We start from the raw sequence: 230,686 nt of genomic DNA on the forward strand, positions 1-230,686 counted from the left end.
CTCGACGGCGGTATCGGCGTGTTCTGCGGCTCTGGCGGCGTGGAGCCCCAGTCCGAGACCAACTGGCGTTATGCGAACGACTCCAAGGTGTCGCGCCTGATCTTCGTCAACAAGCTGGACCGCATCGGTGCGGACTTCCTGCGCGTCACCGATCAGGTCAAGAAGGTTTTGGGCGCCAAGCCGCTGATTATGACCCTGCCGATCGGCCGCGAAGACACCTTCTCGGGCGTCGTGGACCTGCTGACCCGCAAAGCCTACGTCTGGGATGAGACCGGCCTGCCGGAAAACTACTCCGTCACCGATGTACCGGCCGATATGGTTGATGACGTCGAGATGTACCGCGACCAGCTGATTGAAAACGCCGTCGAGATGGACGACGACCTGATGATGGCCTACATGGAAGGCGAGGAAGTCAGCGAAGACGACATTAAGCGCTGCATCCGTAAGGGCACCCTGGAGCTGGCTTTCTTCCCCACCTACTGTGGTTCGGCCTTCAAAAACAAAGGGATGCAGCTGCTGCTGGACGCCGTTGTCGACTACCTGCCCGCGCCGCAGGAAGTGAACCCGCAGCCGCTGACCGACGAAGAGGGTAACCCGACTGGCCAGCACGCCATCGTGTCTCCCGACGAGCCCTTCCGCGCCCTGGCGTTCAAAATTATGGACGACCGTTTCGGCGCCCTGACCTTCGTTCGGATCTACTCGGGTAAACTGAACAAAGGCGACACCATCCTCAACTCCTTCACCGGCAAAACGGAGCGTGTGGGCCGGATGGTTGAGATGCAGGCCGACGAGCGTAATGAGCTGTCGTTCGCCACCGCGGGCGACATTATCGCCATCGTGGGTATGAAAAACGTACAGACCGGTCATACCCTTTGTGATCCCAAGCACCCCTGCACCCTGGAAGCCATGGTGTTCCCGGAGCCGGTAATCTCCATCTCGGTGTTCCCGAAAGACAAGGGCGCCACCGAGAAGATGGGTATCGCCATCGGCAAGATGGTCGCCGAAGACCCCACCTTCCGCGTTGAGACCGATGTCGACTCGGGTGAGACCATCCTCAAAGGCATGGGCGAGCTGCACCTGGATATTAAAGTGGATATCCTCAAGCGCACCTACGGGGTTGAGCTGACCGTCGGCCAGCCGCAGGTGGCCTACCGCGAAACCATCACCAAAGAGATCCAGGACAGCTACACCCACAAGAAGCAATCGGGTGGTTCCGGTCAGTACGGTAAAATCGACTACACCATCAAGCCGGGCGAGCCGAACACCGGCTTTACCTTTAGCTCCTCGGTTGTGGGCGGTAACGTTCCCAAGGAATTCTTCCCCGCCATCGAGAAAGGCTTCAAGTCCATGATGGACACTGGCCCTCTGGCCGGCTTCCCGGTGTTGGACGTGGTTGTCGAGCTGACAGACGGTGCTTACCACGCCGTTGACTCTTCGGCGATCGCATTCGAAATCGCCGCCAAAGGCGCCTTCCGCCAGTCCATGCCCAAAGCTGGCCCCCAGTTGCTCGAGCCGGTCATGAAGGTGGACGTGTTCAGCCCGGAAGACCACGTGGGTGATGTTATCGGTGACCTGAACCGTCGTCGCGGCATGATCTCCGGTCAGGAGCCAAACGCTACCGGCGTTCGCATTAAAGCCGATGTGCCGCTTTCAGAAATGTTCGGTTACATCAGCACCCTGCGCACCATGACCTCTGGCCGCGGTCAGTTCTCCATGGAGTTCTCGCACTACGCGGCCTGCCCGGCCAACGTGGCCGAGACCGTGATCGCCAAGGAAAAAGAGAAGAACGCCGCCGCTGTGTAACCGCGGATTGGCGTCACTCGGAGCCCCGCCAGCGAAAGCTGGTGGGGCTTTTTTTTGAGGTATCAGAAAGCATAGCTCTTACCGGTCAGGCTAGTCGACAGCCCCCACCAGGAAAGAAAAAACGACGGAAATCCTATATGCTTGCTCTACCGATTTAATCATCGCCCTCCTGGATAGTTGCCCCATCACTCAACGAATAGGAATTGGCTTATGAAAGGTTCTTGTCTATGCGGCGCCATTGAAATTATCGCCGAGAGCAAACACAACGTCGACGTCTGTCACTGCACCATGTGCCGACGCTGGGGCAGCGGCCCCTTCTTTGCGGTGCACTGTGGGCCAGAGGTTGCTATCGGCGGAAGCCAGAAGCCCGCCCGCTACCGCTCTTCCGACTGGGCAGAACGCGGCTTCTGCCCCACCTGCGGAACGCATCTGTTTTACCACCTGCTCCCTACAGGAGATTATATGCTGCCGGCCGGGTTGTTCGGAGATGATGAAAACTTTCGATTGAGTGGCCAGGTGTTCTTTGACGAAAAACCGGACTTTTACGAGTTCGCCAATGACACCCCTACCATGACTGGTGATGATCTGATCGCCCAATTTTCCGATCAAGACGATTAGCCTTAACTTATGACGTTAAGCGGTTCCCGCTCTTGGGCCTACAAAAACGGGCATTTCAGTTTTGTTACCAATCCATGAATTTTCCGTGAACGGGCTCCCGCCGCCCCCACTGTCACCAGAGCTTCAAAATGCGTCCGTACCATCCTCTGACCATCGACGATTTCGTTAAATCAGGGGTAAAGGACAACATGAACGTTTTCAGAGTATTTGCATTGAGCCTGCTCGCGCAGGCGGTACTGGTAGGCTGTAGCGGCGACGACGGAGACGTCGGCCCGAGGGGTGAACCGGGTGAACAAGGCCCGCAAGGGGAACAGGGCCCACAGGGTGAACCGGCGCCGAAAGCCATCGACCTGACCATCCTGCACATGAACGATCACCATTCCCACATCGCAGCCGAGGGTTTTGATTTCGACGTGACCGGGTTGGTGGATGCCACCAATGAGGCCGGCGATGCCGTCACCGAAGTTGAGGTGACCTACGGCGGTTTCCCGATGCTGGTCAGCCTGTTCAATACGGTGGCCGGGCAACACGAAAACGTTCTGAAGCTGCACGCGGGGGACGCCATCACCGGCACCCTGTATTACTCGCTGTTCAACGGCGCGGCCGATGCGGCGGTCATGAACGAGGTCTGTTTCGACGCCTTCGCCCTGGGCAATCATGAGTTCGATGATGGCGACAGCGGCCTGGCGACCTTCCTGGACGCCCTGAATTCCACCGCCTGCGAAACCCCGGTACTGGCGGCCAATGTGCAGCCAGCGGAAGATTCCGCCATTGCCGACGGCTATATCCAGCCCTACACCATTGTCGAACGGGACGGTGAGCAGATTGGCATTATCGGCATTGATATCGCCGGTAAAACCAAGAACTCGTCCAACCCCGACGAGGGTACCGAGTTCCTGGACGAGGTGACGACGGCCCAGGCCAACATCGACACCCTGTCCGGGATGGGCGTCAACAAGATCGTTCTGCTGACCCATTACCAGTATCAGAACGATCTCGATCTGGCGGCCAGCCTGAGCGGCGTTGACGTGATTGTAGGCGGCGACTCCCACACGCTGCTGGGCGACGAGACCTTTGAGGAATTGGGCTTTAACCCGGCCGGTGACTACCCGACGCAGGTTGACAATGCCGATGGCGACCCCGTCTGTGTGGTCCAGGCCTGGGAGTACGCTCACCTGATGGGCAAGCTTCACGTGAGCTTTGACGAGGCCGGTGTGGTCTCTTCCTGTGCCGGTATGCCGCTGATGCCCATCAGCGACAACTTTGTCTATGAATACAACGATGAAGAGACGCGCAGCCTGAACTCCGCCAATCAGTTCTCCGTGGTACGGGCGCTGACCGCCCACCCGGAAGTGGTGGTTACCCAGCCGGACGCGAACACCACCAATCTGTTGTCGATTTACGACGCTCAGGTGAGCCTGCTGGAACAGACCGTGATTGGCAGCAGTGCGGAAGACCTGTGCCTGGAGCGTTTCCCGGGACAGGGGCGGTCTTCCTTGTGTGATGCCTCGGCGACCTATGAGCATGGTAGTGACATCTCCAATATCGTTGCCAAAGCCTTTCTCACGGTGACGCCAACGGCCGATATCGCCATTCAGAATGGCGGCGGTGTGCGGGTGGGTGTGGAAACCGGCCCTTATACCATTGCCGATGCGTTTACCCTGTTGCCGTTCTCCAACACGCTGGTGACGCTGGACATGACCGGTCAGCAGATTGTTGATGTGCTGGAAGACGCGCTGGCCAACGCCCTCGACAACGGCGGCTCCTCCGGTTCCTACCCCTACGCGTCCGGCCTGCGTTTCGAAGTGGACGCGTCTCAGGAGAAAGGCAACCGCGTGTCCAACGTGGAAGTGAACCCACAGGTGGCCGGCGACTGGACTGCCATCGATACCTCGGCCACCTACACCGTGGTCACCAATGACTTTATCGCCTCCGGGCAGGATGGCTACGATACCTTTGCGATTCCCTTCGACGCCGGCGATTACGAAGATACCTTTACCGAATACGCCCAGGGCTTTGTCGATTACGTCGAAGCCCTGACCGCTGATGGCCAGAACCTGATCAAACTGCCCGAAGCCGAGTACTCCACTCAGCGTTACATCGACTCCGGTGGCTGCGACCACAGCGCTGTGGCGACCTGCGCGGACGACAATAACCTATAAAAACGGTTGATCTACCCTGTAAAAGGCTCTTCGGAGCCTTTTTTATGCCCGCCCCTAATAGTCACTCCGACTCGCATCACTCCCAAGTCTGGTTTATAGTGACGCCCTACCGATTTCCACACTCAGCCTGTACCCAATAAACAGGCGAGTCATAACATCCCAACGGCAATGTGAACTTTCCCATGACTGTCAATACCCCTCGTATTTTCGCTGTTTTCGCCCTGGTGCTCCTGGGCGCCTTGACCACTGCGTGCTCTGACTCCGACCGGGGCGCCTCGAATCAGCCGAGCGACCTGCTGGATTCTGTGCTGATCTTCTCCAAATCCCCTGACTGGCAGCACGAGTCGATCCCGGCCGGGGTCCAGGCCGTGACGGACCTGGTGGAAAAGCTAGGCCTGACGCCCGTGGCGACGGATGACGCCAGCGTGTTTACCGATGAGCAGCTCCAGACGATGGCGGCGGTGGTATTCGTCAACACCCGGGGCGACGTGCTCAATGCACAACAGCAACTGGCGTTCGAGCGCTACATCCAGGCGGGCGGCGGGTTTGTGGGCATTCACTCGGCGTCGGACACCGAGGGCGACTGGCACTGGTATCGCCGCCTGCTGGGTGCGACGTTCAGCTCCCACCCGAGCGACCCGGCGGACGTCCAGACAGCCACCGTCAAGGTGGTCAACCCCCATCACCCGGCCACCGAGAGGCTGCCGGCGCAGTTCCGCCTGGCCGACGAGTGGTACGATTTCAAGCAGCTGTCCGATCGCCGCACGGACCTGTTGACCCTGGATGAGCGCAGCTATCAGGGCGGCCAGCACGGCGCCTACCACCCCATCGCCTGGTACCACGACTTTGACGGCGGGCGGGCCTTCTACACCGGCCTCGGCCACACGACAGAGATGTTCAGCGAACCGTTATTTTTGAAGCACCTGAATGGCGGGCTCGAGTATGCACTGGCCGAACGTCGGCCGCTGGACTACGCCGAGGTGAAACCCGACCCTCGCCGTTTCAAGCGCGACATCCTGGTGGATGACCTGAATGAGCCGGTGAGCTTTGATGTGACCGAGGACTACAGCGCGGCCATGATCGCCCAGCGCCAGGGCAAGCTCTTCTGGTTGGATGTGGCGACCCGGGAAATGTCCGAGATGGCGGAGTTTGAGGTGTTTGCGCCTGCCAAGAACATCGAGTTTGGGCTGATTGCGGTGGCCTTCGACCCCGATTTCGCCGAAAACCAGCTCATCTACGCCATGTACAACCTGCCGGACGAGAGCGGCGAGCACGATCTGCTGCAGCGCCTGGCGCAGTTCAAGGTGAACGGAAAAACCGTGGACATGGCCTCTGAACAGGTATTGATGGACATACCCAACGACGACACCTGCTGCCACACCGGTGGCAACCTGGAGTTTGACCGCCACGGCCACCTGTTTGTCGCCCTGGGGGATAACGCCAACCCCTTCGAGTCCAACGGTTCGGGCCCGATCAACAACACTGCCGAAGGCAAGCACCACGATGCCCTGCGCAGCGCCGGCAACACCCAGGACCTGCGCGGCAAGATCCTGCGTATCCACCCGGACAAGAACGGCGGTTACAGCATTCCCGAGGGCAACCTGTTCGCCGACCCGGAACAGGGCCGCCCGGAAATTTATGTGATGGGCACCCGCAACCCCTACACCATCGCCGTGGATGACAGCACCGGTACGCTCTATTTCGGCGATATCGGCCCCGACGCCAAGGAAGAGACGGCCGACTTCGGCCCGCGCGGTTACGATGAAATCAACAAGGTGACCGAAGCCGGCAACTTCGGCTGGCCCACCGTGGTGGGCAACAATATTCCCTACCGGATGTACGACTATCAGGAAGAAACCAGTGGCAAGCTGTTCGATCCCCTGGCGCCGGAGAACTTCTCTCCGCGCAACACCGGGTTAGAGGTACTGCCACCGGCCCAACCGGCACTGATCTGGTACCCCTACAACAACTCCGAGCGCTTCCCCGAGCTGGGCCAGGGCGGCCGCAATGCGCTGGTGGCGGGCGTCTACCCGGACACCGGTGAGCTGGCCTACCCCGAGTACTATCGGGGCAAGCTGATCATCAGCGACTTTATGCGCAGTTGGATCAAGGTCGTCACCCTCGATGAATACGACAATGTGGTCAAAATCGAGGACCTGGCCCCGGACGTCGACTTTGCCGGGCCGCTGGACCTGAAAATTACCCCCGATGGCCGCCTGTGGGTGCTGGAATACGGCTCCCAGTGGTGGGCCGGCGGCAAAGAGGCCAAGCTGAGCGTGGTGGAATACGACGCGGAGGCCGAGCTGGCAGAGCTGAACGAGGATGAGGTAACCTCCGGCGCTGGCAACGACGGCATCGGGCATGAAGCCCAGCTTGAGATCGCCGAAGGTAAAGCGGCCGCCAAAGACACCAGCTGTGTGGCCTGCCATCAGGAGCGCGCTGACTCCGTGGGCCCGAGCTTCCTGGCCATCAAGCAGAAGTACGGCGATCTGGATGACCCCAAAGGCTACATCGCCAGCGCCATTGCCAATGGCAGCTCCGGCAAATGGGGCGAACATGCCATGCCTGCGCATAACTTCCTGGAACAGGAGACCCGGGAGAAATTGGCGGCCTACATCTTATCCATCACGCCGGAAGGCGAGGAATAAAGCCGCGCCGAGCGCGTCGCTTGAGACGAAACGACTATGCCCGCATTGTTTGAAGAAATCGACAGCCAAAACTCCCCGCTCGGGGAGATCTCCCTTCGTCGCCGCCGCATGCCCGCCTTTGGCGACCGGGATATCTACGAGGTCAAGCTGGGCGATGAATTCCTGATGTCCAGCATGTTTGTGGAGGCCGAAGAGGCCCTGTCCACGCTGGGCCTGGCGGCCGTGGAGGGTGCCCCGCTCAGTGTTGTGGTGGGCGGCCTGGGCCTGGGCTATACCGCCGTGGCGGCACTCAAGGACGAGCGGATTTCCGAGCTGTTTGTGGTCGAGGCGCTGGATACCGTGATTGGCTGGCATCGAGACGAAAAAGTACCGCTCGGGAAAGTACTCAATGCCGATGCGCGCAACCACTATGTGCTGGACAGTTTTTTCGACCTGGCAACGGACCCCAAGGCCGGTTTTGACCCGGAAGACCCGAACAAGCGTTTCGATGCGATTCTTCTGGATATTGACCACTCCCCCACCGAATACCTGAATGCCGGTAACGCCGGGTTTTACACCACGGAAAACCTGGGGCTGATGGCAGAGAAGCTCAAACCCAAGGGTGTGTTCGCCATGTGGTCCCAGAATCTGCCGGAGGAGCGCTTTGAGGCCTTGCTGAAAACGGTGTTCGAGCGTGTGGAATCCCACGTGGTTTCTTTCTATAACCCGTTTCAAAGCGGCGAATCGACCAACTCGGTATACGTCTGCATGAAGGGCAGCTAAGACGGACAATCCGGGAGTGAGGGGTAAAGCCGCTGCCATAGCCTCACGGCCGCTTGTGGGTTAGGATGAGTGTTGCACATTTGCCTCATCCACCCAGCCCGAGGAGAGACTGCCCCTATGGATCCCCATCCTAAGCATCCGCGCGAAAAAGCCCTGAAAGTGAACCTGGAGGACACCCGGTACGGCTCCTTCGCCGAAATTGGCGCAGGTCAGGAGGTCGTGCGCTGGTTCTTTCAGGCCGGAGGCGCAGCGGGCACGATTGCAAAAAGTATCTCCGCTTACGATATGACGGTGAGCGATGCCATTTATGGCAAATGCGCCCGCTACGTCTGTCGGGAGCGGCTGGAATCCATGCTCACCTACGAGTACGACCTTACCCTGGAGCGCCTGGCGCTAGACCGGGGTGAGAGTACCGCCTTCTTTTCCTTTGCCAACACCGTCTCCGCGCGTAACTACCATGGCACCAACGAGTGCCATGGCTGGCTGGGGATACGCTTCCAGGCCGAGCCCGGCGCCCAGGCCAGCGAAATCATTATTCATGTGCGCATGCTCGACAGCGAAAACGCGTTGCAGCAGGAGGCCCTGGGCATCGTCGGCGTGAACCTCGTCTATGGCGCCTGCTTTTTGAGCGATGATCCGGACCTGTTGGTGCAATCGCTGCTCGACGGCCTCAGTGTGAATCGCCTGGAAGTCGATATGGTGGACTTCTCCGGCGCAGCCTTTGAGCAGGTGGACAATCGCGTTCTCAGCCTGCGCCTGGTTCAGCTGGGCCTGAGTGATGCCGCCATGTTTGCCGCCGACGGCCGCGTGCTTCAGCCCTCCGAGCACCTGCGCAAGAAATCCGTGCTGGTGGAGCGTGGACGCTTTCGCCCCGTGACCCACGTGAATATCGACATGCTCGACTCCGCGTTGACCGCCATGGAAGCCGAGACCGGAGCCAAACCCGGAGAGACGATCGCCATTATGGAGATGGCCTTGAAGAACCTGAACGCCGGAGGCGACGTCGACCTGGAGGATTTCATCAGTCGAGCCGAAGTGCTGGAGGCCGCCGGCCACACGGTAATGATTTCTGACTACCCGGAATATCACCGCCTTGCGTCTTACCTCAGCCGGAACACCCAGGGCCGCATTGGCATTACCATGGGCGCCCACAGCCTCGCCGAGCTGTTTGAGGAAAGCTACTATAAAGACCTACCCGGCGGCCTGTTGGAAGGATTCGGCAGGCTGTTCAAAAACAAGGTCAAACTGTATATCTACCCTTATCGCGACCCGAACACTGCCCAGTTGATCAAAGCAGACAACCTTGAGGTTCCCAAGCCCCTTCGCCACCTCTACCAGCACCTGTTGGACAATGGCCATATCGTGCAACTGGAGCGGTACAACGAAGACTACCTGGATATTTTCTCCCCGAACGTGCTTGAACAGATCGGCTCTGGCCAATCCGGGTGGGAACATCAGGTTCCGGATGTGGTGGCCCAGAAAATCAAACGCCAGAAGCTGTTTGGCTACGCCTGAGCAGAGCTGAAGAAACAGGGAGAGCCAAGACCAAGGACGGACGTCAATACGCTCGTGACCAAATTAGCTAGATATCAAACGCAAGGACGCCCACAAAGAGATTCACAAGGAATAGGTTACTAAAAACCAATAAAACCACCGCCCTGATTCGATCGGCCGACGTCGCGTACTTCCGAACCAATCCAACATTTATCATTGGGTCATCAGCGCGATTAAACCGGCCAACGGGAAGTCCTATCGCATAGGCATACCAAACAATCCGCGCCCCTGGACCATCCCATGGACACGGACGAGGTAGACCGTCTTGCTTTATTCGTTTCTCAATACCTGCCATCGAAAGACGACCAAACAGCAACATGGCAATAAACGTCGTCATACTTATGACCAGTGAAACGGCAAAGTACCAGTCTTTAGGTGTCTCGAACATAGTGATTACCTATCAAACAGCCAAGCGGCAATCTGTCGGCCCCAGCTATCTCCTTCTTTAGCGGCGAAAAATCCTGCTGTTATACCAACACCAATCATCACGACCCACCCAACCGGTGTCGATCCCAGACCCAGAGCAGTAAGTGCAGCAACGGTTCCTTTGCCCGCCCAAAGCCCGGTCGCTCCTCCAAAACCGAACCCGGTAGTCTCCAGCGCCAACTCCCGCTGCCAATTCTCGTTTCGTTGGTAGCTATCATGGACGCTGTGAAGACGCACTCCCGCGTCAAGTACCAAAACACCATTACCCGCAAAGCGTACACCTCGGGCCAGCCTATCCAGGCGCTGGACCTGAGCGACATTGTCGATAGAGAGTTTGGACCTGCGATGGTGCCTTGCCAGAGTAATCCCACGGTCAGCATTATTCAGAATGTGACCGCGGTTGGAGTTTCTGAACTCCGGGCGGGCAATACTATTCAGCTCTGCCCGATACTGCCGAGCCATAGTGGCGTATTTACGGCGGGCCATGGCCTCCAATTCCACTTTGCTTGCCATACCTGCTCGGCCAGCGTACTTATATTCATTGAGTTTAATCAGGGCCGCCTGATAATCGATCAGCAGACGCTGAAATCGGGTCAATCGCTGTCCACTGGCGGTCGCACCGGCACCCACCAAAGTGGACGTAGCCTCCAAGTCCAGATTGGCAAGGTGTCGATCATAGAATTCGGCAATGATATGGGTGTCATCACCGAATTCGTCGATCGCACAAGATAGCTGTTCTCTGTGTGAGCTGGGTATCTGGTGAAGCTGATTCAGAATGAATGAGTCCTGAACCCCTCCATAGCCTTCACAATACGGACTATGAGCATACAGCCCACTACGGCATTCGGCATTTTGCTGAAGAAATCGGTCAATGGCTTCTTGATCGCCGGCGGCGAACAGATCTTTGGCGGGGACATGCTGATGCGGGAAAAAGAATTCTGACATGGCAACGATTCCTTGTAGGTTTACCGGGTCTCCTCGTCTACACTGACGAAAATTCAGGTTCGAAATTTACTTAATTCAAACGAAAAAGTAAACATAGTGGCTGTGACTGCGGCTGGCATGTGAGCCCTGTCACAAAAACTCACACATCAAATACCTTATGAGGATAGCCACTTTGAACTGAAGATCGTTCGAATCAATCTCTTAAGGCGCCGATCAGCAGTGATCATATTTGAATTTCATATAAGTAATACCCGGACTCAGCACCAACCGCCAGGCCAGTTCCACGTCATCGTCGAATAGAGGATCATAGCGTTTGACCGTGTCCATCAGGCACTCCAGCCAGAGATCATACAGAAACGGGGGGACATCCAGGCCTTTGCGGCTGTGATTGGCGGCTATACGCTCAAGCACGTTATCGACCGATCCACTCGCATAAAAGGTCAGCAAGCTGTAGAAGAACTTTTTCAACATGGTGCGCTGCTGAACCATATCCGTATGGCGGAATTTGTGACGCACCAGAGGAGAGGCGGCAAGGAAACGATGATAAAAGCTCTCAAAAAACGGCTGCCCGTCCCGTACTCCAACGGCTACGCGTTCATAGCTTTCGTCAAACAACCGTTCGTAGCTCATCGTAGACTCCGAAGGTATGCCACAGCCGGGCTGACGCCTGAAGCTGCATTTTCCTATGCAAGGGCTGATTCCTGTTGTTTAAACCTCAAGTGTCGTCCATATTTACCTAATAACCAACGTTAAACGACGTTTATTTGAGCTGTATCAACACTGCGCGAGGAAAGTGCCATGAACTTTTTTGAAGACCACCTCAACGAACTCAACCTGCTGGCTCTGTTCGACTCAGCATCCTCTCAGGAGGGCCTCAAAGTCCACCAGCACTCCGCCGACCCCGCGATGGTGGCCGCAGCGGAGCAACTCCACCTGAAGGGCCTGATTACCCAGAAGGACGGTGGGTATCTCACGCCGCTAGGCAGTGACGTCGTGGAGCATGTACAGAAAATCCAGGCCGTGCTTCGTAGTAGCTGAACACCGACGCCGGGCAATTTTTCAACCCCTGTCTATAATCAGAGGTGCCGTTCGACCAGTTTCCGGGGCTGACTGACCGGGCCCTACTCGTATCTGGACACCATGAGGGCACACTGATGACCGACACCATCCTTTTGGGTACCCGTAAAGGTACCGTCATGATCGACCGACAGGGGGCGGGCTGGCGACCCCGTCCTATCCTTCACGCCGGCGTTCCGGTCTGCTATGCCGCCCGGGACCCTCGCGATGGCACCCTCTGGGCCTCCCTGGATCACGGCCACTGGGGGCCCAAGCTGTCTCGCTCGCGGGATGGCGGTAAGACCTGGGACGATATCTCGTCGCTGAAGTACCCGGAGGGTGCGCGTCATATCGCCCAGGTACTGCCCACCCCAGATTTCGATCCCGAGGCGCCCGCCGGCACACCGGAATACGCCAATGCGACGGTGTACAAGATCTGGCATCTGGCCTTTGGCGGGCCGGACCAGCCCGGTCGACTCTACGCCGGCACCATCCCCGGGGGGCTGTTTGTCAGTGATGACGGCGGGGATACCTGGGAGCTAAACCGGCCGCTGTGGAACCATGAGAGTCGCGGCGGCGATCTGTTTGCCGGGGATGCCACCAGTGAAAACCAATGGGGTGGCACACCCGCGAGTATTGATTACGGGGTGTTTGAGCCGGGCATTCATTCCATCATTGTCGATCCGCGCGACCCGAATCACTTGCATGTGGCGGTCTCCTCCGCCGGGGTGCTCGAATCGACGGATGGCGGCAAAACCTGGGCCGGGCGCAACCGTGGCATGCTGATGGACTATCTGCCGAACCCAGAAGCCGACTGGGGGCACGACCCGCACTTTGTAACCCAATGCCCCGGCCAGCCGAACCACCTCTGGCAGCAGAACCACTGTGGCGTGTTCTACAGTGACGACGGCGCTCAGCGCTGGAAGAAGGTCAGCGACCCGGACACGGGCGTAAACTTTGGCTTCCCGGTGGCCGTGGATGAACAGGATGGCCGCACCGCCTGGGTGGTACCGGGCCGGAGCGACGCCCAGCGTATGACCATCGACGGCGGACTGTTTGTCGCCCGTACCGAGGATGGCGGCCAGTCCTGGCAGGCACTGCGCAACGGCCTGCCCCAGGAGAATGCCCACGACATCGTGCTGCGCCACGCCCTGGACGTCTCAGGTGATTGCCTGTGCTTTGGCAGCACCACCGGCAATGCCTACCTGTCGGAAGACCGAGGCGAAACTTGGCAGTGCCTGGGCAACAACTTTCCGCCCATCTACTCCGTGCGGCTTGGTTGACCTCTATGCCTACGGTAAAGATGACCTCACACCTGTACCGGTTCTTTCCTCAATTACAGGACCGAACGCTGACCGCACCGCCCGGCTCGGTCTCCGAAGTGCTGCATGCCATTAATGAGCAGGCGCCCGGTTTCACCGACTATGTACTCGACGAACGGGGTGTGGTGCGGCGACACGTGAAGCTGTGCATTAACGATACCATTGTGATTGATCGAAAAACCCTCGCGGATCAGGTTGAAGACGGTGATACTCTGTTTATCTTTCAAGCGCTGAGTGGCGGTTAAAGATACGGCTCAATAAAACCATTGCCACCAATAGGCTTTTCTCAAAGAAACGAAACATCAAACCATGAAAGCATCAAGAGAGTTTTGGGACAAGAGCGCCCTGCCTGTCTGGCAGATTATTGCTCCTAGAGAACTCTGCTCTGGTAAATCGCATCCACCCGATTTGCGATGAGCTTCATAGTAAGCCGTGTCATGGGCCGCTAATATCGTTCAGCGTTGCGAGAGCTGAACCGATGAGGACCAGGCACGGATGGGGATGAAAGCCGTTCTGTTCAATGTTCATGATATTGCGTTGATTGTGACGGTCATCGCCTGTGCGCTGCTGGGCTCCCGACACATTGGCGGCTGGCGTCGACCGAAGCGCTCCGGTTATCTTTTTGGGTTGTTTCTCGCGACCAATGCGCTGGTCGCCGTGAATACACTGATTGTCTGGGCCGAGCCCATTCGCCACCCGGTCTTTGCGCTGCTCCCCTACTTGTATCTCGCTCTCGGTGCCGTGGGCTTTCTGCTGGGGCCCCTGCTCTATTGGCAGTTGAGATCACATATGAACCCGGGGTTCCGCTTGAGCCGTTGGCAGTGGTGGCATCTGGCCCCGGCAGTGCTGGCGCTGACGTACCTTTATTTTGAGTGCTTTCGCTTTCCCCACTCGGTACAACGGGACCTGTTACTGAACCTGCAGCTGTATCAGCAGCCGAACGCCTATTACGGCGACTTTATTACCCTGAAGAAATTATTGCCGCTTGCCTATGGCCTGTGCTGTCTGGCCATCGTTGTGCGTTCCAGGCTCGAGGATTCAGTGACGACCGTCGACAAAGACGTCTTTCGTGAACAGAGTTGTATCGTAAGCGGCTTCACCATGGTGTGGTTGTGGAGCGCCCTCACCCACTTTGTGGGCAGCGCGCATTCCGGTCCGGTCAGCGATGCCATGGGCGTGGTCGGCAATTACGCCACCCTGGCGTTGATCGCCTTTTTGCTCTACCGGGAATTGCTCACACCACTCCCTACCCTCACAGCAAAACAGAGCACGCCCCCGGCCAGTGCCGCCCCCATCGACGATGCCGACGTGGCGCGTATTACAGCGGCCATGACCCGAGATAGAGCCTACCTGAATCCTCAACTTACCCTGGAGCGTTTTGCGGCGAAGGTCGGCTGTTCGCCGCGAGACGTCTCAACCATCATAAACCGCCGCTTCCAGCAGAACTTTCACGATTTTGTCAGTCGCTATCGCCTCGAGGACGTAAAACGTCAGCTACGCGACCCGGCAACCAGGAATCAGACCATTACCGATATCGCCCGAGCGGCCGGATTCAACAGCAAGGCCACCTTCCACCGGTTCTTCAAGAAAACCGAAGGTATCACGCCATGCGCCTACCGGCAGAAACACCACCCGGACTATGACGGCCTGCCGGCCAGCTCTCGTACCGCCTGATCCCACCCTGTCTCAATTTCTGCAAAACGCCTATTGAGACTGTTCCTCACGCGCTCCCCACCGGAAAATTGCCCGGTCGGCCGCCACTCTCCCCGGGGAGCCAGGCGCCTGCAATCTTCATTCTTATAACTTCAAGGAGTTCGTTATGTTTTCCTCTCTACGGCGACTCGCCCGAACGGTGCCCGTCTGCGGGCTATTACTCATGGCGCCTTTGTTGGCAGATGCCAAACCCTACAAAAGCGCTGAAGTGTTTACTCTGGACTCGGAGCTCTACGGCAAATACGTGATTCGCATGCGGGCCGGCAAAGGCAGCGGCCTGGTTTCGGCGTTTTTCCTCTGGAAGGAAGGCTCGGAACTGGAGGATGTATTCTGGGAAGAGGTAGACATTGAGGTGCTCGGTAAAGACGGCGCCAACGCCTGGCAGAGCAACATCATCACCGGCCTAGGCACCAAAATCACCTCTGAGGAGGTGCACCCCGCATCGGCACTGGGGGATAGCTACCATACGTTCACTCTGGAGTGGACCCCGGATCGGGTTCGCTGGCTGATTGATGGGCAGCTGGTACGCGAAGTGAATGGCAATCAGGCCAGCGCCCTGACCAGCCCCGCCCAGGCGCGCATGAACTTCTGGCCGGCGAATATCGCCGAGTGGGTAGGCCCCTTCGATGACAGCATTCTACCGGTGCACATGTACGTGAACTGGATGGAGTATCACCGCTGGGATGGACAGAATTTTCAGCTTAGCTGGCGTGATGATTTTGATTCACTGAATCCCTCCCGCTGGGGCACCGCTGACTGGACGTTTGCGGAAAACAGCGCCGATTTCACCCCGAGCAACGTCACCACTCGCGATGGCTATCTGGTACTGAGCATGACGCACGAAGGGCAGGAAGGCTATAACGGTACGCCGCCACAAGACACCGACGGAGGCACGCCCGAGCCAGATCCCGAGCCGGAACCCGATCCCGAGCCCGAGCCCGAACCGGAACCGGAACCAGAGCCCACACCCGGTACTATTGGCTGCAGTGTAACGGGGCTCAATCAGTGGGGGTCGGGTTATCAGATGGATGTAACGGTAACCAATGACACCAATAGCGCCATCAACGGCTGGGTCGCCACACTCGGTTTTGATCAGGACCCACAGGTGACCAATAGCTGGAGCGCCAATGTACAGGCCAGCGCGTCCGACATTGTGGCCAGCAGCCTGAGCTGGAACGCCAACCTGGCTCCAGGGAGCACCGCCACCTTTGGGGTTCTCGGCAATGCCAATGGATCAATCAGCACGCCGGACTGTACCGCCACGGCCAACTGATACGCCAGAGGCGGTAGATACTGAAATAGGGCTTATCGCTAAGCCCTATTTCATCGCAGTGACCTTGAGTTTCCCCTCAGTTTTTTGCCGATTTCAGAAAGCCATTCACTTCCAGCCAGTACATGAACGAACCAAACCACTTGTTGCTGGTCCGGTCCGGATTGCCCAGCCCAAAGCCGTGGCCGCCATTCTGGTACAGGTGGAACTCGACCGGAATGCCCGCTTCGTACCAGGATTCGATCAGGCCAAACTTGCCATTGAACAGAAAGTCATCGGCGGCGATGGCGGCAAACATTGGCGGAGCATCCTTGGGCACATCAACGGCGTTCATTCCGCCGTAAATAGGACCAATAAACGCCAGCTCGACTTTGTCCGATTCCAGGGTGGTGGCCATGGTCAGGCCGGCACCGGCGGAGAAGCCGATCATGCCGATTCGTTCCGGATCAACGCCCCATTCATCTGCGCGCTTGAGGATCATCGAATAAGCCGCTTCAACATCTGCTATCTGGTTTGACAGGTCCCAGCGCGGGCGCTCCGGTGCTTCGTTCTGTTCACCACCCTCAGAGGATTCATCGGCTTCTTCGAAGCGGCGGTTCATCTGGTTTTCAAAGTCTTCCAGGGAGGGAGCCGTGGGTTGCAGCCGGTATTTGAGGACAAAGGCGTTGATGCCCTGCTCGGCCAGCGCCTCGGCCACCTCCCAGCCTTCATTGCCCATGGACAGCCACATGAAGCCACCGCCCGGCGCCACAATCACCGAGGTGCCATTGGCTTTTTCCGGATCGGCCAGTACCGGCGTCAGAGTCGCCCTGGAAATATTGCGGGCCATGGGGTCGCCCCACTGACGGAACCAGCTTTCCGGCTCGGTCTGCCCTTCAACGCCACCGGTTTCCAGAGGAATGGCGCCGGGCTCATCGGGTGCCTCGATCGGATACATTTTGCCGTCCTGCGCGAAGGCGGCGGTGCTGAAGGCGATCAGTGCGACCGCGACGCATTGACTCAAAAATGGGATTGATTTTCTGCTCATGACGTTCCTGCCTGTGCGTTGTTATTGGCTTTCGTTGGGTATACTCGCTGATTGAACGATCGCTCCAAAACCGGGCTCCGGCATCGGAACGCCTATCAGTCATGTGGACAATAAGACAAGACACCACGCACGTAAAGCCCCGGCGTAAATGTATACTAGTCGTTTTCACCCGCCCGAGCTCAGCCCTCTCACGCTTAATGGCCCATATTTACACCAATAAGCGAAAAATTTGAGCTAATGCCGCAAAATTCCCACAAATTCAACGGAACGCTATGAGGGTATTTCGAAGAACTGGTAACTGTTTCGCCCGTTTTCTTTAATGGTATACATGGCGGTATCGGAGTTTTTCATCAGCGTATCGGCATCACTGCCATTTTCAGGGAACACACTGATGCCAATACTCAGGGTGAGCTTGAAGGATTGACTGTCAACCCAGTTCGGCAGTGAAAACTTGGACAGCAATTTTTCGGCGATGTGGGCCGCGTCCTCACGACTCCCGATCTCAGTCAACAGGATCACAAACTCGTTACCTTTCAGGGAGAGGTAGTCGGAGCGCTTGCACAGCGGAGCGTTCAACGTTCGATACGTGTGTCAGCGCACCGACACCCAAGCGGCGTTTGCCTAATGTACGTGCAAGAGCGAAATAGAAACTCAGTCATTTGGACGAAGTGCATCGCTCCCCGGAGAAACTCCATGAAAGAGAAAAACCGCAACAAGGCAAATGACAAGGCCGCTATTGAGCGCCGCAAGCAAAAGCGGGCTATGCAACAGCAACACTCCACCGATAAACACATCGATCAGGTATTTCCAGATGTTCCTAACAAGGATACCTTTGGGCCCGAAAAATTCAGTCACATCACCGGCAACGGGTTTCGCGGAGATAACCGACTATCGCCATTGGCAACCAATAGAACCCCCATTTGAACAGGATCAAACAAACGTAACGTCGGTTTCAGCCGTTTCAAGGGTCATGGTGGTAGATCTCTGCTACCCGAAGTCGGACGATGCCGCGTTAATGAGCCTGTAGCAGGCTGGGCTTGAGCAGACGGTCCGTCTCCTTTTTGACCACGGAGTAGCACTCACAGCTCAGTGTCTCAAGCTTGCGGCGGTCGATGACTTCGATGTGACCGCGGCGGTACTCGATAACACCGAGCTTCTGTAGCCGGCCCGCGGCCTCGGTCACACCCTCCCGGCGTACGCCGAGCATATTGGCGATCAGCTCCTGGGTCATGACCAGGTGATTGGTGGGCAAACGATCCAGCGACAGCAGAAGCCAACGACACAACTGCTGGTCGATGGAGTGGTGGCGATTACAGACCGCCGTCTGTGCCATCTGGGTAATCAGCGCCTGGGTGTAGCGAAGTACCAATGACATCAACTGACCGTGGCGGTTGAACTCGTCTATCAGTCTCTGCCCCAACAGCCGGTAGCCGCTACCGCCACTTTGAACCAGGGCTCGGCTGGAGGTGCTTTCGCCTCCCATAAACAGCGCGATCCCCACCAGTCCCTCATTCCCCACCACTGAGATTTCGGCCGAAGCGCCGCTCTCCATGACGTAAAGCAGGGATACGATACAATCCGCGGGGAAATACACATGGCGCATTTTATCGCCAGGCTCATAGAGCACCTTGCCCAGGGGCAGGTCGACTTCCTCAAGATGGGGGAATATTCGCTGCTGAACGTCAGGCGAAAGGGCAGCAAGAAGCTGGTTCTGCGTCGGCTGAAGCGATATCGGCATCGGTGACATCTCCCTACTGTCCTGCGTGTGAGCTTCAGTGTAGCCTACCTTAGGGGGTTTTGCGCGATATCATACATAGGGTCAAGTCGTTCAAGTCCACGGGGGCAATGGGCTATCAGTTTCCCGGACGCGCCATACATACGTCCGTGTCGTCCTTCAGTGTATAGTTGTGTTCCCTATCTTCCCTGTAGGCTCGTTCTCAGTCGTCCTGCCCGAGAACGGTCCGGGAAACTGATAGCCCATCGCTGTCAAAACCCGTTAGTAAAAGAATAACGTATTGCTCTAAAAAGCTCTGTACGCTATCGAACATTGGTATCAATAGAAGTAAAAAATACGTTTTACAGATAATCGGATCAGGAGAACATGGTTGAACAATTGTTCAGACTCTCGTTGTAACAACCACAGGATGAACTCTCCAGCCGTTTTCGATCGAGAACGGTTATCTTGCCACGACTGTACCGAATGATCCCCTCTCGCTGCAGTTTTATGGCGGCAATGGTAACCGCCCCTCTTTGCACCCCCAACATACCGGCTAGCCTCTGATGTGTAAGAGATAGCTGGTCGGTGGTGGATCGATCGTGAGCCTGCAACAGAGCTTTCGAGAGGCGATTGCCCACCTCATGAAAGTGGAGGCAACAGGCATTTTGCGACAGTTCCAACAACACCACATAAAGGTAACGCTGCATTACCCGGAGCAGCGCGGGATGGCTTTTCAGTGCTGCCCGCATTCCTGTATCCGTCATACGCAATGCAATACAGGGTGCTTGAACGACGCCTAACTTGGAGGCACGATTGATATCCAGAACCAACACCGCTCCCAGCATGCCCTCACTACCGATGCTCTCCGTCTCCAGAGGTTCTTGTCCGTGCAAGGTTTGAATCAGGGAAACACTTCCACTGATGGGAAAGTATACATGCCTGAAGCGTTCACCCGCTTCGCACAGCACCGTGCCCAGCGCAATATCTACCCGATCGCACAGTGCCAGCACGCCTTTCCGTTGTCGATCCGGAAGACTGTCAATCAAGGAGTTTCCGTTTTTCAACGGCTCGCCCGGGCTACGCTCGCCAGACAACGATGGCATCGCCTTCTCCTCTCCATGAATCGGATTGTGCGGTCACTCCTGGTTCAGATCCTTCCGGTCAGTAGCAAGACCAATAACACCACGACAATGACGCCCACTATCCCACTTGGCATATAGCCCCAACTCCTGCTGTGTGGCCACGCAGGAAGTGCGCCGAGCAACACCAGAATCAAGATGATCAGTAAAATCGTTGAAACGCTCATTTCCATTACTCCTTGGAGTCTCTGAAGTTCGAACAATAGCGAACAAATAGCCAAACTTCGGTGCGCTATCGTACAGATACCAACCGCACATCCTTATACAGTTGACCTGAAGCAGTCCCACCTCAGGAGCACCACTATGAAACAGGTAAGCACCCAACGTTCCAGACAGCGTCTACCCGGCGCCCTGGGTCTGGCGATGGCTGTCGTTTTGCTAAGCGCCTGTACTTCGGCGCCAATGGCGCCGACTTCAGCGTTGAACGAAGCGCGTGAAGCTATTGCCACGGCCGAGCAAGCCGGGGCCCGGCAGTTTGCCGGCGCCGAGCTGGACGAAGCACAACAGAAGTTGATGTTCGCGGAACGATCCGTGAGCAGCGAGCAGATGATTGAGGCTGAGCGTCTCGCCCGGGAAGCGATGATTGTTGCTGAGCTGGCATCCGCCCGGACTGAGGCCGCCAAAGCGGTCGCCATCAATGAGGAAATGCGCCGCAGCGCCGATGCCCTTGACGAAGAAATGCGGCGGACAGGAGAACAGCGATGAACAAGACAACCATTCAACCACTTAAATTCAAGTCAGCTTTGGCAGCGCTGGTGTTTCTGACGGTACTCGCCATCGCGGCGCTCGTGTTGGCGTCATGTGCCACTGCGCCCGACAGCCCCCTGGGGGCAGCGCAAGCACGCAGCAAGCTGACCACATTACAGAATGATCCCAATCTTGCCTCCCGGGCCCGGATCGAGCTACGAGAAGCGGAAGCGGCGGTGCGTCTGGCCGAGCAACCGTTGCCCGCCTCGGATGCGGCATTAGGCGAGCACCGGGTCTACATGGCCACACAAAAAGTCGCCATCGCCCAGGCCAAAGCGACCACCCGCTACGCTGAGGATCAACGGGCCCAACTGGGCGAGGAACGCAGTGAAGCGCGTCTGGAATCCCGAACCCGGGAAGTGAGCAGAGCCCGTGATGATGCCGAACAAGCCCGCTATTCCGAGGCTCAGGGTGCGGCCGAGGCGACCCGGCAGGCCGAGGAGTATCAGCGCCAGATTGACGCCTTGCAGGCCGAGGTGACCGATCGCGGCCTGGTTCTGACGCTGGGCGACGTCCTGTTTGCCACCGGTAGCGCCGATCTTCAACCGGGCGCCAATAGCAATCTCGACAAACTGGTGAGCTTTCTGAACGAGTATCCCGAGCGACGAGTCCAGGTCGAAGGACATACCGATAGCGTAGGTAGCGCCGAGTACAATCAGGCGCTCTCGCAGCGGCGCGCGGACTCTGTCAGCCGCTATCTGGTTCAGCACGGAATCACTTCCCAACGGATTTCGGCTACAGGCATCGGCATGAATCAACCGGTGGCGAGCAACGACAACGCCATGGGACGACAGCAAAACCGGCGAGTCGAGATCATCATCGAAAACCCACAACCCGCATCAACCAGCCAACTACGCTAAACGCGTGATGATCAAAAGGGGGAGCCACCGGCTCCCCCTTTTCTTTTGGCGGGAACTGCCCCACTATTACACATCTAGACAATTTTAATATAAAGGTTCAAAATGAGACCACTGACACTCAGCAACCCCGTCTCTCGGGAGGTGATCCCATGGCAACCGCAACGCCCCGTCGACAGCCAGATACCGCTACCCTGGGCCCCGCCGGGCTCAAGGCGGCCTTCAATATTCTGGAGAAATGGGGCTGCAGCCTGAATGAGCAACTGGCCATTCTCAGCCTGCCCAAGGCAACCTACTACAAGTACCGGAATCATCCCGAAAAGGCGCAACTGGACCGGGACCATCTGGACCGGATCAGCTATCTGCTGAATATTCATGCCAGTCTGAACACGGTGTTCGATAACCCGGAAAACCGTTACGGCTTTATGCGTATGAGAAACCATAACCCCTACTTCAGCGGGAAAACCCCACTGGAAGTGATCAGCACCGGCTCATTGGCGGCACTCTATGAAACCTTCAAGCGCGTGGATGCTCTGCGGGGGGCGCAGTGGTAGCACCTCTCGACGCCCCCGAACAGCGGGTCGAACAACTGGCCAGTTACCGGCTGATCTCATCCCGCTTCCCCCCAATTACCCTGTTTGAGGACGTGGCCGACGCGGACGACTTCGAGGCGTTGTATCAGTTGCAGGCACTGACCAACCCGCGACTACTGGCCGAAGCCGGTGACCTGGGGCTGATTCCCCGGGATGAAATTCCCTTCGGGATTCGTGGCTGCTCCTATGCCGTGGCACCTTTTACCCATGTAAACCCGGATGGCAGCCGCTTCAGCGACGGCGCCTTTGGCGTACTGTATCTGGCGGAGTCCATGGCCACGGCCATCGCGGAAGTTCGATACCACAAGCAGCGTTACCTGAGCCGTGTCGAAGGCCTGCGCTATGACCGTCTGGTGTTTCGCGCGCTGATGTGCGGATTTTCGGAGACCCTGCTGGACCTGACCCGACTGCCTCCACAGCACGCGATCTATGATCCCGAGGATTACTCCGCCAGCCACGCGCTGGGCGTCGCCGCTCGCCAACGGGGAACAAAAGGCCTCATTTACCACTCGGTGCGCAACCCGGGGGCCATTTGCTGGGCTTTGTTCACCCCACGGGGCGTCAAAAGCATGGTGCAGTCAGCACACTATGAAATGATCTGGGATGGAGAGGAAATTTCCAGCGTACACCGCATCTCGAAACGCTGACAAAGGAGGGCGGCGCTGACGGGGACTGCCGTTCCATCAAGCGAGGGGCAACCGGGCCTCCCTGCCCGGTTCAACATCCAATACCAGCGCGCCTTACAGGCGGCTGTAACGATATAGCTCGGTCACACCGTCGGTCATGGTGCTGCAATAGAAGTGGTCTCCTTCGGCGGCAATCACACCGCACTCGAAGTCCTCCGCCGTTTCCATGGTTTTCCAGTCGCTGTCGCAAGCGTCGCGCTGACGCTCAACGTGGGTGGACTGGGACAGGAGGCGACCGGTCATACTCCAGGTGAATTCACTCTGGTACTCATCGCAGGCGCCATCGGCCGACTCGGACGCGAAGCCCCCGGTCTGATCCTCGCCCAGGGTTTCCTGACCGAGCGGCTCCCAGGAGCAGCTGCTGTCATCCAGAAGTGCCAGTTCATATTTTCCGGCGATATCACCCGGAGTGACAGGATCGGCGACTTCCATTTCGATGGACAGGTCACCACGCCAGCCGCGCTGACCCAACGCTTCCTGATACCCCATGGAAATCGGCGTCTGGGTAAGGTTCAGCAGACCGACAAAGGTCTCAGCACAACCGGGGTTGCCCATGGTCTGCATCACCGGTTCAACGGTGTTGAACATTTTCATGGGCTCGCGCAGATTCAACGCCAGTGCCGACAGCCCGTTGGTTTCCAGCGTTTCGCCGGCCAGGTTGTTAGCGGCTGCTTCAGCGGCACTGCCACGATAGACCACCAGATGCTTGCCTTTGATCGCCGCAAAGTTACCGCCCAGGCCCATCGGGTCGGGAATTTCCACCGCGGTGCCGTCTGAGGGAATATTCAGGCCCATCATACCCGGCACAAACGAGCTGGCCATGGAGGCCAGGGCCGCCGGATTCTCAGAGCTGATGGACACCAGAACGGAGCCGTCGAGTCCGACTGGCGTTGCATCGCTGGGCTCGAGATTGAACAGCGCAATACCGGCACCACGCACCGAGTCAACCATGGCGGTACCCATGGCTAGCATGGCCGGGTTATAGCTCTGGACCTGCTGCTGCATCGCCTGCAGTTGTTCGCACTGGAACTCGGCCTGGGTGAACTGGGTCCAGAATTCGCTCAACACCGGCACGAGTTGACTGACATTCAGCCCCAGCGCGTAAGCCGCCAGCTTGTCATCCACGGTGCGGGCATAGCCCGGCACATGGCCCTGCAGCTTCTGCAACGACGTGACCACGCTTTCGTTGTTGATGTGCCAGAGGAAACTCAGATCCTGCCCCAGCTCGTTGCCGTTGACGGAGTAGCCGTCCGAGCCCATGGTGATGCGCGGCATATGGCTCGCCAGCGCGACATAATCGTTACGACAGGCATCGCTCATGTCCTGGGCGAAATCCTGTTCAAACTCCGGGAACCAGGTGCGCAGCTCACGGCCAGTGCCATTCTGCGCGGGCGAGAACAGGGCGGTCACAATTTGCTGGAAGTCCACATAGCCCATGAACTGGTCCGCGTCGGCATAGTCCTTACGCAGTTGCTTGAGGCGCTCGGTACCGGCCAGCGGCTCCGCCTGGGGCTGGCGGGCAAAGCGCAGCATCCGCGCCTCCGGCGTATCCTTGCTGTTCAGCAGAGACAGCGTCAGGCTGCGTTCATCCAGCGCCAGACCCAGCTTGATCTCCGGCTTTTCTTCATTCAGAGACCAGGCGTACAGGGTGGCACTTCCGAGGGTGCTCTGCTCGGCGGTCACGCCGGTTTCCTGCTCGGCTTCAGCCAGTACGGCCATCAGGGGCTCGGCACTGGTCAGCGAGAAGCGCACTACCGGTGCCACACCGCTGAAATAAAAGCCGTAGGGACCGGTGGGGTTGGCACCGTAACGATCCACCAGACCTTGCTGACCCTCGGTGGCCGCCGTCTGAATGTAGTCATCAATCAACCAGCGTACCAGTTGTGCACCGGAACCCTCTTCGCTGGCATCCAGCAGGTCAATCAGCGGCTGGATATCGTTGGGGTTCATGTTCTGAAGGGTTTTGTTGGACAGCTCGGTATAGTCTGCCTTGGTTTGCCCCACCACCACCACGGGACTGTCCGCCGGGATAAAGGTGAGCAACTCATCCAGCCCATTGCTCGAAGTCCGGGAGGTCGTGAAAACGCCGGCGGCAAACGCCACGGCCACTCCCACCAACACCACTACGACGAGCGAAATTTTGGTTATTTTCTGCATAAGAGAAGATTCCTTGTTTTTCCGTATTTAACATCCTGATAAGGCGTAGGATCCGCGCGTGAGAACGCTGGCATATTCTGCCAGAAGCTCGGCCGCCGGGCCATGACCAAGTTCACGTCGCCTGAATAAACCTTTCGGCGGCGCATAGGCAGACAGGCCACCGAGCGGTGGCCTGTCTGCAATCCAGTGGTAAAAACGGACTTAGCGCGCGGGAGGCGTCACCCGGAAGTAGTCGACATCGGCATAAGCACCCTCACTCCCTTCCACAAACAGACCGATCTTACCGCCCACCCAGCGGCCCCGCCGGGTTTGGAAGCGCTCACCCAAGGGCTGGTAGCCATCGCCATCCAGACTGTATTCGAAATCGACCGTCTGATCATCGTGAAAGTGCAGCCGCAGGTAAATGCGCCCCTCGCCGGTGTAGGCGGTGTCGCCCTGAGTCTGTTCGTCACACCCGGTCCGGGCATCGACACAGGTTTTCTGCACCAGCCTGATCTGCCCATTGCGCTGCTCCAGCCCGATCCATCCATAGTCCTCACCAAACATGACCAGGCCGGCCCGATCACCGTTATGGCGGGTATTCACTTCGAGCACCGTGGTCATGGTGAATGCCGGCGCGGGCACTTTCTGCATGACCAGCGCCGGATTCAGCCAGAGGTTGTCCTCGCCATTGGGGGAGTCAAACTCATGGGCGAACAGGCGCAGGTGCCCCGCCCGCTCGGCCAGGGAAAACCAGTCGTCATGGTAATTGGCGTTCCACTGCCATTGCACACCCAATTGGTCACCGGAGAATTCGTCGGTGGTGACCGGTACCTTGACCGGAAATCCACTCACCGGTTTGCGGTGCCGCAACACCGGCTCCCCAACACCATCGGCATTCACATTCCGGCCCATCTCCGGCCAGTCATTACGCCAGCGCATCGGCTGCAAGTGCACGATCCGCCCGTAGGTCTCTTTGGACTGAAAATGCATGAACCAGTCATCGCCTTCCGGAGTCTGCACCCAGGCGCCCTGATGCGGGCCATTGACCTCGGTGTCGCCCTGAGCCAGGACAATGCGGTCCTCGTAAGGCCCGTCAATATCCCGGGCACGAAATACGGACTGCCAACCCGGCTCCACACCACCGGCCGGTGCAAAGATGTAGTAATAGCCGTTACGCTTGTAAAACTTGGGCCCCTCAAGGGTTCGGTAACCGGGCAACTGAAAACCGTCAATCACGGTTTCGCCCTCGTCGTAGACTTTCGAAGCGTCGGGGGCCATGCGCCGAAGGGTCAGAATGTTATTGAGCCCGGCGCGGCTCTTCGCCCAGCCGTGCAACAGATAGGCTTGTCCGTCGTCGTCCCACAGCGGCGTCGGGTCAATCAGGCCGGCTCCTTTACCCGGCACCACCAGATGCGGCTCGCTCCAGGGGCCGGCAAAGTCCTCGGCGTGAACCTGATAGATGCCGAAATCCGGGTCGCCCCAGAAAATCCAGAACTTGCCATCGTGGTAACGCAGACAGGGGGCCCAGATGCCGTTGCCGTGCTGCGGCACATCGAATACCTCACCCGGGACTTGGCGGTCGATCGCGTGCCCCACCAACTCCCAGTTCACCATGTCTTTGGAGGTCAGCAATGGAAGCCCGGGGGCACTATTGAAGCTGGAGGAGGTCATGTAATAAGTGCCGTCTACCTGCACCACGTCCGGGTCCGAGTAGTCGGCGTAAATGACCGGGTTCTTGTAGGTGCCGTCTCCCAGGTCGGATACCCAGGGCGCGGTCACCGTGGATGAGTCTGACGACGGTGTGGACTGACAGCCAAGCAAAAGCAGGCTCGCCGCGCCGAACGCGGCCAGAAGTGTGCGTTGTCTCATGGTTGATTTCTCTCATTGCATTATGCTTTATTGACCGGCGGAATCATGGCATGGCGTATTTGCACAGGTCAATTCTATGTGCGGTGCCACGTCCACCCCGGAGCGACCCACACGGGGCCATTTTTTATCCCATTGGAGTAGGTATGTATTGGGGTTCTTTGTTGTTGACCGGTGCGATTGCGCTCAGTGCCAGCGTACCGTCTCAGGCCACGAGCCAGGAGGGCTTTGCCCAGTGTGTCGAACGGTTCTCGCAAGAGGCGAAAGCCCAGGGGCTGAATTCGCCGGTCGTGCGCGATAGCCTGGCCAACCTGAAGTGGGTCGAGCGGGTCATCGAGCTGGACCGCCGCCAGCCGGAATTCACCACTCCCTTCTCCGATTATCTGAGTCGCCGGGTCACGGACCAGCGAGTGGCGGATGGTCGCCGCCTGCTGCGTGAGCACCGGGACCTGCTTGCCCGGGTGGAGCGGGAATATGGCGTACCGGCCCCGTATCTGGTGGCCTTTTGGGGCCTGGAAACGAACTTCGGCCGTTATTTTGGCAAAATGTCCGTCCTCGACTCGCTGGCCACTCTGGCCTGCGACGAGCGCCGCAGTACCTATTTTACCCGGGAGTTGATGTCCGCCCTGCGTATCGTTGATGAGGGCGCGATCGCGCCCGAGCGTATGGAAGGCTCCTGGGCGGGCGCCATGGGGCATGTCCAGTTCATGCCCTCAGTGTTTATCCGCCATGCGGTGGACTATGACAATGACGGCAAACGGGACCTGTGGAACAGCCTGCCCGATGCCATGGCCTCGGCGGCCAACTTCCTCAGCAGCATGGGCTGGGACGATGAATACCGCTGGGGCCGGGAAGTGCGCCTGCCGGAGAATTTCCCCTACCTGGAAGCCGGGCTGAAACAGCGCCGTCCCCTGTCCGAGTGGCACGCCATGGGGGTCCGCCAGTCCAATGGCGACCCCCTGCCGTCCGCTGATATCGAGGCGGCCCTGCTGGTACCCTCCGGTCACCGCGGCCCAGCCTTCCTGGTGTACGATAACTTCAAGGTAATCATGGGCTGGAATCAGTCCGAGTATTACGCGCTGGCCGTGGGCCATATGGCGGACCGGATTGCCGGTGCGGGCAAGCTGAACAAGGCGCCTCCGGAAGACAGTCCCCGACTGAATCGGGATCAGGTGATGGCGATTCAGGAAAAGCTTAACGACGACGGACACGCAGCGGGCAAGGTGGACGGCATCTGGGGTCCCACTACCCGACAGGCCTTGAGCCGATTCCAGAGCGAGCGCAATCTGGTACCCGATGGTTTTCCTGACCCGGATACGCTAAAGGCACTGGGCGTCACTCGATAACCCCCTACCCGGGCGACCGGAGGCCACTGAACGCAGTGGTCTCCAGCGCGCCAACTTCTCGACACCCACCCCAAAAAATAGGCTCACACCCGCCTTCTCGTCAACCTTCCAGCGCTTTTAAGGTCATTTCGACCCTAAGAAAACGGATTGATAACTTTTTGCCTGTTTATTCTTTAAGTCGATAACAAAATGTTCTTTTTAGAACCTTTTGAAACAAAGATCCATGTGGGAGAATGCGCCCCGTGATCAGGAAGTTGCGAAGTCGGTCACAGACTTAGTCAGTCAAATATGGTGCCACGGTCATCTGATCCGTTGGACCGACGGTTTAAATATTCAGGTGTTGATTATGAAAAAGTTTCTGTTCGCCCTTTGCGCGTCCGCTCTGTTCAGTGTTTCTGCCCTGGCCTGTGAAGCGCCGGCCAACAAGCCCGAGATTCCGGATCCGACCACAGCGGCCACCGCACAAATGGTCAAGTCCAACAATGAAGTGAAGCAGTACGTCAAGGCTCAGGAAGAGTACCTGAGTTGCGCCAGCATGAGCGGCCGCGAAAAGCGTCAGGCTATTGAAGAACTGAAAGCCTACGCAGACGCCTTCAACCAGGCAGTACGTGAATTCAAACTGGCGTCCAACTAAGACGCACGTTTTTGCGGGATTCGGGCTCATGCCCTGACTGCGAGACCTGAGGCGACAGCCTCAATCCGCTTTTCTTTTCGGCCCCCGATTTCGGGGGCTTTTTTTGTGCGCCCGATTGGCCCACCCGATGGGTCGCCGTGCTCTTGACGTCAGAAGCGCATCAAGTCCGAGTTCTCACCAAAGAAATAAGTCCGGTCACCCTCTTTCAACCGATACTCCACGGTCAGCCCGGCATGACCACCGCCCTGGAAGTAGGTCAACTCAAACCGGTGTTCACCCTCGTCCAGCCTTGCCCGGCAGCTCTGCTTCCGGTACCCGCGGTCCCGGTTGAACCGACAGATTTCCCGCCCGTCCACCTTGGCGATAAACCCATCGTCGCTGCCGATCAGAAACCGGTACTCTCCCGGCACCAGAACCTCAAACGGATGATCGATATCCACAAAGAAATTATCGGCGTAACCGATCTGTCCGAGCTTGGGGTGGCGCAACTGGTTTTTACGGGACAGGTCCAGACGGTCCACCCAGAGGCGCCGCTGGAAGTCGATGTCCCGCTCCTGATCAATGCGCCGGATGGCCACTTTGTTCTTGGCGATGCTCAGCTCCACCACTTGGGGCACAAAGGGCGGGGTGATCCGCACAATGATTGCCAAGGCGACCAAAGCCAGCACCAGGGTCAGTACGGTATTTTTATTCCACCAGGTCCGCATGATCATCGCACCACGTTCATTTGCCAGAGATGAAACCAGTTGCGCGCCTCGAACTGGTCTTCATTGATGGGCAGTCCATAGGTAAACGGGCAGAAGTACGCAAACATCGCCACGACCAAAAGCACAAACAACCCGAGGTTCACCATCGTGTGCCGACGGTTGGCCAACACCTCATCACGGAAGATATAGGTGAACAACATCGCCAGGTTGAGCATCCCAAACACCAGTGGCACCAGGTAGTGGTACAGGTACATGACCCGCTCAATCTGCAAAATGGCAATCATGTAGCTTGCGTACAGGCTAGTGAATACCAGCACCCAATAGAACTGCCGCGTGTCCTTGACCGGGTTACCGTAGACAAACCGGCTGATGACCAGCCCCAGGGACAGCACCACCCCCACCGCGACGGAGAACCAGACAATCGGGTTGGCAACGATCTGGATGTAACGGACCTGCACTTCACCATCGACCGTGTTTTTATCCCACCGATAATTGATGCTTTTGTTCCCCAGTGGCCAGCCGATGGCGTAGCTGCCATTTTCTCCGGGTTTGCAGATATCCAGCCGGGCGACGCCGTCGGAGTACTCCAGCATGTAGCGCAGGTTGTCCTGAAAGCCGTGATAAAACGCACTGAGACTGTGGCTGCGCCCGGCCCGCACCTCCTCCAGGTAGGGCTCCGAGGCCTTGTAGGTGCGGTTGCCCACAATGTTTTCGCCCAGGGCAATATGCACGTACATGATACTGGCGAACACCGCCACCAGCGGCAGAACCGCCGAGGGTACCGTGGTCGCCAAACGCTGGAAAAGTGCCTTCCAACGAAATACCTTCAGGTTCTCCCACTGGTCCACGCCCCAGAGCATGACAAACAGCAGCAACAGGACGGCACCGTTCAGTTTGACCGATACGACCAGCCCGACCAGCACCCCCAGCATGGCGTATTGAGGCAGGCGGATGGGTTTGTCCCGGGTCAACACATGAACGAAGTAATAGAGTGCCGCGAGGATGAAAAACAGTTGTATGCCCTCGAGCATGGCGGCCCGGGAATGGACCACCAATGCATTGTCAAAAATCAGTAGGGTGCTGAAGCCGGCGGCGACCCAGACCCGCCGGGTGATACGCCAGACGATACCGTAGAAAAAGAGCACGGACAGGGCCATCAGAAACGTCGACGCGAACCGGAAACCGGTATAGCTCATGCCTTCCGGGACCGCAGAGCCCTGTACGTAGTCGGTGCGATTGAAACGGCTTTTGTCGAGGTCCTCATTGCCTCCGAAGAGTTTTTCCCCGGCGGCGATGAGCAGCTTGCCCAGAGGCGGATGCAGCTCCATGAACAGGGTGCCGTCCAGGTATTTCTGTCCGGAGGTCACATGGTAATTCTCGTCCCAGAACATGGCCTTGGGCGAACCATAGTTCACGCCATAAACCAGTAGCGAGACCAGCAGAATGAGAGCGGGCACCCAGAAGCGCCGGGTTCGAGCAATGGATTGCAACATGATCTTATTGTGTCGTTGTCAGGCCCAACCGTTGGGTCACGGCTTTCCGTAAAGAGCGGGCAGTCTAGGCCTCGCTCACCTCGGGGTCTGCGAACGTTATCACAATCTGCCGGGAAACAGGAGCCCCGCCGCTCACTCCGCCCGGCGCTTCTGTTCGGCCTCCCACTCGTCGCGGGGCACGAACTCCAGAGCCAGTGAGTTGATGCAGTAGCGTTTTCCGGTCGGTTCCGGGCCATCGGGAAACACATGCCCCAAGTGCTCGCCGCAGGCGGAGAGCACCTCCACCCGACGGCGTCCAAACCAGCTGTAGTCGTCTTCAAGCCGGATATTATCCTCCTCGAACACGGTCCAGAAGCTGGGCCACCCGGTACCGGAATCATACTTGTGACGGGAATCGAACACCGGTATCCGGCAGCCGGCCGTAACATAAACACCATCGCGTCGGTTATCCAACAGCTCGCCGGTATGGGCCCGCTCAGTTCCTTTTTCCCAGAGGATCTCATACTGCTCCTCGGTCAACAGCTGGCGCCAGGTGCGCCGGTCGATCTGTTCCAGGTTCTCGCCGGCTTCGATCCACGCGCGAGCCTGTTCTACCGAGGGCTGGGACGCCGCCGGAAGGGCCGCCAGTAACAGCAGCCCTAGTGCCAGAGGAAGCAGGCTGGCCAGAATTCGATGCTGAGTGATGTATCTCATGTCAGGGCTCCTCAGGGGGATTCGGGCTCTGCAGAGCCGCTCTCAGTCGTTAGACCGGCCCCACCCTCAAACATTCGATCAAATTTGATGGTCGGATCATCCCAGTCGCCGCGAATGGTATAGCTGATACTCGTGGCCTGATCCACTTGCTTCTCGAACAGCTTACTGACCAGAAACACCCCGGCTGCGGCGGGCAGGCCGGCCGCCACCGCCGTCAGGAACGTCAGATTGCCCGCCACGGGCAGCGTGGCAACCAACCGGGTATCGAGGGTTTCATCCACCAGATTGGCACGGCCTGCCAGCTGCAGCCGGCTGGAGGGGCTGCGCACCTGCACCGGTTCGGAAAACACCAGGGTCCCCCGGTCAAAAGTCATGCGACCCTCAATGCTGTCGTACGCCAGACCACTTTGGTACAGGTCCGAAAAATCGAGCCGCAGCCGGCGTGCCAGGGAATCAAAATTGAGCACCGCAAAGAGCCGCAGAATGCCGTCACTGCCTGTTGCCGGATTGCGCTTGAAACGCCCGGACGTCACATTGAACTGCACATCCCCCTCCAGAGTCTCGAGATCAAACTCCTGGGGGGCGCCGTCCCAACTGACGTCGAGTTGATAGTCGGCCGATTCACTTTCGAGAATATCGGACTGGCCCCAGCGCTGCATTACCTCGGACAGGTTACCCGCACGCAGACTGGCGGCGAGGTAAGTCCGGTCGGGCGCGTCGTCGGCCAGCGACCAGAGCAGCCGGCCACCGTCACCCTCATCCTGTCCGGTGACGGTCAGCCCGCGAACGCGTCCCTGCAACTGGTCGACAATCAAGCCCTGGTCGCCCGGCGCCAGCCGGAATTCCCATTGGCCATAGTCCTCGCCGTCGAGCATGAGCGATTCAATCGCGACCTGGGCCTCGGGCAGACGCCTCGGGTCAAATCGGTCGGTCGCTCCAGACGCCCCGACGGTCGACTCCAGTGCCGAACGGGGCAAATCAACCCGGGCCAGACGAAGCGCCAGCGGCTGTCCCGCTTCCCAATCCAGTTCACCAGACAACTCGGGGTTATCGAAGGTCAGGCGCCAGCCACGCTCGGTGGAGACGGCACCGACATTGAGATTTTCCAGCATCAAGGGGCCCAGAGGGTACCGGGCCAGCGCCAGGTCGACCCGCACGGGAAGTCCCTCAAGGGAATCTATGGCACCGGTCTGGTCATCATCTGCTATCAGATCCTGATAGCGACGCAGTACGTCCTTCCACCCCGCCAGATCCAGCGTCTCCAGGGCGCCGCTCAGGTGCAACCCCGGTGCGTCCGGCAGTTGTGCCGGCACCCCCAGGCCGACACTGACCCGCTGCACTTGTTGGCGCTCCAGGTCGATCTGCGCCTGGGCCTGTAAATGGTCATTGTAATGCAGCTCGGCGTGGGCACTCTGGCGCCCGAGAATCACACTGGCGGTGAGCTCGCGGCTCTGTTCGGCGGTTTTCCCGATCGGTGCCGGGACGTTCAGCGAAACGCCCCGCAAATCCGAGCTGAGAGTGAACGCCGCCAATTGTTGATCGCGATCGGGCCGGGGTTCGCGGTAGTGGCTGAGTTCAAGTTCGCCGTCAAAATCAAAGGTTCCATCCAGGAACTGCAGCGCGGGGCGTTGCGCCCACTCCGCCAGACCGGCACCGGACGCCCGGCCACTGAGATCGATGGCGGTCACTGACCGGTCATCCTCCTGTCGGCTGGCGATGGCGAGCGTCAGCGGTTCACCAAACAACTCCCCCGTCAGGCCCGAACTGCTCAACCCTCGCTCGTTGTCATACCGGAGCGGGCCCGCCAGATCCCGGACACTCAACTCTAGGTCGTTCATGGTCAGGCGGGGTACGGTCAGTTCCATCTCCACCTGCTGAGTAGCGCCGGACTGTCCCGCTTGCAGAGGAATCTTCAGATCCAGATCGGCATCGATGGTGCCCTGCACACTCCAGGCATCCATGTTGTCGCCGACAAACTGGCGCAGGTAACCCTCTCTCAGCAATTGCAACCCGTCGCTGGCCAGCGCATTCAACTCCCCGTCGATGCTCAGCAACAGGCCCTCCCCCGCCGGGTTCTCTGCCACCTGAATCCGCGCGGTATCCAGGGTACTGTTGTAGAGCCGGGCCTGCTCAACCCGGGCATCGACCCGGTTGTTGTCGAGCATGAGCCGACCGTTCAGGTCGCTGAGTGCCGGCCAGTCCGGGTGATAATTCAGATCCGCTCCAGCCATTTCCAGCGCCAGTTGGTAGCTGCGCACCCGGGGTTGGCCCGGACGATTCAAGGTGCCACGGAACAGAAAGTGCGCCGAACGGGCGGTGCCCGGGTTGTTTTCACCGAGGCTGCGGGTGAGCCAACCGGTCAGTGAGGCCGGGACCACCTTGGGCAGGTATTTGTTGTACACATTCGCATCCAAGTCCTCACCGCGAATATCCAGGTACAGGTCGATGTCGCCGGTATTGCGCTCCCACGGCAGCGACAGCCACATGCTGCCGGTGGCGGACTCCCCCGTTCCTCGCAGCGACAGCGGGCCGCTGTTGACGTAAATCTGGTTCTCTTCCGGTCTCAGATGCCAGGCAACCTGACCGCGTGCACTCTGGTACGCCATGGGGGCGTCGTAGGTTTTGGCGAAGAACATCTCAAAACCGTTGCGACTGTCCAGATCAATATGGCCGCCCCGCTGATTGGCCTCGACAAACCCGGTCACACCCTGCAGGCCCGGAACCCCCTGCCAGGGCTCCACCGCAACGTCTCCGAGTTCGGCCATCAGTTCCCATTCCCGCCAGCCACCCTGGGGCAGGGTGAGCTGCAGATGCCGCACATCGCCCTCGGGGTTGAGCGTCTGTACCACCTCCCGCAGACGTCCGTCACCCAGCAGACCGAGCTGGTCGGCCAGCGTGGTCCAGTAGCGCAGGTCAATATGATCGATCATCCAATGGATTGGCGCATCATTCCCGGCTGTGGATACAGAGACCTGAAGCGGCTCCAGCGCCCGGTCGCGCCACTCGGCAGACAGATCCTGCAGGGCAACCCGCCAACGACCGGAGCGACGCCACTCGCCGCTGATCAAGGCGCTGACCCGGTCGAGCGTCAACGCTTCCAACGGCAGCGCGACATCGTCCAAGCCCAGATCACCGACCCAGTCGTAGCCCCCACCATCCTCCTGACTGGAAAACCAGAGGCTCGCATTCATCCGCCCCTCCCGGTACCAATCCCGGTGCTCGCTTTCTCCCACCAGGATGCCGCCAATCGCCGTCAAGGGTTCCAGGGTGGGGAAATCGCGCAGGTTCAGATAACCTTCGGTGTGGAAGTTTTTCGGGTCCCGTGGGTCACCGCGTCCCTCGAGTATCGCCACCAGCGCGCGGTCACGCCCTTCCAGGTCCACCTGCAATGATAGCCGGTGGAAGTCATCATCGTGCTCAAGCAACAGATAGGGGGCCGCGAACGTTTGTTGATGGCCATTGGCGAAGGCCAGAGCAATGCGGGCTTCGAGCAGTTCTACTCGGGTGCCGACCTCAAACAGGGTGAGCAGATCATCCGGGGCAAGCGGTTCGTCGGCGGGTCGTCGCTCCTGATCGGAAACGAAATCCGGCAGCCCCCAGTAACCATCCGCTCCCTGAGACAGGGACAACTGTGGCCGGCGCAGAACAATCTTGTCCCAGGCCAGCCGCCTTTCCAGGGCACTGCTGACCAGGTTCAACCGGAGCAGGACCCGGTCCGCCTTGAGCAGGGGACGTCCCTCCGGATCGCTGACACTGAGATCGTACAGCGTCAGGCTCGGTTTGAGCTCCTGCCACTCGGCCGTGAGGCGCTCCACTGACACGGACAGGTCCAACTGCTCGGACAGATACTCCGTCAATTGCCGGTCATAGTTGGCCAGCAACGGAAACAGGCTCCGCCCGGATTGCACCACTACCGCGAGGGCAATGACCAGCACGGCGCAGACGATGTAGAATTTTTTCAGTAGGTAAGCTAACACCGAAACCATACCTGAGGGTTTCCTCAAACCGGCCGAGGGGATGGCTGGGGCGCCAGAATCTTCCTCTTTACCCGGGTCGATAATCAGACCAGCACAATGTCATACTGTTCCTGGGTAAACAGGCTCTCGACCTGAAATTCAATGGTGCGACCGATAAAAGCTTCCAGATCGGCGACGTAAGCCGCCTCCTCATCGAGCAGGCGGTCCACCACCAGTTGGGAAGCCAGCACCAGAAACTTGTCGTTATCGTAAGCGCGCGCCTCACGCAGAATTTCCCGGAAAATTTCATAGCACACCGTCTCGGCGGACTTCACCAGTCCACGCCCCGAGCACAGCGGGCAGGGCTCGCACAGCATCTGGCCGAGGGACTCCCGGGTACGCTTGCGGGTCATCTCCACCAATCCCAGCTCGGACACCCCGGTGATGCTGGTCTTGGCGTGGTCTTTTTCCAGCGCCTTTTCCAGGGTCCGCAATACCTGGCGCTCGTGCTCGGGGTCCTTCATATCGATGAAGTCGAGGATAATGATCCCCCCAAGGTTACGCAGCCGCAATTGTCGCACAATCGCGCTGGCGGCCTCCATATTGGTTTTGAAAATCGTTTCTTCCAGGTTGCGCCGCCCCACAAACGCACCGGTGTTCACATCCACGGTGGTCATGGCTTCGGTCTGCTCGATAATCAGATAGCCGTTGGATTTGAGGGGCACACGGGTGTCCAGCGCCCGGGCAATTTCATCCTCCACACCGTACAGATCGAGCAACGGCCGTTCGCCACTGTAGCATTCGATCAGATCCACCAGTTCGGGGTAGTAACTGGTGGCAAATTCCCGCATCTGGGTCCAACTCATGCGCGAGTCCACCCGGATTTTTTCGATCGGTGCCCGGGCGAGATCTCTCAGGGCGCGCAGGAACAACGGCATATCCGTATGAATGGCACTGGGCACTGCGGCATGGGTGCATTTGTCCTGAAAATCGAGCCAGAGCTTCTGCAGAAAATCGATGTCGTTACGCAACTCATCCGCCCCGACCCCCTCCGCCACGGTGCGAAGGATAAACCCCCCGGACACACCGGCCTCTTCGGCGAGCGATTCGACCTGCCCGCGCAACCGCTGGCGCTCGGCGTCATCGTCAATACGGGTCGACACGCCGATGTGAGCGCTGTTGGGCATGTACACCAGATAGCGGGAAGACAGGCTGAGGTTGGTCGTCAGGCGGGCGCCCTTGGTGCCGATGGGGTCTTTACTGACCTGCACCAGCAGCGTCTGGCCTTCCCGCACCAGGGTCCGGATGTCCGGAACCTCACCGCGGCGGCCCTCATCCTCATCCGCCTCGGCCATATCCGAGGCGTGGATGAAGGCAGTGCGGGCCAGACCGATTTCCACAAACGCGGCCTGCATGCCGGGCAGTACCCGAACCACTTTGCCTTTGTAGATGTTGCCGACGTAGCCCTTCCCGTGGCTGCGCTCGATGTGCAGCTCCTGAACCACCCCGTTTTCCACCAGGGCAACCCGGGTTTCCACGGGAGAGACATTGATCAGTAGTTCTTCACTCATGGACGCTCGCCTGTGGGTGCTTCGGCGGGATGACCCCACCAGGGCACCTGAAATTGATTGAGCAGCCCGGCAGTCTGGGCCAATGGCAGGCCCACAACCGCGCTGTAACTGCCTTCGATTCGATCCACAAATACGCCACCCAGCCCCTGAATGCCATACCCACCCGCCTTGTCGCGGGGTTCGCCGGAAGCCCAGTAAGCTTCCATCTCACGTTCATCCAGGGTCCGGAACCAGACGGTGGTAGTGACCCGACAGACCGCTTCCCGCTCCGCCGAACAGACGGCAACGGCGGTCATGACCTGGTGCTCGCGACCGGACATCAAGCGCCACATGGTCAGGGCATGGTCGCGCCCCCGCGGTTTTTCCAGCACTTTACCCAGACAGACACCAATGGTATCGGACCCCAGCACCGGCGCGGGAGGCAGTTCCAACTCACGAAGGCGGGCCTGCCCGGCCCGGGCCTTTTCCAGTGCCAATCGCTCGACGTACTGGGCCGGCGGCTCCTGCGCCCCGCGCTCCTCCGGCACGGACAGCGTCAGGGACTCAAAGCGCACCCCCAACTGACCGAGCAGCTCCCGACGTCGCGGGGATTGGGAGGCAAGATACAGATCCGTCATGTCACGTCTCTCCAGGGTCTGTTGACAGGGCCGAGGCGAAACCAGCGACTCACTGGATTCGATAACGGTGGCGAAGGCCCTCAAAGCCCACATGCACCAGAGGCCAGAGCACGGCGCTGACCAGTGCCGGGTAAAGAAATTGCAGGCCCGACACATGACCGCCGGACAGGCTGTGTACCCAGTTGCTGGTCATCTGAGCGATGCCCACCAGTACAAACACCCAGCAAGCCTGTTGCCACAGGGCGTAGTTCCCAAACCGCCGGTAAGATTGCAGGGCAATGTAGGTCACGATCACCAACCCCAGGGCGTGCTGCCCGAGCGGTGTCCCTTCCACCAGATCCTGAATCAGCCCAAGCAGGGCAACCTGGGTCAGACTGACATGGTCCGGCAGCGTAAACACCCAGTAGATCACCACCAACATGACAAACTCGGGCCGCCACCAGCGCCATTCCAGAGGCAGTGGATAAACGGCCAACGTCAGAGCCAATAACAGGGCCACTAATACCAGCCACCGGTTATGGCCGCGAGTCAGATCAATCATCGGCCTCGCCCCCGGCCCCTTCGATTGGAACCTCCGGGGCGAGTTGCTCGGCGGCGCCACGCTCGGACGCACCGCCGGCGAATACCAATAGTAGGTGTCGGCTGCGGTCAAGACGCGCCATGGGACGGGCGATGACCGTCGAAAACGATTGTCCGGGGTCCCGAACGACCTGTTCCACTTCCGCCACCGGATAGCCTACCGGGAAACGGTCTCCCAGCCCGGAGCTCACCAGCAGGTCGCCGACCCGAATGTCCGTGGTATTGGATACGTGGCGAAGACGCAAGCGGTTGATGTGTCCGGTTCCCTCCGCAATGGCCCGGACACCGTTGCGGTTGACCTGGACCGGCAGCGCATGGCTGGTGTCGGTGATTAACAACACCCGGCTGCTGTTCGGGTTGGCCTCCACGACCTGCCCCATCAGGCCGAAGGCATCCAGTACCGGCTGCCCGCTGTAAACACCGTCCTGAGCGCCTTTATTGATGACCACGGAGTGACTGAGGGGGTTGGGAGACACACCCACCAGCTCCGCCACCAACACGTTATCCTGAAGCATGTCACTGGAGCCGAGCAACCGGCGCAGGCGCACGTTTTCCGCGGCCAGAGCGGCCATCTGCTGCAGTTTGCGCTGAAGAATCAACAGCTCGGATTTCAGGGCTTCATTTTCTTCGCGTAACGCCTGACGGCTCGCAAAGGTAGTATCGCCCCAATCGCCAATGCGCTGCGGCAGGTTGGTGACCCAATAGAAAGGTGTCGCGACCGCACCAAGCTGAGCGCGCACGGGCGCCAGCCAATCGGTGTACAGACTGACAAGTATGAGACCAACGGCCACCACGCTGAAAAACAACGCGCGCGAGGCAACCGCCGGGCCTTTGGTAAACAGCGTTTTAATAACACCCTCTCCCGCTCAGTGTGGATCCCGTTAACTCTGGGCCCAGCAACCCGTCAGGAAGACAGCAGATCGATATTCCGTTTGTCCATCATTTCCATTGCCAGACCGCCGCCTCGTGCTACACAGGTGAGCGGGTCTTCCGCCACAATAAAGGGCAGACCGGTTTCGTTGGACAACAGGCGATCGATGTCACGCAACAGCGCACCACCGCCGGTCAGAACGACGCCACTCTCGGCGATATCGGCCGCCAGTTCCGGTGGGGATTGCTCCAGGGCGCTTTTCACCGCCTGGACAATACCCGCCAGTGGCTCCTGCAGGGCTTCCAGAATCTCGTCACTGTTCAGGGTAAAGCTGCGCGGCACCCCTTCGGCCAGGTTGCGCCCACGCACATCAATTTCGCGCACTTCACTGCCAGCGAATGCGCAGCCGACTTCCTGCTTGATTCGCTCGGCCGTCGCATCACCAATCACACTGCCATAATGGCGGCGAACGTAATTGACGATGGCTTCATCAAAGCGATCGCCGCCGATGCGCACTGAATCCGAGTAGACCACGCCATTGAGCGAGATCACGGCAATTTCCGTGGTGCCACCACCGATATCAACCACCATCGAACCGCTGGCTTCGGACACCTTCAGACCGGCACCAATCGCTGCGGCCATGGGCTCTTCGATCAGGCGCACTTCCCGGGCGCCCGCGCCCATGGCGGATTCGCGGATAGCCCGTTTTTCCACTTCGGTGGACAGACAGGGAACACTGATCAGGACCCGGGGACTGGGTTGAAACCAGCTCGCCTCGTGCACTTTCTTGATGAAGTGCTGGAGCATTTTTTCCGTTACCTGGAAGTCGGCGATCACGCCGTCTTTCAGGGGGCGGATTGCGGTAATGTTTCCGGGGGTGCGGCCCAGCATACGCTTCGCTTCAGTGCCGACCGCCTCGACAATCTTGTGTCCGTTATGATGGCGGATGGCGACCACAGAGGGCTCATTCAGGACGATACCCCGGCCACGCACGTAAATCAGTGTATTGGCGGTACCCAGGTCTATGGAAAGATCGTTGGAAAAGGCTCCACGCAGGTGTTTTAACATTGGTTCACGCAACCCTATATTGTTCTGTCTCGCAGGAGGTCGGAACCGACCTCCTGCCTAAAATTCTTTCAGATGGTCCGCCGCAGCAGCGGATCCGGCGCTATCGCCACGGGTCCGCTGCCGATCAGCTCCGGACGATGGTTAGACCGGCACCCCGCCTGCGAATTCACTCGCGGCTCAAGCAGTTTACACGAGGTTGAACAGCTTTACCCGACGCGGCTTGGCGGGCGCCCGGCCCCTGAGCGGGCCCGAAGCATCGGCGCAGATGCTGGCACTCTATCAACGGCAGGGATTTAGGGCAAGGCGCAAATGTGATAACTTTAGCGGCTTATTGCACAAACGCGAACTTTTGGACCTTTTTGGCCACCGGTTGAGCACTTTTTGACCCGGAGCCACACCAATCTGGAGCATCTTGATGGCCATCGCCTCTTCCGACATCGCCAAGCTGGCGCATTTGGCGCGCATCGCTGTTTCCGACGATGAAGTCGGTCAAGTCACCGAGCGCATCTCCGACGTCCTCAATCTGGTCGATCAGCTTCAGGCCGTCGACACCGATGGCGTCAAGCCCATGGCCCATCCGCTGGACGCCACCCAGCGCCTGCGCGCCGATCAGGTGACCGAACCCGATCAGCGGGACCGCTTCCAGGCCATTGCCCCCGCCACGGAAGATGGGCTCTACCTGGTACCCCGCGTCATCGAGTGACCGCCCTACCAGGCCCGACCTTTGAACGGCCCACCCTCTTTGAGCCCTATGCCATTGAAGCGGTTTGAGCCCCGACACTTATTTGAGGATGTAAATCGCAATGCACCAACACACCATTGCCCAACTGGTTCAGGGACTGCGCAACCGGGAGTTTTCCAGCCGCGAGCTGACCCGGCACTATCTGGAGCGCATCCAGCGCCTGGACCCGACCTACAACAGTTACATCACCGTTACTGAAGAGCGGGCTCTCGCTCAGGCAGCCACAGCCGACGAGCGGCTGGCCCTGGGGGACGCGCCAGCGCTGTGCGGCATACCCATCGCTCACAAGGACATCTTCTGCACCACCGGCGTGCGCACCAGTTGCGGCTCCAGGATGCTGGACAACTTCATCGCCCCCTACAATGCCACCATCGTCGACAACTACGAGGCGGCCGGTGCGGTCATGCTGGGCAAAACCAATATGGACGAGTTCGCCATGGGCTCCTCCAATGAAACCAGTTTCTACGGGCCGGTGAAAAACCCCTGGGACACCGGCTGCGTGCCGGGCGGTTCCTCCGGTGGTTCTGCCGCCTCGGTGGCCGCCCATCTGGCCCCCGGCGCCACCGCCTCCGACACCGGCGGCTCCATCCGCCAGCCGGCGGCCCTGTGCGGCCTCACCGGACTGAAGCCGACGTATGGACGGGTCAGCCGCTGGGGCATGATCGCCTTCGCCTCCAGCCTGGATCAGGCCGGCACCCTGACCCGCACCGCCGAAGACTCCGCCCTGCTGCTCAACGCCATGGCCAGCTTCGACCCCAAGGACTCCACCTGTGTGGACCAGCCCCTGGAGGACTACACCGCCGAGCTGGATAAGCCTCTCGACGGCCTGAAAATTGGCGTCCCCAAAGAATACTTCACCGACGGACTGGATCCGGACACCGCCAACGCCGTAGACGCAGCCATCAAAGTCTACGAAAGCCTGGGCGCCAGCATCAAAACCATCAGCCTACCCCACTCCGGCCTGGCCGTCGCCGCCTACTACGTCATCGCGCCGGCCGAGTGCTCGGCCAACCTGTCGCGCTTTGACGGTGTGCGCTACGGCTACCGCTGTGAAAATCCGAAAGACCTGAACGACCTGTACGAGCGCTCGCGCAGCGAAGCCTTCGGCGAAGAAGTCAAACGCCGCATACTCGTGGGCACCTACGCCCTGTCCGCCGGCTACTACGACGCCTACTACAACAAGGCCCAGCAGGTACGCCGTTTGATCAAACAGGACTTTGTCGACGCCTTCAGTGAAGTCGACGTCATCCTCGGCCCCACATCGCCGTCACCGGCGTTCGCCTTTGGCTCAAAAACCAAAGACCCGGTGTCCATGTACCTGGAAGACGTCTTCACCATCCCCACCAACCTGGCGGGCCTGCCCGGTCTGTCCATCCCCTGCGGCCAGGTGGATGGAAAGCCGGTGGGGCTGCAGTTGATCGGCAATTATTTCGCCGAGGGCAAATTGTTGAACGTCGCCCACCAGTTCCAGTTGGCGACGGATTTTCACCAGCAGAGTGCGCCGGGGATTGAGTAATTAAAGCCCCAAGACCAACCGAATTAAGGTTACTAAAGATGGAATGGGAAACAGTCATTGGTTTGGAAGTGCATGTGCAACTGTCCACCAACACCAAATTATTCTCCGGCGCCAGCACCGCCTTCGGCGCTGAGCCCAACACCCAGGCCTGCGCCATCGACCTGGCGCTGCCCGGCACCCTGCCCGTGGCCAACGAACAGGCGTTCAAGAACGCCGTCAAATTCGGCCTCGCGGTCAATGCTGAAATCGGCAAGCGCTCCGTATTCGAACGGAAAAACTACTTCTACCCCGACCTGCCCAAAGGCTACCAGACCACCCAGTTGGCCGAACCCATCGTCGGCCCGGGTTACGTCGACCTCCAGCTTGAAGGCGGCCGGACCAAACGTGTGCGCATTCACCACGCCCACCTCGAAGAAGACGCGGGCAAATCCCTGCACGAGGACTACCACGGCATGACCGGCATCGACCTCAACCGTGCCGGCACCCCGCTGATCGAAGTGGTCACGGAACCGGACATGCGCAGTGCCGAAGAAGCCGTCGCCTTTGCCAAACAGCTGCACAACATCGTCACCTCCCTGGAAATCTGCGACGGCGACATGTCCCAGGGCTCCATGCGCTTCGACGTCAACATCTCCGTGCGTCTCAAGGGCGAGGAAGGACTCGGCACCCGGACCGAAACCAAAAACCTCAACTCTTTCCGTTTCATGGAAGAAGCGATTGCCCTGGAAGTGGAGCGGCAGATCGAGGTGCTCGAAGACGGCGGCAAGATCGTACAGGAAACCCGCCTGTACAACGGCGACACCAAAACCGCCCGCTCCATGCGCACCAAGGAAGACTCCAACGATTACCGCTACTTCCCCTGCCCGGACCTGCTGCCGGTGATCATCGACGACGAATTCATCGAAGCCGTGCGCAAAGACATGCCCGAGCTGCCGGAAGCGCGGCGCGAGCGCTTTATCAAGGAGTACGATCTGCCCGAGTACGATGCGGGCCAACTGGCCGGTGACCGGGCCACGGCAGACTACTTCGAAGCCACGGTAAAAGCCTGCGGCGAAGCCAAGCTGGCGGGCAACTGGATCATGGCCGACCTGTCCGCCTACCTGAACAAAGAGGAAATCGGCATCGCCCAGTCCCCGGTCACCCCGGTGCAACTCGGCGGCCTGATTGAGCGCATCAAAGACGGCACCATTTCCAGCAAGATTGCCAAGAAAGTGTTTGAGGCCATGACCCGGGGTGAAGGCGACGCCGACACCATCATCGAGAAGCAGGGCCTGAAACAGGTATCCGACACCGGCGCCCTGGAAAAAATGGTGGACGAGGTGATTGCCAACAACCAGGCACAGGTGGACAACTACCGCAACGCCGACCCGGCCAAACGCCCCAAAATGCTCGGCTTCTTCGTCGGCCAGATCATGAAAGCCAGCAAAGGCCAGGCGAACCCACAGGCCGTCAATGAGATTCTGATCAAGAAGCTGGAAGGTTGAACCCTTTCAGCCAAATGGAGATACAAGCAGTCATGAGCGAATTGAAAAAAGACAAAAAGAAAGTCCTCGGTGAAGTGTTTGATGACGAGCGCATCAAAAGCTTTTTTCAGTACCCGGCACCGGAGGGTATGGACCGGGACTTCCACCTGCTGGAGAAGGCCTACCGCGGTATGCGCGAAGAAAACTTCGCCACTTTCGTGCGCTTTTTTGTCGAGCGCGGCCACAACCTGAACGCCCCCGGGCCGGACGGAAAAACCTTCCTGCAGACCATCAAGGACCACCGTCTGGCGGACGATTACATCGCCGCCCTGAAACAGGCCGGCGCCGAGTAACCGGCCTTGCCCTTCCTGCGTTTCACACCCAGCCTCTGGCTCACCCTGGGGCTGAGCGTGATGATGGTCCTGCTCGGCGCACTGCAAAGCGTGACCGAGCCCCTGCTTGAACTCAACCGCGACGCCGTCGCCCAGGGCGAACTCTGGCGGCTGCTTACCGGCCACTGGATCCACTACGGCCCCTACCACCTGGCGATGAACCTGGGCGCCTTCATGTTGTGCGGCTGGATTCTGTTTCAGGAGATTCCGCTGCGCCACTATGGCCTTCTGTTATTGACCTGTTTACTGGGTGTGGGCATCGGGATTCAGTGGTTCAACACCGACCTGGATTATTACGCGGGGCTGTCTGGTGCACTGCATGGATTGTTGGTGGCCGGGGTAATCTTGACCTTCAAACAGACGCCGTGGATGAGTGGTCTGGCCTTGGCGGTGGTGACTTATAAAATCGTGCAGGAGCAGTGGCCCGGGTATGACACATCACACGAGCTTTTGCCCGTCCCGGTAGCGGTGGATGCGCATTTGTATGGGGCGGTGATTGGGTTGGTTTGGGGAGTTGGGGTTTTCTTGTGGCGAACGTGGCGAAGCAGTCACGTTTAGTTACGGCGGGTGCGCCTCGCTTACCCGCCCTACGCGACCTTTGGTGCTACTTCCCGGAACGTGATGCGGAAACGGGGTTTACGGCGTGTCTCACAAGGGGTCACCTAGGCGGAGCACTACGCCACGAAGCGCCCCCGTCCTACGAACTACGCGGCCGGCCCCGACCGCCGCCGCTGCGATTGCCGCCTGGGCGACCACCACTGCCGCCCGATGAACGGCGCCGGGGCGCGGCGGGCTTCATGGGCGGGGTTTCAGCCAGCAACTCCTCTGGCGGCTGCTCGCACTTGATCGACTCGCCCAACAGCGCCTCAATCGGCGGCAACAACATGGCATCGTCCTCACAGGCAAAACTGACCGAGGTGCCGTGCTTGCCCGCCCGACCCGTACGCCCGATGCGATGCACGTAATCTTCCGGCTCCTCCGGCAGGGTGAAATTCACCACATGGCTGATCCCGCTGATATGGATGCCCCGGCCCGCCACGTCGGTGGCGACCAACACTTTCAGATCACCTTCCTTGAAGGCATTCAGGGTGCTGACCCGCTTGTTCTGGGGAATCTCGCCCGATAGCAGGCCCACCTTGATATCGTGCCGACGCAGCTTCTCATGCAGGTCGCGGCACTGATCCCGGCGGTTGGCGAACACGATCAGACTCTCCACATCGTCCTGCTGAATCAGGTTGTAGAGCATCGGATACTTTTCTTCGGTCGCGGCCAGGTAGACATGCTGCTCTACCGTGTCGGTTGCCACACTCTCGGGCTGAATTTCGATGGTGGTGGGCTCGTGGGTCCACTGCTCCACCAGACGCTCAACCTCTTCGGTGAACGTGGCCGAGAAAAACAGGGTCTGTCGGTCTTCCCGCTTGGGCGTCTGACGGACGATCTGGCGCACTTGTGGAATAAAGCCCATATCGAGCATCCGGTCCGCCTCGTCGATCACCAGAATTTCCAACTGGTCGAGGAACACGTCGCGCTGGCGGCAGAAGTCCAGCAGACGACCGGGGGTGGCCACCAGTATGTCGACCAGGCTGTCGTGCAGGCGGCGCTGCTGTTTGCCGTAATCCATGCCGCCGACCAGTGTGTGGATCTGCAGATCGGTGTATTTACACAGCAGCTTGGCGTCATCGGCGATCTGCATGACCAGCTCGCGGGTGGGCGCAATGACCAGCGCCCGCGCCTCGCCAGCGTAACGCTGCTCTTCGATGGGGTGCTTGAGCAGGTCATCAATCACGGCGGTGAGGAAGGCGGCGGTTTTACCGGTACCGGTCTGGGCCTTGCCCACCACGTCTTTGCCCTGCAGGGCCAGGGGCAGCGATTGCGCCTGAATCGGGGAGCAGTACTCAAAGCCGAGGTCGGCAATGGCGTGCATGAGGTCATTTTCGAGGCCAAAATCGTGAAAGCGCAGTTTGCCTTCGACTTCGGGCACCGGAAACTGTGAGATATCCCAGGGTTGGTTGGCCATAGGTTTATTGTTGCTCTTGTTTTGGCCGCCTCGGCGGCGATTGTTGTTCCGGCCTCGGCGGCGGTTGCCACCTTTCTTGCCGGAGCCTTGGTTTCCGGGCTCATTGTTGGCCTCGGGGTTGCCGGCCTTCTCCGGCTGACCCTGCTTTTCCTGCGAGTTTGCACGCCCGCCGGAGCCCTGGGCACGGCGCGGTTTGCGCCGACGGTTGCCGCCGGGCTTGCCATTGCGGGGCTTTTGCTCGGCGCCGCTGCGCGGGTTGTCGGTTTGATTTTTGGGGCTGCGCCCTTTGCGGGTCTCGGAGTTGTTGGCCGGTTTGGAGTCCCCGGCCAGCTTTTTGAAGAGTTTTCCAATCAAAACGATCACCTACTGTACAAACTTTGCGCGAAGTATACAGGAAACCGCCGCCCTCTCCCACCAGGGGTCTGGTGTCGATACTTCGAATCTAGCGCCGCGGCTGAAGGTACCCTTTTGAGACCGCAGTTCACATCACGCCCGGGCCGGAGAGGGGAAGCCCTCCCTCAGCCCTTTAGTCGAAGTGCGCCATCATTTGTCGGTGACGGCACCCTCCGAGGCGGAGCTGACGGTTTTGGCGTATTTGGCCAGGACGCCGCGGGTGTAACGTAGCGGTGGTTCCTGCCAGCGTTGGCGGCGACGGTCGAGTTCGGCGTCGTCCAGGGTGACCGAAATGGTGTTGGCTTCAGCGTCGATCACGATTTCGTCACCGTCCTCCACCAGCGCAATCGGGCCGCCCTCCTGAGCTTCGGGGGTCACGTGTCCCACCACAAAGCCGTGGCTGCCGCCCGAGAAGCGGCCGTCGGTGATCAGCGCCACCGAATTGCCCAGCCCCTTGCCCATGATCGCCGAGGTGGGGGTCAACATCTCGCGCATACCTGGGCCGCCCTTGGGCCCCTCGTAGCGGATGACCAGCACATCCCCGGCCACCACAGTGCCGTCCATGATCCGGTCCGTGGCTTCCTCTTCCGAGTGAAACACCCGGGCCCGGCCGGTGAAATGCGTGCCCTCCTTGCCCGTGATCTTGGCCACCGCGCCCGTGGGCGCCAGGTTACCGTAGAGAATACGCAGATGACTGTCCTTTTTCACCGGATTGTCGAGGGCGTGAATAATGTCCTGCTCCTCGGGGTAGGGTTTCACCCCGGCCAGGTTTTCCGCCAGGGTCAGACCGGTGACGGTCATGCAGTCGCCGTGCAGCAGACCGGCCTCCAGTAGGATCTTCATCAACGGCTGGATGCCGCCAATGGCGACCAGCTCGCTCATCATGTAGTGGCCGCTGGGGCGCAGGTCCGCCAGCACCGGGACGCGGGCACCAATGCGGGTGAAGTCTTCCAGGGTCAGGTCCACCTCAACGGTATGGGCCAGCCCCAGCAGGTGCAACACCGCGTTGGTGGAGCCACCCAGGGCGATGACCACGGTAATGGCGTTTTCGAACGCTTTCCGGGTCATGATGTCCCGGGGCTTGAGGTCTTTTTCCAGCAGGGTGAGCACGGCGGCGCCGGCGGCGCGGCAATCGGCCAGCTTGTCGTTGTCCTCGGCGTTCTGGGCGGAACTGCCGGGCAGGCTCATGCCCATCGCTTCGATGGCCGAGGCCATGGTATTGGCGGTGTACATGCCGCCACAGGAGCCGGCACCGGGGATGGCGGTCTCTTCGATCTGTTTCACCTCGATCAGGGTTTTATCGCCCTTGGCGTGCGCACCCACTGCCTCAAACACCGAGACGATGTCGGTGTGATTGGCGCCGGGTTTGATGGTGCCGCCGTAGACAAAGACGGAGGGGCGATTCAACCGCGCCAGCCCCATCAGACAGCCGGGCATATTCTTGTCGCACCCGCCAATGGCCACCAGGCCATCAAAGCCTTCGCAGCCCGCCACGGTTTCGATCGAGTCGGCAATGACCTCGCGGGAGACCAGGGAGTACTTCATCCCCTCGGTGCCGTTGGCGATACCGTCCGAGACGGTGATGGTGTTGAAGATCAGACTTTTCCCACCGGCGCCATCGGCCCCCTCAGCCGCTTCTCGGGCCAGGCCGTCGATGTGCATATTGCAGGGGGTGAGATTGCTCCAGGTCGAGGCGATACCGACCTGGGGCTTGCGGAAGTCCTCATCGGTAAACCCGGTGGCGCGCAGCATGGCGCGACTGGCGGCTTTGCCAACCCCGTCCACCACGGGGCTGGAGTATCGGCGGCGATGGTCCTGACTCATACGGGATGGCTCCTACTGATCAACGGTGATTCAAGCGTGTTTTCTCATCCTGAACAGCCGATATAGTGGGTGAGCTGGCCCTTTTTCGCAACCGTGGCGGGCTGAGCACTGACCACCCGACTCAGGGGCAGTCGGCGCTCACCCACTGTCCACTATGGGTAATGGTGACCTTTTCCGGGGTGCCTCCAAAGTCCACCAGTGCCGTTGACTGACCGGTGTAGGCCGAATCTCCGTCCAACACCATTTCGCCCTGAGCGTTGTCGTCCGGGCAGGTAAATTCAATGCGGGTCTGGTCACCACGGCTCACAACGTTGTGTTCGCAGTTGGTGTTCTCGCCCCACTCAAACTCACCCCGGGCAGCCTCTTCCTCGGTCAGGCAGTTGCGTACGGTCTGACTGCTGAAATCCATGGACAACCCCTGCTTTGCCATCATGTCTTCCATCATCTTTTTCTGGGCGGGAGGCATGGCTTCCATCTGCTGGCGCACCATCTCCAGTTGCTGCTCCAACTGACCGCTTTCACTTTTCATGGACATCTGGTGCTCCCAGAGACCGGGTTTGATATTGAGTGAGTCAGCTTGCACACCCAGACTGATGCCCAGGGCGCACAGGGAAGGAAGCAGAGTGCGGAAAAATCGTTGAAAGGTCATAACTGAAGTCCTTGTAGACGGTGATTGAAATCGAAGCCGGGTCGTTACCGCTGACCATCGACTTCGAGTCTGCCCCAGTCAGGGGCAGATTTCAATCAACCGCCGGACCTCAATGGCTGATCATCCAGGGCCTCATGCCGGGAAACATCTTTTTGCCATCGGCGGTATACATCAGCGCCGAGCGGAGTCTGCCGCCATCGTGGCAACCGCAGGGCTTACCTTTCCGGTGGGCATGGGCCTGCCGCTCCCGGGCTTCCGCCCGGGCCTCCCTGGTGGAGAAAACCGGCTGATGCTGACTTGTTTCATTGCGTTCATGGGCCGCGTGGTTCTCCCGGGACAGGGCTTTCAGTTCCGGTGGCAACACGATCACCCGGGCCGCCAACTGGCCGCAGCTCGGGCAGGCTTGCGGCTCAGCGCTCTGCTCGAAGGTGGCCAACTGGTGAAACAGCCCGTGTTCGGCGCACTTGTAATCGTAGACGGGCATGGCGCTTACTCCTTGTCTTTCGACAGGGGGACATCCATACCACCGCTGACCTTGGCTCCGGGCCCGGAGGCACTGGGATTGACGTCGATATCGAAGATGTCGGTAGGCAACCACAGGGTGGCACAGGCGTTGGGGATGTCCACCACACCGCTGATGTGCCCCTGTACCGGCGCGCAGCCCAGAATGGCGTAGGCCTGGGCTTTGGTGTAGCCAAACTTGGTCAGGTATTCGATGGCATTCAGACAGGCCTGACGATAGGCAACGTGCACATCCAGGTAATGCTGTTTGCCATATTCATCCACCGAAATGCCTTCAAAAATCAGGTAGTCATCGTACTTGGGCGTAATCGGGCTGGGTTTGAAGATCGGATTCTTGATGCCGTACTTGGCCATGCCGTCTTTCACCAGATTGACCCGCAGGTGAATCCAGCCGGCCATTTCAATGGCCCCACAGAAGGTGATTTCGCCATCGCCCTGACTGAAGTGCAGGTCGCCCACGGACAGCCCCCCTTCTTTGACGTACACCGGAAAATAGATTTTCGAGCCGCGCGACAGGTCCTTGATGTCGCAGTTGCCGCCGTGTTCTCTGGGCGGGACGGTGCGCGCGGCTTCGGCACCGGCGGTCTTGGCCGCGTCTTTGTCCATACGTCCCATATGCGCGGTATCGGCATAGGGCAGCGCCGCCAACGGAGGCACCCGCTCCGGGTCGGTGTCCACCAGACCCTGCTCTCGGGTGTTCCACTCTTTCAGCATTTCCTTGGAGGGCAAACAGCCGATGAGGCCGGGGTGAATCAGACCGGCAAACTCCACACCGGGAATATGCCGGGACCTGGTGAACATGCCCTTGAAATCCCAGATGGATTTCTGCGCTTCCGGGAAGTGCTCGGTCAGAAAGCCGCCGCCATTCTGTTTGGAGAAAAAGCCGTTAAAACCCCACTGACTCTCTTCGAAGGTACCGATATCCAGGATGTCCACTTCGAGAAGATCGCCGGGCTCTGCACCTTCAACCCCGATCGGACCGGACAGAAAGTGCACCTGGGTCAGATCCACATCGCGCACATCATCGGCGCTGTCGTTATTGGCGATCTGACCGCCGGTCCAGTCGTAGCACTCGACGATAAAGTCGTCCCCGGGTTTGACCGTGGCCACCATGGGAATGTCCGGGTGCCAGCGATTGTGTACCTTGTCATTCTCGTAGGGGGTCTGGTTCAGATCGATTTTGATGATGGTTTCAGTCATGGCTTGGCTCCTGACAGGGAATGAGGCGTTGGCAATTCAAGCCGCGATGAATGCATCGCTGGCCCGTGTCCGCTCATTATCAAAGGCGCCGAGTGCGCGGCCTATACGACAATTGGCCCCACGTCTGCGTCATTTGACGTATCAGGTTCCACTGGGCCAGACCTGGCGACACACCACTTGCCCATGCTGCCAATCACAGTACATATGGCGCAGGTTCTGCTTCGACCTGGAGATTGTTTCCTGACCGGACTCACCTGGGCAATGGTCCGGGCGTTCCAATAAAAACTGCGCGACAGGCACCTCCACTTGCCGGCGAAACTGCCGCTTCAGGGCCCGGGCCCCGAACCGGGCATCGAACCCCTCGCGCTCCACCCGACTCATCAATGTCCGGGACACTTGCAGTTGCCAACCTTTGGACTGCAGACGTCGGTTGAACCGGGTCAACAGTTCCGCCACCACCCCCGGTCGTGCTTCCGGAGGAAGCGGATAGTAGACCAACACGTTATCAATGCGATTGAGAAACTCCGGGTCCAGCCCGCGATCCAGGGCGCGCTCAACCCGCTGACGCAGTGCGGCTTGCTGCGCGGGCTCCGAACGGGGCCAGAAACGACGCCAGCCGCTCTGCCAACGATTCAGGTGGCGTGCCAGATCGGCGGCGCCCAGGTTGCTGGTCATGAAGATCAGGCTGTTGCGAAAATCCAACTGCTTTTGCCCGGAGGTCAGGCGCAACCGGCCCGTATCCAGCACGCCCAACAGACTGCGCAGCACCTCCGGGCCCGCTTTCTCCAACTCATCAAACAGCACCACACCGGGGCGGCTGAAGCTACCGCGCATGGCCTCTTCATCGATCAGGCTGTGGCCCTCTTTGCTACCAACATAGCCCGGGGGCGCACCGGTGATGGCGGCGGCGTAGTGGTCCTGGGCCAGCGTGTTCATATCCACCCGGCAGAATGCGTCGGCCTTACCGTGCAACGCTTCGGCCAGCGCCCGGACCGTTTCGGTCTTACCGACCCCGGTGGGGCCGGCTGACAGGAATACCGCAAGCGGTCGGTCCGGCTCGCCGATATCGGCTTTGACCCGAACCAGCTCCCGGCTGATTACCGTCAGCGCCTCGGGTTGGCCACGAATCCGCCCCCGCAGGATGGCGGACACGGTGTCCGGATCGAACACAAAACGCGAGGGGCCCAACCGGGACTCCGCTGACGGTGGGGCCGATCGGGGTGAGCCGGTCGGGGACGACACCGGCGTCAGCGCTTCGTGCAACGCCTGATCTTCCAGTCGTTCATTGATGAATGGCATGGAGCGGCCTTACCCAACGGTCTTTTCACGACCACCGTGAGGCAGTTCACCCACCGGACACTCGGCGACACCAATGGTGGAACGGGTCATGGCCTCTACGTCATCCCGGGCTTTCTCCGCATCCATCACCCAGGTGCGATAGAAGTCAAACGGGCACTCGGCCACCCCACGATCACCGTCTCCGGAATTATAGATACCGGAGTAACCCCGATGCAGTAATTTGAACAGATGGTTCTGGGACTGGTCGTTGGCGCGGGCATCGCGAATCTGGCTGACTGAGAGCTGGGCGTACTGCACGCCCATATCTTCTTCACCACACTCGCCCAGGGTCCGACCATCGAAACCGATCAGAGAGGAATGACCGAAATAGGAATAAACGCCATCGAAGCCCGTGGCATTGGCCACCGCCACGTAGCAGTTATTGGCCCAGGCCATGGATTTGGCCATCGTTACCTGCTGGTCTTTCGCCGGATACATATAGCCCTGACAACGGACAATCAACTCGGCACCTTTCATGGCGCAATCGCGCCAGATTTCCGGGTAGTTGCCATCGTCACAGATGATCAGACTGATCTTCATGCCCTTGGGGCCTTCCGTGACGTAGGTGCGATCGCCGGGGTACCAGCCTTCAATGGGACACCAGGGGATACACTTGCGGTACTTCTGAACAATCTCACCTTCGTTGTTGATCAGCACAAGGGTGTTATAGGGCGCCTTGTTGGGATGGTCTTCGTGACGCTCACCGGTCAGGGAAAACACCCCCCAGGTATCGGCCTTGCGACAGGCCTCGGAGAAAATTTCCGTCTCCTCTCCCGGGATGGTCGCGGCGGTGGCCATCATCTCGTCCTGGTCATACATGATGCCCATAGTGCTGTATTCGGGGAAGATCACCAGGTCCATCCCGGGCAATCCTTTTTTCATCCCCACCAACATGTCTGCAATGGCCCGGGCATTATCGAGCACCTCGGCCCTGGTGTGCAGGCGCGGCATTTTGTAGTTGACGACGGCCACGCCGACGGTATCGTCACTGCTGGAAATATCACCATGTCGCATAGTAGATTACCTCACTTAAACGGATAGATAGGACGCCACTTTCTCGGCATCGACACTGCTTCTGGCTTCCTCGTGCACAATCTTCCCCTTCTCCACCACCAGAATGCGATCGGCCACATCCAGGGCGAAGCTCAGTACCTGCTCGGTCACCACAATGGTCAGGCCGCGCTGATCCCGGATTTCTTTCAGAGTTTGGGCGATTTCCTTGATGATGGACGGCTGGATCCCCTCGGTAGGCTCATCCAACAAAAGCACTTTGGGGTTGCTCGCCAGCGCGCGAGCGATAGCCAGTTGTTGCTGCTGTCCACCGGACAGGTTGCCGCCCCGGCGATTGCGCATTTCCAGCAGCACGGGAAACATATCGTAAAGATCCCTGGGAACGTTCCGGCGTCCGGTAGACGTCAGCCCGGTTTCTATATTTTCCCGAACCGTCATGCTGGAAAAGATCATCCGCCCTTGTGGTACATAAGCGAGACCCTGACTGACTCGTTGATGGCTTTTCATACCGGATATTTTTTTGCCATCCAGAGTCGCTGTCCCACCCGATTCCGGGATGACCCCCATCAGCGCTTTCATCAGGGTACTTTTCCCCATGCCGTTGCGCCCCATTACGGCGACGATTTCGTTGGGCTGCACGGTAAAATCCAGGCCATGCACGATTTCGCTCTGGCCATAACTGACCCGATAGTCGGATACATTCAACATGATGAGCCCTCTCTCAGTGGCCTAGGTAGACTTCAATTACCTTAGGGTCGTTTTTGACGTTGTCGATGGCACCTTCGGTCAGGATCTTTCCCTGGTGCAGCACGGTCACCTTGTCGGCGATCTCCGCCACAAACTGCATATCGTGCTCGATAACGATGACCGAACGGTTCTCGGATATCCGCCGGAGCAGCTTGGCGGTTTCCTGACGTTCGGTGATCGACATGCCCGCTACGGGTTCATCCAGCATCAGCAGGTCCGGGTCCTGAATCAGCAACATGCCAATTTCCAGCCACTGCTTCTGACCGTGGCTCAGCAGCCCCGCAGGTTGATGTAGCTGGTCCTTCAGGAGGATCATCTCGGCCACTTCTTCACACTTTCGGACAACAGTCTCGTCCCGTTTGAAGAAGAGCGAACCAAACACGTTCCGCCCTTTCGGGTAGGAAATTTCCAGGTTCTCGAAAATGGTCAGATCGGTGTACACCGAGGGCGTCTGGAACTTACGCCCTACCCCGGACTTCACGATGTCGGACTCGGTCATCCGGGTGAGTTCCCGATTGCGAAACCGGATGGATCCTTGAGTAGAACGGGTGCGCCCACAAATCAGGTCCAGTACCGTGGTCTTCCCGGCGCCATTGGGGCCAATGATCACCCGAATCTCGCCCTCATCGACATACAATGTCAGGTCATCAACGGCTTTGAACCCATCGAACGAAACGGTGAGGTTTTCCACCGCCAGGACAAAGTCAGTATTACTGGCGCTCATGGGCAACTCCCTGGACAATACGATTGGAATCAACGCGGGTCAGCTGGTCCACCCAGCGATCCAGCGCCTTGGCCACACGGCCTCTGGCATACTGGTCGTACAGCCCGGCGAGGCCATTGGGAAAGGCCAGCACGACGCCAATGAAAAGTGCACCCATGGCAAACAGCCACAACTCGGGGAAGCTTTCCGAGAAAATGGACCTTGCCCAGCTCACCAGCAAGGCACCGTAGATGGCACCAAACAGCGACAGGCGCCCACCCACGGCACAGAAAATCACCATTTCAATAGAGGGTACAATGCCAATGAAACTCGGTGACATAAAACCCACCTGCAGAGTGAACATGGCCCCGCCGATTGCCGCAAAGGCAGCACCAACACAGAAAACAAAGACTTTAAAGTTGGCCACATCGTACCCTGAAAAGCGGATTCGGTCCTCGGCGCCACGCATCGCGATCAGTATCCGCCCGAACTTGCTCATGCGAATAAACTGCGCGAACACCAAACAGGCGAGAAGCAAGGCAACACAGATGAAATAGAACACATACTTGGCAAAGTCAGACCGAATATTCCACCCCAACAACGTTCTCAAATCGGTAATACCGTTCACCCCACCGGTATAACCCTGCTGACCAATAATCAGGATGGTCAGAATCAGGGCGATCGACTGAGTAATGATGGCGAAGTAGACCCCACTCACCCGCCGCTTGAACATGGCCACACCAATCAGGTAAGCAAACACCGTAGGGACAACCAACACCGCCAGCAAGGTAAAGCTGAAGCTGTAGAAGGGTTCCCAGAACCAGGGCAGCTCGGTGATCTGGTTCCAGTCCATGAAGTCCGGAATGCCCGGGGTGGACTGAATGGCGGTGCTTTCCGGATCGGACGCTTCCAGCTTGAGAAACATGGCCATCATATAGCCACCGATGCCGAAGAATACGCCCTGCCCCAGACTGAGAACGCCGCCATAACCCCAGCAGAGTACCAACCCCAACGCGACAAAGGCGTAGGTCAGATATTTGCCGATCAGGTTGAGGCGAAAAATATCCAGCGCCAGAGGGAACACCACAATCAGCAGCAGCGCCAGCACCGCAAAGCTGAGCAGATCGTGACGGCTGAACAATGATCGTAATCCGGTCGTGGTCATCGTACCGTCCTCCTATCGACGAACTTTAAGGGAAAACAGGCCCTGAGGACGTACCATCAGAATGCCCACCACAAACAACAACGTCAGCACTTTGGCCATGGAACCGCTGAGGAAAAACTCCATGGTTGATTGCGCCTGGGAAATCGTAAACGCCGAAGCAACGGTACCGAGCAGGCTGGCCGCGCCACCAAACACAACGACGAGGAAGGTATCCACGATATAGAGTTGGCCCGAAGTGGGGCCGGTCGAGCCAATCATGGTGAAGGCGCTACCGGCGATACCGGCAATGCCGCAACCCAGGGCGAACGTCATGCGATCCACCTTCTGGGTATTGATGCCCACAGCACCCGCCATGGAACGGTTCTGGACCACCGCACGCACCTGTATGCCCCAACGGGAGCGGTACATGAGCGCTGCCACCACCAGGGTAATTCCCAACGACAGACACATGACGAACAGGCCATTGATGGGAATTTCCACCAGATCGGTTACGGGATAGGAGCCCATCATCCAGTCCGGCATACTGACCCCCACCTCGCGCGCGCCAAAAATCGAACGGTAGCTTTGCTGGAGAATCAGGCTCAAGCCCCAGGTCGCAAGCAAAGTATCCAGAGGTCGGTGATACAGATGGCGGATCATCAACCACTCCACCAACATACCCAGCAGCGCGGCGGCGAGAAACGCCAATGCCATGGCGACAAAAAAGTAGGAGCCGTACCAGTCGGGAAGCCACTGTGAAAACAGATTGGAGGTCAGGTAGGTGATATAAGCGCCGAGGATCATGAACTCCCCATGCGCCATATTGATTACACCCATCTGACCAAAGATGATGGCCAGTCCCAGCGCCATCAATACGAACACAGAGAAGAGTGTCAGGCCCGCAAAACCCTGCATGGCGAATATCGACATCAACTCCGCTGAGGAATAATCAGAAAACATGGGAAGGTGCCTCCAAATGCGCTTTAACCAACCGGGGTGGTCTTTCTTCTACCGGGGTAACCCCGCCCAGAGGGCGGGGTTGATTTACTGAGGGAACGTGGCGCTTACTGGTAACCTTCCGGGAACGGATCCGGCTCAATCAGCTCTTCGGTTTCAAATACCACTTCATACTGGCCATTTTTCTGTGCGCGACCGATACGGGTCCTGGACCAGAGATGATGGTTCGGGTGAATTTTCACGTAGCCTTCCGGAGCTGTGGTCAGTTCAATGCCCGGAGACGCCTCGCGCACCTTATCGACATCGAACGAGCCGGCTTTTTCGACAGCGGCTTTCCACAACCAGGGCCCCAGGTAAGCCGCCTGGGTCACATCGCCGATCACAATGTCGTCGCCCCAGCGCTCTTTGAAAGCCTTCACAAACGCTTCATTGTTGCCGTTCGTCAGGCTTTGGAAGTACTTCATTGACGCGTAGGCACCGTCGATATTTTCGCCACCGATACCGAGAATCTCGTCTTCCGTCACTGAAATGGTCAGTACCAGGGGCGATTCCTCGGTCAGATCGATACCGGCGGCCTCAAGCTGCTTGTAAAAAGCGACATTGGAGCCTCCCACCACGGACGCAAAGATTACATCCGGCTTACGCAGTTTGATTTTATTGATCACCGAGTTGAACTGGGTGTGACCAAGCGGGTAGTACTCCTCACCCACCACTTTCAGACCCAACTTATCAATGTGCTTACGGGCAATCTTGTTGGACGTTCTCGGCCAGATGTAATCCGAGCCAAGCAGGTAGAACGTCTTGGCGTCCTTGGCGTCCACCACCCAGTCAATACCCGCCAGGATCTGCTGGGTCGCTTCCTGACCGGTGTAGATCACGTTGGGGGACTGCTCCAGACCTTCGTAAAAAGTCGGGTAGTAAAGCATGCCGTTGTATTGCTCAAACACCGGCAATACCGCTTTGCGCGATGCCGAAGTCCAGCAACCAAATACCGCCGCGACATTGTCCTGACGTAACAGCTTGCGGGATTTTTCCGCAAAGGTTGGCCAGTCGCTGGCGCCGTCTTCCTGGATGTATTCGATCTGCCGACCGAGCACCCCGCCGGAGGCGTTGATCTGCTCGATGGCGAGCTTCTCAGCCTGAACCGAGCCGGTTTCACTGATGGCCATGGTCCCGGTCACCGAATGGAGAATGCCCACTTTCACGGTGTCATCGGTGACCGCCAGGCCCGTGGTGTTCACCTCCTGGGCGACACCAAACGCACTCATGGCGAGGCCCGCTGTCAGCCCGGCCAGGCTTTTCAGAAGCCGGCGCGACGGCCCCGGCGTATGCTTGCGTGAATCAGTAACCATGGTCTTTCCTCGTGTGGTGGTTTGAAAACGCGACTGAACATCGGTTGGCCCAATTCAACTACCCGAATCGGCCGGCCTGTGCCCATGCTCTGCATTTTGCTCGCCCCACCCTTCCGAGCCCATTCGACAAATGCCGCAGAGACCTACGTCAATCAACCCATACCAACGTCCCCCCACTTTGCCTTTAATGTTCCGCACGCCACAGATGGCATAAAGATTGATACCTGATTCAAGGAGTGCCGGATTCAGAGCACAGAGCTCCGGCCTGCTCGTACAAAGTGCACCACCCTGGTTCGCCTGCCCGGGCGCTATGCGTCATACCGGCGCATGGCGACGGCCGACATGGACATCGCCCGATCAATGCCTTCACCGGCTGTTATTCAGTAAGCGAATGCCATGACTGCCAAACAGACCATTTTCCGCGTGCGCCGTCAGTACAACCAATGGGTTGCCAACCAGACGCTGGAGGACTACGCGCTTCGTTTCACCGCCAAGCGAGCCCGGCGCTGGTCGCCCGCTCGGGTGGCCCACACCGCTCTGGGCGCGATTTCCTTTCTGGCCCTGGAGGCGATCGGTGGGGCGATCACCCTGAACTACGGGTTCACCAATGCGATGGTGGCCATCGTCACGGTGAGCCTGGTGATCATGCTCACAGCGTTTCCCATCAGCTATTACGCCGCCAAGTACGGCGTCGATATAGACCTTCTCACCCGGGGAGCCGGCTTCGGTTACATCGGGTCCACCATCACCTCCCTGATTTATGCCTCCTTCACTTTTATTTTCTTTGCCATCGAAGCAGCCATCATGGCCATGGCATTGGAGATGCTCTTCGGCATTCCCATCGTGTGGGGCTATGTGCTGTGCGCCGTTGTGGTAATTCCATTGGTGACACACGGCATCACCTTTATCAGCCGCTTTCAGCTTTGGACGCAACCGCTGTGGGTATTTCTGCAGGCACTGCCGTTTGTGTTCATTCTATGGGCGGACTATCAGTCCGTTGAGGATTGGACGAGCTTTACTCGCGAACCCGGCAACGGGTTCGATCTGCTACTGTTCGGAGCCGCGTCCGCCGTCATTTTTTCTCTGATTGCCCAGATCGGTGAACAGGTGGATTACTTGCGCTTTATGCCCGAACCCAAGCCGGAACAGCGCCGCCGCTGGTGGCTGGCCCTGAGCGCCGGAGGGCCGGGCTGGATTGTGATCGGAGCCATCAAAATGATGGCGGGTTCGTTTCTGGCGGTGCTGGCGTTGTCGCACGGCATGGCCCCGGACGAAGCCATCGACCCGACCCATATGTATCAGGTGGCCTTTGGCTACGTTACCCAGTCGCCCACGGCGGCCCTGGCCATCGCCGGGCTGTTTGTCATTCTGTCGCAGTTGAAAATCAATGTGACCAACGCCTATGCCGGATCCATTGCCTGGTCCAATTTCTTTTCCCGTCTGACTCACAGTCACCCGGGACGCGTCGTGTGGCTGGTGTTCAATGTCACCATCGCCTTGTTGGTCATGGAGCTGGGTGTTTACCGGGCACTGGAAAATACCCTGGGGTTGTATGCGTTGATCGCCATCGCCTGGGTGGGCACTCTGGTGGCCGATCTGATCATCAACAAGCCCTTGGGCTTCAGCCCATCGCACATCGAGTTCAAGCGGGCGCACCTTTATGACATCAACCCGGTGGGCGTTGGCACCATGGTGACCGCCACCCTGATCGGGGTGATCGGTTATCTCGGTTTCTGGGGCGAGACCTTCCAGGCACTCTCGCACTTCATCACCCTGCTGAGCGCCCTGATGATTGCCCCTCTGATCGCCTGGCGAACCGGCGGGCGGTATTACATCGCCCGCGAGCCGGTTACCCTGACGCCGGCGGCGGCCACCCATCAGTGCTGCATCTGTGAGCATCGTTTTGATAAAGAGGATGTCACCCACTGCCCGGCCTACGACGGACCCATCTGCTCCCTGTGCTGTTCGCTGGATGCCCGCTGCAATGATTTCTGCAAACCCGGCGCCAGTTACCCGCAACAGATCCGCAACTGGGTGTATCGCTGGCTGCCCGCGTGGTTGATACCCGATATCAATGCCCGCCTGGGCAATTTCCTCTTGCTGGTGATTGGCATCAATGGATTTTCGGGCGTACTGCTGTCGTTGATCTACCATCAGACGGTCTTTCCCGATGAGTTGTCTGCCCTGCTCTTTGCGGCGCTGCTCTGGAAGGTGTTTTTTATTCTGGTCATCATTACTGGCGTGGTCAGTTGGCTGTTCGTATTGGCCCACGAAAGCCGGGTCGTCGCCCAGGAGGAGTCACAACGTCAGACCCGGCTGCTGATGGAGGAAATCGATGCTCACGAACAAACCGATCAGGCGCTGCAACGCGCCAAAGAACAGGCGGACGCCGCCAATCAGGCCAAGAGCCGATACCTCACCGGCATCAGTCACGAACTGCGTTCGCCGTTGAATGCGGTGCTCGGCTATGCGCAGCTGCTTGAGAAAGACCCGGCCATTCCCGCGCATCGGCGCGACGCACTGGGCGTGATCCGTCGCAGCGGTGAGCACCTGGCCGACCTGATTGAGGGACTGCTGGATATTTCCAAAATTGAAGCGGGCCGACTTGACCTGCACCGGGATCAGGTGCGTCTCGATCCGCTGCTGGAACAGTTGGTACACATGTTCCGACTGCAAGCCGAAGGTAAGGGACTCCAGTTCGAGTACCACTGCCAGGACACCTTGCCACCCGTGGTGCGCACCGACGAAAAACGCCTGCGTCAGATTCTGATCAACCTGCTCTCCAACGCGATCAAGTACACCGCCAACGGTCGGGTCAGCATGACGGTCAAATACCGCAGTGAGGTGGCGGAATTCACGATTGAAGATTCCGGTGAGGGCATCTCGCCCGACGACCAGCAGCGAATTTTCCGCCCGTTTGAGCGCGTTCGCCGCCCCGGCGAACAAGTATCCGGCACCGGGCTTGGGCTGACCATTACCCAACTGCTAACTGACATTATGGGCGGTGATATCAGCCTGCAAAGTACTCCCGGAAAAGGCAGCATCTTCAGGGTCACACTGATGATGAGCCGTGTGAGAAGTGTCTCCGATATCAAACCGACCCAGGACATTCAGGGTTACCAGGGTGAAACCAAACGCATCATGGTCGTCGATGATGAAGCCACGCATCGTCAACTGGTCCACGCCATGCTGACCCCGCTGGGGTTTGAGGTGGTCGAAGTGGACAATTCGCTCACCGTGTTGGACCGGGTGCGGCAGGAAACGCCGGACCTGATTCTGCTCGATGTCTCCATGCCGGGCCTCAACGGCTGGGAGTTGGTTGCCCAACTGCGTGCCACGAACTACTTCCAGCCCGTGGTCATGATTTCCGCGGATGCCAGCGAAGGCAAAGCGGTCGGCGATGCCCTGCACGACGCCTATATCGTCAAACCCGTGCGCTTGAACGGCTTGCTGGAAATCCTGGGCCAGCAACTGAATTTACACTGGCACACCCGATCAGAGGAATCCCGCGCGCCGCCGTCATCAGCCCCGCGCATCGACGACCAAATTTCCGCGCTGCCCCTGCCGGATGAAGCTCACCTGCAACCCTTGCGCAAGCTGGCACTGATTGGCCACAAAAGCGGTTTGCAGCAGGCACTGGCGGAACTGGCGGCAAACGGGCTGGCCAGCGACGAGTTTGTACAGACACTGTCCCGGTTGGCGGGCCAGTTCCAATTCGAAACCATCATCCGACTGTTACAGGTAACCGATAATGAGCCTCAACGAGAACTCCTCTGAACCGGTGGTTCTGGTGGTCGACGATGCCATCGAAAGCATCCACATGCTCAGCGACGCATTGGAAGCGGAGAACATGACGGTGCTGGTGGCGCTCGAGGGCCAGCAGGCGCTGACCATCACCCAGAACATCACTCCGGACATCATTTTACTGGATGCCCTGATGCCACAGATTGATGGCTTTGAAACCTGCAAACGGCTCAAGCAGAACCCACGCCTGACCAATGTGCCCGTCATTTTCATGACTGGGCTGAGCGACACTGAACACGTGGTTCAGGGATTGAACGCCGGGGGCGTCGACTACATCACCAAACCGATCAATCCTGAGGAGTTGGTGGCCCGCATGCGGGTCCACATCAGCAATGCCCGGCTGACCCAGAGCGCTCACAACGCGCTCGACGCGGCCGGTCAGTACCTGTTTGCCATCGACCGCAGCGGTACCCTGCTGTGGACCACCCCACAGGTACAGGCTCATCTCAAACGCGCCGGACTGAATCAGCCCCAGGCCCAGGAGCAACTTGCGGGGCAACTGCGCGAGTGGCTCAGCCACCACCCACAAACCGGGCACAAGCTGCCACTCAGAGGGTTGTCACCGTTGCTGACACTGGAATATCTGGCGCCTTTGAACGGCACCGATGTTCTTTTGCGACTGTTGGAGCAGCCCGGGGAAGGCTCGGAGACGGACCGGTTGCGCGAGGCTTTCGGCGTCACCACCCGGGAGGCCGATGTGCTACTGTGGATTGCTCACGGAAAGACCAACCGGGAAATCGGACAGATTCTGTCCATGAGCCCACGCACGGTCAATAAACATCTGGAGCAGGTCTACCGCAAACTGGGCGTGGACAACCGCACCTCGGCGGCGGCCGCCGCCATCCGCAGTATGGCCCACCCGTAAGCCGGGGCGCGCCACCGCCCGCAGGTCGGCTACCTCTGGCACAAGTGTTGCTCACTGAAAAGGCAAGGCGGCCGCCTCCCCCGATGACACCCCGGTTACCGGGCCCGGACGCCTGAATCCGGATACTGCATGCACCATGACAGCGCAAATGAACGTCACTGATGCCCCACAAGCTCGCATAGATCGCGCCCCGTTTGCGCGCTTTGCCCAGGACTATCGACGTCGCCAGGATGCCCTGTCACTGATCCGCCAGTTGATCCAGATGATCAAGGGGGTACAGCGGCACCGGGGCATGAGCATGGCGCTGCTTGGGGGCAACCGTCAATTCGAGCCGGATTTTGAACGACTCCAGCAGACGCTGGAGCGCCGCCTGTTGGCGTTGCAGGCGTTCACTCTGGGCAGCGACCTGCTCAGTGAACGGGAGCGGGAAAACCTGCATACCGCCTGGATGACCATCAGTCGGGACTGGCACGACGACAGTGTGATCGACAACTACGAACTCCACTGCCATCTGGTCGAACAACTCCTGGCCATGTTGGTCAGTCTCTCCCGCCCGCTCGAAGCGCCGCTGTCCGCCCCCTCGGACCACGCCAACGCCGACGCTCCCACCCGGGTTCAGATGCTGGAGCTGCTGCACTTTTCCACCCGAATGTTGCCCGGCGTCGTCGAGCAGATCGGCCGTATCCGGGCCCTGTCCAGCTATGCGGCGGCCGTGGGTCACTGCGACTCACACCACGACGGCAAGCTCCGATACGTTATCCAGAACACCCAGGTGAACAATGAAAAACTGCGCCATCAGATTCGTCGCCTGGAGCAGGTCCTGGGAGCGGAGTTCGGGCAACTCGGGGAACTCAAGCGGTACGAGCTCAAGCTGATGTTTCTGCTCAATATGGTTGAGGGTGACGTGCTCAGCGGCGGGCCGATCACCGCCGACAGTAACCGGCTGTTTCAGGTGGCGACGGATATCATTGACGTCTACTTGCAGGTCGTGGAGAACGGCATTGTCCTTCTGAACCAATGGCTCGAACAGGATCTGGAGCGCTGGATGCAAACTGGCGCGCCAGTCCGCACCGAAACCCCTTAGAGCCCGCTCCTTTTCTCAAACTGCAGACCGTTTGTTGTATCCTTGCGGTATTGATCGCCACCTCAAGGACTCATCTCCCATGCGCTTGTCCCACGTTCCACTGTGCCTGCTGATATTCTGTGCGTCGCTGTTCGCGGACGAACCCCCGGAACCGGACCGCACTGAACTGTCAAAGGAGGAGATGGACCAGTGCCTCAGGATCGCCGTGACCGTCGCGGGAAAGGACATGTCAATCGAGGGCCTGCGTGATGTCTGTAACACCCTGGCGCGCGGAGATTCAAGCGAACGCGAGGCAATCAGCCAGGCCCTCGCCGCCATAGGCAATGACGGAACCGAGCAGGACAAGGATGCGAGCGGCAACAGCCACCTGCTGGAACGACGCCTGAACATGGAGGCACTGAATCGTGCCAACCGCTTTCTGCTCACCCCTCACAAGCGCAACTACCTGCTGCCAGTCAGCTACCAGGAAAACCGGAACACCGCCCCTTATGCCGACGCCGGCACATCGCTCGCCAGCCAGCAGAGTACCGAAGTCGAATTTCAGTTGAGCGTCAAGATTCTTATTCGCGAGGGGATTTTTGGCGACAACGGCCACTTGTATATGGCCTACACCAACCATTCACTCTGGCAGGCCTATTACCGGGATATCTCCCGTCCCTTCCGGGAAACCAACCATCAGCCCGAGTTGATACTCAGCTTTGTGAATGACTGGAACATTTTCGGATTTCGCAACGTCCTCAACGAAGTGATGATCACCCACCAGTCCAATGGCCAGAGTGGCGATCTGTCGCGCAGTTGGGATCGCATCATGGTCAACAGCGTGTTTGAGCGCGGCTCCTTCGCCTTTGCCTTCAACCCCTGGTACCGCATTCCGGAGAGCGAGGGCGACGGCCCCGATGACCCCACCGGCGATGACAACCCGGACATTCACAAATACATGGGCAACTTTGAACTGTCTGCCGCCTGGCATCGTAAAGACAACATAGTGAGCCTGATGCTGCGGAACAACCTGCGCTCAGACAACCGTGGCGCGGTGGAACTGGGGTACAGCTTCCCGGTTTCCTCCACCGTGCGCGGGTATCTGAAGGTGTTCAACGGCTACGGCCACAGCCTGATCGACTATGACCACCACACCAACGCCATCGGCCTGGGCATCACGTTTACCGATCTGTTTTGAGGTGAACCGCTTGGGCAGGCTGAGAGGGGAGAGAATTATGCGCGCGCTTTTATTGAGTCTGGTGCTCACACTGGGAGCTTGCACCTCCACGGACGTACAGGAGTACGCGGGGAATGAACCCGCCCTGACACTGGAAGATTTTTTCCAGGGCTCACTGACGGCCCACGGCGTATTGAAGAACCGGGGCGGCACAGTGACCCGCTACTTCAACGCAACCATTGACGCCAGTTGGGATGAGAACGGTGTCGGCCGTCTGGCCGAACGCTTTGAGTTTGACGACGGCGAAATCCAGCATCGCAACTGGACCCTGGAGCCCCGGGACGACGGCAGCTATAAGGCCACCGCCGGTGATGTGATCGGCGCCGGTCGCGCGGAGACCAGCGGCAACGCCCTGAAAATGGACTATGTGCTGGAAGTGGATTATAAAAACCGCAAACTGGCACTCAACGTCGAAGACTGGATGTGGCGGGTGGACGAAAACACCATCATCAACCAGTCCACACTGCGCAAGTGGGGCTTCCGGGTGGGCACCATCCAGTTGACCATAATCCGTCAGCGGGATTGAATTGAACCGCCGGGCGGTGCTATAACGGCCGCCCAATGAGTGACAGCGGACCCGAGCCATGACTGACCCGACACCCGAGCCCATCAAACTGGATTGCCCGACCTGCGGCGAGACGATTCTGTGGAACGAGGACTACCCCTACCGCCCCTTCTGCAGCGAGCGCTGCAAAATGATCGACCTGGGCGAGTGGGCCAGCGAAGGCCATAAAATTCCCGGAGAGCCGGTGATCCTCGACGATGACGACCAGCCTCTCTGATGCGGGTGGAGGCCAATAGAGGAATCATGACCACTCGCGGCACGAGCGGCCATGGATCCGGCGCCTACCAGGCGTAGCGGATGCCCGCGATACCCTGGGCACCGGCCGCTTTTGCCTGCGGCAGTGCCTCAGGCCCCACCCCACCGAGGGCGTACACCGGCGAGGGCACCCCGGCCACCCATTGGGCAAACCGCTCCCAGCCCAGTGACGTCACACCCGGGTGACTCCCGGTGGGCTGCACCGGCGAAAGAAACAGATAATCCACACCCAGCCGAACCGCCTTCGCCAATTCTTCCGGTGTATGGCAGGACGCTCCCCACCACCCTGAAAGCCCCGGCGGACGCCGCGCACACCGCCACAGTGCGCCGGTGTCCATATGCCAACCCGCCAGCTCGGCCAGACAGCGATCTTCCGGGCCATGGGCAATCAATGTGGCGCCGAACCGATTGCACAGGGTTCGCGCCTGCAATGCCCGGGCCCGATACTCATCGGCGGTCAGCTCCGGAGCCCGCAGGTGAACCCAGGACTGACCGCTCACCACGGCCCGCTCCAGGCGTTGCCACCAGTGCGTGTCCGATTCGGCGGGCCCGGTAATCAGTATCTGTTGCGGCAGACGAATGGCGTGAAGAATGGGCCGGTTGGCCTCGGGGAATCGGTACTCCGGCAACTCGCCCGGCGCGACCCAGCGCACCGGCTGCCCCTCATTGCCCCGAGGCTCGCCCTCAAAGGCAGTGACCCGGCACACCTGAAGCAGGACGGATTTATCCGGATAGTCGTGGCGTATGTCGATCAGAGGCTCGCTGGCGCGCACCTGTATGGACAGTTCTTCTTCCAATTCCCGGACCAGGGCGTCCCTCAGGGATTCTCCCTCATCGACTTTACCTCCCGGAAACTCCCAGAGCCCGCCCTGATGGACATGATCGGGACGACGGGCAATCAGGATCCTGCCTTCCGGGTCCTGAATCACTCCCACCGCCACACGTACGACTCGAGCCACGGAATCAGCTCCGATAGTCGGCGTTAATACGCACGTACTCGTGGGACAGATCGGTGGTCCACAGGGTTTCCGCGCATTGACCTCGGCCGAGGTCAATGCGGATGGTGATTTCTGCCTGGTCCATGACCGCCTGTCCCTGCTCCTCCGTGTAACTCTCGGCGCGTCCGCCCTCTTCGACAATCAGCGTATCGTTGAGGTGGATACGGACCTTGTTCGCATCGAGCCCCGGAACGCCGGCGTAGCCCACCGCCGCCACAATCCGGCCCCAGTTGGGGTCCGAGGCGAACAGCGCGGTTTTGATCAGCGGCGAATGCGCCACCGCATAACCCACCTGCAGACACTCATCCTGACTGGCGCCGCCGCTGACCGCGAGTGTGACAAACTTGGTCGCCCCTTCGCCGTCCGCGACAATACTCTTGGCGAGGTATTCATGGGCCCCGATGATCAGCCCACGCACTTTCTCGTACAGATCGCCAGAGGCCTCGGTGATGGCCTCCGCACCGGATTGCCCAGTAGCCATCAGGATGCAGGAATCGTTGGTGGAGGTATCGCCGTCGATGGTGATCCGGTTGAAGGATTTATTCGCGGCCTCCTTGCACAGATCGTCCAGCACCGGCTGGGCGATATCCGCATCGATAGCGATATAGGCGAGCATGGTGCCCATGTTCGGCTTGATCATACCCGCGCCCTTGGCAATACCGTTGACCCTGATGGTTTTACCATCATGCTCGACGCTGGCGGTATACCCCTTGGGGCGGGTATCAGTGGTCATGATCGCTCTCGCCGCCGCCTCCCAGCCGGTTTCGCTGAGCCCGGCGTGGGCTTGGGGTAGCACATTGACGATCTTGTTGACCGGCAGCGGCTCCCCGATCACGCCGGTGGAGAAGGGCAGAACCTGGGCGGCCTGAACACCGGACAACTGGGCGACGGCCTCACTGGTGGCAATGGCGTCGCGTCGGCCCCGCTCGCCCGTGCAGGCATTGGCATTGCCGGAGTTGATCACCAGGTAGCGGGGGCTCGCCTGCTTGAGGTATTCGCGGCACAGCGTCACCGGCGCGGCACAAAAGGCGTTGCGGGTGAACACGCCGGCGCTGCGGGTGCCCTCGGCCAGCTCGATCAGCACCACATCCTGGCGACCGGGCTTTTTGATGCCGGCGCTGGCCGTGGCCAGTTTGATCCCGGCCAGTACGGGCATGGAGGGAAAGGGGTATTCGCCAACGGCCATTTTTGGAACTCCGTTTTAATGAAGGGTATACCACAATGGTGGATGACGGCCTTTGGCCGTATCCACCCTACGCGCTATGGCACCGAGGGCCGTCACGCTATCCTATCAGCTCAACTTACCGTGACACTGTTTGTATTTCTTGCCGGAACCGCATGGGCACGGATCGTTGCGGCCCACTTTGCGTCCGTCGCGCACGAATGGCTGGCCGCCGGGCTCACCTTCGCCCGCCGGCTGCTCTGCCGCCTGTTGGCGACCACCACCCAGTGCGGACACCTCATCGTGCTGCAGCTGCATCTTCTGCCGCTCCCGAGCTTCACGCCGCTTGCGTTCCATTTCCTCCATCTGCTCCCGGGTCACAGGCTCAACCCGGGCCAGCAGATGAATCACCTCATGCTTCACTTTATCCAGCATGCTCTGGAACAGATAAAACGCTTCACGCTTGTATTCCTGCTTCGGGTTGCGCTGCGCATATGAACGCAGGTTGATCCCCTGGCGCAAGTGATCCATGTTGGCCAGTTGTTCCTTCCAGGCATTGTCCAATACCTGCAGCATCACCTGCTTTTCGATTTCGGTCATCACCGGCCCGATCCGTGCACATTTGGCGTCGTAGGCACCCTGCACTTCGGTCTGGATTTTTTCGCGCAGCTTCTCTTCATGCAACTGGTCGTCTTCATCCAGCCACTTGGCCACCGGCAGACGCAGCCCGAACTCCTGCTCCAGACGCTTCTCCAGGCCGGGCACATCCCACTGCTCCTCCAGGCTCTGCGGCGGAACATGTTCACTGATGATCTCGTCCACCACATCGAAGCGCACCGAGTTGATGGTGTCCGTGATGGATTCAGCCTCCAGCAGCTCGTTGCGCTGCTGATAGACCACCTGGCGCTGGTCGTTGGCGACGTTATCAAACTCCAGCAATTGCTTACGGATGTCGAAGTTGCGCCCTTCGACTTTGCGCTGGGCCTTTTCGATGGCGTTGTTCACCATGCGGTGCTCGATCGCCTCGCCCTTCTCCATCCCCAAGGCCTGCATAAAGCCCCGGATCCGGTCTGAGGCGAAAATCCGCATCAGACTGTCTTCCATGGACAGGTAGAAACGGGTGACCCCCGGGTCACCCTGACGGCCCGCCCGGCCACGCAACTGATTGTCGATCCGGCGGGATTCATGGCGTTCGGTACCGATGATATGCAGACCGCCGGCCTCAATCACCTGCTCGTGACGCTTTTTCCACTCGCTTTTGATCTGCTCGATCTGGGCATCGGTCGGGTTTTCCAGCTTGGCGACTTCCGCTTCCCAGTTGCCGCCGAGCACAATGTCGGTACCCCGACCGGCCATGTTGGTGGCGATGGTCACCGCCCCCGGACGACCGGCCTGGGCGATGATTTCCGCTTCCTGCTCATGGTACTTGGCATTGAGGACCTGGTGCTCAATGCCGGCTTTCTTCAACCGGTTGGACATTTCCTCGGAGGTCTCGATCGAAGCGGTACCCACCAGCACCGGTGCTTTCTGCTCCTGATACTTTTTGACATCCTCGACGATGGCGTCGTACTTCTCCTCCACCGTCAGATACACCACATCGTTCAGATCGATCCGCTGCTTGGGTTTGTTGGTGGGAATGACCACCACATCCAGGCCGTAGATTTCCCGGAATTCAAACGCTTCGGTATCGGCGGTACCGGTCATACCGGACAGCGTCGGATACAGGCGGAAGTAATTCTGGAAGGTGGTCGAGGCCAGCGTCTGGCTCTCGCTCTGGATCGGCACGCCCTCTTTGGCCTCGATGGCCTGATGCAGGCCTTCGGACAGACGACGGCCCGCCATGGTGCGACCGGTGTGCTCATCAATCAGCACCACCTGGTTGTTCTGCACAATGTATTCAACATCGCGGCGGAACAGCGCCCGGGCGCGCAGGGCGGAATTGACGTGATGAAGCAGGTTCAGGTTGGTGGCCGCGTACAGGCTCTCACCCTCCGGCAGCAGCCCGGACCGTGACAACAGGTCTTCCACCTTCTGGTGTCCCTGCTCGGTCAGCTCTACCTGGCGGCTTTTTTCATCAACGGTGTAATCGCCGTCCGCTCCCTCTTCCGGCACGGGGCTCAGGTTCTGGATCAGCTTGCACATGCGCATATACAGCTCGGAGCTGTTCTCCGCCGCGCCGGAAATAATGAGCGGCGTACGCGCCTCGTCAATCAGGATCGAGTCCACCTCGTCCACCACGGCAAAGTTCAGCGGCCGCTGGACCTTATCCTTCAGGCTGAGCGCCATATTGTCGCGCAGGTAATCGAAGCCGAACTCGTTGTTGGTACCGTAGGTAATGTCCGCCGCGTACGCGTCGCGCTTTTCGGCGGAGGGCTGCATGGAGCGGATCACGCCCACCGTCATACCCAACTTCTGGTAGACCTTGCCCATCCAGGCGGCGTCCCGGGACGCCAGGTAGTCGTTCACAGTCACTACGTGGACACCGCGGCCGGTCAAAGCATGCAGGTAACAGGGCAAAGTGGATACCAGGGTTTTACCCTCACCGGTACGCATTTCGGAAATTTTGCCTTCGTGCAGCGCCATCCCCCCGATCATCTGGACGTCAAAGTGACGCAATCCCAGAGCCCGCTTACTGGCTTCACGAACCACAGCAAATGCCTCAGGCAGCAGTTGATCCAGGGTTTCCCCCTGTTCAAAGCGCTGTTTGAACTCCGTCGTCTTGGCCGCCAGGGCCTCATCACTGAGCGCTTCCAGATCGCTTTCCATCTCGTTGATTTTGGCGACTGTTTTGCGCATACGCTTCAATTCGCGCTCGTTCTTCGAGCCGAACAGGGACTTCACTAATTTACCGATCATTGTTATTACCGTACTTGAGCAATTTGCGGGTGAACGACTGTCACCTCGTCGGAAAACCGACGAGTAAACCGAATGTGGCTTGCGAAAGCAAGCGGGAGGGAGGGAAATTAACGGCTGGCGCGATGAATATAGGTCGCCGGATCCACCGCTCGACCGTTTTTGTACACTTCGAAATGCACGTGAGGGCCGGTAGAACGGCCGCTGGAGCCCATCAGAGCGATGACCTGGCCTTTCTTGACCACATCACCGACCTTGACCAGGTTTTCCTTGTTGTGCGCGTAGCGTGTGGTAAAACCACTGCCGTGGTTGATTTCAACCATCTGGCCGTAGCCGTGGCGCTCTTGCGACCAGGTCACCACACCGGCGGCGACAGAGATGATTTCGGAGCCATCCTTGCCGGCAAAATCCACACCGCCGTGCCACGCCACCTGCCCGGTGAACGGATCGGTGCGACGGCCAAAGCGCGAGGACATCCAGCCTTTCTTGATCGGACGCCCGGCGATAAAAATATCGTCCTGCAACTTCCGCTTGGCCAGCAGCGCATCCAATGTGGCCAATTGCTGCTCACGGTTCTCGATCTGATTGGAAAGCTGATCGATCACGCTGATGAAATCGGGGGGGGTGTAAGGGTCACCAATCGTGGCGGTTTCCGGGCCACCCAAGGCGGGCGGCTGACTGAAGTCGAACTCGCCTTCATCCAGATTCGCCAGGCTGGTCAGGTGCTCTCCCAGAGCATCGAGGCGCATCAGGCGGGCCTGAAGCTCGGCAACCCGCAGAGTCAGGGCGGCCACCTGGGAACGGGCATGCTCACGGGTTTCTTCAACCTGGGCCTGCTGCTCCGCCAGAGTGGCTTCCCAGGCTCGCCGGGACTCGGCCGTAAAAACGTCACTATTGCCATTCAGCGAGTTCAGCCACTGCGCGCCCAACACCCCCGCCGCCGTAACCGGCATACCCAGCAGGCAGATGGACAGCAGCGCACGCGTCCAGCCACCCAAGGTGATGCTGCGCGTCTGACCGTGCTGTTTGCTGACAATGATGATCTTCATGAAGCGGATACTACCCGTTTTTGTGTCCGGATTGCACAGTACTAATCGGCATTTTATGCCGATTATCTATATCAAATCCGTCTAATTTTGGTTCGCTTATAGCCGTCGGTACTAAACAGCATCGCCAACCAAAGAAAAATCCATGAATTTCAATGCGTTATCTTATTTAAGGAGTTTTGGCCGTTCAACAGGAAGCGCCAAGCCCAGAATCAATCGCCAAATATGGCATATAAAGCACTAAATTACCAACTTTTCGGATATTTGGCCCTGTTGCGCCATAACAAAAAGGCCGCACTGTCTCCAGCGCGGCCTTTCCGACAAAGCAGAGTTGGCGAGCATCGCCCCGCCAACTATACCGCCAGTAACGGCTTCATATAAGAGATCGGCGCCGTGCTCTCATCGTCAAACGTCACCACTTCCCAGGCATCTCGCTGGGCGATCAGCTGGCGCAGGGATTTGTTGTTCAGGCCGTGACCTGATTTGTGGGCCCGGAACTCACCAATCAGGCTGTTCCCCAACAGATACAGATCCCCAATGGCATCGAGCACCTTGTGTTTGACGAATTCATCCTCGTAACGAAGACCGTCTTCGTTCAGGATCCGGTAGTCATCCACCACAATGGCGTTATCGACACTACCACCTTTGGCCAGCCCCTTTGAGCGCAAATACTCTATTTCATGCATAAAGCCGAAGGTACGGGCCCGGCTGACCTCTTTCACAAAAGAGGTGCTGGAGAAGTCGACGGACGTCTGCAGGTTACGACCCTCAAACACCGGATGATTGAAGTCGATGGAGAAGGTGACCTTGAAACCGTCGAACGGCAGGAAACTGGCCACTTTATCGCCTTCTTCGACCGTCACCGGCTTCTTGATCCGGATGAACTTCTTGGCCGCCGCCTGCTCCTGAATACCAGCGGACTGGATCAGGAAAACGAACGGACCGGCGCTACCGTCCATAATCGGGACTTCCGGCGCGCTCACCTCAACGATGGCATTATCAATACCGAGCCCTGCCATCGCCGACAGCAAGTGCTCAACCGTGGACACCCGCACATCGCCCTTGACCAGAGTCGTGGACAGCGTGGTATCGCCGACGTTCTCGGCTTTGGCTTCGATCTCAACGACCGGATCCAGATCAACCCGGCGGAACACGATTCCGGCATCCGCGGGTGCCGGCAGAAGGGTCAGATACACTTTCTGACCGGTGTGCAAGCCAACACCGGTGGCCCGGATGGCATTTTTTAGCGTGCGTTGTCTGATCATTACCCTGAGTAGCCCACCTTTGGCTGTGGCATTCGCACCCTTGTGAGGCGCTGCTGCCGAGTTGTAAAAAGGACGCAATTGTAACAATTTTTCATTTCAGTCACTACTGAAATAGCGATGAACACGCACCAATTTGGTGACATTTACCGCTTTTAACGGTTTACAGACCTTCCGTCGTTGCAATCCGTGACACAGATCACACTTCCACAACCAGGTCCTGACCGCTCTCCGCGCAACCGGCGCCCGGGCCTGTAGCCGACCCGGCTTGCCGATTGCGACGGGCGTGAACTATGACAACAACCAGGGCAAAGGTTCTATACATAGTTCACAATTCCTTTCATTGCCTCAGACTATTGGGCCGCCTCCAACAATACGCCAGAGACTGACTCAAGTCTGTCAGTCCGCCTGACGGCGCAAGAAGGCCGGGATATCCAGGTATTCCAGCTCCTTCTCTGTGGCCGGTGCGGTCGCGGTTGCCTGCCCGCTCGCCTGGGCATTCTGGCGCATGACCGTGGGGCGCTCGTAACTGCTGTAGTCCACTTCACCGGTATTCTTGCGGCGGGTGTTGTCTACCACCACTTTCGTTTTACCGGCGGGCTTTTCTTCCTTTGCCGCCACACCCAGGCCCGTGGCCACCACGGTAACCCGCAGTTCATCCGACATTTCCGGATCAATCACGGTACCCACAACCACGGTGGCATCGGAGGAGGCGAACTCTTCGATGGTATTACCCACCTCGGAGTACTCGCCCAGCGACAGATCGATGCCGGCGGTGATATTGACCAGAATGCCCCGCGCGCCCTGCAGATTGACATCCTCCAGCAGCGGACTGCGAATGGCCGCCTCAGCCGCCTCGCGGGCCCGGTTTTCACCGGTTGCGTGGCCGGTGCCCATCATGGCCATGCCCATTTCGGACATCACTGTGCGGACGTCGGCGAAGTCGACGTTGATCATGCCCGGACGGATGATCAGGTCGGCGATGCCCTGAACAGCACCCAGCAGGACGTTGTTGGCGGCCTTGAAAGCATCCAGCAGACTCGTGGATTTGCCCAGCACCGAGAGCAGCTTTTCATTCGGGATGGTAATCAGTGAGTCGACCCGTTCCTGCAACTCCTTGATGCCGGCGTCGGCGACGACCATGCGCTTGCGGCCCTCGAAGGGGAACGGCTTGGTCACCACGGCAACCGTGAGGATACCCAGATCCCGGGCCACTTCCGCCACGATGGGTGCACCACCGGTGCCGGTACCGCCACCCATGCCGGCTGCAATGAACACCATGTCGGCACCGCGCAATACTTCGGCGATGCGCTCACGGTCTTCCATGGCGGCCTGACGGCCCACTTCGGGGTTGGCACCGGCGCCCAGGCCTTTGGTCATGCTGTGACCCAGTTGCAGTACGGTGCGCGAGTCGATGTCCTTGAGCGCCTGTGCGTCGGTATTGGCGCAGATGAACTCCACGCCCTCGATGTTGCTGTCGATCATGTGCTTGACGGCATTGCCACCGCCACCACCGACACCAATGACTTTAATCACGGCATTTTGCGGGATGTTGTCTACGAGCTCGAACATAGTATTTCCCCTTTTCCTTTACCAAATTAAAAATTATTGAATTAACAGAATGAGCAAACGGTTATTTAAAAATGACTTTGAAACAGTTTTTTCAAGCGACCGAACCAGGAGTCGTCGTTGTCTCGGACATGCGTGATGGCCCTCCCCTCTTGCTGTTGCTTGATGGCGTATTGCAGTAAGCCCACGCCGGTTGAATAAATGGGGTTGTTGACAATATCTTTGAGACCGCGCGTGTTCTGCGGCGCGCCCAATCGCACCGGCATATGGAAGATTTCCTCGGCCAGTTCCACCACCCCTTCCATTTTTGCGGTCCCCCCGGTCAGCACGATGCCGGCGGCAATCAGGTCTTCAAAGCCACTGCGTCGAAGCTCCGCCTGCACCAGGGTGAACAGTTCGTCGTAGCGCGGCTCGACCACTTCAGCCAGCGCCTGCCGGGACAGGTCTCTCGGTTCGCGATCGCCCACGCTCGGCACCTTGATGGTTTCGTCGGGACCGGTCAGCTTCGCCAGAGCACAGGCGTATTTGATTTTGATTTCTTCCGCGTGCGGCGTCGGTGTGCGGAACGCCATGGCGATGTCATTGGTCACCTGATCACCGGCAATCGGAATCACACCGGTGTGACGTATCGCCCCTTCCTTGAACACCGCGATATCCGTGGTGCCGCCACCGATATCCACCACGCAGACACCCAACTCTTTCTCATCCTCGGTCAACACCGAAAAGCTTGAGGCGAGCTGCTCGAGAATGATGTCTTCCACCTCCAGTCCACAGCGCCGGATGCACTTCTCGATATTCTGCGCGGCATTCACGGCGCAGGTCACCAGGTGTACCTTGGCCTCCAGACGCACCCCGGACATGCCCAGGGGCTCTTTGACGCCTTCCTGATCATCGATCAGGAATTCCTGCGGGAGAATATGCAGGATCTTCTGGTCCGCCGGAATGGCCACTGCCTGGGCGGCATCAATCACCCGCTCCAGGTCCTGGGGATAGACTTCCCGGTCCTTGATCGCCACGATGCCGTGCGAGTTCAGGCTGCGAATGTGGCTGCCGGCAATACCGGCATACACCGAATGAATCTGGCAGCCCGCCATCAGCTCCGCCTCTTCAATCGCCCGTTGAATGGACTGCACCGTCGACTCGATATTCACCACCACACCCTTTTTGAGTCCGCTGGAGCGGTGCGAGCCAATACCCACCACTTCCAATTCGCCCTCGGGAGTAATGGCACCGACTATAGCGACGACTTTGGATGTACCGATATCCAGACCGACAATCATCTTGCTGTCAGCTACATGGGCCATTATGCGAACCTCTTTTGCATGTCACAGTTTTCCATCATTGCGTTTCTGTATCTTCCCGTTGTGCTTTCCAGGCGACCGCCACCCCATTGTGATAACGTAAATCCACCTGCTCTATTTCGCCCCAGCGTTCGCTCAATTGCCGATCATAGACCTTGGCAAATCGCTGTATTTTTTCCAACACCTGATCCCGACCGATGACCAGAGTGACGCCGTCACTGAGCGTCAGACGCCAGGCATTTTTCCGGTCACTTCTCAGAGACTGGATACTCAGTCCCCGATGACGCAGCAACTGCGCCAGATCCTGGTAACGCTCCATCATCGCCACCGCATCCGGATCCGACCCGGCCAGCAGGGGCAAATGCTCCAATGCCGACTGATCATCGACGGCAATAATGTTGCCTCCGCGATCCAGGAACCCGACCTCTCCCCAGCGGGCGATAGGTTCCTCTTCAATAATTCTTACGTGCAACACATCCGGCCAACGTCGTGTCAGTGCCGCCCTGGCCACCCAGGGCTCTGCTTCCAGTGCGCCCTTGATCGCCGCCAGTTCCAACTGCAGGAATCCTTCCCCCAACTGTTCACTCAGTAGCGTTTCGATCCGCTCACGACTCAGGTAGCGGAACGTTCCCTCTACGCTCACCTCGGCGACCGGCCGGTTCAGCCAGCCGGCGACCGGTTCGGCGATCCAGCTTCCCGCGCCGATCAGCGCCGCCAACAACAGTACCGGACCGACCCACCGGCGCCCTCCCTGGAGCCACTTCGCCCAGTCCCTTAGGGGCTGGCTCTTGCGTGTGGCGCCACGCGGCGTCACCCTTGCCTGCCCCGGGATCCGTTTTACTGGCCCGGACTTCATGACTCCTTCTGGCAAGCTCGCACAATTCGCACCACCAGCTCGGCGAAACTCAGACCGGCTGCCTTCGCCGCCATCGGCACCAGGCTATGGCTGGTCATGCCCGGCACCGTATTCACTTCCAGTAAATAGAAGTTCCCCAACTGATCGGCCATCACATCCACCCGTCCCCAACCCCGACAGCCGAGGCTGTTGAATGCCTGCAGGGCGAGAGACTTGAGTCCCTGCTCGCGCTCCGCATCCAGGCCACAGGGGCACAGGTAGCGCGTGTCGTCAGCCAGGTATTTGGCGTCGTAATCGTAGAACCGGTGGTTCGTTTCCAGCTTGATGGGAGGCAGTGCCTCGCCATCGAGAATGGCCACGGTGTATTCACTGCCGGTAATCAACCGCTCGACCAGCACACTGCCGTCGTACTGGGCCGCTTCCCGGTAGGCCTCCGCCAACTCGGCGCCACTCTGGACCCGCGCCATACCAATGCTGGACCCCTCATGGGCGGGTTTGACAATGGCATCACCCCCGAGATTTTTCAGTACCTGCTCCCAGTCGCTGTCGGCGTTGACCACTGCGAACTCCGGCGTCGATAAACCAATGCCGGCCCACAGCTGTTTGCTGCGCAGTTTGTCCATCGCCAGCGCCGAGGCCGATACGTCGCTGCCGGTGTAGGGAATACCCATGTATTCGAGCACGCCCTGAATGCGACCGTCTTCACCGCCGGGACCGTGCAGCGCAATAAACGCCACATCCATGGGCGTTGCCTGCAATTGGGCAATGGCGTTGGCCCCGATATCAATTCCCACAGCATCCACACCCGACTGGCGCAGTGCTTCCAACACCGCGGCTCCGGTTTGCAGGGAAATTTCCCGCTCGGCCGAGGTGCCGCCGTACAACACGCCCACCCGGCCCGGGTTAAACCCGGCGGACTCGGCGGACACTGTGCTGTGTTGTTCGTTGTTCACGTCCATCAATACCTCATGGGTCTAGCGCAATTTGCGCCGGGCGAGTTCACCGGCCAGGGCGCCGACGTTACCGGCGCCCTGGGTAATCACAATATCTCCCGGCCTGACGATATCCCGAATCACATCGGGCACATCATCCACCGATTCAACAAAGATCGGTTCCACCGCTCCGCGCATGCGGATGCTTCGGCTCAGATGGCGACCATCCGCCCCCGGAATGGCATCTTCTCCGGCGCTGTATACTTCCAACAACACCAGCACATCGACCGATGACAGGACGTCGACGAAGTCCTCGTACAGATCCCGGGTCCGGGTATAGCGATGCGGCTGGTAAACCATTACCAACCGACGCTCCGGCCAGCCATCGCGGATGGCGGCAATGGTCGCTGCCACTTCGCGCGGGTGATGTCCGTAGTCGTCCACCAGCATCGCTTCACCGCTCTCCACCTGGTAGTGACCGTATACCTGAAAACGGCGACCCACCCCGGCAAAATGTTTCAGCCCATCCTGGATGGCCTGATCGCTCAACCCCTCATCCGTGGCAACCGCCACCACGGCGGTGGCATTCAACACATTGTGTAACCCGGGAATATTGAGCTCGATGGCCAGTGGCACTTTGTGGTCCGGACGCTCGACCTCAAACCGGGTCTGCATTTTGTCCTTGCTGACATTGATCGCCCGGAAGTCACAATGCGCTTCAAATCCATAGGTCAGTATCGGACGGGACAGCGATGGAATGATGTCGCGCACTACCGGGTCATCCCCGCACAACACGGCCAGCCCATAGAACGGCAGGTTGTGAATGAATTCAATAAAGGTGCGCTTCAACTGATTGAAGTCACCCCCGTAGGTATCCATGTGATCGGCATCGATGTTGGTCACCACGGCCACCATCGGCTGCAGATGCAGAAAGGACGCATCGCTCTCATCGGCTTCCGCCACCAGGTAGCGACTTGCGCCCAGTTGCGCATTGCTGCCCGCACTGTTGACCAACCCGCCGATGATAAACGTCGGGTGTTGTCCTCCCGCCGCCAGTACTGAGGCCATCAGACTGGTCGTCGTGGTTTTGCCGTGAGTTCCCGCAACCGCGATACCGTGGCGATAACGCATCAGTTCGCCGAGCATCTCGGCGCGTCGCACGATGGGTATGCGCCGCTCTCGGGCACCGACCATCTCCGGATTGTCCGCTTTCACCGCACTGGAGTTGACCACAACGTGCGCATCCACCACGTTTTCTTCGCGATGGCCGATAAACACTGTTGCGCCCATCGCCTCGAGGCGACGGGTGGTGCCTGAGGCTTTCAGATCGGAGCCGGTGATCTCGTAGCCCTGATTGATCAGCACCTCCGCAATGCCACTCATACCCGCACCGCCGATGCCGATAAAGTGAATGCGTCGGATTCGGCGCATTTCCGGAACTTCGTAATATTGAATGGCTTTATCCACGATTGACCTCGATACCGGTTTGGGCAATACAGTGCTCGGCGACCACTCGCGCCGCCTCAGGCTGTGCCAGTTGGCGGCCGCGTTCAGCCATGGTGCGCAAGCGATTCCGCTGGGCAAACTCTTCCCGTATCAGCGCCGCCAGCTTTTCGCCATCCAGATCCTTTTGAGAGACCGCCAGTGCAGCGCCGGCATTCACCAACACGGCCGCATTGTGCGTCTGATGATCGTCAATGGCGTGAGGGAACGGAATCAACAAGGCGGCCAGTCCCACCGTCATCAGTTCCGACACCGTCAAAGCACCAGCGCGACAGATCACCCAATCAGCCCAGGCATACGCCTCGGCCATATCATCGATGAACGCATCCACCCGGGCGTCCACATCCAGGGTTTCATAGCGGGTCCGGGTGGCTTCCAGATGGGCTGCACCACTTTGATGCCACACCATCGGGCGAATCTCGGGAGCAAGCCGGGCGAGTGCGTCCGGCACCTGCTCATTGATCGCCTGCGCTCCCAAACTGCCGCCCAGAACCAGAAGACGCAAAGGCTGATCTCCCCGGTTTCTGAGCCGTTCCGCTGGGGCCGCCACCGCCGCCAATTCACGCCTCACCGGGTTGCCCACAACCCGAGCCCCTTTCAGGCCGGTCGGAAACGCCGTGAGAACGCACTGGGCCAGCGGCGACAGGTAACGATTTGTCGTTCCGGGGATGGCGTTCTGCTCATGTATCACCAGTGGCTTCCACAACAGTCTGGCGGCGACGCCGCCGGGGCCGGACGCAAACCCCCCAAACCCCACCACGACGTCCGGCTTGAAACGCCGGATGACCGAAAACGCCTGACCAATGGCTGCGAGAATCAGGAACGGCGCTTTCAACAGACCGGCCGCACCGCGCCCCCGCACGCCCTGCACCGACAAAAAGTGCAGCGCAATACCCGCCTCCGGAACCAGCCGGGCCTCAATACCTTTGGCGGTGCCCAACCAGGCCACCTGGACGCCTTGCGCCTGAAGCTCACGCGCCACCGCCAACGCCGGAAACACATGACCTCCGGTGCCGCCGGCCATAATCAAGGCTTTTTTACGGGAGGCTGAAGTCATCATGCTGCCTCCCGCCATTCCGAGCGCACCGACACCGGCTTGACCCGGGTGCGCACGCGCGATACCGGAACCGCCTGGCGCTGTTCCCAATCCACCCGAATCACAAAGCCGATCAGCGCGCAGCCAATCAGCAAACTGCTGCCGCCGTAACTGATGAACGGCAGAGTCAGCCCCTTGGTGGGCAGCAAACCGGCCGCAACGCCGACATTGATGAACACCTGGAAGGTGAACAATATGGCCACACCGTAGGAGGCAAACGCCGCAAACAGCCGGTTGGCCGTCAGGCTTGCGCGAGCGATCGCAAAAATCCGCACGATCAACGCCGCAAATACACCGAGCATCACCACCAGGCCGATCAGTCCAAATTCCTCGGCCATGATGGCGGCAATAAAATCCGTGTGGGCCTCCGGCAGATAAAACAGTTTCTGCAGGCTGTTACCGAGTCCGAGCCCAAACCATTCGCCCCGACCGAAGGCGATCAGGGATTGGGTCAGTTGATAACCGGAGCCAAACTGGGCGGACCAGGGATCCAGAAACGTCACCAGACGCGTCATCCGGTAGGGCGAGTAGACCGCCAGCGCCGCCAGACAGGCCACGGCCGCCGCCCCGAGCAACCCGAAGTGCCAGAGTTTGACGCCGGCGATAAACATCATGGCCAGAACCACGCTGGCCAACACCACGGCACTGCCGAAGTCCGGCTGGAACAACAACAGCAGACACATCAACCCCAGCACCAACACCGGCTTAACGAAGCCCTGCCAGCCCGTGTACAACTCCTGATGCCGCCGGGCAAAAAAGCTGGCAAAAAACAGAACGGCGGCGACCTTGGCCACCTCAGAGATCTGTACCGAAATCAACCCGAGGTCCAACCAGCGACGGGCGCCATTCACCTCCCGGCCAATCCCCGGGATCAATACCAGACAGAGCAGCCCCAAGGTTGCCACCATCAACCAGCCGGCGTACTGCTGGGCAAAGCGCACCGGCACCGCGACCACCAGAGCCGCGACCGCCACCCCCATCACCAGATACACCAGATGCCGCTTGGTAAAGAACCAAGGGTCCCCATAGGTTTCCGCCGCAAACGCAATGGAGGCGGAGGCGATCATTACCAGACCGATGCTGAGCAGACCGAGCCACAAAAGAATCAACACGCCGTCGGCGCCGCCGCGGAAAACCGCGATCGACTCTTCCCACTGCTGCTTGAGCCATCCGATCATAGTCGCGCCTCCACAGCCCGACGGAATTGCTCGCCCCGATCCTGATAGTTGCGGAACATATCGAAACTGGCGCACGCCGGTGACAACAGCACCACGTCGCCTGCCTGTGCTGCGGCGCTGGCTTTGCGCACGGCATCCGTCATGGAGTCCGCGCGGATCGCGTCGGTCAGATCGCCGAGCACCGTCGCCATTTCTTCGGCGGCGGTGCCGATCAGTACCAGTGTTCTAACACAGCGTTCAACCGGCTTGCGCAACTCGGTAAAGTCCGCGCCTTTGGGATCGCCACCGGCGATCAACACAATTTTTCCCGTGGCCGGCGCCAGCCCTTCGATCGCCGCCACGGCGGCCCCCACGTTGGTGCCTTTGGAGTCGTTGTAGTACCCGACACCGTCATGTTCCGCCACCCATTCACACCGATGAGGCAAGCCGCGGAAGCGACGCAAGGTGTTAAGCATGGACTCATGCGAAAAACCCGCCGAATGACCCAGCGCCAGCGCCGCCAGGGCGTTATCAATGTTGTGTCGTCCCTTGATTCTCAGCTCGCTCGCCGGCATCAGAGGCTCGAGCTGCCAGTACAACCACGGCTCGCCTTCGTGCTCGGCTACACCGAACCGATGAAACTCCGGTCGACCGCCAAAGGTGATCGGTATCGCATTGACACTCATCGGCGGCTGGGTCAACACACTCTGGCTGTTGTACACCACCTGTTCCGCGCCGAAGTAAACCCGCAACTTGGCCTGATGATAGGCCGGCATGTTCGGATAGCGATCCATGTGATCGGCGCTGACATTCAGTACCGTGGCCACTTTGGCGCTCAGTTTGCTCACACCTTCCAGTTGAAAACTCGACAGCTCCAGCACATACAGCTCAATGCTGTCATCGAGCAGATCCAGAGCCGGCGTTCCCAGGTTGCCACCGACCGCGACACGAACACCGGCATCCCGGGCCATTTCCCCGACCAGCGTCGTGACCGTGCTCTTGGCGTTGGAGCCGGTAATCGCGATCAGCGGCGCTTTGGCAAAACGCACAAACAACTCGATGTCACCCACCAGACGAGCGCCGGCATTGCGCGCCTGCTGTAATTCGGGCGTGCTCATCGCGATACCGGGGCTGACCACCACTTCTTCCACCCGGCTCAGCAGCGCCACATCCAGAGGGCCGAACTGGATACGTTCAGCACCAAACTCCCGCTCCAGCGCCTCGCGCTGGGGATGCTCCGGACGAGTATCCAGCAAGGTGAACGCCTGGCCCCGGCGCGCCAGAAAACGCGCGACGGAAACGCCGGTCACACCGGCGCCCACGATGGCGGTTTCACAGCTTGACGCGATCAGTTGCGGCACAGTCTCTCGCTCTCCATTAACGCAGTTTCAATGTCGCCAGTCCGAAAGAGACCAGCATGACGGTAATGATCCAGAAGCGCACGATCACGCGCGGCTCCGGCCAACCTTTCAATTCATAGTGATGGTGCAGCGGCGCCATCCGGAAAATCCGCCGTCCGGTCAGTTTGAACGACGCCACCTGCAGAATGACCGACACCGTCTCCATCACAAAAATGCCGCCCATGATGAACAGCACAATTTCGTGGCGCACAATCACGGCTATCACACCCAACGCCGCGCCGAGGGCAAGTGCTCCGACATCCCCCATGAAAACCTGGGCGGGATAGGTGTTGAACCACAGAAAGCCCAGTCCGGCACCCGCCAGTGCACCACAGAAAATCACCAGCTCACCGGCCCCGGGGATATGCGCAATGTGCAGATAATTGGCAAACTCCACATGCCCGGACAGATAGGCGATGATGCCCAGTGCCGAGCCCACCATGACCGAAGGCATGATGGCCAAACCATCCAGACCATCGGTGAGATTCACCGCGTTGCTCGAACCGACAATCACAAAGTAGGTGATCACCAGATAAAACAGTCCCATGTCCAGAGCCACGTTTTTGAAAAACGGTACGAACAACTGGGTTTCCGCCGGGGTGACAGCGGTGGAGTACAGAAACAACGCCGCACCGACACCAGCCACGGACTGCCAGAAATATTTCCAGCGCGCCGGCAGACCCCGCGAGTTGGACTGGACCACTTTGCGATAGTCATCGACCCAGCCCACAGCGCCAAAAATCCCCGTCACCACCAGAACCACCCAGACATAACGATTGCTCAAGTCCGTCCAGAGCAGGGTACTGATGAAGATAGCCGCCAGAATCAGCGTACCGCCCATGGTGGGGGTACCGGATTTGCTCAAGTGCGTCTGAGGACCGTCGCTGCGTACCGCCTGACCGATCTGCAGATAATTGAGGCGGCGGATCATCCAGGGACCCAGCAACAGCGAAATCACCAAGGCGGTCAGCACTCCGAGAATGGCGCGCAGCGTCAGGTACTGAAACACGGCCATGCCGCGCAGGTATTCTTGTAAGTATTCTGCGAGCCACAGTAGCATCAGTCTTGGTCTCCGATTTTGCTCAAACCGCGCACAACCCGATCCATGCCGGCGCTGCGAGAACCTTTGATTAACACTCGGGTGTTTTCGTCCAACTCACCCTTCAGGGCTTCAATCACCTCATCGTGAGTGCGGTAAGCGCTGGCGCCTTCACCAAAAGCGTCGGCCGCCCGGGCGCTCAGAGGCCCCAGCGTCACCAAACGGTCCAGGCCACGCTCACGAGCCCGAATACCCACGTCACGATGCAGCTCGGCACTGTGTTCACCGAGCTCTCCCATATCACCCAGCACCAGTATGCGTTTGCCCTGGTGCGCGGCGAGCACCTCGATCGCGGCCCGCACTGAGCCGGGATTGGCGTTGTAACTGTCATCAATGATCAGCGCGTTCGCCCAGCCGCGACGGGCGGACATACGGCCGGCCACCGGCTCAAAGCTCTCCAGTCCGCGGGCGATGGCCTGTGCGCTCAAGCCCAGAGCCAGGGCACAGCCGGCGGCGGCCAGCGCGTTTCTGACGCTGTGTTCACCCGGTACCGCCAGTTGCACCCGCGCTTCTTCATGACGGGTGATCAGCGTGAACAGCACGCTATCCGGGCGGTACTCAATATCACGAGCGTGGCAATCAGCCTCCTGCTGATCCAGTGACACACTGATCACCCGTCGCCCCCCCAGACTGGACAACCAGTAAGGGGCAAACGCATCGTCGCGGTTGATCACGGCAATGCCGTTCTCACCCAGAGCGGTATAAATCTCTCCCTTGGCGCGGGCCACGCCTTCGACCGAACCAAAACCTTCAATATGCGCCGGCATGACGTTATTGATCAGTGCCACATCCGGTTTCGCCCACTGGCAATAGGAGGCGATTTCGCCCGGACCGCTCGCGCCCATTTCTATCACGGCGTACTCGTGATGCTCATCCAGCTCAAGCAGCGTCAACGGCACACCAATGTGATTGTTCAGGTTGCCCCGCGTGGCCAGAACGCCGCCGGCGCGTACCAGAATGCCGGCGAGCATGGTTCTGACGGTGGTTTTTCCGCTGCTGCCGGTGATCGCAACCAGTGGGCCACGAAACCGTTCACGGTTGAGCAGCGCCACCTGGCCCAGGGCCGTCAGCGTGTCCGGCACAACCCACTGAGGCACCGCCAGATCCGGCATGGACCGCTCCACCACCACACCACAGGCACCCCGATCCACCGCTGTCTGTACAAAATCGTGGGCATCAAACCGGTCACCCCGCAGCGCGAGAAACAGATCGCCGGCCTGCACCGTGCGGGTATCGGTACTCAACCGATTGAACTCAACGTCACCCTTTACCAGTTCGCCCCCGAAGCGACGGACCAGCTCCGTCAACGACATTACACCGATCATGGCGCCACCTCCCCGGGCGGTAATTTGTCCAGGCGACGCTGCAGCGATTTACGTACCTGTTCGAAATCACTGAACGCCAGGGTTTCCCGAGCAAATATCTGATAATCCTCATGGCCCTTACCCGCCACCAACACGGTATCGCCGGCTCGGGCCTGTTGAATGGCCAGGTCAATGGCCTGGGCGCGATCCGCTATTACCAGACACTGATGGTCATTGTTCATCCCGCGCAGGATATCCGCCGCAATCTGAGCGGGGTCCTCCGAGCGGGGATTGTCATTGGTCACCACGACGTAATCGCTGTACCGCTCGGCGAGGCGTCCCATTTTCGGGCGCTTGGCACGATCCCGATCTCCGCCACAACCAAACACACACCAGAGCCGACCGGTATTGTGATGACTCAAGGCTTTAAGGGTATTCTCAAGGGCATCCGGGGTGTGGGCGTAATCGACGACCACCTGCACATCCTGCCGCTGCTCATCCAGTACGATCGGCTCCATTCTTCCCGGCGCCGGCACCAGTCCGGGCACGGCGGCCAGAATATCGTCCAACGCCATACCGGCAGAGCAGAGTGTTGCAATCACTCCCAGAAGGTTGCTCAGATTGAACTCACCCAACAGAGGGCTGTGGAGCTCCCCCTGTCCCCAGGGGGTATTGATCAGCGCACTGATACCCGCGCGCTGTTCGACCCGATCGGTGACATAGACATCGGCTTCCGCGTTGTCCAGGGCATAACTCACCACCTGAACACCGTCCGGCACCTGATTGGCCAGACTGGAAGCCCAGGCATCATCCCGATTGATGACCGCCACTTTCAGGCCGGGCTGCTCCAGCAAGCGAGCCTTGGCAGCGCCATAACTGACCAGGTCTCCGTGGAAATCCAGATGGTCGTGACTCAGGTTGGTGAACAACGCCGCCCTCATCGTCACGGCCGCCACGCGCCCTTGAACCAGGCTGTGGGACGAGACCTCCATTGCCACCGTCTGTGCGCCCTGATCCACCAGCGAGCGCAAGGTTTTCTGCACACTCAGGGCGTCCGGGGTGGTCAAACCGGTGTGCTGCAGCCGCGCAATCTGCCCGGACGAGGGTTCGCCGGTTTCCAACAGTCCATATCCCAGCGTTCCGATCACCCCGGCGGTTCCCCAGTGAATCGCCGCCAGTTGCGCCAGCAGCAGCGAGCAGGTGGTTTTGCCGTTGGTTCCGGTCACGCCGAACACCTTGATCGCCTCACTCGGGGATTGATACAGCCGGTTCGCCAACTCACTCAATTGGCTGGCCAGATTGGGCAATGCCACGACCGGCACGGTCTGCACCTCCGATGGCGCATCCACATCCACCAGAACCGCCACTGCGCCATTTGCCACAGCGTCATTGATGTAATCACGCCCGTCGTGAACCGCGCCCTTGAGCGCCACAAACGCGTCACCGGGCTGAACCTGGCGACTGTCCAGCGTCAGACCGTGAATATCCGGTAGCAACGCCGGATCAAGCTTCAGTGCCGGCGCCAGGTCCGCGAGGTTAATGGAGTAGCGACGAGTCATGACCAGGGCTCCCCGCGCTTGTTGGCGTCCTGAACCATAATGCCTTTGGCCTCATCCACTCTGGGCGGTACCTGCAGAAGACGCAGCGCGCCTTCGGCCACGCTGGAAAAAACCGGGGCGGCCACCTGGCCACCGAAATAGCGCTCATCGGAAGGCTCATCAATGATCACGGCCGCGACAATGCGCGGATTGTCCGCTGGCGCCATACCGACAAACGACGCTATGTAGCGATTCTCGACGTAACCACCCTCGCCGACTTTGTGCACGGTGCCGGTTTTACCCGCCACCGGGTAGGCCTGGATTTCGGCCAGACGGGCGGTACCCTCGGTGCTCACCGCCCGGCGCAACATGGCCGTTACCTGCCGGGCCAGCGCTTCGTCCACAACCCGCTCACCATCAGGTACCTCATCTACCCGCAGCAGAGAAGGGGTCCGTTTGATTCCGCCACTGGCCACCGTGCTGTAAGCATTCACCAACTGCATAGCGGTAAGATTCAGACCGTAACCAAAGGCATAGGTTGCCCGCTGGATGGGTCGCCAGCGCTCGTATGTGGGCAGTGTGCCTACCGACTCGCCCGGAAATCCGGTGCCCACGCCCTGACCGAGTCCCAGACGCTGGTACATGTTGCGCACCGTGGCCGGTTCTAGCTCCAGAGCCAGCTTGGTCATGCCCACCTGACTGGACTTTGCAATCACGCCCGAGAGATCCAGTACGCCGTAATTCACTGGATCCAGCAGGGTTTTGCGGCCCACCTGAACATAGCCGGGCGCCGTATCGATGACGGAACCGGGTTTGAACCGGCCGGTCTCCAGAGCGGCCATCACCGCCAATGGCTTCATGGTAGAGCCGGGCTCAAACAGGTCCGTGAGCGCGCGGTTGCGCAGCGCCTCGGACCGGAGGCCGGACCGGTCATTCGGGTTGTAGGCCGGCTGATTGGTCATCGCCAGGACTTCGCCGGTCTGCACGTCCATAATCACCAACGATCCACCCTTGGCGTTATTTTTCTGAACAGCCGCCTTCAGTTCCCGATGGGCCAGATACTGCAGGCGCAGATCAATGCTGAGTGCGAGGTTGCGACCGGGCCGGGCCGACTTCACCAACTGAAGCTCTTTCACGGTGCGCCCACGCAAGTCTTTGAGCACCTGCTTGGCACCATTTTCACCGGACAACCAGGCATCGTAGGCCAGCTCCATGCCCTCCTGGCCCCGGTCATCAATATCGGTAAAGCCCACCAGATGAGCGGCCACTTCACCCGCCGGGTAGTACCGGCGATACTCACGCTGGCTGTAAACACCGGGAATTTCCAACTTCAGAACCGCCTCGGCGGCCTGGGGCGGCAGATGCCGGCGCAGATACATGAACTCCTTACCGCTATAACGAGAGAGCCGAGCTTCCAGCTCGGCCTCCGACAGTTCCAACGCCCGCGCCAACTCACTCCACCGTTCGGGCGACTGCAACAGGAGCGTCGGGTCCGCCCAGAGTGTTTCGACCGGGGTACTGACGGCCAGTGGCTCTCCGTTGCGATCGGTGATCACTCCGCGGTAGGCACTGATGGGTTCGGTGCGCAAGGTACGGGCCTGCCCCTGCCCCTGCAAAAACTCGTACCCCTGAGCCGTATCCGGCAGCACCTGCAGACTGGCCAGGCGCCAGAGCAGTGCCGAGCCCAGCAGCAGCACCGCCAAGGCCACCAGCCAGACCCGCCAGCGGGCGATTGTCAGGGTCTGTCCCCTACTCATGAATCACCATCACGATGTCGTCATCATCCGGCAACCGCATATCCAGTTCATCCCTGGCGATCTGCTCCACCCGGCCATAGGCGGCCCAGGTGCTCTGCTCCAACATATACTGTCCCCACACCACCTGAAGCTCCGCCGCTTCCCGGCGCAGCGTCTCCAGGCGGTCGACCCGCTGACGCGTGTGGTGGGTGGAAGCGATGACCGCCAGCGCCGACAACAACACCAACGCCCACAGCACAACGACCGCCGGGGTTATACCCCGGCGGGAGTGTGGTGCATTGAGCGCGCTGTGGGTCATGGTCAAAATCGCCTCGTCATCTGATCGATTACAGTTTTTCTGCAACGCGCATAATGGCGCTGCGCGAACGCACGTTGGCGCCCACTTCAAGGTCACTGGCCCGAACCGTCTTGCCCACGCTCTTGAGGGTGCGGTCGAGTTGTTCATCGCGCACCGGCAGCCCCGCGGGCAGGGGTTGGCCCTTTTCCTGCCGGCGAATAAACCGCTTCACCAACCGGTCTTCAAGCGAGTGGAAACTGATTACCACCAGCCGCCCTCCCGGCGCCAGAACAGTCAATGCCTGGGAAAGAATGGCTTCGAGATCCGACAGCTCGTTGTTCACGTGAATCCGGATTCCCTGAAACGCCCGGGTCGCCGGGTGCTTACCTTTCTCCCAGGCCGGATTCGCCGCTTTGACAATTTCGGCCAACTGCGCTGTCCGGGTAATCGGTTGCTCCGCCCGGGCGTTGACCAGCGCTCGCGCCATACGTTTGGCAAAACGCTCTTCACCGTACTCTTTCAGGACCCGGGCAATTTCCGTTTCAGAGGCAGTCGCCAACCATTCCGCCGCACTCTGTCCAGAGCTCCGGTCCATGCGCATATCCAGTGGACCATCATTTAAAAAGCTGAAACCCCGCTCGGCCTCATCCAACTGCGGCGACGACACCCCCAGGTCCAGCAATAAACCCTGAACCCTCCCGGTCATGCCTCTCGCCTCAATCAGTTCCGCGAGCGCCGCGAACGACCCTTGCGCGATCTCGAATCGGGGCTCGTTGGCAAAACGCTCGTGCGCCACGGCAATGGCATCGGCATCCTTATCAATACCCAGCAGCCGCCCCTTTTCCGACAGTCGTTCCAATATCCGGGCACTGTGCCCACCCCGCCCGAAGGTACCGTCGACATAGAAGCCATCGACATCCTGAACCAGGGCGTCAACCGCTTCATTCAACAGTACCGTCTGGTGGGGCGAATCGCTCATGGGCTACCTTTTGTTATGCCGCGTTTGTGTGCCACTTCGGCTCGGGCAGAGCCGCTTGAAATCCGGTTACAGTGTCAGCGATTGCAGTTCCGGAGACAGGTCGGTGTCCACGGGCTGTTCCAACAACTCCAGCCAGCTGTCTTCGCTCCAGAGCTCCATCTTGTCGCCCAGCCCGACCAGCATCAGTTTCTTGTCGAGCCGGGCGTAGCTGCGCAATGTCGGTGGCACAAGAATCCGTCCATTGCCGTCCATTTCCAATGGAGTGGCGTAACCGATCCACAGGCGCTTGATCCGGCTGGCCGCATCATTGGTATCCGGCAGTTGCTGAATTTTGGGTAACCGCTCCAGCCAATCCGGCTCTGAATACACCAGCAGGCAGCGTTGCTGGGTATGAGCAGTCAGCACCAGGCGGCCCTCGCAGGACGCGACAAAGGACTCGCGAATGCGAGTCGGGATCGCCATGCGACCCTTCGCGTCCATATTGATGGAGTGACTGCCTGTGAGCACGATTCACCTGTCAATTGATGGGAGGCGTGGGCACTTTTCACCACTTCGCCACCCGGATTTCCACAAAAAACCACTAATAACCACTTTCTACCACTTATGGCACACTATAAATCCGGGCAAAGCAAAGTCAAGCAATAGAGAAGGAAAATGCGGCGAACCGCACGGGATCTGCAGAGAAAACTGTAGATATAGACAGGAATGAGAGATGCGCCAAAAACCACTGAAAGCGAATAAGCTATAACTATCAGCGCAATAGAGAACAAACTTAAAGTGTTACATTAAGTTTGCGAATTTTTAGGATTAAAAAAGACGGGGAATAGAAGGAAGCGCTCTAAAACAGAATAAGGCGGAGTCGGCCTGTAAGCCGGGTTCTGTCGAGGACAGTCATTCATCTGGGATGCGTGTCGCCACGCACCTCAAGCGACCTACCCGAACCCGGTGCGGGCCGCACCATCGGGTTCCTATTTGGTCTTGCTCCGAGCGGGGTTTACCATCGCCGCGGACTGTTGCCAGCCGCGCGGTGCGCTCTTACCGCACCATTTCACCCTTACCGGCGACCGAAGTCGCTTAGGCGGTATACTTTCTGCTGCACTTTCCGTGGGCTCTCGCCCCCCAGGCGTTACCTGGCGCTCTGCCCTATGGAGCCCGGACTTTCCTCCCCGGTGCAAGCACCGGAGCGACTGCCGAGCCGACTCCGAGGGCATAGAGTAGCGACCTTGGCGAATGTGCGCAAGCTCACATTTTCGACACAAAGGCCGAAGCCCTTTATTATTCATTGACGATTTCGTGATTCGTCCGATTATGATCTAAGATAATGACAACCACAAAAAAAAGGAAAGGAGACGTCTGTGAACACACACAAACTCACCACACTCTCACTGGCCATTGCCGCCAGTCTCAGCGTCACGGCCCAGGCTCAGAGCACGCCGGCCCTGGAGGAAATTCTGGTTACCGCGCAAAAGCGCGAACAAAGCCTTCTGGACGTCCCCATTTCGGTCAACGCCATGGCGGGCGAGAAAATCGACGACACCGGGATCACCGGTATCGAACGTATGGCCGACTATATCCCCAGCCTGAACATGACCCAGACCGGCATCGGCACCACGATATCGATCCGCGGCATCAGTTCGGGCGTCAACCAGGGCTTTGAACAGTCCGCAGCGCAATTTGTCGACGGGGTTCACTTTGGCCGGGCCCAGCTCAGTCGAGCGCCCTTTCTGGATATTGAGCGGGTCGAAGTTCTGCGCGGTCCACAGAGCATCCTGTTCGGCAAAAACAGTACCGCAGGCGCCATCAGCATCACCACCGCACGCCCCACCGACGAGTTCTTCGCCAAGGTCACCGGTCTGTACGAGCCCGAGCACAGTGAACAGGACCTGCGCGCGGTCATCTCGGGCCCCATGACCGATCAGCTCAGCGGTCGACTGGCGGTGCTGGATCGCAGTATCGATGGTCATTTCCACAACACCACAACCGGGCAGGATGAGACCCGGGAGGAAGATCAGGTGGTGCGCGGTACCCTGCTCTGGCAACCCAACAGCCAGTGGGATATCACGCTGAAGCTGGAGGATGGCTCGTTCGACCAGGAGGGGCGCAACCTCGAAGTGGTCAACCCGGCTGAGATCGAGATTCCCGGTCGTCCGACGGTACCTTACTCGGCGGTGCTGAGCCAACTGACCGGCGGTGCCTACACCCTGGATACCACCCAGGACTTCAATCGCCAGTCCAACGGCGACTTCAGCTACAACAACACCCGCAATGCCATGCTGGAGGTGGAAACCGAGCTGGGTGAACACAGCCTGACCGCTGTGACCGGGTACACCGCCTACGACTATGAAGAACTGTGCGACTGCGACTTTGTGGGCGTTCCCATGTTCAACATTCTGTCGAAAGAGGACTACAGTCAGATCAGTCAGGAAATCCGCATTGCGTCGCCGGAATCCGGTCCGTTCAGCTACATGGGCGGCCTGTTCTACCAGAGCAGCGATCTGGAGTTCGACGATGAGATTCGGGTCCCCTCGGACAGCCTGCTGCCCGTCGCCCTGCAGCAGCAGGTGGGCGAAGGCGCGCTGCTGTTGCGCGGAACCGCCTCACAGCGGGACTTCCAGCAGGATAGCGACATTGCCGCCGTGTTTTTCCAGGGCACCTGGGAGTTCACCAGCGACTTGCGCCTGACTCTTGGCGGGCGATACACCGATGAAGAAAAAACCGCGAGCCGGCGCCAATACCACACCGTGACCGATCCGGACAGCGGCGCCACTGTGGAGCGTCCCGTCGGCACCCCTCAGGACCCCTACAACGGTCTGTACGGCCTGTTCAATATCGAGCCTTACGACACGCTGGCGCGGAAGCGGTCGGAATCCGGATTCACGCCCTCGGTCACGCTGCAATACGACCTCAACGGCACGGACATGGTCTACGCCAGCTACACCACCGGCTTCAAATCCGGCGGGTTTGATGTGCGCTCCAACGCCCACCCTGACCCCACCGTGAACAACGCCGTCAATGCCTCATCGGGCTCCCCGGTTCCGATTACCGGGGTCTTCGAGTTCGAGGATGAAGAGGTCAAGAACTATGAGATCGGCGGCAAGTTCAATCTGGCTGACGGCCGGGCGGAGCTGAACGCCGCCCTGTTCTACACCGATTTCCAGGATCTGCAGACCAGTCAGTTTGACGGCGCATTCAGCTTCAACGTGACCAACGCCGCCGAAGCCGCCATTCAGGGGCTGGAACTGGACGGTCGCTGGATGGCCACCAACGACCTGATGATTTCAGGTGGTTTGGCCTGGCTGGATTTCGAGTATGACAACTTCCCCACCGCCCAATGCTATTTCGGTCAGGCACCCGGACAGACCCAGTGTGACGCCAGCGGCAAAACCCGGGAGTTCACACCGGAGCTTCAAGGCAACCTCAGCGCCAATCACACCTTGGCACTGCGTCAGGGGCTGACCCTCAGCAGCACGCTGGATCTGATTTACAGTGACGAGTATCTGGCGACTCCGACCCTGGACCCGCGCATGGTTCAGGACAGCTATGTAAAAGTGAACGCGCGGGTGGCGCTGATTGGCCAGGACGACCGTTGGGAGGTGGCGCTGATTGGCAAGAACCTGACCGATGAAGCCATTGTCAGCTACGCCAACGGCCTGCCCGTGGCAACCGTGCTGACCGGCGGTACCGGTAGCGGTTACTACGCCTTTTATGAGCGGCCGCGGAGTGTCGCGCTGCAGGGGACCTTGCGGTTTTGATTCATCAGGTGAGGTAACGGCGGATGCGGCCTTTGGCCTTATCCGCCCTACGCAGGTTTATACCGCTGCGCTCGGCCGTAGGGCGGATCGGTCCGACGTATCGGAGCGAAGCGCATCCGCCGTAACCAAACCCGACCACTTCCCCCAAACTACTTATGTTCAAGCGCCCACTGATACAGGGCGTTTTTTTTCACCCCGGTAATCTTCGCCCCCAACGCGGCCGCCTGCTTGACCGGTAACTCCTCAAGCAGAATGCCCATCACCCGCTCCGCCTCGGCATCCAGCGCACTTTCCAAACGGGTTGAGGCACCCGCCACCATGAGAACAATCTCTCCCCGCTGCTGATTGCTGTCCGCCCGAACAAATTCCACCAACTCTGCCAGCGGCGCCAGCCGAATGGTTTCAAAGGTTTTGGTCAACTCACGGGCAATCACGGCCTCACGGTCACCGCCAAACACCTCAGCCATGGTGTCCAGACTCGCCAGCACCCGGTGCGGCGCTTCGTAGAAGATCAAGGTGCGCGACTCGCCCGATAAGGCCTCAAGCCATTGCCGTCGGGCGCTCGCCTTGGCCGGCGGGAACCCTTCAAAGGAAAAGCGATCTGAGGGAAGGCCAGACGCGCTCAGAGCCGCGACCAGCGCACAGGCGCCAGGTACCGGCACCACGGTCAGCCCCCGTTCGCGTGCGGTTCGAACCAACCGATAGCCCGGATCTGACACCAGTGGCGTGCCGGCATCGGAGATCAGCGCCACCGATTCCCCGGCTTCCACCCGATCCAGGATTTTGGCGGTGCGCTCGATTTCAGTGTGGTCGTGATAGGCCACACAGGGGGTGGATATGGAAAAATGTGACAGGAGTCGCGCACTGTGACGGGTATCCTCAGCCGCAATCAACGCCACTGATTGTAGAATTTCCACCGCACGGGGTACCATATCGGCCAAATTGCCAATCGGCGTGGCGACAACATACAGAACACCGGCGGTGGCGGTACTCGAACGGCCACCGGATGCCAGCGGAGCTGATGTCGTGTTGGGGGTCATAAATCGTGCCTTATCGTCTGGTTGCACTCACGTCGTAAGCTGTACTAGTGGAGAACATCATCATGCAATACCGGGGATACCTGTGCACCCTGCTCGCGCTTTCGATCTGGCTTCTGGCCAGTTGCAGCAGCACACCTCCAATGGAAACCCCGGCGGAAGACGACCCGCTCTCCCGGGAAGCGATTGAAGCCCGGGTCAAAACACTGGTGGATCAGGCCCGTGAAAGCCAATCACCCGAGCGCGAAGGCTATCTGCTCGAAGCAGCCAGCCTGCTCGTCGATCAGGAAGAGTACGACTGGGCCCGCAATCTGCTGACCTCTATCGACAGCCGTCAACTGGATACCCGCGGCTTTTTACTGCACGCCGAGCTACTCGGCTCAGTGGCGCTGAATGAGGGCTCCTACTATCTGGCCGAACGCATTCTAACCAACCCCCGTCTGGAACAACAGTGGCAGACCATGCCGCCGGAGCGTGAACTCGCATTGCGCGAGCTGCGTGCCCACCTGTATCAGCGGACCGGTGACACCATTGCCAGTGTCAACGAGCGGATTATCATGGACTCTCTCGGCCCTGAGGAACCGGCGGGCGCCGAGAACCGGGAACAACTCTGGCAGAGCCTGATGTCCCTGTCCCTGGATGAGCTGGAACAGGCCGCCGGAGAGGAAAGACAGCAGTCCCAACTGCGCGGCTGGTTGGAACTGGCTGCGATCAGCAAGGACAATCAGACCAACCTGGAGCGACAACAAGCCCAGGTTGACCAGTGGCAAAGCGCCTGGCCCGACCACCCCGCCAGCAACAACCTGCCCAACGACCTGCAGCTCTTGCGCCGACTGATTGAACAGCAGCCCCGGCAGATCGCACTGCTGCTGCCCGAAGAGGGCACCCTGGCCAGGGCTGCCGACGCGGTTCGCGACGGATTCCTCAGCGCCTATTATCGGGCCGGACACGAACAGAGCCAGCGCCCTCAAATACGTCAATACAACACCAGTGCCAGCGACGATATTCTCGCGCTGTATGAGCAGGCCATGGCGGAAGGGGCGGACCTGGTCATCGGTCCGCTGGACAAAGACAAGGTTCGGCAATTGCACGAACAGGACTTGCTGCCCATTCCCGTGCTCACACTCAACTACGTCGACAGCGCCCTGGATGAAGAGCGGCCGGAAGCGCCTGAGGGCCTTTACCAGTTCGGCCTCGCCTCGGAGGACGAAGCGCGTCAGATTGCCCGCCGCGCCTACCAGGAGGGCCATCGCAACGCCATGATCCTGGCCCCGGACCGCAACTGGAGCGCCCGCAGCGCTCAGGCGTTTACCCGGGAGTGGCGGGCACTGGGTGGAGAAGTGTCGATCGATAGCCAATTCTCCAGCGGCGGCGATTACTCCCGAATCATTCAGCAGGCACTCCTGATTGATCAGAGTCAGGCCCGCCGTCAGGCATTGACCCGGCTGCTTGGCAGTTCCCTGGAATTCGAGCCACGCCGCCGCAAGGATCTGGATATGATTTTCCTGATGGCCGACCCCGAGCAGGGCCGGCAGATACGGCCCACCCTGGCATTTCACTACGCGGGAGACCTGCCGGTGTACGCGACCAGTCATATCTACACCGGCGAACGGGACACCAAAAGCAATCGGGACCTGAACGGGGTGCGCTTCAACACTCTGCCCTGGCTGCTCAATGGTGAGTTCGAGGAAAAGGCCACGCTGGCCGAACACAGCCGGGAGGCAGCCATCTACAGCCGTCTGCATGCGCTGGGTGTGGACGCCTACCGGCTGTACCCTCGCCTGCCCCAATTGGATCAAATTGAGAACGCCCGCCTCTACGGTGCCACTGGCGCCCTGCGCATGCGCGCCGGCGGGCGAATTGAACGGGAGCTGGTCTGGGCCCAATTTCAGGGGGGAGAGGCCCGCCCCATGACCGCTGCCAGACCCCGTGACAACGCGCTTCAGGAGGAACTGCGTGATGACTTACAACCGCCCGGCGAGCGCTGACGCCGGAAGAGCCGCCGAACAGGAGGCCGAACGCTATCTGATGGCACAGGGAATGACGCTCCGCGACCGCAACTACCGCTGCAAGGTCGGCGAGATTGACCTGATCATGGTCGATGGCAACGCCCTGGTATTCGTCGAGGTCCGCTTGCGCCGCCACAATGGCTTCGCCTCGGCCGCCGAAACAGTGGACTTTCGCAAACAGCAAAAGCTGGTTCGCGCCGCGCAGCACTATCTGCAACGCACCGGACTGACTGATCGGGTCGCCTGTCGCTTCGATGTGGTGGCTTTCGATCCGCGCCGCACCGCCGGCGCCCCAATAACCTGGCTCAAAGACGCCTTCGGCGCTTTTTGAGCCCGTCACTCGAAAACGGGACATCCTATGGAGCAACGGGTCATCACCCTGTTTCACGAAAGTATTGAGGCCACCATGCAGACCGGTGAAAGCCTCGCCCCACAGATTGTTCATGCCAGTGAAGTCATGGTCGAGGCACTGCTCAATGGCCACAAGATCCTCACCTGCGGCAATGGCGTCTCCGCCGCCCAGGCACAGATCCTCACCAGCAGTCTGGTGCACCGCTTCGAACAGGAGCGCCCGAGTCTGCCGGCGCTGAACCTGGGCGCCGATATGATCACCCAGACCGCCATTGCCGCCGACGGCGGCGGTAATGACATCTACGCCAAACCCTTGAGAGCCCTCGGGCAGGACGGGGATGTGTTGGTTCTGATCACCAGTACCGGTAATGCCGGCAGCCTGCTGCAGGCCATCAGTGCCGCCCACGATCGAAACATCCGGGTGATTGCGCTGACGGGGGGCGAAGGCGGCGACGCCGCGGCTCTGCTCGATCACCGGGATATCGAACTGCGCGCCGCCCTCCCCTCGGCCATTCGGATTCACGAAGTGCACCTGCTGACAATTTTCTGTTTGTGTGATTTGATTGATCAGCACCTGTTCGGAGGATTTCACTGATGGCTCGTCTGCGTTGTTCATGGTTGCCACCGGTTCTGTTTGCCGGACTGCTGTCGATGCTGGGCGGTTGCACCACTATCGTCGATGCCACCACCAGTGAACCCATACAACTGAACCCCGGAAAACGCTCGCTGGGCATGCGCATTGACGACTCCCAGATCGAGACCATCGCCAGCGTCAACATCAACAAGGCGCATAAGCGCCTGGACGAATCGCCCATTGATGTGCACAGCTACAACGCCGTGGTATTGCTGGTGGGTCAGGTGCCCACCGCCGAACTGCGCAGTCTGGCAGGCCAGACCGTGGACGCCATCCACAGCGTCCGGCAGGTACACAATGAACTGGAAGTCGATGCCCCCCTATCCTTCATGACCCGAACCAATGACAACTGGCTGACCACCAAGGTCAAAACCAAACTGTATGCCAGTCGTGATGTGGAAGGCGGTCGCATCAAAGTCATTACCGAAAACGCCAGTGTCTACCTGATGGGTCTTGTATCGCGGGCCGAAGCCGATAGAATCACGGATATCGTCCGCAATACCGGCGGCGTGGAACGGGTCGTACGCGTGTTTGAATACATCGACTGAGGCGCCGACTCCTCCGGCCCCTGAATAATAACAACCCACTGTAAAAGGACCCGCTTTATGGACATTTCAACCATCGTCGTTCTGGTACTGATCGGTGCACTGGTGTTCTACCTGGTCAGTGTTTACAACCGTCTGGTAGCACTGAAAAACCGATTTCAGAATGCTTTTGCCCAGATTGAAGTCCAGCTCAAACGCCGCTATGACCTGATTCCCAACCTGGTCGAGACGGCCAAAGCCTATCTCAGCCATGAACGAGAGACACTGGAGGCCGTCACCCAGGCACGTAACCAGGCTCTGGCCGGCCTGAATGCCGCCCGCAGTGCGCCCGGTGATCCGCAGGCCATGGCCCAACTCGGCGGGGCCGAGAACACCCTGATGGGCGCCCTCGGTCGACTCAACATGGTGATGGAAGCCTACCCCGACCTGAAGGCCTCCCAGAACATGATGCAACTCAATGAAGAGCTCACCAGCACCGAGAACAAAGTCGCGTTCGCCCGTCAGGCGTTCAACGATTCGGTCATGACCTACAACACCTATAAACAGAGCTTCCCACCCGTCATTCTGGCCAGACACCTCGGCCACCGGGAGGATGCCGCGTTACTGGAATTTGAAGACAGCGAAGCCATTCAGGCCGCCCCGAAAGTCTCGTTCAAATAAACGTCGACTGAACCGGCATGGACTTTTTTGAACACCAGGCGCTGGCCCGTCGCAACACTCGACGCCTGGTTGCGTTAATGACGCTGGCTGTCGTGACAATCATTGCCCTCACCACCCTGGTGTTTGTGGTGGCCAGCGTCGGTTTGCCGTCTGCGCAGACGGCAAGTGGTGGCGGCTACTGGCGACAACTGTTCGAGCAGGTGGGTTGGCGGCCCCTCGCCTGGATCTCCCTCCTGGTCGGCCTGCTGGTTCTGGCGGGCAGTGGCTTTAAATGGTTTCAGTTGCGCGCCGGCGGGCAGGCGGTTGCCGAGGCCCTGGGAGGACAACTGATTCCCGGCAACAGCACCGAGCTGCCGCGGCGCCAACTGCTGAACATTGTCGAAGAAATGGCGATCGCCTCCGGCACACCGGTTCCTCCGGTGTACGAATTGAATGAACCCGGCATCAATGCGTTCGCGGCCGGGCACGGTCCCCATGACGCGGTCATCGGTGTCACCCGCGGCGCCATGGAACAGCTTTCCCGGGATGAACTGCAAGGGGTGATCGCCCACGAATTCAGTCACATATTACACGGCGATATGCGCCTGAACCTGCGGCTGGTGGCCCTACTGAACGGTCTGCTACTGATCGGCCTGCTCGGCCGTATTCTGACGCGAAGTGGTGCGCACCGGGGTGTCCGTCGCCGCTCAAACCAGGGCAATGTCGCGTTGATCGGTCTTGGACTGATCATTCTCGGCGCCATCGGCACCTTCTTTGGTAACTGGATCAAGGCGGCCGTCAGTCGCCAGCGGGAATTTCTGGCGGACGCCTCGGCCGTTCAATACACCCGAAACCCCGAAGGGATTGGCGGAGCACTGATCAAAATCGGCCATCACACCGAGGGCGCACGACTGTCGGCCAGCGATGCCAGCGAGTTCAGCCATATGTACTTCGAGGAAGGCGTCAAGGCCGGGTTGAGCGGCCTCATGGCCACCCACCCGCCGCTGGAAGAGCGAATCCGTCGCGTATTGCCGGGCTGGCAGGGGGATTTCACACCACTGAGTCAACCGGGCGATACGTCTTCGAGCGATAGGCCGGATACCGACTCATCGACCAGTCCCGGAGAGACCGCCCACGCCATGGTAGCCACTCTCGCGGCGGCCGGCAGTGCCGGAACTCAAACGGACGACATCACCCCGAAGGCGCTCCAGCAGGCAGAGGCGACTCTGAATGCACTTCCGGAGCGCCTGCGCGCCGCGGCGCGAGACCCATTCAGCGCTCGGGGCGTTCTCTGGGGCTTGATGCTGAATACCGACCCGAGCTTGAGGGATCCGGAATGGCAATCCCTCACTGAGCAATTGCCGGGAACCGAACTGAACGACCTGCGCCCGATCATCGTTCAAGCCGCCGCATTACCGGACGGGTTGCGACTGCCGGCCATTGAGCTGGCACTGCCGTCGTTGAATCAATTGTCTCTGCAGCAACGCCGGGACTTTCTCGCCATGGTTGATCGTCTGGCGCGGGCCGACCGACGGATACAACTGAGCGAGTGGATTGTCTACCGGCTGGCACACACCCATCTGGTGTCACCGACACCTCGACGACAGCGTCTCAAGCTTGCGTATTGCCACACGGACGCACGGCTTCTGCTGTCCGTCGCCGCATGGGCCGGTCGCACCCGGCCCGCCGAGGCATACGAGGCTGGCGCCTCGGGCATCGGCCTGAAAAGTCCCTTGCTACCCGCCGACGAGATCGGCTTTGCCGAACTCGACGCGGCGCTGGATCGATTACGGCAACTGCGCCCGCTGGAAAAACCCGGGTTACTCAAAGCACTGCGCGAATGCCTGTTGCAGGATAAGCGGGTCACACCACGGGAAGCCGAACTCTATCGCGCCGTCGCCGACGCCCTGGATTGCCCGACCCCACCACTCGAACCCTGACTTATCGAGCCATGGCCCGCGGTCAACACCAGTGCCCGGTTAAATCTTCACCCGCCAAGGGTTATAATGCCCCTTTCGCCCACCAACCATTGAGGTAGACACCTTGCAACTGGATCAAGCGACACAGGAACAACTGCGCCAGTGGGAAACCGAACTGGCCGACGAGTACCAACGCATCGTCAACCAGAAGCTCAACCTGGATCTGACCCGAGGAAAACCCTCTCCGGAACAACTGAGCCTGTCCGATGCGCTGGATGGCATTCTCAAAGGTGACTACAAAGCCGCCGACGGCACCGATACACGCAACTACGGTGGTCTGGATGGACTGCCCGAAGCCAAACAACTGGGCGCCAACCTGATGGGCGTCGAACCCGATGATGTTCTGGTCGGTGGCAACAGCAGCCTGACCCTGATGTTCCAGGTCATGCTGACCGCCCACCAGTTCGGCCTGACCGGCCCGGACAGCGCCTGGAAAAACGAAGGCAACGTGAAGTTTCTCTGTCCGGTGCCCGGCTACGACCGTCACCACACGGTCTGCGAGCAACTCGGCATTGAGATGATTGCCGTTCCCATGACCGATGCCGGTCCGGATATGGACGAGGTAGAAGCTCTGGTCAAGGATGATCCGCGCATCAAGGGCATGTGGTGCGTCCCGAAGTACTCCAACCCGACCGGCGTGGTATACAGCGATGAAACCGTTGAGCGTATTGCCGCTCTGGGTAAAGTCGCCGGCCCGAATTTCCGGGTATTCTGGGACAACGCCTACGCTGTGCACGACCTGGTCGACAACCCGCCGGAACTGGCCTGTGTGATGAAAGCCTGCGCCCAGCACGGTACCGAGGACTCGGTCATTCAGTTTGCGTCGACCTCAAAGATCACCCATGCCGGTGCCGGGGTCGCGTTCGTCAACGCCAGCCCCGCCAACCTGAAAGGGTTCAAGCAGTTTCTGGGGACCTGCACCATCGGTCCGGACAAGGTCAACCAGATTCGTCACAGCCGCTTCCTGCCCAATCGGGACGCTCTGATGAAGCACATGCAGGGTCATGCCGAACTGCTCAAACCCCGCTTTGCGGCCGTTCTGGATGCGCTGAACGAGGCCTTTTCGGACAGTGACCTGGGCGACTGGCAGGAGCCCAAAGGTGGTTATTTTGTCTCTTTTGACACCCGTCCCGGCTGCGCCCAGGACACGGTTCGTCTGGCCGCCGAGGCGGGGGTCAAACTGACACCGGCGGGCGCCACCTTCCCCTACGGTCAGGATCCAGAGGATCGCAATATCCGCATTGCGCCCTCCGTTCCCAGCGTTGAGGAAGTCAAAGGGGCGATGAAGGTGTTTGTGGTCTGCGTCAAATTGGCCTCGGTGCGCAAGCAGCTTGCCAGCTAGACAGGAGAAGGCGTCCCTTTGTGGACGCCAGTTCCCTCAAACACACCGGTAAGCAATACACGGGCATAAAAAAACCACCGACAAGTCGGTGGTTTTTTTATGCCCGGAGAAACGGGGCCTTAACGGGCGCGCATTTCTTCCGGCATGGGTACCAGAACGACACCCGGTGCATTGGCCGCTCGGGCCGCGTCCGCTACCGCCACGTAAACCTCAGCATCAGAGCGCTCGTGAGCGCGAATGATGACGGTGGCGTCCGGCAGTTCGGCACGCATCCGCTCGATATTGGAGCGAATTGCCCGGGTATCCACACGGCGGTTTTCCATCCATATCTGGTTATCCTGACGGATATCTACCACGATATTGGGATCCGCATCTTCCGGTGGCGGCTGGTCATTCTCTTCAGGAACATTGGTGTCGAGGCCGATCTCCTTGACGAACGACGCCGTCACAATGAAGAAGATCAGCATGATGAACACCACGTCCAGCATGGGGGTCAAATCGATATCGTTACTATCATCACCGCTACGGCTCTTCTTTCTTCTCACCGCACTTACTCCCGTTCTTATCTGAAATCACTGGGTGTCTGAAATCACTGGGCGCCCTGGAGCCCCCCAGAAACAGACCCGAATACTAACAGCTTTTACCGCTGCATGACCATCGCTTTCTTGTCGCTGTGACCGATTGAACGCCTGCCAACGACCTTTTTGACCCCGGCTCAAGAGGTCAAAACGGCACAAAATGCGCCTAAGAGAATAAATCAAGCTGATAAAATGCCTGATCTTCCCGCAAATCCACAAAACGCACTCCCACCCCAAGCAGCCGGACCGGCCGATCACCGCGAACAAAGGCTTCTTCACACAATGTTCGGTAGGCGGCCAGATTGACATCCGTACCGGCCCGCTCAAGGGTTGTAGAGCTGAAGTCCTCAAACTTCAGCTTTACGAACCGTTTGACCACCCGGTAGTCGCCATCGACTCTGCGCAGCCGCAGGGCCAGCGATTGCAGCAGCCCCGGCAATTGACCCAGGCAGTGGTCAAGATCGGGCAGATCCTGGGCGAAGGTGTGCTCCACACTGAGCGATTTGCGACGGCGGCTTACGGTCACCGCCCGATCGTCACGTCCATGACAAAGGTGATGCAAACGCACACCAAAGGCGCCGAAGCGCTCGCTGAGCTCAAACACGTCGTAGGCCTGCAGGTCGCCACAGGTGGCTACGCCCATCTGAGCCAACCGCTGTGCCGTGGCCCGCCCGACGCCCGGCACCCGCTCGACGGGCAACGCCCGAACAAACTCCGCCACCTGCTCCGGAGGTACCACGTACAGCCCGTCGGGCTTGCGCCAGTCGCTGGCCACCTTGGCCAAAAACTTGTTGGGCGCGACCCCGGCGGAGATGGTAATGCCGAGTGCCTCGCGAACCCGATGACGAATCGCCTCGGCAATCCGGGTGGCACTACCCTGGCAGTGCTCGCTATCGGTCACATCCAGATAGGCCTCATCCAGCGACAAAGGTTCCACTCGCTCGGAAAAATCGTAAAACACATGGCGCATTTGCAGCGACGCTTCCCGATACGCCTCCATCCGGTGTGGCACAATCAGAAGATCCGGACACAAGCGCTTGGCATAGGCCGACGCCATCGCCGAACGAACACCATACCGACGCGCTTCATAATTACAGGTGGAGATGACACCGCGCCGATCCGAACTGCCTCCCACCGCAATCGGACGATGCCGGAGACTCGGATCGTCGCGCATCTCGATCGCGGCAAAAAAACAGTCCGCATCACAGTGAATAATTTTACGCACGCAGCGTGCTCCGAACTCGAATCATACCTGTGATTATATACAGAAAAGACATTCAAAGATAACGCCTGCACCAGAACGACGAGGCGCAGGCAAACTTGTCGGACTCCCCGTAAACTGTCCGTGTTATACCCAATACCGGTTATCGACGAGCCGAAAAACGGCTTTTTTTCCGAAAAAGCGGTTTATTTTGCTGATTTCGCAATAAAAAACTTGAATTTTTACCACAAAGTTTTAACTTATCACCTGTTTGTATTTTGCTTTTGATTCATCCTTCATTTTTTCTTCCAAAACAATAAGGGAAGCAAACCATGGCTGCACGCAAATCCAAGTCCGTTGACGCTGTTGCGCAATTGGAAAAAGAGCTCGCTCAGATCAAAGCCCAACTGAGCAAAGCACGCACTCAACAGGAAACCGATGCCCAGAAAACCGTAACAGCACTGACCAAGGAAGCCACCAAAGCGGCGACCAAGGTAAAGTCGGCCCGCGCCAAACTGGCGGCCGCTCGCAAGAAGAAAACGCCGGCAGCGGCCAAGCAGGCTGAAGCCGCCCAAGCCGCAGTGAACACCGCAAAAGCAGCCCACGACACGGTCAAGGCCGATTTGGCCGCTGCCAAACAGACACTGGCCGAGATCAAAGCCGCCAACAAGCTGGCCAATGAACACGACAAGGCGGTAGCCAAAGCCGAAGCCGCCATGGCGAAGGTTCAGCAGGCCGCCGCTCGCAAAGAAGCCGCACGAGCCAAAGCAGCCGCCAAGAAAGCAGCCGCCAAAGCCAAAGCGAAGGCCAAAAAAGAAGCAGTTCGAGCCCGCGCAGCGGCCAAAAAACTGGCAGCTCGCCAGAAAGTAGCGGCCAAGAAAGCAGCCGCCAAGGCCAAAGCGAAAGCCAAAAAGGCCGCGGCTAAAGCGAAAGCCGCCACCAAAAAGACCACCGCCAAGAAAAAAGCGGCAACCAAGAAGCCAGCGACCAAGAAAACCGCTGCGCGTAAGAGCACTGCCAAGAAGGCCGCCACCAAGAAAACCGGCACCCGGAAAGCAGCGGCCAAAAAAACCACCGCTAAAAAAGCAGCGGCGAAAAAGGCCGGCGCCCGCCGTGGCCGCCCTGCCAAGGCAACCCCTAGCGCCTAAGCCTTAGCGCTTATGGCGGTTCCACAAAAAAGGGTCCTCAGGGACCCTTTTTTGTGTCTGATCAATTTTTCTGGTCCCTTCGCGCTTTGATATCCAGCTCTAATTCCCCTTGATCATCCTGGCGACAGTGCGCCCGATAAAACAGCGCTTCGCCATAATAGCTCTCTGCATCGAAGTCGATCACATAGGTGAGCGGCGGATGGCTATCCAGGTTTGGCTCCTGCCCCAACTCGGGCTCAGGTCGCGTGCTGGTCAGCCATTCCAGCGCCTGCATGCCGCCCACTCGCTGTTCCAGTGCCGCGACACACTCCTTCCAGAACGCCTCCCGCCGGGCAAACTCATCCTCCCACCACTGCAACCACTGTTGGCGCTCCCGCTCGGTCTGTTGCTTTTGCGCTTTCAGTGCAGCGAGCTCTCGGGCCTTCTCTTGTCGTTCCCGCTCACGCTGCTGAGCCAGCTCATACTCTTCCCGCAGTTGCTCGAAGGACACCAGGCCACCGGGGCGGGTGTCATCCACCTTCATCAAGCTGGGACCGTCGACCATCAGGCTGAAAGTCTGGCCCGATGGATTGCGGCACTTGAGGGTAAAGACCGGATGCTCGAGTGTGCTCCGCCCTAGATGACTGGTGCCCTCCAGCAGCTCTTCACAGCCCGGGGATTCCTCCACCAGGCGCGCAGCATCATACAGACGGGGAAGATGTCGTAGGTAGGATTTGGGCAGCCACAGCTGTTCCAGCTCGACCGACTGGACCGGAGCCGCCGCACTCAGACACAGGCACACCGCCAGGCGGGCGCTAAGGTGTGGGTAATTGATCCTGGGCAATCTTGGCATAGACATAGGCGGCCAACAGCAGGCGGCGATCTTCATCCGCCTCAATGAATTCCAGCCCGTACACCACCGGGGTGTTCTGTTTCAGCTCCTGGGTGCTGCGCTCAACCCGCGAGCGTATGACCGCTTCAAGACGCAGGTCGCGATAGAGGCCCGCCACTTCAACCTGAGCGGTAATCGATACTTTATCCCCGATGTCACCGAGAACGCGATCCAGCTCAAGGCGTGCGCCCGACAGACTGATATCCACCACACGGGCTTCCACCTCGGAGGCCTCGAGACTGCTCTGGTTAAGCACGACAACCGGCAAGTCTATTTCCACACGGGTGGACTGCCGAATGCCTTTGAAACCGACTTCTTCGGGGTAATCCAGGTGCAACAGTGGGTAAGGATCGGTCGCCTGACTTTCCACGGAGCAGGTGAAAACCCCGACGCCGTTCGCCACCATCATCCGGGCCACGACCTTCTGCCCCGGACGCAACCGCAGAAAACGACCATTCACCCGGGGCACAGACAACAACAGAGCCCGCCCAGGCATGGCACCCACAAAACGGCACGGATAGCGCTCGGACATCCCGGTACTGGTTTCCACCTGGACTTGAAGCGGATAGCCCGGTCGAAGTTTCAAATCGTCAAAGGTCATGGCGGCCCTGAACACATAGCAATCGGACCCGGCACACAGTAGCCGGGCGCAGCAGAACCTTCATCATAGCAAATTTGAGAGCCCACTAACGACGCGCCGCCCCAAATTCTCCGTTCCATTCCAACAACAGGCGCGCCAGCGATTGTGCCTGGGCGTGCAGGGCTGCGAGTTCATCGCGGGTATCCTTGGGGCCGGTGTACAGTTTGATCTGCCGATGGCGATTGGCAAAGCTGTGCTGCGGATTCTGGGCCCGGTACACTTCAAGCTTCCAGCGCAGGCTGTGTACCGTGTTGCGATAGTAAGCCAGCTTGGTGGCCAGGGTAATCGGCCGGTTGGACTCCAGGTCGGCGAATTCCCCAAAGTCGGAAGCCAGCACGACCACTTGCCGGCACCCCGGCGACGCAATGAGCGTCGCAGTACGTTCATGGCCTATCAACATGGCCAGATCGCCGAAAACTTCGCCCGGTGTGATCTGATTGATGGACGGGCCCTCCACCTGTTCATTGGGGTAAACGTCCAACTGCCCTCTCAACAGAAAATACAACCACTGATCCCTCTCTCCCCGCTGCAGAACCTGTTCACCGGGCTCGTAGTAGGCGATATGAGCCTGATCCAGCAGAATTTCGAACTGCCAGTTGTCCTGCTGTTTAACGGTTTTGTAAAAAGGAATGGTGAGCAACCAACGTTCAACGGTATCTCGGGGAAATTTGTTGAGAGGTTTTATTTCCATAGTTGCCAAGTACTCAGCCCCGGAGCGGTCAGTAGTTTGTTTATTATTCCCCCGGACCGGCTCCACCGCCCACAGGGGTTGCTCTGCATCATAGCCTTGTCCATCGACTTCTGACAACCGCCCGAGCGCCGTGGTGAGAAATCTGCACGGTTATGACACAAAGGAATAGACCGCGCTCATTTCCGCCCAAATTCGTCCGATCCACACTGCCCATCGGGCCGACATTTTATTGTATGATAGCTGGCTGACGCCCGACGAAGTGCGGAATTACGGGACGCACATAATAATGATGTGAATTGGGATTCGCTTATGTTCAAAGCCTCAGTTATTTCTGTCTTGCTCGCGTTCGCCTCATACCTCGCCCCCTCGGCAATGGCGGCGTCAAGCCTGAACGGCCTGGCGTCCCATCAGGAACTGGGCAATGAAATGTTCATTGGTGCACTCTATCTTGAATCCAGAACTGATAGTGCCAATACGGCCCTCAATAGCCCTGGCGCCAAGCGCATGGAGCTGCGTATCACGGCCGACAATGGCATTCCCTCCCGGCGCTTCAGCCGGATGTGGATTGAGGGGGTCTCCATTAACAATAGCGGTAGCGCCCTGACGGAACAGGCCGACAATATGGTGGCGTTTTCCAACCTGTTCCGGGGACGATTGCGCCAGAATGACATTGTCACCATTGAGCTCAACCCCGGCACCGGCGTCGAAGTGGGACTGAATGGAGTTGAGCTCGGCGTCATTGAGGATGAAACCTTTTTCAACCTGCTGGCTCGCGCCTGGGTGGGCAATGTACCGCTGTCGTCGACCTTTCGGGACAACCTGCTGTCTCCCAACGAGATTTCCGGCGACCTGCAGTCGCGTTTCGAGGCGATCGAGCCCTCAGCCGCACGGATCGAAAGAGTGGCCCAGTGGAACCAACCGGAACCTGAGCCTGAGCCCGCGCCGACGCCCGAGACCGAAACCAGTGCACCGCCGGTCACGGCAACCGCCCCTCTGGTTACCGCTCTGGACATGCCCAAAGCGTCTCTGGAGCCAGAACCCGAGCCGGAACCGGCACCGGAACCCGAGCCTCAGCCCGAACCGGAGCCTGAGCCGGAACCCGAGCCTGCGGTGGTCGCAGAAGAAGAGGAGGAAGATGATGAGCCCCGGCTGACTGCCGAGTCGCTGCGTGCCCAGCAATTGTACTTCTCCAACCTGATGCGCAGTATTCTGCAAAATACCAGTTATCCACGACGCGCCCTTCAGCGCGGTCAGGAAGGCGAAATTCGGGTGGCGGTGGTCATCAATCGCACCGGTGATATCCAGAGTATGAATATGCTCGAAGAGTCGGAGTACTCCCTACTCAATCGGGAAGCCGAGCGCGCCATTCGGGCAGCCGCCCCGTTCCCGGACGTGCCCGAGGCCATTCGCGGAGAGGTGTACGAATTCTCGGTACCCTTTACCTTCGTCGTCCCTGAATAGCCCTAGCGGAATAAACGGCTGTACCCCGATACGAAAACGGCGCCCCTACAGGCGCCGTTTTCGCGTTCAGGCCCCTGACCTGATCAATGCTCCCGCGTTGCCCGAAGCTTCACCTCCGGGTAGCGCTCCTCGGTAAGGGAGAGGTTGACCCGGGTTGGCGCCAGATAAGTGAGGTAGCCACCACCGTCCAGAGCGAGATTGTCCGCGCATTTGCGCTTGAACTCCTCCAGCTTTTTCGGATCCTCACACTCCGCCCAGCGCGCCGTCGCGACGTTGACCGGTTCGTAGATGGCTTCAACCTTGTACTCGTCTTTCAGGCGGTAGGCGACCACCTCAAACTGAAGCACCCCCACGGCGCCAACCACGATATCGTTGTTATTGAGCGGGAAAAACACCTGGGTGGACCCCTCTTCCGCCAGTTGCTGGAGGCCTTTCTGTAGCTGTTTGGTTTTGAGCGGGTCTTTCAGACGGATACGACGGAACAGCTCCGGTGCAAAGTGCGGGATTCCGGTAAACTTCAGCGGCTCCCCTTCCGTGAAGGTATCACCGATCTGAATGGTGCCGTGGTTGTGAAGACCAATAATATCACCTGCGATGGCTTCATCCACCGCGCTGCGATCGCCGGCCATGAAGGTCACTGCATCGGCAATCTTCACATCCTTACCCAGGCGCACGTGACGCATCTTCATCCCCTGACGGTAAGTGCCGGAGCAGATACGCATAAATGCAATTCGGTCCCGGTGTTTCGGGTCCATGTTCGCCTGAATTTTGAATACAAAACCCGACAGTTTCTCTTCGCTCGGCTGCACTTCCCGGTCATGGGTCATACGCGGCAATGGCTTGGGCGCCCAGTCCACAAAGTGGTCCAGCATCTCCCGCACTCCAAAGTTGCCCAATGCCGTCCCAAAAAACACCGGTGTCATACGCCCGGCCAGGTATTCCTCGGCATCAAATGGCGCGGTGGCACCGCGCACAAACTCGATCTGTTCGCGAATGTCTTCGGCATCATCGCCCAGCAGCTCGCTGGCCTCGGCGCTGTCCAGCCCCTGAATCCGGACATCGGCGGGAATCGTGTGGCCCTGGCCTTTTTCGTACACATGAATCGTGTCGGTGTACAGGTCATAGACACCCTTGAAATCGATCCCCATGCCCAGTGGCCAGTTGATTGGCGCTGCGGTGATATTCAATACCGACTCGATTTCATCCAACAGATCCACCGGGTCCCGGGCTTCGCGGTCCAGCTTGTTCACAAACGATAGGATCGGGGTGTCGCGCAACCGGCAGACGTCCATCAGTTTGATGGTACGATCTTCCACACCCTTGGCCCCATCCAGCACCATCAATACCGAATCCACGGCGGTGAGGGTGCGGTAGGTGTCTTCCGAAAAGTCTTCGTGACCGGGGGTATCGAGCAGATTGACAATGCGCTCCTTATAGGGGAACTGCATCACCGAGGAGGTGACGGAGATCCCGCGCTCCTGCTCCATGGTCATCCAGTCCGACTTGGCATGAGGCCCTCGTTTACCTTTGACCGAACCGGCCTGCTGAATCGCACTTCCGAACAGCAGCAGCTTCTCGGTGATGGTGGTTTTACCGGCGTCCGGGTGGGAAATGATGGCAAAGGTGCGCCGGCGCTGGATTTTCTCGGCAAAGCTGCCAGATGACATAGTCAATCGACCTCGGAGTTGCGCAAAAAACGCGCATCATACCGGAAATCCGGGTTGCTGGCAGCCGTGTGTCACGGCCAGCCGATGCGCCCTCAGAACGGAGAGTGCTTTTTAAGCTTGCGTTGCAGGGTACGCCGGTGCATGCCCAGCGCCCGGGCGGTGGAGGAAATATTGCCATCGTGCTCCAGCAGCACCCGTTGCAGGTGCTCCCACTCCAGCTCGGCGGGAGTGACGTAACGGCTCGGAGGCGACGTGACTCCCCCGGTGCCCGATGCGGCCAGCACTCGGAGCAGATTTGCCAGATCCACGGGCTTGGCCAGATAGTTGGTAGCCCCCCGTTTCATCGCTTCCACGGTGGTGGCAATGCTGGCATAACCGGTGAGTACCACCAGCTCACGGGGCTGGAAGCGCTGTTTCAGCCCCTCGATCAACGCCAATCCGGACCGTTCGCCCAACATCAGATCAAGCAGAATGGCGTCCAGAGGCTCAGGGTCGATCGCCAGTGCGTCCTCCGCACCGGCGCAGGTGGATACCTCATAGCCTTCGCGCTCCAGGCGGCGAGCCATCAGGTCGCGAAATAGCGCATCGTCGTCGATCAGCAACAGCTTACTCACCTTCAGAAAGCTCCTGAATGGGCAACTCCAACCGGGTTCGAGTGCTGTGTTCATCGCCGGACCAGTACACCCGCCCGCCAAACCGTTCCAGAGTGGCGTAGCTGACCAGCGCGCCCAGGCCAAACCCATCATCGCTGGGCAGACATTCGGCCCCCAGACGCGCCCGTTGTTCCGGCGTCAATGGCCGACCGGTGTTGTCGATGTCGAGTCGCCACAGTCCTGCCGAGCAGTAACCGCTCACCCGCACCGAGCCCCCCGCATCCAGGGCATTGTTGAGCAGGCTCAGGATGGCCGGCATCAGCGTGCGATCGGCGCGCACACCAGAGCCTGCCACCCCTTTCATCTCTCCCCACGCCACAGGCTCGCCGGGGCGGGTGATACTCAGCAATTGGCGTACCGACTGCAGCAGTTGATCCAGTGGCAACGCTTGCAGACGCCGCGCGCGGACATCCTCGGCAATCAGCCGCCAGTCAGCCAATAATCCCTGAATACGCTCCAACTGCCGGCGGATCAACTGGCGCTCGGCATCCGTCTCTTGACGGTCCGCGGGCGCCAGAGTGAGTTCCATTTCATCCAACAGCAAACCGATTGACTGAACCGGTGTCGCCATTTCGTGGGTCAACTGGGCGGCGGCGGTTCCCACCGCCAGGAGTTGTTCATCGCGTAACTGGGTTTCCCGCAGCCGCTGCAGATCCAGGTCCCGCAGGTGCAGTTGCCGGCGCAGATAGAGTAAGGTCAAAGCCAGCAGCAGGGCCGCAATCACAAAACCGGCCACCATGGCCTGAAAGTGTCCGCCCATGCCGTCGTGACCGAGGTGCGCATCGGACACCGCCACCAGTTGCACCAACTGCCCCGCAATACTCGCGATCAACAGCAGAGCCGCCCACCGCCAGGGCAGCAATAAAAACGCCAGCACCAGGGGAATCAACAACAGCGCGGCAAAGGGGTTGGTGGCGCCCCCGGTCAACCAGACCACCCCGTTCCAGAGCACAATATCGCATAGAAGATGGAGGCTGAGCCGCCGATGTTCGGCGCGGGGCCACGGCGAGTAAGCGACGAGCTGGACCGCCAGTGCAAAGCACCACAGACCCAGCCAGCCATCCACCGTCAGCGCGGTCCCGGACAGAACATCTTGACCGATGGGCACCAGCAATACGGCAATCAGAAGCCAGCGCGCCCACTGAAGATACTGCTCCGGGCTGCGTTCAGTGGGGGTCATGGCCCGCCTCCACCGAGACCAGCGCACGACGCCCACCTTCAGCCCGAACCTGCTGGACGTAACGACGCAGCCACTCCCAGGCCCAGAGCCCGACCAGGCAGTTCGCCAGCGCCGTGGCCATAAAGATGCCTTCCAGTCCCCAGATCCACTGGCCGAGAAAGGCCAGGGGCAGGAACACGTAGACCACCCGTCCCGCGGACAATGCCATCGCCGGCAGAGGGCGACCCAAGCCGTTAAAAGCGGCATTCACCGACATCACGATACCGTAGGCCCCGTAACTGAAGGGCACCACGGCCAGGTAGAAAGCAGCCACCCGCAAGACCTCAGCATGCTCACTGAACAGGCTTGCCAACAACCCGCCAAACAGCCACAGAAAGACCGCGATCAAGAGCCCAAACCCGAGGCAGAATAACGAGAGTACCTTTACCGCCTCATTCAGACGGTGGTGTTGACCGGCCCCGAAATTCTGCCCGAAGAACGGACCGATAACACCGGACAGCGCGTAAAACACGATCAACATCAACGGCTCGATGCGCATGGCCACTCCCAGCCCGGCCACCGCATCGGTCCCGTAGCGGGCGACCATGACCGTCACCACCGCACTGGCCAGCGGGACAATCACATTGGTGGCCATGGCGGGTACGCCGACATGCACAATGGTTTTCCAGGAGCGCATGAGCGCCTGCCAGGCCACCCAGGGATAGGTCAGCAGCCGAACCCGAATCGCGAGAATATAGAAGGCCACCAGAAAGGTCAGTAGGCGGGTAACCAGAGTCGCCAGTGCCGCCCCCTGAAGCTCCAATGCGGGAAAGCCCCACAGTCCGAAAATCAGCAGCGGGTCCAGCGCGGCATTGAACAGCGCCGCCGCGCTCATCAGGTAACCCTGGATGTGGCTCATGCCCAGGGCACGCAGGGCCGACAGGCAGACCATGGGCACCATCAGAAACGGCGCACTGATAAACCAGATGGACATGTAATCGCGAATCAGGGGCAAGAGATCGGGCGTGGCGCCCAGAAGGCTGAACAGCGGGTCCATCAACAGCCAGCCGAGCAGGCACATGCTGGCCGATACCAGAAAGGTCAGACTGATCGCGTCGGTGGCCAGGCGCCGTGCATAGCTGGCGTTCCCTTCACCGATGGCACGGGAGATGGCCGACGAAGACCCCGCGCCCAGGCCGATGCCCAGGCTGGTAATGATCATCACAATCGGGAAGGTAAAGCTCATCGCCGCCAGGGGCTGGTTGCCCAACTGCGCCACGTAGAAGGTATCCACCACGTTGAACGACATGGTGGCCAGCAACCCCCAGACCATGGGAATGGCCAGGGTCCGCAGCTGGCCGGCCACGGAACCTTCGGTGAGCGTTGCAGTAAGCGGTCGTGACATAAACCCCACGGCGGCAGGCGGATTCAAAGCGGGACAGTATACCTGAATGGCAACAATGGGCGGCACCGAACCTACCCGCAGACCGTAGGCGGATCGGTCCAACGCATCGGAGGGCAAAGCCCGCATCGGCCGTTACCCAAACGACGCCTACATACATCAAACGCCTATAATTGCCGCGCCAGAATCAACGCATCCTCCCGCCCCCGGGCGGTAGGATAATAATTCGGCCGCTGCCCCAGCTCAAAGAATTGCTCACGCTCATAGAACGCGATCGCGGAGTGATTGGACACCCGCACTTCCAGAAACACCATGCTGGCGAACGGCTTGACCTGCGCCAGCATCAGTTCCAGTAGCGCCTGCCCCACGCCCTGGCGCTGTCGATTCGGTGCGACCGCAATATTGAGCAGCTCGGCATCGCCCGCAGCCCAGGTCACGACCACAAACCCCACCAACTGCCCCTGATGCTCGGCGAGCCAGCAGTGATGACGACCGGTCAGGCAGTCGTCGTAACTGGAGCGTCGCCAGGGATGGCTCTGAACCTGCTTCTCAAGCGCCATGACGGCCTCGATATCGGCGGACGCCAAAGGTCGGAAAGCCAGCTCAAGCCCGGTGCCAGTGGTCACGGTGGAAGGCGAGGGGTGGGGAGTCAACGTCATGGTGGTCAAAGCGATCAGCTCGCGTGCACGTCCATTGGCAACCAGGGCTGCACTGCCGCCCAGAGCGGCCGTTTCAGATCCGGGTTGCGCAGTATTTCCAGCAGACTGGGCGCGACCAGCGTGGGTATATCGAACGGCGGCAGGGACAGCGACTGCCAGAGAACGTCACCGTATGGTTTGTCTTCGGGCAACAGGAAGCGCGCGGCCGACTCCCCCATCAGCAACAGATGACGCACCGGCCGATTGGTCAGCTCGGTTTCCAGCCAGGTACTCAGCTCCGCTCGGGCATCGTCGGCGGTCAGACGCACCGCTTTGTGCTTGACCAACGGCCAGGGCAGTACCTCTTCGCTGACCCGCTGCGTATCGTGGGGCGCCAGCGCCTGCAACAGGTTGCGCAGCAACCGGTCCGTGGGCATGGCCGCGCGGGGCTGGCGGGCATCCACCACCAGTATTGGCAAGGGCGAGCGCCAGATGCTGAGGGTAAAGGGCTCGATTCGCTCGGCGGGCGGCTCCGCCGCCGCGACTTTCTCTGGTTCCGGAGGCGCTTCCCGCCGTGTCGGCTTGGCCGGTTCGCGCATATCGTTCAGGAAATCCGCCACCGGCCGCGGCGCCTCAGCGGACGCCCGCTCGTTCGCAGGTTCCCGAGCCACCGCAGGCGCGGCTGGCTGCGGCTCGACCACAGGCAGCTCGCAGGCCGTGGGCATCGGCGCATGCGGCATCAGCCAGCGCGGAACGTACTGTTCCATGCCCAGGGCGTCCAGATAAGCCTGTCGCTGATATTCATTCATAAGAGAGGTCACAATGCCCGGCCAGATCAATCCGCCATTCTAGCAAACATCACCCATAATGTCGGGCCGCAACCCAACCTGAAGCCATCCCCTACATTCGGCCCCGAACCGACTTTTCGGTATACTCCCTCCAACACGTTCGGCACCCACCCTCTCAAGGAGCTTTACCTAACGATGCCAACCATCCCCTATTCCGACATCATCCAGGCCGCCCAGGCCGCTGGCGACGCCATCATGACCGTCTACCAGAAGGACTTCGAGGTCTATCAGAAGAATGATGACAGCCCCCTCACCGAGGCGGATCTGGCAGCCCACCGCGTCATCGTCGACGCCCTGCAGCGCCTGACGCCAGACCTGCCCATCCTGTCCGAGGAGAGTGAAAACGCCCCCTGGGACGAACGCAAAACCTGGGACCGCTACTGGCTGGTGGACCCCCTGGACGGCACCAAGGAGTTCGTGAAGAAAAACGACGAATTCACCGTCAACATCGCCCTGATCGAGCACGGCGAACCCACCTGGGGCGTGGTGGACGCGCCGGCGCTGGGCTGCACCTACCACGGAGGCACCGCGACGCGAGGCGCTTGGAAATCCGTTAATGGACAGGACACCCCGATCACCGTCAGCAAGGCACCCGCGAACAACACCGGCTGGCGCATCGTGGGCAGCCGCTCGCACCAGAGCGACGCCTTTAAGGCCTTCCTGGACGACTTCGACGCCCCGGAAATCAAAAGCATGGGCAGCTCCCTGAAAATCTGCCTGATCGCCGAGGGCGAGGCCGACCTCTACCCCCGCCTGGGACCCACCAGCGAGTGGGACACCGGTGCCGCCCACGCGGTACTGCTGGGCGCTGGCGGGCAACTGAACGTCGCCGACAGCGGCGAACCGCTGCGCTACAATCAGGAAGAGTCGGTCCTGAACCCCTTCTTTATTGCCCGCGGCGCCTGATTCTGTGAGCGATCACCAAACCGAGCGGGAGAAAATGCTGGCGGGGGCGCTATACGACCCCATGGATGCCGAACTCTGCGCGGCGCGCCGCCGGGCGCGCCTGCTCTGTGAGAGCCTGAACGCCAGCCGGGACAATGAAGTCAAGAAGCGTCGGCAGTGGCTGCGCGAGCTGATTCCCGACGGCGGCGACACCGTCTGGATGCAACCGCCCTTCTATTGCGACTACGGCGACAACATCCACCTGGGTGAAAAGGTTTTTTTCAACTTCAACTGCGTGGTGCTCGACGTGGCGGACGTCCACATCGGCGCCCGCACCCTGTTCGGCCCCGCCGCCCAGGTGTACACCGCCACTCATCCCATGAATGCCCAAGAGCGCGCCTCGGGACTGGAGTCCGGCAAACCGATCACCATCGGTGAAGACGTCTGGATCGGCGGCGGTGCCATCATCTGCCCCGGCGTCACCATCGGTGACCGCTGCGTCATCGGCGCCGGCGCCGTCGTCACCAAAGACATCCCCGCCGACCACTTCGCCGCTGGTAACCCCGCCCGCATCATCCGCCCAATCTGAACCCCAACCCTTCGATGGGTGGCACTCAAACTCTGCGTAGGGCGGGTAAGCAAAGCGCACCCGCCGTAACCCCACAACACCCACCCAACTTGCCGCCCGCCACTCCGCCCCGTAGAATCAAACCATAACCTCATGAACCAGACCCGCAACGGCTATGACAAACAAAGACCTTGATCGCTTGAGCGCCCACCTAGCCAACCGTTTCCCAGAGCTTGAGATTTGTGCGCTTATAGGCAGCCGGGCCAGAGGAGACGCCCACCCCGACAGCGACTGGGATTTTGCCATCCAGTGGCCCAAAGCCCTGAACGATACCTGGAACACACTTACCGAAACGGAAACATTACGACTGGATCTCGCCAACTGGCTGTCCGTCCCTGCAGAAGCCATTGATCTGGTGGAGCTACCGACGGCGGGACTGGCCATGAGAGCGGCGGTTGCCGAAGAGGGGCGCCCCCTGATAACCCGGCTCCCCTGGTTTCATTTTTTAAGCCGAACCTGGCGCGATCTGGAAGAACACTACTGGAACGATGTCTATGCAGCTTGATCTGTATTTACAGGAAACCGCCCGTCTCGCAGAGCGGCAAGGACGCCTACTAAACCAGGCCGTTCAGCGTATCCGTTCAGGAGAGACTTTGACAGAGCTGGAACAGAATGGAGTGCTGCATGCCATCCAGGTGCTTACGGAAAATGCGATAGGCAAGGCCAAACACCTCCTGAAAACCAAGGGGCATCAAGTTCCCGTATCCGCCTATGATGCGTTCCGGGCCTTATCGGAGGCAAAGGTTATTTCCAAAAACGATCTGACAAGCTGGAACGCGATCGTTGGACTTAGAAATCGCATTGTGCACGATTACCTGAATATCGACTTTCACATCATTGAAACATTGCTCGTTGAGAGTCGCCACCAGATCATTGTGGATTTCCTCACGCGGAAAGAAGATATTGGCTAATGCCGCGCTGAAGCGTTACCCCCTTTGCATCAACCATCTGACTTCTGAATCGCGTTTCGAGCATCTTTATTTGACTGAGCCATCAACCGTCGCAGTACGTGGCGAATCAACCCCTCGGTCAGCGATTCCCTGCTCTCTGGGGCGCGCATCCCCAACGCCTGCATGATCTTTCGCATCAGGCGCTCCACCCAGTAGCCGACGTGCTCGGCCATCTTTATGCCCTTCGCTAACAGGTAAGCCATTTTGTCCGCGACAGTGAAGAACCCGATAAACGCCCCCTGAAACGTAACCAACGTTGCCATGGCGACTTTCTTGATGACATAAATCAGCGCAGAGTCGACCCAGCGCCAGAATGTTGGTGACGAACTGTTCACCGGCGTTTTAGACTCCAGCCAGGACTCAATGGCACTCTCAAGCGTATAAGGTGGCTCGGGGTTTCCTTTGATCGAATCCCAGGACCTCCCCTTCACAGACGTCACATAGCGATCCATTCGGTGAGCGTCGCCTGACAGCAGAGGCTCATGAGAGTGTATATAGTGACCTGGTAAGTTATAAGGGGCATGCATAAACGGATATAAAGGCACCATGGCCACCGGATCCGTCTTGTGATAAATCCGATGCATATTCACCCCCTGAACAGCGGAGGTGGTACTTTTCACAAACCAGTCCGTACCAACCCGGGGAGCCCCAAACGTATAGAGCCTCGTCGCATACTTGAGATTCCGGGCAACCCAGTCCGCTGCTAGAGAGGCCACCGCCCCTCCGAGACTGTGGCCCACACAGTGGACCACTTTGATATTACCTCCCAGGGACGCAAAAAACGTCTTGAGGGCGGGCAGCATACTGGTAAAACAGTGATTAAATCCGCAGTGAACGGGCAGACCCGCCTGATTGTTGGTGATGCCGATTCTGGCATCGGTCAGGAAGTCCGCCCCTTTATTCTCTTTTGTCGTACCTCTAAACACCAAGAACACTTCGTTCTTGTAAAGATCGCCACCTTCCGAGCAAATGCCGAACCCATCCTTATGATTCAGCAAGACTCGCCCTCCGACCTCAGCCTTAAGGTGGGCAGAAAGACGCTTTGACCCCGTTCGCCTGAAAGGTGGCAGCTTAAGAAACGTATCAACAAACATTGGGTTCTGGACATCATAAATTCTCTTCGCCAGAAGCGCCGCATCGCTTGGACCAACAGCCATTTATTCCTCCTTAATTGTCAAGACATCCTTCCAAACGCATTTCGTTTCTAACAAGGCATACTCAAGATGAGCATCCATATCATCGCGAGACAGCTCACATGTCAAACCGACCGGCTCGCCGCCCAACTCACCAAATAAGTGGGAACTGGACTTACCCGCCTTCCAAATCAGAAAGTTATGACCTTCAAAATCTACTGTTACGGTTTGGCCCACTGAAAGCTGAGAAAACGGACTATCTTTTATATACACAGACTGCTTAGGGATAGAGAAGTAGCCATCCCCATCCGATTTATAATGAAATGTCTCGCCCTTTTGATCTTTCCACGCTATCCAAACGCTAATATCGGCATTGGAAGCTGGTTTGCCGTGATAGGTAAGCTGACCTTGAAGCGGAGAAAACAGGACCGCCTCAATTTCTTCTCCTTTAGAAAATATCGACATGGATAGTCCCTCATTCACCGAAAACAAAAAGATAGCGCTCGCCAAGAAAATACTGACAATTTTCAAGAATCAGCCCCTAAAAAATACTCCAACGACAACAGCCATTGGCACTTTACGGTTACAGTCAGGATGTTCACAAGGATAATCTGGCAAGGAAAGAAACCTGGATAAAGCAGCTACGGTGTCCCTGAAAATCCCTGTGCCAACCTGACACGCCTTCGTTTTGAGGGCCAGATCACGCAACCCAACGATTCTGGCATCTAAATTCGCTTAAAGTCGAGCATCTCGACATGCGAACCGCAATATAGCGCCATTGAACCGGTATCGACAAGAGTATTGCACGCCAATAATTTCGTTCTTATCGAACGATACTTGCTACGGTACTATATTGGCGTTCTATTCCAACTCCAGCCCGCAGGCCGATACGCTTTGACCGGATAGATGAACTTCGCCCTGGACTTTCGACAGAGACACAAAGCAATAAGGATACGTTATTTGAGTGGTAACCGCGCAATCCGACGATGGAGACACCAACGTATAGCCCACATCAAGGCCACCGTCCCGTTCGCTGACGTCACTAACATAAACCTCATGACCACCACTCGACTGCCGGCCAGCCAATACAGCAATCACATCACGTCCATCAAAATCGATATCAGGTACATCGTCCTGAGAATTTGGGTTGGCCGACAAATACAGCTCGCGGAAGCGATGGGCGTCGGTAACATGTTCCGCCAGACTATCGTCAATATCGGAGTGCCCTGCGTACGCTGGGCAGTCAATCACTTCAACCTCTGAGGGCAAACTGTCCACCAACGGGGCCGACTCCATAATATCTCGTTCTGTTTGATCTGAACCGCAGCCTATCAAACCGAGAAAAACAGCGAATAAAATTAGGGAACGTTTCATAATAGAGCATCCTATACCAAACCAGAAGGGCTTCCATTCCGAAGCAGTATAGCGTGTTCACATTATAAGAAACTGTAAAAGATCGTGTAAAACCTTAACCCGAGCGTCACCTACTGCGCCAGTAAGTGAACCGATGATACAAAAGGAATTTCTGTTGAAGAAAAGCCATGCCCGACAGGCCGTAGTCCTGGTAATTGTGCATCACCTGCGGCCCGTACTCTACGTTGTTATGTGCACATGTTCGACTTCGCTACAAATCAACGACCCTGACCCCTTTGATTCCCGTTTAGTGGAACTTTATTTTCGAAACGGAGAAATTGGTAATTGACCCCATCTTGGTCAGCCCCTCTACTCCTTGAGCATCCTATATTAACCAATGGATGATGGATCAAATCCCGCCTCCCAACGATCAGAAAGGGTAGTCACGGAATATGCATAAGATCGGCAATAAGCCAGATGTCTGTACTTAAAAGGCTCCTCCCGCTAAAGCGGGAGGAGCCTGAAAAGAGAGCGCACCAGAAGGTTTAAGTTTCTTTCCGAGCCTCCCTTTTGATCATTATTTTACTGACATCCGTTAGGAATAAACTCAGCAGGCACGTTCGCAGTAACGCACTGCCAAGTTCCATCGGCATTACGCTGCCAAGAGAGCGTCGCGCCAGCGTCCTGCAGCACAGCAGCCGCATTGTTGCCAAAAGTCGCCGTAATGGTGGTAGCAGCCGTCATCGGATCTGGAGCAATAACTGGCACACCAGTCCCCGCCGGGACGGCATTACCGGACTGATTAGCGTTGTTATCTTGATCCATCAAGTTTGATCCGCTAGCCCCTGGGTTACACTGGCCCGCAGCATTACCCAACGCCGTGCGACCATTTAGGATACAATCCTCAATAGAGGTTCGCAGTTGGCCAGCCTCAGACATTACACGGTTAACCTGCGACCGTGTAATGTAGTTTTGATACTGCGGGATAGCGACTGCCGCCAAAATGCCAATGATCGCAATTACGATCATCAGTTCAATCAGGGTAAAACCTTTTTGCATCTGTTTCATGCTTTGAATCTCCGTTGGTGGAAAAGTTACAGACAGGAGTGAGGTTGCATAAGCTGTGCCAAGCCGCCCAAACCCACCACCTGAACCATGATCGACACCACAATCAACCCAACAACCCTCAGATTAATGATTTATGCGACACCTCTGGACGCGCCCCGCCGACTAGTGACATTTTTTGTCACCCTGACTCGCCAGACAACGCCCTTTCCTGCCGAAGAGCCAAGCGGTGCCACCCTTCAATTTTCAATATTGTGAACTACATCACAACTTGTCTCAGGGCTGGAGATTGGCCGCAAAAGCACCAAGAACGATTCCTGCGCTAGAATTGTAGATATCCCATGGACTTATCGTATACAGTTAAGACTCTGCTTTGACTTTCACGCCACCGGTCGGCTTTTATCCGCCGTGGCACATGGTCAGCGAACAGAATAAAAGCTTTTGGAAATCAGGCATTTATGAATACCTCTGCACCCGCTCTCAGCGGCCTGGCACGCCGGTTGGTCCACGATGGCCTACTGGATTCCGATTTGGCGAGCCAGGCTCAGGCCCAGGCGGCACGCGATCGCGTGCCTTTTGTGCAGCATGTGGTCACTCATCAGATTCTTGATGCGTCTACAGTGGCCCGGGTGGCTGCGGATGAGTTCGGCACCCCTGTTTTCGACCTCGACAGTCTGTCCACCACCGCGATTCCTACCAAGTTAGTGGACCAGAAGCTGATTCAGAAACACCATACGCTGCCCCTGATGAAGCGTGGCAACCGGCTGTTTCTGGCGGTGGCGGACCCGACCAACCTTCACGCACTGGACGAGATCAAGTTCAACACCGGCCTGAACACCGACCCGATTCTGGTGGAGGCCGACAAGCTGGCCGCCGCTATTGATCGTTATGTCAATGCCCAAGAGGAGTCCATAGGGGACGCTTTGGGCGGATTAGACGATGACGCTCTGGATGGCCTGGAAACCGAGGGCGGAGAACCCGAGGCGCCGAAAGATGACGGGGGTAAGGAAGAAGATGAGGCCCCGATTGTCCGCTTTATCAACAAGATTCTGTTGGACGCCATCAAGGGCGGTGCGTCGGATATCCACTTTGAGCCCTACGAAAAGGCCTACCGCGTGCGTTTTCGCACCGACGGCATCCTGCAGGAGGTGGCCAAGCCGCCCATCAATCTGGCGACCCGCCTGGCGGCACGCCTGAAAGTGATGTCCCAGATGGACATTTCCGAGCGCCGGGTGCCGCAGGATGGCCGGATCAAAATGAAAATTTCCAAAACCCGAGCCATCGACTTCCGGGTGAACACTCTGCCTACCCTGTTTGGAGAGAAGGTCGTGCTGCGGATTCTCGACCCCAGCTCCGCCAAAATGGGTATTGATGCACTTGGTTACGAGGATTATCAGAAGCAACTTTATATGGACGCTCTGGAGCAACCGCAGGGCATGATTCTGGTGACCGGGCCGACGGGGTCCGGTAAAACCGTGTCTCTCTATACCGGCCTGAATATTCTCAATACCAGCGAGCGAAATATTTCCACCGCCGAAGACCCGGTGGAGATTAACCTGGAGGGGATCAACCAGGTTCAGGTGAATACCCGGGTGGGACTGACCTTTGCCGAATCCCTGCGCTCCTTCCTGCGTCAGGACCCGGACGTGGTGATGGTGGGGGAAATCCGGGACCTGGAGACGGCGGAAATCGCCATCAAGGCCGCTCAGACCGGCCACTTGGTGCTCTCCACCCTGCACACCAACAGCGCCCCGGAAACGCTGACCCGCCTACTCAATATGGGCGTACCCGCCTTTAACGTGGCCACCAGTGTGAGCCTGATTATCGCCCAGCGCCTGGCCCGCCGATTGTGCAAAAGTTGCAAGAAGCCCGCAACGGATATTCCCGATGCCGTACTGAGCGAAGAAGGTTTCGATGAGATCGGAATTCCCCGCAGCGAACTGGAGCTGTACCACCCGGTGGGCTGCTCACAGTGTACCAATGGTTATAAGGGTCGTGTCGGGGTCTATGAAGTAGTTCGCATCACACCGACCATCGCCAGCCTTATAATGGAGGGAGGCAACTCCCTGCAAATTGCCAAAGCCGCCCATGAGGCGGGTTTTAATAATCTGCGGATTTCAGCCCTGCGCAAAGCGGCGCAAGGGTTGACCAGCCTTGAAGAAGCCAACCGAGTCACCAAGGATTAACGCTTATGGCCACCACCGCCCAAGCCCAGAAAGCCGCGCCCACAGCGGCCCGCAAAAAGCCAGTCGCGAAAGGCTCCACGTCGGCAACCTACCTCTATAAAGGCCTGGACAAAAAAGGCAATAAGATTGAGGGCGAAATGGAGGGCGTCAGTCCCGCGCTAATCAAGGCACAACTGCTGAAGCAAGGCATTCGAGCCAATCAGGTTCGTAAAAAGCCGAAGCCCCTGTTTGGTGGTGGCGGCAAGAAAATTCAACCGTCAGATATTGCGGTGTTTTCTCGCCAAATGGCAACAATGATGAAAGCCGGCGTTCCACTAGTGCAGTCTTTCGATATTGTAGCCGATGGCCTAGACAACGCTCGGGTTCGAACACTGGTTCACCAAATTCGCGATGACGTAGCGGCCGGCGGCAACTTTGCGTCCGCCTTACGTAAGCACCCCAAGTACTTTGACGATCTCTTCTGTAACTTGGTAGAAGCAGGTGAGCAGTCAGGCGCTCTGGAAACCATGCTGGACAGAATTGCGACCTACAAAGAAAAAACAGAGGCCCTCAAAGCCAAGATAAAGAAAGCTATGACTTACCCGATCGCGGTAGTAGTGGTCGCTATCATTGTTACCGCGATCCTTCTGATCAAAGTGGTGCCACAATTCACGCAGACGTTCCAAAGCTTCGGCGCCGAACTTCCCGCCTTCACACTGCTTGTCATGAATATGTCAGATTTCATGCGAGAACAATGGTTTATAATGCTGGCCATCATTATCGGCTCGGTGTTTTTCTTCAAGGAAGCCCGACGTCGCTCCAAGGCATTTGCTTACGCCATTGATAAATACATTCTTAAACTTCCGGTCGTGGGGAATATACTCTACTTATCTATCATGGCACGCTTTGCCCGCACACTCTCCACGACCTTTGCCGCTGGTGTTCCATTAATTGACGCTCTAACATCTGTCGCAGGCGCAGCAGGCAACAAGCCATATAGCGATGCCATTTTGAAGATCCGCGAGGAAGTCTCCACCGGCATTCAGTTGAATACAGCCATTCGCGCTCAGAAAATGTTCCCCACCTTGCTCGTTCAGATGGCTGCTATTGGCGAAGAATCTGGCGCACTTGACGAAATGCTCGAAAAAGTGGCTGTGTATTATGAAGAAGCCGTAGACAATCAAGTCGACAGCCTGACTTCGCTCCTGGAACCCATTATCATGTCCGTTCTTGGCGTTCTGGTCGGCGGCCTGCTGATCGCCATGTACCTGCCAATCTTCCAGATGGGGTCGGTTATTTAACGTGTCCTCCATATCCGAAGTTTTCGTTCTCTATCCCTCAGTGGCGCTCATCAGCGCCACTGTTTTAGGTCTGCTGGTTGGCAGTTTCCTCAATGTGGTGATCTATCGCCTGCCCAGAATGCTCCAGTCGGAGTGGCGGTCGCAGTGCTGCGAGCTGCTGGAGCAGTCACCACCGGAACCGCAGAAAACATTCAACCTGATCACCCCCAATTCCACCTGCCCCCACTGCGGGCATGGGATCAAGCCCTGGGAGAACGTGCCGGTAATCAGTTACCTGGTGCTGCGGGGCAAGTGCTCAGCCTGCAAAGGCCGGATTTCTGCCCGCTACCCGATCATTGAGCTGGTGACGGGCCTGCTGAGCGTGTTTGTGATTCATCAGTTTGGCGTGACCGGCGTTGGCTTGGCGGCGCTGGTATTCACCTGGTCGCTGATTGCGTTGACCATGATCGACATCGACACCCAGTTGCTGCCCGATGTGATCACTCTGCCATTGCTCTGGCTCGGGCTGATCGTCAACCATCTGGGGGGCTTTGTGCCACTGGAGGACGCCCTCTGGGGCGCGGTGGCGGGCTACCTCTCGCTCTGGTCGATTTACTGGCTGTTCAAGCTGCTGACCGGCAAGGAAGGGATGGGCTACGGCGACTTCAAGCTGCTGGGCGCACTGGGCGCCTGGCTCGGCTGGCAGATGCTGCCTTTGGTGGTGCTGCTGTCGTCCCTGGTGGGTGCGGTGATCGGCATCGGCATGATGCTGATCCTGGGCCGGGACAAGAACATTCCCATTCCCTTCGGCCCCTACCTGGCCATTGCGGGCTGGATTGCCTTTATCTGGGGCGACAGCCTGCTCCAACAGTACCTTCAGTTCGCGGCTCCCTGAATCATGGCGGAGCGGGTTATCGGCGTTACCGGAGGCATCGGCAGCGGCAAGTCTTCCGTCATGCGGGCCTTCCAGGCGAAAGGCATTGAGGCCGTGGATGCGGACGATATGGCGCGGGTGGTGGTCGAACCCGGCCAGCCCGCCCTGAAGGCCATTGCCGAACACTTTGGCCCGGATATTTTGACGCCTGACGGCACCCTGGACCGCCCGACCCTGCGCGCCATCATCTTTACCGATCCCGACGCGAAAACCTGGCTTGAAGCCTTGCTGCACCCTCTGATCAACCGGGAGTTGCGTTCGCGGCTGGCCGCGGCGCGAGGTCCCTACGCCCTACTGGTGTCTCCCCTGCTGTTTGAGACCGGGCAGGATAAGCTGGTCGACCGGATTCTGGTGGTGGATGTGCCGGAGTCCCTCCAGCTCGCACGGGCCAGTGCCCGGGACGGTGCGGACCCGGAGCAGATCCAGCGGATCATGGCCAGTCAGATGTCGCGAGCCGAGCGGCTAAAGCGGGCGGATGACTTGTTGGATAACACCGGGAGTCTGGTCGATTTAGAGAAGCGGGTGGAAGAGTTGCATCGGGGTTATCTGGCGTTTGCGGGTCAGTGATCGGTGGATGACCCGCAAACGCTCCGATACGTCGGACCGTTTGCGCGTCATCCACCGAGGGTTAACATAGGTTAAGAGGCTTCTGCAATACTGGTACTCGGCCCCCTTTACAGTGTATAAAAGCATTTGCCGGTTTCTGGTACGACGTCCACAACGACCTAAGACACGGGAATGACCGCGATGCCGCACCACCATGAGCCCCAAGGCTTCACTTTAAAACGCCACCCCTTCTTTACCGACCCACCCGCGTCGCTGTAACCCCGTCTGTTGTTACCCACAACGAATCTCAAGGTATCCCCGGTTATACTTGTCCGGGCGGAGATGAATAATACCCACAAGGTGTGAGAGACCTTATGACACTGTTTTTGATTGTATTCCTGCCGCTCCTGGGCGCGCTGGTCCCCCTCGCCACGGAGCGCTTCGGGCGCAACCTGTGCGCCTGGTCGGCGGCGTTAGCGCCTTTGATCTCCCTGGGGCTGCTGCTTTACCTGACGCCAGCGGTGCTGGCCGGCGAGACCTTTCGTTTCCATCAGGCGTGGCTGCCCGGCCTGGGGCTGGACCTGAGCCTTCGCCTGGACGGCCTGGGGCTGATGTTCGCCTTGCTGATCACCGGCATTGGCCTGCTGGTCATGCTGTACGCCCGTTACTACCTGTCTTCACGGGATTCTCTGGGCAAGCTCTACGCCCTGCTGCAGATATTCATGCTGGCGATGCTCGGCATTGTGCTGTCGGACAACATTCTTCTGATGTTGGTGTTCTGGGAGCTGACCAGCCTGAGCTCCTTCCTGCTGATCGGCTATTGGTCCCACCAGTCCGAGGCCCGCAAAGGGGCGCGGATGGCTCTTGCCATTACCGGGGCGGGCGGCCTCTGCCTGCTCGCGGGCGCACTGCTGCTGGGACACATTGTTGGCAGCTTTAACCTGACCGAGATTCTTGCCGCCGGGGACCAGATCCGCGCCCACGCGCTCTACCCGATCACCCTGATTCTGGTGCTGCTGGGTGCGTTTACCAAGTCTGCCCAGTTCCCCTTCCATTTCTGGCTACCCCACGCCATGTCCGCCCCCACCCCGGTGTCGGCCTATCTGCACTCGGCCACCATGGTCAAGGCCGGGGTGTTTCTGCTCGCCCGCCTGTACCCCGCACTGGCGGGCACCGAGCTGTGGTTCTTTATCGTCAGCTTCGTGGGCCTTGCCACGCTGGTGTACGCCGCCTATACGGCCCTGTTCAAACACGACCTGAAAGGCCTGCTGGCCTACTCCACCATCAGCCACCTGGGCCTGATTACCCTGCTGTTCGGTTTCAGCACCGAGCTGGCAGCGGCAGCGGCGGTGTTTCACATCATCAACCACGCCACCTTCAAGGCGTCGCTGTTCATGGCAGCCGGAATCATCGATCACGAAACCGGCACCCGGGATATGCGCAAGATCAACGGCCTGTGGAAGTACATGCCACATACCGCGCTACTGGCCATGGTCGCATCCGCCGCCATGGCCGGGGTACCGCTGCTGAACGGCTTCCTGAGTAAAGAGATGTTCTTTGCCGAGAGCCTGCATCTGGAATATCTCGGTCAGTTCTGGTGGATCATGCCGATGCTGGCCACACTCGGAGCGCTGTTTTCGGTTGCCTACTCCTGGCGCTTTATCCACGATGTCTTTTTCAATGGCGAGCCTCAGGATCTACCCAAGTATCCGCCCCACGAGCCACCCCGCTACATGAAAGTACCGGTGGAGATTCTGGTGGTCCTCTGCCTGATAGTGGGTGTTTTCCCGCACTACACCATCGAGCCCTTTATCCACGCCGCTGCCACGGCGGTTCTCGGGCACGAAATGCCGGAGTACCACATCGCACTCTGGCACGGGTTCAACCTGCCATTGTTGATGAGTGCCATCGCGCTGGCGGGCGGTATTCTCCTCTACTCTCAGCGTAAAGGGCTGTTTGCATTTTACGAGCGCAAGTTCCGCAAAGACGAGAAGCTGGTATTCGAGTACCGGGTACAGCGCGGTGTCCTGGCCGCCCAGTGGGTCACCGACCGGCTCGAGAACGGCTCGCTCCAGCGGTATCTGGCCCTGTTTTTTGGTGCCGCTCTGGTGGTGGGCGCCGCCGGGCTTTGGCCTCTGACCGAGTGGACGGGCTCAGCCACGCTGACCCCGATGGACCCGGTAAGCGCCGTGGCAACCGCACTACTGGTCATTGCCGCCTTCGGAACGGTACTGACTCACCACAACCGGTTTGCGGCACTACTGATGTTAAGCGTCGTGGGGCTGATTGTGTCGCTGACGTTCATCCGGTTCTCCGCCCCGGATCTGGCGCTGACACAACTGTCTGTCGAGGTGGTCACCATCGTCCTGTTGATGCTGGCGCTCTATTTCCTGCCCCAAATGACGCCCAACGAATCACCGCCCAGGCGTGTGGTCCGGGATATTGCCATTGCGGGCAGCGCCGGGGTGGGGGTAGGCGCACTGTGCTGGGCGGTGCTGACCCGACCGTTCACTCCCATCTCAGACTACTTCCTGGAGAACAGCGTCAGCGGTGGCGGCGGTACCAACGTGGTCAACGTCATTCTGGTCGACTTCCGCGGGTTCGATACCCTGGGTGAGATCACCGTGCTGGCCCTGGCGGCGGTGGGCATCTACGCGATGCTGCACGGCCTGAAACTGCCGCTGCCCCAGGCCGATGGCGACGGTCGTCGTTGGGCCCGCGAACCACATCCCCCCATTCTGTCGGTAATGACCCGTATTCTGCTCCCGCTTGCGATCATGGTGTCGTTCTATATCTTCCTGCGCGGACACAATATGCCCGGCGGCGGATTTATTGCCGGGCTGGTCACCAGCGTGGCGCTGATTCTTCAATATATTTCCACCGGTACCGAGTGGATGCAGCAACGCCTGCGCTGGAATTACCGCAAAGTGGCCGCCACCGGCGTGATGATCGCCACGCTCACCGGGCTGGCAAGCTGGCTGTTCGGTTATCCGTTCCTGACCTCGACGTTTACCCATGTGCACTGGCCTTTTGTGGGCGATTTTGAGCTGGCTTCCGCCATGGCTTTTGACGTCGGCGTGTACGTCACTGTCGTGGGCGCAACCATGCTGATTCTGGCGCACCTGGGCAAGCTGGCGCAGACCACGCACGAAGCCCCGGCCACCAATGAACAAGGGGAGAAGATTTAATGGAGCTGTTGATTTCAATCATGATCGCGGTGATGACCGCCTGCGGCGTGTATCTGATGTTGCGCAGTCGGACTTTTCCGGTCATTGTCGGGCTGACCCTGTTTACCTATGCGGTCAACCTGTTCATCTTTGTGATGGGGCGTCTGACCTCCGGCGCCCCTCCCGTCATCGGCACGGCTGAGCAATATGCCGACCCCCTGCCACAGGCACTGGTACTGACGGCCATTGTGATCAGTTTCGCCATGACCGCTTTTGTCCTGGTACTCGCTCTGAGGGCGCGCGCGGAGTTGGGCAACGACCATGTTGACGGCAAGCAGACCGGCGAGTCGCAGGAGGATCGGGTATGAGCCACCTGATTGCGCTGCCGGTACTTTTGCCCCTGATCACCGGCGTCATCCTGCTGTTGTTGGCCGGAAAAGGCTTTGTACTGACCCGCACGGTCAGTCTGGTCAGCGCCGGTCTGCTGGTCATCATTTCCCTGTTGCTGTTCTATACGGCGAGCAGCGGGGTGATTCAGGTCTATGCCATGGGTGACTGGGCGCCGCCGTTTGGCATTGTTCTGGTTCTGGACCGGCTCAGCGCCTTTATGGTTCTGGTGACCAGTGTGCTGGCGTTTTTTGCCATCTGGTACGCCGCGAGCACCATGGACCATCCGGCCTACAACCTGAACGGCCTCCTGCACCTGCTATTGCTCGGGGTCAACGGCGCCTTTCTGACCGGCGACCTGTTCAACCTGTTTGTCTGCTTTGAGGTATTGCTGCTCGCCTCCTACGCACTGCTGGTGCAGGGCGGGGGCCAGGAGCGGGCGAGAGCCGGTCTGCACTATGTGGTTCTGAACCTGGCGGGGTCCAGCCTGTTCCTGATTGCCGTGGCCACCCTCTACGGCATCACCGGAACCCTGAATATGGCCGACATGGCGGCCAAGGTCGCCAACCTGCCGGCCCAGGACGCTCCCATTGTGGCCGCCGCCGGCCTGCTGTTCATGGTGGTATTCGGGCTCAAGGCCGCGATGGTGCCGCTGTATTTCTGGTTGCCCCGGGCCTATAGCGCGGCCAGTGCTCCGGTGGCGGCCATGTTCGCCATCATGACCAAAATCGGGGTCTACTCCATCGCCCGGGTCTACACATTGATCTTTGGCGATCACGCCGGCGAACTGGCCAACCTGATTCAACCCTGGCTGTGGCCACTGGCACTGGTCACCCTCGCGCTGGGGGTTATCGGTGTACTGGCCGCCCGCAACCTGCGTATGCAGGTGTCCTACCTCGTGATCATCTCGGTGGGTACCCTGCTTGCCGGTCTGGCCCTGAACACCGCAGAGGCGCTGAGTGCGACCTTTTACTATCTGGCCCACTCCACCTGGGTGTGCGGGGCACTGTATCTGATTGTCGACCTGATCCGCCGCCAGCGTCAGGACGGTAGCGATGCCATCCGTACCGGCCCCTCCCTGCCCCAGAGCACGACCCTGGGACTGATGTTTTTTGTGGCGGCCCTCAGTGTGGCCGGCATGCCACCGCTGAGCGGGTTTGTCGGTAAGTTGCTGCTCCTGCAATCGGCCACCACCGGCTATGCGGCCATCTGGCTCTGGAGCCTGGTCCTGCTCGGCGGCCTCGCGTCGATTACCGCCCTCAGTCGCAGCGGCAGCACTTTTTTCTGGCGTACTACTGAAGTGGTCGCCAACACCCAGAAAGCCTCGCTGCTGCCCCTGGCCGCCGCGCTGGGCCTGCTGGCGACAACACCAGCCCTGGCGCTGTGGGGCGAACCGATCATCGCTTACACCGACGCCATGGCCGAACAGCTTTTGAACCCGGGCCAGTACATCGACAGCGTACTGCGCCACACCACCGTGGGGGGAAATCCATGAGCACCCTGACCGATACCAAGCGACGGCGCCGGCAACTCCTCCCGCACCCGGTCCTGAGTCTGTTTATGCTACTGCTGTGGTTTCTGTTGGCCAACAACATCAGTGGTGGCCATCTGGTTCTGGGCGGTTTGCTGGCCTGGTTCATTCCCTTTGTCACCCAGTCATTCTGGCCCCAGGAAATGACACTGAACCGCCCGGGTGTGGCCCTGAAATTTGTGGCGGTAGTACTCTGGGACATCGTGATTGCCAACTGGACCGTAGCGCGTCTGATCCTGGGCTCGCCCAAGTCCCTCAAGCCGGCCTTCATGACGTTGGATCTGGACCTTGAACAGGATTTTGCCATCACCATTCTCGCGAGCACCATTTCCCTGACTCCGGGCACTGTGTCGGCTGATTTGAGCGCCGATGGCAAGCAGTTGATCATCCATACGCTTCATGTGGACGATCCAGCCGCTGCAGTTGCCACCATCAAACAGCGTTATGAAGCGCCACTTAAGGAGATTTTCGAATGCTCGACATCGTAATCCAGATCAGCCTGGTGATGATGAGCCTGGCACTGGTATTGAACCTGTGGCGCCTGGCGGTGGGCCCTTCATTGCCAGACCGGATCCTCGCGCTGGACACCATGTACATCAACTCCATCGCCCTGTTGGTACTGTATGGGCTTTCCATGAAGTCCATGCTGTATTTCGAAGCCGCCCTGCTGATTGCCGTGATGGGCTTTGTGGGCACCGTTGCGCTGTCCAAGTACCTGTTGCGCGGCGACATCATCGAATAGGAGAGCCACTGTGAACGATGTTAACTGGATAGAATGGCTGGTTTCCGCCCTGCTGCTGATCGGCGCCTCCTTTGCGCTGATCGGCTCGTTCGGCCTGGCACGCCTGCCGGACTTTTTCATGCGTCTGCACGGTCCGACCAAGGCCACCACGCTGGGCGTGGGGAGTATGATTGTCGCCTCCATGCTGTTTTTCAGCACCCGCGGAGAAAGCCTGAGTCTTCACGAGCTGCTGATCGCGCTGTTTTTGTTTATTACCGCCCCCGTGAGCGCCCATATTGTGGCCAAGGCAGCCCTGCATGTACGCCTGCCCTACCGCAAGGATACGCGCCACTGGCATCGGGACAGTTGACATCCGGCTCCAAATGGGCATAATGTCGCGTCCTTGATTCCGGCTTGTGCGAATGGCTGCCGGACGACCGAATTTCAGTCTGAATACGTAACAGGAGCTCCACGGTGGCAAATACACCTCAATCCAAGAAGCGCGCTCGCCAGAACGAAAAGGCTCGCAAGCACAACGCCAGCCTGCGCTCCATGACGCGCACCTACATCAAGAACGTGGTCAAGGCCATCGAATCCGGCGACCAGGCAGCGGCCAAAACCGCTTACACCGCCGCTGTTCCGGTCATCGACCGCATGGCCGACAAGGGCCTGATGCACAAGAACAAGGCCGCTCGTCATAAGAGCCGCCTGAACGGCCACATCAAGGCCATGGCTTCCTGAGCCTGACCTGACTGTGACCCGCGCTGCGGCCCGACCGCAACGCCAGGAAAAACCGGCCTTGTGCCGGTTTTTTTGTGCCCGGAGGGCCGACACCCGAGCTGTTCAGGAAAACTCACTCCGCGCTGACATATTTCTGCCAGAAACATCGTATAACGTGACTGAGGTGTCAAATCCACCCCACGTTACGGTAAAGGAGAGCAACCATGTTGCCGCGCGAGCACTACCTCAAGCAGCCCTTCCAGGACCGCGAGCACTTTCCCGCCGGTTTTGACCATTCCAGCCAGCTGTCCGGTATCCAGGCCCGCCTGATCCGCAAGCACGGCGCACTGATTCACGCCCTGTGCCGAGGGGAGGTGGCCAACCCCACCGACGAGGACCGCCACCTGCTCAAGGTTATTGCCAAGCAGGCCGCCCCGAAGAACCCGGTCGAGCAGGCCTGGCTGAAGTACCTGGCAATGACCCGGAAGGCATCGACAGGCCTGCGCAAAAGCGCCTGAGGCTCTCCTAGAGGTGATCTGTCGACTGACGAAGCGCGATTTCAAAACCGAGGTCGCGCTTCCGTTGCCCTACGTCCCCCCCATTCAACGCGGCGACAATCATTTCCGCGGCCGTTACGCCCATCTGATACCGGGGCACGGCCACACTACTGAGTGATGGGTTGGTAAACGCGGATACCTCAAAGTCGTTAAACCCGCACAACCCGATATCGCCCGGTACATCCAGCCCCATCCGCTGACTTTCAAACAGCGCCCCCAGGGCCAGGTCGTCGTTGCAACAGAATACCGCATCCACCACTTCGCCGGCCTGCCCCATGAGCGCACGAAACAGCTCCCCGCCGAGTTCTATGGAGGAGGGACGGTCGGTCACCTGGATGAAGTTCCGCCAGAAGCGCCCACGCCCCTCCAATACGGACTTGAAGCCCGCCAGACGCTCCCGAACCCGTTTATCCATACGGGCGCCGATAAAACCCAACTGACCGTAGCCCGCCGACAGCAGTTGCTCCGCCACAGCGGCTCCGGCCTGGAAGTGCGATACCCCGACGTTCATATCCATCGGCTCATCCAGTAGATCCATGATCTGGACCACGGGAATCCTGGCCTTCAGCAGCAGGCGCTCACAGGCCTGGGTCTGCTCACCGCCGGTGAGAATCATGGCCTCAGGCGATTGACTGAGCAGGGTGCGCACCATGCGCTCCTCCTCCAGTGCCGAGTAGTGGGTATCCACCATCAGCACCTTGTAGCCGGAGGTGCCCGCCACATCGTAGATACCGCGCAATACATCGGTGAACACAATATTCGACAGTGACGGAATTGCCACGCCGATGACGCGCGAGCGCGTAGACGCCAGTGAACTGGCGGATTGATTGGGAATATAACCCAGCATATCGATTGCCTCCTGCACGGCCTGCCGCGTTGTCTGCGACACTTTATTAGGATGGTTAATGACCCTCGATACAGTGATACCACTGACTCCGGCGTATTGCGCCACATCCGCCAGGGTGACGGTCTGGGAGTGCTTTTTTCTCGCCCGGGTGCTCACTGTCCAACTCCCTCTTCCAAAAACCGGAAGATTATCACAGCCTAAATGTTTGCGCTAACATAATAAGTGCGCTAACCTCCTACCGCGTTATAATCCGTACTTTTTGGGAAGAGGGTGACATACCTTGGCAACTCTGCTGATCATGATGGGCGTCTCCGGGGCAGGCAAGTCGACGATGGCCTCAGCACTGTCGGAACACTTCGGTTTTACTTACCTGGATGCGGACGACTTCCACAGTGAGACGGCCAAAGCGCACATGGCGGCAGGCAAACCCCTGACCGATGAGATGCGTGCCCCCTGGATCGCGCGCATGTGCGAGTATTTTCGTGAGCGTGCCGACACCGATACGACCTTCGTACTGGCGTTCTCCGGACTGAAACGCAGTCATCGTGAGCCCTTCCGCCACTGCGGCCTCGATACCCACTTCCTGTTCCTGGACGGCGACGCGGCCACCATCGCCGACCGGATCAGCGCCCGTCAGGGGCATTTCATGCCCCCGGAGCTACTGGACAGTCAGTTCGAAGCGCTGGAACGCCCGGACCTCCAGAAAGAACCCGACGTCACCCCACTGAACATTCACCCACCGGTACCCGGCGTAATGGAACAGGCCATTGATTACATAGAATCCCTCAAGGCCCGCTCTGACTAAAACGGCGCCCACAAACGACAGGAGATAATAACAACATGTCAGCCACTTACTTGCTTTCGGTCACCGTTGTCAGCATCGGTGTTTTACTGTTTCTGATCATGGCCTTGCGTCTGCAGGCCTTTGTCGCCCTGCTACTGGTCAGCATGGGGGTTGCCATCGCCGGCGGCGTGCCCCTGCCCGAGGTGGCCGACGTCATCCAGCAGGGCATGGGCGGCACCCTGGGCTATATCGCCATCGTGATCGGGCTGGGCACCATGATCGGGGAAATCCTGCAGGTCTCCGGCGGCGCCCAGCAGATTGCCAACACCCTCACCCGCAAAGCCGGCGAAGACAAAGCCCCCTGGGCCCTGATGGCCCTCGGCCTGATTGTCGCCATTCCGGTCTTTTTCGAGGTGGCGCTGATCCTCTTTATTCCACTGGTCTACAGCCTGGCCAAGCGCACGGGCAAATCCCTGCTGTTCTACGGCATGCCGCTGGTGGCGGGCATTGCGGTGGCTCACTCGTTCATCCCCCCGACCCCCGGCCCGGTGGCGGTCGCCTCGCTGCTGGGTGCTGACCTCGGCTGGGTGATTCTGGTGGGCCTGCTGGCGGGCGTTCCCGCCGCGATTCTCGGCGGCATCGTCTTCGGGCGCTTTATCGGCAACCGCATTCACGCCGAACTGCCGGACACCGCTCAGGTCCAGATGGACAGTCATCACCAGAGCGACCGCCCGCAGCCGGGCTTCGCCTTGGTAATCAGTATTATTCTGGTGCCCCTGGCGATGATCCTGCTCAACACCGCCACCAAGACGTGGCTCGGTGAAAGCCACGATGCGGCCCAGGTAATGGCGTTTGTCGGCCACCCCTTCACCGCCCTGCTGGTCGCCGCCCTGCTCTCCTTCTACTTCCTGGGCACCCGCCTGGGTTTCAGCCGGGACGAAATCCAACGAGTGGCGACCCGCTCCATGGAACCGGTGGGCATGATCATCCTGCTGACCGGCGCCGGCGGCGTGTTCGGCAAGGTGCTCATCGCCGCGGGCGTGGGCGATGCGCTGGTGGAAGCCATGACCGCCTCGAACCTCCCGGTCGTCCTGTTCGCCTTCCTGGTCGCCACCGTCATCCGCGTCTCCCAGGGCTCCGCCACCGTGTCCATGGTCACCAGTGCCGGGTTGGTGGCGCCTCTGGTCAGCGCCGGTGGTTACTCCGACGGTGTAACGGCCTGCATCGTCATTGCCATTGCCTGCGGCGCCACGGTGCTGTCCCACGTCAATGATTCGGGGTTCTGGCTGGTGAAGCAGTTTATGGGGCTGACCGAGCGCCAGACCCTGGCTTCCTGGACGGTTCTGGAAACCATCCTCGGGGTGGTTGGCCTGATCGTTGTGTTGATTTTGAGCACGGTTTTGTAGCTTCGCATAGAGTTTTGGGGAGGGTGGAGGGTAGGCCGGTTGGAGACCCGGAGCCGGATCAATGCACACCGTTCGCCGGTATAGATATTGCAGCTCTTAAAAGGCAATCTGGCCCCATACCGAAGAGAGAGCCCTGTCTATGACCACCGATTTCCTGTCCCTGCCCGAACTGAAAAACAAACTGGGGGCTCTGCTCAACTACCTCTACCCCAATGCCGACACCGACGCACTGACCCAACAGTGCCTCGACGCCATCGGGCCACGGATCAATCGCGCCATCGTACCGCCCGAGCAACTCTGGTCCGAACAGGACGCCCTGTTGATCACCTACGGCAACTCCATCCGCACGCCCAACGAAAAACCCCTGGATACACTCGAGCAGTTCCTGCACAAACACCTGCAGGACACCTTCAGCGCCGTGCACGTGCTTCCCTTTTTTCCCCACAGCTCCGACGGCGGCTTTGCCGTCATCGACTACACCCAGGTCGACGCCGAGCTGGGCGACTGGGACGATATCGAAACCCTGGGGCAGGACTTCAAACTCATGGGCGACCTGGTAATCAACCACGTGTCCAGTCAGAGCGGCTGGTTCCGCAACTACCAATATGGCAAAGACCCGGGCCGGGATTACTTTGTTGAAGCCAGCCCCCACTACGACCTGTCCATGGTCGTGCGGCCGCGCACCAGCCCGCTGCTGCGCGCGGTGGAAACCAACGAAGGCGTGAAGCACGTCTGGTGTACGTTCAGTCACGATCAGATAGATGTGGATTTTCGCAACCCCAGGGTGCTGCTCGAATACCTGAAGATCATCGGGCTTTATCTCGACAAGGGCGTTCAGTGGCTGCGCCTGGATGCCGTGGCCTTTCTGTGGAAGGAGATCGGAACCCCCTGTATTCATTTGCCCCAGACCCACGAAGTCATCAAGCTGTTGCGACTGTTGATGGAATACAAAAATGCCCACGCCATTCTGATCAGCGAGACCAACGTGCCCAACCGGGAAAACCTGACCTACTTCGGCAACAGCAACGAAGCGCACATGATCTACAACTTCAGCTTGCCACCGCTGGTGATTCACGCGCTGCTGTCCGGCAACGGCCAGTACCTGAAAGGCTGGTTGATGAGCATGCCGCCCTCGCCGGTGGGCTGTGCCTATCTGAATTTTACCGCCTCCCACGACGGCATCGGTTTGCGTCCGGCGGAAGGCTTGTTGTCCGACGAAGAGCTGGAGACCTTCCTGAAGACGCTGCAGTCCTTTGGCGGTCGCATTTCCAGCCGCACCGGACTCGATGGCGAGAGCAAGCCCTACGAAGCGAATATCAGCCTGTTCGACGCCTTCAAGGGCACCTACCAGGGCACCGATCGCTGGCAGGAGGCGCGCCTGCTGTGTTCGCAGATCATCATGTTGGCCCTGGAGGGTATACCGGCGTTCTATATTCACACCCTGTTTGCGACGCCCAATGATCTGGACAAACTGGAAGCCACCCAGCACAACCGCTCCATCAACCGGACCAACTGGCACAAGGGCGAGCTCGAAGCGCTGCTCGCCGACCCGGAAACGCCTCAACACCGAATCTTCAACGCGCTGCAGCGACTGATCCGGATTCGCTGTGCGCAGCCGGCGTTTCATCCGAACGCGACCCAGTTCACCCTGCATTTGCAGCCGGAGGTATTTGGCTTCTGGCGGCAGAGCCTGCGCCGGACGCAGAGTATTTTCTGCCTGAATAATCTGAGTGATCGGCCGCAGGAAATCAGCCTGACCAATATCAATCTGATCAGTACCGAGCATTGGCGGGATTTGATCAGTGGGGAGGCGGTGACGGATCTTTACGGGACTTTGACCCTGGCGCCTTATCAGTGTGTCTGGTTGACGAATTATGAGAAGAAAATTTGAAGTATCGTTTGTGGTGGGTGACGGCGGATGCGCCTTCGGCTTATCCGCCCTACGCGGACTGCCGTGGTATGCGTAGGGTGGAGAAGCGCGCAGCGCGTCATCCACCATTACACAAGCCCAGCGAAATCCTGTTACCCCCGATCCTGCGCCACCGCCTCCAACAATTGATCGTACACATCCGGCACGGCGCTTAACACGCGCGACCAATTGGCCATAAACGGCCGCTCGGTGGGGTCATTCAGAAACTGCTCCCCCGCCCGCATGATGCACTTGGTAAACAGCTCCACAGTATTCTCCTCCTGATTGCGGTCCAGGGTCATGCCATTAATGACCGCATCGTTGTGATACCGATCAATCAGGTCGAGCGCGAGGCGATAGTAACTCGCTTTGATGGTGCGAAAGGCTTCCGGGGTGAAGACGGTACCTTTGATCGCCAGCTTTCGAAATAGCGACTTGGAAATGTCCGTGCTCATTTTCGACAGCCCGCCCTCCGGGTTGTCTTTGGACAGATCCTGATGTTTGTGATCGTAGGCATCGGCAATATCCACCTGGCAGACGCGCTCATCGGAGTAGCGACGGTTCACTTCCGAGAGCACACCAATTTCCAGCCCCCAATCGCTGGGAATCCGGATGGAACTCACCACATCCATGATCATGGAAAATTCCCCCGCCAGGGGATAGCGAAAGCTGTCGATAAAGTCCAGGTAATCGTCATGCCCGAACACTTTTTCCAGTGCCCGCACCAGCGGCGATACCAACAGACGACTGACGCGACCGTTGAGTTTGCCGTTGGCCGCTCGATAGTAATAGCCCTTGCAGAACGCGTAGTTGAACGTGGGATGGACCACCGGATAAAACAGCTTGGCAACGATATCCCGCTTGTAGGTAAGAATATCGCAATCGTGCAGCGCGACGGCTTTAGCCCGCCCCTGAGCCAGCGCATAGCCCAGGCAATACCAGACATTGCGCCCCTTCCCCAACTCGTTGGGCGCCAAGCCATATTCGTCCAGCACTTTGTCAATGGCCTTCAGACGCGGCCCGTCGTTCCAGAGGATGTGGTGGCGCTGAGGCAGACGGGAGAAAAACGTCTTGGCGTGCTCGAACTCTTCTTCGGTGGCACGATCAAGCCCGATGATGATCTCATCCAGATAAGTAACCTGACTCAACTCCTGAATGATGTTTTCCAACGCCGGCCCCTGCAACTCGGAATAAAGGCAAGGTAACACCAGACACATGGGCTTTTTCTCCGCCCACTCATTCAGTTCCGCTTCCATCGCCTCCAGAGGGCGATCCCCCAGATTGTGCAGAGTGGCAATGCGCCCGTTCTGGAAAAAATCACTCATGGGTTCATCCTCATCAATGCGATCGCCTATCGGTCGATCAGGGTAAGAACGGCGGTATTCCAGCCCGCCGCGCCCTCTTCGGGTGCAACAAAGGCCCGTTTTAGTGCAGGGTCCTTCAGGCGTGAACCATCACTGTGCGGAATGATGGCCGGTGCATCCACAGCGTTAAGCATGTCCAGATCGTTGGGGCTGTCCCCCAGGGCAATACTGAACGGCACTGCGCCGAAGTGGTGCTCATAGCACTTTTGCAAGTACCGTACCGCATCGCCTTTATCGCACTGCCCCATGACGTGATAGAAACGCCCGCCCTTGACCACGCGCAGTTTGTGGCGGGTCAGTCGCTCCGTAAACGCTTCCAGAGCCTCTGGTGTATCGCGCCACACAATAGGCTCCGAGGCTTTGCGCAGGCTGGCCAGGTGAGCCGCCTCCAACGTCAGGCCCGTGTGCTGGGCGATGTCGTCATCCGTCATCCAGGCAAAACCGGTAAACCGGTAGTCGGTTTTCACGTCGTTGAGCAGCGTCAGAATCTGCTCGCGGGGCAAGCCCCGGTATTCGTAATGGTAACCGCCGCTGATCGACCTCGGATCGGCGGAAACCCCCAGAGCCTCCAGCAAGTCCTCCGGAATCAGCAACAGGCTGCCGTTCTCGCAGACCAGAGGATCGGTGTTGCCCAGCGCACGGCGCAGCTCGAGCATTTCCACATCGGTTTTGCTGGACACCAGGATCAGGGGGATCCGTCGCTTTTTCAGCGCGGCCAGGGCCGGCTTCGCCGCCGACCAATCGTAGTCATCGTGATTGAGCAAGGTTCCATCAAGATCGGTGAATACCACCATGGGTGTGTTCATAACGTAGTCGCTCCGGAAACGGTGATCCGCTCAACGCGGTGGTTGGTATCCAGCGCCAACACCAGATCGGCCCGCGCCGGCATTTCACGTAAAATCCAGCGGGTCAGCCGCTCATAGTGGTCGATAAAGCGCTGTAGCATCCGCGGGCTCATCAGGTGAGCCCCCGTGCGCCCCTCCTCGTCAAGCTGCTCTTTCAGGGCCGCCTCCTGCTCGGAGCGCCACTGGAACACTTGCTCGAAGGACGGCGCCCGCAGGAGAATCAGATGATCGAGGCGGGCAAACAGGCGTTGATAGCCCCGCAGCTGTTCATTGACATAGCGGCGCCAGCGCCCGTCGGGGTCTTCCTCCCGCTCCAGCGCATTGAGCGCGGGCTCCAGGGCCACTTCGTCCTGAGGTCGGGCACCGACGCACCAGCCTTCAAAAATGATCAGATGAGGACGTCCCTGCCAGAAATCACCTTCAGCGCGGCGATCATCCTGCGCCTTGTCGAAACGGGGCAGCATCACCCGGGTATCAGCGTCGGCCTGTATCAGCGCCCGCAGCAAGGCCTCTCCCATGGCAATGTCATGAGTTCCGGGTACCCCTCGGGTCGCCAACAGTGGGTGCACCTGCGTTGCCAGGCGCTGGCGCTCCGCCCGTGTCAGGTACAGGTCATCAATGGACAGCCGGCAGACCCGGAAGCCTCGCAGCTCCAGGAGGTGCGCTATCACCTCCGCCGCGGTGGACTTGCCCGTACCCTGGGCGCCGTTTATGCCTAACACCAGGGGGTCAGAGAGCGTGGGCAGGCAGCGCGCCAGACGCTCCGCCAGGGGGCTATACAGGCGAGCGAGATAGCCCGCCAGGGCTTCGGTAACACGGAGATGCCGGGAAAGCAATGGGATGTCGGCCGGGGCTTCTCGCCCCCTGACGCCCCACCGCTCCAGCAGAGCCGCCGGCCAAAGTGCTGTGGTTTCCTCCAATTCAATCATGACGCAATCCTTCTGGTTAACTCGAGCCCCACACCTGGGACCTTATAAGCATAGCAGTGCAGGATTTGGGCCACCGGACACTTGACGACTACCACCTGTTACTGTAATTTCAGTAATTACTGAAACTTGTGGAGTACCCCGTTCGTGTCAGACCAACTTACCCCCATGATTCAATCCTGCGTGCTACATTTTGGCGAGATGGGCAGCCGCTGGGGCATTAACCGCACCGTGGGGCAGATGTACGCGTTGCTGGTGTTGAGTGAAGAACCGCTGTGCGCGGAACAGATTGCCCAGGCACTCGGGTTTTCACGCTCCAATGTAAGCATGGGTCTGAAGGAATTACAGTCCTGGGAGCTGGTGCGCCTGCAGCACATTCCCGGCGAGCGGAAAGAGTTTTTCTCTGCCCCGGATGATGTCTGGGAGATTGCCAAAACACTGATTGAGCAACGGCGCAAACGGGAAATTGACCCGACCCTGTCGACCCTGCGGGGCCTGCTGCTGGAGCAGCCGGCCAACCGCCAGGAGGAGTACGCTCAGGCGCGCATGCGGGAGATGCACGAACTGATCGAGATGCTGACCCAGTGGACCACGGAAATTCAGCGGCTCAACCAGAGCAACCTGAAGAGCCTGTTAAAGCTCGGCGGGAGTCTCGGCAAAGTGTTGGATATGAAGGATCGGTTTTTGAAGTAGAGGCGCTTGCATCGACGTATCGTTTCGTGACGGCGGATGCGCTGCGCTCCGATGCGTCGGACCGATCCGCCCGACGCGGATTTATACCGCTGCGCTCGGCCGTAGGGCGGATCGGTCCGACGCATCGGAGCCAAAGGCGCATCCGCCGTCACCTGAACTAACGAGGTACCAACAATGGAAACCCTGTTGTTATCGCGCATCCAGTTCGCCGCGAATATCAGTTTCCACATTCTGTTCCCCACCATCACCATCGCTCTGGCGTGGTTTCTGTTCTATTTCCGGGTTCAGCACAACCGCACCGGTGACGAAGTGTGGATGCGCGCCTACCGCTTCTGGGTGAAGGTGTTTGCGCTGAGCTTTGCCCTCGGCGTGGTCAGCGGTATCACCATGTCCTTTCAGTTCGGCACCAACTGGCCGGGTTTCATGGAAACCGTGGGCAATATCGCCGGACCACTGCTCGGCTATGAAGTGCTGACCGCCTTTTTCATGGAAGCCACCTTCCTGGGCATCATGCTGTTCGGCATCAACCGGGTCTCCAACCGGGTACACACCATCGCCACTTTTCTGGTCGCCGTCGGTACCAGCCTGTCCGCCTTCTGGATTCTGTCCCTCAACTCCTGGATGCACACGCCCACCGGTTTTGAAATGCGCGATGGGGTGGCCTTTCCGGTGGACTGGTGGGCCATCATCTTCAACCCGTCCATGCCCTACCGACTGGCGCACATGCTGGTCGCATCCGGGCTGACTGCGGCCTTTTTGGTGGCGGGCCTCTCGGCTTACCGGCTACTCAAGGGCGATCACAAACCGGCTCCGCGCCTGGCCCTGAAAACCGGCGTGTATGCCGCCGCGCTCCTGATCCCGCTGCAGATCCTGCTGGGCGATCTGCACGGATTGAACACCCTGAAACATCAGCCCGCCAAAGTGGCGGCCATGGAAGGTCTGTGGGAAACCACGGAAGGGGCGCCTCTGGTACTCTTTGGACTCCCCGATGAAGACCAGAAGCGCAATCACTTTGCTCTGGAGATTCCCGGCGGAGCCAGCTTCATTCTCACCCACGACTGGCAGGGTAAGGTGCAGGGGTTGAACGAATTCACCGATGAACACCCGCCCGTCGCGCCCGTATTCTGGGGCTTTCGTATCATGGTGGGCCTGGGCTTTCTGATGCTCGCCGTCTCCTGGCTCGGCGCCTGGCAACTCTGGCGGCGATCGTCGGTCCCGCCCTGGATGCTCAAGGTATTCGTGGCCATGACCTTCTCGGGCTGGGTCGCCACCCTCGCCGGTTGGTATGTCACCGAGATTGGCCGCCAGCCCTGGCTTGTGACCGGCGTGTTGAGTACCAGCGAGGCCGTAACGGCGGTTTCCGGGGGCAATGTGGCACTGTCGCTCGCCATCTACCTGACCCTGTATGCGGGCCTTCTGATTGCCTACATAAGCGCCCTGTTCCTGATTGCCCGCAAGGCGGTACTGGTCGACCGCGACGAAGAGGTCAACACCCTGCAGGATCAATACAACCCGATGATCCGCAATGAAGGAGGTGCCCTGTGATGCCTACCGGAGAAGCCTTCTGGCTACCCTTGATTTTCATGGCACTGATGGGTGTGGCGTTTCTCATCTATGCCATTCTCGACGGCTATGACCTCGGGGTTGGCATCCTGCTGCCCCGGGATTCGGAGCGTCAGCGCGATACCATGATCGCGTCCATTGGCCCCTTCTGGGACGCCAATGAAACCTGGCTGGTATTGGGTGTCGGGATCATTCTGATCGCCTTTCCTGCGGCCCACAATATGATTCTGTTTCAACTGTATATGCCCGTAACACTGATGCTGGCCGGGTTGATTCTGCGAGGTGTCGCCTTTGACTTTCGGGCCAAGGCACCGGTGGACCACAAAACCCGCTGGGACTTCGCTTTCTGGGCCGGCTCACTGCTGGCGACTTTATCCCAGGGTTACATGCTCGGGCTCTACGTCATGGGCTTTGAACAGAGCCTGGCGGCCCACGCCTTCGCCGCCCTCAGTGCCGTCTGCGTGACGGCCGGTTACTGCCTGATTGGCGCCGCCTGGCTGGTGATGAAAACCGAGGGCGAACTGCAACAGCGTGCGGCGCGCTGGGCGCGCCGCTGCGCCTGGTTGATGGCGCTGGGACTGGTCGCCGTGTCGGTCATCAATCCGATGATCAGCGAACGGGTGTTCGACAAGTGGCTGGGGGGTGGCATAGCGTTATTTCTGCTCCTTATACCCGTGCTTTGCGTTGTCCTGTTTCTGATCAATGATCGCTTTCTCGCCCACTTTCCCTACGAAAATGACTTTGGTTGCTGGCTGCCATTTGCCGTCGCCATCGCGCTGTTTGTACTGGCCTTCTCTGCCCTGGCGTACAGTTTCTTTCCCTATGTGGTACCGGAACAGCTCCCGTTCTGGGAGGCGGCCAGCGCGCCGGAATCCCTCAAATTCATTCTGGTGGGTGTGGTGATTGTGTTGCCGGCGATCATCGCTTATACGCTGTTCGCCTACCGCGTATTCTGGGGCAAGGCGCGGGAACTGACGTATTACTAAGGCTACAAAATTGCTCGCGTTAACGGCGGATGCGCTTCGCTTATCCGCCGTTACCCACCAACGTCTTCATTCTCTCCAACGCTTGCGGTAGACTCAGAACATGGCGTCAATAGAGCGCCCCATACCATAAGCAATAAGTGAGAGAGTGTCCCATGTGGAAATCAACCCTGATCCTGGCGGTCAGCGCCCTCTTGTGCGCCTGCGGTGGTTCCGGCAGCAATGACCAAGCCAATAGCAACAGCAGCTCATCCGCGTCATCATCCAGCTCATCCGGCAGCGTCAGTAGCGTTGCCGATGACTTTGAGATCAACGTATCCTCCCTGATTCCGGCCGTTCCTCAACCTACACCAGCGGACCGCATTCCCGAGGGCAACAATACCTTCTTTGTGGCCGCCGAGGCCAGTAGCGATGACTTTGACGGCTCCGAAGAAAACCCCTTTGCCAGTCTGCAGTATGCGGTCAATCTGGCCGAACCCGGCGATGTCATTGTGGTGCGCGGCGGCGAGTACCGGCAGACCGAGCGTATTCAGATTCGCGCCTCCAGCGATGGCAGCGGCGCCCGTCACGGCACCGAGGAGGCGCCAATCATTGTCATAAACTACCCGGGAGAAGAACCGGTCTTTGATTTTGAAGGGCAGGAACTGGGTGATCACGGCTTTCGCCTGGACACCAACTACTGGCATGTGATCGGCCTGACCATCAAAAACGCCGGACACAATGGTTTTGGCCTGGAGGGCAACCACAACCGGGTGGAGCGGCTTGTGATTACCGGCAGCAGGGATACCGGCCTGCATGTGGGCGGCCTGGCCGCGCACAACCTGATCATGAACTGCGACAGCTACCGCAACTTCAACGATACCCGGGACCCGATCGGCAACCGGGCCGACGGTTTTGCCGCCAAAGGTGATCGCATCGGCGAGGACAACCTGTTTTATGGCAACCGTGCCTGGGAAAATTCGGATGATGGTTTTGATTTCTGGGAGGCCGAAAACACCGTAACGCTCTACAACAATTGGTCGTTCGGTAACGGCAATCCGGATGTGTTCGGCAACCCCGAGGATTTCCAGGGCGGCGGTAACGGTTTCAAACTCGGGCGCAGTGAACGCAACACCGGAAATCATGTGGTGTACCGCAATATGGCGTTCGACAATCGGTACGGCAATGCCGCCAAAGGCTTCGATCAGAACAGTAATGCGGGCCGGATTCTGCTGGCTCACAACACCGCCTACAACAATGGCCGCAACTTCGTATTCAACACCCGCACCGGGAACCACCTGTGGAATAACGTCAGTCTGGAAGGACCCAACGACATTGCCTCGGGTACCGAGGGAGGCAACAACAGTTGGCAACTGGACGAAACCGTGACCGTGGACGTCCTGCTCAGCGTAGACACCGAAGCGGCTAAAGGGCCGCGCGAGACGGATGGCTCTCTGCCCGATATCGACCTGCTCCGATCGCGGCCGGATAGCGTATTGGTGGATGCCGGCGGCAAGCTCGCTTTGGACTATGAAGGTAAAGCGCCGGATATTGGGCACTACGAACATTAGGTTCGGTTGAGAACGGTGGATGCGAACTGCGCCCTCCGAAGCGCATCCGCCGTAACCCCTCTTCGACTATTGACAAGCAGGACACCGCTTCCTATCGTTTCAGCGTCATTTTCAGTTAAGGAACATCAATAAGATGCAAGACGCACACGACCTGTCGCTGATGCTGGACTCAAAAGTCCCGCTGGTGGTCATTGAGACCCATGAAGAAAACAAGGCCATCAGCCTGCTACAGCGGGTCGCGCGGGATAAGGCGCGACCGCTGTATCGCTGGTCGGTGACCGACGGATTGACCACACTCGGTTTCGGCCCCCAATTGGTTCCCAAAGGGCGTGAGCATCAGGAGCCGGCCGAAGTGCTGGAGCACATCAAGGCACAGGATACGCCGGGCATTTATCTGCTGTGCGATTTGCACCCCTACCTGAACGATCAACCCCATACTGTGCGTCTTCTCAAGGACATTGCGCTTAAACACGAGCAGACACCCCATGCCATCGTGTTGCTGAGTCACCGGCTGACGCTGCCGCCGGAAATCAGCCGCTACAGCGCCTCCTTCCAACTGTCTCTGCCCACGGACGAACGCATTCTGGCGATCATCCGGGAAGAGGCGCGTCACTACGCCGAGCAGAACGGTCAGAAGCGTATCAAAACCGACAACAATACCCTGCGCCGACTGATGGCCAACCTCCAGGGATTGAGCGCCAGCGATGTACGGCGATTGGTGCGGGTGGCCATCTGGCAGGACGGCGCCATCACCGAAGAGGATCTGCCGGCGGTCAATAAAGCCAAGTTTTCCCTGCTGGATATGGGCGGGGTCATGAGTTACGAGTACGAGACAGCCGACTTCTCCCAGGTGGCGGGATTACACAACCTAAAGCGCTGGCTGGAGGCTCGCGGCAAGGCCTTTCACAGCCGGGACCCGGGAATAGAACAACCCCGGGGCATCCTGTTGCTCGGGGTCCAGGGTGGCGGCAAAAGCCTGGCCGCAAAGGCCGTGGCCGGCACCTGGAACCTGCCGTTGCTGCGCCTGGACATTGGCGCTCTGTACAACAAGTACCACGGTGAAACCGAGCGCAACCTGCGCGAAGCTTTGGCGATGGCGGATGCCATGGCGCCCTGCGTTCTCTGGCTGGATGAAATCGAAAAGGGCCTGGCACAGGGCAACAGTGACGACGGCACCTCACGACGGATGCTCGGCACCCTGCTCACCTGGATGGCGGAGCGCAAAAACTCGGTCTTTTTCACCGCCACCAGCAACGATATCAGCAAGCTGCCACCGGAGCTGATTCGCAAGGGTCGGGTCGACGAGATCTTTTTTGTCGATCTACCCGATGCCGACGTGCGCCGGGCAATTTTTGACATTCACCTACGCAAGCGGGATTTGAACCCCGAGCAGTTTGACCTGGCACTGTTGAGTGAAGCGAGCGACGGTTTTAGCGGTGCCGAGATTGAGCAGGCCATTGTCGCTGCGCGCTACAGCGAGGGGCGAGACGGGATTCGTACCGAGTGCATTCTGAGGGAGATAGGCAACACCAGCCCACTCTCGGTGGTGATGGCAGAGCCGCTTAGGCAGTTGCGGGAGTGGGCCGCGGAGCGCACCATCCCCGCATGAGCCACGTCAGCCTAGCGGGCGTTTGTGCGGTTTGGCGCGCACATACAGCGTGCGATGTACACGAGCCACCAGGTGGCCATTATCGTCGACAATATCGATCGCAAAATTGGGCAGATACTTTTTCCCATCGGCGGTATGGGCCCGGATGCGCTCCAGGGTGGCATCATCAAGATTGAACACCGCTCGGACCGCCGTGCGTCCCGGGGCGATAAAATCGATGTGAGCGCTTTTGTCCCAGACAAAATAATCCCTTCCCAGGTTGTAGGTCAGCATCATCATGTACCAGGGGTCGGTCATGGCAAACAGGCTACCCCCAAACTGGGTACCCACCATATTGCGGGTGTGGAAGCGGCGCTTTAAAACCACCTCGATGCGCCGAAAATCTTCACTGATTGACGTCGCTTTGATGCCGGCAAAAAACAACGGTGGCCAGAAATTTACCAGCCGACGGGCCCATTTCCAGTTCATTCCCTACCCTTCCGTGAGTACCAGGTTATCCCGGTGAATCAGTTCGTCGTCGTCCTTGTAACCCAATAAGGCCAGAATATCGCCGCTGGGTCGACCGAGAATCTTGCGCGCCTCATCAGCGGAATAATTGACCAGACCCCGGGCAATTTCCGTCCCATCGGGTCCGACACACACCACCATATCGCCCCGGGTAAAAGCCCCCCGGATTGATTTGACGCCCACCGGCAGCAGGCTGCGGCCTTTCTCCCGCAGCACCCTGACCGCCCCCTCATCCAGAACCAGAGTGCCACGGGTCTGCAACTGACCAGCGATCCAGCGCTTGCGCGCCGCCTGTGGTTCCTGACCGGCGTGAAGCAGCGTTCCCAGCGGTTCGCCCGCCCGGGCACGCAGCAGCGCCCGCTCGGTGCGTCCGCCGAGGATCAGGGTATCGGCACCAGAGCGAGCGGCGACCCGCGCGGCTCTAACTTTGGTCAACATACCGCCGCGCCCCAGAGCACCGCCTCCGCCGGCCATGGCTTCCAGGGTCGGATCATCTGCGGACAGTTCCGGCAGCAGCTTCGCGTCGGGGTTGGAGCGCGGATCGCTGTCGTACATGCCGGACTGGTCCGTCAGAATGACCAGCAGATCCGCTTCAATCAGGTTGGCCACCAACGCACCCAGGGTATCGTTATCACCAAACCGGATTTCATCGGTGACCACGGTGTCGTTTTCATTCACGACGGGCAACACGCCCAGATCGAGCAGCGTGCGCAACGTGGAGCGGGCATTCAGGTAGCGCTGGCGGGACGAGAGGTCATCGTGGTCGAGCAGCACCTGAGCGGTGTGCAGACCGTATTGCTGGAAGGCGCTTTCGTAGGTCTGCACCAGCACCATCTGGCCGACCGCCGCAGCGGCCTGCAACTGATGCACCGCGGTCGGGCGACGCGTCCAGCCCAACCGGGTCAGGCCGGCAGCCACCGCGCCGGAGGAAACCAAGACAATCTCGACGCCAGCATGACGCAGTTCGGCCATTTGCGCCACCCAGTCGTTAATCGCGCGGACATCGAGCCCTCGGCCATCGTTGGTCAGCAGGGAACTGCCAATTTTAACGACCCAGCGCTGAGTGGTGGTTACCGAACTTCTGTCTGCCATGTTGAAAGGGTTCCGTTTAACGTACGTATTCTACTTCGACATCATAATCGTCATCATCGAAGTCGTCATCATCGTCGTCACCCTTCCGTGCCGCACGGCGACGCAAACGAAGCTCCTCGACACGTTCGCGCACTTCCGCAGCCATATCTGCCTGGAATTGCGCCTCGCGCTCGCGGGCCTCTTCATTTTCGGATTCGGTTTCCCAGATGTTTTCCAGATGCGTCATCAGCTCGCCGCACAGGGGCTCTGTGCCCTGCCGTTGCAGCGCCGAGATACGGAACACCGGCCCTTCCCAACCGAGCTTGTCCACCAGGGCCTGGCAGCGCGCGTCGGCTTCATCCTCCGGCAGCAGGTCGATTTTATTCAACAACAACCAGCGCTCCCGCGTGGCCAGGGTTGGGCTGAAACTCTCCAGCTCGTTGGCAATGGTGCGCACCTGCTCGACCGGGTCAGAGTCGTCCAGCGGCGCCATGTCGACGATATGCAACAACACCCGGCAGCGGGTGAGGTGCTTGAGAAAGCGAATACCCAGGCCGGCGCCATCGGCGGCACCTTCGATCAACCCCGGAATGTCGGCGACCACAAAGCTGCGATGTTTCTGTACTTTGACCACACCGAGGTTGGGCACCAGGGTGGTAAAGGGGTAGTCGGCCACTTTCGGTTTGGCGGAGCTGATGGCGCGAATGAAGCTGGATTTGCCGGCATTGGGCAACCCGAGCAGGCCAACATCGGCCAATACTTTCAGTTCCAGTTTGAGGTTGCGCATTTCGCCTTCGGTACCATGGCTGGTCTGCCGGGGCGCGCGGTTGACGCTGGATTTGAACCGGGTGTTACCCAGCCCGTGAAAGCCACCTTGGGCGACTTTGAGCTTCTGCCCCACTTCGGTCAGGTCTCCGAGCTGCTCACCGGTGTCGCTGTCGATCACGGTGGTGCCGACGGGTACCGGCAGCAGCAGGTCTTCGCCTTTGCTGCCGGTGCAGTTTTTACTCCCGCCTTTTTCGCCATTCTGGGCGCGGTAGCGGGGCTGGAAGCGATAGTCGATAAGGGTGTTGAGGGCTTCGTCAGCCACCAGGTACACACTCCCCCCATCGCCACCATCGCCCCCATCGGGGCCACCTTTGGCAATAAATTTTTCCCGTCGGAAGCTGAGGCAACCGTTGCCGCCTTTGCCCGCTTCGACGTGAATGGGCGCTTCATCTACAAATTTCACTTTCTTACTCCCGACAGGGTTGATCTAACTTTAAGGGTGCCACTATTGCGGCCGGGCCGCTGCTGGGTATGGTCTTCCAAGACACGCCGTAAACCCATCCATGGGGGCTCGGATCGCGGGTCCCCCGCTCTACGGTCTTGGAAGACCATACCCAGCATCGACCCTAAGTGCCAAATTCCAGCTTGTTCGCTCAAATTGGCCTTAAAAAAGCGACTTCAACCAACTTGAGTAGCAGCTTGCTCCGAAGGTAAAGGCCTTGAAGGGGAACACCCTTTCGAGACCGTGGAGCGGGGGACCCGCGATGCGAGCCTACAGGGATGTATTCACGGCGTGTCTCGAAAGGGTGTTCCCCTTCAAGGCCCCCTCCCAACTCGACGCAAGTCCATCCGACAACTTATAACAAAAAAGCCCCATCGATAGTTCGACAGGGCTTTCCGAGGTGTGTTCGCCCGAGGGCGACAACCGTATTTAAGGACGTCTTAAGCGACTTCGACGCTGACGAACTTACGGTTTTTCTCACCTTTGGTTTCAAACTTCACCCGGCCTTCGGCCTTGGCGAACAGGGTGTGGTCCTTACCAATACCCACATTCACACCGGGGTGAAACTGAGTACCGCGCTGGCGAACAATGATGCCGCCGGCGGGGATGGCCTGGCCACCGTATACTTTAACGCCAAGGCGTTTACTTTCGGAATCGCGCCCGTTGCGCGTACTACCGCCTGCTTTTTTGTGAGCCATTGTCTAAACTCCTCTTAACCTTTGATTCCAGTGATTTTCACTTCAGTGAACCACTGACGGTGACCCTGACGCTTCATGGAGTGCTTACGGCGACGGAACTTGATGATCCGCACCTTTTCGCCACGACCGTGGCTGACCACTTCGGCGGTCACTTTGGCGCCGTCTACGACGGGAGCGCCCACCTTGACGTCGTCGCCATTGGCAACCAGATAAACCTTGTCGAATTCCACGGTTTCACCGGTGGCGACTTCGATTTTTTCCAGCTTGAGGGTTTCCCCTTCCACGACGCGGTGCTGTTTGCCACCACTTTCAAAAATTGCGTACATAGTTGCTCCAAATACTCAGTTTGGACGACACGAAGCAGCGTTCAGGGCGCTTTCCGGAGCTTGCGTCGTTGGTTCGGTTTTTCAAGGGCGGCGATTGTATGCGAAGTGGCGCCCGATAGCAATAGGGTTATGGCCTCTGCCCCATCTAAATTTAGCTGATGCCATCTAGTCCGATCTACTCCGCCCCCTCGGGCCGGGCGAAAATCAGCGAATGTAGTCGGCCAGAGGCAGGGATTGGCGGCGGACGCCCTGGACGAACAGTTCCGCGACCTGCCGGGCGCCCCGGCGCTGCAGGTGGGTGTTGTCGTCTTTGCCGTCGGGCAGATTGGCGTACTCGCCCGCCGGAATCTGCATATAAATGTCGGCTGAGCCCGCTACGCCCGCATCCAGCAGCAACTGACGGGTCATGACGTTCAAATCCACCAGCGGCACGCCCCGCTCACTGGCGACGGCGCGGGTCACCTCCGGGTAGTCACCCAGGGTAGCCCTCGGTTGGCCGCTGTCGGTAAAGGCGCGGCGGTAAATGGACGTCACCAGAACAGGCCGGGCACCCCGGGCCAAGACGTCATCGACCATCCGCTCCAGGTTGGCGCGATAGTCGCTCCAGGGGGCGGCGTAGCGGGTTTCATCGTAGTCTTTCTGGTCGTTGTGACCGAAGCCCATCACCACAAAATCCCCCGCCTGAAGCCGTTCCATCACGGCCTCCCAGCGCCCCTCGTCGATAAAACTCTTGGTGCTGCGTCCGTTCTTCGCGTGATTCTCCACCTTGATGTCGTCGGTCAGGTATTCCGGCAGCGCCTGGCCCCAACCGGTTTCCGGGTATTTTTCTTTCGGCTGGTCCGCCATGGTGGAGTCGCCGACCAGGAACAGGGTGGGCCGGGTCACTTCTTCGGCGGGCGGCTGGGTGGCGCAGCCAACCAGGAGGGCCGCAGCAGCCAGTAAAGGGGTGAGACTGTGTAAAAAGGAGGTTGATGTCATTGTCTTGGTTCTCTCTGTATTTATAGTCTACTCGCCCAACACGCCATTCAGGCGCAGCCAGTCCTCGGCGGCGCGGGGCCAATTTGAGGCGGTACCTTCATTGGGCTCCAGTCCAAAGCCGTGACGATCGGTCTGGTAAATATGCAGTTCCGAGGCCGGGCTGTGAGGCAAGGCGGCCTGATAGAGCTGCAGACTGTTGGCCACCGGTACACTCTGGTCGCCGTTGCCGTGCACCAGGAACAGGGGCGGAGCTCCCGGTTTGACCCGGTTTTCCAGGGAGTGTTCAGCGCGGTCCTGCGCACTCGGATCTTCCCCCAGCAACGCCTGACGGGATCCTTTATGGGTATAGGGATCCTCCATGGTCGCCACCGGGTAGAGCAGCATGGCGAAATCCGGCCGTGCGCTGACCCGCCCCCAGGGATCGTCCACCAGGCTTTCGTGGGTAAACCCTGAGCGCAGCGCCACACTGCCCGCGAGATGCCCCCCGGCCGAAAAGCCCAGTACGCCAATGCGCTCCGGATCCAACCCCCAAGTGGCGGCATGCACCCGCACATACCGTACCGCCCTCAGGCCGTCCAGCAGCGGCGCCGGATGGCCGTAATCCTCCAGGCGGTATTTGACCACAAAGGCGGCTACCCCCAGCTCATTCAGCCATTGCGCCGCCTTGACGCCTTCTTTTTCAAAGGCCAACCACTTGTAGCCACCTCCAGGAAAAATCACTACGGCCGCACCGTTCGGCTCTTTTGGCCAAAAAGGCGTGAGACTGGGGTTATCGACCGCCACGACGCGGTCATTCCGAATATGTTCACGGTCCGGCTCGACGGGTTCCTGTTCGGACCAGATCCGGAACGGCGACTCTGGGCGCTCACTCTGGGCCTGGGCCACAAGGGGCAGGCACAGCAGCACACTCAGGACAACAAAAAATCTAAGACTCTCTCTCATGGAAACTCCCTCTGTTCTGGGGCAATTGTTCTGTTTATAGGCGACAGGAGCTTACCATATTCAGACGGAGCCCGCGGCCCTTCGCTTTATCGCCCTCAAGGCTCTATAATTGCGCCTTTTCCCATTTCGCAGACTGAAACAGGCCCAGCACTCCGATGGAAGAGCAATATCATCCCGCGCATGTCGAAACCCAGGCCCAGAGTTACTGGGACGAGCATCAGACCTTCAAGGTCGTGGAAGATCGCAGCCGCGAAAAGTTCTACTGCCTGTCCATGTTCCCCTATCCCAGCGGCAAGCTGCACATGGGCCATGTGCGCAACTACACCATCTCCGATGTGATCGCTCGCTACCAGCGGATGCAGGGCAAGAACGTGCTGCATCCCATGGGTTGGGACGCATTCGGTCTGCCGGCAGAAAACGCCGCCATCAAGCACCATACGGCCCCCGCAAAATGGACCTACGCCAACACCGACGCCATGCGTCAGCAGCTCAAGCAATTGGGGTTCGGGTTCGACTGGTCCCGCGAAGTGACCACCTGCAAACCGGACTACTACCGCTGGGAACAGTGGTTCTTCACCCGCCTGTATGAAAAAGGGCTGGTGTACAAAAAGAACTCGGCGGTGAACTGGTGCCCGGAAGACCAGACCGTGCTGGCCAATGAACAGGTAGAGGAAGGCTGCTGCTGGCGCTGCGGCACCCAGGTGGAACGCCGGGAGCTGGCCCAGTGGTTCATCAAAATCACCGACTACGCCGATCAGCTGCTGGCCGACCTGGACAAGTTGCCTCACTGGCCCGAGCAGGTCAAAACCATGCAGCGCAACTGGATTGGCAAGAGCCGCGGCGTGGAAATGCGTTTTGAACTCGCTGAACCGGTGGCCGGACACCGGAGCTTTGACGTATACACCACGCGCCCCGACACTCTGATGGGCGTAACTTACGTCAGCCTCGCCGCCGAGCACCCGATCAGCCTGGCACTGGCAGAGGGCAACCCGGAACTGGCCGCCTTTATTGAAGCCTGCAAGAAGCAATCGGTGTCTGAAGCCGATATGGCCAACATGGAAAAGAAAGGTATGGATACCGGCATCAAGGCCAAGCATCCGATTACCGGCGAGCCGGTCCCGGTCTGGATCGCCAACTATGTGCTGATGGACTATGGCTCCGGTGCCGTCATGGCGGTACCCGCTCACGACCAGAGGGACTTTGAGTTCGCCCACAAATACGACCTGCCGATCAAACAGGTGATCGCCCCGAAAGGCGATGAGCCCTGCGATATCAGCCAGGAGGCCTTTACCGAGAAAGGCGTGCTGATCAACTCCGGCGAGTACGATGGTCTGGACTTTGACGCCGCGTTCGAGGTCATTGCCCAGGCACTGAAAGCAGCCGGTCAGGGCAAAGTCACGGAGAATTACCGGTTGCGCGACTGGGGGGTCTCCCGTCAACGTTACTGGGGTGCACCCATTCCGATGTATAACCTGCCCGACGGCGGCGAAATCCCGGTACCGGCGGACAAACTGCCGGTGCTGCTGCCCGAAGAGGTGGTCATGGATGGTGTCCAGTCGCCGATCAAGGCCGACCCCGAGTGGCGTAAGGCCGAGCTCAACGGCCAGGCGGTGGAGAAGGAAACCGACACCTTTGACACCTTTATGGAGTCTTCCTGGTACTACGCCCGCTATACTTGCCCACAGTATGATCAGGGGATGCTTGACCCGGAAGCCACTGCCTACTGGCTGCCCGTGGACCAGTATGTGGGTGGTATCGAACATGCCATTCTGCATCTGCTGTACGCCCGCTTCTTCCACAAGCTGATGCGCGATGAGGGCCTGGTCAGTTGTGATGAGCCGTTCGACCGCCTGCTCTGCCAGGGCATGGTGCTCAAAGACGGCGCCAAGATGAGCAAGTCCAAAGGCAACACCGTGGACCCGGGCGAGTTGATTGAACAATACGGCGCCGACACCGTGCGTCTGTTTTCAATGTTCGCCGCACCACCGGAACAGAGCATGGAGTGGAGCGACTCCGGCGTGGAAGGCGCTCACCGGTTCCTGCGCCGTCTCTGGAAAACCGTACACGCCCACCTGCAGGCGGGTGAACCGGGCGACCTGAATGCCGACGCCTTACCGGATGCCCAGAAAGATCTACGCCGCAAGACCCACGAAACCATCGCCAAGGTCAGCGATGACTACGGCCGTCGTCAGACGTTCAACACCGCCATCGCCGCCGTGATGGAACTGATGAACGAAGTCGGCAAACGGGCCGATCGGGCCAGCCCGCAGGGTCTCGCGGTCGAACGCGAAGCACTGGAAGCCTCGGTACTGTTGCTGGCCCCTATCGTGCCGCACATCACCCAGGCACTCTGGTCGGCATTGGGCCACCGGGATATCCCGCTGGATGCCCGCTGGCCCGCGCTGGATGAATCCGCCCTGACCCGATCGAGCATTGAAATCGTCGTCCAGGTCAATGGCAAGGTGCGCGACAAAATGCAGGCCCCGGTGGACGCCCCGAAAGACGACATTGAGCAGCAGGCCAAAACTCTGCCCAATGTTCAGCGCTTCCTCGAGGGGGTGACGGTTCGCAAGGTGATTGTCGTACCCAACAAGCTGGTCAATATCGTCGCCAACTGATTCCTGCTGGGCGAAAACTCCCGCCCAGCGTGATCACGAGTGCCAAGGGGGCCTCAATGTCTGTCCGCTTTACGATGACTGTTCTTCTGATACTGCTGACCGGCGCCTGCGGCTGGCAACTGCGCGGTTCTGTCGCACTGTCCAGCCTGACAGACACCCTGCATCTGACCAGTCAGGACGACTACGGCTCACTGATGGTTGAGCTGCGCAACCGGTTGTCTGCGGATGACATCGTGCTCACAGACTCACCCTCCGAGGCTCGATATACCTTGCGTATCAACCGGGAACTGGTCGACAAACGCGTTGCGGCCGTCGGCAGTGATGCCTTGGCCAGCGCCTACGAACTGACCCTGAGAGCGGAGTTTGACGTCCTGGATCACCGCGGTGTGCCCATCGCTACCCGCCTGGTCAGCAGCGTAACCCGCTCCTACAATGCCAGTTCCGGCAGTGCCGGCAGCAGCGCCCAGGAAGAAGTGCTGCTGACCGGAGAGATGCGCACCGAGCTGGCTCAGCAGATACTTCGCCAGTTGCAGGCCGCCATCAGCGCGGCACAGGCAGAGGGACTGGTTCCCGATGCTCCGGATGAGGCACACAATGGCGAAATTGCGCCCTGAACAACTCGGGCAGACCCTGAACAAAGGCCTGGCGCCAATTTATCTGGTCAGCGGTGATGAGCCCCTGCTGGTCCAGGAAGCCTGTGACCAGATTCGCGCCGCCGCCCGCGCCCAGGGGTTTGGTGAGCGGGAGCTCTATCACGCCGATGCCAGCTTCGACTGGACCCAACTGCTCAGCGCCGCCAACAGCCTGTCGCTGTTTGCCGACCGGAAAATTCTGGAAGTCCGCCTGCCCACGGGAAAACCCGGAGACAAAGGCGGTAAAGTGCTGCAGGAGTACGCCAAGGCGCCCTCCGAAGACAATCTCCTCCTGGTGGTCACCGGCAAACTGGATCGCAACGCACTGAAGGCCAAGTGGCTCAAAGCCCTGGAAGACAGCGGCAGCCACGTTCAGGTCTGGCCGGTCACCCCCGCCCAATTGCCTCGCTGGATCGCCCAGCGGATGAAAGCAGCCGGGCTCACCGCCGAGTCTGCGGCCATCGACCTGCTTGCCTCCCGCGTCGAGGGCAATCTTCTGGCGGCCGCCCAGGAGGTCGAAAAGCTCAAACTCCTGACCGACAGCCCGGAAATCAGCACCGAACTGATGGCCTCGGTGGTCGCCGACAGCGCCCGCTACGACGTCTTCGGGCTCGTAGACAAGGCCCTTCACGGCGACGCCCGGGGGGCAGTGAAGTCGCTGCAGGGGCTGAAAGTCGAGGGCACCGAACCCATTGCCCTGCTCTGGGCCCTGGCCCGGGACATTCGCGCGCTGGTCCAGATTTCCCAGGCGGCATCACAGGGAATACCGTTTGAGCGGGCCGCCCAGGCCGCCGGCATCTGGAACAAGCGCCAGCCCCTCGTACAATCCGCCCTGCGCCGGCTCGCTCCGGGTCAACTGCAACAACTCCTGCGCAAAGCCAACGGCATAGACCGGGCCATCAAAGGGATGCGTCAGGCTGACCCCTGGGCCGAGCTGCTGGACCTGACGCTGAACCTCGCCGGGGTGCAGAGCCTGCAGCCAGCCAACGAGCGACTGTCGCTCAAGCTGTAAAACCCTCCAGGCCCTGCCAGTCGGGGCCTTCCAGCCTTTTTTCACACATCCTATGGCGCTGCCAGCCGTTTTGGCATAACAATATCGTCATTATGACCATAAAATTTTACGCGACTTATGGTCAGTTAGAACATTTGTGTGCTATGTTATTGCTCATGCAGTCTCTCCGAGGGCTTTTGGCCCCAACATACCCCGCCGGACCTCGGGGAAAGACCGCAAGAAAGATGGCGGCAAGCCAGCCGAATTCGGTCAACTTACGCTAAAGACTAGAATAATAGAGGGTTTAGATATGTTACAAAAACTGCTCATCGCGCTCTGCACAATTTTTGTGCTCTCCGCCTGTGGCGGGGACCTTGACCTGGGGCCGGATACTCCGCCTGAACAGGATCCCAACAACCCTGAGGAACCGGAGGAACCAGAAGAACCCGAGGAACCTGCCGAACCTCGGATCCTGGTATTCGTTCCATTTAACGAAGCGACACAGACCGACGGCTGGGCCAGCCGCTGCGAAGAAACCTGCAACGCCACTGCAGAGCTGAGCTGGAATGAGTCCGAAGAAGTCCTCGCCATTGAGCCCGAATGGGCCAGCGCTGAAGACCAGTTGGAAGTTTTCAGCCCCATTGATGAAATCAATGATCTGGAAGGCTCGCATATCAGCGCTTGGGTGTTTGTGACCGATGCCTATGCCACCGACGGCAACCTGGCGGCGCACCTGGTTCTGGGCAATGCCGCTGGCGGCACTGCGTATAGCCGTGCCTTCGACGTCGATGCCGGCTGGAATCGCGTTGAAATGTGGGAAATGATGGCCGGCACCGGTGAAACCGTGACCGACGATCAGGGCAATGAGTCTGTCGATTACGGCACCTTCTATTGGCACTCCGATGGTTTTGAGCTGCGCAACGTCAACGAATTTGGCGTCGCCTTTGCCGCCAACGGTAAAGCCACAGACGTCACCGGCCAGCTCTGGCTGGACAATGTCACGGTAACTCCGGCTTCCGGAACCGGTCCGCTGATCGTCGAGGCCGATGATGAAGCCTGGACCGTGATGGATGCCCCGCCGGAAGTGACCCTGCAGCGCGACGGCGAAGGCGGCGTTTACTTCGAGCCCACCGCTGCTGACCAGAAACTGGTTTACCTGCTGGAAGGGCCGGTGGATCTGGTCGGTCGCAGCTTTGATATGACCTTCACTGTCGACCAGGCGTTCAAGGACTCCGGAGCCGATGTCCAGCCCATCATCCAGCAGAACTTCGGTAGCTACACTGGTGAGTTTGGCTGCTACGTGGGCAACGGTGAGTTGACCGCTGGCGAACCCTATGAAGTGACTTGTGCCACCGAGAACGAAGCGTTTGTTGCTGAAGAAGGCCAGAACATCCGCGTCGGTCTGCAAGTGAAGAACGAAGTGGCTGGTCGGGTTACCATCAACAGCATGCAGATCAACATTGTTTCCAGCGGCGGAGACTCAGGTCCGTTCACTATCTCTCCGACTCAGGAAGCCCTTGACGCAGGTACTTGGGACGTCGACAACTGGCAAGGGCTGGCCGGTGCCGCCGAGCTCTCCTACGATGCTGGCCAGGGCGCACTGAGCATTGCCCCCAACTGGCAGGTGACGGACCCCGACGAGCAGTACAGTGAGGGCGAACGTACCGTCATGTACATCGCGGGCGAAACGGAACTGCCGGACCTTGAAGGTGCGACCGTTGGTGTTGAGCTCTATCTCGGCGACTATTACACCACCGAGAACCCGGGTCTGGCACTGCAGATCTTCATTCAGCAGAATAGCGGCAGCTACGCCGGCAACTATGGTGGCAACATCGCCGTCGATGCCGCTGAAGATCTGGGTGACGGCTGGTATCGGTTCGAGCGGGAAATGACCGACGTACCCACTGAACCGACGGCTCAGCGCGTAGGGCTCAAGCTGCAGGGCGCAGGACTTGAAACCCGGGAAGCAGAAGCAGAGCCGATCCTGCTGCGAGCCATTACGGTCGAGTAAGTCAGCCTGTAAAAACTGAAACCAATGAAAGCCCGGCTCTGATGCAGAGTCGGGCTTTTTTGTATGCAGCTCTTTCAGGTCACAAAATCCCACCGTGCACTGGCGGATTCAGGCTTATAAAAAGTGGCATCTAAATAGCGAAAAATTATTGAGACGACTTATAGTCTTTTGGAACATTTGTGTGCTATGTTTAGTAGACCAGCCTGGGAGTGGCCGGCGTCTCATCGCCGGATCACGTCGCTATCTGGCTCTGTGAGTGGCCACTGGCCCCACCAGTCTCAAGCCTCTCACCATTTACAATAACGATAGAGGAACAACACGATGTTACAGAAATTCATGATTGCACTGTGTGCAGTGTTTGCGCTTTCCGCTTGCGGCGGCGACGATCAGGACGATCAGAGCCGTATCGTTCTCAATCCACCGGAAGACCTCAATGCCGGCGAAGAGGAAGAGCCCGAAGAAGAGGAACCGGAAGAAGAGCCTCCGGTAGAACCCTGGGTGAGCATCACCTTTGATGCGGAGACGGATATTGACTCCTGGACCAGCGCTTGCGTAAGCAGCGAATGCAATGCCACCACCACTCTCGCCTACAACGCTGACGCACAAGCCATGGACGTAACACCCGACTGGCTTACGGCCGGCGACCAGATCGAAGTCTCGACCCCGATTGATCCTGAAATCGCTGACCTCAGTGATGGCTTTGCCCACCTGAATCTCTATGTACCCGCGAGCCACACCGGCATGATCGCCCAGGTATTCTTCCAGGATGCGTCTGACCGCAAAGGCTACATTGGCTACACGGCAACCACCGCCGGCTGGAATACCTTCTACCTGGAGAACATCGCCCTTGAAGACTTTGGTTTTGCCAATGAAGGCTTTGACCTGACCGCCATCAACCGGATGGGGATACAGATCCAGAGCGCTGACGGTTTCCTGGATCTTGATGACACTCTGCACATCGACGATGCCATCATCTCCCCCGAAGCGATTACCGTCGAGGAAAAACCGGTCATGCCCGTTACTCTGGAACCATTGGCCACCGGTGATGAGAGCTTTACGTTTGACAGCGATGTCCAGGGCTGGAGCAATGACGGCAGCGCAGGTTCAGCAGTGAGCCACGACGCGGATGCCGGCGCGCTGGTCATCACCCCTGATTGGGACAGCGCCGATGAAGGCGGCAACCGTCCCAAAGCCATGGGCGTGACCACCAACGTGATCAGCAACGCCACCGTCCGCATGATTGTCACGCTGACCGAGGCGCAGATCGACGGTGGAATCGGTGTGCAACCTTATATCCAGCAGAACTCAGGCTCTTACAACCAGCTCTTTGGCAACATTACGACGACCGGCCTGGTCGCGGGTGATAACCTGATCACCTACGAAGCCGGGGAGCTGGCCGACGCCATGCGCATCGGTGTGCAACTGGTTGGCCCCATCACCAGCGGCGAAGCTGATGTCGCATTGATCAAACAGGTGGAAATCGATCTGCCTGAATAGATCAATACCCGACCTACAAAAAACCCGGCACACAAGGCCGGGTTTTTTGTTTGCCAACCGCCCCGATTTACCCTTCTGACTCCCTTCCAAACGGCTTGGTCATCAAGATCAGCTTAGGCAACAGTGTCAGTGATCCGAGTATGGCGGCAAACATGGCCAACGCGGTCAGCAACCCAAAGTAGATAGATGGGATAAACTCCGACAAGGCCAGTATCGAAAACCCGACAATAATGATTACCGCCGTGTAGTACATGGCTCGGCCAATGGACCCATGGGAAGCGTGCATGGCGTCCACATAGTTCTGGCGCTGCGAGAACTCATTGCGGAAGCGGTACAGGTAATGAATCGCGTGGTCGACGCCGACGCCCACCGTAATGGCGGCGATAGTGATGGTCATCATGTCCAGAGGGATTCCCGCCAGCCCCATACCACCGAGCACCACACCCGCTGCCAGCATGTTGGGCAGAATGGCAATGATGGCAATCGTCAGGGAATGAAACAGCACCAGAAACATCAGCATGATGCCGACAAAAACCGCACCCAGGGTCACAATCTGGGAGCTGAACAGGCTCTGCAACATGTTGTTGTACAGCACCAGCATGCCGGTAAAGCGAATATGGTCTTCCTCAAAGCCCAACTCCTGCACCGCGTGAGTACGAATTTTTTCAACCAGCTCTGTGCGTTTGAGTTCCGGGCTGGTTTCCTGGACTCGCAGAGAGATACGGGCCTCGTTGTGCTCATCCGACAGGTAGGGCTCAATCAGCACTTGTTTGATGTTGTCCGGCAGAGCGTTGCGCATCACCCCCAACTCAAAGTTGTTGAGCCGCCCACCATTGATGTCCGACGCCACTTCGTAAGCAATGGCCAGGGAATTCACTTTGCCGATTTCCGGGAGCGATTCCAGATACTGGTGCAGCGACTGTATCTGCTCCAATCCGGCACGGGTGAACCAGACACTGTCATTGCTGACCTGCTCTTGATCACCTTCGGTTGCAAACGGGTCGTCACTCTCTGGAGTGGCGAAAGGATCGGCTTCCTGTTCCGGCTCGGCGAAGGGATCGTCCGCCTCGGGCGCGTCTTCTTCCGGTTCTTGGGTGAGGATAATATCGAGATTGATGGTCCCCCCAAGTTGCTTGTCGATGACCGACATGCCCTGATAAATCTCGGTGTCCTCATGGAAGTAATCGATAAACCGGTTTTCCACTTCCAGACGTGTGCTGCCATAGGCACTGACCAGAGCAGCGGTCAGGGCAATAAAAATCACCAGTGCCCCGTGGCGCTCGGCAAACCGGGAGAAAATGAGCGTAAAGGCGCCGGACTGGTCTCCCTTATCTTTGGGTTCCCCTTTGCGCCACAGCATCAGCCCGGCGGGAATCACCACGAAAGCCAACACAAACGCCACACTCAACCCGATGGTCATCATCCAGCCGAAGTCGATCACCGGCCGGATATCACTGACCACCAGAGAGACGAACGCCACAATGGTCGTCAACGCCGTGTACAGGCAGGGGCGAGCCATGAAGCGCACGGTGGTGAGCACCAATTCCTCTTTGGGGGCCTCGGGTGACTGTCGGTGCAGCTCACGAAAGCGCACAATCAGGTGAATGGTCAGCGCCAGCGTCATGATCAGTAACAGCGCCACAAAGTTGGAGGAGATCACCGTCATTCGCCAATCGATCCAACTGAGCCAGCCGAGCATCAAGATAACGGCCAACACACAGGTCGACAGGGGCAGGATCACAAAACGCCACTGCCGGAAGATGATCGCCAACATCGCGATAATGAACACCAGGATGGCGCTGCCAAAGACCACCAGGTCACTCTTGATAAAGGCGATCATGTCCGCTGTAATCATGCTCACGCCGCCCAGAAACAGCTCCGCCCGATCATCGTAGCGACTCAGAATATTCCGGACCTCTTCCACCCGGGCGTGATCCCGTTCGGTGAGCTCGGTGCGATACGCCCGGAACTCCTGACTCACCGCCTCCAGTTCCCGGGCCTGCTCCTCATCAAGCTCCCCCCGGGCCGCTTTTGCCCGCAGAGCGTCACGCTTTCGGGCCAGATCGATGTAGCGATTATTCACTTCCAGATTCAACTGGATGGCGGTGGTTTCCAGGTCTTCACTGAGCAGTGTATCCCGGTAAATGGGACTGGTCAGGAACTCTTCTTTGGCGGCTTCCCGGTCCACCCCCTCGGTGAGCAAGGTCCGGGTCGACTCCTGCTGTTCGGACAGCGGGCGCATCGGGCTGTAGAGCAGCGGCACATCCAGAATGGAGTTGATGCTGACCACGCCGTCGACCTCGGCCAGGTCATCCCGGAGCGCCTTGAGTGTGTTGATGGACTCATCCGAGAACATCTCGGCCTCGGGGCTGTACGTCACCACCAGGAAGTCGCCGCTCTGGTAGCGTTGGTTGATTTCCCGGAAATAATCGATCGACCGATCGTTCTCGAGGGTCAGCGAATCCGCCGAAGCATCCAGCTTAAGGTTGGGCAGTCCCGCCGCCGCCACAATGGCAAGCAGGACAATGATCGCCAGTGCAATGCCGGGGTGGCGCAGAACCGTCGCCCGGTACAGGACATCAAGCATTTTCAGCATAGGTGAACCTTAAAATCCATAGAGGGTCAGGGGCCCACAGTGTACCCCAAACCACTGAGGCAAGCGGTGCACAGGACAACATTCCTTTACCTTCTCCCACCAGATTTGCCAACCGGGCTATGGTAAAGTCGGGAAAACACCCGATATAATCGGGCATTGACTGCATTCGCTCGAGATGGAAGAGGTTATGCTCAAGCTCCAGTTCAAGGATCAGCGTCAACCCGCCTTCTGGGTGGTGGAGAAGTTGTACAGTATTGGTAGCGACAGCGATAACCATCTGGTCCTGCCGGATGACGGCATAGCCCCCCTACAGGCCCGGCTCATCGCCACCGCCGACAAGATCTTCCTCAAGGACAACAACAGCCCCAGCGGCTGCTTCGTCAATGGCCAGCGCATCACCCAGAAAGAAATTATACCGGGCGATGAAATCCGACTCGGCCCGGTGGCCTTCGACGTTCTGCCGCCAACCGACGCGCCACCCTCTGATGCCACCGCCGCCGACCCCTGGCGGCTGGTTGCCAGTGGTAGTTGGCTGGCCGGCCAGAGTTACGAGATCCCTCGCGAAGGCACCGTGGTGCTCGGGCGCTCGAGCCAGTGCGATATTGTCATCCCCGGGACACATCTGTCCAGGCGCCACGTCGAGCTGAGAGTTCAGGGGGGCAGCCTGCATGTCAGGGACCTGGGCTCGGTAAACGGCACCTACCTGAATGATCGCCCGGTTACCGATGCACTGGCCCACGGCGGCGACCAGCTCCGCCTGGATGTGTACACCTTCAAGATCGTCAGTCCCCAAGGAGATCGCGAACGCACCCGACTGAGAGCCACCAGCACGGTCAATCGTCCCCCCGAACCCCGCCCCAGAAAGCCGCTGGAGGAGAAACCCCGCCGCTGGAAAACCCGTCCGACCTCCCCGGGGAACCGGCAGGAACCCACTTATCAGGAACGCCGCCAGGAGTTGTGGCTCTGGCTGGTGGTACTGGTAGCGGCCATGCTGCTGATCGGTGGTTTCTACTGGGTGTGAGTGGTCATCCGGGGAACTGTGGTAAAATCCCGCCGCTTTTTCATTCACTGAACCAGTAGGACCATCAACCCATGAGCTTTGACAAGGTAGCTTCCGGCAAAAACCTGCCCGACGACATCAACGTCATCATCGAAATCCCGATGAACGGCGAGCCCATCAAATACGAAGTGGACAAAGACAGCGGTGCCATTTTCGTGGACCGCCTGCTGGGCACGTCCATGCACTACCCTTGCAACTACGGCTATGTGCCCCACACCCTGTGTGGCGACGGCGACCCGGTGGATGTACTGGTGGTGTTTCCTTACGCCCTGCCGGCCGGGTCGGTGATTCGCTGCCGCCCGATTGGCGTGCTCAAAATGACCGATGAATCCGGGGAAGACGCCAAAGTCCTGGCCGTGCCAATCGACAAGGTCACCCCGATCTACAGCCAGGTGAAAGAAGCCCAGGACCTGCCCGAGCTGACCCTGAATCAGATCAGCCACTTCTTTGAGCATTACAAGGATCTGGAGAAAGGCAAATGGGTCAAGATTGACGGCTGGGCCAACGCGGAAGCGGCTCGCCAGGAAATTCTCGACTCGGTGGAACTGTACAAGAAAGAGGGCTAACCCTCTCCTTCCAGACGCAGACCACTGATATCGGGCGCCACTGGCGCCCGATCTCGTTTCAGTTCCCCCATATCGGAGCCGACCGGCGCCACATCAAATTCCGGGGCCGTCACCGGCGCGGGAGCGGGCGCCCGCTCCTCCGCCCGGAGCAACTCGGCTCCCACCTCCGCCAGCCCCCAGTCATCCGGCTCCACTGCCATCAGCGGCAGTTCCACCCGCTCATGCTCCGGGAGCAGGTCTTCTCCAGGCGCGGCCAACTCAAACGTCGGCACCGGTACCTCGGTCGCTGCGTCGACCGTCCGCTCGGTGGCATCCAGCAGAGGCCCCTGCGCCGGCCGGAGGCTGAGCCCACTGATATCCACCGACACTGGCGCCAGGCGCGTTCGCTCGGAGGCTTTCAGCAGGGGGCCCACCGGAGCCAGACTGAGACCCGACGACGCCGGGCGCTCCGGTCGGGCGGGTGCTGAGCTGTCGCCCCCCTCAGGGCGGGCCGGCACGAGTTCGACCAGAGCCCCCGCCTTCTGCAGAACCTGCTGGTATTTCTGCGCCGTGGCCCGGTCCAGGCGACGCTTGACGGCTACCGGCCGGCCGGTGAACAGCCGCTCAATGGTATTGGCGTCGGCTTTGAACAGCTGCTGCAGGCGCTCTTTCACCGTCGCCAGCGGCTGCCCGAGGACGATGTCCCCCCGAAAAATCAGATCGAACCGCTCATCTGCCATGCCAGGCTCCGTCAAAGTGAAATCCAGAGTGTTACGGGTAATGTCATACCCTGATCTTAATCAGCCCTATGCTCACTCGCAATATAAACCCCATGCTTTAGTGACAAAACAGTCTCTGATAATACTGGCGATTGAGCGACGTTCGGCCAATACTGAAAGTCCGGATTTTGAGCTGGAGAAGCGTGGAGGCGAGTCTATGAATGCCTATTCAAGTCCACAATTTGTGGCCCGAGGCCAATTGAAGCAGGCGAATGACGTCCGGCGCAAGGTCGAACAGGACATCGCCTTTCTCTGCGATCGAATCGCCGCCCTGGAGGCTCAACCGCGCCCCAACCAGCCGGTGATCGATACCTATCGAACCATGTTGGCAAGTCGCCAATCCGTTCTCAGATGGCTGAAGGATGGCGAACTCCGCCACTCGGCGCCACGCGTCCGGGCCGTTTAATCAGTCTGATTCCGAGCCATTCAGCCCCTGGTCCATATCGCGCGCTGGCACGTCTCCTTTGGGGTGCCCCACCACCCGCGCCGGAACGCCGGCGACCGTTGTATGGGGCGGCACCGGATGCAGCACCACGCTGCCAGCGCCGATCTTCGCACACTCACCGATGTCGATATTTCCGAGAATTTTGGCCCCGGTACTGATCAGGACACCTCGTCCGACTTTCGGGTGACGATCGCCACTGAGTCGTCCGGCGCCCCCCAGAGTGACCGAGTGCAACATGGACACATCGTTGCCGATGACCGCCGTCTCCCCGATCACCACACCGGTCGCGTGGTCAATCATGATGCCACTGCCGATGCGGGCACCCGGATGAATATCCACGCCAAACGCCTCGGAGATCTGGTTCTGTAGGTACAGCGCCAGGCCTCGCCGCCCCTTCAGCCAGAGATGATGAGCGAACCGGTAGGACTGCAGCGCATGAAACCCCTTGAAGAACAGAAAGGGCGTGGAGTATTTCTCGCAGGCGGGGTCCCGTTCACAGTGCGCATAGATATCGGCTCGCATGGCCGATTCGATCTCCGGCGACTCGGCCATCGCGGCCTCGAACACCTCCCGGATCATCATTGCGGGGACCGCCTGACTGTCCAGCTTGTTGGCCAGATGGAAGCTCATGGCGCTGGCAAAGCTGTCGTGATTCAGCAGGGTGGCGTGATAAAAACTGGCCAGTGCCGGTTCCTCTTCGGAGGCCGCCTGGGCCTCACGCCGTATGGAGTGCCACAGTTCATCGGTGAGCGGGGTCAAAGGCAAAGTGCGTTCTCCTGGGTTCGCCATGTGCGTGCTATTGTCGCACAGGCATGAAGCGCGCGCGAAACCGCAACAGGAACTCGGGCTGCTTCAGAAACACCCCGACACACAGCAGGACGTGCAGCACCGCCACGGTGAGAAACAGCTGGGGAATCGAGAGTCCCAGGCCGCCCAGCGCACCAAGCCCGACCAGCGCCGCGGCCACCATGAACAGGGCATTGATCACATTCCCGGCCGCAATTACCTGCGCCCGGTGCGCCGGCCGGCTGCGCTCCTGAATCAGCGCGGTCAACGGCACCACGTAAAGACCTCCGGCCACCCCCAACATCAACACATCCGCGACCACCCGCCAGGTGCGGGGCCACTGGGCCATGGACGCCAATGGGTGCAACGCCCCCTCGACCGCCGGATGTGCCGCGGCGAACGACTGCCCGGCCAGGGCCAGGTCCACCCCGAACAGCAACACCAGCAACGCCCCCAGGGGTACCAGCGCCGGCTCAATGTGCCCCCGACTCAAGCGGGCACACAGCAGGGCTCCAACACAGATGCCCACCAGAAACAGAATCAGCAGCACACTGACCACCAACGAGGCACCGGACAACACACTGCGGGTAAAGTTGGGCAACTGCGTCAGGTACACCGACCCCAAAAACCAGTACCAGGAATTGCCGATGATGCACCAGAACACCATCGGGTTTTCCCGGGCGCAGGCCAGCGTTCGCAGCGTCTGCTTGTAGGGGTTGTTCTCCAGGCGGAGCTCCGGATCCGCCGACGGGGCGGGCGGTATTCTCAGGCTCGCCCGCCATCCCAGCCAGGCGATCAACAGCGCCCCGGCCGCCACCCACCAGTAGCCACCGGCCACGCTCAGTGCCAGAGTACCGGCAATCATGCCCAGAAAAATCGCCAGGGAGGTGCCGGTATGCATCAGACCGTTGCCGCCGGTCAGTGCTTCCGCGGACAAATGCTGAGGCAGGATCGCGTACTTGAGCGGACTGAAACAGGCCGATTGAGTCCCCGTCAGAAACAGAACCAGCAATAGCAATGCCGCACTGTTGAGCCAGAGCGCCACCGCCCCCAATACCATGATCAGTATTTCGGCCACCTTGAGGGCGCGAATAAAACGGGATTTTTCAAATTTGTCGGCGTATTGACCGGCAATGGGTGCAAACAACAGGAAGGGTATGATCAGGGTCGCCGCCACCAGATTATTGATGACATCGATACTCAACCCCCAGCGCTCAATCCCACCGTAAGTGAACAGCATCAGCAGGGCACTTTTGTAAAAGTTATCGTTGAACGCACCGCCGAGCTGGGTCAGAAACAGCGGCAGAAAGCGGCGTTGCGACAACAACGAGAATTGGGGGGCCGCGGTCGGATCCGGCGGGCTCACAGCGCAGACTCCGGCCCCTCGGGCACCGTCACGTAGCGATGAAACAATTCAGGCAAGCGGTCCATCACCGTCTCCTTCAGGGCAAACGATTCAGTTTGCAGATAATCCGCCAGCCGCTCAGGCGTCATCGCCCGGGCGAACCGATTCGCCAGAGGTGCGTAACTCAGATGCCAGGGCTCCGGCGCCACGCCCCCCCGATCCCGATCGTAGGGGCGATAAAAGCCGGGGTTCTCCGCGCTCGCCAGATACCGATCCAGCCAGGCGTGAAAGGCGGCAAACGGCCCTCCGGGTTCGGTTTCCCGGCGAGTCAGTTGCAAGGCTTCGCCCTCTGCCAGACCAGCGGCATCATACACATCGACATCGGTTCCCCAATGATGGCGGGAACTGCCCGGCAGAGCCGACCAGCGCATTATCGCATGAACCAGGGCCAGCTCATCCAGAGCACCGATATTCAGAGGCTCCCCCCGCTCATCCAGTACCGGGCGCGCGCCGCTGGCCTTGGCGTCCCAGATGCGACGCTGGCGATCAAAACCGCGATAGCCACTGGCCAGCCGTACCCTGAACCCGGCGCGGTCGGCCGCCTCGACCAGTACGTTCAGAGGTTGGTATAGATCCCGGTGAATCAGACCCGTCCCCCAGGGGCTGCCAACCAACGCCGACTCATCGCGCCCACAGAGCTGCTCTGGCGTCAAAGATAACGAGGCAGGCGAGTCGCCTGACGGATGTTTTCCGGGGATATTATCCGCCGATTGTGTCAAGTTCTGGCCCCCACGACTGTAAAATGCGCCAATGCGCGGAAATGTTTTGCGCTCGCGGTGTAAACCGGTACTATTGGGCGTATGCAGTGCCGACTGTGTCCCGGATGGCACGCGCTGCATTGGGACAATATCACAACCATAATCATAATGAAGAATGGAGCGTAACCCGTATGACCGCCAGTCATAGTGAATTACTCCAGCTCAAGAACCTGGGGATGGCGACGGTAAACATTCTGCACGCCATTGGCATCAACAGCTATGCCGAGCTGCGCGAAATCGGTGCCGTTGAAGCCTATCGCCGTATCAAAGCCCGCGACATCAATGTCTCCAAAGTGATGCTCTATGCGCTGCAAGGTGCGCTGATGGATATTCACTGGAACGATCTGCCGCCGGACCTGAAACAACAGTTGGTGATCGAGGCCGAACAGGATACGCTAAGCGAAGCCTGAGAGCCGGTACCCCCGGCGAGGCGCGCGGTTAATTCTGGAGGTTCTATGTATTTGCCCCACAAGCAGTCGGATACCATCACCGACTGCGCTGCCCAGCTCGCTGAAGCCGGTGCGGAACTGATGGCCTCGCTGACGCCCTGCGGTGCGCCGGTCAACGTCAACACCAGCCACGACCTTTTGGCCGATGGCGACGATCAGACTGTGTGGCTGGTCACCGACGGTGAGGCCTATTATCGGGTCGGTGGCAAACAGGTGCTGCGATTGAGTGCCGGCGACCTGATCGGGCTGCCGACGCTGGACTGCGAACAGGGCGCCTACGGTACCACCGGCCCACTGACCCTTGAGCCCTATCGGCTCGCCGATATCACTGGACGCCACCCCTCCCGGTTTGTTCGCTATCTGATTTGTGCCAACGCCTTTCACCGTGCGGCGCTGGCTCAGGAAATTCGGGCGGAGTTCCAGCCCTCAGCCGGCTTCATGCACTTTCAGGCCGGAGAAACCATCATCCAGCAGGGCGCGGAGGCCGACCGGGTTTACACACTGCTCGAAGGTGAAGCCCACGCGCTGTGCGACGGCGTCAAGGTCGGAGAAATTCAGGCCGACGAGATTTTTGGCGCGCTGGCGGTGTTCACCCGCCAGAAGCGCATGGCGTCGGTGGTCGCCGTGAGTGACTGCACGGTGCTGGCCGTTCGCAAGGAAGAGTTCGCCGACCTGGTGGAGCTGCAGCCGCAAATCTGCCTGAGCCTGGTCGAGGAACTGGCGGCCAAAATCAACCAGCTCAACGGACAGCTACTGGCGTCACAAGCGCGAGGCTGACCAGCCCCGCCCGATCAAACAAAAGAACACGGCGAACACTTGACAACGATAATGGTAATAATTATCATTTGAATTGTTGAGTGATTGCATCTCCCCACTCAACGGGGTGACGGTGGCTCGAAGCGCTGCGTGACGCAGCCTCTGTCGCGCTGCCGGATCTTCTCCTTTGAGGTCAGACAAGTCCCCACTTTGGACTTGAAGACCTTTGGCTAATCACGGTTGCTTGGGCCACCCTCCGGGTGGCCACTTTCTTTGCGCCCCTCCCCGCACTCCGCCACGCCATCATCTTTACACACCCGCCATATTGAATTTCTTGCGCCGGCACCTATATAACCGTAAGAATAGCGGTGCACTGCCCAACTGAGGGGCGGTAACCGCACTGTGTGCGACTGACTTTAGGAGATCACCACCTTGATGCGCATTGGCTTGTTTCTGTTAACCAACCTGGCCGTTCTGGTCGTCGCCAGCATTACCCTCTCATTACTGGGTGTCGATCATTATCTGGAGCAGAGTGGTGGCCTGGATCTGCAGAGCCTGCTGATTTTCTGCGCCATTTTCGGTTTCGCCGGCTCGTTCATCTCACTGTTCCTGTCCAAGTTCATCGCCAAAAAAACCACCGGCACCCAGGTCATCGAAACGCCGCGTACGGCCGACGAGCAATGGCTGGTCAGCACCGTCCAGCAACTCGCCCGGGAAGCCGGTATCAAGACCCCGGAGGTTGGCATCTTCCCGGCGGCCCAGGCGAATGCCTTCGCCACCGGCTGGAACCGCAACGCCTCTCTGGTGGCGGTCAGCCAGGGCCTGCTACAACGCTTTGACCGGGACGAAGTGCGAGCCGTACTCGCTCACGAAATTGGCCATGTCGCCAATGGCGACATGATCACCCTGGCCCTGATTCAGGGCGTGGTAAACACCTTTGTCATGTTCTTCGCCCGGATCATCGGCCACACCGTGGACCGGGTCATTTTCCGGAACGAGCAGGGCCACGGTATTGGTTTCTATGTGGTGACGTTCATCACCGAAATCATTCTGGCGATCCTGGCGTCGATCATCGTGATGGCGTTTTCCCGCTACCGGGAGTACCGGGCAGATGCGGCCGGCGCTCAGCTGGCCGGTCGTGGCGCCATGATTCGGGCACTGCAGCGGCTGCAGGCGGAAGTTCAGGCCGGCGTGGAAAGCCCGATGCCCGACAGCATGAAGGCGTTCGGAATCAGTGGTGGCTTCAAGCAGAACCTGGGCCGGCTGTTCGCCAGCCATCCGCCACTGGAAGAGCGCATTGCCGCTCTGCAGAACCTCCGCTGATCAACGAAGGAGCGTCGCCATGGGGTTTCGTGCCCTACTCGTTTTCGTCCTGTTGTCGCTGCCATTAAGCTCACTGCAGGCTCAGGATTTCGCCACCGACGACGAGCGAAACACGATTGAAGTGTTCGAGTACGCCAGCCCCAGCGTCGTGTATGTGACCAACCAACAGGTCGTGCGAGACCCGCGCTCGTTCGACCTGTTGACGGTGCCCCGTGGCGCCGGGACCGGCTTTGTCTGGGATGAGCGCGGCTACATTGTCACCAACTTCCACGTCATCGAGAACGCCCGCAAAGTCGTCATTACCCTGCAGGATCAAAGCATCTGGCCCGCCGAGATCGTGGGTTTGGCACCCGAGAAAGACCTCGCCGTACTGAAAATCAACGCCCCGGACAAAAAACTCAAACCGCTGCGCCGGGGCGACTCCAGCGAGCTGGTGGTGGGACGCAAGGTGCTCGCCATCGGCAATCCCTTTGGCCTGGACGCCACACTGACCACCGGCGTTGTCAGTGCGCTGGGACGGGAAATCGAAGCGCCCAACCAGCGCAAGATCCGCAACGTCATCCAGACCGACGCGGCCATCAACCCGGGCAACTCCGGCGGTCCTCTGCTGAATTCCAAAGCCGAGCTGATCGGTGTCAATACCATGATTTACAGCCCGAGCGGAGCCAGCGCCGGCATCGGCTTTGCCATTCCGGTAAACACGCTCAAGGACATAGTGCCGCAGTTGATCGAACACGGGCGGATTGTGCGTCCGGTGATCGGGATCGATATCGCGCCCGACCAATGGGCCCGGCAATCCGGTGTCAACGGCGTGGCGGTGCTGCGCGTCGCCCCGGGCTCTCCGGCCGACCAGGCGGGGTTGCGCGGAGCACAACGCAGCCGCTGGGGCACCATTATTCTGGGCGATATCATTACCGCCATCGACCGACACCCCACCCGAAACTACGACGAGTTGATGACCGCGCTGGAAAAATACGCCCCTGGCGACCGGGTGGAACTGGTATTTGCTCGCGACGGGAAAACCGAGCGGCGCTCACTGACGCTGGCCGCTCCGGACGGCCTCTAACCCACTAATAGCGAACCGGTACCGGGCGGGTCAGCTCAATGCGGGCTTCCTCCGGGCGGATGTCCGCCCGGTAGGCCACTATCTCGACCCCCGCGGCAGCCGCCTCCCGCAGTGCCTGACCATACGCCGGGTCGATCGCGTCCGCGGGTTCGACCCAGTCAATGCCGGTGTGCTGCACGCAGTAAAGCAGCACCGCCCGGTCACCACCCCTTACAATGTCCATCAGCTCCCGCAGATGCTTGCGCCCCCGCTCGCTGACCGCGTCCGGAAACAGCCCCTGCCCCGACTGCTCCATCAGCGTCACACTCTTGACCTCCACATAGCATGGAGGCCTGCCATCCTCCGTGAGCAGAAAGTCGATGCGCGAGCGCTCCTGTCCATAAGGGACTTCACGGCGCAACATCGAGTAGCCGGTCAACTCCGCAATTCGACCGGCATTGAGTGCCATCTCCACCAGAAGATTGGCCCGGCCGGTATTGACTCCGGCCAGATGCCCACCGGGCACCGTCGCCACTTCCCAGGTATGGCGATACTTCCGTTTGGGATTGCCGGAGTCCGAGAACCAGCAGGGCGACTCCGGCACCACACAGTGGCGCATGGAGCCGGTATTGGGGCAGTGAATGGTCATTTCTGTGCCATCGGAGAGGCGAACGTCAGCCAAAAACCGCTTGTAGCGCCGCAACAGCATCCCGGATTGCCAAAGCTGACTCAATTTCACCTCCTGATAGCACGCATTTATCGAAAAGTCCGCTATTGTTACAGTTAGGATCAGTAGGCTCAAATCCGGCCGCCATTCAGCACCGAAACAGGCAAAAAAATACTGGCGGAGCCCCGGGATATCTGGTAGCTTGCCAACCCTTCAAATTTCACGGCCCGAAGGCCGGTGAACAGGAGCAGAATGACGGGCGGGGCCAAGGCGCCCAACGGGTTAAACCCGGCCCGTCACGACTGTCGGCCAGTTAAATGGGAAGTCATACGAGGCGCGCAACCATGCCGAAAAGTTCATCTACCGCGGAAAACTATTCAATGAGTAACTTCACCCCTTATAAGGAGAAGAAGGGCGAGGAGTACATGAACGAAAATCAGAAAGAGCATTTTCGTCAGTTGCTGCTGGCCTGGCGGCGCGAGTTGATGGAAGAAGTCGACCGCACCATGAGCCACCTGAAAGACGAAGCGGCCAACTTCCCGGATCCGGCCGACCGCGCCAGCCAGGAAGAGGAATTCAGCCTGGAGCTGCGCACCCGGGATCGCGAGCGCAAGCTGATCAAAAAAATCGACAGCACGCTGGAACTGATCGAGAACGATGATTACGGTTTCTGTCACGCCTGTGGCGTTGAAATCGGCATTCGTCGCCTGGAAGCCCGACCGACCGCCACCCTGTGTGTGGACTGCAAAACCCTTGATGAAATCAAGGAAAAGCAAGTCGGAGGTTAACCGCCGGTCGAGGCTCGCGCTCGCGCGAGCCCGGCGGCTCACCGCCGTATGCCGTACCCACCCCCCGCCAATCATTTACTGACCCAGGGCGCTACCGAACCCTACGTCGGACGCTTCGCGCCCTCCCCGACCGGCCCGCTGCATTTCGGCTCTCTCGTAAGCGCCCTGGCGAGCTATGCGCACGCCCGGCAGGCTGGAGGCCTCTGGCGGGTACGCATGGAAGATCTGGACCCACCGCGCGAGGAACCCGGCGCGGACGTTGCCATTCTGCGGTCGCTCGACGCCCACGGCCTGCACTGGGACGGCGACGTGCTCTACCAGAGCGACCGGCTTGACGCCTACGCACAAACACTGGAACAGCTACAGGCGCAAGGCCTGGCCTACCGCTGCCGCTGCACGCGCAAGGACATTCACGCCCTGGGCGGTGTGTATGATGGCCGCTGCCGGAGCAGGGTCATCAATCCGGACGAGCCCCATGCCTGGCGGCTGAAACTGTACGACGTTCCCGGCGACAGCCCGGAGCCCGCGGACCCCTACACCTGGCACGACCTGTTTCAGGGACCCCAAACCCTGAGCTTGCGGCGCGATGTGGGCGATCCGATCATCAAACGCAAGGACGGACTGTTTGCCTATCAGTTGGCGGTGGTGGTGGATGATATCCACCAGGGCATCACCCATATCATCCGGGGCGCCGACCTGCTGCCGGTCAGTGCCGGGCAGGTGGCCAGTTTCGCGCTGCTGGGTGGCCATACACCGGTATTCGGGCATGTGCCGGTGGCCCTGAACGAACAGGACCAGAAGCTGAGCAAGCAGCACCATGCACCGGCACTCGATCCCGATCGGGCCGGTGCGAACCTGTGGCACGCACTGTACTTTTTGAGGCAGAATCCTCCGCAGGAGTTGATCAACGCCCCCCCTGAAACGCTGCTCGACTGGACCCGAGAACACTGGCGCAATGATCTTGTCCAGGGCCTGCAGGCCCGGGCACCGGAGGCTATTTTGACCCCCAACGACGCACGCGGCCCCGAGGCGGCCCCGAGGACCCCGTCATGAACAATCAGCGCCTGGTGATCCTGCTGCTCCTGATCGCCTACATATTTTCCCCGACCCTGTTCACCTGGATCATCAATCCCGAGGGGGCCTGGTTCCGTCCGTACATCATCTGGGCACTGGTCATCGTCATTGCCTACGCCGTTCAAAGTCGCAAGAAGAGGCCCCATGATCTTTGAGTTAAGCCATGTGGCGCTGATCGGCGTCAGCTATCTGCTGGTTTTGTTCGGTATCGCCTGGATTACCGAAAAGGGCTGGATTCCCGATGCGGTCACCCAGCACCCCCTGACCTACATTCTGTCTTTGGGCATCTTTGCCAGTGCCTGGGCGTTCTACGGGGTCATCGACCTGGCCTTCCAGTTCGGCTACGGCGCCCTGGCCTATTACCTCGGCACGGGCGCGCTGTTTCTGTTTGCTCCGGTCGCCCTGGCCCCGCTGGCGGAGCTCGCCCGGCGCCATCAGGTGCACTCCCTGGCGGACCTGCTGGTGTTTCGCTATCACAGTCACGGCGTCGGCGCCCTGACCACCCTGTGCATGTTGCTGGGTATCCTCCCGCTGATGGCGCTGAACATCCAGGCCATCGCCGACACCATGTACATCCTGACCGTGAGCAGCAACCCCAGCCTGCCGGCCATGGGCACCGGCTTTACCTTCAAGGACCTGATGGCCATGGCGTACTGCGCCCTGCTCGCGGTGTTCACCATCCTGTTCGGCTCCAGCCGCGATCAGCACCGCGGCCTGTTTACCGCCATGGCGGTCGAGTCCCTGATCAAGGTCTTCGCCCTGTGTGCCATCGGTCTGCTCGCCGTCTACGGCGTGTTCGACGGTTTCAGCGGCCTGGACCAGTGGCTATCCCAGAACCCGGAAAATCTCGCCCTGCTCCACGCCCCCATCCAGGACGGGGCCGCCCACACCCTGTTGCTGGTTTTTGTGGCTACCGCCATCACCATGCCGCACATCTTTCATATGGGTGTGACCGAGAACCTGCTCACCCGCAATGTGCACACCATCACCTGGGCGTTTCCGCTGTTCCTGTTGCTGATGGCACTGCCGATTTTCCCGATTCTGTGGGCCGGCTTCGAGCTGTCGGTTCCCCTGCCGGCCCAGTATTTCACCCTCGGCGTGCCGATTCTCGCCGAGTCGCCGGGCCTGACCGTACTGGCCTTTATCGGCGGCCTGTCCGCCGCCACCGGGGCGATGGTGGTCATGATGCTCGCGCTGGCCACCATGGTCATGAACCACTGGATTCTGCCCGCCCTGAGCCTGCGCAACCGGGATGACCTGTACCGGCAACTGCTGTGGTTGCGCCGGGTGCTCATCGCCACCCTGTTCTTTGGCGGCTACTTTTTCTACTGGCTGTTGGACAACCGCCACAGCCTGACCAACCTGGCGCTGCTCACCTTCATTGAAACGCTGCAGTTTCTGCCCGGCATGTTTGCCATCGTATTCTGGCCCCAGGGTAACCGGCGAGGCCTGCTGAGCGGGCTGACGGTCGGCACCCTGATCTGGGCGGTGGGCCTGCTGTTGCCGGTGCTGACCGGCCTGACCTCACTCCCCCTACCGGGTACCGACGTGGTTCTGCCCCTCGGAATGGAGCAGTGGAGCGCCATTGCCCTGCTGTCGGTCGGTGCCAATACCGCCATATTCGTCGGGCTGTCTCTCATCACCCGGCAAACCGAAGAAGAGCAGTATAGTGCCGAGCTGTGCGCCGCCGACGAACTCAGCCAGCCGGTGCGGCAGGCTCTGGATGTGCACAGCGCGGCGGAGTTCAAAACCCGCCTGGCCAAGTCCCTGGGCAAGGTCACCGCCAGCCGGGAGGTGGATGTCGCCCTGAGCGAGCTGGGGCTACGCATCACCGAACGCCGGCCCTACGCCCTGCGCCGGCTGCGGGACCAGATTGAAGCCAACCTGTCAGGTCTGATGGGTATTCATGTCGCCGGCGAAATCATGGACCGCCACCTGCCCTACACCCTGGCAGAGCGGCGCGACACGTTGGACATCAACCTGATTGAAAACCGCCTGGCCCAGTACCGGGACCACCTGACGGGCATGGCGGCGGAGCTTAACAACCTGCGGCTCTACCACCGGAAAACCCTGGAAGAGCTGCCCATGGCCGTGTGCTCCCTGGGCCGCGACGGTGAAATCCTGATGTGGAACCGGGCCATGGAGCTGCTGACCCAGACCCCGAGCGATGATGTCACCGGCTCGCGCCTGGACGACCTGTCCGAGCCCTGGCGGGCCCTGTTGATCGATTTCAGCGAAAGCACCGAGCCCCACTACTACCGCCAGGAGATCGACCTGAACGGGCGTCCGCACTGGATCAGCCTGCACAAAGCCAATATTGAGGGTAGCATCCACAGCGGCGAGTACGACCAGGTGATCCTGCTTGAAGACGTGACCGAGACCCAATTGCTGGAGCAGGAGCTGATTCACAGCGAGCGCCTGGCCTCGGTGGGCCGACTGGCCGCCGGCGTGGCCCACGAGATCGGTAACCCCATTACCGGTATTTCCAGCCTGGCCCAGAATCTGCGCTACGAGTCCGACGCCCCGGAAGTGTTGGAAACCGCCGAGCACATCCTGAGCCAGACCGACCGGGTGACCCGCATCGTCCAGTCCCTGGTGAGCTTCTCGCACAGCGGGCAGAACAAGAAGAGCGAGTTCGAGGCGGTGGACTTGCGCGCCTGCGCCAACGAGGCCATTCAGCTGCTGTCACTGCAGAAAGACAAAAATCAGGTTGAGTACGTCAACAATATCGCCAAAAACGCCATTATTGCGGGCGACAGCCAGCACCTGATCCAGGTTTTCATCAACCTGCTCTCCAATGCCCGGGATGCCAGCCCAGCCGGCAGCCGTGTTATGCTGGACAGCAGCGAAGATGAATACAGCATCATTTTCTCCGTGACCGACCAGGGCAGCGGCATCCCGGCGGACAAGATGGACCAGATTCTCGAACCCTTCTTTACCACCAAGGACCCGGGGGATGGCACGGGACTCGGGTTGGCCATGGTGTACAGTATTGTGGAGGATCACGGCGGCAAGCTCGACATCAAGAGCCCGGTGGATACCGTGCACCAACGTGGCGCACAATTCACCATCAAATTACCGCGCCATATTGATTCCATGCGGCCGGAGTGATATTTTCCGGCATCAAACAGGCCTGCAGGGGCCCGGCGAACGGCAGCGCCCGGCCCCTTTCGCAACCTGCCAGACCATAGGCGATGTGAGCACTATGAGCAAAATCCTGATCGTTGAAGACGAACCCATCATCCGCACCGCGTTGCGCCGCCTGCTGGAGCGCAACAAGTACGAGGTGAGCGAAGCGCCCTCGGTCAAAGAGGCCACCGGCAAGTTCACCCTCGCGGATTTTGACCTGATCATCAGCGACCTCAGACTGCCCGGCGCGCCCGGGACCGACCTGATCAAGCTCGCCGACAGCGTGCCCGTGCTGATCATGACCAGCTACGCCAGCCTGCGCTCGGCCGTGGATTCCATGCGCATGGGCGCGGTGGACTACATCGCCAAGCCGTTCGACCACGAAGAGATGGTCACCGCCGTCAAGCGGGTCATTGGCAAGGCCAACGCCGCCAACCTGCAAAAACACAGCTCCACCACCGCCAGCCATGCCATTGCCGGCATGATCGGCGCCAGTGATGTGATGCACGACCTGTACAACCGGATTCACAAGGTGGCCCCCACCAAGGCCACCGTGCTGGTTCACGGCGAAACCGGTACCGGTAAGGAGCTGGTGGCCCGGGCCCTCCATGAAGAGAGCCCGCGCCGGGAAAAGACCATGATTTCCGTCAACTGTGCGGCCATCCCGGAAACCCTGATTGAATCCGAGCTGTTCGGCCACGAAAAAGGCGCTTTCACCGGTGCCGCCAGCACCCGTGAGGGCCTGGTGGCGGCGGCCGACGGCAGCACGTTGTTCCTCGATGAGATTGGCGAACTGCCCCTGGAGGCCCAGGCGCGCCTGCTGCGGGTCCTGCAGGAGGGCGAGGTACGTCCGATCGGCTCGGTGGAGTCCCACAAGGTGGATGTCCGCCTGGTGGCCGCCACCCACCGGGACCTGCGCAAACTGGCTCAGGAGGGCAAGTTCCGGGAGGACCTTTACTTCCGCATCAACGTGGTGCAGCTGGAGCTGCCCCCGCTGCGCGACCGGGGCAAAGACATCATCACCCTGGCCGAGGCCCTGCTGGCCCGCTATTGCCAGGAAATGGAAAAGCCCAACCTGAAGCTGTCCCCCGAAGCGGTGCAGGCCATTACCACCTACACCTGGCCGGGGAATGTGCGTGAGTTGGAAAACGCCATGCAGCGTGCAGTCATCCTGTGCGAAGACACCCAGGAAATCAGTCACGAGCTGTTGGATATTGATCTGGATCTGGTGCGTTTTGAAGAGGATGACGAGGACGATACGCGCTCCTCACCCGAGCGCATCCAACCGCGCGGCAAAGCGCCCCAAGACCCGAACGAAGATCTCTCTCTGGAAGACTACTTCCAGCGCTTCGTGCTCGAGCATCAGGACACCATGAGCGAAACCGAGCTGGCCCGCAAACTGGGTGTCAGCCGCAAGTGTCTCTGGGAGCGTCGGCAGCGCTTCGGCATTCCCCGCAACAAGGCCGCCGGCGCCAAGTAAACCCCTTCTCCTCTCCTTTTCTCGATCCTTCGGCGCACATCCTCAGCGCCGGAGGGCTCTGCCTGTCTAACGGCCGTAACACCTGAAAAGACCTCTAATGCGCCATAAAAAAGATTTAGGCGCCATAAGCGTTACGCAGGGTTACCCCCGGCAAAGGCTGTTACCTGCACCAGAGTTGTTACCCCCCACAACCGACGTAACAGTCTGGCTCAGGAACTGTAACCGTTCGAAATGGATCAGGATGACGAGAGATCATACAAATAAACTAACTTATTGATTTTATTGAACTTTACATTTCTGGCACGGGACGTGCTCTATATCCGGGCACATAACAACAACAAACAATAAAAAGCACGCCAACAATAACAACAACAAACAATAAGAAATGAAACGAACATAATTACAACAATAGACAATAAGAAAAGAAGAAGTTCAAAAATAACAACAACAAACAATAAAAAACGAAAGCAGCATAATAACGACAAGAAACAATAAAAATAGAAACGTAAATAATAATAACGAAACAACAATAAAAAGAAGCGAAAGCCTTGTGCTTTACGCCCATAAAAAAATGATAATGATAACTACACAAGAAAAGCGGAAAGACTGACTAGACACTGGAGCGGGATTGCAAGCACGCACACTTGATACGAGGGCACGGACGCGCCGATTTGCAGGCCAAAGGAACCTTGGCGAATCGATCCCACGGGAAAGCTTCGGCTTTCCCGTTTTGCTTTCTGGCCCCCGTCAGCTCCGGCCCCTCGCGGCCCCCAACGTTTCCACCATCCCCCGCCCGTGCTAAACTGCCCGGCTTTCAGACTCGAGCCCGGCACGGCTGCCGGCGAAAGCACCCACTGACAGTAACCCAATGCCCATGCTTAGACGGCTTATCGACAAACTGCGACCACGTTCCACCACCCCTCGACTCCGGGTTGTCCCCCGCGACCAGCACAACGTCTCCCGCCGCGACATCAGTCAGGCGGCCTTGCGTATCATGAAGCGCCTGGAAGACGCGGGTTATCAGGCCTTTCTGGTCGGCGGCGGCGTGCGGGACCTGCTACTGGGAGGCCACCCCAAAGACTTCGACGTGGCCACCGATGCCACGCCGGAGCAGATCAAGCGCCTGTTCCGCGGAGCCCGCATCATTGGTCGGCGCTTTCAGATCGTGCACGTACGCATGGGACGGGAGATCATCGAGGTCACCACCTTCCGGGGCCATCACGAGCAGTCCCGCAGTGAAGACGGCATGCTCCTGCGGGACAACGTGTATGGCTCGCTGGAAACTGACGCCGTGCGGCGGGACTTCACCGTCAATGCGCTCTACTACACCCTCAATGACTTTGCCATCCATGACTATACCGGCGGCCTGAAAGACCTGGAGCGGCGTACCCTGCGCATTATCGGCGATCCGGACACCCGGTATAAGGAAGACCCGGTGCGGATGCTGCGCGCGGTGCGGTTCGCCGCCAAATTGGGCTTCCAGATTGAACCCGGCACGGCCAACCCGATTCTGGAGCTGGGCGAGCTGCTGCGCAACATCCCCCCGGCCCGCCTGTTTGAAGAAGTATTGAAGCTGTTCATGGCCGGTTCGGCCACCGCCACCTTCACACTGATGCGCGATTACCGCCTACTCGAGCACCTGTTTCCCGCGACCGAAGCCGCCCTGCAGGCCGGCGATGAGCTGGGACTGGCCCTGATCGAGGAAACCATGGCCAACACCGACAAGCGGGTGCGGGCCGACAAGCCGGTGACCCCGGCGTTTATCTACGCCGCCCTGCTCTGGCCCCCGATGCGCGCCCGGGCCGACGAGCTGACCAAACACATGCCGCCGCAAGCGGCCTATCAGCAGGCCGCCACCGAGGTCATCGGTCAACAACTCGGACACACCGCCCTGCCCAAGCGCTTCCTGATTCCCATGCGGGAAATGTGGGACATGCAACACCGCCTGGTCCAGCGTCGCCACCCCCAGCGGCTGCTGGAACAACCCCGCTTCCGCGCCGCTTACGACTTCCTGATTCTGCGCGAAGCGGCCGGCGAACGCCTGGACGGCGCGGGCAGCTGGTGGACCCGATTCCAGGAAGTCGATGAGCCGGAGCAGCAGAAAATGATCGCCGAGGCCCGCCGCCAGACACCGGACGGCAAAAGTGGACGGCGACGCAACCGGAAACGGCGCGCGCCCCGCCAGGAAAGTCCGACACCCAGTTCCCAGGACTGAGCGTGCACACCTGTTATATCGGCCTCGGCAGCAACCTGGACGACCCGCCCGGGCAACTGAGCCGCGCCCTCGAGGCATTGGCCCGGCTCCCGGAAAGCACTCTGGTGACGTGCTCACCGCTGTATTCCAGTAAACCGGTCGGTCCGCCCCAGCCGGACTATCTGAACGCCGTCGCCCGCCTCGATACCCGCCTGGAGCCGCTGGCGCTGCTCGATGCCCTGCAGAGCATCGAGCAGGCCCACCAACGGGTGCGCGTGCAACACTGGGGCCCGAGAACCCTGGACCTGGACCTGCTGCTCTACGGCGACGAGATCCTGAACACACCACGCCTGACCGTTCCCCACCCGGAAATGACCGGGCGTGCCTTTGTCCTTTATCCATTGGCGGATATCGCCCCGCACTTGACCCTTCCCACAGGCACCTCACTTGCGTCATTATTGAAGACCTGTCCGTTCGAAGGGCTGGAGCGGTTTCACCCTGACAGTCAACACCGGGAGTCGTAACGCGTGGCAGCGATGTTTGACGATCAACAACTGGACTTTTCCCAGGCCGACCTTCCCCGCTACATTGCCGTGGAAGGGCCGATTGGTGTCGGGAAAACCACCCTGGCCAAAAATCTGGCCCAACTTTTCAACTACGACGTACTGCTTGAGCAGCCGGAAGAGAACCCGTTTCTGGAGCGTTTCTACCGCTCCCCGAAAACCGCCGCCCTGCAGACTCAACTGTTCTTTCTGTTCCAACGTGCCAACCAGCTTGAGCAACTGCGTCAGAACGACATGTTCGAGCCGGTGCGAGTCGCCGATTTTCTGATCGAGAAGGATCAGCTGTTCGCCCAGGTAACCCTGGACGATGACGAGCTGGCCATCTACCAGCAGGTGTACGATCGGCTCACGCTGGATGCCCCCCGACCCGATCTGGTGATTTATCTTCAGGCCCCCTCGCGCGTTCTGAATGAGCGCATCCGCGAGCGCGGTATCGCCAGCGAACAGCACATCAGCCCGGAATACATTGAGGCCCTGAACGAGGCCTACACCCAGTTTTTTCACTATTACGACAGCTCACCCCTGCTGATCGTCAACGCCCAGGACCTGGATCTGGCCCGAAACCGGGAACACTTCCAGCAACTGATCGAGACCCTGTTAACCATCAAGAGCGGGCGCCACTACTACAACCCGACGCCCGCCCTCTAAGCCCGTTGCGGAGAATCCTATGCCTTACGGAGCCAACGCCGATACCGCCCTGAACAAACCCGTTACCGTCAAAACCCTGCAGAAACTCAAGGGCTCCGACGAGAAATTTGTGGTGGTGGCCCTGTACGATGCCCCCATGGCCGCCATGGCCCAGAAATGCGGCGTCGAGGTGGTGTTGGTGGGCGACTCCCTGGGCATGACCGTGCTCGGCTACCAGAGCACCATTCCGGTCACCATGGAGCAGATGATCTACCACGTGGAAGCCGTGGCCCGGGGCAATCAAAAATCCCTGATCATCGCCGACCTGCCCTTCATGACCTACGCCACCCTGGACGACGCGCTGAAAAACGCCACCCGGCTGATGCAGGCCGGCGCCCAGATGATCAAAATCGAAGGCGGCCGCTGGCTGAGCGAGACCGTGCGCCGCCTGTCCGAATGCGGCATCCCCGTCTGTGCCCACCTGGGCCTGACGCCCCAGTCGGTCAATAAATTCGGGGGCTTCCGGGTGCAGGGGCGGGACGCCGCCCAGGCCGATGAAATCGCCGAAGACGCCGCACTGTTGGCCGAAGCCGGCGCCGACCTGGTGGTGCTGGAATGCGTGCCCTCGGCCCTGGCCGCACGAATCACGCAAAACACCCCGATACCGACCATCGGCATCGGCGCCGGCCGGGAGACCGACGCACAAGTGCTGGTGATCAATGACATTCTGGGCCTGACCGAGCAGCCCCCGAAATTTTCCAAAAACTTCCTGACCGAAGCCGGCGATATTCCCGGCGCCATGAAAAAGTACGTCGCCGACGTCAAGTCCGGCGTCTTCCCTGGCGACGACCATATATTTCTGTAAACTGTAATCGCGATACCAGAAAAACCGGCACCCACCCCAAACCACAACATCAACCCGGGTGCCGTGGCTCCTCGGAGCCACCCATAAAAATAGACCGTGAGAGTGAGAGACACTATGAACATACGCATCCCCGCCTGGTGGGCGGTACTGGGCTGCACCACCCTTTTGTCGGGTTGCCAGAATCAATCGGCCGAACCGGAACCCGCCGACGCCATCGCCGCCCCCGACACAGCCTGGGAAGATTACCGGGCCCGCTCCGACCACTGGCGCGCGGTCGACCGGGACTTTATCCGCAGTGAAGTGGCGGCCGAGGGCCTCGACAGCCCCAAACGCCCCGCCCGCACCCACCGCTTCGGGTTCGACCCCAACCAGCCCACCGAGTGGTACACCACCGAGGAAGGCCGCCGAATCGCCGACATCGTGGTGTCTTTTCAGACCCCCTCCGGCGGCTGGTCCAAACGCACCGATATGAGCAAGCGTCCGCGCCAGCCCGGCGAGCACTTCGGGTATGAATTCAGCTACATTCCCACCTTCGACAACGGCGCCACCACCACCCAGATCGAGGTGCTGGCCAGAGCACACACCGTCACCGGAGATCCGCGCTACCTGGAAGCCTATGTCCACGGGGTTGAGCTGATACTGGAAGCCCAGTACCCCAATGGCGGCTGGCCCCAGACGTTCCCCCTGCGCGGCGGTTACCACGACTACATCACCTACAACGATCAGGTGATGGAAAACAATATGACCGTGTTGCACCGGGTCAGCCTGGGCAAAGCGCCGTTCGCGCAGGCCCCGAACGACCTGCGGACGGAAGCTGCCGCCGCCCTCGACCGGGCCCTGGACGCCGCACTGGCCACGCAGGTGGTGGTGAACGGCAAGCCCACCCTGTGGGGCGGTCAGCATGACCCCAGGACCCTGGAGCCCATGAAAGCCCGCGCCTATGAAATGGTCGCCCTGGCCACTGCCGAGAGTGTCTCCCTGCTGGACTTCATGATGGATCTGGACGATCCCTCCGCCGAGATACAACACGCCATCCACTCCGCCATGGCGTGGTATGAACACAACGTGATCACCGGCTACCGCTGGGACACCGACACCCGGGAAATCGTCCCCGACGCGGACGCCCCCCCGCTCTGGTCCCGCTTTGCCGAAATCGGCACCAACCGCCCCCTGTTTGGCGACCGGGACCACTCGGTGCACTACGACATCAAAGACATTTCCATGGAGCGCCGCGAAGGCTACGGCTGGTACACCACCGCACCGGGTGAGGTCCTGGAAAAATACGAAGACTGGAAGCGGCGCTTTCCGCGTTAAACCGCGTTCTGATAGGTCGACAGAATCAGCTCCGTGGTCAGTCGGGCCGAGGCCGCTCCCGCCAGCGGCTCGCGGCCATCCCGGACGGCCGCCTCAAAATCCTCAATGATCGCCTGATGCGCGGTGCTGTCCGTCACCGCCGCGCTGGTGGCGCCGTCATGTTGGTAATGGTTCCCGGGCGCACTCGGATTATCCACTCCGTCCACGGCCCACTGGGTCACCACATCATCGGTCAGGGTGAAGCTGCCGCGCTCGGCATGCACCTCCATCCGCGCCGCAAAACCCGGCCGGGCCGCCGTAGAGGCCACCACAGTGCCAATCATCCCATCCTTGTGACGCATCAGCGCCGCACCGTGATCCTCCGCCTCGATATCGTGCGCAAAGGTCCCCAGCATACTGACCACCTGCCCGGGCAAACCGAACAGCCAGGTGTAAATATCCAGGTTATGGCAGGCCTGCTGCATAAAGGGACCGCCACCATCCAGCGCCAGGCCACCGCGATAATCGCCACTGTCATAGTAGGCCTGATCCCGATAAAACTTGGCCGCCAGATCCACCGCGTAAATCCGCCCGAAGGCGCCCTGCTCGATCAACGCTTTGATCGCCTGATTGTCCGGCCGGGTGCGCCGCTGATAACAGACCGCCAGCACCACGCCCGCCTTATCACAGGCGTCGGTCATCCGGTCCATCGCCTCGATACTGATATCCAGCGGCTTCTCGGTCAGCACATGCTTGCCCCGCGCCGCCGCGTCGATCGCCCCCTGATGATGCAACCCGTTGGGCGTGGCCAGAATCACCGCATCGAAATCGGTATCCACCGCGTCAATCGAAGGCCACACCGGCAGCGTCGGTGCCGCCGACAGTGGCCGCCCGGAACGGGACACCGCCCCCACCAGCTCACTGCCCGGCCGCTCGGCCAGCGCGTTGACATAAGTATTGCTGATATTCCCGGTGCCCACGACCACATAGCGCATCAGTGCACCTCCTCTTCCGAACTCCAGACCTTCATGGTCTGATTCGAGAGCAGGTGACATTCACCCTCCACCAAAACGTAGGTGCGCATGAAGTGATACTTGTTGCCCCGCACCTCACCGCCCTCTTCCTGAGGCGCCTTCTCTACCGTGGTAAAGCCACTGAGCACTGCCGTGTTATCCAGACGCCGATACGCCACCTGCTCCGAACGACGGGCCAAGGGCACTTCATGCCCCTCACCCAATCGACCGACCAGCGTCGCTTTATCCTCCGCCGCCACGGCATGGTTGTGCACCCAGACAAAGTCATCGGCCAGAAGAACGCGCATAAACTCGGGATTGCCCACCCGCAGCGCGTCTTCATACTGGCCATCCAGCCGCTTGAGGGCGTCGGCTTCCAGGCAGTCAGCGGCAAACGCCGTGGTGGAACACAGAACAAGCGCCGCAGCGCCAAGGCAGGTTTTCATAGGGGTAACTCCGGTGGTTGATTTGTTATGCCACCGAGTTTAGCAAACTCATGCAGGAGTACGCGGGTGTTTCACTGGATTGAAAAGCGACCTGGCAGGACGACTCAGGAACGGCACAATTGCGGCAACAGGGAGGGGTATAAACGAAAAAGCCCCTGAAGTTTACACGGAAAATCAGGGGCTTACGGGATTCTATAGTGGTCGGAGCGAGAGGATTCGCATACGTCCCTGCCCTACTCCGTAGGCTAACTTTGCACCACAATACTTTTAGAATCAGCCACTTAGAGAGAACAGGCGATCACAGTAGACCACTGTATGACTCATCGTTTTCGACGCTTTTTCGACACTAATGCTTACAAAGACCTTTTCGACCTGTAGACTTTTCGCTATAAATACTTCGCCCTAATTGCCGGCACAACTACTCTTTCTGCAGAAATACTTGAAATAGGATTTTTTATGACTTTATCGCCTGAGGTAGTTAGTACCACTGGATTGGCTCTCGACCTTTTTGGAGCAATACTAATTGGCTTCGAGTTTTTTAAGAAGTATAAGGGGGATCAATACCGGCCCGACGCTGGGCTTGGTATCGACCCATCTAAAGGTATTATTATAACGCAGAGCGAAGTTCAACCTACTGATGATTTCAAGCGTTGGCAACGAAAACGAGAGCGTACCGCAAAATTAGGCTTTTCTTTTCTAGCCGTTGGCTTTTCATTGCAAATAGCTGCAAACTGGATATAGCGTATTCACTACCCTCGCTTCTTTGAGTATATATAGCCCCTCTAACCCGCTATAGTTTTTAGTTATAACGCTGCCTTTTCATAAACTTGTATTTAAGGACAAAGCAATGGGTATCATCGACGAACTAAATAGCAACCCAATCCCAACAGAGCTGTTCCACTACACATCTCAAGCAGGTCTGATTGGAATTATCGAAACAAATTCAATATGGGCTTCAAAAATTCATTATTTGAATGATTCTACCGAATTCGAATTGGCTTTGAATTTGGTTAAGGAAGTACTTAATGAAAAACGGAAAAAAGTTAGAACAACCCCTTCCAGAAAGAAAATTGATTGCTTTCTCGAAAATATAAAATCTATTGGTAGCACCAATGTTTGCGTAGCCTCCCTTAGCGAGAATAGAGATTTGCTGAGCCAGTGGCGGGCGTATGGAGGAGGCTCTGGCGGTTACTCGATTGGAGTCAAAGCGCAAAATATCGCCAAAAACGTCATGAACAGAGGATTCTCTTTACTTAAATGCGAGTACGATGAAAATAAGCAATTAAGCTTAGCAAGGATGCTTGTTAGTGAATGCCTGGCAGAAAACGTTGATACAGAAATCGTAAAATTTAACCGAGGGGTTCCTACCCTTGATTTCTCTGCAGGAAGTGAATTCAAGAGAAAGCTATCATTGCTAGCTTCTGTGCTCAAGCACAAAACATTTAAAGAAGAGTCAGAGTGGCGACTTGTTTCCCAGGAACCTATAAGTGCTCAAGATCTTAAGTTCCGCCCTGGAATCTCTACAGTGACTCCTTACATTCCCGTGGAACTTGGAGAAAAAAGATACTATCTCCAAAGCATTACCGCAGGACCAACACCAAACCCCTCGCAAGCAGCTGACATGCTTAAGGTTTTAACGTTAAAACACATTGAGTGCAACCTCAAAACTTACACCAGTGAAGTACCATTTAGAAATTGGTAACAAAATAATACCTCCAAACCATGAGGAAAATTAATTTTCTCATGCATTTCTACGGCCCCAACGAGAATCCCCTTTACTACAACCTCCATACTCATCATTTGCCACCAATTTTTGTCTTGGGACTTATTTGTCCTTACTCCAGAATCTCCTTCCCACTGTATATCCAATACATACTCCGGGAAAATTTTGGCTAACACTTCCAAATCGTCAATTCTGAACTTTGTCTGCCCTCCGCCGAGGTTTCTTAATCTAGTGTAGTTAGTACCCATTTTCCTAGCCAGCTCTTCTCGAGTAAGTCCTTCCTCTCGTTCAATTTCATTAATGCGTTCTTTCAAGCCCATAAATAATTAAAATCTAAAATAGTAGACACCAATTATTGTATTTCCTAATTTAGATACATATAGGCAGACACACATGATTAGAAGCATAGTGAGACAAAGCGCATAGACTTTCAAGAAGTAGACTCAAACACCCTTCTAGGCTCCCCACCGGTCCTCCCCTGGACCCTCTTCGCCGACTGGATCGGCTTGGGCGATGACCCCCAAGTAGTCCGGAGCTGGCTGGATCGCGGGTATCTCCCCTCCATCCGCATAGGCAAGCGCCTATATGGTCAACGTCGAACTGTTTCGAAAAATCACATAGAATGAATGACAAGAGCGCTCATTTATCAATGACCGATTTGCATGCGCCCCGGACAACCGATGAGAGCAACCAGTTCTGCGGTGTGTTTTTTGGTGACGCACCCGATCCGGAAAAAATAGACTGCTGCTTACAAAAGAGAACGACTATAGGATTTAGTTTCCGAAAATTCCCTCTGGCCGAACCGTATACTTCCAGTCAATAACATCTGGCCGGCAGCTAAGCTGGGAACGTGAGCTACTCTCTTCTGTTTTCGAAGCGATTGGCGTGCCCCGTCTTGGATTAACACGATTTTTAAATCTCTGATAACACATAGTGCACTAATAGCAGTGCCTTAATGCAGCTTTTCCATAACAGCTCTTCCCTGTACCGTAATTTATGTAGTAACCACTGGACTCTATATATGTCCAATAGTTTTGGTTTGCATCATAACCTTTCATATCACCATTTTCGGAAAAGTAAGTCACCCAGCTAGTTCCATTAGAATAGTTATAACCATTAAGCTTTAGAGTCCCGTCCGCCATCCAGTTACAGTGATATGAGTTACCTGACTGGTAGTCATAAGAAGAACCTGTAGAAGCACATTGGCCAATTCCAGAATCATCGGTTGTGCCCTGATAGTACGCCCGCGCCCCTGTTTGTTGCTGACTGGCGCCAGCTAGCATGCCAGCTACCAACGCGTCCAGTTGAGCCTGAGTTAACGATTCGCAGCCCAATAAACACAAACTAGCCACGGAGACCGCAGCTGCTCGACCAGATATGAGAATCATCAGCCTCTCCGTGTATATTGCATTCAATAGTTGCTCACTTCAGGGCATCCAGCATCTACCCAGCTCCACTCGACAGATGTGGATGCTACAAAATATAGAGGACGTACCTCACTTAACCGATTATGGCTCAAAGGACTAGGGTTCGCTGAATTTCCAAGGCGGAATTAGTAGCTACGGTACAGAAAGGGTTTAAAACGAAAAAGCCCCCGAATTTCTCTAGGAAAATCAGGGGCTTAGACTGGAATTAGTGGTCGGAGCGAGAGGATTCGAACCTCCGACCCCCTCGTCCCGAACGAGGTGCGCTACCAGACTGCGCTACGCTCCGACTGGGTTGGCCTGTGCCAACGAGGGCGGAATTATAACAGCTGTTTTTCTGCTGTAAATGGGGAATTGGCATTTCTTGCGTCACAGATTGACGGATTGGCGGGCGGATGGGGCCCCATGGCGGGCCGCAACTGGTATCATGCGCTCAATCTGTTTGACCCGAATGAGGAATTGACGCGTGAACGCCGCTTTTCGACTTGCTGCTGTAACCACTCTGGCTCTGGTAATGACCGCCTGCGTGGGGCTACTGGACCGCCCGGAGGAGCCGGAAGGCCCTCAGGTGGATACCCGGGCGGCCGCCGTGGTCAGTCTGATCGATCAGGCTCGCCTGGCCTATGAGCAGGGCGACTATATGGGCGCCATCGCCGCCGCCGAACGCGGCCTGCGGATCGATCGGCGTGAACCGGAGCTGTATCTGGTGCTGGCCCAGAGCTATTTTGACCTGGCGCAGATGGAGCAGGCACGCCAGTTCGCGGAGCAGGGGCTGCGCCACAGCCCGCCGGACTCGCGCCTGTATCAGGCCCTGGAAGCGGTGCGCGGGCGCGCCGCCCAGAGCACCGGCACCCTGCGCTTTTAATCCTTCCGGACCGGCATCGCTGCATGAGATTCGGCTAATATATAGCCAAATCTCATGTACAAGCCCTTACCTATTTCCAATTGGTTTAATTAAGCCGCCGGAAAAGCTGGCGATTTTATGATCAGCGTCGATACTGTAAGTAACTGGTGTTGGCAATCCCCTGGTTATATCAACCACCAGTTGGGTCCGGTGGACCTTGTCAGGAAACTTTCCTTTATTGTGTACTCCTATCTTGCCGGTGCTCATGAAGCACCGGCTTTTTTATGCGCCCGGCGTCACTGCCAGAGGCGCTGCCACCAACTGGGGCGGGACGAGCGGTCGATGCGGCACCGGACGGACTCCTCCGGTGCCTGACCTTCCCGCAGTGGCAGCCAGACGGCGCCCTCACAGCGCTCGGCGCTGAGCTTTCCGGTCGCGCTGTCGATCCAGTCAAAACTGACATCACCCGGCGGACTCAAGGGCAGCCCCTGGGTGGGCAGGTCGGCCATCATATCCGCCCAGGCGTGCAGAGCGCCGGAGGAGCCCGTCAGCGGCGTTTCCTCGTTGTTGTCCCGTCCAAGCCAGACGACGGTGAGGTGCTGGCCACTGAAACCGGCAAACCAGCTATCCCGGTAGTCATTGCTGGTGCCGGTTTTGCCGGCCATCGCCAGCTCTTCCGGTAAACGCTGGTAGACCGACCGCCCGGTTCCCTCACGCAGGGCAAGCTGCAACAGGTACTGCATCTGGAAGCTGGCCTCGGGACTGAACCGCTGCTCCATCTTCAATGGATAGCGGCGCAGCGGGTCGCCCTCGGCGGTCAGTACTTCGCGAATCGCCCGCAGGGGGGTATAAACGCCTTCGGCGGCGAGGGTGTGATAAATGCCGGAGACCTCATAGGGTGTCATTTCCACCGCCCCGAGCAGGATGGCCGGCACCCCGGGAATGTTTCCTTCAAAGCCCGCCGCGCGCAGCGTGTCGTACACGGCCCCCAGCCCCAGGTTCATACCCAGCCGGGCGGTGGCCTGGTTGTAGGAGTGCACCAGCCCCTGATAGAGGGGCACCTCGCCGTGATCCTCCAGGCTGGCGTTGCGGGGCTCCCACAGGGTGCCATCGCCCGCCTCCACGGTGACCGGGTCATCGCTGATCAGGGTGCCGGGATGGTAGGTTTCGGGGCGCTCCAGCGCCGTGAGATACACAAAGGGTTTGACCAGCGAGCCAATGGGCCGGCGGGCATCCAGGGCGCGATTGAAGCCGTTGAACCGGCCGTTGCGATCGCCCACCAGGGCGAGCACCTCGCCGGCGCCCACCGAGGTGACCATGGCAGCCCCCTGCAGTCCCTCGGTACTATGCGCCTGCTCCAGGCGGTGTAACCGCTCACTGATCACCCGCTCCAGGCGCCGCTGAATCATCGGCGAGAGGCTGGTGAAGATTCGGAGCCCTTCGCTGCGCAGGTCTTCCTCCCGGTAGTCCCGACGCAGTTGCCGGTTCACCAGTTCGATAAAGGCCGGGTAACTCTGCAGGCTATAGTCCACATCGGGCACGATGCCCAGAGGGGCCTCGGTGGCTTTTTCCAGCTCCGCCTGGTCGATCAGGCCCTCCCGGTGCATGACCCGCAAGACCAGATCCCGGCGGTCTTTCACCCGCTCCGGGTGACGCCAGGGATTGTAGTAAGAGGCCCCTTTGACAATGGCGATCAACAGCGCGATCTGTTCGGTTTTCAGTTCGTTCAGGGGCTGGCGAAAGTAATGCTGCGCGCCCAGGGCAAAGCCGTGCACGCCCCGGGAACCACTCTGGCCCAGGTACACCTCGTTGATATAGGTTTCGAGGATTTCGGACTTGCTGTAGTGCACTTCCAGCAGTACCGCCATGATGGCTTCCTGGAATTTGCGCTGCAGGCTGCGCTCGTGGGTGAGATAGAAGTTTTTCACCAGTTGCTGGGTCAGCGTACTGCCGCCCTGCACCACTCGCCCGGCCTGCAGGTTGGCCCAGGCCGCGCGCAGAATGGCCGTGGGCGATACCCCGAAGTGGTCCAGGAAGTCGCGGTCCTCTACCGCCAGCAGGGTTTCGCCTAGCAACGGAGGCAGGTCCGCCAGACGCACCAGTAACCGGTCCTCGCCGTGGGCGGGGAAAATACCCCCGATCTCCTCGGGCTCCAGACGCATCAGTGGCAATGGCTCCCCCTGGCCGCCCTGCAGACGGGTGACCCGACCGGCGTCCAGCGTCATCCGGAAACGCCGGGCCGGCTCGTCGCCGTCCCAGAACTCGAATCCGCGACTGTAAACATCATAGTGCCGGGTGTTGCCCTCAAACCGGCGCGCGTACTGCCCGGGGCCGCTGACGCGCTCCACCGGACGATAGCCCAATGCCAGCATTTCCTGCTCGAACAGGTCGGGCGGCAGCGACACGCCTTCGTACAACTCCAGCGGCCGGGCATAGACCCGCGCGGGCACCGACCATTTTTTGCCCTCGAATTTCTCGCGTACCACGCCGTTCAGATAGATCACCCAGAGCACAAACAGCAGGGCAATCACGCCCGCCGCATACAGCAGCCATAGGCGCAGCAGCGCCCAGCCATGGCGCCCCTGACCGGGTTGTCCCTTGCGGCGGGTTCGGGTTTTGTGGCGACGTCGGGTCATAATCGGTGGTCAACTCGTTGCTGGTGAAGCCCCGGCTTTCGGGGGCGCTTTCGTACGGGGCGCTTATTTTGCATAATGGTCGGCCAAAACCCAACCGGAAGCGCCACACGGCGCTCAATTTCGGACTGACAGCGAGGCATTCATGAACGACCACTATCACATCTACGGCATCGGCGCGGCTCTGGTGGACACCGAAATCGAAGTCAGTGACGCCGACCTGAAAGCCATGGCCGTCGCCAAAGGTGTGATGACGCTGGTCGATGAGCCCCGCCAGTCTGAGCTGATTGACTACTTGAGCGACCACTTGGTTCATTCCAATCGCGCCAGCGGCGGCTCCGGGGCCAACACCGTGATTGCCGCCAGTTACTTCGGTTGTCGCAGTTTTTATTCCTGCCGGGTCGCCAATGACGAGAACGGCGAGTTCTACCTGAACGACATCAAGGCCGCCGGAGTGGACTATCCCGAGCACCTGGGCAGCGATGAGGGCATCACCGGTAAATGTCTGGTGATGATCACCCCGGATGCCGAGCGCAGCATGAACACCTTTCTCGGCATCAGTGCCGGACTGTCTGTGAACGAGCTGCACACTCCCGCCATTGATGCGGCGGACTATGTGTATATCGAAGGTTACCTGGTCAGCTCGGACACCGGCCGGGCCGCCGCCATTGAGCTGCGCGAGCGGGCGGAGAAGCGTAACACTCTGACCTCACTGAGCCTGTCGGACCCGGCCATGGTGCAGTTCTTCCGCGACGGCCTGCTGGAGATGATCGGCAAAGGCGTGGACCTGCTGTTCTGCAACCGCGAGGAAGCCATGGGCTTTACCGGCACCAACACTCTGGAAGAGGCGGCCCAGTCACTGCAGGATTACTGCCGCTCCTTTGCCATCACCTGCGGCGCGGACGGCGCGCTGGTTTTTGATGGCCGCCACTCTTATCACATTGATGCCCAGCCGGTGAAAGCGGTGGACACCAACGGTGCCGGCGATATGTTTGCCGGTGCGTTTCTGTACGCTCTGAGCCAGGGGCACGGGTACGATGTCGCCGGCCGGTTCGCAAGCCTGGCCGCCAGCAAGGTGGTCACCCAGTACGGCCCGCGGCTGCGCCCGGAGCAGCATCAGGAGTTGAAGCAGGCGTTTTTTGGGTAGCAGACCGGGCAATCCGGGTCGCGGGGGAGTTTGAGTTCGCGCCACTGGCTGGTGGTGGCATCGAACAGCAGCAGCCGGCCGGCCAGGCTGGAGCCGACACCGGCCAGCAGTTTTACCGCCTCCAGTGCCTGCATGCTGCCAATGACGCCCACCAGGGGCGCCAGTACACCGCTGCTGGCGCAGTTGAGTTGCTCGTCTTCATTCACGTCGTACAGGCAGCGGTAGCAGGGGCTGTCATCCCGGCGCGAATCGAACACCGTGACCTGCCCTTCCAGGCGAATCGCGGCGCCGGACACCAGCGGTGTACGAGTGGCGACACAGGCTTCGTTGATGGCGTAGCGCACGCTGAAGTTATCCGTGGCGTCAATGACCAGATCCGCCTCACGCACACGGGCGATGAGCGACTCGCCACTGAGTTTTTCTTCAATGGGGACCAGTTTTACATCCGGGTTCAAGGCCTGCAGGGCGGCGGCGGCCGAACGGACCTTGGACTCGCCGACACGTTCAGTGGTGTGCACGATCTGCCGCTGAAGGTTGGACAGATCGACCTCATCGTGGTCCGCCAGCCATAACTCCCCGACCCCGGAGGCGGCCAGGTACATCGCCACGGGTGCGCCCAGGCCGCCGAGCCCCACGATCAACACGCGGGCGTTCAACAATCGTTCCTGCCCTTCGACATCCACTTCCGGTAACAGGATGTGCCGGCTGTAGCGCAGCAGTTGGTTATCGTTCATCATCGGCCACCTCCTCTGCGGGCCATTGCCCCAGTGTGACTCGGTCGCGTTCGTTCAGGTCCTGCTCGGTGCGTACGGCGCGAAAGCCCCGTACCGTGAACAGCTCTCGCGCCGCCGATCCCTGTTCCCAGCCATGCTCTATCAACAACCAGCCGCCAGGCAACAAATGCCGGGGAGAGAGATTCACGATGTGCTCAATGTCCGCCAGTCCCTGGCGTTCGGCTACCAGCGCGGAGCGGGGTTCAAAGCGCACATCGCCCCGGTTCAGGTGCGGGTCGCAGTCCGCTATGTAGGGAGGATTGCTCATCACCAACTCAAACCGCTCGTCCATAGGCAACGCCGAATACCAGTCACTGTGCAGGCAGCGGACCCGCTCCAGCCCGAGGCGCCTGGCGTTGCGCCGGGCCAGGTCAATCGCCGCCGTGGAGGCATCCAGAGCGGTTACTTCCCAGGCGGGTCGCTCACTGGCAAACGCCAGCGCCAGTGCACCGGTGCCGGTGCCGAGATCCAGCGCGCGGCCAGAGGGGACACTTTCCGTCAGCGCCAGGGCCAATTCCACCAGTCGCTCGGAATCCGGGCGGGGAATCAGTGTGCTGGCATCGACGTACAGCGGCAGTGACCAGAACTCCCGTTCGCCCATGATATGGGCAATCGGTTCGCCGTTGCGACGCCGGGACAACGCCCGATCAAATTCGGCCTGCTGGGCGTCGCTCAATTCGGTTTCCGGCCAGGTGTACAGCCAGACCCGCTCCTTGCCGAGCACCCAACTCAACAACAGCTCCACATCAAGGCGGGGGGAGTCGCTCACCGGGCTCAGTTCGACGGCCCGGCGCAACGCTTCATTCACGGTGCGCATCACTCCGCCAGGGACGCGAGCTGGTCGGCCTGATACTCATGCACCAGAGGCTGCACCACTTCGTCGAGTGCGCCCTGCATCACCTCATCCAGTTTATACAGCGTGAGGTTGATGCGGTGATCGGTCACCCGCCCCTGGGGAAAGTTGTAGGTGCGAATACGCTCAGAGCGATCGCCCGAGCCCACCAGGTTGCGCCGCTCGTCCGACAGGCTTTTGGCCGCGGCCTCTTCGCTCTGGCTTTTCAGTTTGGAGGCCAGCAGTGACATCGCCCGGGCCCGGTTTTTGTGCTGGGAGCGCTCGTCCTGACACTCCACCACAATGCCGGTGGGAATGTGGGTAATGCGAATGGCCGAATCGGTTTTGTTGACGTGCTGACCACCGGCGCCGGAGGCGCGGAAGGTATCGACCCGGATATCCGCTTTGCTGATGTCCACCGCTTCCACTTCGTCGGCTTCGGGCAAGACCGCCACGGTACAGGCCGAGGTGTGAATGCGACCCTGGGATTCGGTTTCGGGCACACGCTGCACCCGATGCGCACCGGATTCAAATTTCAGGCTGGCGTACACGCTGTCGCCGGACACCCGGCTGATGATTTCCTTGTAGCCGCCGTGCTCACCCTCGTTCTGACTGATGATTTCGATACGCCACTTTTTCTGCTCGGCGTATTTGCTGTACATGCGGAACAGGTCGCCGGCGAAAATCGCCGCTTCGTCACCGCCGGTGCCGGCGCGAATTTCCAGAAACACGTTCTTGCCGTCGTTCGGATCTTTGGGCAGCAACAGGCGCTGCAACTCCTCTTCCATCGGCCCCAGCTGTTCGTCGCAGGCGTCCAGCTCCTCGCGAGCCATGTCTCGCATTTCCGGGTCGGACAGCAGGGTCTCCGCCTCGTCGCGATCGGCCTTCATCTGATGGTAGCGGGCGTAACTCTGCACCACCGGCTCCAGCTCGGCGTACTCTTTGGACAACTCCCGAAACCGGTTCTGGTTGCCAATGATGTCCGGATCGGACAACAGTTGGCCGACCTCTTCGTGGCGCTCGGTCAGGCGGGACAGTTTTTCTTCAATGGATGCTTTCATTCGGGTTCGCTTTTCTCTTGGGTCTCGGTGTCATCCGCCTGCAGCCCAAACAGTTCGCGCGCCGCGGCGACCAGTTCCGTGCGCCCCTCGGCGCTGGCCTGACGCAAAGCCACACTGGGCGGATGCAATAATTTGTTGGTGACGGCTCGGGACAACTGCGCCATCAGTTGGGCCGGATCACCGCCGGCCTCCAGCGCCTTCTGGGCTTTGGTCAGCTCCCGGGCCGCCAACGCTTCAGCCTGTTGCCGATACGAGCGGATGGTGACCGCCGCGTCCTGGGCACGCTGCATTTTCAGGTATTGGCCGACGCCTTCGGCAATAATTTCCCGGGCCTTGTCGGCGGCGGCCTCCCGGGACTTTTTGTTCTGATCAATGACCGCGTGCAGATCGTCCACCGTGTACAGGTAGACATCATCCAGCGAGCCGACCTCCTCTTCGATATCCCGGGGAACCGCAATATCAAGCATGAACATCGGTTTGTGTTTGCGCTTTTTCAGCGCCGACTCCACCGCTCCCTTGCCCAACAGGGGCAACTGGCTGGCCGTGGAGGAAATCACAATATCGGCCTTGTGCAGGTGCTCCGGAATGTCCGCCAGCAGAATCGCCTCGGCCCCCAGCTCCTGGGAAATAACGTGCGCCCGCTCCAGGGTACGGTTGGCCACGACCAATCGTCGAATTCCCTGCTCTTTGAGATGTCGGGCCACCAACTGGATGGTTTCACCGGCGCCAATAAGCAGAGCGGTGTCTTCTTTGAGATCGGAGAAGATCTGCTGGGCCAGGGTAACCGCCGCGTAGGCCACGGACACCGGATTTTCGCCAATGGCGGTTTCCGAGCGGACCCGCTTGGCAACGCCGAACACCTGCTGAAACGCCGAATGCAGAGTCGCCCCCACGGTACCCGCCTGGCTGGCCACCGCGTAAGCGGATTTCATCTGGCCCAGAATCTGGGGCTCCCCCAACACCAACGAGTCCAGCCCGCCGGCGACTTTCATCATATGCCCTACCGCTTCGGCATCTTCAAAGCAGTAGTAACACCGGCTCAGGGCATCCTCATCCATCTGGGTATGCTCTAGCAGCCAGGTCAACAGGGCGTGAACCTCGGCGTCGCTGGCGGCGTATATCTCGGTGCGGTTGCAGGTCGAGAGAATGGCGACTTCATTCAGCCCCGCCCGCTCGCGGGCCTGCATCAACGCATGCTCCAGGCTGTCGGGTCCGAACGCCACGCGCTCGCGGATCGCCAGGGGAGCCGTATTGTGATTGATACCGAACGCCAACAGGGTCATAGAGTAGGAGCAGGTTTTGCCAGCAAAAGGGACGCCATTGTCCGGCCCTGAGGGGCCGGGCGCAAGGGGCGAGCAAGGAAAACGCTCACCACCCCGGGAATTATCGCCGCAATGGGACGTCGAAGCCAGCCGGAGAGCAACCCGACTGGCGAACCCGGCCCGCTCTGTTTATGATGCCGGAATAGCCAATCAACCGATGAGACCTTATGAACGTCAGTGTCCCGTTAGTGACTGCCCTGGCGCTGGGCGCGCTGCTACTCGGCTGCGCCCAACAGCCAACAGGGCCCGAGCGCGAGCCAGTCTCGGCCAGCGAACCGGCCGAGGCTGCACCCGACCGTGCGGACGCGGCCCGGGAGCCCGAGCCCCGAGCCGCGCAACCGGCGCCCACCCGCCCATTCACCAGCGATACCCTGTACGCGCTGCTCGCGGCGGAAATTGCCGGTAGTCGGCAGCAGTTTGATATTGCGCTGTCCAACTATCTCCAGCAGGCCCACCAGACCCGGGACCCTCAGGTTGCGGCCCGGGCCACCCATATTGCCCGCTTTCTCTCGGCCAACAACGCCCTGCTCGATGCGGCCCTGCTCTGGGTAGAGGTCGCCCCGGACGACACCGAAGCTCAACTGAATGCCGCCCTGGCCCTGGTGCAGAACGGTCGGCTGCAGGAGGCCTTCGAACTGTCGCGGAAGCTTCAGGCCAAGGGCGAGCACACCCTGTTCCAGAACATTGCCGCCAGTGCCTCCGAGGCGACGGATACCCAACGCGAGCGACTGATCGACGGCTACCTGGCGCTCCTGGAAGAGTACCCGGAGCACCAGGAGCTGCTGATTGGCACCGGCCTGCTGATGCAGCAACAGGGGGACCTTGAGCCGGCGCTGAACTATGCCGCTCGCGCCCTGAAAGAAGCACCGGACAGCGTGGCGGCCACCATCCTCAAGGCCACACTGCTGAACCAGCTGGAGCGATCCGACGAGGCCCTGCAGACGGTGGTGGGAGCCCTGGAGGATAACCCGGAAAGCCTGCGCCTACGGCTGCAGTACGCCCGTCTGCTCACCCAGCATGACCTGGCGATGGCCCAGGAGCAGTTTGAGGTACTGGTACGCCAAGAGCCCCGGGACCCGGATCTGCGGCTGTCACTGGGTATCGTTGCCTTGGAGCGGGGCGACACCGAGACCGCCCAGACCAGTTTTGAAAGCCTGCTCGACAGCGACGAACACGCCTCCAGCGCCAACTTCTACCTGGGTCAGTTGGCCGAGCAACAAGGGCGCAACGAGGAGGCGCTGCTGTACTACCTTCAGGTTGAGCCGGGCAGCGATTTTCTTCAGGCCACCATCAACATCATGGAGCTGCTGATTGACAGCGGCCAGTTGGAAGCCGCCAACGATCATATGAACCGGATGCGCAACCGCTTCCCGGACCGGGCCGCCGACCTCTATCTGTTCCAGGCCCGGGTTCTGCTTCAGAAGGGCCATGAGGAATCCGCCGAAGCCCTGCTGGGCAACGCGCTGGAGGCGCACCCGACGCACAGCGACCTGCTTTACTCCCGCGCCATGCTGTACGACCAGCAGGACCGCCTGGAGGCCGCCGAGCGGGACCTGCGCAACATTCTGACCTATGACCCCCACAATGCCACGGCGCTCAATGCGCTCGGCTACATCCTGACGGATAAAACGGATCGTCACGAAGAGGCCTATGAACTGATTCGCCAGGCCCTGGCACTCAACCCGGAAGAGCCTGCCATTCTCGACAGCATGGGCTGGGTGCTCTACAACCTGGGCCGCCCCGAAGAGGCCCTGCCATACCTGCAGGACGCCATGAGCGCTTATCCGGATCAGGAGATTGCCGCCCACCTGGGCGAGGTTCTATGGCAACTGGACCGAAAAGAGGAAGCAAGGGCCGTCTGGCAGCAGGGGCTGGAAACCGACCCGGAAAGCGAGCTGATACCCGCCACCCGCGAACGCCTGGGCGCCGATGCGGAGGGCGCCGATCGATGAGCCGTGTCCTCGCTCTGACACTGATGCTGCTGGTCGTCGGCTGCGCCCGCCAACCGCTACAGCCCGTCGAGGACTGGGAACGCCATCAGGCCGCTGCCCAGCGGCTCAACAGCTGGCAACTCAGCGGCAAGCTGGGAGCGAGACTCCCCGACAACAGCGGCAGCGCCCGGCTGCGCTGGCATCAGGACCGGAGCGACTACCGGATCGACCTGAGCGGCCCCTTCGGCCAGGGGCGGGTCATCATCGAAACCACCGATAGCGGCGTTCGTCTGCGCCAGGGCGGTGAGCCACCCCTGGAGGCCGCCAGCGCCGAAGCCCTGATGTGGCAGACCACCGGCTGGCGAGTGCCGGTGGCCGAGCTGACTTACTGGGTGCGGGGCATCCCCGCCCCGGACAGCCGCCATCGGGTAATGGAACGCACACCACAGGGTTTGCTGAAAACCCTGCGGCAAAGCGGTTGGACGCTGCATTACAGTGACTACGAGGCCATCGGCCTGCTGCCACTGCCCGGTCGCATTGTGGCCGAACGCAAAGACACCCGGCTGACGCTGATCGTATACGACTGGTCCCTGCCTGAATCATGAACCCGGCCATCACCCTGCCCGCACCCGCCAAACTGAACCTGTGCCTGCATATCCTGGGGCGCCGTCCGGACGGTTATCATGAGCTGCAGAGCGCCTTTCAACTGCTCGATTACGGCGATGAACTGACCTTCAGCCCAAGGTCGGACACCGACATTCACCTGCACCCCGCCATCGAAGGCGTGCCGCTGAAGGACAACCTCGTCTGGCGCGCCGCCCAGCTTTTGCGCCCGCGCGCCACCGCGTACACCGGTGTCGATATCACACTGCACAAACGCCTGCCCATGGGTGGCGGACTGGGCGGTGGCAGTAGCGACGCCGCCACAACGCTGCTGGCGCTGAACCACCTGTGGGATTGCCAATACTCCAACACGGAACTGCAGGCGGTGGGGTTGCAACTTGGGGCCGATGTCCCGGTATTTGTCGCCGGCCATAGCGCCTGGGCGGAAGGGGTCGGCGAGCGACTGGTGCCCATCGATTTGCCCGAACGCTGGTTTCTGGTGGTCACGCCACCCACGCCCGTGGCCACTGGCACAATTTTTTGTCACAAAGATTTGACAAGAGACACAGCGCCCATTACAGTAGCGGCCTTTCTCGAGCGGGGCGGCAAAAACGATTGCCAACCACTGGTCAGAAAACTTTATCCGGAAGTCGATAAAGCGCTGATTTGGTTGGAAAATTTTGTCAGCAACGCTACAATGTCCGGCACCGGCGCAAGCGTGTTCGCCAGCTTCGACAATGAAGACGAAGCGCGAGACGTACAAAGGAAAACGCCCACTCACTGGTCCAGTTTCGTGGCCAGAGGCGTCAACCTGTCACCGGTGCATGATCGACTGTTCAGGCAGAATGACAGTCGAACATTGTAAAAGCGGTTTCCGTAATCGCTGAAACGACGACTACTGGGGCGTAGCCAAGCGGTAAGGCAGCGGGTTTTGATCCCGTCACGCGTAGGTTCGAATCCTACCGCCCCAGCCATTATTCGTTAACGCGCCGCTGCCTCAGCGGCGCTGTTCGTTTGGGTCGATGCCTATAGCACCTCTCCTACGTGTTTCCCGCGGATCAGATAACGGAACCGGCAACCTGCCTCAACAAGAGCTCAGTTTTCCCTCCATCTGTCCCGCATTGGTTCGACGCCAGACAAGAATACGGCTGTAATAAAGCGGCAAGGCAAACAAAAGGTACCGAACGTGACTGAGCTAATGGTATTCACCGGCAACGCCAACCCGGAACTGTCCCAGAAGATCGTGGACTGCCTGGGCATCGACCTCGGAGACGTATCAGTCTCCCAGTTTTCCGATGGCGAAATTGCCGTTGAACTGAACACCAACGTTCGTGGCCGGGACGTGTTCATTGTTCAGCCCACCTGCGCGCCCACCAATCGCAACATCATGGAGCTGATGATCATGATTGACGCGTTGCGACGCGCCTCGGCCGGACGCATTACCGCCGTGGTCCCCTACTTCGGCTACGCCCGGCAGGACCGGCGCGTTCGTTCCGCCCGGGTACCCATCACCGCCAAAGTGGTGGCCGATATGCTGGTGGGCGTGGGCATTGACCGCCTGCTGACCGTGGACCTGCACGCCGAACAGATTCAGGGCTTTTTCGACGTGCCCGTAGATAACGTTTACGGCTCGCCGGTATTGCTGGAAGACGTCGAAAAACAGAATTTTGAAGACCTGATTGTGGTCTCTCCGGACATCGGCGGCGTGGTTCGCGCCCGCGCGGTGGCCAAACAGCTTGGCGTGGACCTGGCCATCATCGACAAACGCCGCCCCAACCCGAATGTGGCGGAAGTGATGAACATCATCGGTGAAGTGGATGGCCGCACCTGCCTGCTGGTGGACGACATGGTCGATACCGCCGGTACGCTCTGCAACGCCGCGGTCGCCCTGAAAAAGCAGGGTGCCAATAAAGTGGTGGCCTACTGTACCCACCCGGTACTGTCCGGCAGCGCCATTGACCGCCTGGACAACTCGCAGTTGGATGAGCTGGTCGTGACCGACTCCATCCCGCTGAGTGAAGCGGCGCGCAACTGCTCACGGGTACGCACCCTGACCCTGTCGCGCATGCTCGCCGAAGCGGTTCGCCGCCTGAGCAATGAAGAATCCCTGAGCGCAATGTTCAACTAAAGAACGGTGCACTCAGCTAACCGCGGCCGACACGACTGTCCGGTCGCTTTTTGAACCCCGCTGGTGATTCTGGTCGCGGATTCCAGTGGATAACATCGAGGACTTATCATGTCTGAAGATTTTAAATTGAACGCCGAAGCCCGAGAAGACCTGGGGAAAGGTGCGAGCCGCCGCCTGCGTCGTCTCGAGGGCAAAGTACCCGCCATCGTGTACGGCGGCAAAGCCAAGAAGCCTGCCTCCATCATGGTCAGCCAGAAAGAACTGACCAAGCACCTGGAGAGCGAAGCTTTCTTCTCGCACATCATTGAGCTGAACATTGACGGCAAATCCGAAAATGTGATCCTCAAGGACCTGCAGCGTCACCCGGCCAAGGGTTACACCATGCACGCTGACTTCCAGCGCGTCTCCAAAACCACCAAGCTGAACACCAGTGTACCGCTGCACTTCCTCAATGAGGAAACCGCCAAGGGTGTCAAGCTGCAGGGCGGCAAGATCGTACATAACATGGTTCAGTTGGACATTACCTGTCTGCCGGCCGATCTGCCCGAGTACATCGAAGTGGACGTGGCCGACCTGGAGCTGGGCCACAGCCTGCACATCTCTGACCTGAAACTGCCGAAGGGCGTTGAGTCCGTGGAACTGAGCCACGGCCCGGATCACGACCAGCCGGTTGTGTCCATCAACAAGCCGCGCGGCATGGCCTCTGAAGAAGCCGAAAGCGAAGACGGTGAAGAAGGTGGTGAAGAGGAGAAGTAAACCTCCCTCGCCCGAAAACACACCCCGACGGGCTTTGCCCTCGGGGTGTTTTTCTATCTGAAAGGTGAACCCCCATGGACACGCCCCTACAGATGATTGTCGGCCTGGGTAATCCGGGCACCGAATACGACCGGACACGCCACAACGCCGGTGCCGACTTTGTCACCGAGCTGGCCTACCGCACCGGCGCGACCCTTACTCCCGAGAGCAAGTTTCACGGCTTGACCGCCCGCATCACCCTGGACGGGCAAGACCTGCGCCTGCTGATTCCCACCACCTTCATGAACCGCAGCGGTCAGGCCATCAGCGCCATGGCGCAATTTTTCAAGATTCCGCCCGAGGCCATTCTGGTGGCCCACGACGAGCTGGACCTGCCCCCCGGCACCGCCCGCCTGAAACACGGTGGCGGCCACGGCGGCCACAACGGCCTGCGCGATACCATCAAGGCGCTGGGCAACAACAAAGACTTCAATCGTCTGCGCCTGGGCATCGGCCACCCGGGGTCCGCCTCGCAAGTGGTGGGCTTTGTGCTGAAGAAAGCGCCCACCAGCGAACAGCAGGCGCTTCACGATGCCATTGACCGGGCCATCGATGTGCTGCCGCTCGCCGCGAAGGGCGAGTGGGCCAAGGCGATGAATCAGTTGCACACCAGAGTGTAACCAGTGCCTCAAGTTTGGGTAACGGCGGATCGGTCCGACGCATCGGAGCGCGTAGCGTGCATCCGCCGTTACCACGTAACGCCTCAACCTACTCGGGGACGACAGGCGCACGGATGTAATCCAGATTCAGGTGGCCCCACCCTCCCGTGGAGTTGTCCACCGCTTTCAGATACACCGGCCGGCCCACCGAATCGCGGCCATTCAACTGCTTTTCAACCAGCGTCTCGCTGTCGTTACCGGTGACCCGATCCAGTTCAATATCGAACTCCGCATCCATCAGCGCCAGATACTGGTTGTTGATGTCCGCACCACCGCTGATCAACACATCAATCAGCCCATCGCCGGACAGAGTGAAAGTGTCCGAGTGCAGCTCGCCGGTCAGGTCATCGCCTCCATCCTTGAACCCCCAGAGGTGATAGCTCCCTTCACGGTCAAAGCTGTAACACTCGACCCAATAGCAGGCGTCATCACTGACATCCGCGACGGAGAACGCATCGCCGTAAGCCGTCCAGCCGGTCAGGTCGCCGCTCTCAAAATCGAACACTCGTACGTCCACTGGCAGAGCCGCTGGCGCCGGTCGAGCCAGAGGGATCTGTACCGCATCCAGATTCAGATGCCCCCAGCCACCGGTCGCATCGTCCACGGCCTTCAGGTAACAGCTCTGGCCCACGCAGGCCGAACCGTCGAGCTCCCGGTAACTCAGTGCCTCGCTGTCGGTGCCAGTCACCCGGTCCAACTCCAGCCCGGAGTCCCCGTCGATCAGGGCCACATAGAGATTGTTGAGGTTATCGCCGCCGCCCACCAGCAGTCCTATGGTACCGTCACCGCCCAACTCAAACGTCGGGGATTGCAACTCACCGAGCTGATCGTCCCCACCGTCTTTGAATCCCCACACGTGGAAGTTTCCGTTGCGCTCGAAGGGATAGCACTCAACCCAGTAACAACTGTCATCCGCAACATCCAGCGAAGAGAACGCATCGCCGGTCGGCGTCCAGCCGTTGAGATCGCCCTCAAAGTCATACATGAGGCCGTCATTGTCGGATCCCTGCAGGGGAAAGGCCTGCACGGAGGTAAACGTCGTGGTGCCGCCGTCGGCGATCAGACCAACCTGAGTGCTGTCGGTCCGGGAGGGATAAATCCGGTGATGAAAAGCAGCCTTGTCATTGATGAACACCGCGATCACCGAGTGATCAATGTACACCCTGAAGGACTCCGGTTTTCCGAAAGCGGCCTCGTCGTAGCTGCCAACGTAAACACCGCTTTCTTCCAGCCCGGTGTACTGGCTCATACTGCTCTTATCAATGATCACGTCGTCCCCATCATAGTAGATGCGGGTAACCTCCTGCATATTCGGCGAGGCGGCAACGTAAAACCCGTATTGATTGCCGGTGTTGCCGGGATCCACCTCAATCAACAGTTCAGCCTGAGCGCTGCCGAAATCCAGGTCCGTATCCGCACTGATGGACAGATTCCCGGCCAGGTTACGGGCATCGTGGGTTCTCAGGCTCTCAAGCCCCGGGTAAGGGCGCTGCCCCAGGGTTTCACCATCGTCAAGCAGGCGCCACTCCACCGGCAGGCTGAAGGTGTGAGCCCAACCCAGATCGTTCTGCATCTGGGAATTGGTCCGCTCATCCACGATGCCGATGGCCACCAGTTGACCATTGCGGCGGGCAATGGTCGGTGAAAGATGACCGTGCAGTACATCCAGATTTTTGGGTTGATCATAATCGGGAACAAACTGGCCTACCCCCTGGCCATCCACCTGCCAGGTTCCCGTCCAGTATTTGCTGCGGATGAACGGCGCGTTGTTTTTCTGCATGCTTCCGCCAATGGGAGACACGACCAGCACGTATTTATCCACCCCATTCACGGTCCCCAGATACTCGAAAACCGGCATTTCCCAGATGGCGGAACCGGGGTCCATGGTGTCGTAGGGGATGGACGTAAAACCGGCCGATGATCGCTCCCAATAGCCATCGCCAAGGTGCGTCGTATGGTAGTACTCGAGGCCACCGCCATTTTGCGTGGCCGCACCAATGATCATGTGCCACCGGCCATCCGAATGCCACACGTAGGGGTCCCGCAGGTCCAGAACATTGCCCGGGTTGGGGTCATTTTTGTCGATGATCCCACCGTACTGGGTCCACCGCTCCAGATTCCCGTCATTGCTGGTGGCCCAGGCCACACCGGGATTGAAATCACCGTCGTAGTTCACGGTAGTGTAGAAGGCATGCGCCCAACCATTGTCCATCACCACATCGCCGGACCAGATACCCTTGGACCCCAGACCCGACTGACCGCCGGTATTCTCCTTTGGATAGAGGGCATCTTTGGTGTTGGTCCAGTTCACCAGATCGTCGGAGAACATATGCCCCCAGTGCATCATCCATTTATAGGGACCATTGGGTGTGCGCTGATAGAACATATGAAAGCGACCATCGTGCTCCACCAGGCCGTGGGGTTCATTGGTCCAGTTGGCGGGTGGCAGTGCATGGTATCGGGGACGCAGATGATCATCGGCGAAGCGGGTATCCGGCACCACAATGGCACTCTGCCAGGGCGTAAACCGATGCGCTTCGTACCGGTTCTTCAGCTCCGCCTGAGAGACCGCCACATCTTCGATGGCCGTTTCATCGTAGGCGGCGCTGATGGCGTTCACTTCAAACACCCCAAAGGAAATCTGCGGGTTGCTGCTTCGGCCAACCACCAGCTCGCCGTTGGTGGGCAGTTGAATGTCGGTCGCCGGAAAGCTCTGGGACACCTGCTCTACGCCATTGATATACAACGTAACGGTGCCCGCATTGACGGTGGCCGCCACGTGGGTCCAGGCATACAGAGGGAAAGGCTCCGGGGCGAACACCGTCCGCGCCTGCCCGCCAATGTAAACGTGAAACCACCAGTTACCGTAGGTATCAATGCCCAGATTGAAATCGTCTGCGCCTGTCGCGTGGATCAATGACGACGCCTGATGGTTTCCCTCCTCTGTCGAGGGATAACTCTCCAGTGCAATCCAGGTCGACAGCGTCATCTGATCGCTCACCGACACGGACAGATCGCCGGACAACCAGGTGGAGTAACCGTCGGTCCGCAGAGCGTTTCCGGTCACTCCGGGCACTCGCTCCGGCGGGTTGTTGACGTGGCGGATGGAATACACTTTTCCGGCCACTTGATCGATGACGTCTTCCTCGCCATTCGGTTCATCGTACTTCAGATGAAGAACGGATGAGGGGTAGGCATGGGCTTGAAGCGAAAAGAGGCCAAGGGAAAAAATCAGTAGTGCGACGTGTTTTATTGTCATAAGTCCTCCAAGGGACCGGGCACGCAGACTCGGACTTCATGACTCGCAGGTCATTTGAGAACGTAAAACCCCGGTTATTATGGTTAGTCGGGTTTTTTGAAATACAACACTTCAGGGGTACAGCAGTAACGCGAGCCAGTCCCTGGCTCAGGGGGATTCATCAGTGGCACCGCATGGGTGCCGACTTTATGGTTGGCGTAAGGTCCAGGCCTCTACGTTCACGACTTCCGTCTCTCCGCCGTCAGAAAACAGGTAGATGTTGTCGCTGTCCTCCCGGGTGGGATAGATCCGGAAGGAGAAAGCGGCGCTGTCGTTGATGAAGACATCCACCACTGATCCGTCCACAAAAACATGGAAGGTATGCGGTTTGCCAAAGGCCGCTTCATCGTAGGCTTCACGGTAAACCTTTTTGTCTTCGACCTGATCCGAGAGGCTGGATTTGAACTTGTTCAGTACCACTTCCTGACGCTCGGCATCGTAGCTCAGCCGGGTCACCTCTTCCTGATCCGGCGAGGTGGCCAACATAAGGCCATACTGAGAGCCGGTCACCTCGGGATTCACTTCCATCCGGATTTCCTTTTGTCGCCCCTGAATGCCCGGATCGAATTCACCGGTCACAGCGCCGGGGGTAATACTGAGGTGCGAATCCGGATCGCGCAGGGTCTGCAAGGCATCTGCAGGTGACTGTCCCAGCGTTTCCCCGTCTTCCAATAAACGCCACTCGCGAGGGAAGCTGAAGGTATGCGTCCAACCCGCATCCAGTTGAGCCTGGGAAGAGCGCCGCTCATCCACAATACCAATACCCACCAATTGGCCCCCATTGTCGCGGGCGACGGTGGGCGACAGATGGCCGGCAATGACATCCAGGTTCTTCGGTGTCAGGTAATCCGGCGTAAACGAGCCATTGTTCCAGGTGCCGGTCCAGTAGACGCCGCGAGTGGGTTTGTCGTCATCGTATTTGCCGACTTCGCCACCAATCGGGTTGACCACCAGAATATGCTTGCCATCACCCAGCGGCTCAAACACCGGCATTTCCCAGATCGCGGAACCGATATCCATCTGGGAGTAGGCGGGCACCGTGAAGCGCGACTTGCGGGACCAGTTGTAAAGGTCGGTAGAGGTGTAGTAATCAAGACCGCCGCCTCCGCTGACCCGGGCGCCAATGATCATGTGCCAGGTATCGCCCTCTTTCCACAAGTAGGGATCACGGAAATCTTCCACCCGGTCGGAATCAATGATCGGGCCCTGCTTCTCCCAGTCCCGCAGGTTCTCATGGTCACTGGTCGCCAGTGCCACACCCGGGTTGTAGGGACCGGAATGATTGACGTTGGTATAAAAGGCGTAGGCCGTGCCATTTTCATACACCACATCACCGGACCAGATGCCTTTCATGTCATAGCCCCGCGTGTCCGATAGTTCCAGCGTCGGCCAGAGCGCATCCTCTTCATCCTGCCACTGCACCAGATCATCCGAGTACATGTGCCCCCAGTGCATCTGGGTTTTAAAGGGTCCGTTGGGCGTACGCTGGTAGAACATGTGAAACCTGCCATCGACATTGACCAGACCGTGAGGCTCGTTGGTCCAATTGGCCGGCGGCATGGCATGGAATTGCGGCCGCTGCAGATCACCGGCAAACCGGCTGTCCGGCACGATCAGAGAGTCGTGCGCCGCACCATCGGCCTGCGCCACATTCACATCCAGGCTGTCCTGAATCAGTTCCGGTGTGCGCGCCCCCGGGTAAACCCGGGTTTCATCAAAGGCGCCGTTGAGCGCATTGACCAGGAAGATGCCCAGATACTTGTCAGTGTGACTTTTGCCAATCAGAAGATCACCGCCGGCATAGCTGATCTGGCTGTCTTCCGAAATGGTTTCAGTGGCCACCGACTCGCCGTTCAGATACAGCGACACGGATTCGTTGGGCGTATCCACCACGGCGGCCACATGGGCCCACTCATACAGCGGGAACACATCCGGCGCACCCAGCGTTACCGGTTCGCCATCCAGATACACGGTAAAGCCCCACTGACCAAAAGTGTTGATGTCCAGCGAGAAACCCGCCAGCTCATTCCGCTGACTGATAAACGAAGAGGGCGTCAGTGCATCGTGCGGCACCTCCGCATCCGAGGGGTAGCTTTCCAGTGCCACCCAGGTTTCCACGGTCAGGGTTTTATTCGATGCCGGGTCCAGATCCGCATTCACCCAGGTTGAATAGCCGTCCGTGCGCAGCGCCTGCCCCTCAACACCGGGCACCAGCTCCGGCGCATCGAAGGCGTTTTCAACGGGAAAGTCGTTACTGCCCGCCTCATTGCTGACCCGTACGTCATCGACCAGCGTGTTGTAATCCAGATGTATCAACGCCTCCGCATCGGGTGACGGAATCTCATCAGCGGGCGGCTCATCATCGGGGTCCTGCGGCGCCGGGGTGCCACCATCGGAGCCACCACCGCCGCTACCACAACCATTCAGAGCAACCAACAGTGCGAGACTGGTCAGGGTGAGGGTTCGCTTTTCGAAAAACATCGTGTTGACCTCATTGGTTCTTTTGGTGCGACCAGACCCCGGCACGAATGCCGGGGTCTGCGCTACGGAACGCGTCCGGTTGATCAGGGCGTATACACCGTTCCGCTGGTCATATGCACGTGGTCGAAGCTGACGAAACCACAACCACCGGGCTCGTTGTCATAGATCTCGACTTTGACGTCGTCGCCCGCGTAGGCGCTCAGATCAATCTCGACCCAGTCGTCATCACCATCAATATGAGACGGGCCACAGCTGTTGGAAATGTGGTTTTCCAGCTCGCTGTCATCGGTCGCAGACAACACCCGCAGGCCGACCGGCGCGGTGCCATTACCACCCTTCATCATAAAGGCCAGAATGGGCTTGTCGGCCGACACGGTAAAGGTCGGTGACGTCAACGTACCGGTCGGAGCATCGCAGCCGGAGGCGTTGTTATTCAGCTCACAGGTGCTGACCGCACCCACGCCGATGTGCGCCGCCACGTCTACTTCATCGCGGGTCGTTCCCTGCCAGGCCTGACCATCCGCCGGGTTGGCAAAGTCGCCCGTCGCCACCCAGCCTGCGGCCAGTTCGGCTTCGGCATCGTCAAAGCGGCCGATAACCGTTTCATTGGAGTCTGCGTAGGGCAGCGAGCTGTTAAAGCCAATCGACTGCATCTGGGTATCATCCAGGATGATGGCACCCGCGTTGATCATATCCGCCGGCAATACCCCATCGGTCGACGCCGGATCACGATCGGTCTGATAGAGATGGTCAAAGCTGACAAAGCCGCAACCGCCCGACTCTTCGTCGTACAGCTGATAGTAAACCTTGGCGCCGTGGATCATAGACTGGTCAATAAACGTCCAGTCGTCATTGCCATCAATGTGCGAGGGACCACAGGTAGCGGGCGAGTAATTGATCAACTCGTTACCGATGGAATCCAGAACCCGCAAGCCCACCGGGACTTCACCATTACCACCGGCCATCAGGAAGTACAGATAGGGATCGATGATAGTAGTCAGAGGTGACGTCAGAGCGCCCACCGGAGCATCGCAACCGGCCGCGTTATCGTTCAGCTCGCAGGTGCTGACCGCCTGAATACCGACTCGTGCCGAGGCATCCACGACCGTGGTCCCCGCCCAGGCGGTCTCGCTCGCGGGGCTCGCGAAGTCACCACTGGCGGTCCAGCCGGCGTCCAGCATGGCCTGAGGCTCATCAAAATTCGCCACAACGGCACCTTCTTCAAAAGCATCCGCGGCTACGTCGACGTTGTAACTCTTGAACTCGGCCGGAATGTCCGCCACGCCGCCCACATCGGGAATCACTTCAACGCCATCGTCATCCTCAAAGGACAGTGCGCTGGTCTGGTAGGCGTGATCGATGCTGATGAAGCCACACGCTTCCGTCGAATTGTCCACGATTTCCAGCCGCACGTTCTGGCCCTGAATGGCACTGACATCCATGTGATACCAGTCGTCATCGCCATTCATGTAAGTGGGGTCACAGGTCTCCGGCGTGAAGCTGGCCAACACCTCATTGGTGCCAGCGCGCAGCAGGTTGATACTGACCTCCTGGTTGTCGGCCGAACCACCCGCCGCCAGGAAGCGGATGTAATCACTGTTGATTGCGAAGGCCGCGGAGGTGATGGTCCCGGTCTGCGCTTCGCAGGCCGTGTCACCGGTGGCGCAGCTGGAGAAACCACGATCACCAATGCGTGCCGCGTTCAGGTTGGCAGAATTGCCTTGCCAAGCGTCGGCACTCGCGGGGGCTTCAAAGTCGCCCGTGGCGGACCAGCCTTCACCGTTATCTTCCACACTGGTGGTCATTTTCACGGCGTTGTCGAACCGGCTGATCACATTGGCGGAGGCATCTTCCGGCAATGTCACATTGAACGGCTCCAGCGGAACCTCGGCCACATCAGCGACCGCACCGATCGCCATGCCACTCTGGTAAAAGTGGTCGAAACTGATAAAGCCGCAGCCACCCTCTTCGTTATCAAACAGGTACAACTGGACCTCTTCACCGCGCAGTGCACTGATATCAAAATGGAACCAGTCATCGTTATCGGTAATGGTGGCTCTACCGCAGGAATTGGGCTGGAAAGCGGCCAACACGGTATCGGTGCCGGCGAGACGGACTTCGGCACCCACGGCGGTGGCCCCGCCGGTCATCAGAAAGTTGAGGTAATCAGAGGTGACGGTGAACGGCGGTGTCAGGATGGAGCCAACATTGGAGTCACAGTCATTGCCGCCGATTTCACAAGTGCTTACCGCCGCGCTTCCCACTCGGGCCGCGCCTTCGATGGAGCTGGTCACGCCGGTCCAGTCGTCCACATCGGCAAATACACCGGTCAGCGTCCAGCCACTGCCGGACGCCTGAATGGCGTCGATATCTTCGAAATCAGCAACGATATTCGCTTGAACAAACAGGTCGGGATCGTCGTTACTGACGTTGACCAGTTCTTCATTGTAGGTGTCATCACCCGGTTCTTCGGGCTGCTCGGGCTCTTCCGGCTCACCGATCACCACATCCAGGTTCTTGCCTGGCAGGGTATCGGGCACATCGGAATCCGAACTGCCGCACGCCGCCAATACCAGACAACTGACGGCCAACGGGACCAACCCCATTCGCTCACTAAACTTATTCATATTATTTATCCTCTATTATGGTCGCTGTTCTCAAAGACCCTCGCCCCGGACACGCCGCGATAGCCGCATCCATCAACAGGCCTTTCGACTAACTTACATCACTATTAATTAAATATCAATTAGTTGCTGTATTTACAGGATATAATTTTTTTAACCTATAAATCATGGACTTATGAAATACAATTTCTTCGGTTTATTTTTTACATACTGTTATTTAAATTTATTGAACATCAGCAAGGCGATAGAAATGACCACAATGTCGCCACTGCCCCAGCCCACGGGAGCCGCCGAGCCCACCCTCCGGAAAGAAAGTGGCGCCGCAGTGGCAGCGAGCCTGGTCGGATTACGACTCTGAGAGCCCACTCCGGCCTACTACGTCGCTGGCTGGATCTGTATAATCCCGGCTTGTTTTTTCACTCTCAGGCTGGATATCAATTCATGGGCTTTAACTGCGGCATCGTTGGCTTGCCCAACGTCGGTAAATCCACTCTTTTCAACGCACTGACCAAGGCGGGCATTGGCGCCGAGAACTTTCCGTTCTGCACCATCGAGCCCAACGCGGGGGTGGTCATGGTGCCCGACCCGCGCCAGGAGAAGCTCGCCGAGATCGTCAAGCCGGAAAAAGTGGTCCCCACCACCATGGAGTTCGTGGACATCGCCGGCCTGGTGGCGGGCGCCTCCAAGGGCGAGGGCCTTGGAAACAAATTTCTCGCCAATATCCGGGAAACCGACGCCATCGCCCACGTGGTGCGCTGCTTTGAGGACGACAACGTCATTCATGTCGCCAACAGCGTGGATCCGGCGGCCGATATTGACGTGATCAATACCGAACTCGCTCTGGCAGACCTGGAAACGGTGGATAAGGCGTTACAGCGTTACACCAAGGCCGCCAAGGGGCAGGACAAGCACGCCATCGCCATGAAGGCACTGCTGGAGAAAGTCCAGCCTCACCTGGACGAGGCCAGGCCCCTGCGCTCCTTCGGCCTGTCGGACGACGAGCTGACCCAGTTACGCGAGCTGAACCTGCTGACCGTCAAGCCGACCATGTACATTGCCAACGTCTCCGAGGACGGCTTCGAGAACAACCCGCTGCTGGACAAGGTCCGCGCCATCGCCGAGGAAGAGAAGGCTGTGGTGGTCCCCATCTGCAACAAACTGGAAGCGGAGATTGCCGAGTTGGAAGACGACGAAAAGGCGGAGTTCCTGGAGGAAATGGGCATGGACGAACCGGGCCTGGACCGCGTGATCCGCGCCGGCTACGAGCTCCTGGGCCTCCACACCTACTTTACCGCCGGGGTGAAGGAGGTGCGCGCCTGGACCATCCCCGTTGGCGCCAGCGCCCCCCAGGCGGCAGGCAAGATCCACACGGACTTCGAGAAGGGCTTTATCCGGGCGGAAGTGGTCGCCTACGACGACTTTGTGGCCTACAAAGGGGAACAGGGAGCCAAAGACGCCGGGAAATGGCGCCTCGAAGGTAAGGACTACATCGTCAAAGACGGCGATGTGGTGCACTTCCGCTTCAATGTATAAAACCCTCGAATCAGGGTTGACTTTAGGGGTGCAGACAGGGAAAATACGCGCCCTCACCAAGTGGCTAGGTAGCTCAGCTGGTTAGAGCACAGCACTCATAATGCTGGGGTCGGCGGTTCAAGTCCGCCCCTAGCTACCACTTTTGAGAAAGCCCGCGCTTTGCGCGGGCTTTTTTATGGGTAATTCACCCGGCCCCACCTTGACTTTCCTTTCCCTCGGACACATGTTTGTAACTGTAAGGGTACGATTGAGTCGGCCCCGGGGAACTCGCGACCCGACCCGATAGTCCCTTTTATGGCTGCCTCATCGCCAGGCGGGAGGCCAGCGTTCCTAACAGGATAGGTATTGGAGTCACTATGAATATACAGTTGTCCGGTCACCACGTGGATATCACCGACGGCATCCGCGAGGCCGTTGATAGCCGCTTCAAGAAGATCCAGAACCACTACCCCGACCTTGGAGACCTCTCCATGGCCCTGACCGTCGAACGGCATGCCCAGGCCGTCGAGGTTACCACCCAATTCAAAGGCGCCCAGGTGGCCGTACACGCCGAATCCCAGGACCTTTATGCCGCCATTGCCGATTCTGCCAAGAAGCTGGATGCCGCGCTGGCCAAGCGTAAGGGCACCACTCAATCCCACCGGCACGAGAAGCCGGAGCTTGTTCCCGAAGCGGATGTCGACAACGGCAGCTAGCCATTCTATCGTCAATCAAGCCAGTGCTCTTGACCGAGTCCCGTCAAGCTTGGCGGGAAGGCGCGGACGTCCACGCCTCACTGGCCAACCTCCGGCGGGAGGCGTAGCGCTCTAAATGGCCTGGAAATGCTCCCCCTATAACGCAACGAAACGTATCGCTGTTCCCCCTCCCGGCGCCAACTCGATATCCAGACGATCCGTTGAGCGGACTGTCATCGTGCGGATATTGTAGTCTTCCGGATTGTCTCGCCAGTGCGCGTTTTTCCCATCCTCGTAAATTTCGGCCCTATACGTCGTCCCGACATCCAGGAAGTCCAACGCCACAGTTAACGAACGGGCGTTTTCATCCGTAATCGCACCAAGGTACCAGTCATCACTCTGCCTGTCCTTTCTGGCGATGGTGACATAATCGCCAATAACACCATTAATCCCTCGGGTGTGCTCCCAGTCGGTGGCGACATCCTCGACAAACTGAAAAGCGGGGTGGCCCTCATAGTTTTCCGGAAGGTCCGGAACCATCTGAAGGGGGCTATAGATAACGACATACAACGCCAACTGTTTGGCCAGCGTGGTCGGAACGCGGTTATGAGGGCGATGCTCACGGTAGTCGAAGTTGAAAATTCCGGCATTGTAATCAAACGGGCCGGCCTGGAGCCGGGTAAAGGGGACAATAGTCGTATGGTCGGGGAGATTACCCGTATCCGGGCTGCCACCATTATATTCCATACCCCTTGCCCCCTCACGGGTCATCATATTCGGGTAGGTTCTGCGCAAGCCGGTATCTTTGATCGGTTCATGGGCATTGATGGTGATGCGGTGCCGGGCTGCGGTTTCCGCGACATTCTGAAAGTGTCGGACCATATACTGGCCATGGTGCCATTGATTGCCATCCAACCGGGTACCCACATAGCCGGTTTTGACGTTTTTGACTCCCAGGCGCTCATAAAACCTAAAGGCCTCTTCCATCTGAGCTTCGTAGTGCTGGATACCCGCGGCCGTTTCATGATGACCCACCAAGCGGACGCCCTTGCGCTTGCCATAGTTTACGACCTCGTTGATATCAAAGCCCTCGACCGCCCGGGTAAAGTCAAAGGTCGGAGCGCGTTGCCACCATTCACCCTCCCAACCGGTGTTCCAGCCCTCGACCAAAACGCCGTCTATTCCGTGTTCGGCGGCAAAATCAATGTAGTCTTTCGCCCGCTCGGTCGTCGCCCCCTGCTTATCCCCGGGACTCCAGTCTTTGAGACCGATATGCATCTCCCACCAGATCCCCATGTATTTTCCCGGTTCTACCCAACTGACATCACCCAACTTATTGGGTTCGTTGAGGTTCAGTATCAGGTTGGAGCTGAACAGGTCCGAAGGTTGCTCCGCGATCTGCAGAGTTCTCCATGGAGTTTTCAGCGGCGTTTGAGCAACGACACGGACGCCGTTCGCCCAAGGAACCAGATCGGATACCAGGGTTTTGCTATTGTCAGACTCCATGCGCAGCGTCATGGAGGCGTAGTCCACCAGCGCCGCTTCATGGACCACGATCGTTATTTCGTCTCCCTGCAGTGTTAGCGGTGTATGGACGACGTCCAGAGAACTCAGAGCTGACCGGGCGTATTGATACTCGTACCGCTGGTCCCGGTAGGCGGGAATCCACCAGGCGTGATAGTTCTCAGCGAAGACAAACTCCGTTCTTTCGTCAATAATTTCGAACTGGGTTAACCCGGGTTGATCGGGGATTTCGTACCGAAATCCGACTCCATCGTCATAAACCCGGAAAACCACCGCCATCTCTCGTTCGGGGTCCGCCGTTTCGCGAACCTTATAGCGCAGCTCGGTAAAATGATCGGCGATGTGCTTCCTTTCTCCCCACGGCAGGGTCCAGGCGGTGTCTACTTCACGAACGCTGGTTTCGACATGGGTGAACGGACCCATCAGAGCGGGTTCGTCTTTGAAGACAAATCCCAGGGACGACGGCATGATCACCGGCCGATCTCTGTAGCTGATACGATACTGCAGCCTGCCTTCCGTTAAACGTACCTCTGCTGCAATGTTGCCGTTCGGCGACGTGCTGAGCGTCCAGGAGGATGACTGTTCGCCATTGTCCGCGAGTGTGTTCAGGGAAACAATCAGGGCAAGCAGTGCCCACAGTCTAGGGTTGTATGTATTCATAGTGATGATCTCATTAACGCAGGTAACTCACTGACAACCGCATTTCTCCAACCTTATCGTTGCCAGTTGAGAGCCATTGAACCAAGTGGGGCAGGCTTATTGAACACCCGTATTTATTGGATTTATCCGCATCAAACTGAAGCTTGAGAGCAGAATTCTGTCATCCGGAAAGATAGCTCTTGAGAAACGCCTCGTGCGACTTCAACTGGCGCAGCGGCTGACACTTCGCCTTCCGAAGCTTTGCCATGGTCTCCAAAAACTCATCCTTGCTCATCTTGTCCGCCAGAGGATGATATGACTGAACACCGACTCCCTGCCCCATCATCACCTGCAGCCAGGATGAGTCACGAAAAATATCAAGCGCATCCTGTTGAATGACGCCTGTCTCCCGGTAGAGCCGCATCTTATCCCTGAGCCGATCGGGGATATTCAGGTTCCGCATATCGACCCAAAAACGGCTGTCGTTTCGTTCGTTTAGAAAATAGTGAAGTACAATAAAATCTCTGACGGTCTCATATTCTTCCTTCGACTCACGGTTGAAGTTGTCCACCAGAATCGGCGAAATTTCCTCATGGGGAAACAGCTTGAACAAGCGAACCACCGCCGACTGGATAAGATGGATACTGGTAGACTCAAGAGGCTCGAGAAAACCGCTTGACAGGCCAACCGCAATAACATTCTTTGCCCACTGCTGAGAAAGCCGGCCTGTCTGAAATTTTATGACCCTTGGGTCGGTAATACATTTACCGGGCAGGTTCTGCATAAGATTATGAGACGCTTCGTCATCGGAAATGTAGTGGTCGCTGTACACCATCCCATTTCCCACCCGCTCAGCAAGCGGTATTTGCCACTGCCAGCCAGCGGAATGCGCAATGCTTCTCGTATAGGGAACCAGATCCCCTTCTCGCTCCGTCTGCACGGCAACCGCACTGTTCGCCGGCAATAAATCCGACCAGTCTTCATAGGAAACACCCAATGCCTTCTGGATCAGCAACCCCCGGATTCCTGTGCAATCAATAAAGAGGTCGCCTTTGACAACCTTGCCACTTTCCAGGTGAAGAGCTTCAATATAACCCGAATCCGGATCTCTGGAGACATGATTGATAACGCCCTCGGTCCGAATCACGCCCGCCTTCTCAGAAACTTTCCTGAGATACTGTCCGTAGAGATTGGAGTCAAAGTGATACGCATAGGGAACCTCATAGACCGGGTTCTGTGTTGGCAGCTTATTGAAACCATTCCTTTCACAAAACAGGTAGTTCAGATCGTAGTCCCATAAACTGTGGTCATCACCGAGCGATCTGGCGCGCTCCCAGAAATGATTAAAGCTGCAAAACCCCATCTGCGCCCCCGGGGCACCAAATGTATGGAAGTAGCTTTCGCCCTGTACGCGCCAGTTCTCAAACTTGATGGCCAGTTTTATTGAACTGTTGGTCTCGCGCATAAATTCGCGCTCATCCAACCCCAGAACATTATTGAAGTTTCTGATCGGCGGAATGGTGGCCTCACCCACCCCGATTATCCCAATCTGTTCTGATTCCACCAACTCGACAGAAACCGACGACGGCAGCAACCTGACTGCCATCGCCGCTGTCATCCAGCCAGCCGTCCCTCCACCAGCGATAACCAATTTCCGGATTGCCATTTAGCCTGCCTTTAGCCGCCAAGCGGCTTGAGTTAACGCACCCTTTCCGATGTCCGGGCCTCTCACAGAAAAGCCCACCGAGGTGGGCTTGGAATCAAAAACTCACTATTGAGCATTTATCGATAATCAATAGAGCGAGTAATTGAGGTTCAACATGTAAACGGGACCAAAGTCACGTGACAGGTTCACGATGCCGTTCTCATCTACGGATTCATCCCCCTGATCCGTCAGGTTGGTACCCTGTAGAGACACTCTCAGCCCGTCCAGGGCAGACACTCCGGAACCGGCGAAGTCATAGCTGATTTGAGCATCAACAATGGAAACCGCATTACGAGTCACGGTTTCAATCTTGTTGGATCCACCACGCTGATAGGTTTCATAGTCTCCACGTTTGGTCCCCGCTACCCGGAACTCAAACCCTCCCACTTCATAGAATACCGTAAGAGAGTATGACTCATCCGACTGCCCCGTAATGGATGCACCATTATCAAAACCACCATCCAGGATCGTTGCGGAACCGGCGATACCAAACCCTTCCAGTGCTGGGCTCAGCTCACGGAGTGGTACGTTTGCGGTAAACTCGAAACCATCAAGGCTGCCCTCAAGGCCGTCCTCATAGGACGCGAAATCCCCCAAAGCCTCTCCTTCGTGGAATGGAATGATTTCAGAACCCTGGGGATAGAATCGGCCGTTGATTGTCTGCCCCCCCGGGGTGGTCACCGTGCGATCATGGAATCCCGGGATGTAGTAATTGGCTCCGTCATTGGTTACATCATTTGAAAAATCTATCGTTTGCCCGCTATTGTCCGTCCAATTTACAAGATCCTTGTAAAAATAGGTCAACGCAAAATAGCCATCATCCGAGAAGTACCTTTCATACGAAAGGTCAAAGTTGTTTGACTCCAGGGGTCTCAGCTCGGGGTTACCTTGCGACTTCGACCAGGGCGATCCGGTATCGATGCCGTTCACCATGTATTCCTCGATGAGGTCGATATTCTGGTCAAACTTGACGAAACCGGATGCTTTCATAAAATCGATTCGTGACCGACTTATGGTTTTGGACGCGGCCAAACGAAGGATATCTGAGTGCGTAACCGCCAGGTTGAAATTCAAACTCGGCAGTACATTCGTGTAACTGGCACCACCCTGGACTTCACAGGCGGAATCCACAACTGGGTCATAGGGAGTGGATCCGTCAGCCAGGCACGTCGTCAGGGTCTCATCAACGATGCCGATATACCCCGACGAGCTCTGGTCGGTGTCGATAACCTGTACACCGACGTTGCCATAGGCCTCCATTCCGGCAAGATCAGTTTCAAAGTCCGCCTTGACGAAGAGAGTGGTTACCTCCTCCTCAACGATGAAGGTATCCCCCAGACGGTCAGGCTCGAGATAGTCCGCAGGCGTCAGGAAATAGGTTCCATCGCGATATGGCGTAAAACCATCATAGGCAATCACTTCTCCCAACCCCGCCCATGTCAGATCTGCCAGTCCGTAGCGGTACGATTCGGGAACAACATCATCCACCGGCCCACTACCGTCGCCAAACGGGTAGGTATCGGCGGTCGCAAAGTCACCATGGTTATCTTTGCGCTTCATCCTGTCGCTATACGCGATACCCGCAGTGATCTGGCTGAAAATGCTCCAGTCAACATCCCCATCCAACTGGAACTTGAACGTATCCAGCTCTTCGGCAAAGTCGGCGTGATTCCAGAACCCATCCTGGGCATCCAGAAAGGTGTAGGGATTTCCGTCCGCGCGCAGCACGTTGGAATCAAAGGTATCGGCCACCGCGGCCATACCACCACCCCACTGCTGGGGGCCTGTCAGCTTGATTGCATCCCAGTCACTGAAGTCCATTCCGGAAATACTCGTGAAAGTGACCCCATCGGGAGACATCTGGAATTCCCGAGAACCCAGATCATCAGACGTCAACGAGCCACTGCGGCCCAAACCGGAGTATGATTCAGCGCGTTCATACAACTTCTCTGATTCGGAATGGGCAATATCAACCGTTGCCGACCAGTTGTCTGTCAGGGCGAAAGTGGCGTTCACGCCGTAGGTATCCAATTCACCCACGATATTCTCCGGATCGGTACGGAGCACGGGGTTGGCACCGATCTGTGTACCGGACACATTGAGTCCACTACCTGACAGGGACGAGGGGTCGGCGGAAAAGGGTTCAATGAAACCCCGTATGATGCCGGCATCCTCAAAGTCAATGCTGAGATAGTCGACAACAATATCCAGACTTTCATTGGGCGAGAACTGGACAATAGTCGAGATGGTTTCCCGGGCCAGCTCTTTGGAAATGGCCTGCGTATCTAGACCGGAAGGCAGGAAATTGCCGTCGCCGTCATCGTTATATCCCCAGACACCATACTTTCGCTGGTTGGTGGGCGATTCCGTATCTGCGTAAGTAAAAGCCACACCGAGGGTATCATCGGCAAACTGATCGACAATCGACATTGCATAACGATGCCCCTGATCATCAAACTCAGGGTTGTCGGACTCACGACCGGTTTGTTCCAGGGTGTAGTTGAGAGTGAACGTTTCGTCCGCGTCCAGAGGGCGAACGGTCTGTAAGTCGACGGTACCCCCAATACCCTGGGTGATGAGTTCCGCGTCGGCAGACTTATAGACAACCGCTCCAGTCATTATCTCAGAGGGATAGAGGTCATATTCCACCCCCCTGTTATCGCCAATACCAATGAGCTCACGACCATTGAGTGTCGTGCCGGTGAAGTCCTCTTTGAAACCCCGCACGGAAATACCGGAGGTTCTACCACCGGATCGCTCACCGGCCAGGCCGGGCAGCCGGGCAAGGGACTCAGCAATGGAAGAGTCAGGTAATTTACCGATATCTTCCGCGGAAAGCGCCTCTACAACAGAGCTACTTTCCATCTTGACGGCCTGAGCCTGCATCAGTGCTGCGCGAATACCGGTGACTACCACTTCCTCCATCGGTTGCGCCTGCGCGGTGTCATCCTGAGCATAGGCTCCACTTGCTGCGGACGTTGCCGCGACAGTCAGAGCCAACAAGGACTTTTTAAACTGAGGTGTGTTCTTCATCTAAAGACTCTCCATTAAGGACTTATTTATTATCGTCTCGCCCGCCGAACAACCAGGCAGACAGTAAGGGCAACACTCTGGAGGTGACCGATTAATCCTCCAGATTGGTTAAGTATTACCCTATTGCGAAATCTACCTAACCTTGAGCTTTACATCAACACATTTAATTAATAAACAATGAAGTCCTCTTTACAAGACAAATTATTATATAAAACTATATATGACATAAGCGAGTAAAACAGACCTAAAAGAACGAATAATATGCCATAAATAAATTATAAAGTACCGAGACTGCGGCTCAACAAAAGCAGAACCAATCACTTATCTTATAGTGAAAAGCACCATTTATTATAATTTATTTACTGTGGTTTAAATAAATAACCAACACCGAGAGCGCACAACCCGACTCCATTTCCGTGAGAAGCCAAAGCCAATCGCCAAGGAGTCTTCTAACCGTCAGAGCAATAGGTCGCAATAAATGCCTGATGCTCAGGCAATTGATCTGCCGCCGCCGTAACGGCGGCACGTAATTTTGCCAGCCAGGCGGCACCATCCACCGTTCTGAACGCCAATAGCGGATCCACACGTTTTGGCCAGTGGTTCTGACCGATATGAACCGCCAGCCAACTATCTGGACCGAAAAGGTCAGCCCCGTCCGCTATCAGCCGGCCGTACGCGCCAAAATGGTAAAGCTTGTTTTTCAGTGGCATCGGCACCGACATATCTCGACACTCTCGCCACAATGGAGCATCGTCCCGCTCTGTGAGTTTATAGTGCAGAATCAGAAAGTCTCTTATTCGCTCGAATTCATTGATGGTGATGCGGTTGTACTCGTCGATCAGCGCGGAGTCAAAATCCCGGTCCGGGAAGAAACCGAGCAACCGGGATATCGCCGCCTGCACAAGATGTAGACTGGTGGACTCCAGCGGCTCCATAAAGCCGCTGGAAAGGCCAACCGCAACGACATTTTTTTCCCAGAATTTTTCCCGCCGTCCAGTGGTGAACCGCAGCGCTTTGGGCTCTGCCAGCGGTTTGCCATCGAGATGTGCCACCAACGTTGCCGCAGCCTCATCGTCGCTGATATGGCGACTGCAATATACATAGCCGTTACCGGTCCGATGCTGCAGTGGGATACGCCATTGCCAACCGGCCGCGTGTGCCGTTGAGCGCGTATAGGGCGTCAGCTCACCCGGAGCACTCGGGACGGTTACCGCTCGATCGCAGGGCAACCAACCGCTCCAATCCCGGTACCCGACCTTCATCGCCTCACCAATCAGCAAGGCCCTAAATCCCGAGCAATCGATAAACAGGTCACCTTCAATTCGCTCGCCACTGGCCATTTGCACCGACTCCACAAAGCCACTATCAGAATTCAAGTGCACATCGGTAACGGTGCCTTCACGGCGCTCTACGCCTTTGGCTTCAGAGTATTCACGCAAAAGAGCCGCGTAGAGACCAGCATCGAAATGGTAGGCGTAATCATAAGTGGAGAGCACATTGCGGGGATCTTGCACCGGAGGTGCGAATCGATTGCGGCAGGCCGCAGCCCAGGCCATGCTGTGTTCGTGCAGCATGCTGGTCTCCCCATTCTCACGCGCCTTGAGCCAATGGTGGTGCAGCGAGACGGTATCAAAATTCCGACCGTGGGGACCGAAAGGATGGAAGTAGCTGTGCCCCTGACGCGCCCAGTCGACGAACTGAATGCCCAGCTTGAAGGTACCTTTCGTGCGCCGCAGAAACTCCCGCTCATCCAATCCGAGGACCCGATTGAACAGCCTTATTGGAGGAATCGTGGCTTCTCCCACCCCGACCGTACCAATCGCATCGGATTCCACCAGAGTGATGGCACACTGCCCTTGCGTCGCATTGGCGAGTGCAGCGGCCGACATCCACCCGGCACTTCCACCCCCCACAACCACAATCCGGCGAAGTCGACGATCATCGTTATTCATTCACTTTCATCCTGTCATCTCCGGCAGCTTCACCGCCGCGAGGCGGCGGATGCCACCGCCGGCGGGGTCTGCACATCAAACGCGACCACCAGGCGCTCACCATCATCAAAGGGCACAGTGGAATGCCACAGGGTTGAGGGAAACAGCACCAGCCGAGCGGCCTTGGGTTCAACTTTCTTATAGGCCTCGAGATCAAGTTCAAGCTCCGGCGGTGGAGTGCCGAACTGAAGCCAGCCCGCCGGCGGCCTCCCCATCTGCTCAACCTCAGGCAGAGAAATATAGAGCGCAGAGCTGATCCAGCCTACCGGATGGGTATGACTGACATTATAACCCTGGGAGTTAAGACGCACCGACCAACTGCCGGAAAAGTGAACCCGCCCCCGCAACACTTCCTGTCGGCTCACTCCCAGCAAGGGATGACCGGCCACTGGCTCCGGTAAACGGCTGACGTAGGTTTGCACCGCCGCTTGAATACGCGCTCTCAAATCTCGCAGTATGGGTTCGTGACGCAGGAACAGATTCTGGTCGGTTTGCGTGCCCCCACGGACCGACTGCTCTGCATAGGGCGAGCGGGCGGTGTGCAGCTGCCGCAAGAGCAGGGTGAGCTGAGCGAGTTCATCCCCGCTCAGCTCCAGCTCAAACGTTTGCGCACGCCGGGCTCCCTCGTCCAGCCACTCGGCGCGAGGATCCTTACGCAGTCGCCAGATCAGAGACAGATAAGGCCAGATGACCGGCGCGGAGCGCGTATTCATATGGCGCAGCGCCGCCTGTTCTGCACGCTCCGGGTCACCCCGGCGCAGACTGTACCGGATCAGCGCCATATCACGCACCAAGTCGTTGATCGAGGCGGTCTGTTCAAACAGTGTGGCCGCGCGCTCGTCATCACCCGACTCACTTGCAACAAACAGCTCGGCAAGGGTCAGTTGGGGATACCCTTCAAACCGCTTTGCGGCCGCCTCAAGCACACGACGGGATCCGGTCCAGTCGCGAACCTGGGCAAGACTCCGGAACCACTCCAGCCACAAGGACAGATTATCGGGTTGCCGAGCACAGGCATCCTTGAAGGTATCGGTAAAGTGTCTGGTATCACCACCGGTGTAGCACAGACTGGCGAGACTCTTGTGGCCAACCAACCAGCCGGGTTGCTGTTTCAGAGCGTCCTGCAGCAAGCCAATGGCTTTGTCCCGCTGCCGCTCCGCGGCCAGCGCCGATGTATAGCCCCGCAGCACATTCAGGTCATGAGGCGCCAACTGCAACACACGCTCAAAAAACGCCGTTGAGGGAAGGCCAGCCAGAAACCGGCTTTGAGCCAACGCCATCGCCGTATCAGCATTATTCCCATCCAATGCACAGGCCCGGGCGAAAGCATCGGCGGCCTCCGGTTCCCACTGCTCCTGGTGCAGCGCATACCCCAACTGAGTCCAGATCGCTACGCTATCGGGATATTGCCCGGAAGCAGTCCGCAGTCGTTCAACCGCAAGGTCCGCGCGCCCTTCATTCATGTCCTGCTGTGCATTTTGCAACACTTTATCGGTGGACACCACGTCACTCCGCCAGCACTGTCATCCACAGAAAAACAGGGCCGTGCATCTTGCCACCACCCCGTGTACATTCGAAAAAGCCCACCGCTCCTGAACGCCAGACTGAAACGATCAGGGGCAGCAGGCTTGGGGCCGTCCCGCCTTAGAGCAGGACTTTGATGGAGGCCCGGGCCGTACGACCCAGGGCAGCGTTGCCGCTCAGCACCGCTGGCGTAACCGAAGTATCGTTTACGCCTCCCGCCCCGCGAAGATCCAGCTCGTCCAGCAGATTATAGACCTGAAGTCCGAGCTCGAGGTTCTCTGTGGGGCTGTACTTGGCATTGGCCCCCCAAGTCGCGGAGCCGGGCCACTCCCGCTGACCCGCATCCAGAGTATCGGTCTGGCCGGTCACATTGAGTCCCACGCTAAACTGGTCGGTCAGCTCGTAACTGGAGTAAATGGTGTAAGTCAGATCCGGTATACCACTGGCACGACGGAAACTCTCATCCCCCACACCCAACTGCTCGGCATCGGTAAAGGTGGCGTTGGCAGTCACCGATAAACGGTCCCAGAAATAAGTACCCAAGAGTTCGAAACCCTGCGACTTGTACTCAGCATCGATGATGCAACCACCGACATCCCCGAAGCCCAGATCCCGACATACGGTCTGCGACAACTCAAAGGTGCTCTGCTTGAAATCACCTTTAAGTAGTGTCAACTCAATGGAATAGAGGCCATCAAACAGCTCTCCACGATTCTTGATACCCACTTCGTATTGATTGACGAAGTCGACATCCGCCACCCGTCCTGACTCATTGAGCGAACCGTCGGCATTGATTTTCCCACTGACGGTCTGACGATCCCCGTTGAAGCGCCCACCTTCGGAAGCACGCACAAACAGACTGGTATCGCTGGAGGCCTTCCACAAACCGCCCACCGTCCAGCTCTCATAGCTGGTGTCATAGTCCAGATTTTCCCGAGCGCCCTGCGCCTCCATAGTGGGAATCATCACGGTGACCTGATCGCCGTTGTAGTCGGTAGTTTGCACCGGGGTATCCTCGGTGACCAGGCCGGCAACCGTCCACCCAGAGGACTTCACATTTTCAAACCGGGTGCTGACATCAAAAATGAACAGGTCGTTCTCCCAGTCCAGCACGACATAAGGCGCTGTATTGGTGTAGGAAAGATCGTAATCCCGGGAACAGCAGTCCCCCCAGTTGTCGTTGAAGCCCGCAATTCCACGAGCGGTCAGCAGGTTACCTTCATCGTCATACAGATCCAGCATCGCCGGGTTATCGCCACTCACTTCGGTATAAGTCCGATTGATGTGCCAATCCATCGCGATATCCTGCTTCATATGGAAATAGCCGGCACGCACGGTCAGATCACCTTCGCCCAGCCAATACTCACCAATCAGCGTCAGATCATTCACAAAGCTGCCCACATCACGCATATTGGTGTGAACATTGGGGCCGTTGTCCAGATACTCTCTATTATACAACTGTCCGGCATTTGGGCCGTTAGCGTAACGGATCTCGCCGACCGTCGCGCCATTGACCATTGAACCGATCACGCTATCGGCACGAATCACGTTCTGAAATGGCGAGTAGAAGGTACCGCTCTGCTCGGTCCAACGCATTTTATTCTCTGCGCGAAGGTTGTCGGTAAATACGTATTGGAGCTCGTTACCGATAGCCGTGGTTTTCGTGGCGATGCCATTCATCGGAACGGTTTCCAGATCGCCCTCCCGGTTCACAATCTGATTCTGATTGTTGAGGATAGAATAGTTCGACTGGTCTCTGCCATCAAAACCGGGAAACGCCTTGATATTACTCACCTTGTCGCCATTTACACTGCCAAGGAACGGACTGCCGGTGTAGTTGGCTTCCTGGGTATCCGCGAATTTCCCCAAAAACCGGATATAGCCCTGGTTGTCGTCAAAGTACTTGGTGATATTGCCTTTGATCTGAACACTGTCACTGGCACCGTAAGGAATCTCCAGCGGCCCTTCACCTTGTCGAACAAAACCGCCGACGTGGTAGTTGACCGAGTCACTGGCGGGTCCACCGTAACGGAAGTCGATTCGGCTTTCATCAAAGCCCAAGCCGGTATTCGCCTGTATATAACCACCTTCCTCCTGACCATAGTTACTGATGTAGTTAATGATCGCCCCGGGAGCCTGGGAGGTGTAGGTTCCAGCCGTACCACCACGAATACCTTCGACCTTATCCACCGAGGCGTCAAAGCGGGTCCAGTAGTCATTGTTGCCAAACTGGATATCGCCAAACAGGACGGTGGGCAACCCATCTTCCTGAATCTGTACAAAAGGCGAGCCGCCGGTCGCGACCGGCAGCCCCCGTACGGCGATATTGGCGTTGCCGCCAGGCCCTGAGGTACCAGAGACCTGAATCCCCGGAATCATCCTCAGCACTTCCGACTCGGAGCTGGGCTGAAAATCCTGAATAGCGTCGGTATTCACGGCCGTCACCGCGACGGAACTTTCAATCTGAGATCGCCCGCCACCGGCCGCGGCCGTGACCAGAATCTCTTCAAGGGCAGGCTGTTGCTGAGCTTGAGCGCTGAAGGGAAAGGCCAAAGCCAACATTGACGAAGACGTCAGCGCCATTGTGATAGCTGAAGTCAGAGGGTTTTTCTTGATACCCGATTGTTTATCCACGTTACACCTCACATGTCTTGGTGATGAGGAGCCAACTATGAGTCAACCGCCAGGCCATGGCGGACATCTAGAGGAGGGTTGCGCCGACGGGAACACTACATACCCGAACAGAACAACGAGTGACTTACTCATAATAGCTCACACTTTTATTGTTTGCCCTACTGGCTGCAGCCCCAATTCGCAGGGCTCCAGATAGAAGGAGAGCTCGATTTTGAAAGCTGAACGACCGCTTCCGGTATTGACCTGAATTTTTCCCTAGCCTTTTACCGCTTCTTCCATGCACAGCAACTTACATAACTCCCCAACTAATTTCAACACATTTATTAAATAAGCAAAAATACAGGAAAAGTGTTATAAATCGCGTAACAATTTGATTTTAAATGGTTTTATTCACCCAATTATAAAAAAACGCACTGTTATATAAATAACTGTGATATTGACCCAGGTATCATCAAGCCGAGCCGGTGCCGGGACACACCCAAATAAAAAGGCGCGCCCCTCTCGGGGCGCGCCTGCACCAACATTGTGCCAATTTAGGGAGAGACATTCCCTGGGAGAGCTCCAGCACCCAACACGCTGGAGAGCGTCCTGCACCGCGGAGAGTCTGGTGCAGGACGTGTTCATAACACCCGGTTTCAGTAACCCGGGTTCTGTTGGTAAACACCACCACTGAGATTGATCTGCTGCTGCGGGATCGGCATGTACTCATGCTTGCCGGCCTTAAACTCCGCATCGGTCAGATACTCCTTGCGCGTCTGTTCGACTTCCAGGTACGCATCCAGTGTTTCTTTGGCCACGCCCCAACGAACCAGATCAAAGAACCGGTGCCCTTCCAGGCCCAACTCCAGACGACGCTCCCAGCGCAGGGCCCGACGAGCTTCATCCTGGTCAGCAAAGTCGCTGTAGGTGCCAATATTGTAGATACTGAAGTTGTTCCCCAGACGACCGGTACTGCCCGCCGCACGCTGGCGAATCCGGTTGATGATCGGCAGGGCTTCATCTTCGCGATTCAGCTCGATCAACGCTTCCGCTTTCCACAACAATACGTCGGCGTAACGAACCAGAATCGTATTTTTGGAGGTCACCGTAAAAGGACCGTTCTGCATACGGCACTCGCAGTCGGGATGTTCCAGCTCCTTCATGGAAATGAAGTTGCCGTAGGTGGCCGGGTTGCGCGCCCAGGCGTCTGCGTCTTCCACAATCAGGTCATCGTCGTATTTGAACGGTTTGCTTTCCATACCGACGGTGTGATCCAGACGGGGATCAACCATGTCAGACGATGCGTCGTAGTTGCTGTCGTTGAAGGAATCAAACAGCGGCAGACCATCGGCACCGGTTTTGAACG

Annotated in this window: 200 protein-coding genes, 3 tRNA genes, 1 other RNA gene and 1 pseudogene (2 of these 205 only partly in view); 99 read left to right on the top strand and 106 right to left on the bottom strand. The window is 58.9% G+C overall.

Annotated elements, in window-relative coordinates:
• The 6 genes from fusA to OOT55_RS08200 all read left to right on the top strand — a co-directional run.
• Positions 1-1,803, top strand: the 3' portion of a protein-coding gene (gene fusA / locus OOT55_RS08175) for an elongation factor G (RefSeq protein ID WP_265368602.1). It extends 285 nt beyond the left edge of the window; only the last 1,803 of its 2,088 coding nucleotides appear in the window; its start codon lies off the left edge, out of view; its stop codon occupies positions 1,801-1,803.
• A gap of 210 nt (positions 1,804-2,013) precedes the next feature.
• The gene (locus OOT55_RS08180; protein ID WP_265368603.1) at positions 2,014-2,421 is read left to right on the top strand and encodes a GFA family protein; all 408 of its coding nucleotides are present in this window, start codon (positions 2,014-2,016) and stop codon (positions 2,419-2,421) included.
• Positions 2,422-2,609: 188 nt separating this feature from the next.
• Positions 2,610-4,583, top strand: coding sequence for an NAD nucleotidase (gene nadN / locus OOT55_RS08185; protein WP_265368604.1), 1,974 nt, complete (start codon positions 2,610-2,612; stop codon positions 4,581-4,583).
• 182 nt (positions 4,584-4,765) lie between these two features.
• Positions 4,766-7,231: a ThuA domain-containing protein gene (locus OOT55_RS08190; protein ID WP_265368605.1), complete on the top strand. Its 2,466-nt coding sequence runs from the start codon at positions 4,766-4,768 to the stop codon at positions 7,229-7,231.
• Between the two features lie 36 nt (positions 7,232-7,267).
• Positions 7,268-7,993 (top strand): spermidine synthase, encoded by a 726-nt coding sequence (locus tag OOT55_RS08195; protein WP_265368606.1) that lies wholly within the window; start codon positions 7,268-7,270, stop codon positions 7,991-7,993.
• Positions 7,994-8,110: 117 nt separating this feature from the next.
• A complete protein-coding gene (locus OOT55_RS08200; RefSeq protein ID WP_265368607.1) occupies positions 8,111-9,508 on the top strand; it encodes a hypothetical protein in 1,398 nt (465 codons plus the stop codon).
• Between the two features lie 67 nt (positions 9,509-9,575).
• Here OOT55_RS08200 and OOT55_RS08205 read toward each other — a convergent pair whose 3' ends face one another.
• The 3 genes from OOT55_RS08205 to OOT55_RS08215 all read right to left on the bottom strand — a co-directional run bounded on the left by OOT55_RS08205 (position 9,576) and on the right by OOT55_RS08215 (position 11,548).
• Positions 9,576-9,935, bottom strand: a complete 360-nt coding sequence (locus OOT55_RS08205; RefSeq protein WP_265368608.1) for a hypothetical protein — start codon at positions 9,933-9,935, stop codon at positions 9,576-9,578.
• 5 nt (positions 9,936-9,940) lie between these two features.
• Positions 9,941-10,918, bottom strand: coding sequence for a hypothetical protein (locus OOT55_RS08210; RefSeq protein WP_265368609.1), 978 nt, complete (start codon positions 10,916-10,918; stop codon positions 9,941-9,943).
• Positions 10,919-11,131: 213 nt separating this feature from the next.
• Positions 11,132-11,548: a globin gene (locus OOT55_RS08215; RefSeq protein ID WP_265368610.1), complete on the bottom strand. Its 417-nt coding sequence runs from the start codon at positions 11,546-11,548 to the stop codon at positions 11,132-11,134.
• 168 nt (positions 11,549-11,716) lie between these two features.
• On the opposite strand from OOT55_RS08215, the gene OOT55_RS08220 reads away from it, so the two are divergent.
• The 5 genes from OOT55_RS08220 to OOT55_RS08240 all read left to right on the top strand — a co-directional run bounded on the left by OOT55_RS08220 (position 11,717) and on the right by OOT55_RS08240 (position 16,282).
• Positions 11,717-11,956, top strand: coding sequence for a TIGR02647 family protein (locus OOT55_RS08220; protein ID WP_265368611.1), 240 nt, complete (start codon positions 11,717-11,719; stop codon positions 11,954-11,956).
• A gap of 116 nt (positions 11,957-12,072) precedes the next feature.
• Complete coding sequence (locus OOT55_RS08225) at positions 12,073-13,257, top strand: sialidase family protein (protein ID WP_265368612.1); 1,185 nt, start codon at positions 12,073-12,075, stop codon at positions 13,255-13,257.
• Positions 13,258-13,262: 5 nt separating this feature from the next.
• Positions 13,263-13,541: a MoaD/ThiS family protein gene (locus OOT55_RS08230; protein WP_265368613.1), complete on the top strand. Its 279-nt coding sequence runs from the start codon at positions 13,263-13,265 to the stop codon at positions 13,539-13,541.
• A 256-nt stretch (positions 13,542-13,797) separates the two neighbouring features.
• A complete protein-coding gene (locus tag OOT55_RS08235) occupies positions 13,798-14,970 on the top strand; it encodes a helix-turn-helix domain-containing protein (protein WP_265368614.1) in 1,173 nt (390 codons plus the stop codon).
• A gap of 145 nt (positions 14,971-15,115) precedes the next feature.
• On the top strand, positions 15,116-16,282 hold the full coding sequence (locus tag OOT55_RS08240; RefSeq protein ID WP_265368615.1) for a family 16 glycosylhydrolase: 1,167 nt from the start codon (positions 15,116-15,118) through the stop codon (positions 16,280-16,282).
• A gap of 76 nt (positions 16,283-16,358) precedes the next feature.
• On the opposite strand, the gene OOT55_RS08245 is transcribed toward OOT55_RS08240, so the two are convergent.
• Both OOT55_RS08245 and OOT55_RS08250 read right to left on the bottom strand, forming a co-directional pair.
• Entirely contained in the window at positions 16,359-17,306 is a 948-nt protein-coding gene (locus OOT55_RS08245) for an alpha/beta hydrolase (RefSeq protein ID WP_265368616.1), read from the bottom strand.
• A gap of 270 nt (positions 17,307-17,576) precedes the next feature.
• The gene (locus OOT55_RS08250; RefSeq protein ID WP_123637872.1) at positions 17,577-17,882 is read right to left on the bottom strand and encodes a diguanylate cyclase domain-containing protein; all 306 of its coding nucleotides are present in this window, start codon (positions 17,880-17,882) and stop codon (positions 17,577-17,579) included.
• Between the two features lie 117 nt (positions 17,883-17,999).
• Here OOT55_RS08250 and OOT55_RS08255 point away from each other — a divergent pair, with 117 nt between their 5' ends.
• Positions 18,000-18,230: a hypothetical protein gene (locus OOT55_RS08255; RefSeq protein WP_265368617.1), complete on the top strand. Its 231-nt coding sequence runs from the start codon at positions 18,000-18,002 to the stop codon at positions 18,228-18,230.
• Between the two features lie 88 nt (positions 18,231-18,318).
• Here the strand turns inward: OOT55_RS08255 and OOT55_RS08260 are convergent, their stop codons facing one another.
• The 3 genes from OOT55_RS08260 to OOT55_RS08270 form a co-directional block, all read right to left on the bottom strand.
• Positions 18,319-19,044 (bottom strand): Crp/Fnr family transcriptional regulator, encoded by a 726-nt coding sequence (locus OOT55_RS08260; RefSeq protein WP_265368618.1) that lies wholly within the window; start codon positions 19,042-19,044, stop codon positions 18,319-18,321.
• A 353-nt stretch (positions 19,045-19,397) separates the two neighbouring features.
• The gene (locus OOT55_RS08265; protein WP_265368619.1) at positions 19,398-20,126 is read right to left on the bottom strand and encodes a Crp/Fnr family transcriptional regulator; all 729 of its coding nucleotides are present in this window, start codon (positions 20,124-20,126) and stop codon (positions 19,398-19,400) included.
• A 44-nt stretch (positions 20,127-20,170) separates the two neighbouring features.
• Positions 20,171-20,329, bottom strand: coding sequence for a DUF3309 family protein (locus OOT55_RS08270; RefSeq protein WP_265368620.1), 159 nt, complete (start codon positions 20,327-20,329; stop codon positions 20,171-20,173).
• A gap of 136 nt (positions 20,330-20,465) precedes the next feature.
• On the opposite strand from OOT55_RS08270, the gene OOT55_RS08275 reads away from it, so the two are divergent.
• The 4 genes from OOT55_RS08275 (at position 20,466) to OOT55_RS08290 (ending at position 23,006) form a co-directional block, all read left to right on the top strand.
• Positions 20,466-20,867 (top strand): DUF4398 domain-containing protein, encoded by a 402-nt coding sequence (locus OOT55_RS08275; RefSeq protein ID WP_123637876.1) that lies wholly within the window; start codon positions 20,466-20,468, stop codon positions 20,865-20,867.
• Entirely contained in the window at positions 20,864-21,769 is a 906-nt protein-coding gene (locus OOT55_RS08280) for an OmpA family protein (protein ID WP_123637877.1), read from the top strand. Before OOT55_RS08275 ends, OOT55_RS08280 begins: the two co-directional genes overlap by 4 nt.
• Before the next feature lie 149 nt (positions 21,770-21,918).
• Positions 21,919-22,320: an antitoxin Xre-like helix-turn-helix domain-containing protein gene (locus tag OOT55_RS08285; protein WP_265368621.1), complete on the top strand. Its 402-nt coding sequence runs from the start codon at positions 21,919-21,921 to the stop codon at positions 22,318-22,320.
• Positions 22,314-23,006 carry an RES family NAD+ phosphorylase gene (locus OOT55_RS08290; protein ID WP_265368622.1) on the top strand — a complete coding sequence of 231 codons (693 nt, stop codon included), beginning with the start codon at positions 22,314-22,316 and terminating at the stop codon, positions 23,004-23,006. Before OOT55_RS08285 ends, OOT55_RS08290 begins: the two co-directional genes overlap by 7 nt.
• Before the next feature lie 93 nt (positions 23,007-23,099).
• On the opposite strand, the gene OOT55_RS08295 is transcribed toward OOT55_RS08290, so the two are convergent.
• Together OOT55_RS08295 and OOT55_RS08300 are read right to left on the bottom strand one after the other, a co-directional pair.
• Positions 23,100-25,202, bottom strand: coding sequence for a hypothetical protein (locus OOT55_RS08295; RefSeq protein ID WP_265368623.1), 2,103 nt, complete (start codon positions 25,200-25,202; stop codon positions 23,100-23,102).
• Positions 25,203-25,403: 201 nt separating this feature from the next.
• Complete coding sequence (locus tag OOT55_RS08300) at positions 25,404-27,053, bottom strand: glycoside hydrolase 43 family protein (RefSeq protein ID WP_265368624.1); 1,650 nt, start codon at positions 27,051-27,053, stop codon at positions 25,404-25,406.
• Between the two features lie 143 nt (positions 27,054-27,196).
• Between OOT55_RS08300 and OOT55_RS08305 the strand changes: the two genes are divergently transcribed.
• Both OOT55_RS08305 and OOT55_RS08310 read left to right on the top strand, forming a co-directional pair.
• Complete coding sequence (locus OOT55_RS08305) at positions 27,197-28,396, top strand: lytic murein transglycosylase (RefSeq protein ID WP_265368625.1); 1,200 nt, start codon at positions 27,197-27,199, stop codon at positions 28,394-28,396.
• A gap of 346 nt (positions 28,397-28,742) precedes the next feature.
• Positions 28,743-29,030, top strand: a complete 288-nt coding sequence (locus OOT55_RS08310; protein WP_265368626.1) for a hypothetical protein — start codon at positions 28,743-28,745, stop codon at positions 29,028-29,030.
• A 149-nt stretch (positions 29,031-29,179) separates the two neighbouring features.
• On the opposite strand, the gene OOT55_RS08315 is transcribed toward OOT55_RS08310, so the two are convergent.
• From OOT55_RS08315 to OOT55_RS08355, 9 genes are all read right to left on the bottom strand, one after another.
• Positions 29,180-29,737: a serine protease gene (locus OOT55_RS08315; protein WP_265368627.1), complete on the bottom strand. Its 558-nt coding sequence runs from the start codon at positions 29,735-29,737 to the stop codon at positions 29,180-29,182.
• Between the two features lie 2 nt (positions 29,738-29,739).
• Positions 29,740-31,230 carry a phospholipid carrier-dependent glycosyltransferase gene (locus OOT55_RS08320; protein WP_265368628.1) on the bottom strand — a complete coding sequence of 497 codons (1,491 nt, stop codon included), beginning with the start codon at positions 31,228-31,230 and terminating at the stop codon, positions 29,740-29,742.
• Between the two features lie 132 nt (positions 31,231-31,362).
• Complete coding sequence (gene msrB, locus OOT55_RS08325; protein ID WP_265368629.1) at positions 31,363-31,923, bottom strand: peptide-methionine (R)-S-oxide reductase MsrB; 561 nt, start codon at positions 31,921-31,923, stop codon at positions 31,363-31,365.
• An 11-nt stretch (positions 31,924-31,934) separates the two neighbouring features.
• Complete coding sequence (locus OOT55_RS08330; RefSeq protein ID WP_265368630.1) at positions 31,935-35,909, bottom strand: YhdP family protein; 3,975 nt, start codon at positions 35,907-35,909, stop codon at positions 31,935-31,937.
• A gap of 74 nt (positions 35,910-35,983) precedes the next feature.
• Positions 35,984-37,450: a ribonuclease G gene (gene rng / locus OOT55_RS08335; RefSeq protein WP_265368631.1), complete on the bottom strand. Its 1,467-nt coding sequence runs from the start codon at positions 37,448-37,450 to the stop codon at positions 35,984-35,986.
• Entirely contained in the window at positions 37,447-38,067 is a 621-nt protein-coding gene (locus OOT55_RS08340) for a Maf family protein (protein ID WP_265368632.1), read from the bottom strand. The genes rng and OOT55_RS08340 overlap by 4 nt, the downstream gene beginning before the upstream one ends.
• Positions 38,068-38,116: 49 nt before the next feature.
• Positions 38,117-38,608: a rod shape-determining protein MreD gene (gene mreD, locus OOT55_RS08345; protein WP_265368633.1), complete on the bottom strand. Its 492-nt coding sequence runs from the start codon at positions 38,606-38,608 to the stop codon at positions 38,117-38,119.
• Positions 38,601-39,488 carry a rod shape-determining protein MreC gene (gene mreC / locus OOT55_RS08350; RefSeq protein ID WP_265368806.1) on the bottom strand — a complete coding sequence of 296 codons (888 nt, stop codon included), beginning with the start codon at positions 39,486-39,488 and terminating at the stop codon, positions 38,601-38,603. The genes mreD and mreC overlap by 8 nt, the downstream gene beginning before the upstream one ends.
• Before the next feature lie 62 nt (positions 39,489-39,550).
• Positions 39,551-40,585, bottom strand: coding sequence for a rod shape-determining protein (locus tag OOT55_RS08355; protein ID WP_265368634.1), 1,035 nt, complete (start codon positions 40,583-40,585; stop codon positions 39,551-39,553).
• Positions 40,586-41,000: 415 nt separating this feature from the next.
• Here OOT55_RS08355 and gatC point away from each other — a divergent pair, with 415 nt between their 5' ends.
• The 5 genes from gatC (at position 41,001) to rrtA (ending at position 45,256) form a co-directional block, all read left to right on the top strand.
• Positions 41,001-41,288: an Asp-tRNA(Asn)/Glu-tRNA(Gln) amidotransferase subunit GatC gene (gatC, locus tag OOT55_RS08360; RefSeq protein WP_265368635.1), complete on the top strand. Its 288-nt coding sequence runs from the start codon at positions 41,001-41,003 to the stop codon at positions 41,286-41,288.
• A 100-nt stretch (positions 41,289-41,388) separates the two neighbouring features.
• Positions 41,389-42,843 (top strand): Asp-tRNA(Asn)/Glu-tRNA(Gln) amidotransferase subunit GatA, encoded by a 1,455-nt coding sequence (gene gatA / locus OOT55_RS08365; RefSeq protein ID WP_265368636.1) that lies wholly within the window; start codon positions 41,389-41,391, stop codon positions 42,841-42,843.
• Positions 42,844-42,881: 38 nt separating this feature from the next.
• Entirely contained in the window at positions 42,882-44,327 is a 1,446-nt protein-coding gene (gatB, locus tag OOT55_RS08370; RefSeq protein ID WP_265368637.1) for an Asp-tRNA(Asn)/Glu-tRNA(Gln) amidotransferase subunit GatB, read from the top strand.
• Between the two features lie 32 nt (positions 44,328-44,359).
• The gene (locus OOT55_RS08375) at positions 44,360-44,659 is read left to right on the top strand and encodes a PA4642 family protein (RefSeq protein WP_265368638.1); all 300 of its coding nucleotides are present in this window, start codon (positions 44,360-44,362) and stop codon (positions 44,657-44,659) included.
• 6 nt (positions 44,660-44,665) lie between these two features.
• Positions 44,666-45,256, top strand: coding sequence for a rhombosortase (rrtA, locus tag OOT55_RS08380; protein ID WP_265368639.1), 591 nt, complete (start codon positions 44,666-44,668; stop codon positions 45,254-45,256).
• A 139-nt stretch (positions 45,257-45,395) separates the two neighbouring features.
• Here rrtA and rhlB read toward each other — a convergent pair whose 3' ends face one another.
• From rhlB to urtA, 12 genes are all read right to left on the bottom strand, one after another.
• Entirely contained in the window at positions 45,396-47,069 is a 1,674-nt protein-coding gene (rhlB, locus tag OOT55_RS08385) for an ATP-dependent RNA helicase RhlB (RefSeq protein WP_416140984.1), read from the bottom strand.
• A gap of 189 nt (positions 47,070-47,258) precedes the next feature.
• Positions 47,259-48,932: a dihydroxy-acid dehydratase gene (gene ilvD, locus OOT55_RS08390; RefSeq protein WP_265368641.1), complete on the bottom strand. Its 1,674-nt coding sequence runs from the start codon at positions 48,930-48,932 to the stop codon at positions 47,259-47,261.
• 121 nt (positions 48,933-49,053) lie between these two features.
• Entirely contained in the window at positions 49,054-49,581 is a 528-nt protein-coding gene (locus OOT55_RS08395) for a DUF3617 domain-containing protein (RefSeq protein WP_265368642.1), read from the bottom strand.
• A gap of 109 nt (positions 49,582-49,690) precedes the next feature.
• The gene (locus OOT55_RS08400; RefSeq protein WP_265368643.1) at positions 49,691-50,065 is read right to left on the bottom strand and encodes a zinc ribbon domain-containing protein; all 375 of its coding nucleotides are present in this window, start codon (positions 50,063-50,065) and stop codon (positions 49,691-49,693) included.
• 5 nt (positions 50,066-50,070) lie between these two features.
• The gene (gene fmdA, locus OOT55_RS08405; RefSeq protein WP_265368644.1) at positions 50,071-51,303 is read right to left on the bottom strand and encodes a formamidase; all 1,233 of its coding nucleotides are present in this window, start codon (positions 51,301-51,303) and stop codon (positions 50,071-50,073) included.
• Positions 51,304-51,444: 141 nt separating this feature from the next.
• Positions 51,445-52,602, bottom strand: a complete 1,158-nt coding sequence (locus tag OOT55_RS08410; RefSeq protein ID WP_265368645.1) for an AAA family ATPase — start codon at positions 52,600-52,602, stop codon at positions 51,445-51,447.
• Positions 52,603-52,611: 9 nt separating this feature from the next.
• On the bottom strand, positions 52,612-53,655 hold the full coding sequence (locus OOT55_RS08415; protein WP_265368646.1) for an aliphatic amidase: 1,044 nt from the start codon (positions 53,653-53,655) through the stop codon (positions 52,612-52,614).
• A gap of 15 nt (positions 53,656-53,670) precedes the next feature.
• Positions 53,671-54,360 carry an urea ABC transporter ATP-binding subunit UrtE gene (urtE, locus tag OOT55_RS08420; protein WP_265368647.1) on the bottom strand — a complete coding sequence of 230 codons (690 nt, stop codon included), beginning with the start codon at positions 54,358-54,360 and terminating at the stop codon, positions 53,671-53,673.
• A 13-nt stretch (positions 54,361-54,373) separates the two neighbouring features.
• Positions 54,374-55,123: an urea ABC transporter ATP-binding protein UrtD gene (gene urtD / locus OOT55_RS08425; RefSeq protein ID WP_265368648.1), complete on the bottom strand. Its 750-nt coding sequence runs from the start codon at positions 55,121-55,123 to the stop codon at positions 54,374-54,376.
• On the bottom strand, positions 55,110-56,267 hold the full coding sequence (urtC, locus tag OOT55_RS08430; RefSeq protein WP_265368649.1) for an urea ABC transporter permease subunit UrtC: 1,158 nt from the start codon (positions 56,265-56,267) through the stop codon (positions 55,110-55,112). The genes urtD and urtC overlap by 14 nt, the downstream gene beginning before the upstream one ends.
• Positions 56,268-56,279: 12 nt before the next feature.
• Positions 56,280-57,206: an urea ABC transporter permease subunit UrtB gene (gene urtB / locus OOT55_RS08435; protein WP_265368650.1), complete on the bottom strand. Its 927-nt coding sequence runs from the start codon at positions 57,204-57,206 to the stop codon at positions 56,280-56,282.
• Positions 57,207-57,310: 104 nt separating this feature from the next.
• Positions 57,311-58,555 carry an urea ABC transporter substrate-binding protein gene (gene urtA, locus OOT55_RS08440; RefSeq protein WP_265368651.1) on the bottom strand — a complete coding sequence of 415 codons (1,245 nt, stop codon included), beginning with the start codon at positions 58,553-58,555 and terminating at the stop codon, positions 57,311-57,313.
• A gap of 396 nt (positions 58,556-58,951) precedes the next feature.
• On the opposite strand from urtA, the gene OOT55_RS08445 reads away from it, so the two are divergent.
• From OOT55_RS08445 to yacG, 6 genes are all read left to right on the top strand, one after another.
• Positions 58,952-62,332 carry an ATP-binding protein gene (locus OOT55_RS08445; protein ID WP_265368652.1) on the top strand — a complete coding sequence of 1,127 codons (3,381 nt, stop codon included), beginning with the start codon at positions 58,952-58,954 and terminating at the stop codon, positions 62,330-62,332.
• The gene (locus OOT55_RS08450) at positions 62,307-63,224 is read left to right on the top strand and encodes a response regulator (RefSeq protein ID WP_265368653.1); all 918 of its coding nucleotides are present in this window, start codon (positions 62,307-62,309) and stop codon (positions 63,222-63,224) included. Before OOT55_RS08445 ends, OOT55_RS08450 begins: the two co-directional genes overlap by 26 nt.
• A 148-nt stretch (positions 63,225-63,372) precedes the next feature.
• Complete coding sequence (locus OOT55_RS08455; RefSeq protein ID WP_265368654.1) at positions 63,373-64,308, top strand: hypothetical protein; 936 nt, start codon at positions 63,373-63,375, stop codon at positions 64,306-64,308.
• Between the two features lie 79 nt (positions 64,309-64,387).
• Positions 64,388-65,485 (top strand): phospholipase A, encoded by a 1,098-nt coding sequence (locus OOT55_RS08460; RefSeq protein ID WP_265368655.1) that lies wholly within the window; start codon positions 64,388-64,390, stop codon positions 65,483-65,485.
• A 37-nt stretch (positions 65,486-65,522) separates the two neighbouring features.
• The gene (locus tag OOT55_RS08465) at positions 65,523-66,050 is read left to right on the top strand and encodes a DUF3833 domain-containing protein (protein WP_265368656.1); all 528 of its coding nucleotides are present in this window, start codon (positions 65,523-65,525) and stop codon (positions 66,048-66,050) included.
• Positions 66,051-66,108: 58 nt separating this feature from the next.
• Complete coding sequence (gene yacG, locus OOT55_RS08470; protein ID WP_265368657.1) at positions 66,109-66,306, top strand: DNA gyrase inhibitor YacG; 198 nt, start codon at positions 66,109-66,111, stop codon at positions 66,304-66,306.
• 64 nt (positions 66,307-66,370) lie between these two features.
• Here the strand turns inward: yacG and OOT55_RS08475 are convergent, their stop codons facing one another.
• The 21 genes from OOT55_RS08475 to rnpB form a co-directional block, all read right to left on the bottom strand.
• Entirely contained in the window at positions 66,371-67,303 is a 933-nt protein-coding gene (locus OOT55_RS08475) for a Nudix family hydrolase (protein ID WP_265368658.1), read from the bottom strand.
• A 4-nt stretch (positions 67,304-67,307) separates the two neighbouring features.
• Positions 67,308-68,528: a bifunctional glutamate N-acetyltransferase/amino-acid acetyltransferase ArgJ gene (gene argJ / locus OOT55_RS08480; protein WP_265368659.1), complete on the bottom strand. Its 1,221-nt coding sequence runs from the start codon at positions 68,526-68,528 to the stop codon at positions 67,308-67,310.
• 105 nt (positions 68,529-68,633) lie between these two features.
• The gene (secA, locus tag OOT55_RS08485; RefSeq protein ID WP_265368660.1) at positions 68,634-71,360 is read right to left on the bottom strand and encodes a preprotein translocase subunit SecA; all 2,727 of its coding nucleotides are present in this window, start codon (positions 71,358-71,360) and stop codon (positions 68,634-68,636) included.
• A gap of 107 nt (positions 71,361-71,467) precedes the next feature.
• On the bottom strand, positions 71,468-72,406 hold the full coding sequence (locus OOT55_RS08490) for a M23 family metallopeptidase (RefSeq protein ID WP_265368661.1): 939 nt from the start codon (positions 72,404-72,406) through the stop codon (positions 71,468-71,470).
• Between the two features lie 350 nt (positions 72,407-72,756).
• On the bottom strand, positions 72,757-73,668 hold the full coding sequence (lpxC, locus tag OOT55_RS08495; protein WP_265368662.1) for a UDP-3-O-acyl-N-acetylglucosamine deacetylase: 912 nt from the start codon (positions 73,666-73,668) through the stop codon (positions 72,757-72,759).
• 396 nt (positions 73,669-74,064) lie between these two features.
• Positions 74,065-75,237, bottom strand: coding sequence for a cell division protein FtsZ (ftsZ, locus tag OOT55_RS08500; protein WP_265368663.1), 1,173 nt, complete (start codon positions 75,235-75,237; stop codon positions 74,065-74,067).
• Positions 75,238-75,302: 65 nt separating this feature from the next.
• Positions 75,303-76,538, bottom strand: a complete 1,236-nt coding sequence (gene ftsA, locus OOT55_RS08505; RefSeq protein ID WP_024460821.1) for a cell division protein FtsA — start codon at positions 76,536-76,538, stop codon at positions 75,303-75,305.
• A 34-nt stretch (positions 76,539-76,572) separates the two neighbouring features.
• Complete coding sequence (locus OOT55_RS08510) at positions 76,573-77,391, bottom strand: cell division protein FtsQ/DivIB (protein ID WP_265368664.1); 819 nt, start codon at positions 77,389-77,391, stop codon at positions 76,573-76,575.
• On the bottom strand, positions 77,388-78,350 hold the full coding sequence (locus OOT55_RS08515) for a D-alanine--D-alanine ligase (protein ID WP_265368665.1): 963 nt from the start codon (positions 78,348-78,350) through the stop codon (positions 77,388-77,390). Before OOT55_RS08515 ends, OOT55_RS08510 begins: the two co-directional genes overlap by 4 nt.
• A gap of 15 nt (positions 78,351-78,365) precedes the next feature.
• Positions 78,366-79,754: a UDP-N-acetylmuramate--L-alanine ligase gene (gene murC, locus OOT55_RS08520; RefSeq protein ID WP_265368807.1), complete on the bottom strand. Its 1,389-nt coding sequence runs from the start codon at positions 79,752-79,754 to the stop codon at positions 78,366-78,368.
• 28 nt (positions 79,755-79,782) lie between these two features.
• Positions 79,783-80,886, bottom strand: a complete 1,104-nt coding sequence (gene murG / locus OOT55_RS08525; RefSeq protein WP_322113835.1) for an undecaprenyldiphospho-muramoylpentapeptide beta-N-acetylglucosaminyltransferase — start codon at positions 80,884-80,886, stop codon at positions 79,783-79,785.
• Positions 80,883-82,100, bottom strand: coding sequence for a putative lipid II flippase FtsW (gene ftsW, locus OOT55_RS08530; RefSeq protein WP_265368666.1), 1,218 nt, complete (start codon positions 82,098-82,100; stop codon positions 80,883-80,885). Before ftsW ends, murG begins: the two co-directional genes overlap by 4 nt.
• Positions 82,097-83,440, bottom strand: coding sequence for a UDP-N-acetylmuramoyl-L-alanine--D-glutamate ligase (murD, locus tag OOT55_RS08535; RefSeq protein WP_265368667.1), 1,344 nt, complete (start codon positions 83,438-83,440; stop codon positions 82,097-82,099). Before murD ends, ftsW begins: the two co-directional genes overlap by 4 nt.
• A 16-nt stretch (positions 83,441-83,456) precedes the next feature.
• A complete protein-coding gene (gene mraY / locus OOT55_RS08540; RefSeq protein WP_265368668.1) occupies positions 83,457-84,539 on the bottom strand; it encodes a phospho-N-acetylmuramoyl-pentapeptide-transferase in 1,083 nt (360 codons plus the stop codon).
• Positions 84,539-85,903, bottom strand: coding sequence for a UDP-N-acetylmuramoyl-tripeptide--D-alanyl-D-alanine ligase (locus OOT55_RS08545; RefSeq protein WP_265368669.1), 1,365 nt, complete (start codon positions 85,901-85,903; stop codon positions 84,539-84,541). Before OOT55_RS08545 ends, mraY begins: the two co-directional genes overlap by 1 nt.
• The gene (locus OOT55_RS08550) at positions 85,900-87,441 is read right to left on the bottom strand and encodes a UDP-N-acetylmuramoyl-L-alanyl-D-glutamate--2,6-diaminopimelate ligase (RefSeq protein ID WP_265368670.1); all 1,542 of its coding nucleotides are present in this window, start codon (positions 87,439-87,441) and stop codon (positions 85,900-85,902) included. The genes OOT55_RS08545 and OOT55_RS08550 overlap by 4 nt, the downstream gene beginning before the upstream one ends.
• The gene (locus OOT55_RS08555) at positions 87,438-89,177 is read right to left on the bottom strand and encodes a peptidoglycan D,D-transpeptidase FtsI family protein (protein WP_265368671.1); all 1,740 of its coding nucleotides are present in this window, start codon (positions 89,175-89,177) and stop codon (positions 87,438-87,440) included. Before OOT55_RS08555 ends, OOT55_RS08550 begins: the two co-directional genes overlap by 4 nt.
• Positions 89,170-89,475, bottom strand: a complete 306-nt coding sequence (gene ftsL, locus OOT55_RS08560; protein ID WP_265368672.1) for a cell division protein FtsL — start codon at positions 89,473-89,475, stop codon at positions 89,170-89,172. The genes OOT55_RS08555 and ftsL overlap by 8 nt, the downstream gene beginning before the upstream one ends.
• A gap of 28 nt (positions 89,476-89,503) precedes the next feature.
• Positions 89,504-90,433 carry a 16S rRNA (cytosine(1402)-N(4))-methyltransferase RsmH gene (gene rsmH, locus OOT55_RS08565; RefSeq protein WP_265368673.1) on the bottom strand — a complete coding sequence of 310 codons (930 nt, stop codon included), beginning with the start codon at positions 90,431-90,433 and terminating at the stop codon, positions 89,504-89,506.
• Between the two features lie 66 nt (positions 90,434-90,499).
• On the bottom strand, positions 90,500-90,940 hold the full coding sequence (mraZ, locus tag OOT55_RS08570) for a division/cell wall cluster transcriptional repressor MraZ (protein ID WP_265368674.1): 441 nt from the start codon (positions 90,938-90,940) through the stop codon (positions 90,500-90,502).
• 344 nt (positions 90,941-91,284) lie between these two features.
• An RNA gene (gene rnpB, locus OOT55_RS08575) (RNase P RNA component class A) lies at positions 91,285-91,636 on the bottom strand.
• A 152-nt stretch (positions 91,637-91,788) separates the two neighbouring features.
• Between rnpB and OOT55_RS08580 the strand changes: the two genes are divergently transcribed.
• Entirely contained in the window at positions 91,789-94,185 is a 2,397-nt protein-coding gene (locus tag OOT55_RS08580) for a TonB-dependent receptor (protein ID WP_265368675.1), read from the top strand.
• A 149-nt stretch (positions 94,186-94,334) separates the two neighbouring features.
• Here OOT55_RS08580 and rsmI read toward each other — a convergent pair whose 3' ends face one another.
• Entirely contained in the window at positions 94,335-95,198 is an 864-nt protein-coding gene (gene rsmI, locus OOT55_RS08585) for a 16S rRNA (cytidine(1402)-2'-O)-methyltransferase (protein WP_416141000.1), read from the bottom strand.
• Positions 95,199-95,287: 89 nt separating this feature from the next.
• Here rsmI and OOT55_RS08590 point away from each other — a divergent pair, with 89 nt between their 5' ends.
• From OOT55_RS08590 to OOT55_RS08620, 7 genes are all read left to right on the top strand, one after another.
• Complete coding sequence (locus OOT55_RS08590; protein WP_265368677.1) at positions 95,288-97,210, top strand: penicillin-binding protein activator; 1,923 nt, start codon at positions 95,288-95,290, stop codon at positions 97,208-97,210.
• The gene (locus tag OOT55_RS08595) at positions 97,182-97,562 is read left to right on the top strand and encodes a YraN family protein (RefSeq protein WP_265368678.1); all 381 of its coding nucleotides are present in this window, start codon (positions 97,182-97,184) and stop codon (positions 97,560-97,562) included. The genes OOT55_RS08590 and OOT55_RS08595 overlap by 29 nt, the downstream gene beginning before the upstream one ends.
• 27 nt (positions 97,563-97,589) lie before the next feature.
• Positions 97,590-98,177 (top strand): SIS domain-containing protein, encoded by a 588-nt coding sequence (locus OOT55_RS08600; RefSeq protein WP_265368679.1) that lies wholly within the window; start codon positions 97,590-97,592, stop codon positions 98,175-98,177.
• Positions 98,177-98,764: a BON domain-containing protein gene (locus OOT55_RS08605; RefSeq protein WP_265368680.1), complete on the top strand. Its 588-nt coding sequence runs from the start codon at positions 98,177-98,179 to the stop codon at positions 98,762-98,764. The genes OOT55_RS08600 and OOT55_RS08605 overlap by 1 nt, the downstream gene beginning before the upstream one ends.
• A gap of 57 nt (positions 98,765-98,821) precedes the next feature.
• Positions 98,822-99,421, top strand: coding sequence for a LemA family protein (locus OOT55_RS08610; protein WP_265368681.1), 600 nt, complete (start codon positions 98,822-98,824; stop codon positions 99,419-99,421).
• A 17-nt stretch (positions 99,422-99,438) separates the two neighbouring features.
• Positions 99,439-101,340, top strand: coding sequence for a M48 family metallopeptidase (locus OOT55_RS08615; protein WP_265368682.1), 1,902 nt, complete (start codon positions 99,439-99,441; stop codon positions 101,338-101,340).
• A gap of 103 nt (positions 101,341-101,443) precedes the next feature.
• Positions 101,444-102,721: an aminotransferase class I/II-fold pyridoxal phosphate-dependent enzyme gene (locus tag OOT55_RS08620; protein ID WP_265368683.1), complete on the top strand. Its 1,278-nt coding sequence runs from the start codon at positions 101,444-101,446 to the stop codon at positions 102,719-102,721.
• A gap of 119 nt (positions 102,722-102,840) precedes the next feature.
• On the opposite strand, the gene OOT55_RS08625 is transcribed toward OOT55_RS08620, so the two are convergent.
• Both OOT55_RS08625 and dinB read right to left on the bottom strand, forming a co-directional pair.
• Positions 102,841-103,266 carry an ExbD/TolR family protein gene (locus OOT55_RS08625; protein ID WP_265368684.1) on the bottom strand — a complete coding sequence of 142 codons (426 nt, stop codon included), beginning with the start codon at positions 103,264-103,266 and terminating at the stop codon, positions 102,841-102,843.
• Positions 103,267-103,465: 199 nt separating this feature from the next.
• Entirely contained in the window at positions 103,466-104,524 is a 1,059-nt protein-coding gene (dinB, locus tag OOT55_RS08630; RefSeq protein ID WP_265368685.1) for a DNA polymerase IV, read from the bottom strand.
• Between the two features lie 308 nt (positions 104,525-104,832).
• Here dinB and OOT55_RS08635 point away from each other — a divergent pair, with 308 nt between their 5' ends.
• Positions 104,833-105,648, top strand: coding sequence for a hypothetical protein (locus OOT55_RS08635; protein ID WP_265368686.1), 816 nt, complete (start codon positions 104,833-104,835; stop codon positions 105,646-105,648).
• 61 nt (positions 105,649-105,709) lie between these two features.
• Here OOT55_RS08635 and OOT55_RS08640 read toward each other — a convergent pair whose 3' ends face one another.
• The 3 genes from OOT55_RS08640 to OOT55_RS08650 all read right to left on the bottom strand — a co-directional run bounded on the left by OOT55_RS08640 (position 105,710) and on the right by OOT55_RS08650 (position 107,850).
• Positions 105,710-106,486 carry a hypothetical protein gene (locus OOT55_RS08640; protein ID WP_265368687.1) on the bottom strand — a complete coding sequence of 259 codons (777 nt, stop codon included), beginning with the start codon at positions 106,484-106,486 and terminating at the stop codon, positions 105,710-105,712.
• Positions 106,443-107,120 (bottom strand): flagellar brake protein, encoded by a 678-nt coding sequence (locus tag OOT55_RS08645; RefSeq protein ID WP_265368688.1) that lies wholly within the window; start codon positions 107,118-107,120, stop codon positions 106,443-106,445. Before OOT55_RS08645 ends, OOT55_RS08640 begins: the two co-directional genes overlap by 44 nt.
• An 85-nt stretch (positions 107,121-107,205) precedes the next feature.
• A complete protein-coding gene (locus OOT55_RS08650; protein WP_265368689.1) occupies positions 107,206-107,850 on the bottom strand; it encodes a cyclic nucleotide-binding domain-containing protein in 645 nt (214 codons plus the stop codon).
• Positions 107,851-108,159: 309 nt separating this feature from the next.
• Between OOT55_RS08650 and OOT55_RS08655 the strand changes: the two genes are divergently transcribed.
• Positions 108,160-109,311, top strand: coding sequence for a TonB family protein (locus OOT55_RS08655; RefSeq protein WP_265368690.1), 1,152 nt, complete (start codon positions 108,160-108,162; stop codon positions 109,309-109,311).
• Between the two features lie 83 nt (positions 109,312-109,394).
• Here the strand turns inward: OOT55_RS08655 and OOT55_RS08660 are convergent, their stop codons facing one another.
• The 6 genes from OOT55_RS08660 to OOT55_RS08685 form a co-directional block, all read right to left on the bottom strand.
• The gene (locus OOT55_RS08660; protein ID WP_265368691.1) at positions 109,395-110,978 is read right to left on the bottom strand and encodes a peptide chain release factor 3; all 1,584 of its coding nucleotides are present in this window, start codon (positions 110,976-110,978) and stop codon (positions 109,395-109,397) included.
• A 92-nt stretch (positions 110,979-111,070) separates the two neighbouring features.
• Entirely contained in the window at positions 111,071-111,592 is a 522-nt protein-coding gene (locus tag OOT55_RS08665; protein WP_265368692.1) for a response regulator transcription factor, read from the bottom strand.
• On the bottom strand, positions 111,585-112,811 hold the full coding sequence (locus OOT55_RS08670) for a sensor histidine kinase (RefSeq protein WP_265368693.1): 1,227 nt from the start codon (positions 112,809-112,811) through the stop codon (positions 111,585-111,587). Before OOT55_RS08670 ends, OOT55_RS08665 begins: the two co-directional genes overlap by 8 nt.
• Positions 112,798-114,195, bottom strand: a complete 1,398-nt coding sequence (locus OOT55_RS08675) for an MATE family efflux transporter (RefSeq protein WP_265368694.1) — start codon at positions 114,193-114,195, stop codon at positions 112,798-112,800. The genes OOT55_RS08670 and OOT55_RS08675 overlap by 14 nt, the downstream gene beginning before the upstream one ends.
• Before the next feature lie 164 nt (positions 114,196-114,359).
• Positions 114,360-114,851 carry a ribosomal protein S18-alanine N-acetyltransferase gene (gene rimI, locus OOT55_RS08680; protein WP_265368695.1) on the bottom strand — a complete coding sequence of 164 codons (492 nt, stop codon included), beginning with the start codon at positions 114,849-114,851 and terminating at the stop codon, positions 114,360-114,362.
• Between the two features lie 14 nt (positions 114,852-114,865).
• Positions 114,866-115,639 carry a hypothetical protein gene (locus tag OOT55_RS08685; protein ID WP_265368696.1) on the bottom strand — a complete coding sequence of 258 codons (774 nt, stop codon included), beginning with the start codon at positions 115,637-115,639 and terminating at the stop codon, positions 114,866-114,868.
• Positions 115,640-115,813: 174 nt separating this feature from the next.
• On the opposite strand from OOT55_RS08685, the gene cysQ reads away from it, so the two are divergent.
• The 4 genes from cysQ to hepT all read left to right on the top strand — a co-directional run bounded on the left by cysQ (position 115,814) and on the right by hepT (position 118,102).
• Positions 115,814-116,584 (top strand): 3'(2'),5'-bisphosphate nucleotidase CysQ, encoded by a 771-nt coding sequence (cysQ, locus tag OOT55_RS08690; RefSeq protein WP_265368697.1) that lies wholly within the window; start codon positions 115,814-115,816, stop codon positions 116,582-116,584.
• Positions 116,585-116,588: 4 nt separating this feature from the next.
• Entirely contained in the window at positions 116,589-117,152 is a 564-nt protein-coding gene (locus tag OOT55_RS17775; RefSeq protein ID WP_322113836.1) for a sugar O-acetyltransferase, read from the top strand.
• A gap of 154 nt (positions 117,153-117,306) precedes the next feature.
• On the top strand, positions 117,307-117,696 hold the full coding sequence (locus OOT55_RS08705; RefSeq protein ID WP_265368698.1) for a nucleotidyltransferase family protein: 390 nt from the start codon (positions 117,307-117,309) through the stop codon (positions 117,694-117,696).
• Complete coding sequence (hepT, locus tag OOT55_RS08710; RefSeq protein ID WP_265368699.1) at positions 117,686-118,102, top strand: type VII toxin-antitoxin system HepT family RNase toxin; 417 nt, start codon at positions 117,686-117,688, stop codon at positions 118,100-118,102. The genes OOT55_RS08705 and hepT overlap by 11 nt, the downstream gene beginning before the upstream one ends.
• A gap of 29 nt (positions 118,103-118,131) precedes the next feature.
• Here the strand turns inward: hepT and OOT55_RS08715 are convergent, their stop codons facing one another.
• The 5 genes and pseudogenes from OOT55_RS08715 to OOT55_RS17850 all read right to left on the bottom strand — a co-directional run.
• A complete protein-coding gene (locus tag OOT55_RS08715) occupies positions 118,132-119,298 on the bottom strand; it encodes a lipase family protein (RefSeq protein ID WP_265368700.1) in 1,167 nt (388 codons plus the stop codon).
• On the bottom strand, positions 119,299-119,805 hold the full coding sequence (locus OOT55_RS08720) for a DUF6795 domain-containing protein (protein WP_265368701.1): 507 nt from the start codon (positions 119,803-119,805) through the stop codon (positions 119,299-119,301). It abuts the gene before it with no gap.
• A gap of 330 nt (positions 119,806-120,135) precedes the next feature.
• On the bottom strand, positions 120,136-120,648 hold the full coding sequence (locus OOT55_RS08725) for a protease complex subunit PrcB family protein (RefSeq protein ID WP_265368702.1): 513 nt from the start codon (positions 120,646-120,648) through the stop codon (positions 120,136-120,138).
• 561 nt (positions 120,649-121,209) lie between these two features.
• Positions 121,210-121,566, bottom strand: coding sequence for a pilin (locus OOT55_RS08730; RefSeq protein ID WP_416141001.1), 357 nt, complete (start codon positions 121,564-121,566; stop codon positions 121,210-121,212).
• Between the two features lie 14 nt (positions 121,567-121,580).
• Positions 121,581-121,695: pseudogene (locus OOT55_RS17850) on the bottom strand (pilin); the annotation flags it as partial.
• A gap of 455 nt (positions 121,696-122,150) precedes the next feature.
• Here OOT55_RS17850 and pilB point away from each other — a divergent pair.
• The 12 genes from pilB (at position 122,151) to maoP (ending at position 133,661) form a co-directional block, all read left to right on the top strand.
• The gene (gene pilB / locus OOT55_RS08735; RefSeq protein WP_265368704.1) at positions 122,151-123,878 is read left to right on the top strand and encodes a type IV-A pilus assembly ATPase PilB; all 1,728 of its coding nucleotides are present in this window, start codon (positions 122,151-122,153) and stop codon (positions 123,876-123,878) included.
• A gap of 5 nt (positions 123,879-123,883) precedes the next feature.
• Complete coding sequence (locus tag OOT55_RS08740) at positions 123,884-125,158, top strand: type II secretion system F family protein (protein WP_265368705.1); 1,275 nt, start codon at positions 123,884-123,886, stop codon at positions 125,156-125,158.
• Positions 125,159-125,168: 10 nt separating this feature from the next.
• Complete coding sequence (locus OOT55_RS08745; protein ID WP_265368809.1) at positions 125,169-126,032, top strand: prepilin peptidase; 864 nt, start codon at positions 125,169-125,171, stop codon at positions 126,030-126,032.
• A 3-nt stretch (positions 126,033-126,035) separates the two neighbouring features.
• On the top strand, positions 126,036-126,638 hold the full coding sequence (gene coaE, locus OOT55_RS08750) for a dephospho-CoA kinase (RefSeq protein WP_265368706.1): 603 nt from the start codon (positions 126,036-126,038) through the stop codon (positions 126,636-126,638).
• A gap of 353 nt (positions 126,639-126,991) precedes the next feature.
• The gene (locus tag OOT55_RS08755; RefSeq protein ID WP_265368707.1) at positions 126,992-129,805 is read left to right on the top strand and encodes a monovalent cation/H+ antiporter subunit A; all 2,814 of its coding nucleotides are present in this window, start codon (positions 126,992-126,994) and stop codon (positions 129,803-129,805) included.
• Entirely contained in the window at positions 129,805-130,152 is a 348-nt protein-coding gene (locus OOT55_RS08760; RefSeq protein ID WP_265368708.1) for a Na+/H+ antiporter subunit C, read from the top strand. Before OOT55_RS08755 ends, OOT55_RS08760 begins: the two co-directional genes overlap by 1 nt.
• Positions 130,149-131,666, top strand: a complete 1,518-nt coding sequence (locus OOT55_RS08765; protein WP_265368709.1) for a monovalent cation/H+ antiporter subunit D — start codon at positions 130,149-130,151, stop codon at positions 131,664-131,666. Before OOT55_RS08760 ends, OOT55_RS08765 begins: the two co-directional genes overlap by 4 nt.
• Positions 131,663-132,190 (top strand): Na+/H+ antiporter subunit E, encoded by a 528-nt coding sequence (locus tag OOT55_RS08770; protein ID WP_265368710.1) that lies wholly within the window; start codon positions 131,663-131,665, stop codon positions 132,188-132,190. Before OOT55_RS08765 ends, OOT55_RS08770 begins: the two co-directional genes overlap by 4 nt.
• Positions 132,175-132,444, top strand: coding sequence for a K+/H+ antiporter subunit F (locus tag OOT55_RS08775; RefSeq protein WP_265368711.1), 270 nt, complete (start codon positions 132,175-132,177; stop codon positions 132,442-132,444). Before OOT55_RS08770 ends, OOT55_RS08775 begins: the two co-directional genes overlap by 16 nt.
• 10 nt (positions 132,445-132,454) lie before the next feature.
• Positions 132,455-132,793, top strand: a complete 339-nt coding sequence (locus OOT55_RS08780) for a Na+/H+ antiporter subunit G (RefSeq protein WP_265368712.1) — start codon at positions 132,455-132,457, stop codon at positions 132,791-132,793.
• A gap of 104 nt (positions 132,794-132,897) precedes the next feature.
• Positions 132,898-133,164: a 30S ribosomal protein S20 gene (gene rpsT, locus OOT55_RS08785; protein ID WP_265368713.1), complete on the top strand. Its 267-nt coding sequence runs from the start codon at positions 132,898-132,900 to the stop codon at positions 133,162-133,164.
• A gap of 203 nt (positions 133,165-133,367) precedes the next feature.
• Positions 133,368-133,661 carry a DUF413 domain-containing protein gene (maoP, locus tag OOT55_RS08790; protein ID WP_265368714.1) on the top strand — a complete coding sequence of 98 codons (294 nt, stop codon included), beginning with the start codon at positions 133,368-133,370 and terminating at the stop codon, positions 133,659-133,661.
• Between the two features lie 7 nt (positions 133,662-133,668).
• On the opposite strand, the gene OOT55_RS08795 is transcribed toward maoP, so the two are convergent.
• Positions 133,669-134,703 carry a LacI family DNA-binding transcriptional regulator gene (locus OOT55_RS08795; protein WP_265368715.1) on the bottom strand — a complete coding sequence of 345 codons (1,035 nt, stop codon included), beginning with the start codon at positions 134,701-134,703 and terminating at the stop codon, positions 133,669-133,671.
• Between the two features lie 124 nt (positions 134,704-134,827).
• Between OOT55_RS08795 and OOT55_RS08800 the strand changes: the two genes are divergently transcribed.
• The 3 genes from OOT55_RS08800 (at position 134,828) to OOT55_RS08810 (ending at position 138,628) form a co-directional block, all read left to right on the top strand.
• Positions 134,828-135,352 carry a gluconokinase gene (locus OOT55_RS08800; protein ID WP_265368716.1) on the top strand — a complete coding sequence of 175 codons (525 nt, stop codon included), beginning with the start codon at positions 134,828-134,830 and terminating at the stop codon, positions 135,350-135,352.
• 35 nt (positions 135,353-135,387) lie between these two features.
• Complete coding sequence (locus OOT55_RS08805) at positions 135,388-136,737, top strand: GntP family permease (protein ID WP_265368717.1); 1,350 nt, start codon at positions 135,388-135,390, stop codon at positions 136,735-136,737.
• Between the two features lie 139 nt (positions 136,738-136,876).
• Positions 136,877-138,628 (top strand): alpha-amylase family glycosyl hydrolase, encoded by a 1,752-nt coding sequence (locus OOT55_RS08810; protein ID WP_265368718.1) that lies wholly within the window; start codon positions 136,877-136,879, stop codon positions 138,626-138,628.
• A 131-nt stretch (positions 138,629-138,759) separates the two neighbouring features.
• Here OOT55_RS08810 and OOT55_RS08815 read toward each other — a convergent pair whose 3' ends face one another.
• Genes OOT55_RS08815 through OOT55_RS08825 form a run of 3 tightly spaced genes read right to left on the bottom strand, consistent with a single transcriptional unit; the run spans position 138,760 to position 141,784 of the window.
• A complete protein-coding gene (locus OOT55_RS08815; protein ID WP_265368719.1) occupies positions 138,760-139,971 on the bottom strand; it encodes a glycosyl transferase in 1,212 nt (403 codons plus the stop codon).
• A gap of 26 nt (positions 139,972-139,997) precedes the next feature.
• Positions 139,998-140,816 carry an HAD-IIB family hydrolase gene (locus OOT55_RS08820; protein ID WP_265368720.1) on the bottom strand — a complete coding sequence of 273 codons (819 nt, stop codon included), beginning with the start codon at positions 140,814-140,816 and terminating at the stop codon, positions 139,998-140,000.
• The gene (locus OOT55_RS08825; RefSeq protein WP_265368721.1) at positions 140,813-141,784 is read right to left on the bottom strand and encodes a phosphoribulokinase; all 972 of its coding nucleotides are present in this window, start codon (positions 141,782-141,784) and stop codon (positions 140,813-140,815) included. Before OOT55_RS08825 ends, OOT55_RS08820 begins: the two co-directional genes overlap by 4 nt.
• A gap of 144 nt (positions 141,785-141,928) precedes the next feature.
• On the opposite strand from OOT55_RS08825, the gene OOT55_RS08830 reads away from it, so the two are divergent.
• From OOT55_RS08830 to OOT55_RS08850, 5 genes are all read left to right on the top strand, one after another.
• Entirely contained in the window at positions 141,929-142,474 is a 546-nt protein-coding gene (locus tag OOT55_RS08830; RefSeq protein WP_322113837.1) for a GbsR/MarR family transcriptional regulator, read from the top strand.
• Positions 142,475-142,648: 174 nt separating this feature from the next.
• Positions 142,649-144,019, top strand: coding sequence for a cytochrome ubiquinol oxidase subunit I (locus tag OOT55_RS08835; RefSeq protein ID WP_265368722.1), 1,371 nt, complete (start codon positions 142,649-142,651; stop codon positions 144,017-144,019).
• Positions 144,019-145,023, top strand: coding sequence for a cytochrome d ubiquinol oxidase subunit II (locus OOT55_RS08840; RefSeq protein WP_265368723.1), 1,005 nt, complete (start codon positions 144,019-144,021; stop codon positions 145,021-145,023). Before OOT55_RS08835 ends, OOT55_RS08840 begins: the two co-directional genes overlap by 1 nt.
• Positions 145,024-145,175: 152 nt before the next feature.
• Positions 145,176-146,570 (top strand): right-handed parallel beta-helix repeat-containing protein, encoded by a 1,395-nt coding sequence (locus OOT55_RS08845; RefSeq protein WP_265368724.1) that lies wholly within the window; start codon positions 145,176-145,178, stop codon positions 146,568-146,570.
• Positions 146,571-146,703: 133 nt separating this feature from the next.
• Positions 146,704-148,179 carry an AAA family ATPase gene (locus OOT55_RS08850; RefSeq protein ID WP_265368725.1) on the top strand — a complete coding sequence of 492 codons (1,476 nt, stop codon included), beginning with the start codon at positions 146,704-146,706 and terminating at the stop codon, positions 148,177-148,179.
• A gap of 6 nt (positions 148,180-148,185) precedes the next feature.
• Here OOT55_RS08850 and OOT55_RS08855 read toward each other — a convergent pair whose 3' ends face one another.
• From OOT55_RS08855 to OOT55_RS08885, 7 genes are all read right to left on the bottom strand, one after another.
• Entirely contained in the window at positions 148,186-148,647 is a 462-nt protein-coding gene (locus OOT55_RS08855) for a DUF4442 domain-containing protein (protein ID WP_123637970.1), read from the bottom strand.
• 3 nt (positions 148,648-148,650) lie between these two features.
• Positions 148,651-149,778, bottom strand: coding sequence for a glutamate 5-kinase (gene proB, locus OOT55_RS08860; protein ID WP_123637971.1), 1,128 nt, complete (start codon positions 149,776-149,778; stop codon positions 148,651-148,653).
• A gap of 16 nt (positions 149,779-149,794) precedes the next feature.
• Positions 149,795-150,988, bottom strand: a complete 1,194-nt coding sequence (gene cgtA / locus OOT55_RS08865) for an Obg family GTPase CgtA (protein WP_265368726.1) — start codon at positions 150,986-150,988, stop codon at positions 149,795-149,797.
• Between the two features lie 479 nt (positions 150,989-151,467).
• Positions 151,468-151,725 (bottom strand): 50S ribosomal protein L27, encoded by a 258-nt coding sequence (gene rpmA, locus OOT55_RS08870; protein WP_024460889.1) that lies wholly within the window; start codon positions 151,723-151,725, stop codon positions 151,468-151,470.
• Between the two features lie 14 nt (positions 151,726-151,739).
• Positions 151,740-152,051: a 50S ribosomal protein L21 gene (gene rplU / locus OOT55_RS08875; protein WP_024460890.1), complete on the bottom strand. Its 312-nt coding sequence runs from the start codon at positions 152,049-152,051 to the stop codon at positions 151,740-151,742.
• A gap of 204 nt (positions 152,052-152,255) precedes the next feature.
• Positions 152,256-153,029 carry a rhamnogalacturonan acetylesterase gene (locus tag OOT55_RS08880; protein ID WP_265368727.1) on the bottom strand — a complete coding sequence of 258 codons (774 nt, stop codon included), beginning with the start codon at positions 153,027-153,029 and terminating at the stop codon, positions 152,256-152,258.
• Between the two features lie 27 nt (positions 153,030-153,056).
• Positions 153,057-153,971 carry an alpha/beta hydrolase gene (locus tag OOT55_RS08885; RefSeq protein ID WP_265368728.1) on the bottom strand — a complete coding sequence of 305 codons (915 nt, stop codon included), beginning with the start codon at positions 153,969-153,971 and terminating at the stop codon, positions 153,057-153,059.
• Between the two features lie 155 nt (positions 153,972-154,126).
• Here OOT55_RS08885 and leuS point away from each other — a divergent pair, with 155 nt between their 5' ends.
• The 5 genes from leuS to OOT55_RS08910 all read left to right on the top strand — a co-directional run bounded on the left by leuS (position 154,127) and on the right by OOT55_RS08910 (position 161,720).
• Positions 154,127-156,589: a leucine--tRNA ligase gene (gene leuS / locus OOT55_RS08890; RefSeq protein ID WP_265368729.1), complete on the top strand. Its 2,463-nt coding sequence runs from the start codon at positions 154,127-154,129 to the stop codon at positions 156,587-156,589.
• 56 nt (positions 156,590-156,645) lie between these two features.
• Complete coding sequence (lptE, locus tag OOT55_RS08895; protein WP_265368730.1) at positions 156,646-157,203, top strand: LPS assembly lipoprotein LptE; 558 nt, start codon at positions 156,646-156,648, stop codon at positions 157,201-157,203.
• Positions 157,184-158,233 carry a DNA polymerase III subunit delta gene (gene holA, locus OOT55_RS08900; protein ID WP_265368731.1) on the top strand — a complete coding sequence of 350 codons (1,050 nt, stop codon included), beginning with the start codon at positions 157,184-157,186 and terminating at the stop codon, positions 158,231-158,233. Before lptE ends, holA begins: the two co-directional genes overlap by 20 nt.
• A gap of 289 nt (positions 158,234-158,522) precedes the next feature.
• Complete coding sequence (locus OOT55_RS08905) at positions 158,523-160,223, top strand: family 15 carbohydrate-binding domain-containing protein (RefSeq protein WP_265368732.1); 1,701 nt, start codon at positions 158,523-158,525, stop codon at positions 160,221-160,223.
• 321 nt (positions 160,224-160,544) lie between these two features.
• Positions 160,545-161,720, top strand: coding sequence for a hypothetical protein (locus OOT55_RS08910; protein ID WP_265368733.1), 1,176 nt, complete (start codon positions 160,545-160,547; stop codon positions 161,718-161,720).
• 67 nt (positions 161,721-161,787) lie between these two features.
• Here the strand turns inward: OOT55_RS08910 and OOT55_RS08915 are convergent, their stop codons facing one another.
• On the bottom strand, positions 161,788-164,316 hold the full coding sequence (locus tag OOT55_RS08915; protein WP_416140985.1) for an efflux RND transporter permease subunit: 2,529 nt from the start codon (positions 164,314-164,316) through the stop codon (positions 161,788-161,790).
• Between the two features lie 187 nt (positions 164,317-164,503).
• Between OOT55_RS08915 and OOT55_RS08920 the strand changes: the two genes are divergently transcribed.
• Both OOT55_RS08920 and ppa read left to right on the top strand, forming a co-directional pair.
• Positions 164,504-165,337: an FHA domain-containing protein gene (locus OOT55_RS08920; protein WP_265368734.1), complete on the top strand. Its 834-nt coding sequence runs from the start codon at positions 164,504-164,506 to the stop codon at positions 165,335-165,337.
• 71 nt (positions 165,338-165,408) lie between these two features.
• Positions 165,409-165,942, top strand: a complete 534-nt coding sequence (gene ppa / locus OOT55_RS08925) for an inorganic diphosphatase (protein ID WP_265368735.1) — start codon at positions 165,409-165,411, stop codon at positions 165,940-165,942.
• Here the strand turns inward: ppa and OOT55_RS08930 are convergent.
• Positions 165,939-166,661 (bottom strand): hypothetical protein, encoded by a 723-nt coding sequence (locus tag OOT55_RS08930; RefSeq protein WP_265368736.1) that lies wholly within the window; start codon positions 166,659-166,661, stop codon positions 165,939-165,941. The genes ppa and OOT55_RS08930 overlap by 4 nt on opposite strands.
• Before the next feature lie 196 nt (positions 166,662-166,857).
• On the opposite strand from OOT55_RS08930, the gene OOT55_RS08935 reads away from it, so the two are divergent.
• The gene (locus OOT55_RS08935; protein ID WP_265368737.1) at positions 166,858-167,106 is read left to right on the top strand and encodes a hypothetical protein; all 249 of its coding nucleotides are present in this window, start codon (positions 166,858-166,860) and stop codon (positions 167,104-167,106) included.
• Here OOT55_RS08935 and cysE read toward each other — a convergent pair whose 3' ends face one another.
• From cysE to OOT55_RS08950, 3 genes are read right to left on the bottom strand one after another with little or no spacing between them, the layout of a single operon-like run.
• Positions 167,107-167,904, bottom strand: coding sequence for a serine O-acetyltransferase (gene cysE, locus OOT55_RS08940; RefSeq protein WP_416141002.1), 798 nt, complete (start codon positions 167,902-167,904; stop codon positions 167,107-167,109).
• Between the two features lie 37 nt (positions 167,905-167,941).
• A complete protein-coding gene (locus OOT55_RS08945) occupies positions 167,942-169,297 on the bottom strand; it encodes an MFS transporter (RefSeq protein ID WP_265368739.1) in 1,356 nt (451 codons plus the stop codon).
• Positions 169,294-170,055: a M15 family metallopeptidase gene (locus tag OOT55_RS08950; RefSeq protein ID WP_265368740.1), complete on the bottom strand. Its 762-nt coding sequence runs from the start codon at positions 170,053-170,055 to the stop codon at positions 169,294-169,296. The genes OOT55_RS08945 and OOT55_RS08950 overlap by 4 nt, the downstream gene beginning before the upstream one ends.
• 170 nt (positions 170,056-170,225) lie before the next feature.
• Between OOT55_RS08950 and OOT55_RS08955 the strand changes: the two genes are divergently transcribed.
• The 4 genes from OOT55_RS08955 to OOT55_RS08970 all read left to right on the top strand — a co-directional run bounded on the left by OOT55_RS08955 (position 170,226) and on the right by OOT55_RS08970 (position 173,688).
• Positions 170,226-170,504, top strand: coding sequence for a TfoX/Sxy family protein (locus tag OOT55_RS08955; protein WP_265368741.1), 279 nt, complete (start codon positions 170,226-170,228; stop codon positions 170,502-170,504).
• A 45-nt stretch (positions 170,505-170,549) separates the two neighbouring features.
• Positions 170,550-171,320, top strand: coding sequence for a cyclic nucleotide-binding domain-containing protein (locus OOT55_RS08960; RefSeq protein ID WP_265368742.1), 771 nt, complete (start codon positions 170,550-170,552; stop codon positions 171,318-171,320).
• Between the two features lie 411 nt (positions 171,321-171,731).
• Positions 171,732-172,622, top strand: a complete 891-nt coding sequence (htpX, locus tag OOT55_RS08965; RefSeq protein WP_416140986.1) for a protease HtpX — start codon at positions 171,732-171,734, stop codon at positions 172,620-172,622.
• A gap of 19 nt (positions 172,623-172,641) precedes the next feature.
• Positions 172,642-173,688 (top strand): S1C family serine protease, encoded by a 1,047-nt coding sequence (locus OOT55_RS08970; RefSeq protein WP_265368744.1) that lies wholly within the window; start codon positions 172,642-172,644, stop codon positions 173,686-173,688.
• Positions 173,689-173,692: 4 nt separating this feature from the next.
• Here OOT55_RS08970 and sfsA read toward each other — a convergent pair whose 3' ends face one another.
• Entirely contained in the window at positions 173,693-174,376 is a 684-nt protein-coding gene (gene sfsA / locus OOT55_RS08975; RefSeq protein ID WP_265368812.1) for a DNA/RNA nuclease SfsA, read from the bottom strand.
• 302 nt (positions 174,377-174,678) lie between these two features.
• Between sfsA and dksA the strand changes: the two genes are divergently transcribed.
• The 10 genes from dksA (at position 174,679) to pelA (ending at position 186,368) form a co-directional block, all read left to right on the top strand.
• Complete coding sequence (dksA, locus tag OOT55_RS08980) at positions 174,679-175,122, top strand: RNA polymerase-binding protein DksA (protein WP_265368745.1); 444 nt, start codon at positions 174,679-174,681, stop codon at positions 175,120-175,122.
• A 48-nt stretch (positions 175,123-175,170) separates the two neighbouring features.
• Positions 175,171-176,175: a tRNA glutamyl-Q(34) synthetase GluQRS gene (gene gluQRS, locus OOT55_RS08985; protein WP_265368746.1), complete on the top strand. Its 1,005-nt coding sequence runs from the start codon at positions 175,171-175,173 to the stop codon at positions 176,173-176,175.
• On the top strand, positions 176,172-176,351 hold the full coding sequence (locus tag OOT55_RS08990; protein WP_265368747.1) for a hypothetical protein: 180 nt from the start codon (positions 176,172-176,174) through the stop codon (positions 176,349-176,351). The genes gluQRS and OOT55_RS08990 overlap by 4 nt, the downstream gene beginning before the upstream one ends.
• Positions 176,341-179,307 carry an ATP-binding protein gene (locus OOT55_RS08995; protein WP_265368748.1) on the top strand — a complete coding sequence of 989 codons (2,967 nt, stop codon included), beginning with the start codon at positions 176,341-176,343 and terminating at the stop codon, positions 179,305-179,307. Before OOT55_RS08990 ends, OOT55_RS08995 begins: the two co-directional genes overlap by 11 nt.
• Positions 179,308-179,401: 94 nt before the next feature.
• The gene (locus OOT55_RS09000; RefSeq protein WP_024460916.1) at positions 179,402-180,805 is read left to right on the top strand and encodes a sigma-54-dependent transcriptional regulator; all 1,404 of its coding nucleotides are present in this window, start codon (positions 179,402-179,404) and stop codon (positions 180,803-180,805) included.
• An 874-nt stretch (positions 180,806-181,679) separates the two neighbouring features.
• Positions 181,680-183,020, top strand: a complete 1,341-nt coding sequence (gene pcnB / locus OOT55_RS09005) for a polynucleotide adenylyltransferase PcnB (RefSeq protein WP_265368749.1) — start codon at positions 181,680-181,682, stop codon at positions 183,018-183,020.
• Between the two features lie 2 nt (positions 183,021-183,022).
• Entirely contained in the window at positions 183,023-183,523 is a 501-nt protein-coding gene (gene folK / locus OOT55_RS09010) for a 2-amino-4-hydroxy-6-hydroxymethyldihydropteridine diphosphokinase (RefSeq protein ID WP_265368750.1), read from the top strand.
• A 12-nt stretch (positions 183,524-183,535) separates the two neighbouring features.
• Entirely contained in the window at positions 183,536-184,210 is a 675-nt protein-coding gene (locus OOT55_RS09015; protein WP_036160590.1) for a deoxynucleoside kinase, read from the top strand.
• A 19-nt stretch (positions 184,211-184,229) separates the two neighbouring features.
• Entirely contained in the window at positions 184,230-185,054 is an 825-nt protein-coding gene (gene panB, locus OOT55_RS09020) for a 3-methyl-2-oxobutanoate hydroxymethyltransferase (protein WP_265368751.1), read from the top strand.
• Positions 185,055-185,168: 114 nt separating this feature from the next.
• A complete protein-coding gene (gene pelA, locus OOT55_RS09025) occupies positions 185,169-186,368 on the top strand; it encodes a pectate lyase (RefSeq protein ID WP_265368752.1) in 1,200 nt (399 codons plus the stop codon).
• On the opposite strand, the gene OOT55_RS09030 is transcribed toward pelA, so the two are convergent.
• Both OOT55_RS09030 and OOT55_RS09035 read right to left on the bottom strand, forming a co-directional pair.
• Positions 186,365-187,402 carry a Gfo/Idh/MocA family protein gene (locus OOT55_RS09030; RefSeq protein ID WP_265368753.1) on the bottom strand — a complete coding sequence of 346 codons (1,038 nt, stop codon included), beginning with the start codon at positions 187,400-187,402 and terminating at the stop codon, positions 186,365-186,367. The two genes, pelA and OOT55_RS09030, sit on opposite strands and share 4 nt — an antisense overlap.
• Positions 187,342-187,806: a nuclear transport factor 2 family protein gene (locus OOT55_RS09035; RefSeq protein ID WP_265368754.1), complete on the bottom strand. Its 465-nt coding sequence runs from the start codon at positions 187,804-187,806 to the stop codon at positions 187,342-187,344. The genes OOT55_RS09030 and OOT55_RS09035 overlap by 61 nt, the downstream gene beginning before the upstream one ends.
• A gap of 456 nt (positions 187,807-188,262) precedes the next feature.
• Here OOT55_RS09035 and OOT55_RS09040 point away from each other — a divergent pair, with 456 nt between their 5' ends.
• Both OOT55_RS09040 and OOT55_RS09045 read left to right on the top strand, forming a co-directional pair.
• Positions 188,263-188,547: a hypothetical protein gene (locus tag OOT55_RS09040; protein ID WP_265368755.1), complete on the top strand. Its 285-nt coding sequence runs from the start codon at positions 188,263-188,265 to the stop codon at positions 188,545-188,547.
• Positions 188,548-188,653: 106 nt separating this feature from the next.
• Positions 188,654-189,508 carry a DUF2971 domain-containing protein gene (locus tag OOT55_RS09045; RefSeq protein ID WP_265368756.1) on the top strand — a complete coding sequence of 285 codons (855 nt, stop codon included), beginning with the start codon at positions 188,654-188,656 and terminating at the stop codon, positions 189,506-189,508.
• Here the strand turns inward: OOT55_RS09045 and OOT55_RS09050 are convergent.
• The 3 genes from OOT55_RS09050 to OOT55_RS09060 form a co-directional block, all read right to left on the bottom strand.
• Positions 189,475-189,849, bottom strand: a complete 375-nt coding sequence (locus OOT55_RS09050) for a helix-turn-helix domain-containing protein (RefSeq protein ID WP_265368757.1) — start codon at positions 189,847-189,849, stop codon at positions 189,475-189,477. The genes OOT55_RS09045 and OOT55_RS09050 overlap by 34 nt on opposite strands.
• A 618-nt stretch (positions 189,850-190,467) precedes the next feature.
• Positions 190,468-190,917 (bottom strand): hypothetical protein, encoded by a 450-nt coding sequence (locus tag OOT55_RS09055; protein WP_265368758.1) that lies wholly within the window; start codon positions 190,915-190,917, stop codon positions 190,468-190,470.
• A 248-nt stretch (positions 190,918-191,165) separates the two neighbouring features.
• A tRNA-Pro gene (locus OOT55_RS09060) sits at positions 191,166-191,242 on the bottom strand.
• Between the two features lie 177 nt (positions 191,243-191,419).
• Between OOT55_RS09060 and OOT55_RS09065 the strand changes: the two genes are divergently transcribed.
• Positions 191,420-191,818 carry a tetratricopeptide repeat protein gene (locus OOT55_RS09065; RefSeq protein ID WP_265368759.1) on the top strand — a complete coding sequence of 133 codons (399 nt, stop codon included), beginning with the start codon at positions 191,420-191,422 and terminating at the stop codon, positions 191,816-191,818.
• Positions 191,819-192,093: 275 nt separating this feature from the next.
• Here OOT55_RS09065 and mrcB read toward each other — a convergent pair whose 3' ends face one another.
• Complete coding sequence (gene mrcB, locus OOT55_RS09070) at positions 192,094-194,433, bottom strand: penicillin-binding protein 1B (RefSeq protein WP_265368760.1); 2,340 nt, start codon at positions 194,431-194,433, stop codon at positions 192,094-192,096.
• A 142-nt stretch (positions 194,434-194,575) separates the two neighbouring features.
• Between mrcB and OOT55_RS09075 the strand changes: the two genes are divergently transcribed.
• Positions 194,576-195,577 carry an adenosine kinase gene (locus tag OOT55_RS09075; RefSeq protein WP_265368761.1) on the top strand — a complete coding sequence of 334 codons (1,002 nt, stop codon included), beginning with the start codon at positions 194,576-194,578 and terminating at the stop codon, positions 195,575-195,577.
• On the opposite strand, the gene OOT55_RS09080 is transcribed toward OOT55_RS09075, so the two are convergent.
• From OOT55_RS09080 to hemA, 4 genes are read right to left on the bottom strand one after another with little or no spacing between them, the layout of a single operon-like run.
• Positions 195,547-196,311, bottom strand: a complete 765-nt coding sequence (locus OOT55_RS09080) for a HesA/MoeB/ThiF family protein (RefSeq protein WP_265368813.1) — start codon at positions 196,309-196,311, stop codon at positions 195,547-195,549. The two genes, OOT55_RS09075 and OOT55_RS09080, sit on opposite strands and share 31 nt — an antisense overlap.
• Positions 196,301-197,167, bottom strand: coding sequence for a peptide chain release factor N(5)-glutamine methyltransferase (gene prmC / locus OOT55_RS09085; protein ID WP_265368762.1), 867 nt, complete (start codon positions 197,165-197,167; stop codon positions 196,301-196,303). The genes OOT55_RS09080 and prmC overlap by 11 nt, the downstream gene beginning before the upstream one ends.
• On the bottom strand, positions 197,167-198,243 hold the full coding sequence (prfA, locus tag OOT55_RS09090; protein ID WP_265368763.1) for a peptide chain release factor 1: 1,077 nt from the start codon (positions 198,241-198,243) through the stop codon (positions 197,167-197,169). The genes prmC and prfA overlap by 1 nt, the downstream gene beginning before the upstream one ends.
• Positions 198,240-199,526, bottom strand: coding sequence for a glutamyl-tRNA reductase (gene hemA / locus OOT55_RS09095; RefSeq protein ID WP_265368764.1), 1,287 nt, complete (start codon positions 199,524-199,526; stop codon positions 198,240-198,242). Before hemA ends, prfA begins: the two co-directional genes overlap by 4 nt.
• A gap of 206 nt (positions 199,527-199,732) precedes the next feature.
• Between hemA and OOT55_RS09100 the strand changes: the two genes are divergently transcribed.
• The 7 genes from OOT55_RS09100 (at position 199,733) to pth (ending at position 205,642) form a co-directional block, all read left to right on the top strand.
• Positions 199,733-201,517: a tetratricopeptide repeat protein gene (locus OOT55_RS09100; RefSeq protein ID WP_265368765.1), complete on the top strand. Its 1,785-nt coding sequence runs from the start codon at positions 199,733-199,735 to the stop codon at positions 201,515-201,517.
• Positions 201,514-202,101 (top strand): lipoprotein insertase outer membrane protein LolB, encoded by a 588-nt coding sequence (gene lolB / locus OOT55_RS09105; RefSeq protein WP_265368766.1) that lies wholly within the window; start codon positions 201,514-201,516, stop codon positions 202,099-202,101. Before OOT55_RS09100 ends, lolB begins: the two co-directional genes overlap by 4 nt.
• Complete coding sequence (ispE, locus tag OOT55_RS09110) at positions 202,098-202,964, top strand: 4-(cytidine 5'-diphospho)-2-C-methyl-D-erythritol kinase (RefSeq protein ID WP_265368767.1); 867 nt, start codon at positions 202,098-202,100, stop codon at positions 202,962-202,964. The genes lolB and ispE overlap by 4 nt, the downstream gene beginning before the upstream one ends.
• 34 nt (positions 202,965-202,998) lie before the next feature.
• A tRNA-Gln gene (locus tag OOT55_RS09115) sits at positions 202,999-203,073 on the top strand.
• A gap of 224 nt (positions 203,074-203,297) precedes the next feature.
• Positions 203,298-204,227, top strand: coding sequence for a ribose-phosphate pyrophosphokinase (locus OOT55_RS09120; protein WP_036160594.1), 930 nt, complete (start codon positions 203,298-203,300; stop codon positions 204,225-204,227).
• A 108-nt stretch (positions 204,228-204,335) separates the two neighbouring features.
• Complete coding sequence (locus tag OOT55_RS09125; RefSeq protein ID WP_265365575.1) at positions 204,336-204,983, top strand: 50S ribosomal protein L25/general stress protein Ctc; 648 nt, start codon at positions 204,336-204,338, stop codon at positions 204,981-204,983.
• Between the two features lie 74 nt (positions 204,984-205,057).
• Positions 205,058-205,642, top strand: a complete 585-nt coding sequence (gene pth / locus OOT55_RS09130; protein ID WP_265365576.1) for an aminoacyl-tRNA hydrolase — start codon at positions 205,058-205,060, stop codon at positions 205,640-205,642.
• 88 nt (positions 205,643-205,730) lie between these two features.
• On the opposite strand, the gene OOT55_RS09135 is transcribed toward pth, so the two are convergent.
• The 3 genes from OOT55_RS09135 to OOT55_RS09145 all read right to left on the bottom strand — a co-directional run bounded on the left by OOT55_RS09135 (position 205,731) and on the right by OOT55_RS09145 (position 214,087).
• The gene (locus OOT55_RS09135) at positions 205,731-208,940 is read right to left on the bottom strand and encodes a LamG-like jellyroll fold domain-containing protein (RefSeq protein ID WP_265365577.1); all 3,210 of its coding nucleotides are present in this window, start codon (positions 208,938-208,940) and stop codon (positions 205,731-205,733) included.
• 186 nt (positions 208,941-209,126) lie between these two features.
• Positions 209,127-211,460, bottom strand: a complete 2,334-nt coding sequence (locus OOT55_RS09140; RefSeq protein WP_265365578.1) for a GH32 C-terminal domain-containing protein — start codon at positions 211,458-211,460, stop codon at positions 209,127-209,129.
• A gap of 83 nt (positions 211,461-211,543) precedes the next feature.
• Positions 211,544-214,087: a hypothetical protein gene (locus OOT55_RS09145; protein ID WP_265365579.1), complete on the bottom strand. Its 2,544-nt coding sequence runs from the start codon at positions 214,085-214,087 to the stop codon at positions 211,544-211,546.
• Between the two features lie 438 nt (positions 214,088-214,525).
• Here OOT55_RS09145 and ychF point away from each other — a divergent pair, with 438 nt between their 5' ends.
• The 3 genes from ychF (at position 214,526) to hpf (ending at position 216,312) form a co-directional block, all read left to right on the top strand.
• Positions 214,526-215,617: a redox-regulated ATPase YchF gene (gene ychF, locus OOT55_RS09150; RefSeq protein WP_265365580.1), complete on the top strand. Its 1,092-nt coding sequence runs from the start codon at positions 214,526-214,528 to the stop codon at positions 215,615-215,617.
• A 62-nt stretch (positions 215,618-215,679) separates the two neighbouring features.
• Positions 215,680-215,756: transfer RNA gene (locus tag OOT55_RS09155), tRNA-Met, on the top strand.
• Positions 215,757-215,973: 217 nt separating this feature from the next.
• Positions 215,974-216,312: a ribosome hibernation-promoting factor, HPF/YfiA family gene (gene hpf / locus OOT55_RS09160; RefSeq protein ID WP_265365581.1), complete on the top strand. Its 339-nt coding sequence runs from the start codon at positions 215,974-215,976 to the stop codon at positions 216,310-216,312.
• 135 nt (positions 216,313-216,447) lie between these two features.
• Here the strand turns inward: hpf and OOT55_RS09165 are convergent, their stop codons facing one another.
• From OOT55_RS09165 to OOT55_RS09195, 7 genes are all read right to left on the bottom strand, one after another.
• A complete protein-coding gene (locus tag OOT55_RS09165) occupies positions 216,448-218,475 on the bottom strand; it encodes a glycoside hydrolase family 97 protein (RefSeq protein ID WP_265365582.1) in 2,028 nt (675 codons plus the stop codon).
• A gap of 160 nt (positions 218,476-218,635) precedes the next feature.
• On the bottom strand, positions 218,636-220,120 hold the full coding sequence (locus OOT55_RS09170; RefSeq protein ID WP_265365583.1) for a tryptophan halogenase family protein: 1,485 nt from the start codon (positions 220,118-220,120) through the stop codon (positions 218,636-218,638).
• 126 nt (positions 220,121-220,246) lie between these two features.
• A complete protein-coding gene (locus tag OOT55_RS09175; RefSeq protein WP_265365584.1) occupies positions 220,247-223,192 on the bottom strand; it encodes a TonB-dependent receptor in 2,946 nt (981 codons plus the stop codon).
• 449 nt (positions 223,193-223,641) lie between these two features.
• On the bottom strand, positions 223,642-225,144 hold the full coding sequence (locus OOT55_RS09180) for a tryptophan halogenase family protein (RefSeq protein WP_265365585.1): 1,503 nt from the start codon (positions 225,142-225,144) through the stop codon (positions 223,642-223,644).
• A 29-nt stretch (positions 225,145-225,173) separates the two neighbouring features.
• On the bottom strand, positions 225,174-226,685 hold the full coding sequence (locus OOT55_RS09185) for a 2OG-Fe(II) oxygenase family protein (protein WP_265365586.1): 1,512 nt from the start codon (positions 226,683-226,685) through the stop codon (positions 225,174-225,176).
• 142 nt (positions 226,686-226,827) lie between these two features.
• Positions 226,828-229,341, bottom strand: coding sequence for a TonB-dependent receptor (locus OOT55_RS09190; RefSeq protein ID WP_265365587.1), 2,514 nt, complete (start codon positions 229,339-229,341; stop codon positions 226,828-226,830).
• Between the two features lie 635 nt (positions 229,342-229,976).
• Positions 229,977-230,686, bottom strand: partial view of a RagB/SusD family nutrient uptake outer membrane protein gene (locus tag OOT55_RS09195; protein WP_265365588.1) — the 3' end only. Its footprint extends 1,015 nt past the window's final position; 710 of the gene's 1,725 nt are visible here — the last part of the coding sequence; its start codon lies off the right edge, out of view; its stop codon occupies positions 229,977-229,979.

Source organism: Marinimicrobium sp. C6131 (genome assembly GCF_026153455.1).
Classification (GTDB): domain Bacteria; phylum Pseudomonadota; class Gammaproteobacteria; order Pseudomonadales; family Cellvibrionaceae; genus Marinimicrobium.

Excerpts from the sequence above, each read along its gene's own strand:
- OOT55_RS08180 (WP_265368603.1), top strand. The coding sequence starts at position 2,014 with ATGAAAGGTTCTTGTCTATGCGGCGCCATTGAAATTATCGCCGAGAGC.
- nadN (WP_265368604.1), top strand. The coding sequence starts at position 2,610 with ATGAACGTTTTCAGAGTATTTGCATTGAGCCTGCTCGCGCAGGCGGTA.
- OOT55_RS08190 (WP_265368605.1), top strand. The coding sequence starts at position 4,766 with ATGACTGTCAATACCCCTCGTATTTTCGCTGTTTTCGCCCTGGTGCTC.
- OOT55_RS08195 (WP_265368606.1), top strand. The coding sequence starts at position 7,268 with ATGCCCGCATTGTTTGAAGAAATCGACAGCCAAAACTCCCCGCTCGGG.
- OOT55_RS08200 (WP_265368607.1), top strand. The coding sequence starts at position 8,111 with ATGGATCCCCATCCTAAGCATCCGCGCGAAAAAGCCCTGAAAGTGAAC.
- OOT55_RS08205 (WP_265368608.1), bottom strand. The coding sequence starts at position 9,935 with ATGTTCGAGACACCTAAAGACTGGTACTTTGCCGTTTCACTGGTCATA.
- OOT55_RS08210 (WP_265368609.1), bottom strand. The coding sequence starts at position 10,918 with ATGTCAGAATTCTTTTTCCCGCATCAGCATGTCCCCGCCAAAGATCTG.
- OOT55_RS08215 (WP_265368610.1), bottom strand. The coding sequence starts at position 11,548 with ATGAGCTACGAACGGTTGTTTGACGAAAGCTATGAACGCGTAGCCGTT.
- OOT55_RS08220 (WP_265368611.1), top strand. The coding sequence starts at position 11,717 with ATGAACTTTTTTGAAGACCACCTCAACGAACTCAACCTGCTGGCTCTG.
- OOT55_RS08225 (WP_265368612.1), top strand. The coding sequence starts at position 12,073 with ATGACCGACACCATCCTTTTGGGTACCCGTAAAGGTACCGTCATGATC.
- OOT55_RS08230 (WP_265368613.1), top strand. The coding sequence starts at position 13,263 with ATGCCTACGGTAAAGATGACCTCACACCTGTACCGGTTCTTTCCTCAA.
- OOT55_RS08235 (WP_265368614.1), top strand. The coding sequence starts at position 13,798 with ATGAAAGCCGTTCTGTTCAATGTTCATGATATTGCGTTGATTGTGACG.
- OOT55_RS08240 (WP_265368615.1), top strand. The coding sequence starts at position 15,116 with ATGTTTTCCTCTCTACGGCGACTCGCCCGAACGGTGCCCGTCTGCGGG.
- OOT55_RS08245 (WP_265368616.1), bottom strand. The coding sequence starts at position 17,306 with ATGAGCAGAAAATCAATCCCATTTTTGAGTCAATGCGTCGCGGTCGCA.
- OOT55_RS08255 (WP_265368617.1), top strand. The coding sequence starts at position 18,000 with ATGAAAGAGAAAAACCGCAACAAGGCAAATGACAAGGCCGCTATTGAG.
- OOT55_RS08260 (WP_265368618.1), bottom strand. The coding sequence starts at position 19,044 with ATGCCGATATCGCTTCAGCCGACGCAGAACCAGCTTCTTGCTGCCCTT.
- OOT55_RS08265 (WP_265368619.1), bottom strand. The coding sequence starts at position 20,126 with ATGCCATCGTTGTCTGGCGAGCGTAGCCCGGGCGAGCCGTTGAAAAAC.
- OOT55_RS08270 (WP_265368620.1), bottom strand. The coding sequence starts at position 20,329 with ATGAGCGTTTCAACGATTTTACTGATCATCTTGATTCTGGTGTTGCTC.
- OOT55_RS08275 (WP_123637876.1), top strand. The coding sequence starts at position 20,466 with ATGAAACAGGTAAGCACCCAACGTTCCAGACAGCGTCTACCCGGCGCC.
- OOT55_RS08280 (WP_123637877.1), top strand. The coding sequence starts at position 20,864 with ATGAACAAGACAACCATTCAACCACTTAAATTCAAGTCAGCTTTGGCA.
- OOT55_RS08285 (WP_265368621.1), top strand. The coding sequence starts at position 21,919 with ATGGCAACCGCAACGCCCCGTCGACAGCCAGATACCGCTACCCTGGGC.
- OOT55_RS08295 (WP_265368623.1), bottom strand. The coding sequence starts at position 25,202 with ATGCAGAAAATAACCAAAATTTCGCTCGTCGTAGTGGTGTTGGTGGGA.
- OOT55_RS08300 (WP_265368624.1), bottom strand. The coding sequence starts at position 27,053 with ATGAGACAACGCACACTTCTGGCCGCGTTCGGCGCGGCGAGCCTGCTT.
- OOT55_RS08305 (WP_265368625.1), top strand. The coding sequence starts at position 27,197 with ATGTATTGGGGTTCTTTGTTGTTGACCGGTGCGATTGCGCTCAGTGCC.
- OOT55_RS08310 (WP_265368626.1), top strand. The coding sequence starts at position 28,743 with ATGAAAAAGTTTCTGTTCGCCCTTTGCGCGTCCGCTCTGTTCAGTGTT.
- OOT55_RS08315 (WP_265368627.1), bottom strand. The coding sequence starts at position 29,737 with ATGCGGACCTGGTGGAATAAAAATACCGTACTGACCCTGGTGCTGGCT.
- OOT55_RS08320 (WP_265368628.1), bottom strand. The coding sequence starts at position 31,230 with ATGTTGCAATCCATTGCTCGAACCCGGCGCTTCTGGGTGCCCGCTCTC.
- msrB (WP_265368629.1), bottom strand. The coding sequence starts at position 31,923 with ATGAGATACATCACTCAGCATCGAATTCTGGCCAGCCTGCTTCCTCTG.
- OOT55_RS08330 (WP_265368630.1), bottom strand. The coding sequence starts at position 35,909 with ATGGTTTCGGTGTTAGCTTACCTACTGAAAAAATTCTACATCGTCTGC.
- rng (WP_265368631.1), bottom strand. The coding sequence starts at position 37,450 with ATGAGTGAAGAACTACTGATCAATGTCTCTCCCGTGGAAACCCGGGTT.
- OOT55_RS08340 (WP_265368632.1), bottom strand. The coding sequence starts at position 38,067 with ATGACGGATCTGTATCTTGCCTCCCAATCCCCGCGACGTCGGGAGCTG.
- mreD (WP_265368633.1), bottom strand. The coding sequence starts at position 38,608 with ATGATTGATCTGACTCGCGGCCATAACCGGTGGCTGGTATTAGTGGCC.
- OOT55_RS08355 (WP_265368634.1), bottom strand. The coding sequence starts at position 40,585 with ATGTTAAAACACCTGCGTGGAGCCTTTTCCAACGATCTTTCCATAGAC.
- gatC (WP_265368635.1), top strand. The coding sequence starts at position 41,001 with ATGGCCATCGCCTCTTCCGACATCGCCAAGCTGGCGCATTTGGCGCGC.
- gatA (WP_265368636.1), top strand. The coding sequence starts at position 41,389 with ATGCACCAACACACCATTGCCCAACTGGTTCAGGGACTGCGCAACCGG.
- gatB (WP_265368637.1), top strand. The coding sequence starts at position 42,882 with ATGGAATGGGAAACAGTCATTGGTTTGGAAGTGCATGTGCAACTGTCC.
- OOT55_RS08375 (WP_265368638.1), top strand. The coding sequence starts at position 44,360 with ATGAGCGAATTGAAAAAAGACAAAAAGAAAGTCCTCGGTGAAGTGTTT.
- ilvD (WP_265368641.1), bottom strand. The coding sequence starts at position 48,932 with ATGAGTCAGGACCATCGCCGCCGATACTCCAGCCCCGTGGTGGACGGG.
- OOT55_RS08395 (WP_265368642.1), bottom strand. The coding sequence starts at position 49,581 with ATGACCTTTCAACGATTTTTCCGCACTCTGCTTCCTTCCCTGTGCGCC.
- OOT55_RS08400 (WP_265368643.1), bottom strand. The coding sequence starts at position 50,065 with ATGCCCGTCTACGATTACAAGTGCGCCGAACACGGGCTGTTTCACCAG.
- fmdA (WP_265368644.1), bottom strand. The coding sequence starts at position 51,303 with ATGACTGAAACCATCATCAAAATCGATCTGAACCAGACCCCCTACGAG.
- OOT55_RS08410 (WP_265368645.1), bottom strand. The coding sequence starts at position 52,602 with ATGCCATTCATCAATGAACGACTGGAAGATCAGGCGTTGCACGAAGCG.
- OOT55_RS08415 (WP_265368646.1), bottom strand. The coding sequence starts at position 53,655 with ATGCGACATGGTGATATTTCCAGCAGTGACGATACCGTCGGCGTGGCC.
- urtE (WP_265368647.1), bottom strand. The coding sequence starts at position 54,360 with ATGTTGAATGTATCCGACTATCGGGTCAGTTATGGCCAGAGCGAAATC.
- urtD (WP_265368648.1), bottom strand. The coding sequence starts at position 55,123 with ATGAGCGCCAGTAATACTGACTTTGTCCTGGCGGTGGAAAACCTCACC.
- urtC (WP_265368649.1), bottom strand. The coding sequence starts at position 56,267 with ATGACCACGACCGGATTACGATCATTGTTCAGCCGTCACGATCTGCTC.
- urtB (WP_265368650.1), bottom strand. The coding sequence starts at position 57,206 with ATGTTTTCTGATTATTCCTCAGCGGAGTTGATGTCGATATTCGCCATG.
- urtA (WP_265368651.1), bottom strand. The coding sequence starts at position 58,555 with ATGGTTACTGATTCACGCAAGCATACGCCGGGGCCGTCGCGCCGGCTT.
- OOT55_RS08445 (WP_265368652.1), top strand. The coding sequence starts at position 58,952 with ATGACTGCCAAACAGACCATTTTCCGCGTGCGCCGTCAGTACAACCAA.
- OOT55_RS08450 (WP_265368653.1), top strand. The coding sequence starts at position 62,307 with ATGAGCCTCAACGAGAACTCCTCTGAACCGGTGGTTCTGGTGGTCGAC.
- OOT55_RS08455 (WP_265368654.1), top strand. The coding sequence starts at position 63,373 with ATGAACGTCACTGATGCCCCACAAGCTCGCATAGATCGCGCCCCGTTT.
- OOT55_RS08460 (WP_265368655.1), top strand. The coding sequence starts at position 64,388 with ATGCGCTTGTCCCACGTTCCACTGTGCCTGCTGATATTCTGTGCGTCG.
- OOT55_RS08465 (WP_265368656.1), top strand. The coding sequence starts at position 65,523 with ATGCGCGCGCTTTTATTGAGTCTGGTGCTCACACTGGGAGCTTGCACC.
- yacG (WP_265368657.1), top strand. The coding sequence starts at position 66,109 with ATGACTGACCCGACACCCGAGCCCATCAAACTGGATTGCCCGACCTGC.
- argJ (WP_265368659.1), bottom strand. The coding sequence starts at position 68,528 with ATGGCCGTTGGCGAATACCCCTTTCCCTCCATGCCCGTACTGGCCGGG.
- secA (WP_265368660.1), bottom strand. The coding sequence starts at position 71,360 with ATGATCGGTAAATTAGTGAAGTCCCTGTTCGGCTCGAAGAACGAGCGC.
- OOT55_RS08490 (WP_265368661.1), bottom strand. The coding sequence starts at position 72,406 with ATGAAGATCATCATTGTCAGCAAACAGCACGGTCAGACGCGCAGCATC.
- lpxC (WP_265368662.1), bottom strand. The coding sequence starts at position 73,668 with ATGATCAGACAACGCACGCTAAAAAATGCCATCCGGGCCACCGGTGTT.
- ftsZ (WP_265368663.1), bottom strand. The coding sequence starts at position 75,237 with ATGTTCGAGCTCGTAGACAACATCCCGCAAAATGCCGTGATTAAAGTC.
- ftsA (WP_024460821.1), bottom strand. The coding sequence starts at position 76,538 with ATGGCCCATGTAGCTGACAGCAAGATGATTGTCGGTCTGGATATCGGT.
- OOT55_RS08510 (WP_265368664.1), bottom strand. The coding sequence starts at position 77,391 with ATGAAGTCCGGGCCAGTAAAACGGATCCCGGGGCAGGCAAGGGTGACG.
- OOT55_RS08515 (WP_265368665.1), bottom strand. The coding sequence starts at position 78,350 with ATGGACGTGAACAACGAACAACACAGCACAGTGTCCGCCGAGTCCGCC.
- murC (WP_265368807.1), bottom strand. The coding sequence starts at position 79,754 with ATGCGCCGAATCCGACGCATTCACTTTATCGGCATCGGCGGTGCGGGT.
- murG (WP_322113835.1), bottom strand. The coding sequence starts at position 80,886 with ATGATGACTTCAGCCTCCCGTAAAAAAGCCTTGATTATGGCCGGCGGC.
- ftsW (WP_265368666.1), bottom strand. The coding sequence starts at position 82,100 with ATGATCGGATGGCTCAAGCAGCAGTGGGAAGAGTCGATCGCGGTTTTC.
- mraY (WP_265368668.1), bottom strand. The coding sequence starts at position 84,539 with ATGCTACTGTGGCTCGCAGAATACTTACAAGAATACCTGCGCGGCATG.
- OOT55_RS08545 (WP_265368669.1), bottom strand. The coding sequence starts at position 85,903 with ATGATCGGTGTAATGTCGTTGACGGAGCTGGTCCGTCGCTTCGGGGGC.
- OOT55_RS08550 (WP_265368670.1), bottom strand. The coding sequence starts at position 87,441 with ATGACTCGTCGCTACTCCATTAACCTCGCGGACCTGGCGCCGGCACTG.
- OOT55_RS08555 (WP_265368671.1), bottom strand. The coding sequence starts at position 89,177 with ATGAGTAGGGGACAGACCCTGACAATCGCCCGCTGGCGGGTCTGGCTG.
- ftsL (WP_265368672.1), bottom strand. The coding sequence starts at position 89,475 with ATGACCCACAGCGCGCTCAATGCACCACACTCCCGCCGGGGTATAACC.
- rsmH (WP_265368673.1), bottom strand. The coding sequence starts at position 90,433 with ATGAGCGATTCGCCCCACCAGACGGTACTGTTGAATGAAGCGGTTGAC.
- OOT55_RS08590 (WP_265368677.1), top strand. The coding sequence starts at position 95,288 with ATGCAATACCGGGGATACCTGTGCACCCTGCTCGCGCTTTCGATCTGG.
- OOT55_RS08595 (WP_265368678.1), top strand. The coding sequence starts at position 97,182 with ATGACTTACAACCGCCCGGCGAGCGCTGACGCCGGAAGAGCCGCCGAA.
- OOT55_RS08600 (WP_265368679.1), top strand. The coding sequence starts at position 97,590 with ATGGAGCAACGGGTCATCACCCTGTTTCACGAAAGTATTGAGGCCACC.
- OOT55_RS08605 (WP_265368680.1), top strand. The coding sequence starts at position 98,177 with ATGGCTCGTCTGCGTTGTTCATGGTTGCCACCGGTTCTGTTTGCCGGA.
- OOT55_RS08610 (WP_265368681.1), top strand. The coding sequence starts at position 98,822 with ATGGACATTTCAACCATCGTCGTTCTGGTACTGATCGGTGCACTGGTG.
- OOT55_RS08615 (WP_265368682.1), top strand. The coding sequence starts at position 99,439 with ATGGACTTTTTTGAACACCAGGCGCTGGCCCGTCGCAACACTCGACGC.
- OOT55_RS08635 (WP_265368686.1), top strand. The coding sequence starts at position 104,833 with ATGGCTGCACGCAAATCCAAGTCCGTTGACGCTGTTGCGCAATTGGAA.
- OOT55_RS08640 (WP_265368687.1), bottom strand. The coding sequence starts at position 106,486 with ATGTCTATGCCAAGATTGCCCAGGATCAATTACCCACACCTTAGCGCC.
- OOT55_RS08645 (WP_265368688.1), bottom strand. The coding sequence starts at position 107,120 with ATGACCTTTGACGATTTGAAACTTCGACCGGGCTATCCGCTTCAAGTC.
- OOT55_RS08650 (WP_265368689.1), bottom strand. The coding sequence starts at position 107,850 with ATGGAAATAAAACCTCTCAACAAATTTCCCCGAGATACCGTTGAACGT.
- OOT55_RS08655 (WP_265368690.1), top strand. The coding sequence starts at position 108,160 with ATGTTCAAAGCCTCAGTTATTTCTGTCTTGCTCGCGTTCGCCTCATAC.
- OOT55_RS08660 (WP_265368691.1), bottom strand. The coding sequence starts at position 110,978 with ATGTCATCTGGCAGCTTTGCCGAGAAAATCCAGCGCCGGCGCACCTTT.
- OOT55_RS08670 (WP_265368693.1), bottom strand. The coding sequence starts at position 112,811 with ATGACCCCCACTGAACGCAGCCCGGAGCAGTATCTTCAGTGGGCGCGC.
- OOT55_RS08675 (WP_265368694.1), bottom strand. The coding sequence starts at position 114,195 with ATGTCACGACCGCTTACTGCAACGCTCACCGAAGGTTCCGTGGCCGGC.
- rimI (WP_265368695.1), bottom strand. The coding sequence starts at position 114,851 with ATGACGTTGACTCCCCACCCCTCGCCTTCCACCGTGACCACTGGCACC.
- OOT55_RS08685 (WP_265368696.1), bottom strand. The coding sequence starts at position 115,639 with ATGAATGAATATCAGCGACAGGCTTATCTGGACGCCCTGGGCATGGAA.
- cysQ (WP_265368697.1), top strand. The coding sequence starts at position 115,814 with ATGCCAACCATCCCCTATTCCGACATCATCCAGGCCGCCCAGGCCGCT.
- OOT55_RS08705 (WP_265368698.1), top strand. The coding sequence starts at position 117,307 with ATGACAAACAAAGACCTTGATCGCTTGAGCGCCCACCTAGCCAACCGT.
- hepT (WP_265368699.1), top strand. The coding sequence starts at position 117,686 with ATGCAGCTTGATCTGTATTTACAGGAAACCGCCCGTCTCGCAGAGCGG.
- OOT55_RS08715 (WP_265368700.1), bottom strand. The coding sequence starts at position 119,298 with ATGGCTGTTGGTCCAAGCGATGCGGCGCTTCTGGCGAAGAGAATTTAT.
- OOT55_RS08725 (WP_265368702.1), bottom strand. The coding sequence starts at position 120,648 with ATGAAACGTTCCCTAATTTTATTCGCTGTTTTTCTCGGTTTGATAGGC.
- OOT55_RS08730 (WP_416141001.1), bottom strand. The coding sequence starts at position 121,566 with ATGTCTGAGGCTGGCCAACTGCGAACCTCTATTGAGGATTGTATCCTA.
- pilB (WP_265368704.1), top strand. The coding sequence starts at position 122,151 with ATGAATACCTCTGCACCCGCTCTCAGCGGCCTGGCACGCCGGTTGGTC.
- OOT55_RS08740 (WP_265368705.1), top strand. The coding sequence starts at position 123,884 with ATGGCCACCACCGCCCAAGCCCAGAAAGCCGCGCCCACAGCGGCCCGC.
- coaE (WP_265368706.1), top strand. The coding sequence starts at position 126,036 with ATGGCGGAGCGGGTTATCGGCGTTACCGGAGGCATCGGCAGCGGCAAG.
- OOT55_RS08755 (WP_265368707.1), top strand. The coding sequence starts at position 126,992 with ATGACACTGTTTTTGATTGTATTCCTGCCGCTCCTGGGCGCGCTGGTC.
- OOT55_RS08760 (WP_265368708.1), top strand. The coding sequence starts at position 129,805 with ATGGAGCTGTTGATTTCAATCATGATCGCGGTGATGACCGCCTGCGGC.
- OOT55_RS08765 (WP_265368709.1), top strand. The coding sequence starts at position 130,149 with ATGAGCCACCTGATTGCGCTGCCGGTACTTTTGCCCCTGATCACCGGC.
- OOT55_RS08770 (WP_265368710.1), top strand. The coding sequence starts at position 131,663 with ATGAGCACCCTGACCGATACCAAGCGACGGCGCCGGCAACTCCTCCCG.
- OOT55_RS08775 (WP_265368711.1), top strand. The coding sequence starts at position 132,175 with ATGCTCGACATCGTAATCCAGATCAGCCTGGTGATGATGAGCCTGGCA.
- maoP (WP_265368714.1), top strand. The coding sequence starts at position 133,368 with ATGTTGCCGCGCGAGCACTACCTCAAGCAGCCCTTCCAGGACCGCGAG.
- OOT55_RS08805 (WP_265368717.1), top strand. The coding sequence starts at position 135,388 with ATGTCAGCCACTTACTTGCTTTCGGTCACCGTTGTCAGCATCGGTGTT.
- OOT55_RS08810 (WP_265368718.1), top strand. The coding sequence starts at position 136,877 with ATGACCACCGATTTCCTGTCCCTGCCCGAACTGAAAAACAAACTGGGG.
- OOT55_RS08815 (WP_265368719.1), bottom strand. The coding sequence starts at position 139,971 with ATGAGTGATTTTTTCCAGAACGGGCGCATTGCCACTCTGCACAATCTG.
- OOT55_RS08820 (WP_265368720.1), bottom strand. The coding sequence starts at position 140,816 with ATGAACACACCCATGGTGGTATTCACCGATCTTGATGGAACCTTGCTC.
- OOT55_RS08825 (WP_265368721.1), bottom strand. The coding sequence starts at position 141,784 with ATGATTGAATTGGAGGAAACCACAGCACTTTGGCCGGCGGCTCTGCTG.
- OOT55_RS08835 (WP_265368722.1), top strand. The coding sequence starts at position 142,649 with ATGGAAACCCTGTTGTTATCGCGCATCCAGTTCGCCGCGAATATCAGT.
- OOT55_RS08840 (WP_265368723.1), top strand. The coding sequence starts at position 144,019 with ATGCCTACCGGAGAAGCCTTCTGGCTACCCTTGATTTTCATGGCACTG.
- OOT55_RS08845 (WP_265368724.1), top strand. The coding sequence starts at position 145,176 with ATGTGGAAATCAACCCTGATCCTGGCGGTCAGCGCCCTCTTGTGCGCC.
- OOT55_RS08850 (WP_265368725.1), top strand. The coding sequence starts at position 146,704 with ATGCAAGACGCACACGACCTGTCGCTGATGCTGGACTCAAAAGTCCCG.
- OOT55_RS08855 (WP_123637970.1), bottom strand. The coding sequence starts at position 148,647 with ATGAACTGGAAATGGGCCCGTCGGCTGGTAAATTTCTGGCCACCGTTG.
- proB (WP_123637971.1), bottom strand. The coding sequence starts at position 149,778 with ATGGCAGACAGAAGTTCGGTAACCACCACTCAGCGCTGGGTCGTTAAA.
- rpmA (WP_024460889.1), bottom strand. The coding sequence starts at position 151,725 with ATGGCTCACAAAAAAGCAGGCGGTAGTACGCGCAACGGGCGCGATTCC.
- rplU (WP_024460890.1), bottom strand. The coding sequence starts at position 152,051 with ATGTACGCAATTTTTGAAAGTGGTGGCAAACAGCACCGCGTCGTGGAA.
- OOT55_RS08880 (WP_265368727.1), bottom strand. The coding sequence starts at position 153,029 with ATGACATCAACCTCCTTTTTACACAGTCTCACCCCTTTACTGGCTGCT.
- OOT55_RS08885 (WP_265368728.1), bottom strand. The coding sequence starts at position 153,971 with ATGAGAGAGAGTCTTAGATTTTTTGTTGTCCTGAGTGTGCTGCTGTGC.
- leuS (WP_265368729.1), top strand. The coding sequence starts at position 154,127 with ATGGAAGAGCAATATCATCCCGCGCATGTCGAAACCCAGGCCCAGAGT.
- lptE (WP_265368730.1), top strand. The coding sequence starts at position 156,646 with ATGTCTGTCCGCTTTACGATGACTGTTCTTCTGATACTGCTGACCGGC.
- holA (WP_265368731.1), top strand. The coding sequence starts at position 157,184 with ATGGCGAAATTGCGCCCTGAACAACTCGGGCAGACCCTGAACAAAGGC.
- OOT55_RS08905 (WP_265368732.1), top strand. The coding sequence starts at position 158,523 with ATGTTACAAAAACTGCTCATCGCGCTCTGCACAATTTTTGTGCTCTCC.
- OOT55_RS08910 (WP_265368733.1), top strand. The coding sequence starts at position 160,545 with ATGTTACAGAAATTCATGATTGCACTGTGTGCAGTGTTTGCGCTTTCC.
- OOT55_RS08915 (WP_416140985.1), bottom strand. The coding sequence starts at position 164,316 with ATGCTGAAAATGCTTGATGTCCTGTACCGGGCGACGGTTCTGCGCCAC.
- OOT55_RS08920 (WP_265368734.1), top strand. The coding sequence starts at position 164,504 with ATGCTCAAGCTCCAGTTCAAGGATCAGCGTCAACCCGCCTTCTGGGTG.
- ppa (WP_265368735.1), top strand. The coding sequence starts at position 165,409 with ATGAGCTTTGACAAGGTAGCTTCCGGCAAAAACCTGCCCGACGACATC.
- OOT55_RS08930 (WP_265368736.1), bottom strand. The coding sequence starts at position 166,661 with ATGGCAGATGAGCGGTTCGATCTGATTTTTCGGGGGGACATCGTCCTC.
- OOT55_RS08935 (WP_265368737.1), top strand. The coding sequence starts at position 166,858 with ATGAATGCCTATTCAAGTCCACAATTTGTGGCCCGAGGCCAATTGAAG.
- OOT55_RS08955 (WP_265368741.1), top strand. The coding sequence starts at position 170,226 with ATGACCGCCAGTCATAGTGAATTACTCCAGCTCAAGAACCTGGGGATG.
- OOT55_RS08960 (WP_265368742.1), top strand. The coding sequence starts at position 170,550 with ATGTATTTGCCCCACAAGCAGTCGGATACCATCACCGACTGCGCTGCC.
- OOT55_RS08970 (WP_265368744.1), top strand. The coding sequence starts at position 172,642 with ATGGGGTTTCGTGCCCTACTCGTTTTCGTCCTGTTGTCGCTGCCATTA.
- sfsA (WP_265368812.1), bottom strand. The coding sequence starts at position 174,376 with ATGCTGTTGCGGCGCTACAAGCGGTTTTTGGCTGACGTTCGCCTCTCC.
- dksA (WP_265368745.1), top strand. The coding sequence starts at position 174,679 with ATGCCGAAAAGTTCATCTACCGCGGAAAACTATTCAATGAGTAACTTC.
- gluQRS (WP_265368746.1), top strand. The coding sequence starts at position 175,171 with ATGCCGTACCCACCCCCCGCCAATCATTTACTGACCCAGGGCGCTACC.
- OOT55_RS08990 (WP_265368747.1), top strand. The coding sequence starts at position 176,172 with ATGAACAATCAGCGCCTGGTGATCCTGCTGCTCCTGATCGCCTACATA.
- OOT55_RS08995 (WP_265368748.1), top strand. The coding sequence starts at position 176,341 with ATGATCTTTGAGTTAAGCCATGTGGCGCTGATCGGCGTCAGCTATCTG.
- OOT55_RS09000 (WP_024460916.1), top strand. The coding sequence starts at position 179,402 with ATGAGCAAAATCCTGATCGTTGAAGACGAACCCATCATCCGCACCGCG.
- pcnB (WP_265368749.1), top strand. The coding sequence starts at position 181,680 with ATGCTTAGACGGCTTATCGACAAACTGCGACCACGTTCCACCACCCCT.
- OOT55_RS09015 (WP_036160590.1), top strand. The coding sequence starts at position 183,536 with ATGTTTGACGATCAACAACTGGACTTTTCCCAGGCCGACCTTCCCCGC.
- panB (WP_265368751.1), top strand. The coding sequence starts at position 184,230 with ATGCCTTACGGAGCCAACGCCGATACCGCCCTGAACAAACCCGTTACC.
- pelA (WP_265368752.1), top strand. The coding sequence starts at position 185,169 with ATGAACATACGCATCCCCGCCTGGTGGGCGGTACTGGGCTGCACCACC.
- OOT55_RS09030 (WP_265368753.1), bottom strand. The coding sequence starts at position 187,402 with ATGTCACCTGCTCTCGAATCAGACCATGAAGGTCTGGAGTTCGGAAGA.
- OOT55_RS09035 (WP_265368754.1), bottom strand. The coding sequence starts at position 187,806 with ATGAAAACCTGCCTTGGCGCTGCGGCGCTTGTTCTGTGTTCCACCACG.
- OOT55_RS09040 (WP_265368755.1), top strand. The coding sequence starts at position 188,263 with ATGACTTTATCGCCTGAGGTAGTTAGTACCACTGGATTGGCTCTCGAC.
- OOT55_RS09045 (WP_265368756.1), top strand. The coding sequence starts at position 188,654 with ATGGGTATCATCGACGAACTAAATAGCAACCCAATCCCAACAGAGCTG.
- OOT55_RS09050 (WP_265368757.1), bottom strand. The coding sequence starts at position 189,849 with ATGGGCTTGAAAGAACGCATTAATGAAATTGAACGAGAGGAAGGACTT.
- OOT55_RS09055 (WP_265368758.1), bottom strand. The coding sequence starts at position 190,917 with ATGATTCTCATATCTGGTCGAGCAGCTGCGGTCTCCGTGGCTAGTTTG.
- mrcB (WP_265368760.1), bottom strand. The coding sequence starts at position 194,433 with ATGACCCGACGTCGCCACAAAACCCGAACCCGCCGCAAGGGACAACCC.
- OOT55_RS09075 (WP_265368761.1), top strand. The coding sequence starts at position 194,576 with ATGAACGACCACTATCACATCTACGGCATCGGCGCGGCTCTGGTGGAC.
- OOT55_RS09080 (WP_265368813.1), bottom strand. The coding sequence starts at position 196,311 with ATGAACGATAACCAACTGCTGCGCTACAGCCGGCACATCCTGTTACCG.
- prmC (WP_265368762.1), bottom strand. The coding sequence starts at position 197,167 with ATGCGCACCGTGAATGAAGCGTTGCGCCGGGCCGTCGAACTGAGCCCG.
- prfA (WP_265368763.1), bottom strand. The coding sequence starts at position 198,243 with ATGAAAGCATCCATTGAAGAAAAACTGTCCCGCCTGACCGAGCGCCAC.
- hemA (WP_265368764.1), bottom strand. The coding sequence starts at position 199,526 with ATGACCCTGTTGGCGTTCGGTATCAATCACAATACGGCTCCCCTGGCG.
- OOT55_RS09100 (WP_265368765.1), top strand. The coding sequence starts at position 199,733 with ATGAACGTCAGTGTCCCGTTAGTGACTGCCCTGGCGCTGGGCGCGCTG.
- lolB (WP_265368766.1), top strand. The coding sequence starts at position 201,514 with ATGAGCCGTGTCCTCGCTCTGACACTGATGCTGCTGGTCGTCGGCTGC.
- ispE (WP_265368767.1), top strand. The coding sequence starts at position 202,098 with ATGAACCCGGCCATCACCCTGCCCGCACCCGCCAAACTGAACCTGTGC.
- OOT55_RS09120 (WP_036160594.1), top strand. The coding sequence starts at position 203,298 with ATGGTATTCACCGGCAACGCCAACCCGGAACTGTCCCAGAAGATCGTG.
- OOT55_RS09125 (WP_265365575.1), top strand. The coding sequence starts at position 204,336 with ATGTCTGAAGATTTTAAATTGAACGCCGAAGCCCGAGAAGACCTGGGG.
- pth (WP_265365576.1), top strand. The coding sequence starts at position 205,058 with ATGGACACGCCCCTACAGATGATTGTCGGCCTGGGTAATCCGGGCACC.
- OOT55_RS09135 (WP_265365577.1), bottom strand. The coding sequence starts at position 208,940 with ATGACAATAAAACACGTCGCACTACTGATTTTTTCCCTTGGCCTCTTT.
- OOT55_RS09140 (WP_265365578.1), bottom strand. The coding sequence starts at position 211,460 with ATGTTTTTCGAAAAGCGAACCCTCACCCTGACCAGTCTCGCACTGTTG.
- OOT55_RS09145 (WP_265365579.1), bottom strand. The coding sequence starts at position 214,087 with ATGAATAAGTTTAGTGAGCGAATGGGGTTGGTCCCGTTGGCCGTCAGT.
- ychF (WP_265365580.1), top strand. The coding sequence starts at position 214,526 with ATGGGCTTTAACTGCGGCATCGTTGGCTTGCCCAACGTCGGTAAATCC.
- hpf (WP_265365581.1), top strand. The coding sequence starts at position 215,974 with ATGAATATACAGTTGTCCGGTCACCACGTGGATATCACCGACGGCATC.
- OOT55_RS09165 (WP_265365582.1), bottom strand. The coding sequence starts at position 218,475 with ATGAATACATACAACCCTAGACTGTGGGCACTGCTTGCCCTGATTGTT.
- OOT55_RS09170 (WP_265365583.1), bottom strand. The coding sequence starts at position 220,120 with ATGGCAATCCGGAAATTGGTTATCGCTGGTGGAGGGACGGCTGGCTGG.
- OOT55_RS09175 (WP_265365584.1), bottom strand. The coding sequence starts at position 223,192 with ATGAAGAACACACCTCAGTTTAAAAAGTCCTTGTTGGCTCTGACTGTC.
- OOT55_RS09180 (WP_265365585.1), bottom strand. The coding sequence starts at position 225,144 with ATGAATAACGATGATCGTCGACTTCGCCGGATTGTGGTTGTGGGGGGT.